Source organism: Nocardia sp. NPDC058705 (genome assembly GCF_042749305.1).
In the GTDB taxonomy this organism is placed as follows: Bacteria; Actinomycetota; Actinomycetes; order Mycobacteriales; family Mycobacteriaceae; genus Nocardia.
Genome location: NZ_JBHYRN010000001.1, coordinates 56,327 through 286,061, shown reverse-complemented (window position 1 = coordinate 286,061; position 229,735 = coordinate 56,327). Strand labels below are relative to the sequence as shown.

The 229,735-nt window shown below is 66.9% G+C and carries 215 protein-coding genes and 1 pseudogene (1 of these 216 only partly in view); 119 read left to right on the top strand and 97 right to left on the bottom strand.

Annotation, left to right across the window (positions count from 1 at the left end):
• Positions 1–239: the 5' portion of a caspase family protein gene (locus ACFW6D_RS01360; RefSeq protein ID WP_379323585.1), read on the bottom strand. Its footprint begins 619 nt before the window's first position; the window shows 239 of its 858 coding nt (coding positions 1–239); its start codon is at positions 237–239; its stop codon lies off the left edge, out of view.
• 222 nt (positions 240–461) lie between these two features.
• Between ACFW6D_RS01360 and ACFW6D_RS01355 the strand changes: the two genes are divergently transcribed.
• Positions 462–863: a hypothetical protein gene (locus tag ACFW6D_RS01355; RefSeq protein ID WP_379323583.1), complete on the top strand. Its 402-nt coding sequence runs from the start codon at positions 462–464 to the stop codon at positions 861–863.
• Between the two features lie 152 nt (positions 864–1,015).
• Here ACFW6D_RS01355 and ACFW6D_RS01350 read toward each other — a convergent pair whose 3' ends face one another.
• The gene (locus ACFW6D_RS01350) at positions 1,016–1,765 is read right to left on the bottom strand and encodes a hypothetical protein (protein WP_379323581.1); all 750 of its coding nucleotides are present in this window, start codon (positions 1,763–1,765) and stop codon (positions 1,016–1,018) included.
• Between the two features lie 260 nt (positions 1,766–2,025).
• Here ACFW6D_RS01350 and ACFW6D_RS01345 point away from each other — a divergent pair, with 260 nt between their 5' ends.
• From ACFW6D_RS01345 to ACFW6D_RS01335, 3 genes are all read left to right on the top strand, one after another.
• Positions 2,026–3,813 (top strand): peroxidase family protein, encoded by a 1,788-nt coding sequence (locus tag ACFW6D_RS01345; protein ID WP_379323579.1) that lies wholly within the window; start codon positions 2,026–2,028, stop codon positions 3,811–3,813.
• On the top strand, positions 3,810–4,904 hold the full coding sequence (locus ACFW6D_RS01340) for a catalase family protein (RefSeq protein ID WP_379323577.1): 1,095 nt from the start codon (positions 3,810–3,812) through the stop codon (positions 4,902–4,904). The genes ACFW6D_RS01345 and ACFW6D_RS01340 overlap by 4 nt, the downstream gene beginning before the upstream one ends.
• A gap of 77 nt (positions 4,905–4,981) precedes the next feature.
• On the top strand, positions 4,982–7,564 hold the full coding sequence (locus ACFW6D_RS01335; protein ID WP_379323575.1) for a LuxR C-terminal-related transcriptional regulator: 2,583 nt from the start codon (positions 4,982–4,984) through the stop codon (positions 7,562–7,564).
• 5 nt (positions 7,565–7,569) lie between these two features.
• Here the strand turns inward: ACFW6D_RS01335 and ACFW6D_RS01330 are convergent, their stop codons facing one another.
• The 6 genes from ACFW6D_RS01330 to ACFW6D_RS01305 all read right to left on the bottom strand — a co-directional run bounded on the left by ACFW6D_RS01330 (position 7,570) and on the right by ACFW6D_RS01305 (position 13,735).
• Complete coding sequence (locus ACFW6D_RS01330) at positions 7,570–7,857, bottom strand: hypothetical protein (RefSeq protein ID WP_379323573.1); 288 nt, start codon at positions 7,855–7,857, stop codon at positions 7,570–7,572.
• A 107-nt stretch (positions 7,858–7,964) separates the two neighbouring features.
• Positions 7,965–8,759 carry a SigB/SigF/SigG family RNA polymerase sigma factor gene (locus tag ACFW6D_RS01325; protein WP_379323571.1) on the bottom strand — a complete coding sequence of 265 codons (795 nt, stop codon included), beginning with the start codon at positions 8,757–8,759 and terminating at the stop codon, positions 7,965–7,967.
• A gap of 56 nt (positions 8,760–8,815) precedes the next feature.
• On the bottom strand, positions 8,816–9,016 hold the full coding sequence (locus tag ACFW6D_RS01320) for a hypothetical protein (protein ID WP_379323569.1): 201 nt from the start codon (positions 9,014–9,016) through the stop codon (positions 8,816–8,818).
• Between the two features lie 110 nt (positions 9,017–9,126).
• On the bottom strand, positions 9,127–11,595 hold the full coding sequence (gene pepN / locus ACFW6D_RS01315) for an aminopeptidase N (protein WP_379323568.1): 2,469 nt from the start codon (positions 11,593–11,595) through the stop codon (positions 9,127–9,129).
• 22 nt (positions 11,596–11,617) lie between these two features.
• Positions 11,618–13,450 carry a glutamine--fructose-6-phosphate transaminase (isomerizing) gene (glmS, locus tag ACFW6D_RS01310; RefSeq protein ID WP_379323566.1) on the bottom strand — a complete coding sequence of 611 codons (1,833 nt, stop codon included), beginning with the start codon at positions 13,448–13,450 and terminating at the stop codon, positions 11,618–11,620.
• A 15-nt stretch (positions 13,451–13,465) separates the two neighbouring features.
• A complete protein-coding gene (locus ACFW6D_RS01305; protein ID WP_379323564.1) occupies positions 13,466–13,735 on the bottom strand; it encodes a hypothetical protein in 270 nt (89 codons plus the stop codon).
• 244 nt (positions 13,736–13,979) lie between these two features.
• On the opposite strand from ACFW6D_RS01305, the gene ACFW6D_RS01300 reads away from it, so the two are divergent.
• Positions 13,980–15,485, top strand: coding sequence for a hypothetical protein (locus tag ACFW6D_RS01300; protein WP_379323562.1), 1,506 nt, complete (start codon positions 13,980–13,982; stop codon positions 15,483–15,485).
• A 5-nt stretch (positions 15,486–15,490) separates the two neighbouring features.
• Here the strand turns inward: ACFW6D_RS01300 and ACFW6D_RS01295 are convergent, their stop codons facing one another.
• Positions 15,491–16,018 (bottom strand): TerD family protein, encoded by a 528-nt coding sequence (locus ACFW6D_RS01295; protein WP_379323560.1) that lies wholly within the window; start codon positions 16,016–16,018, stop codon positions 15,491–15,493.
• A 121-nt stretch (positions 16,019–16,139) separates the two neighbouring features.
• On the opposite strand from ACFW6D_RS01295, the gene ACFW6D_RS01290 reads away from it, so the two are divergent.
• The 8 genes from ACFW6D_RS01290 to ACFW6D_RS01255 all read left to right on the top strand — a co-directional run bounded on the left by ACFW6D_RS01290 (position 16,140) and on the right by ACFW6D_RS01255 (position 22,729).
• Positions 16,140–16,898 (top strand): spermidine synthase, encoded by a 759-nt coding sequence (locus tag ACFW6D_RS01290; protein ID WP_379323558.1) that lies wholly within the window; start codon positions 16,140–16,142, stop codon positions 16,896–16,898.
• Positions 16,899–17,049: 151 nt separating this feature from the next.
• Positions 17,050–17,595, top strand: a complete 546-nt coding sequence (locus ACFW6D_RS01285) for a hypothetical protein (protein ID WP_379323556.1) — start codon at positions 17,050–17,052, stop codon at positions 17,593–17,595.
• Between the two features lie 132 nt (positions 17,596–17,727).
• Positions 17,728–18,633, top strand: coding sequence for a TauD/TfdA dioxygenase family protein (locus ACFW6D_RS01280; RefSeq protein WP_379323554.1), 906 nt, complete (start codon positions 17,728–17,730; stop codon positions 18,631–18,633).
• A 120-nt stretch (positions 18,634–18,753) separates the two neighbouring features.
• Positions 18,754–19,395 (top strand): ABC transporter permease, encoded by a 642-nt coding sequence (locus tag ACFW6D_RS01275; RefSeq protein WP_379323552.1) that lies wholly within the window; start codon positions 18,754–18,756, stop codon positions 19,393–19,395.
• Positions 19,395–20,663 carry an ATP-binding cassette domain-containing protein gene (locus ACFW6D_RS01270; RefSeq protein ID WP_379323550.1) on the top strand — a complete coding sequence of 423 codons (1,269 nt, stop codon included), beginning with the start codon at positions 19,395–19,397 and terminating at the stop codon, positions 20,661–20,663. The genes ACFW6D_RS01275 and ACFW6D_RS01270 overlap by 1 nt, the downstream gene beginning before the upstream one ends.
• Entirely contained in the window at positions 20,660–21,397 is a 738-nt protein-coding gene (locus tag ACFW6D_RS01265; protein ID WP_379234422.1) for an ABC transporter permease, read from the top strand. Before ACFW6D_RS01270 ends, ACFW6D_RS01265 begins: the two co-directional genes overlap by 4 nt.
• Positions 21,394–22,356 carry a glycine betaine ABC transporter substrate-binding protein gene (locus ACFW6D_RS01260; RefSeq protein WP_379323548.1) on the top strand — a complete coding sequence of 321 codons (963 nt, stop codon included), beginning with the start codon at positions 21,394–21,396 and terminating at the stop codon, positions 22,354–22,356. The genes ACFW6D_RS01265 and ACFW6D_RS01260 overlap by 4 nt, the downstream gene beginning before the upstream one ends.
• A gap of 22 nt (positions 22,357–22,378) precedes the next feature.
• Positions 22,379–22,729, top strand: coding sequence for a hypothetical protein (locus ACFW6D_RS01255; RefSeq protein WP_379323546.1), 351 nt, complete (start codon positions 22,379–22,381; stop codon positions 22,727–22,729).
• A gap of 71 nt (positions 22,730–22,800) precedes the next feature.
• Here the strand turns inward: ACFW6D_RS01255 and cydB are convergent, their stop codons facing one another.
• The 4 genes from cydB to ACFW6D_RS01235 all read right to left on the bottom strand — a co-directional run bounded on the left by cydB (position 22,801) and on the right by ACFW6D_RS01235 (position 26,417).
• Positions 22,801–23,823 (bottom strand): cytochrome d ubiquinol oxidase subunit II, encoded by a 1,023-nt coding sequence (cydB, locus tag ACFW6D_RS01250; RefSeq protein WP_379323544.1) that lies wholly within the window; start codon positions 23,821–23,823, stop codon positions 22,801–22,803.
• A gap of 9 nt (positions 23,824–23,832) precedes the next feature.
• Positions 23,833–25,323 carry a cytochrome ubiquinol oxidase subunit I gene (locus ACFW6D_RS01245; RefSeq protein ID WP_379324211.1) on the bottom strand — a complete coding sequence of 497 codons (1,491 nt, stop codon included), beginning with the start codon at positions 25,321–25,323 and terminating at the stop codon, positions 23,833–23,835.
• Positions 25,324–25,407: 84 nt separating this feature from the next.
• Complete coding sequence (locus tag ACFW6D_RS01240; RefSeq protein ID WP_379324209.1) at positions 25,408–25,629, bottom strand: DUF488 family protein; 222 nt, start codon at positions 25,627–25,629, stop codon at positions 25,408–25,410.
• A gap of 44 nt (positions 25,630–25,673) precedes the next feature.
• Positions 25,674–26,417, bottom strand: coding sequence for a uracil-DNA glycosylase (locus tag ACFW6D_RS01235; RefSeq protein ID WP_379323542.1), 744 nt, complete (start codon positions 26,415–26,417; stop codon positions 25,674–25,676).
• 87 nt (positions 26,418–26,504) lie between these two features.
• On the opposite strand from ACFW6D_RS01235, the gene ACFW6D_RS01230 reads away from it, so the two are divergent.
• From ACFW6D_RS01230 to ACFW6D_RS01215, 4 genes are all read left to right on the top strand, one after another.
• Entirely contained in the window at positions 26,505–28,004 is a 1,500-nt protein-coding gene (locus ACFW6D_RS01230) for a carboxylesterase/lipase family protein (protein WP_379323540.1), read from the top strand.
• Positions 28,001–31,441 (top strand): carboxylic acid reductase, encoded by a 3,441-nt coding sequence (gene car, locus ACFW6D_RS01225; protein WP_379323538.1) that lies wholly within the window; start codon positions 28,001–28,003, stop codon positions 31,439–31,441. Before ACFW6D_RS01230 ends, car begins: the two co-directional genes overlap by 4 nt.
• A 506-nt stretch (positions 31,442–31,947) precedes the next feature.
• Positions 31,948–32,427, top strand: a complete 480-nt coding sequence (locus ACFW6D_RS01220; RefSeq protein ID WP_379323536.1) for a DUF4334 domain-containing protein — start codon at positions 31,948–31,950, stop codon at positions 32,425–32,427.
• On the top strand, positions 32,424–33,053 hold the full coding sequence (locus ACFW6D_RS01215; RefSeq protein ID WP_379323534.1) for a TetR/AcrR family transcriptional regulator: 630 nt from the start codon (positions 32,424–32,426) through the stop codon (positions 33,051–33,053). The genes ACFW6D_RS01220 and ACFW6D_RS01215 overlap by 4 nt, the downstream gene beginning before the upstream one ends.
• A gap of 58 nt (positions 33,054–33,111) precedes the next feature.
• Here ACFW6D_RS01215 and ACFW6D_RS01210 read toward each other — a convergent pair whose 3' ends face one another.
• Complete coding sequence (locus ACFW6D_RS01210; protein WP_379323532.1) at positions 33,112–33,777, bottom strand: TetR/AcrR family transcriptional regulator; 666 nt, start codon at positions 33,775–33,777, stop codon at positions 33,112–33,114.
• 229 nt (positions 33,778–34,006) lie between these two features.
• Between ACFW6D_RS01210 and ACFW6D_RS01205 the strand changes: the two genes are divergently transcribed.
• The 7 genes from ACFW6D_RS01205 (at position 34,007) to ACFW6D_RS01175 (ending at position 39,871) form a co-directional block, all read left to right on the top strand.
• Positions 34,007–35,455 carry a flavin-containing monooxygenase gene (locus ACFW6D_RS01205; protein ID WP_379323530.1) on the top strand — a complete coding sequence of 483 codons (1,449 nt, stop codon included), beginning with the start codon at positions 34,007–34,009 and terminating at the stop codon, positions 35,453–35,455.
• Entirely contained in the window at positions 35,452–37,125 is a 1,674-nt protein-coding gene (locus tag ACFW6D_RS01200; protein ID WP_379323528.1) for a GMC oxidoreductase, read from the top strand. The genes ACFW6D_RS01205 and ACFW6D_RS01200 overlap by 4 nt, the downstream gene beginning before the upstream one ends.
• The gene (locus ACFW6D_RS01195) at positions 37,122–37,712 is read left to right on the top strand and encodes a DUF4334 domain-containing protein (protein WP_379323526.1); all 591 of its coding nucleotides are present in this window, start codon (positions 37,122–37,124) and stop codon (positions 37,710–37,712) included. The genes ACFW6D_RS01200 and ACFW6D_RS01195 overlap by 4 nt, the downstream gene beginning before the upstream one ends.
• 14 nt (positions 37,713–37,726) lie before the next feature.
• The gene (locus ACFW6D_RS01190) at positions 37,727–38,029 is read left to right on the top strand and encodes a hypothetical protein (RefSeq protein WP_379323524.1); all 303 of its coding nucleotides are present in this window, start codon (positions 37,727–37,729) and stop codon (positions 38,027–38,029) included.
• Positions 38,030–38,037: 8 nt separating this feature from the next.
• Positions 38,038–38,316, top strand: a complete 279-nt coding sequence (locus ACFW6D_RS01185) for a hypothetical protein (RefSeq protein ID WP_379323522.1) — start codon at positions 38,038–38,040, stop codon at positions 38,314–38,316.
• Between the two features lie 89 nt (positions 38,317–38,405).
• Complete coding sequence (locus ACFW6D_RS01180) at positions 38,406–39,644, top strand: MFS transporter (RefSeq protein ID WP_379323520.1); 1,239 nt, start codon at positions 38,406–38,408, stop codon at positions 39,642–39,644.
• 26 nt (positions 39,645–39,670) lie between these two features.
• Positions 39,671–39,871: a hypothetical protein gene (locus tag ACFW6D_RS01175; protein ID WP_379323518.1), complete on the top strand. Its 201-nt coding sequence runs from the start codon at positions 39,671–39,673 to the stop codon at positions 39,869–39,871.
• Here ACFW6D_RS01175 and ACFW6D_RS01170 read toward each other — a convergent pair.
• A complete protein-coding gene (locus tag ACFW6D_RS01170; protein ID WP_379323516.1) occupies positions 39,851–40,234 on the bottom strand; it encodes a hypothetical protein in 384 nt (127 codons plus the stop codon). The two genes, ACFW6D_RS01175 and ACFW6D_RS01170, sit on opposite strands and share 21 nt — an antisense overlap.
• Positions 40,235–40,443: 209 nt before the next feature.
• Between ACFW6D_RS01170 and ACFW6D_RS01165 the strand changes: the two genes are divergently transcribed.
• The 3 genes from ACFW6D_RS01165 (at position 40,444) to ACFW6D_RS01155 (ending at position 42,833) form a co-directional block, all read left to right on the top strand.
• Positions 40,444–40,977 (top strand): DUF1062 domain-containing protein, encoded by a 534-nt coding sequence (locus ACFW6D_RS01165; protein ID WP_379323514.1) that lies wholly within the window; start codon positions 40,444–40,446, stop codon positions 40,975–40,977.
• A gap of 195 nt (positions 40,978–41,172) precedes the next feature.
• A complete protein-coding gene (locus ACFW6D_RS01160) occupies positions 41,173–41,904 on the top strand; it encodes a class I SAM-dependent methyltransferase (RefSeq protein WP_379323512.1) in 732 nt (243 codons plus the stop codon).
• 239 nt (positions 41,905–42,143) lie between these two features.
• Positions 42,144–42,833 (top strand): GNAT family N-acetyltransferase, encoded by a 690-nt coding sequence (locus ACFW6D_RS01155; protein WP_379323510.1) that lies wholly within the window; start codon positions 42,144–42,146, stop codon positions 42,831–42,833.
• Here ACFW6D_RS01155 and ACFW6D_RS01150 read toward each other — a convergent pair whose 3' ends face one another.
• The 3 genes from ACFW6D_RS01150 to ACFW6D_RS01140 form a co-directional block, all read right to left on the bottom strand.
• Positions 42,834–43,940, bottom strand: a complete 1,107-nt coding sequence (locus ACFW6D_RS01150; RefSeq protein WP_379323508.1) for a glycosyltransferase — start codon at positions 43,938–43,940, stop codon at positions 42,834–42,836.
• A 70-nt stretch (positions 43,941–44,010) separates the two neighbouring features.
• Positions 44,011–44,661 carry a CPBP family intramembrane glutamic endopeptidase gene (locus tag ACFW6D_RS01145; protein ID WP_379323506.1) on the bottom strand — a complete coding sequence of 217 codons (651 nt, stop codon included), beginning with the start codon at positions 44,659–44,661 and terminating at the stop codon, positions 44,011–44,013.
• Between the two features lie 37 nt (positions 44,662–44,698).
• Positions 44,699–45,436, bottom strand: a complete 738-nt coding sequence (locus tag ACFW6D_RS01140; RefSeq protein WP_379323504.1) for an NAD-dependent deacetylase — start codon at positions 45,434–45,436, stop codon at positions 44,699–44,701.
• A 134-nt stretch (positions 45,437–45,570) separates the two neighbouring features.
• Between ACFW6D_RS01140 and ACFW6D_RS01135 the strand changes: the two genes are divergently transcribed.
• Positions 45,571–46,308, top strand: coding sequence for a hypothetical protein (locus tag ACFW6D_RS01135; protein WP_379323502.1), 738 nt, complete (start codon positions 45,571–45,573; stop codon positions 46,306–46,308).
• 5 nt (positions 46,309–46,313) lie between these two features.
• On the opposite strand, the gene ppk2 is transcribed toward ACFW6D_RS01135, so the two are convergent.
• Entirely contained in the window at positions 46,314–47,249 is a 936-nt protein-coding gene (gene ppk2 / locus ACFW6D_RS01130) for a polyphosphate kinase 2 (RefSeq protein ID WP_379323500.1), read from the bottom strand.
• A 136-nt stretch (positions 47,250–47,385) separates the two neighbouring features.
• Between ppk2 and ACFW6D_RS01125 the strand changes: the two genes are divergently transcribed.
• The 7 genes from ACFW6D_RS01125 (at position 47,386) to ACFW6D_RS01095 (ending at position 56,158) form a co-directional block, all read left to right on the top strand.
• Positions 47,386–48,561 carry an ROK family protein gene (locus ACFW6D_RS01125; RefSeq protein ID WP_379323498.1) on the top strand — a complete coding sequence of 392 codons (1,176 nt, stop codon included), beginning with the start codon at positions 47,386–47,388 and terminating at the stop codon, positions 48,559–48,561.
• Between the two features lie 131 nt (positions 48,562–48,692).
• On the top strand, positions 48,693–50,168 hold the full coding sequence (locus ACFW6D_RS01120) for a sugar porter family MFS transporter (protein WP_379323496.1): 1,476 nt from the start codon (positions 48,693–48,695) through the stop codon (positions 50,166–50,168).
• 34 nt (positions 50,169–50,202) lie between these two features.
• Positions 50,203–51,222: a carbohydrate kinase family protein gene (locus ACFW6D_RS01115; protein WP_379323494.1), complete on the top strand. Its 1,020-nt coding sequence runs from the start codon at positions 50,203–50,205 to the stop codon at positions 51,220–51,222.
• Complete coding sequence (locus ACFW6D_RS01110) at positions 51,219–53,543, top strand: glycoside hydrolase family 65 protein (protein WP_379323492.1); 2,325 nt, start codon at positions 51,219–51,221, stop codon at positions 53,541–53,543. Before ACFW6D_RS01115 ends, ACFW6D_RS01110 begins: the two co-directional genes overlap by 4 nt.
• Complete coding sequence (locus ACFW6D_RS01105) at positions 53,540–54,271, top strand: HAD family hydrolase (RefSeq protein ID WP_379323490.1); 732 nt, start codon at positions 53,540–53,542, stop codon at positions 54,269–54,271. The genes ACFW6D_RS01110 and ACFW6D_RS01105 overlap by 4 nt, the downstream gene beginning before the upstream one ends.
• A 167-nt stretch (positions 54,272–54,438) precedes the next feature.
• Complete coding sequence (locus ACFW6D_RS01100; protein WP_379323488.1) at positions 54,439–55,509, top strand: metallophosphoesterase; 1,071 nt, start codon at positions 54,439–54,441, stop codon at positions 55,507–55,509.
• 31 nt (positions 55,510–55,540) lie between these two features.
• On the top strand, positions 55,541–56,158 hold the full coding sequence (locus ACFW6D_RS01095) for a class I SAM-dependent methyltransferase (protein ID WP_379323486.1): 618 nt from the start codon (positions 55,541–55,543) through the stop codon (positions 56,156–56,158).
• 9 nt (positions 56,159–56,167) lie between these two features.
• On the opposite strand, the gene ACFW6D_RS01090 is transcribed toward ACFW6D_RS01095, so the two are convergent.
• The 5 genes from ACFW6D_RS01090 to ACFW6D_RS01070 form a co-directional block, all read right to left on the bottom strand.
• Positions 56,168–56,641: a hypothetical protein gene (locus ACFW6D_RS01090; RefSeq protein WP_379323484.1), complete on the bottom strand. Its 474-nt coding sequence runs from the start codon at positions 56,639–56,641 to the stop codon at positions 56,168–56,170.
• 222 nt (positions 56,642–56,863) lie between these two features.
• On the bottom strand, positions 56,864–57,166 hold the full coding sequence (locus tag ACFW6D_RS01085; RefSeq protein WP_379323482.1) for an EthD family reductase: 303 nt from the start codon (positions 57,164–57,166) through the stop codon (positions 56,864–56,866).
• A 183-nt stretch (positions 57,167–57,349) separates the two neighbouring features.
• Entirely contained in the window at positions 57,350–58,288 is a 939-nt protein-coding gene (locus ACFW6D_RS01080) for a sigma-70 family RNA polymerase sigma factor (RefSeq protein ID WP_379323480.1), read from the bottom strand.
• A 10-nt stretch (positions 58,289–58,298) separates the two neighbouring features.
• Entirely contained in the window at positions 58,299–59,483 is a 1,185-nt protein-coding gene (locus tag ACFW6D_RS01075) for an NAD(P)/FAD-dependent oxidoreductase (protein WP_379323478.1), read from the bottom strand.
• A 145-nt stretch (positions 59,484–59,628) separates the two neighbouring features.
• A complete protein-coding gene (locus ACFW6D_RS01070) occupies positions 59,629–60,474 on the bottom strand; it encodes an alpha/beta fold hydrolase (protein ID WP_379323476.1) in 846 nt (281 codons plus the stop codon).
• 57 nt (positions 60,475–60,531) lie between these two features.
• Between ACFW6D_RS01070 and ACFW6D_RS01065 the strand changes: the two genes are divergently transcribed.
• Positions 60,532–61,137: a TetR/AcrR family transcriptional regulator gene (locus ACFW6D_RS01065; protein WP_379323474.1), complete on the top strand. Its 606-nt coding sequence runs from the start codon at positions 60,532–60,534 to the stop codon at positions 61,135–61,137.
• Between the two features lie 64 nt (positions 61,138–61,201).
• On the opposite strand, the gene ACFW6D_RS01060 is transcribed toward ACFW6D_RS01065, so the two are convergent.
• On the bottom strand, positions 61,202–61,609 hold the full coding sequence (locus tag ACFW6D_RS01060) for a hypothetical protein (RefSeq protein ID WP_379323472.1): 408 nt from the start codon (positions 61,607–61,609) through the stop codon (positions 61,202–61,204).
• A 39-nt stretch (positions 61,610–61,648) separates the two neighbouring features.
• Positions 61,649–62,461: an alpha/beta fold hydrolase gene (locus ACFW6D_RS01055; RefSeq protein ID WP_379323470.1), complete on the bottom strand. Its 813-nt coding sequence runs from the start codon at positions 62,459–62,461 to the stop codon at positions 61,649–61,651.
• 254 nt (positions 62,462–62,715) lie between these two features.
• Between ACFW6D_RS01055 and ACFW6D_RS01050 the strand changes: the two genes are divergently transcribed.
• The gene (locus ACFW6D_RS01050; RefSeq protein ID WP_379323468.1) at positions 62,716–63,441 is read left to right on the top strand and encodes a helix-turn-helix domain-containing protein; all 726 of its coding nucleotides are present in this window, start codon (positions 62,716–62,718) and stop codon (positions 63,439–63,441) included.
• Between the two features lie 244 nt (positions 63,442–63,685).
• Here ACFW6D_RS01050 and ACFW6D_RS01045 read toward each other — a convergent pair whose 3' ends face one another.
• Positions 63,686–64,639, bottom strand: coding sequence for an endonuclease/exonuclease/phosphatase family protein (locus ACFW6D_RS01045; RefSeq protein WP_379323466.1), 954 nt, complete (start codon positions 64,637–64,639; stop codon positions 63,686–63,688).
• Positions 64,640–64,894: 255 nt separating this feature from the next.
• Here ACFW6D_RS01045 and ACFW6D_RS01040 point away from each other — a divergent pair, with 255 nt between their 5' ends.
• Together ACFW6D_RS01040 and ACFW6D_RS01035 are read left to right on the top strand one after the other, a co-directional pair.
• Positions 64,895–66,256, top strand: coding sequence for a M20/M25/M40 family metallo-hydrolase (locus ACFW6D_RS01040; protein ID WP_379323464.1), 1,362 nt, complete (start codon positions 64,895–64,897; stop codon positions 66,254–66,256).
• 10 nt (positions 66,257–66,266) lie between these two features.
• Positions 66,267–66,794: a YbhB/YbcL family Raf kinase inhibitor-like protein gene (locus tag ACFW6D_RS01035; RefSeq protein WP_379323462.1), complete on the top strand. Its 528-nt coding sequence runs from the start codon at positions 66,267–66,269 to the stop codon at positions 66,792–66,794.
• Positions 66,795–66,845: 51 nt separating this feature from the next.
• Here ACFW6D_RS01035 and ACFW6D_RS01030 read toward each other — a convergent pair whose 3' ends face one another.
• The 3 genes from ACFW6D_RS01030 to ACFW6D_RS01020 form a co-directional block, all read right to left on the bottom strand.
• The gene (locus ACFW6D_RS01030) at positions 66,846–68,669 is read right to left on the bottom strand and encodes an AMP-dependent synthetase/ligase (protein WP_379323460.1); all 1,824 of its coding nucleotides are present in this window, start codon (positions 68,667–68,669) and stop codon (positions 66,846–66,848) included.
• Between the two features lie 131 nt (positions 68,670–68,800).
• A complete protein-coding gene (locus ACFW6D_RS01025) occupies positions 68,801–69,568 on the bottom strand; it encodes a GTP cyclohydrolase II (RefSeq protein ID WP_379323458.1) in 768 nt (255 codons plus the stop codon).
• Between the two features lie 100 nt (positions 69,569–69,668).
• Positions 69,669–71,180, bottom strand: a complete 1,512-nt coding sequence (locus ACFW6D_RS01020) for a PfkB family carbohydrate kinase (protein WP_379323456.1) — start codon at positions 71,178–71,180, stop codon at positions 69,669–69,671.
• 307 nt (positions 71,181–71,487) lie between these two features.
• Here ACFW6D_RS01020 and ACFW6D_RS01015 point away from each other — a divergent pair, with 307 nt between their 5' ends.
• Positions 71,488–71,886, top strand: coding sequence for a hypothetical protein (locus ACFW6D_RS01015; protein ID WP_379323454.1), 399 nt, complete (start codon positions 71,488–71,490; stop codon positions 71,884–71,886).
• Here the strand turns inward: ACFW6D_RS01015 and ACFW6D_RS01010 are convergent.
• From ACFW6D_RS01010 to ACFW6D_RS01000, 3 genes are read right to left on the bottom strand one after another with little or no spacing between them, the layout of a single operon-like run.
• Positions 71,874–72,956: a quinone-dependent dihydroorotate dehydrogenase gene (locus tag ACFW6D_RS01010; RefSeq protein ID WP_379323452.1), complete on the bottom strand. Its 1,083-nt coding sequence runs from the start codon at positions 72,954–72,956 to the stop codon at positions 71,874–71,876. The genes ACFW6D_RS01015 and ACFW6D_RS01010 overlap by 13 nt on opposite strands.
• A 7-nt stretch (positions 72,957–72,963) precedes the next feature.
• Entirely contained in the window at positions 72,964–73,215 is a 252-nt protein-coding gene (locus tag ACFW6D_RS01005) for a DUF5703 family protein (RefSeq protein ID WP_379234321.1), read from the bottom strand.
• Positions 73,215–74,222, bottom strand: a complete 1,008-nt coding sequence (locus tag ACFW6D_RS01000; RefSeq protein ID WP_379323450.1) for a hypothetical protein — start codon at positions 74,220–74,222, stop codon at positions 73,215–73,217. Before ACFW6D_RS01000 ends, ACFW6D_RS01005 begins: the two co-directional genes overlap by 1 nt.
• A 166-nt stretch (positions 74,223–74,388) precedes the next feature.
• Here ACFW6D_RS01000 and ACFW6D_RS00995 point away from each other — a divergent pair, with 166 nt between their 5' ends.
• From ACFW6D_RS00995 to ACFW6D_RS00985, 3 genes are read left to right on the top strand one after another with little or no spacing between them, the layout of a single operon-like run.
• Positions 74,389–74,745: a hypothetical protein gene (locus ACFW6D_RS00995; RefSeq protein ID WP_379323448.1), complete on the top strand. Its 357-nt coding sequence runs from the start codon at positions 74,389–74,391 to the stop codon at positions 74,743–74,745.
• A 6-nt stretch (positions 74,746–74,751) separates the two neighbouring features.
• On the top strand, positions 74,752–75,285 hold the full coding sequence (locus ACFW6D_RS00990; protein ID WP_379323446.1) for a hypothetical protein: 534 nt from the start codon (positions 74,752–74,754) through the stop codon (positions 75,283–75,285).
• 1 nt (position 75,286) lies between these two features.
• On the top strand, positions 75,287–77,383 hold the full coding sequence (locus ACFW6D_RS00985) for an MMPL family transporter (RefSeq protein WP_379323444.1): 2,097 nt from the start codon (positions 75,287–75,289) through the stop codon (positions 77,381–77,383).
• A gap of 29 nt (positions 77,384–77,412) precedes the next feature.
• Here ACFW6D_RS00985 and ACFW6D_RS00980 read toward each other — a convergent pair whose 3' ends face one another.
• Both ACFW6D_RS00980 and ACFW6D_RS00975 read right to left on the bottom strand, forming a co-directional pair.
• Entirely contained in the window at positions 77,413–77,637 is a 225-nt protein-coding gene (locus ACFW6D_RS00980; protein WP_379323442.1) for a hypothetical protein, read from the bottom strand.
• 253 nt (positions 77,638–77,890) lie between these two features.
• Positions 77,891–78,616: an SDR family oxidoreductase gene (locus tag ACFW6D_RS00975; protein WP_379323440.1), complete on the bottom strand. Its 726-nt coding sequence runs from the start codon at positions 78,614–78,616 to the stop codon at positions 77,891–77,893.
• A 105-nt stretch (positions 78,617–78,721) separates the two neighbouring features.
• Between ACFW6D_RS00975 and ACFW6D_RS00970 the strand changes: the two genes are divergently transcribed.
• A complete protein-coding gene (locus ACFW6D_RS00970; protein ID WP_379323438.1) occupies positions 78,722–79,561 on the top strand; it encodes a LysR family transcriptional regulator in 840 nt (279 codons plus the stop codon).
• A gap of 126 nt (positions 79,562–79,687) precedes the next feature.
• On the opposite strand, the gene ACFW6D_RS00965 is transcribed toward ACFW6D_RS00970, so the two are convergent.
• From ACFW6D_RS00965 to ACFW6D_RS00950, 4 genes are all read right to left on the bottom strand, one after another.
• Positions 79,688–80,566, bottom strand: coding sequence for a heme ABC transporter ATP-binding protein (locus ACFW6D_RS00965; RefSeq protein ID WP_379323436.1), 879 nt, complete (start codon positions 80,564–80,566; stop codon positions 79,688–79,690).
• Positions 80,563–81,684 carry a FecCD family ABC transporter permease gene (locus ACFW6D_RS00960; protein WP_379323434.1) on the bottom strand — a complete coding sequence of 374 codons (1,122 nt, stop codon included), beginning with the start codon at positions 81,682–81,684 and terminating at the stop codon, positions 80,563–80,565. The genes ACFW6D_RS00965 and ACFW6D_RS00960 overlap by 4 nt, the downstream gene beginning before the upstream one ends.
• A gap of 79 nt (positions 81,685–81,763) precedes the next feature.
• The gene (locus ACFW6D_RS00955) at positions 81,764–82,777 is read right to left on the bottom strand and encodes a hemin ABC transporter substrate-binding protein (protein ID WP_379323432.1); all 1,014 of its coding nucleotides are present in this window, start codon (positions 82,775–82,777) and stop codon (positions 81,764–81,766) included.
• A gap of 17 nt (positions 82,778–82,794) precedes the next feature.
• Positions 82,795–83,772 carry an aldo/keto reductase gene (locus ACFW6D_RS00950; protein ID WP_379234299.1) on the bottom strand — a complete coding sequence of 326 codons (978 nt, stop codon included), beginning with the start codon at positions 83,770–83,772 and terminating at the stop codon, positions 82,795–82,797.
• 368 nt (positions 83,773–84,140) lie between these two features.
• Between ACFW6D_RS00950 and ACFW6D_RS00945 the strand changes: the two genes are divergently transcribed.
• The 9 genes from ACFW6D_RS00945 (at position 84,141) to ACFW6D_RS00905 (ending at position 90,972) form a co-directional block, all read left to right on the top strand.
• Positions 84,141–85,070: an undecaprenyl-diphosphate phosphatase gene (locus tag ACFW6D_RS00945; protein ID WP_379324207.1), complete on the top strand. Its 930-nt coding sequence runs from the start codon at positions 84,141–84,143 to the stop codon at positions 85,068–85,070.
• Positions 85,071–85,102: 32 nt separating this feature from the next.
• Positions 85,103–85,819 (top strand): histidine phosphatase family protein, encoded by a 717-nt coding sequence (locus tag ACFW6D_RS00940; protein WP_379323430.1) that lies wholly within the window; start codon positions 85,103–85,105, stop codon positions 85,817–85,819.
• A 50-nt stretch (positions 85,820–85,869) separates the two neighbouring features.
• Positions 85,870–86,457, top strand: a complete 588-nt coding sequence (locus ACFW6D_RS00935) for a DUF3090 domain-containing protein (protein WP_379234295.1) — start codon at positions 85,870–85,872, stop codon at positions 86,455–86,457.
• A 4-nt stretch (positions 86,458–86,461) separates the two neighbouring features.
• On the top strand, positions 86,462–87,259 hold the full coding sequence (locus ACFW6D_RS00930; protein WP_379323428.1) for an SCO1664 family protein: 798 nt from the start codon (positions 86,462–86,464) through the stop codon (positions 87,257–87,259).
• A gap of 233 nt (positions 87,260–87,492) precedes the next feature.
• Positions 87,493–88,671 carry an alanine--tRNA ligase-related protein gene (locus ACFW6D_RS00925; RefSeq protein WP_379323426.1) on the top strand — a complete coding sequence of 393 codons (1,179 nt, stop codon included), beginning with the start codon at positions 87,493–87,495 and terminating at the stop codon, positions 88,669–88,671.
• 81 nt (positions 88,672–88,752) lie between these two features.
• Positions 88,753–89,163 carry a hypothetical protein gene (locus ACFW6D_RS00920; RefSeq protein WP_379323424.1) on the top strand — a complete coding sequence of 137 codons (411 nt, stop codon included), beginning with the start codon at positions 88,753–88,755 and terminating at the stop codon, positions 89,161–89,163.
• A 60-nt stretch (positions 89,164–89,223) separates the two neighbouring features.
• Entirely contained in the window at positions 89,224–90,000 is a 777-nt protein-coding gene (locus tag ACFW6D_RS00915) for a helix-turn-helix domain-containing protein (RefSeq protein ID WP_379323422.1), read from the top strand.
• A gap of 60 nt (positions 90,001–90,060) precedes the next feature.
• The gene (locus ACFW6D_RS00910) at positions 90,061–90,612 is read left to right on the top strand and encodes a dihydrofolate reductase family protein (protein ID WP_379323420.1); all 552 of its coding nucleotides are present in this window, start codon (positions 90,061–90,063) and stop codon (positions 90,610–90,612) included.
• 96 nt (positions 90,613–90,708) lie between these two features.
• Positions 90,709–90,972: a hypothetical protein gene (locus tag ACFW6D_RS00905; protein WP_379323418.1), complete on the top strand. Its 264-nt coding sequence runs from the start codon at positions 90,709–90,711 to the stop codon at positions 90,970–90,972.
• Between the two features lie 51 nt (positions 90,973–91,023).
• On the opposite strand, the gene ACFW6D_RS00900 is transcribed toward ACFW6D_RS00905, so the two are convergent.
• Together ACFW6D_RS00900 and ACFW6D_RS00895 are read right to left on the bottom strand one after the other, a co-directional pair.
• On the bottom strand, positions 91,024–91,866 hold the full coding sequence (locus ACFW6D_RS00900; protein WP_379323416.1) for an alpha/beta fold hydrolase: 843 nt from the start codon (positions 91,864–91,866) through the stop codon (positions 91,024–91,026).
• A complete protein-coding gene (locus tag ACFW6D_RS00895) occupies positions 91,863–92,279 on the bottom strand; it encodes a helix-turn-helix domain-containing protein (protein ID WP_379323414.1) in 417 nt (138 codons plus the stop codon). Before ACFW6D_RS00895 ends, ACFW6D_RS00900 begins: the two co-directional genes overlap by 4 nt.
• A gap of 295 nt (positions 92,280–92,574) precedes the next feature.
• On the opposite strand from ACFW6D_RS00895, the gene mshC reads away from it, so the two are divergent.
• The 6 genes from mshC (at position 92,575) to ACFW6D_RS00865 (ending at position 101,183) form a co-directional block, all read left to right on the top strand.
• Entirely contained in the window at positions 92,575–93,813 is a 1,239-nt protein-coding gene (gene mshC / locus ACFW6D_RS00890; protein WP_379323412.1) for a cysteine--1-D-myo-inosityl 2-amino-2-deoxy-alpha-D-glucopyranoside ligase, read from the top strand.
• A 256-nt stretch (positions 93,814–94,069) separates the two neighbouring features.
• Positions 94,070–96,442: a heavy metal translocating P-type ATPase gene (locus ACFW6D_RS00885; protein ID WP_379323410.1), complete on the top strand. Its 2,373-nt coding sequence runs from the start codon at positions 94,070–94,072 to the stop codon at positions 96,440–96,442.
• 35 nt (positions 96,443–96,477) lie between these two features.
• Positions 96,478–97,299 (top strand): universal stress protein, encoded by an 822-nt coding sequence (locus tag ACFW6D_RS00880; protein ID WP_379323408.1) that lies wholly within the window; start codon positions 96,478–96,480, stop codon positions 97,297–97,299.
• A gap of 69 nt (positions 97,300–97,368) precedes the next feature.
• Positions 97,369–98,817 (top strand): glucose-6-phosphate dehydrogenase, encoded by a 1,449-nt coding sequence (zwf, locus tag ACFW6D_RS00875; protein WP_379323406.1) that lies wholly within the window; start codon positions 97,369–97,371, stop codon positions 98,815–98,817.
• Positions 98,818–98,931: 114 nt separating this feature from the next.
• On the top strand, positions 98,932–100,350 hold the full coding sequence (locus ACFW6D_RS00870) for a hypothetical protein (RefSeq protein WP_379323404.1): 1,419 nt from the start codon (positions 98,932–98,934) through the stop codon (positions 100,348–100,350).
• Positions 100,351–100,352: 2 nt separating this feature from the next.
• Positions 100,353–101,183, top strand: a complete 831-nt coding sequence (locus ACFW6D_RS00865; RefSeq protein WP_379323402.1) for an Abi-alpha family protein — start codon at positions 100,353–100,355, stop codon at positions 101,181–101,183.
• 1 nt (position 101,184) lies between these two features.
• On the opposite strand, the gene ACFW6D_RS00860 is transcribed toward ACFW6D_RS00865, so the two are convergent.
• On the bottom strand, positions 101,185–101,841 hold the full coding sequence (locus tag ACFW6D_RS00860; protein WP_379323400.1) for an enoyl-CoA hydratase-related protein: 657 nt from the start codon (positions 101,839–101,841) through the stop codon (positions 101,185–101,187).
• Between the two features lie 12 nt (positions 101,842–101,853).
• Positions 101,854–102,462: a TetR family transcriptional regulator gene (locus tag ACFW6D_RS00855; RefSeq protein ID WP_379323398.1), complete on the bottom strand. Its 609-nt coding sequence runs from the start codon at positions 102,460–102,462 to the stop codon at positions 101,854–101,856.
• 213 nt (positions 102,463–102,675) lie between these two features.
• Between ACFW6D_RS00855 and ACFW6D_RS00850 the strand changes: the two genes are divergently transcribed.
• Positions 102,676–103,221 carry a TetR/AcrR family transcriptional regulator gene (locus ACFW6D_RS00850; RefSeq protein WP_379323396.1) on the top strand — a complete coding sequence of 182 codons (546 nt, stop codon included), beginning with the start codon at positions 102,676–102,678 and terminating at the stop codon, positions 103,219–103,221.
• 4 nt (positions 103,222–103,225) lie between these two features.
• Here the strand turns inward: ACFW6D_RS00850 and ACFW6D_RS00845 are convergent, their stop codons facing one another.
• From ACFW6D_RS00845 to ACFW6D_RS00835, 3 genes are read right to left on the bottom strand one after another with little or no spacing between them, the layout of a single operon-like run.
• Entirely contained in the window at positions 103,226–105,085 is a 1,860-nt protein-coding gene (locus tag ACFW6D_RS00845) for a Na+/H+ antiporter (protein ID WP_379323394.1), read from the bottom strand.
• 28 nt (positions 105,086–105,113) lie between these two features.
• Entirely contained in the window at positions 105,114–106,439 is a 1,326-nt protein-coding gene (locus ACFW6D_RS00840) for a threonine/serine exporter family protein (RefSeq protein ID WP_379323392.1), read from the bottom strand.
• A gap of 52 nt (positions 106,440–106,491) precedes the next feature.
• The gene (locus tag ACFW6D_RS00835) at positions 106,492–107,223 is read right to left on the bottom strand and encodes a histidine phosphatase family protein (RefSeq protein ID WP_379323390.1); all 732 of its coding nucleotides are present in this window, start codon (positions 107,221–107,223) and stop codon (positions 106,492–106,494) included.
• A gap of 199 nt (positions 107,224–107,422) precedes the next feature.
• Here ACFW6D_RS00835 and ACFW6D_RS00830 point away from each other — a divergent pair, with 199 nt between their 5' ends.
• The gene (locus ACFW6D_RS00830; protein ID WP_379323388.1) at positions 107,423–108,154 is read left to right on the top strand and encodes a DsbA family oxidoreductase; all 732 of its coding nucleotides are present in this window, start codon (positions 107,423–107,425) and stop codon (positions 108,152–108,154) included.
• 25 nt (positions 108,155–108,179) lie between these two features.
• On the opposite strand, the gene ACFW6D_RS00825 is transcribed toward ACFW6D_RS00830, so the two are convergent.
• Positions 108,180–109,205, bottom strand: a complete 1,026-nt coding sequence (locus ACFW6D_RS00825) for a glucose 1-dehydrogenase (RefSeq protein WP_379323386.1) — start codon at positions 109,203–109,205, stop codon at positions 108,180–108,182.
• Between the two features lie 329 nt (positions 109,206–109,534).
• On the opposite strand from ACFW6D_RS00825, the gene ACFW6D_RS00820 reads away from it, so the two are divergent.
• The 9 genes from ACFW6D_RS00820 (at position 109,535) to ACFW6D_RS00780 (ending at position 116,202) form a co-directional block, all read left to right on the top strand.
• Positions 109,535–110,326 (top strand): DUF1460 domain-containing protein, encoded by a 792-nt coding sequence (locus tag ACFW6D_RS00820; RefSeq protein ID WP_379323384.1) that lies wholly within the window; start codon positions 109,535–109,537, stop codon positions 110,324–110,326.
• A gap of 19 nt (positions 110,327–110,345) precedes the next feature.
• Entirely contained in the window at positions 110,346–110,903 is a 558-nt protein-coding gene (locus tag ACFW6D_RS00815) for an isochorismatase family protein (RefSeq protein WP_379323382.1), read from the top strand.
• Between the two features lie 17 nt (positions 110,904–110,920).
• A complete protein-coding gene (locus tag ACFW6D_RS00810; protein ID WP_379323380.1) occupies positions 110,921–111,466 on the top strand; it encodes a class I SAM-dependent methyltransferase in 546 nt (181 codons plus the stop codon).
• Between the two features lie 9 nt (positions 111,467–111,475).
• Positions 111,476–111,874 (top strand): MerR family transcriptional regulator, encoded by a 399-nt coding sequence (locus ACFW6D_RS00805; protein ID WP_379323378.1) that lies wholly within the window; start codon positions 111,476–111,478, stop codon positions 111,872–111,874.
• Positions 111,875–111,913: 39 nt separating this feature from the next.
• On the top strand, positions 111,914–112,354 hold the full coding sequence (locus ACFW6D_RS00800; protein ID WP_379323376.1) for a helix-turn-helix transcriptional regulator: 441 nt from the start codon (positions 111,914–111,916) through the stop codon (positions 112,352–112,354).
• Positions 112,355–112,368: 14 nt separating this feature from the next.
• On the top strand, positions 112,369–112,779 hold the full coding sequence (locus ACFW6D_RS00795) for a VOC family protein (RefSeq protein WP_379323374.1): 411 nt from the start codon (positions 112,369–112,371) through the stop codon (positions 112,777–112,779).
• 55 nt (positions 112,780–112,834) lie between these two features.
• Positions 112,835–115,207 (top strand): ATP-binding cassette domain-containing protein, encoded by a 2,373-nt coding sequence (locus ACFW6D_RS00790; protein ID WP_379323372.1) that lies wholly within the window; start codon positions 112,835–112,837, stop codon positions 115,205–115,207.
• A 50-nt stretch (positions 115,208–115,257) separates the two neighbouring features.
• Positions 115,258–115,674, top strand: a complete 417-nt coding sequence (locus ACFW6D_RS00785) for a GNAT family N-acetyltransferase (protein WP_379323370.1) — start codon at positions 115,258–115,260, stop codon at positions 115,672–115,674.
• A gap of 186 nt (positions 115,675–115,860) precedes the next feature.
• On the top strand, positions 115,861–116,202 hold the full coding sequence (locus tag ACFW6D_RS00780; protein WP_379323368.1) for an EthD domain-containing protein: 342 nt from the start codon (positions 115,861–115,863) through the stop codon (positions 116,200–116,202).
• A gap of 58 nt (positions 116,203–116,260) precedes the next feature.
• On the opposite strand, the gene ACFW6D_RS00775 is transcribed toward ACFW6D_RS00780, so the two are convergent.
• Positions 116,261–117,190, bottom strand: coding sequence for an SMP-30/gluconolactonase/LRE family protein (locus tag ACFW6D_RS00775; RefSeq protein ID WP_379324205.1), 930 nt, complete (start codon positions 117,188–117,190; stop codon positions 116,261–116,263).
• 166 nt (positions 117,191–117,356) lie between these two features.
• Positions 117,357–118,268 (bottom strand): aminoglycoside phosphotransferase family protein, encoded by a 912-nt coding sequence (locus ACFW6D_RS00770; protein WP_379323366.1) that lies wholly within the window; start codon positions 118,266–118,268, stop codon positions 117,357–117,359.
• 236 nt (positions 118,269–118,504) lie between these two features.
• On the opposite strand from ACFW6D_RS00770, the gene ACFW6D_RS00765 reads away from it, so the two are divergent.
• Positions 118,505–119,305, top strand: a complete 801-nt coding sequence (locus ACFW6D_RS00765; protein WP_379323364.1) for a carbonic anhydrase — start codon at positions 118,505–118,507, stop codon at positions 119,303–119,305.
• Positions 119,306–119,324: 19 nt separating this feature from the next.
• Here the strand turns inward: ACFW6D_RS00765 and ACFW6D_RS00760 are convergent, their stop codons facing one another.
• Both ACFW6D_RS00760 and ACFW6D_RS00755 read right to left on the bottom strand, forming a co-directional pair.
• Positions 119,325–119,705, bottom strand: a complete 381-nt coding sequence (locus ACFW6D_RS00760) for a DUF4234 domain-containing protein (RefSeq protein ID WP_379323362.1) — start codon at positions 119,703–119,705, stop codon at positions 119,325–119,327.
• A 236-nt stretch (positions 119,706–119,941) separates the two neighbouring features.
• A complete protein-coding gene (locus ACFW6D_RS00755) occupies positions 119,942–120,535 on the bottom strand; it encodes a TetR/AcrR family transcriptional regulator (protein WP_379323360.1) in 594 nt (197 codons plus the stop codon).
• 79 nt (positions 120,536–120,614) lie between these two features.
• Between ACFW6D_RS00755 and ACFW6D_RS00750 the strand changes: the two genes are divergently transcribed.
• From ACFW6D_RS00750 to ACFW6D_RS00740, 3 genes are all read left to right on the top strand, one after another.
• Entirely contained in the window at positions 120,615–121,895 is a 1,281-nt protein-coding gene (locus ACFW6D_RS00750; protein WP_379323359.1) for a YhgE/Pip domain-containing protein, read from the top strand.
• 19 nt (positions 121,896–121,914) lie between these two features.
• Complete coding sequence (locus ACFW6D_RS00745; protein ID WP_379323357.1) at positions 121,915–123,729, top strand: AMP-dependent synthetase/ligase; 1,815 nt, start codon at positions 121,915–121,917, stop codon at positions 123,727–123,729.
• Between the two features lie 131 nt (positions 123,730–123,860).
• A complete protein-coding gene (locus tag ACFW6D_RS00740; protein ID WP_379323355.1) occupies positions 123,861–125,018 on the top strand; it encodes a fatty acid desaturase family protein in 1,158 nt (385 codons plus the stop codon).
• 45 nt (positions 125,019–125,063) lie between these two features.
• Here the strand turns inward: ACFW6D_RS00740 and ACFW6D_RS00735 are convergent, their stop codons facing one another.
• The 3 genes from ACFW6D_RS00735 to ACFW6D_RS00725 form a co-directional block, all read right to left on the bottom strand.
• A complete protein-coding gene (locus ACFW6D_RS00735) occupies positions 125,064–126,863 on the bottom strand; it encodes an acyl-CoA dehydrogenase (RefSeq protein WP_379323353.1) in 1,800 nt (599 codons plus the stop codon).
• Positions 126,864–127,348: 485 nt separating this feature from the next.
• Entirely contained in the window at positions 127,349–127,699 is a 351-nt protein-coding gene (locus ACFW6D_RS00730; protein WP_379323351.1) for a hypothetical protein, read from the bottom strand.
• Between the two features lie 2 nt (positions 127,700–127,701).
• Entirely contained in the window at positions 127,702–128,889 is a 1,188-nt protein-coding gene (locus tag ACFW6D_RS00725) for an epoxide hydrolase family protein (protein WP_379323349.1), read from the bottom strand.
• A gap of 101 nt (positions 128,890–128,990) precedes the next feature.
• On the opposite strand from ACFW6D_RS00725, the gene ACFW6D_RS00720 reads away from it, so the two are divergent.
• From ACFW6D_RS00720 to ACFW6D_RS00710, 3 genes are all read left to right on the top strand, one after another.
• The gene (locus tag ACFW6D_RS00720) at positions 128,991–129,557 is read left to right on the top strand and encodes a CGNR zinc finger domain-containing protein (protein ID WP_379323347.1); all 567 of its coding nucleotides are present in this window, start codon (positions 128,991–128,993) and stop codon (positions 129,555–129,557) included.
• Positions 129,558–129,589: 32 nt separating this feature from the next.
• Positions 129,590–129,964 (top strand): MerR family transcriptional regulator, encoded by a 375-nt coding sequence (locus tag ACFW6D_RS00715; protein WP_379323345.1) that lies wholly within the window; start codon positions 129,590–129,592, stop codon positions 129,962–129,964.
• 107 nt (positions 129,965–130,071) lie between these two features.
• Positions 130,072–130,995 carry an NADP-dependent oxidoreductase gene (locus tag ACFW6D_RS00710; protein WP_379323343.1) on the top strand — a complete coding sequence of 308 codons (924 nt, stop codon included), beginning with the start codon at positions 130,072–130,074 and terminating at the stop codon, positions 130,993–130,995.
• Between the two features lie 72 nt (positions 130,996–131,067).
• Here the strand turns inward: ACFW6D_RS00710 and ACFW6D_RS00705 are convergent, their stop codons facing one another.
• Positions 131,068–132,294, bottom strand: a complete 1,227-nt coding sequence (locus ACFW6D_RS00705) for a PucR family transcriptional regulator (protein WP_379323341.1) — start codon at positions 132,292–132,294, stop codon at positions 131,068–131,070.
• A 263-nt stretch (positions 132,295–132,557) separates the two neighbouring features.
• Between ACFW6D_RS00705 and ACFW6D_RS00700 the strand changes: the two genes are divergently transcribed.
• The 3 genes from ACFW6D_RS00700 to ACFW6D_RS00690 are packed head-to-tail and all read left to right on the top strand — an operon-like array spanning position 132,558 to position 150,486.
• Positions 132,558–149,021: an amino acid adenylation domain-containing protein gene (locus tag ACFW6D_RS00700; RefSeq protein ID WP_379323339.1), complete on the top strand. Its 16,464-nt coding sequence runs from the start codon at positions 132,558–132,560 to the stop codon at positions 149,019–149,021.
• 25 nt (positions 149,022–149,046) lie between these two features.
• Entirely contained in the window at positions 149,047–149,994 is a 948-nt protein-coding gene (locus ACFW6D_RS00695) for a MerR family transcriptional regulator (RefSeq protein ID WP_379323337.1), read from the top strand.
• A 57-nt stretch (positions 149,995–150,051) separates the two neighbouring features.
• The gene (locus tag ACFW6D_RS00690; protein ID WP_379323335.1) at positions 150,052–150,486 is read left to right on the top strand and encodes a hypothetical protein; all 435 of its coding nucleotides are present in this window, start codon (positions 150,052–150,054) and stop codon (positions 150,484–150,486) included.
• Positions 150,487–150,502: 16 nt separating this feature from the next.
• Here the strand turns inward: ACFW6D_RS00690 and ACFW6D_RS00685 are convergent, their stop codons facing one another.
• From ACFW6D_RS00685 to ACFW6D_RS00660, 6 genes are all read right to left on the bottom strand, one after another.
• Positions 150,503–150,994, bottom strand: coding sequence for a hypothetical protein (locus ACFW6D_RS00685; RefSeq protein ID WP_379323333.1), 492 nt, complete (start codon positions 150,992–150,994; stop codon positions 150,503–150,505).
• Positions 150,991–151,401: an NUDIX domain-containing protein gene (locus tag ACFW6D_RS00680; RefSeq protein WP_379323331.1), complete on the bottom strand. Its 411-nt coding sequence runs from the start codon at positions 151,399–151,401 to the stop codon at positions 150,991–150,993. The genes ACFW6D_RS00685 and ACFW6D_RS00680 overlap by 4 nt, the downstream gene beginning before the upstream one ends.
• Positions 151,402–151,456: 55 nt before the next feature.
• Entirely contained in the window at positions 151,457–151,936 is a 480-nt protein-coding gene (locus ACFW6D_RS00675) for a carboxymuconolactone decarboxylase family protein (RefSeq protein ID WP_379323329.1), read from the bottom strand.
• The gene (locus ACFW6D_RS00670; protein ID WP_379323327.1) at positions 151,933–153,012 is read right to left on the bottom strand and encodes a dihydrodipicolinate reductase; all 1,080 of its coding nucleotides are present in this window, start codon (positions 153,010–153,012) and stop codon (positions 151,933–151,935) included. The genes ACFW6D_RS00675 and ACFW6D_RS00670 overlap by 4 nt, the downstream gene beginning before the upstream one ends.
• A 49-nt stretch (positions 153,013–153,061) precedes the next feature.
• Positions 153,062–154,144: a DNA glycosylase AlkZ-like family protein gene (locus tag ACFW6D_RS00665; RefSeq protein WP_379323325.1), complete on the bottom strand. Its 1,083-nt coding sequence runs from the start codon at positions 154,142–154,144 to the stop codon at positions 153,062–153,064.
• Between the two features lie 82 nt (positions 154,145–154,226).
• Positions 154,227–154,604: a BlaI/MecI/CopY family transcriptional regulator gene (locus ACFW6D_RS00660; RefSeq protein WP_379323323.1), complete on the bottom strand. Its 378-nt coding sequence runs from the start codon at positions 154,602–154,604 to the stop codon at positions 154,227–154,229.
• Positions 154,605–154,826: 222 nt separating this feature from the next.
• On the opposite strand from ACFW6D_RS00660, the gene rox reads away from it, so the two are divergent.
• From rox to ACFW6D_RS00635, 5 genes are all read left to right on the top strand, one after another.
• A complete protein-coding gene (gene rox / locus ACFW6D_RS00655) occupies positions 154,827–156,254 on the top strand; it encodes a rifampin monooxygenase (RefSeq protein WP_379323321.1) in 1,428 nt (475 codons plus the stop codon).
• A gap of 102 nt (positions 156,255–156,356) precedes the next feature.
• On the top strand, positions 156,357–157,244 hold the full coding sequence (locus ACFW6D_RS00650) for an RNA polymerase sigma-70 factor (RefSeq protein ID WP_379323319.1): 888 nt from the start codon (positions 156,357–156,359) through the stop codon (positions 157,242–157,244).
• Between the two features lie 103 nt (positions 157,245–157,347).
• Positions 157,348–157,821, top strand: a complete 474-nt coding sequence (locus ACFW6D_RS00645) for a flavodoxin family protein (RefSeq protein ID WP_379323317.1) — start codon at positions 157,348–157,350, stop codon at positions 157,819–157,821.
• Positions 157,822–157,854: 33 nt separating this feature from the next.
• Positions 157,855–159,090 carry a DNA polymerase IV gene (dinB, locus tag ACFW6D_RS00640; protein WP_379323315.1) on the top strand — a complete coding sequence of 412 codons (1,236 nt, stop codon included), beginning with the start codon at positions 157,855–157,857 and terminating at the stop codon, positions 159,088–159,090.
• Positions 159,091–159,183: 93 nt separating this feature from the next.
• Complete coding sequence (locus tag ACFW6D_RS00635; RefSeq protein ID WP_379323313.1) at positions 159,184–159,531, top strand: PLD nuclease N-terminal domain-containing protein; 348 nt, start codon at positions 159,184–159,186, stop codon at positions 159,529–159,531.
• Here ACFW6D_RS00635 and ACFW6D_RS00630 read toward each other — a convergent pair.
• Positions 159,528–160,607 carry a class 1 fructose-bisphosphatase gene (locus tag ACFW6D_RS00630; protein ID WP_379323311.1) on the bottom strand — a complete coding sequence of 360 codons (1,080 nt, stop codon included), beginning with the start codon at positions 160,605–160,607 and terminating at the stop codon, positions 159,528–159,530. The genes ACFW6D_RS00635 and ACFW6D_RS00630 overlap by 4 nt on opposite strands.
• Positions 160,608–160,731: 124 nt before the next feature.
• On the bottom strand, positions 160,732–161,556 hold the full coding sequence (locus tag ACFW6D_RS00625) for a TIGR02452 family protein (protein WP_379323309.1): 825 nt from the start codon (positions 161,554–161,556) through the stop codon (positions 160,732–160,734).
• Between the two features lie 389 nt (positions 161,557–161,945).
• On the opposite strand from ACFW6D_RS00625, the gene ACFW6D_RS00620 reads away from it, so the two are divergent.
• From ACFW6D_RS00620 to ACFW6D_RS00545, 16 genes are all read left to right on the top strand, one after another.
• Entirely contained in the window at positions 161,946–163,040 is a 1,095-nt protein-coding gene (locus ACFW6D_RS00620) for a hypothetical protein (protein ID WP_379323307.1), read from the top strand.
• Positions 163,041–163,138: 98 nt separating this feature from the next.
• Positions 163,139–163,540: a hypothetical protein gene (locus ACFW6D_RS00615; RefSeq protein WP_379323305.1), complete on the top strand. Its 402-nt coding sequence runs from the start codon at positions 163,139–163,141 to the stop codon at positions 163,538–163,540.
• A 362-nt stretch (positions 163,541–163,902) separates the two neighbouring features.
• Positions 163,903–164,283 carry an NADH-quinone oxidoreductase subunit A gene (locus tag ACFW6D_RS00610; RefSeq protein ID WP_266288656.1) on the top strand — a complete coding sequence of 127 codons (381 nt, stop codon included), beginning with the start codon at positions 163,903–163,905 and terminating at the stop codon, positions 164,281–164,283.
• 10 nt (positions 164,284–164,293) lie between these two features.
• Positions 164,294–164,848: an NADH-quinone oxidoreductase subunit B family protein gene (locus ACFW6D_RS00605; protein ID WP_101468016.1), complete on the top strand. Its 555-nt coding sequence runs from the start codon at positions 164,294–164,296 to the stop codon at positions 164,846–164,848.
• On the top strand, positions 164,845–165,597 hold the full coding sequence (locus tag ACFW6D_RS00600) for an NADH-quinone oxidoreductase subunit C (RefSeq protein WP_379323303.1): 753 nt from the start codon (positions 164,845–164,847) through the stop codon (positions 165,595–165,597). The genes ACFW6D_RS00605 and ACFW6D_RS00600 overlap by 4 nt, the downstream gene beginning before the upstream one ends.
• Positions 165,597–166,910 carry an NADH dehydrogenase (quinone) subunit D gene (gene nuoD / locus ACFW6D_RS00595; RefSeq protein WP_379323301.1) on the top strand — a complete coding sequence of 438 codons (1,314 nt, stop codon included), beginning with the start codon at positions 165,597–165,599 and terminating at the stop codon, positions 166,908–166,910. The genes ACFW6D_RS00600 and nuoD overlap by 1 nt, the downstream gene beginning before the upstream one ends.
• Complete coding sequence (gene nuoE, locus ACFW6D_RS00590) at positions 166,907–167,623, top strand: NADH-quinone oxidoreductase subunit NuoE (RefSeq protein WP_379323299.1); 717 nt, start codon at positions 166,907–166,909, stop codon at positions 167,621–167,623. Before nuoD ends, nuoE begins: the two co-directional genes overlap by 4 nt.
• Positions 167,620–168,942, top strand: coding sequence for an NADH-quinone oxidoreductase subunit NuoF (gene nuoF / locus ACFW6D_RS00585; protein ID WP_379323297.1), 1,323 nt, complete (start codon positions 167,620–167,622; stop codon positions 168,940–168,942). The genes nuoE and nuoF overlap by 4 nt, the downstream gene beginning before the upstream one ends.
• Entirely contained in the window at positions 168,939–171,398 is a 2,460-nt protein-coding gene (locus ACFW6D_RS00580) for an NADH-quinone oxidoreductase subunit G (protein WP_379323295.1), read from the top strand. Before nuoF ends, ACFW6D_RS00580 begins: the two co-directional genes overlap by 4 nt.
• Entirely contained in the window at positions 171,391–173,172 is a 1,782-nt protein-coding gene (nuoH, locus tag ACFW6D_RS00575; protein WP_379323293.1) for an NADH-quinone oxidoreductase subunit NuoH, read from the top strand. The genes ACFW6D_RS00580 and nuoH overlap by 8 nt, the downstream gene beginning before the upstream one ends.
• Positions 173,169–173,990: an NADH-quinone oxidoreductase subunit J gene (locus tag ACFW6D_RS00570; RefSeq protein WP_379323291.1), complete on the top strand. Its 822-nt coding sequence runs from the start codon at positions 173,169–173,171 to the stop codon at positions 173,988–173,990. Before nuoH ends, ACFW6D_RS00570 begins: the two co-directional genes overlap by 4 nt.
• The gene (gene nuoK, locus ACFW6D_RS00565) at positions 173,987–174,286 is read left to right on the top strand and encodes an NADH-quinone oxidoreductase subunit NuoK (protein WP_056819797.1); all 300 of its coding nucleotides are present in this window, start codon (positions 173,987–173,989) and stop codon (positions 174,284–174,286) included. The genes ACFW6D_RS00570 and nuoK overlap by 4 nt, the downstream gene beginning before the upstream one ends.
• A gap of 1 nt (position 174,287) precedes the next feature.
• Entirely contained in the window at positions 174,288–176,174 is a 1,887-nt protein-coding gene (nuoL, locus tag ACFW6D_RS00560; protein WP_379323289.1) for an NADH-quinone oxidoreductase subunit L, read from the top strand.
• On the top strand, positions 176,171–177,793 hold the full coding sequence (locus ACFW6D_RS00555; protein WP_379323287.1) for an NADH-quinone oxidoreductase subunit M: 1,623 nt from the start codon (positions 176,171–176,173) through the stop codon (positions 177,791–177,793). Before nuoL ends, ACFW6D_RS00555 begins: the two co-directional genes overlap by 4 nt.
• Entirely contained in the window at positions 177,790–179,412 is a 1,623-nt protein-coding gene (gene nuoN, locus ACFW6D_RS00550; protein ID WP_379323285.1) for an NADH-quinone oxidoreductase subunit NuoN, read from the top strand. Before ACFW6D_RS00555 ends, nuoN begins: the two co-directional genes overlap by 4 nt.
• On the top strand, positions 179,412–180,035 hold the full coding sequence (locus ACFW6D_RS00545; protein ID WP_379323283.1) for a class I SAM-dependent methyltransferase: 624 nt from the start codon (positions 179,412–179,414) through the stop codon (positions 180,033–180,035). Before nuoN ends, ACFW6D_RS00545 begins: the two co-directional genes overlap by 1 nt.
• A 99-nt stretch (positions 180,036–180,134) precedes the next feature.
• Here ACFW6D_RS00545 and ACFW6D_RS00540 read toward each other — a convergent pair whose 3' ends face one another.
• From ACFW6D_RS00540 to ACFW6D_RS00530, 3 genes are all read right to left on the bottom strand, one after another.
• Positions 180,135–181,073, bottom strand: coding sequence for an alpha/beta hydrolase family protein (locus tag ACFW6D_RS00540; protein WP_379323281.1), 939 nt, complete (start codon positions 181,071–181,073; stop codon positions 180,135–180,137).
• 213 nt (positions 181,074–181,286) lie between these two features.
• The gene (locus ACFW6D_RS00535; protein WP_379323279.1) at positions 181,287–181,850 is read right to left on the bottom strand and encodes a GNAT family N-acetyltransferase; all 564 of its coding nucleotides are present in this window, start codon (positions 181,848–181,850) and stop codon (positions 181,287–181,289) included.
• A 77-nt stretch (positions 181,851–181,927) separates the two neighbouring features.
• Positions 181,928–182,773, bottom strand: coding sequence for an NAD(P)H-binding protein (locus tag ACFW6D_RS00530; RefSeq protein ID WP_379323277.1), 846 nt, complete (start codon positions 182,771–182,773; stop codon positions 181,928–181,930).
• A gap of 130 nt (positions 182,774–182,903) precedes the next feature.
• Between ACFW6D_RS00530 and ACFW6D_RS00525 the strand changes: the two genes are divergently transcribed.
• The gene (locus ACFW6D_RS00525; RefSeq protein ID WP_379323275.1) at positions 182,904–183,296 is read left to right on the top strand and encodes a VOC family protein; all 393 of its coding nucleotides are present in this window, start codon (positions 182,904–182,906) and stop codon (positions 183,294–183,296) included.
• A 151-nt stretch (positions 183,297–183,447) separates the two neighbouring features.
• Complete coding sequence (locus ACFW6D_RS00520) at positions 183,448–184,110, top strand: VWA domain-containing protein (protein WP_379323273.1); 663 nt, start codon at positions 183,448–183,450, stop codon at positions 184,108–184,110.
• A 47-nt stretch (positions 184,111–184,157) separates the two neighbouring features.
• Here the strand turns inward: ACFW6D_RS00520 and ACFW6D_RS00515 are convergent, their stop codons facing one another.
• Together ACFW6D_RS00515 and ACFW6D_RS00510 are read right to left on the bottom strand one after the other, a co-directional pair.
• On the bottom strand, positions 184,158–185,672 hold the full coding sequence (locus ACFW6D_RS00515) for an ArnT family glycosyltransferase (RefSeq protein WP_379323271.1): 1,515 nt from the start codon (positions 185,670–185,672) through the stop codon (positions 184,158–184,160).
• Between the two features lie 18 nt (positions 185,673–185,690).
• On the bottom strand, positions 185,691–186,293 hold the full coding sequence (locus tag ACFW6D_RS00510; protein ID WP_379323269.1) for a TetR/AcrR family transcriptional regulator: 603 nt from the start codon (positions 186,291–186,293) through the stop codon (positions 185,691–185,693).
• Between the two features lie 61 nt (positions 186,294–186,354).
• Between ACFW6D_RS00510 and ACFW6D_RS00505 the strand changes: the two genes are divergently transcribed.
• Together ACFW6D_RS00505 and ACFW6D_RS00500 are read left to right on the top strand one after the other, a co-directional pair.
• Entirely contained in the window at positions 186,355–187,353 is a 999-nt protein-coding gene (locus ACFW6D_RS00505; protein WP_379323268.1) for a saccharopine dehydrogenase, read from the top strand.
• Positions 187,354–187,413: 60 nt separating this feature from the next.
• Positions 187,414–190,710, top strand: coding sequence for a hypothetical protein (locus tag ACFW6D_RS00500; RefSeq protein ID WP_379323266.1), 3,297 nt, complete (start codon positions 187,414–187,416; stop codon positions 190,708–190,710).
• Positions 190,711–190,713: 3 nt separating this feature from the next.
• On the opposite strand, the gene ACFW6D_RS00495 is transcribed toward ACFW6D_RS00500, so the two are convergent.
• Positions 190,714–191,352: a PadR family transcriptional regulator gene (locus ACFW6D_RS00495; protein WP_379323264.1), complete on the bottom strand. Its 639-nt coding sequence runs from the start codon at positions 191,350–191,352 to the stop codon at positions 190,714–190,716.
• Between the two features lie 163 nt (positions 191,353–191,515).
• On the opposite strand from ACFW6D_RS00495, the gene ACFW6D_RS00490 reads away from it, so the two are divergent.
• A complete protein-coding gene (locus tag ACFW6D_RS00490; protein WP_379323262.1) occupies positions 191,516–192,451 on the top strand; it encodes an ATP-binding cassette domain-containing protein in 936 nt (311 codons plus the stop codon).
• Complete coding sequence (locus ACFW6D_RS00485) at positions 192,448–193,251, top strand: ABC transporter permease (protein WP_379323260.1); 804 nt, start codon at positions 192,448–192,450, stop codon at positions 193,249–193,251. Before ACFW6D_RS00490 ends, ACFW6D_RS00485 begins: the two co-directional genes overlap by 4 nt.
• 45 nt (positions 193,252–193,296) lie before the next feature.
• Here ACFW6D_RS00485 and ACFW6D_RS00480 read toward each other — a convergent pair whose 3' ends face one another.
• The gene (locus tag ACFW6D_RS00480; protein ID WP_379323258.1) at positions 193,297–194,427 is read right to left on the bottom strand and encodes an epoxide hydrolase family protein; all 1,131 of its coding nucleotides are present in this window, start codon (positions 194,425–194,427) and stop codon (positions 193,297–193,299) included.
• Between the two features lie 62 nt (positions 194,428–194,489).
• On the opposite strand from ACFW6D_RS00480, the gene ACFW6D_RS00475 reads away from it, so the two are divergent.
• A complete protein-coding gene (locus ACFW6D_RS00475; RefSeq protein WP_379323256.1) occupies positions 194,490–195,509 on the top strand; it encodes a helix-turn-helix transcriptional regulator in 1,020 nt (339 codons plus the stop codon).
• Here the strand turns inward: ACFW6D_RS00475 and ACFW6D_RS00470 are convergent.
• The 3 genes from ACFW6D_RS00470 to ACFW6D_RS00460 all read right to left on the bottom strand — a co-directional run bounded on the left by ACFW6D_RS00470 (position 195,454) and on the right by ACFW6D_RS00460 (position 197,127).
• Positions 195,454–195,828, bottom strand: coding sequence for a serine hydrolase (locus ACFW6D_RS00470; RefSeq protein WP_379323254.1), 375 nt, complete (start codon positions 195,826–195,828; stop codon positions 195,454–195,456). The genes ACFW6D_RS00475 and ACFW6D_RS00470 overlap by 56 nt on opposite strands.
• Positions 195,829–195,891: 63 nt before the next feature.
• Complete coding sequence (locus tag ACFW6D_RS00465; protein WP_379323252.1) at positions 195,892–196,719, bottom strand: alpha/beta fold hydrolase; 828 nt, start codon at positions 196,717–196,719, stop codon at positions 195,892–195,894.
• Positions 196,720–196,875: 156 nt separating this feature from the next.
• Positions 196,876–197,127, bottom strand: a complete 252-nt coding sequence (locus tag ACFW6D_RS00460; protein WP_379323250.1) for a hypothetical protein — start codon at positions 197,125–197,127, stop codon at positions 196,876–196,878.
• A gap of 53 nt (positions 197,128–197,180) precedes the next feature.
• Between ACFW6D_RS00460 and ACFW6D_RS00455 the strand changes: the two genes are divergently transcribed.
• Positions 197,181–197,804 carry a dienelactone hydrolase family protein gene (locus tag ACFW6D_RS00455; RefSeq protein ID WP_379323248.1) on the top strand — a complete coding sequence of 208 codons (624 nt, stop codon included), beginning with the start codon at positions 197,181–197,183 and terminating at the stop codon, positions 197,802–197,804.
• Positions 197,805–197,842: 38 nt separating this feature from the next.
• On the opposite strand, the gene ACFW6D_RS00450 is transcribed toward ACFW6D_RS00455, so the two are convergent.
• From ACFW6D_RS00450 to ACFW6D_RS00405, 10 genes are all read right to left on the bottom strand, one after another.
• Complete coding sequence (locus ACFW6D_RS00450; protein ID WP_379323246.1) at positions 197,843–199,258, bottom strand: three-helix bundle dimerization domain-containing protein; 1,416 nt, start codon at positions 199,256–199,258, stop codon at positions 197,843–197,845.
• A 217-nt stretch (positions 199,259–199,475) separates the two neighbouring features.
• On the bottom strand, positions 199,476–200,057 hold the full coding sequence (locus tag ACFW6D_RS00445; RefSeq protein ID WP_379323244.1) for a DUF308 domain-containing protein: 582 nt from the start codon (positions 200,055–200,057) through the stop codon (positions 199,476–199,478).
• Positions 200,054–202,366, bottom strand: coding sequence for an ATP-binding cassette domain-containing protein (locus tag ACFW6D_RS00440; RefSeq protein WP_379324203.1), 2,313 nt, complete (start codon positions 202,364–202,366; stop codon positions 200,054–200,056). Before ACFW6D_RS00440 ends, ACFW6D_RS00445 begins: the two co-directional genes overlap by 4 nt.
• 139 nt (positions 202,367–202,505) lie before the next feature.
• Positions 202,506–203,711 carry a GNAT family N-acetyltransferase gene (locus tag ACFW6D_RS00435; RefSeq protein ID WP_379323242.1) on the bottom strand — a complete coding sequence of 402 codons (1,206 nt, stop codon included), beginning with the start codon at positions 203,709–203,711 and terminating at the stop codon, positions 202,506–202,508.
• 63 nt (positions 203,712–203,774) lie between these two features.
• A complete protein-coding gene (locus ACFW6D_RS00430) occupies positions 203,775–204,392 on the bottom strand; it encodes a 1,4-alpha-glucan branching protein (RefSeq protein WP_379323240.1) in 618 nt (205 codons plus the stop codon).
• Positions 204,393–204,396: 4 nt separating this feature from the next.
• Positions 204,397–205,833 carry a S8 family serine peptidase gene (locus tag ACFW6D_RS00425; protein ID WP_379323238.1) on the bottom strand — a complete coding sequence of 479 codons (1,437 nt, stop codon included), beginning with the start codon at positions 205,831–205,833 and terminating at the stop codon, positions 204,397–204,399.
• A 69-nt stretch (positions 205,834–205,902) separates the two neighbouring features.
• Entirely contained in the window at positions 205,903–206,175 is a 273-nt protein-coding gene (locus ACFW6D_RS00420; RefSeq protein WP_379323236.1) for a hypothetical protein, read from the bottom strand.
• Positions 206,172–207,722 (bottom strand): radical SAM protein, encoded by a 1,551-nt coding sequence (locus ACFW6D_RS00415; protein ID WP_379324201.1) that lies wholly within the window; start codon positions 207,720–207,722, stop codon positions 206,172–206,174. Before ACFW6D_RS00415 ends, ACFW6D_RS00420 begins: the two co-directional genes overlap by 4 nt.
• Positions 207,723–207,727: 5 nt before the next feature.
• Positions 207,728–208,123: a hypothetical protein gene (locus tag ACFW6D_RS00410; protein WP_379323234.1), complete on the bottom strand. Its 396-nt coding sequence runs from the start codon at positions 208,121–208,123 to the stop codon at positions 207,728–207,730.
• Entirely contained in the window at positions 208,120–208,875 is a 756-nt protein-coding gene (locus ACFW6D_RS00405) for a prolipoprotein diacylglyceryl transferase (protein ID WP_379323232.1), read from the bottom strand. Before ACFW6D_RS00405 ends, ACFW6D_RS00410 begins: the two co-directional genes overlap by 4 nt.
• A gap of 230 nt (positions 208,876–209,105) precedes the next feature.
• Here ACFW6D_RS00405 and ACFW6D_RS00400 point away from each other — a divergent pair.
• Together ACFW6D_RS00400 and ACFW6D_RS00395 are read left to right on the top strand one after the other, a co-directional pair.
• A pseudogene (locus ACFW6D_RS00400) lies at positions 209,106–209,759 on the top strand (DUF1906 domain-containing protein); the annotation flags it as partial.
• A 159-nt stretch (positions 209,760–209,918) separates the two neighbouring features.
• Positions 209,919–210,824, top strand: coding sequence for an LGFP repeat-containing protein (locus tag ACFW6D_RS00395; protein WP_379324199.1), 906 nt, complete (start codon positions 209,919–209,921; stop codon positions 210,822–210,824).
• Between the two features lie 4 nt (positions 210,825–210,828).
• Here the strand turns inward: ACFW6D_RS00395 and ACFW6D_RS00390 are convergent, their stop codons facing one another.
• Together ACFW6D_RS00390 and ACFW6D_RS00385 are read right to left on the bottom strand one after the other, a co-directional pair.
• The gene (locus tag ACFW6D_RS00390; protein WP_379323230.1) at positions 210,829–211,017 is read right to left on the bottom strand and encodes a hypothetical protein; all 189 of its coding nucleotides are present in this window, start codon (positions 211,015–211,017) and stop codon (positions 210,829–210,831) included.
• A 49-nt stretch (positions 211,018–211,066) separates the two neighbouring features.
• Entirely contained in the window at positions 211,067–212,017 is a 951-nt protein-coding gene (locus ACFW6D_RS00385; RefSeq protein ID WP_379323228.1) for a hypothetical protein, read from the bottom strand.
• Between the two features lie 531 nt (positions 212,018–212,548).
• On the opposite strand from ACFW6D_RS00385, the gene ACFW6D_RS00380 reads away from it, so the two are divergent.
• Positions 212,549–213,157: a TetR/AcrR family transcriptional regulator gene (locus tag ACFW6D_RS00380; RefSeq protein ID WP_379323226.1), complete on the top strand. Its 609-nt coding sequence runs from the start codon at positions 212,549–212,551 to the stop codon at positions 213,155–213,157.
• A 35-nt stretch (positions 213,158–213,192) separates the two neighbouring features.
• Here ACFW6D_RS00380 and ACFW6D_RS00375 read toward each other — a convergent pair whose 3' ends face one another.
• Complete coding sequence (locus ACFW6D_RS00375) at positions 213,193–214,461, bottom strand: acyl-CoA dehydrogenase family protein (protein WP_379323224.1); 1,269 nt, start codon at positions 214,459–214,461, stop codon at positions 213,193–213,195.
• Positions 214,462–214,772: 311 nt separating this feature from the next.
• Here ACFW6D_RS00375 and ACFW6D_RS00370 point away from each other — a divergent pair, with 311 nt between their 5' ends.
• On the top strand, positions 214,773–215,312 hold the full coding sequence (locus ACFW6D_RS00370) for a TerD family protein (protein WP_379323222.1): 540 nt from the start codon (positions 214,773–214,775) through the stop codon (positions 215,310–215,312).
• A 168-nt stretch (positions 215,313–215,480) separates the two neighbouring features.
• Positions 215,481–215,765, top strand: a complete 285-nt coding sequence (locus tag ACFW6D_RS00365) for a hypothetical protein (protein WP_379323220.1) — start codon at positions 215,481–215,483, stop codon at positions 215,763–215,765.
• Positions 215,766–215,824: 59 nt separating this feature from the next.
• On the opposite strand, the gene ACFW6D_RS00360 is transcribed toward ACFW6D_RS00365, so the two are convergent.
• From ACFW6D_RS00360 to ACFW6D_RS00350, 3 genes are all read right to left on the bottom strand, one after another.
• Entirely contained in the window at positions 215,825–216,586 is a 762-nt protein-coding gene (locus ACFW6D_RS00360) for an alpha/beta hydrolase (protein WP_379323218.1), read from the bottom strand.
• 369 nt (positions 216,587–216,955) lie between these two features.
• On the bottom strand, positions 216,956–217,429 hold the full coding sequence (locus tag ACFW6D_RS00355) for an SRPBCC family protein (RefSeq protein WP_379323216.1): 474 nt from the start codon (positions 217,427–217,429) through the stop codon (positions 216,956–216,958).
• A 38-nt stretch (positions 217,430–217,467) separates the two neighbouring features.
• Positions 217,468–219,183, bottom strand: coding sequence for an MFS transporter (locus ACFW6D_RS00350; RefSeq protein ID WP_379323214.1), 1,716 nt, complete (start codon positions 219,181–219,183; stop codon positions 217,468–217,470).
• Between the two features lie 151 nt (positions 219,184–219,334).
• On the opposite strand from ACFW6D_RS00350, the gene ACFW6D_RS00345 reads away from it, so the two are divergent.
• Both ACFW6D_RS00345 and ACFW6D_RS00340 read left to right on the top strand, forming a co-directional pair.
• Positions 219,335–220,297 (top strand): GlxA family transcriptional regulator, encoded by a 963-nt coding sequence (locus ACFW6D_RS00345; RefSeq protein ID WP_379323212.1) that lies wholly within the window; start codon positions 219,335–219,337, stop codon positions 220,295–220,297.
• 213 nt (positions 220,298–220,510) lie between these two features.
• Positions 220,511–221,143 (top strand): ferritin-like domain-containing protein, encoded by a 633-nt coding sequence (locus tag ACFW6D_RS00340; RefSeq protein ID WP_379323210.1) that lies wholly within the window; start codon positions 220,511–220,513, stop codon positions 221,141–221,143.
• A 1-nt stretch (position 221,144) separates the two neighbouring features.
• Here ACFW6D_RS00340 and ACFW6D_RS00335 read toward each other — a convergent pair whose 3' ends face one another.
• Entirely contained in the window at positions 221,145–221,519 is a 375-nt protein-coding gene (locus tag ACFW6D_RS00335) for a VOC family protein (protein WP_379323208.1), read from the bottom strand.
• 92 nt (positions 221,520–221,611) lie between these two features.
• Between ACFW6D_RS00335 and ACFW6D_RS00330 the strand changes: the two genes are divergently transcribed.
• Positions 221,612–222,184: a GNAT family N-acetyltransferase gene (locus ACFW6D_RS00330; protein ID WP_379323206.1), complete on the top strand. Its 573-nt coding sequence runs from the start codon at positions 221,612–221,614 to the stop codon at positions 222,182–222,184.
• Positions 222,185–222,281: 97 nt separating this feature from the next.
• Here ACFW6D_RS00330 and ACFW6D_RS00325 read toward each other — a convergent pair whose 3' ends face one another.
• Both ACFW6D_RS00325 and ACFW6D_RS00320 read right to left on the bottom strand, forming a co-directional pair.
• Positions 222,282–223,430, bottom strand: a complete 1,149-nt coding sequence (locus ACFW6D_RS00325) for a macrolide family glycosyltransferase (protein ID WP_379323204.1) — start codon at positions 223,428–223,430, stop codon at positions 222,282–222,284.
• 32 nt (positions 223,431–223,462) lie between these two features.
• Positions 223,463–224,059, bottom strand: coding sequence for a CatB-related O-acetyltransferase (locus ACFW6D_RS00320; protein ID WP_379324197.1), 597 nt, complete (start codon positions 224,057–224,059; stop codon positions 223,463–223,465).
• A 178-nt stretch (positions 224,060–224,237) separates the two neighbouring features.
• Between ACFW6D_RS00320 and ACFW6D_RS00315 the strand changes: the two genes are divergently transcribed.
• Positions 224,238–224,858: a TetR/AcrR family transcriptional regulator gene (locus tag ACFW6D_RS00315; RefSeq protein ID WP_379323202.1), complete on the top strand. Its 621-nt coding sequence runs from the start codon at positions 224,238–224,240 to the stop codon at positions 224,856–224,858.
• Positions 224,859–224,895: 37 nt separating this feature from the next.
• On the opposite strand, the gene ACFW6D_RS00310 is transcribed toward ACFW6D_RS00315, so the two are convergent.
• The 3 genes from ACFW6D_RS00310 to ACFW6D_RS00300 all read right to left on the bottom strand — a co-directional run bounded on the left by ACFW6D_RS00310 (position 224,896) and on the right by ACFW6D_RS00300 (position 227,298).
• On the bottom strand, positions 224,896–225,528 hold the full coding sequence (locus ACFW6D_RS00310; RefSeq protein ID WP_379323200.1) for a DUF4097 family beta strand repeat-containing protein: 633 nt from the start codon (positions 225,526–225,528) through the stop codon (positions 224,896–224,898).
• Between the two features lie 133 nt (positions 225,529–225,661).
• Positions 225,662–226,171: a pyridoxamine 5'-phosphate oxidase family protein gene (locus tag ACFW6D_RS00305; protein WP_379323198.1), complete on the bottom strand. Its 510-nt coding sequence runs from the start codon at positions 226,169–226,171 to the stop codon at positions 225,662–225,664.
• A gap of 35 nt (positions 226,172–226,206) precedes the next feature.
• Positions 226,207–227,298 carry an epoxide hydrolase family protein gene (locus ACFW6D_RS00300; RefSeq protein WP_379323196.1) on the bottom strand — a complete coding sequence of 364 codons (1,092 nt, stop codon included), beginning with the start codon at positions 227,296–227,298 and terminating at the stop codon, positions 226,207–226,209.
• Between the two features lie 93 nt (positions 227,299–227,391).
• Between ACFW6D_RS00300 and ACFW6D_RS00295 the strand changes: the two genes are divergently transcribed.
• On the top strand, positions 227,392–227,832 hold the full coding sequence (locus ACFW6D_RS00295; protein WP_379323194.1) for a MarR family winged helix-turn-helix transcriptional regulator: 441 nt from the start codon (positions 227,392–227,394) through the stop codon (positions 227,830–227,832).
• Positions 227,833–227,921: 89 nt separating this feature from the next.
• Here the strand turns inward: ACFW6D_RS00295 and ACFW6D_RS00290 are convergent, their stop codons facing one another.
• Together ACFW6D_RS00290 and ACFW6D_RS00285 are read right to left on the bottom strand one after the other, a co-directional pair.
• Entirely contained in the window at positions 227,922–228,176 is a 255-nt protein-coding gene (locus ACFW6D_RS00290; protein WP_379323192.1) for a hypothetical protein, read from the bottom strand.
• Between the two features lie 957 nt (positions 228,177–229,133).
• Complete coding sequence (locus ACFW6D_RS00285; RefSeq protein ID WP_379323190.1) at positions 229,134–229,628, bottom strand: NUDIX hydrolase; 495 nt, start codon at positions 229,626–229,628, stop codon at positions 229,134–229,136.
• Positions 229,629–229,735 lie beyond the last annotated feature (107 nt).

The following is a 229,735-nucleotide window of genomic DNA, read 5'->3' as shown; positions in this document are numbered from 1 at the left end:
GTGATGAGCACGAGATCGCCGGGCTGCGCATTGTGCGCGAGCTGACCGATTTCGCCGATGATCGCGAAAGAGGTCGCCGCACTGTCGAGCAATTTCGTCGAGGTCGCAAATCCTTGTGCCGCGGCCAGCGCGGCCATGGAATTTGCATCGTTGACGCAGCCGGCGAGAGCGCCGTCCCAGCCGTCGTACGCGGCGGGATCGACCCGATTCAATCCGATATGCAAGGAATATCCGGTCACTGTCGTTCCTCCATCTAGAGATATCGAACACCTCTGTGCCGAGAGCTTCGACACCACTCGATCTTCCTGCGGCCGTGCGGAACTCGATAGCGTGGCGGACTACTCGAATACGCGAAACAAACAGTCGCGCGCGCAGTGGGGTAGTGGATTACGCATTCGGAGAGGCGGGCCGACGCGCGACGATAGCTCCACACAGTAATTCCGCCGAGAAAGGACAACGAAATGTTGGAAACGGATACGGAGGACGCGGTCGTGGCAGCGAGCGCCGATACCGAAGAAGAAGACGCGTTCGAGCCGGCGAAAAGCGGCTACGGTGCCGACGAGGCAGGTGTGCGGGCGATCGGCCAGACGAATATCACGTCGATTTTCTGGGCACAGAAGATTCTGCGCACACACGGCACCGGTGCGTGGGTATTCGGATTCCCGAGTGCCGACGTGCGAGCCGACAGCCAGGTCTCGGTCAGCCTGACCGAGATCGATGCCAACGGCACCCCGTTCCTCGGACCGGCGACCACCCAGGTCCTGAATGTGGTTCCGCATGCCGACGGCACCATGACGGTGCGATATCACGTGGGGTGGAGCAGCAATATCAGGGTGCTGTTCAACTTCATCATCGCCAATTGAACGGCCCTCGACGGCAGTGTCACGGATCTGCCGGATGCTGTGCCCGGATCGACAGCGTGGTCGATGCGGGCCATCCGGCCCGTGGCAGTCGCAGGCCAGGTCCGAGTCGCCGACGACGTCGATCAGGACCGGTCGTCGACTCCTGCCGAGAATTACCCGAGCCGGTGCGCAGCGGCCAATGCGGTGAGCACCCGCTCGGTTTTGGTATCGCCGGACGCGATCGGCAAGCCGTCGGCGTGCACGGCGGCTTCGAGATCACGCCGGGCGTCGAGGGCGCGCAGATGCAGATCGACGGGCGAATCACCCTGTCTCGGCGGGACTTTCAGTGACAGTTCGACCAGATCGAGACCCGCGACGGTCCACCGTTCCACATCGACGCGCTGACTCCCCAGCGGCACCCCCGTCCACCGTGCCGAGGCGACTGGGCCCATCGCACACAGGTGATCGACCGCGACGCCCGGGGGTGTGCAGCTCACCAGGAACTGGCGCTGGGCCGAGTTCAGCGTGTCGGTGACGTCGATACCCCGGCCCACGGCCGAACGCAGCGAGCCGGGGGGCCGAAGGCTGATCGCCGAGGCCGACAGCATCCGCCGACTGCCGGACCAATCGCTTTCGATGCGGTACCGGACACCGGGCTCGGTGAAGGGTCTCGCCCAGCGGCCCGCCAGCTGGGAGCTCAGGCACGGCCGCAGCTTCACGGTGAGGTCGTCTTCTTCGCCGCTGCGCAACCGGATCACGATGTGGCTCGACAGCAGGGTGGGCGCACCAGGGGAACCGGAGCGCAGCGGCTCGGCGAACCAGATGTCGCGAGCGGTCGCGGCGGTGTCGGTACATCGGAGCCGGAGCAGTGCACCCGCGATATCTCCGTCGAGGTTCACTTTGATCTCGATCGGCGTGATCACCCGGGCCCCCTTTCCGTCGCTGTGACGAGTACTGCCCGCGGTGTGCGGGCGCCGTAGAACTCAGATTCGCCGATCGACGGGCCGTGGCGCGCGGGTAGTGCGCTACCCGATCAGGTCGGGCGTCCGGGTCGCGGGACGAGCGGCGGCGGCGCCGAGGCCGCACGTAGTCGACTACTCGTGACAGGTCTGACCAGGTGTCGGAGACTGGATCCGATCGGTCCGGTAGGCGCCGAGTCGGTGCCATCCCGTGGAGGTTCTCGATGGTCGACGCACAGCAACAGTCACTGGTCACCCGCGCCTTGGTCGCCGGCGCCGAAGCGCTCGATCGGCGGGTCGGCTGGTTCCGGTTGCCGACCCCCGTGGGGCTGGCCGTGCTGATCGGCCTGCGCAGCCGATTACGGTCACGCAATCTCTTCGACACCGGCCCGCACCCGGCCGGGCCCCTGCCGCCGGACGTCATGGGCGAACACCAGGGCGCGCGCACCATCGACGGCACCTACAACAGTCCCGACGACCCACGCGCGGGCTCGATCGGCTGTCGATTCGGACGCAACGTCCCCCTCGACCGCACCTATCCCGAGGATCCGGCGCGGCTCATGGAACCCAACCCGCGCACGGTGAGCAGGAAACTGCTCGCGCGCGAGGAATTCCAGCCCGCCACCACCCTGAATCTGCTCGCGGCCGCATGGATCCAGTTCGAGGTGCACGACTGGTTCGTCCACGACCCGGCCGAGCACGAACCGTTCATCGTCACCCTGGACGACGACGATCAGTGGCCGGAACCACCGATGACGATCCCGCGAACGGCGACGGTGCCCGCTGCGGATCCGGCAGACCCGCCGACCTACGTCACCGGCGAGACCCACTGGTGGGACGCCTCCCAGATCTACGGCAGCACAGCCGAATTCGCCGCATCCCTGCGCTCGGGCAAGCACGGCCAGCTCGTGATCGACGAACTGGGACTCCCACCGCTGGACGCCGAACGCCTGGTGGCAGTCGCGCCCGCGGCGGCCAATGCCTGGGTCGGCCTCGCCCTGCTGCACTCGCTGTTCCTGCGCGAACACAACGCGATCTGCGCCCGCCTGACCCGGCGCTACCCCGACATGGACGACCAACAGCTCTACGACACCGCCCGACTGGTCAATTCCGCGCTGATCGCGAAGATCCACACTGTCGACTGGACCCCGGCGATCATCGCCCACCCCACCACGGTCGCGGCCATGCGCGCCAACTGGTTCGGGCTGCTGGGGGAGCGGTTGTCGCGGCGCTTCGGCACGCTCCTCGGCAACGAAGTGCTGTGTGGCATACCGGGTTCCGTGCGCGATGACAGCGGGGTGGGGTATTCGCTCACCGAGGAGTTCGTCGCGGTCTACCGCATGCATCCGCTGATCCCCGACGAACTCGTCGTCCGCAGCCTCGCCGACGACACCGTGCTGGCCGCACACCCCCTGCCAGAACTCGGCGTCGCCCACATTCGCAAGCGCCTCGCCGAGACACCGATGGACACCCTGCTCTACTCCTTCGGCCGAGCCAACCCCGGCGCGCTGACCCTGCACAACTACCCCGCGCACCTGCAACACCTCGAGCGCCCCGGCCAACCACCCCTCGACCTCGCGACCGTGGACATTCTGCGGGTCCGCGAGCGTGGTGTGCCGCGCTACAACGAGTTCCGGCGCCAACTGCGACTGCCGCCGGTCGCCTCCTTCGACGAGCTCACCGATGACCCGCGCTGGGCGCGCGAACTCGAACAGGTCTACGGCGACGTAGACGACGTCGACCTGATGATCGGCCTCTACGCCGAACCCAAACCGCCCGGTTTCGGCTTCAGCGACACCGCCTTTCGCGTATTCGTGCTGATGGCGTCGCGGCGGCTGTCGGCCGACCGGTTCTTCACCACCGACTTCCGCTCCGAGGTCTACACCGAGGCGGGCATGGCCTGGGTGCGCGACACCACGATGCGCAGCCTGCTGCTGCGCCATTTCCCGACCCTGGCGCCCGCGCTCGACGGCGTCGCGAATCCATTCGCCCCGTGGAGGAGTCCGCGATGAGCTATCTGCGCTACCGCGCCGACCTGGAACAACCGCGCCCCGACGAGGAACGCGACATCGACAAGATCATCGCGGTGCTGCGCGACAACAACGAACGCGCCTACCGCAAGTACAAGCGCGGCCTGCGTGACGCGCACGCCAAGAGCCACGGCATCCTGCGCGGCGAACTGACGGTGCCCGCCGGCCTGCCACCCGAACTGGCGCAGGGCATGTTCGCCACCCCCGCCACCTATCCGGTGATCGCGCGATTGTCGAGCACGTCCGGGGTGATTCGCAGCGATCAACTGCGCGGGGTGCGCGGACTGGGAATCAAGGTGCTCGGGGTGCACGGGCCGCGCGCGCTGCCCGACGACGAGGCGAGCACCCAGGACTTCATCATGGTCACCCACCGCGAATTCCTCTTCGCCGACGCGCACGCCTACCTCACCAAGGGCATGCCGACCGCCTGGGCGCTGGCCCGGCTCCCCGACCTGGCCCTGCGCGCGGGCAGCGACCTCGTCGCCGCGCTGAACACCCACGTCCTGCGCCGGATCGGGCGCAGCGTGCCACCGAATCTCGGTGTCTTCGTCGCCCCCAACACCCACATCCTCGGCGAGACGTTCTTCACCTCGGCGCCCCTGCGCTTCGGTGACTACGTGGCCAAGCTGCTCTATGCGCCCGTGTCGCCGGAAGTTGTTGCACTGCAAGGCCAACCGGTCGACCCGGACGCGGGTGTCAACGCGCACCAGGACCTGATCGTCGACTTCTTCGCCGGGCACAGCGCCACCTACGAACTGCGCGCCCAACTGTGCACGGACCCCGCCACCATGCCGATCGAGGACGCGACCGTGCCGTGGCCCGAGGACGAGTCACCGCACCGAACGATCGCGACCATCCGCTTCGACGTGCAAGATCCCTACACCCCGCAGCGGCGTGCCTACGGCGACGACGTGCTCTCCTTCAACTCCTGGCGCGGCCTGGACGCGCACCGGCCGCTGGGCTCGATCAACCGGCTCAAGCAGCGGGTGTACGAGGCATCGAGCAACTACCGCCACGACGTCAACAACGCACCGCGCGTCGAGCCACGCGACGCCACCGAGCTCCCGCCATGATCACCGCGCCGCTTCACCCGCGTGCCGACCGGCCGATTCGCTGTGCGGGCGCCGGACGAGAACTACACTTTTCACGCATGGCAGGACTCTGGCAGCTGCTCGATCGTCCCGCCGAATACGACGCCGTCCGTGCGGCTTTGACGAATCCGGATGCCGGCGGGGTGATACTCGTCGGTGCCGCGGGCGTCGGCAAGACCACCCTCGCCCGGCTGGTCACCGCGACGTTGTCCGAACCGGTGCGGTGGGTGGCGTGCACCGCGTCGTCGCAGGCCATTCCGCTCGGTGCGTTCGCGCCCTGGATCGCCGCGTCGGCATCGCGCGATCCGCTCGCACTGCTGCATTCGGCCAGGGAGAACGTGCTCGCCCAACCCGACACCGTGATCGGCGTCGACGACGCGCACCTGCTCGACACCCTGTCGGCCACGCTGGTGCACCAGATCGCCGTCGACCACCGAGCCCGCATCATCGCCACCGTCCGCACCGGCGAGCAGCTCCCCGACGCCGTCACCGCACTGTGGAAAGACGGCTACCTCGAGCGAATCGAATTGGCGCCGTTCACTAAAACGCAGTGCACCGAGATCGTCGAAACCGTGCTCGGCGGGACATTGGAGGGGCTCAGCGCCGACGTGATGTGGGAATCCTCGGGCGGCAACCCGCTGTTCCTGCGCAATATGGTCGAGGGCGGTGTCGAGGCGAGCACCCTCACCGATGTCAACGGCGTCTGGCAGCTGCGCGGGCCGACCGCGGTGCCCTCGGGTCTGGTCGAGCTCCTCAACGAGCGGTTGAGCCGGGCCGGTGCGCCCGTGCTCGACGTGCTGGAAACCCTCGCCGTGCACGAACCGCTCGACATCGACATCCTCAGCGAACTGGTAGGCACCGCCGCCGTGGACGCGGCCGAGGCCACCGGCCTGATCCGAGTCACGAGCCACAACGGGGTCGTCGATGTCCGGTTCAGCCACCCCCTGCTCGGCGAAGTGGTGCGCTGCCGCGTCGGTACGGCGGCCGCGCGCACCCGGCGCGGACGTCTCGTCGAGACCCTGCAGGACCGGGACCTGAGCACACCGGCGCACCGGATCAGGCTGGCGCGACTGTGCGTGGACAGCGATCAGCCGATCGACATCGTCTTGCTGATCGACGCGGCCAAGGACGCGGTGTCGCTGGCCAATCTGCCACTGGGCGAACGGCTCGCACGCGCCGCGTGCGAGCGGGGCGGCGGGTTGCGCGCGGCCGAACTGCTCTCCCGGGCGCTGCTCTGGCAGGGCAGGCCGCAGCATGCCGACGAGATCCTGGCCCGCTTCGATCCCGACCGCCTCGACCCGCTGCAACTGGTCCAGTGGGGTGTGGTGCGGGCGAGTCTGCGGTTCTGGTCGCTGGGCGATGTCGATCATGCCCGCGAGCTGATGGCGATGCTGGGCGCTCGCGTCGAGCATCCCGCCCTGCGCCTGACCGTCGATGCCGCCGCAGCCGCGATGGCGGTGCACGAAAACGATCTCGCCGCCGGTATCGAGGCCGCTGAGCGCGTGATCGCCGACCCGAACTCACCGCGTCAGGCCGTCGATTTCGCCGCGTTCGCCCTGGGTTTGGCGTTGCCGGTGGCCGGGCGCGGCGCCGACTTCGCGCCGATCGCGGCCCGCAGCCGGGCACAGCAGAAATCCACCGACGGGATCATCCGGGTGATGGTCCGCTACGGCGACGTTCTCGCGCTGACCACCATCGGAGACCTCGATCTCGCCGAACGCCGGGCCACCGAATACCGGGAGTTCTCCTCGGCGGGCCAGTTCGTCGGTTGGGCGATCGCGCGCATCGCCGACGGGGTCGTTGCCACCTATCGCGGCCGGTTCCGCGATGCGATCACCGCCTTCGAACAGGCGCTGGCCGCGCTCAACGCCGAAACCTCGCTGCCGTGGAAACTCCCTGCGCGGCTACTGCTGGCCCGCGCCTACGCGGCGCTGGGCGAGGTCGAACACGCCGAACGAGTCCTCGAGGACGCCGACGAACACAGCGGACCCCACATGGCCCTGCACGAACCACAGCGGATCATCGCGCGCGCCTGGCTTGCCGCCGCCGAACACAGCGCGCACTCGGCAGTGGACCTGGCCCGCAAGGCCGCCGATCTGGCCCACAGCGCCGGTCAATACGCCGTGGAAGCCGAGGCGCTGCACCACGCCACCCGATTCGGCGACCGCACCCTCGCCGCCCGCCTCGCCACCGTGGCCGCCCGCGTCCAGGGACCGGTCGCGGCGATCTACGCCCGTCACGCGGCAGCCCTCGCCGACACCGACCCGGGCGCGCTCGACGCGGTCAGCCACGAGTTCGAAGGCGCGGGCCTGCTGCTGTCCGCCGCCGACGCCGTGGCGCAGACGGTGCCGATCCACGATCACGCCGGTCAGCGCCGACCCAGCGCCCAGGCCGCCGCCCGCGCCGTGGCCCTGGCCTCCCGGTGCGACGGTGCGAGCACCCCCGCCATCACCGCGGCCGCCCGGCCACTGCCGATCACCGAACGCGAACGCGAGATCGCCGCGCTGATCGGCCGCGGCCTGTCCAACCGCGCGATCGCCGAACGCCTCTGCGTGTCGGTCCGCACCGTCGAAGGCCACATCTACCGGGCCTGCATCAAACTCGACGCCACCGATCGCGAGCAGCTCGCCGACCTCATCTAGTCAGCTCATCGGCTCGGCTCGGGCAACTGGCATTCGTTCACCCTCGGGTTCACACCGAGATAATTGAGTGGGCCTGCGAGGACGGTGAGCCCGATCGTGCCCCAGTCGCCGCAGTTGACCGGGGTGTTGGTGAAGTAGTCGCGCTGCACGGCGGCAAGCAACCCGGCCCCGAACCAGACCACCATCAGCACCGACAGCAGGAATTGGGCGGTTTGGTGGCGTGGCCGGGCGCGGATCTCCCGGACTTCGCGAATGTGTCGATCCCGTCGGTTCCGCCGGCCACGCATCGTCATCGATCGCACCTTCCCGCTCCTGGACGCCGCCACGACACGCGCGAGGTTCTGCTCCCTCAACAGTGCAGCCCGGCAACCGCCCAGTCAATGGTTGGTGCGAGTTTCGGTCAGGCAGGTACGGGTTGTTCGCCGATGGCCTCGGCGCGCAAACTCCCCAGCAGTTTGGTGAGCTTGCGCGAGACGCTCATCTGCGAGACGCCGAGGCGTTCGGCGATCTCGCCCTGCGACAGCGTGTCGTAGAACCGCCATATCAGCAGTTGCCGGTCCTCCGGGGGCAGCTGGGCCAGCAGGGGCGCGACGGTGATCGTGTCCTCGGTGAGGCGGTAGCGCGGGTCTTCGGAGCCGAAGGTGTCGGCGATGGTCATGCCGGGATCGCCTTCGCTGTCGCGGGCCGGGGTATCGAGGCTGCGCGTTTGGAACGCGTTGGCCGCCACCAGGGTTCGGGTGACATCGGTGATCGATACGTCGAGTTCTTCGGCGAGTTCGGCGGCGGTGGGGGAGCGCAGGAGCCGACGGCTCAACTCGTCGGTCGCCGTGCGCACCTTGCCCTGCAGTTCCTTCTCCCGGCGCGGCACGTGCAGCGGCCAGAGGTGGTCGCGGAAGTGCCTGCGCACCTCACCCATGATGGTGGGCACCGCGAAGCCGAGAAAGGGTGAGCCGGTGGTGACGTCGTAGCGGTCGACCGCCATGACCAGGCCGAGTCGCGCGGTCTGGAGCAGATCGTCGAACATCTCGCCGCGGCCGGCGTACTTGCGAGCGATGTGCTCGGCCAGCGGTAGGCAGACCTCGATGATCCGCGCCCGCACAGCGGCGTGCTCGGGGCCGCGGGGATCGATGAGCGCCCAGTGGGCGAACAGCGGTTCGGCGTTTTCGTAAGTCCTGTGGTCGGGGGTCTGGGACATGTGGATCAGCTCCTGGCCTTCGAGTGCTCTACTCACCGGTTTGCGCGCAAGCGAACCTAAAAGCTGTGCGGGCCGAGCATTCTGAAGGTCATCATCATCGCCACACCCAGGCTGACGCTGCCGAGGATCGCGGCAGGTAGCGATCCGGTCAGCGCGGTCAGGCCGAAGAGGAAGAACACGCAGGTGGCCAACATGATGGTGGTGCTGGTCAGATCCATGCTCGGCGTACTCGTTGTCCGATTACGTGAGGTGGTCATAGATCTAGGGTTCACCGCCGCGGCGGTTATTAAACCGTTATTGGTCGACAGGGGTTGACACGGCGGCAATTTCGGAATTAGATGTTTAACCCATCACGAAATGGGAAATATCAGTTCAGGTCGCGTACGCGTAAATCGCGCGCGAGATGGTCACGCTGCTCGATGATCAAGCGGCGCAACGCGCTCGGCGCGTCCGCATTCACCGCGAGCCACCGGTCCACCCCGTCGAGCGCGTCGGCGGCGGGGAAGAGCCCGACCACGATGCGCCGGGCGATCTCGATACTCCTGGTGTCCCACACCGTGCGCAGCGCCGCGAAGTACTCGTCGTCATAGCGCGCGATCAGGGCGCGGTGGCCGCCCGCGCGGAATCCGTCGATGGTGGCGTCGAGGTGGTCGTTGGTCAGTGTGGTGTCGCCGAGCGCGCAATCCCAGGCCGCGGCTTTGACCTCCGCGTTCGGGCGTGCGGCGAGTGCGCGCCGGTGCGCGGTGCGGCCCGAGGCGGTGTCGTCTCGTTCGAGTTCGGCGTCCAGGTCGTCGGCTTTCGCAGCGCCGGTCGCGGCGAGTGCGGTCCACAGCGCCCAGCGCAGATCGGGGTCAAGGGCAAGGCCCTCCGGTGCTTTGTCGAGCAGGATCGCCCGAATGTCGTCGGCGCGGCGGCTGTCGACCGTTGCGGCAGCCGCTGTCGCACGTGCCCATGCCAGTTGTGCGCCGGAACCCGGTGCGGACGAATGCAGTGTGGCCCAGCATGATTCGAGCCACTCGCCACGCCACCGATCGCGCGCCTGCTCGGGCAGATAGTGGGCGATGGCAAACGACGCGTTCGCCAGGACGGCGGTCAGCAGCGCCATATTCGATTCGGTGGGCGCGAAATCGCGAGCCATGGACAGATAGCGTTCGGCGGCCAGGTCGCCGTCACGGGTGGCGTTCCACAGCGCCGACCAGATGAGGCCGCGGGCCAGCGGGTCGGTCACCCGGTTCAGTGAACGCTCCACCGTGGCAAGCGAATCCGGGTCGAGGCGGACCTTCGCATAGGTGAGGTCGCCGTCGTTGAGCAGCCGCAGCGGGGCAGGGGCGAGTTCGACCGGTGTGCGTTCATCGGTGATGTCGAGTTCCGCGCGTTCGCGAAGTACCAAGTCGCCCGCGGTGTCGAAGTCGTAGAGACCGATGGCGAGTCGGTGTGGGCGCGGATCGGTTTGCACGATCGCACCGTCTTCGAGGGTCAGGGTGGACATCCCGGTCGTCTGCAACCAGGCTCGCGCCCAGCCCGCGAGGTCGCGGCCGGAATCGGCCGACAATTCGGTCAGCAGGTCGTCGAGGGTCGTATTGCCGAAGGCGTGTGTCCGGAAATATCGGCGCACCCCTGTGAAGAATTCGTCCCTGCCGACATAGGCGACCAATTGTTTGAGGACGCTGGCACCCTTGGCGTAGGTGATGCCGTCGAAATTGAGTTTCGCCGCTTCGAGGTCGGTGATGTCGGCGACGATCGGGTGCGTGGTCGGCAGTTGGTCCTGCAGGTACGCCCAGGCCTTGCGGCGGTTCGCGAACGCGACCCAGGCATCGGTCCACTCGGTGGCCTCCGAGCTGGCCAGGGCGCCCATGTAGTCGGCGAAGGACTCCTTGAGCCACAGGTCGTCCCACCACACCATCGTGACGAGATCGCCGAACCACATGTGCGCCATCTCGTGCAGGATCGTGTTGGCCCGGCCCTCGTACTGCGCGGCGGTCACGGCGCCACGGAACACGTAGGCCTCGGTGAACGTGACCAGTCCCGGGTTCTCCATCGCGCCCAGGTTGTATTCGGGTACGAACACCTGGTCGTACTTGCCCCACGGGTACGGGTAGTCGAAGTGCTCGGCGAAGAAATCGAGGCCCTGCTTCGTCACCTCGAAGATCGTGTCCGCGTCCAGGTAGCGGGCCAGCGAGGCGCGGCAGTAGATCCCGAGCGGGATGGTGAGTTCGCCTCGCGTCCAAGAGGATTCGACGCGATGGTACGGGCCCGCCGCGATCGCGGTGATATAGGTCGAGATCGGCAAGGTGGGGGAGAAGACGACGTTCTGCGCCACACCATTGTTCTGGATCGCCGCGAACGGCCGATTCGACACGACCTCCCACCCGGCAGGCGCGCTCACTGCGAATGTGAACGGCGCCTTCATATCCGGCTGTTCGAAGCAGGCGAAAACTCGCCGCGCATCGGCCGGCTCGTACTGCGTGTACAGGTACGTCTGACCGTCCACCGGATCGAGAAACCGGTGCAGCCCCTCACCCGATCGGCTGTAAGCACCGGTACCCCGCACGACAACCACATTCGACGCGGCCAACCCACCGACCAGTATCCGAGCCCCGTCGTAGACAACCGGAACCTGCGCACCGTTCACCGTCACCGATTCCACGGCCGGCCCGATGAAGTCGAGCCACGTCTGCTCGACAGTCGCATCGAACTCGACAGTCGTCACCGTGTCGAAACCCTCCCGGGTCTGATCAGGGGCACCTGTCAGATCGAGTTCGACAGAGTAGGCACGGACGGTGACCGCCGCGGATCGCGCGGCGGTCTCGGAGCGGCTCAGGTTCGCGGAGTTCACGCCTCGATCCTGCCAGCCCGACCTACTCCACGGTGACGCTCTTGGCGAGGTTGCGCGGCTTGTCGACGTCGCGGCCGAGGGCGAGGGCGGTGTGATAGGCGAGCAGCTGCAGGGGGATCGTCAGCAGCATCGGGTCCAGTTCCGGGGCGACCCGGGGGACCCGGATCACTTCGTCGGCCGCGTTCGGGGGCAGGTCCGCGTTGGTGACGGCGATGACAGGGCCGCCGCGGGCCTTGATCTGTTCGATGGTGCTGAGGTTCTTGGTGAGGAGTTCGTCGTCGGGGACGATCACCACGCTCGGCATCTCCGGGTCGATCAGGGCGAGCGGACCGTGCTTGAGCTCGGAGGCCTGGTAGGCCTCGGCGTGCACATAGGAGACCTCTTTGAGCTTCTGTGCGCCTTCGCGGGCGACCGGCCACGCCCGCACCCGGCCGATGAAGAACATGCTGCGAGCCTTGGCGTACCGGTGCGCGATCTCGGCGATGGCGTCCTCGTCGGTGAGGACCTGGTCGATCGCGTCGGGCAGCGCGCGCAGGCCCTCGACGATGCGGTTGCCGTCGGCGGCCGACAGATCTCGGACGCGACCCAGCAGCAGAGCCAGCATCGTGAACGACACGGTCATGTTGGTCAGTGCCTTGGTCGAGGCGACCGAGATCTCCGGGCCCGCGTGCAGGAACACCCCGGCCCCACACTCGCGAGCGATCGCGCTGCCCACCGCGTTGACCGCACCGATCACCCGGCCGCCCTTGCGCTGCAGCTCCTGCACCGCGGCGAGGGTGTCGAGAGTCTCGCCGGACTGGCTGATCGCCACATACAGCGCGTCGGGGTCGACGACCGGATTGCGGTAGCGGAACTCCGACGCGGGCTCCGCGGTGGCGGGAATCCGGGCGAGTTCTTCGACGAGTTGAGCGCCCAGCTGTCCGGCGTAATAGGCCGAACCGCACCCGAGGAACACGACCTTGCTGATGCTGCGCAGTTCGCGGGCATCCATGTTCAGCCCACCGAGATGAGCGGTGGCGAAGCGGTCGTCGAGGCGGCCCCGCAGCGCCCTGCGCACCGCCTCGCTCTGTTCGGCGATCTCCTTGCGCATGAAGTCCGGGAAGCCGCCGAGCGCGTAGTCCTCGGCCACCATGTCGATCGTGGTCGGGGTCTTGTCGGTCTGCTCGGAGTCGACTCCCAGTGTGCTGGTACGGAATTCGCCCTCGCGAATCGTGGCGAGTTCGCCGTCGTCGAGGAACACCACCCGCTGCGTGTGGTGGACAAGGGCGGCGACATCGGAGGCCACGAACATCTCGCCGTCACCGACGCCGAGCACGATGGGGCTGCCGTTACGCGCCACCACCAGCTTGGCCGGGCGGCGCGCGTCGAGCACCAGCAGTCCGTAGGTGCCCCGGATCCGGTGCAGCGCGACGCGAACGGCGTCCTCGAGGGATTCGGTGTTCTCGATCTCGCGGGCGATCAGGTGCGCGATCACCTCGGTATCGGTGTCGGAGACCAGGTCGATACCGAGCGCGGTGAGCTCGGCACGCAGCGGTTCGGCGTTCTCGACGATGCCGTTGTGCACCACCGCGATGCGGCCGCTCGCGTCGGTGTGGGGGTGGGCGTTGGCATCGCTCGGCTCGCCGTGGGTGGCCCAGCGGGTGTGCGCGATCCCGACCGTGCCGCGCAGGACAGTGGTGTCGGTCTTGTCGCGCAGGTCCTGGACCCGGCCCTGGGTTTTGCAGACCCGCACCTTCCCGCGATGCGGCAGTGCCAGGCCTGCCGAGTCGTAGCCGCGGTACTCGAGCCGATGTAGGCCCTCCAGCAGCACCGGAACAGCTTGCCGGTGACCGATGTATCCGACGATTCCACACATGGCGCGACGTTCCCCTTACCCGTAGACGATGCGACGAAGTTGGCGTTCGGTGAAGGGCGGGGCCGCGACCGGCCGCTGGGCGAGCTCGGCTTCGAGCTGTCGCCAGATCTCGGCATTGCGCATCTCCCGGGACTGCAGTTCGGCGTGCCTGCGCCGGACGAACTGCTCGGCCGTCTCGTCGAAGTAACCGACGATATCGGCGACAACCCGGGCAGCCACGCGTTCGGGCAAGCCGGTGGACGCCACCACGTAGCGGACCAGCTCGGTAGATGCCCCGTCATTCACTCGGACGATCATGCCTCGCCGGATCGAGTTCGCCAACTTCCCTGCCCGAATTCGGGCAGAAATAGACGCAGAACGGTCTTGTGGCGACCGGGGCATGTGTGCAGATGGCGCAATTCGTGCACGCGGTGCCGATGCTGTTATCGCCTTGTGAGGTGTGAGCCGAGACTTGCGGACAATTTGCTGGGAGGCTAACAGGGGGCACGGCATACTGCGCATCCGAGTGGAGGTTGTGGTGAGGCGACGAATGGGTGACGCATTCAGTGATCGGCTCTATTTCGCGGGACCGGCGCCGACCTCCGAGGTGGCCGGAGGTCGACCCGAATATGTGGTCGACGCGGCTATCGTCACGATCGCCGAAGAGATCGTGCGAACGGGTTTCGATGCCGAGGATACCGTGCACCAGCGGCTGCGAAGATTCTGCGCACACGCGAAAGCTGAAGGGGCCATGGTGAATTGCCTACTCGGCGCGGCGACCTCGGTGGACGACGGTGGCGTTGTTCCGTTTGTCGGCCGGGTTGTCGGCAGGCTCGGGCACGCGGAGTTGTTGTTCGATCTCGCATTGGGCGAATCCGGTATCGACCCGTTCGACGGGAATTCGGTGCGGAATATGGTCGGGCCGGGGACGATGACGGAGCTGGATTTCGAATTCGTCATCGCGCAGGTGAGTGAACTGGTCGATAGCTTGATGCTGCCGAATTATCTCGCATTGCTGGAATGGCGTGATCTCACCGGTGAGGCGCCGCGGTCTCGTCGCCCGGAGCAGTCGGCCGCACTGCTGTACGAGCTGAACGAACGGCTCACCCCGGTCCTCGGCGAGATGCCGCTGGCCTGGTTGTTGCTGCACTATGCGGAGTTCGGGGTCGCGCCGCTGGCGGACTCGATCCATCGCGCGCTGCTGCGGACCAATGCCGCCGACGCGGTGTCCGCCGCGCGCACGGGGGCGGCGGCGCTGGCCGCGATGTCGTTCGTCTCCCCGTCGGCCAGGGTGGGTGATCTTCCGGTGGTGTCGCGCAGGCCGCGCCATCAGCCGACGCTGGTCACCGGCAACCACGTCATGGCCGATCTCGTCTGCGCGCTGTCGCGGTGCGACACCGTGAACGGCTGGCAGGCCGACGCGAAGCTGCTCAGGCCAGCCGACGCGCAGACGGTCGGTTGGCTGCTGGTCGAGGATCGCCGTCATCGACGGGAAAACCAGTGCGGGCGAGGCGATCTCATGGCCTCGGCGATCGGGCTCGAGATCATGCTCGGTGTCGACCACGCATCGGCCTGTTCGCCGTCGACGGCGCGGGAACCGTCACCCACCGTGATCACCGCCGACCTGCTGCGCGTTCTGCGCCTGCCCTGGGACCAGATCCCGGATTCGGCCGACTACACCCCGCGCCGTCTGAACGGCGCCCTGCGTTTGGCCTGTTGCGCGATGGAGGCCATGGCCCCCGGCGCCGAGGCGACCTCCGACATCCTGCGCCGCGCAGCCGACCGAGCGATCCCCACCCTGAGCGCCCGCCCGGACCCGCCGATCTACCTCCAGGGCGCCCTGGCGCTCCTGGAAGCCTGGCACCACGGCGGCGCCCCGAGAACCCGCCCACTACTCGAAGCCACCGAACCCATCGCCCCCGTCGTCTTCACCACCCTCCTCCTACTCGCCGCCGCCCTACTCGAAATGCTCGCCCAGGAATTCGACGCCGACGTAACCCACGTCCTCGACGCCCTCGAATTGCGGCTACGAGCCCGCGACCGGTTGGCGGAGTAGCAACCTCAGTGGAGGTAGGTGGTGAGTTGGGGGACGGCGTCGGCGATGTGCTGGGCGACGATCGGTTGGCCGATGGGGGTGAAGGCCCAATTCTGGTCGGGGCGGTGCAGTTTACCGAAGACTATGCCGGTGTAGGCGCCGACTTCGGCGAGGTAGAGGCGGACCAGTTCGATGCCCGTGACGTTGTCGACGATGCGGCAGAAGCCGTTGTCGATCTGGCTGAATCGCTGGCCGGAGTAGGAGGTCACGAGGAACACGATCGTGGTGACCGCCGGATCGAGCAGCGTCAGATCCACTGAGATGACCTCGTTTTCGCCGTCGCCGTCACCGGTGACACTGTCGCCGTGGTGCCGCAGCGCGCCGTCGCGCGAGGTCAGCTGTTCGTGATAGGCGACGTCGGTGAAGCTGTCGCCGACGAACGCCAGCGCCGCGGCATTGAGGTCGATGTCCTTGCTGGACAGGGCGGATACCTCGGTGTCGCCCGCGGGATCCCAGCCGAGGCCGAAGCTGACGTGGGCGAGAGATTCGGTCATGCGGTGCTCCTAGTCGAACGGTCGATCCCGCAGCACCGAGACGGTGCCGACCCGAGCCACGCTACCGACGGACTTCCCGCCCTGCCCGCGGGTAAACACCGCGCGGGACTACCGTGACCCGATGAGCGCACGCTTCGAAGAACTCGGCTGGCGGAAGACCCCGATCGGCGAGATCAGTCTGCGGCGGCGATTCGACTCGACCGTGCGGGCCGATGTCTACGAGGTGAAACTCGACGACGAGTACCTCATGTCGAGCTTGTTCACCGTCGCCGAACGTGAGCTGTCGCGACTGGGCTTGGCCCGGACGCCCGGCACCGACCTGGACGTGGTCGTCGGCGGCCTCGGGTTGGGCTACACCGCCCGAGAAGCATTGGTGGATCCGCGAATTCGTGAACTCACCGTCATCGAGTATTCCGACGCGGTGATCGACTGGCACCAGCGCGACCTGCTGCCCGACACCGTCGGCCTGGCAGCCGAGGACCGGGTCGAGCTGGTCTGCGCGGACTTCTTCGCCGCTGCCACCGGACCGGTGGGATTCGACCCGGCACACCCCGGCCGCCGGTACGACGCGGTGCTCCTCGATATCGATCACTCGCCGCGCCACGTACTGCACGGCCCGAACGCCGCGTTCTACACCGTCGAGGGCATGCGTGCGGTCGCCAACCAGCTGGTCGACGGCGGCACCTTCGCGATGTGGTCCGACGACGTCGCCGATGCCGAGTTCTGTTCGGTTCTCGAAGCCGCCTTCGTCGATGTCGAGGCGCGGCGGATCGACTTCGACAACCCGCTGACCCGCGGGCAGGCCGGCGCCACGATCTACCTCGCCACTCGGCCCGACCGCACTCCGGGCACATCCCGCGAAGAGGCGATATGTGACTAGAAACAACAATGCGGCGAAGTGATTGCCATCGGCGCCGGTGGGAGCGATCGTAAATATCTGGGAGTAGTCGTCCCACACACCGAATCCCCGGCGATCGCTCATGCCCGGCCGATTCGGGATCGAGCTTTTCGGATTCGACATCGGAGTCAGGATGAACAGCTTGCTCGAAAACCATCGCGGATGGGTCGCAGACATCTTCGCGGATGGGTTGTACGGACGCAGCGACGCTGCCACTCCGCAGTCGACGGTCGCGATCGACGACCGCCCACTGCCCGCTGAGGATCGGCGCACACGCCGCCCGGAGGAGGTGATCGGGTGGCGGGCACTGTGTTCCTGCGGCAACTGGCACGGCCGAACCTGGCTACGCACCGACCGATTCGCCGACCACGCCCCTTCCGCCCGCGTCCTGCACTGCGCCACCGGTCGCCTCGACCCCGACCTGGCCCGTGCGGTCCTTGCGGAATGGGAATACCACCAGCTCGAGATGCAGGCGCTGATCCCGGTCCGGCTGGCATTCGAAGACACCACCTCGGCGCAGCAGCGCCTGGTCGAAGCCGTCCGCTTCGTGCGCGCGTCGGGCGCATCGTGGGAAGCGGTCGCCCGCGTGATCAGCGCGCCCTCGGCAGATGCCGCCGAAAAGCGATTCAGTAACTGGACATCACCCGAGCACGCTGTGGCAGACCTACGCATTCCGTAGTTCCGAAGCGGCTGCGCCCTGCGCAGCCGCGTGATCGTCGATTTCGCTCAGCCTGACTTCAATGCTGGCCGTGGCCCGTTCCCGATGGTTTCGTGTGACGAGATCGTCCGGGTTCGAGCGAAAGGCCTTCGTATGTCTGTCGATGTGGTCAGGCTGGGTGCGCATATCGGCGCGCGGATCGACGGGGTGCGGCTCGGTGGCGACCTGGACGCGCGCACGGTGACGGCTGTTCGTGCCGCGCTGGCCGAGCACAAGGTGATCTTCTTTCGCGGTCAGCACCACCTGACCGAGGACGGCCAGTACGAGTTCGCGCGGCTGCTCGGCACCCCGACCACCCCGCACCCGACCGTCACCTCGGCCGGTGCGAAGAGCCTGGCCATCGACTCGCAGCAGACCCGCTCGAACGTCTGGCACACCGATGTCACCTTCGTCGACCGTGTTCCGAAGGCCTCGATCCTGCGCGCGGTCGCGCTGCCCAGCTACGGCGGATCGACCACCTGGGCCTCCACCGTGGCCGCCTACAACTCGCTGCCGGAACCGCTGAAGCGACTCGCCGAGAGCCTGCGCGCCCGGCACTCGAACCGCTACGACTACGCCGCCGAGGTCGAGCAGCGGCCCGCCGACACCGACCGGGCCTACCGCCGGGAGTTCGAGTCGACCTATTTCGAGACCGAGCACCCCGTGGTGGAGGTCCACCCCGACACCGGCGAACGAGCCCTGCTGCTCGGCTGCTTCGTCAAGGAGATCGTCGGAGTGTCCAGTAGCGAATCGCGCGCGCTGTTCCGGCTGTTCCAGGACCGGATCACCCGCCTCGAGCACACCACCCGCTGGGACTGGGAGCTGGGCGATGTCGCGATCTGGGACAACCGGGCCACCCAGCACTACGCCATCGACGACTACGACGGCAGCGAACACCGCAGGCTCACCCGCATCACCCTCGCCGGTGAAGTCCCGGTGGGCGTCGACGGCACCACCAGCACCGTGATCGCCGGCGACGCCGACCCGTACACGGCCGCCCCGCTCGAGCATGCGGCGTAACGACCACCTGGCGCGCTTCCCGGAATCGTTACCGCGGATCAATTACTCTTCGACGGCACATTCGTCCGATGATCCAGCGCGAACAGGTAGCCGCCGAACCGTCCCGACGAGGGGATTGCCGTGAACTTGTGGAGCTATGTCCGGGGCAGGGGCGAGCTGCTGACCTTCCTCACCTATCAGCACGCGTCGCTGGCGTTTCAAACGGTGCTGGTCGGGACGATCGTCGCGGTGCTCATCGCCGTGGCGGTCTATCGGCTTCCGCTGGCCTCGGCATTGACCCTGACCTCGAGTCGGGTCGCACTGACGATCCCGTCGCTGGCGCTGCTGGCATTGCTGCTCGTCCCGTTCGGTCTCGGAGTCGTGCCGTCGTTCATCATGCTGGCGTTCTTCGCGGCGCTGCCGGTGATCGGCAATTCGATCGTCGGCCTGCGCTCGGTGCCCGCCACAGTCGTCGAATCGGCGCGTGGCATCGGCTTGTCGCGGTGGCGGATCCTGCTCACCGTCGAACTGCCGATCGCGTGGCCGGTGATTCTCACCGGGATCAGGGTCTCGACCCAGATGATCGTCGGTGTCGCCGCGATCGTCGCCTATGTTCTCGGACCCGGCCTCGGCTCGCTGATCTTCAACGGCCTGTCGCGCCTCGGCGGCGCCAATGCCCTCGAAATGGCGCTCACCGGAACCATTCTCATCGTTGCCATCGCGTTGGTCTTCGACGCGCTCCTCGTCCTGCTCGGACGCCTCACCATTGCCAAGGGACTGTGATGACCGATGTGACCAACCGGCCCGCACCGGCGAGCCCGCAGCGCAATGTGACCGGTGATTCCATCACCTTGGACGGGGTCGTGAAGCGGTACAAGGGCCAGGACACCCCCGCCGTCGAACGCCTCGACCTCGAGATCGACGCGGGCAACATCGTCGCGTTCGTCGGACCGTCGGGATGCGGCAAGACGACCACACTGAAGATGATCAACCGGCTGATCGAACCGACCGAGGGGCGAATCCTCATCGGCGGCCGCGACGTCACCCGGGAGGACCCCGACAAACTGCGCCAGTCGATCGGCTACGTCATCCAGTCCGGTGGCCTGTTCCCACACTGGACGGTCGCCAAGAACATCGGCGCGATCCCCCGGGTGCTCGGCTGGGACAAGAAACGGATCGCCGAGCGCACCGAATACCTCCTCGACCTGGTCGGACTCGACCCGGCGACCTTCGCCGACCGACTGCCAAAGGACATGTCCGGCGGCCAGCAGCAGCGCGTCGGCGTGGCCCGTGCGCTGGCGGCCGACCCGCCGGTGCTGCTGATGGACGAGCCGTTCGGCGCCGTCGACCCGATCACCCGAGTTCGCTTGCAGGACAGCCTGATCTCGATCCAGCACGAACTCGGCAAGACCATCGTCATCGTCACCCACGACTTCGAGGAAGCCACCAAACTCGGCGACAAGGTGCTCATCCTGTCCGAAGGCGGGCATGTCGAGCAGTACGCGACGCCGGAGGTCATCCTCACCGACCCGGCGACGCCGTTCGTGGAGGAGTTCGTCGGTTCCGGCGCGAAACTGGCCTATCTCACGGTGTCTCGGGTGCGCGACGTGGAGGTCGACCCGGTGACCACCGCCCGGATCGGGGAGTCCTCGCAGGTCGTGATCGGGCGGGCGAGAGCCGCGGGAAACACCTGGGTGGTGGTCGTGGACGAGGCAGGGCGGCCGCGGTCGTGGCCCTCGCTGACCGAGGTGGCGAGCAAGCCGGAGGTCTCGGACTACCTCGATCGCCGACTGCCCGTGGTGGCCCAGTCTTCCACTCTCAACGACGCGCTCGACGCCATGCTCGCGGCCAGTCAGGGCGCCACCCTGGTCACCGACGGTCGCGGCGCCGTGGTCGGCTCGCTCAATATCGGCGCGGTCACCGACGTGATCCAGACCAAACTCGCCGAAGGGCACGCCGCCGTCGAGGACCTGTCCTACGAAACCTATGTCGACGGTTCCGATCCCACGCCCACGCCGGTCGTCGCCGCCGACGAACCTGGACCGGCATGAACCGGCTGCGGCGCGTCCCGATCGACGTGTGGTTCGAACCGTTGATCATCGCGGTCATCGGCATCGGCTACGTGCTCTGGTATCGGTCCTCGACCTTCACCGCGACCGAGCAGGCATCCCTTGCCTGGGCCAACCTGCAGACAACGATCCTCGAACACATCCGGCTCACCGTGGTCGCCACGCTGATCGTGGTCGTCGTCGCGATCCCCCTCGGCATCGCGCTGACCAGACCCGCTTTGCAGCGACTCGAACCGATCGCCGTCAACATCGCCAACATCGGCCAGGCCGCGCCCGCCGTCGGTCTGCTGGTGCTGTTCACCTTCTGGTTGGGCACCGGATTCCGCACGGCGGTCGTCGGTCTCGTCGTCTACGCGATCCTGCCGATCCTGCAGAACACCATCGTCGGGCTGCGCCAGGTGGACCATCGCACCATCGAAGCCGCCCGCGGCATCGGCTTCTCGGCCGCACGAACCCTGGTGCAGGTCGAGTTGCCCCTGGCCGTGCCGGTGATCCTCAACGGCGTGCGGACCGCGCTGGTCATCCTGGTCGGCACCGCGACGCTGAGTACCTTCATCGGCGCGACCAGCCTCGGCACCCTGATCACGACCGGGGTCACGCTGTTCCTGCCCAAGTTGCTCATCTCCGGTGCGGTGCTCGTCGGGCTGCTGGCGTTGATCATCGACTGGCTCGGCCGACTCGTCGAACTGGCCGCGACCCCACGAGGTATCTCATGAGACGAGTCCCGTTGCTGATCACGCTGATCGCCCTGCTCGCCGGGTGCGGGCTCGTCAGCTCGTCGGGCACCTTCCACGATGCGAGTCTGCCCGGCGGCGAACGTCCCCTCGACGGCGCGAAGCTGGTCGTGACGTCGAAGAGCTTCACCGAGGGCGTGCTGCTCGGCAAGATCACCGCGACCTACCTGGCCGCGGCGGGCGCCTCGGTCACCGACCTGACCGGCGCTCCCGGTTCGGCGTCCTCACGGCAGGCCCAACTCAACGGCGACGCCGACGTGCTGTGGGAGTACACCGGCACCGGCTGGGTGAACTACCACAACGAGACCGAGACGATCGTCGACCCGCGCGAGCTCTGGCAGCGCGTCCACGACGTCGAAAAGCGCGACTACGACCTGGAATGGCTCGCCCCGTCGAACTTCAACGACACCTACGCGTTCGCCGCGTCGACACCGACCGCGCAACGCCTCGGCGTGCGGTCGCTGTCGGACGTGGCCGCACTACCGGTCGCCGAACGAACCTTCTGCGTCGACGACGAATTCTTCAGCCGCTCCGACGGTTTCATCCCGATGCTGCAGAAATACGGCATCCCCTACAACGACCCCAACGGTGTACCCGCGGGCAACGTCACCCGCATGGACGCCGGCGTCGTCTACACCGCCACCGCCAAAGATGCCCCCTGCCACTTCGGCATGGTCTACACCACCGACGGCCGCGTCAAGAACCTGAATCTTCTGGTCCTCGACGACGACAAGAAGTTCTTCCTCCCCTACAGCGGCACCGCGGTCGTCCGCGCCGCCGTCCTCGACGCCCACCCCCAACTCCGTCCCCTCCTCGACACCATCTCCCAACGCCTGACCGACGACCTGATGCGAGAACTCAACGGCCGCATCGACATCGACGGCGAAGACCCCGCAGACGTCGCCTACGACTGGCTGAAGAGCGCCAACCTGATCGCCTAGCGGGCGCGGCTAGGATTTTGCTGTGCCCCAGGATGCTCTGACCGATGTGAACCGCTTCGATCCGGTGCCGGACCCGCGGCCGATCGATGAGCCGTGGCCCGAGCTGAAGTGGCCTGTCCCGGCCGATGCCGAACTGGTCGGCGACACCGTGCGTTTGAACCCGCTCGACCTGGCAGCGGACGCGGCCGAGTTGTTCGCGGCGCTCGACCACGATGTCGTGTGGGCGCACCTCCCGATGCGTCTGCGCGAACAGCAGCATATGCGGCGGGCCGACGGCACTATTCGTGACTCGGTCCTGTTCTCGATCACGGCCGAAGACTGGCCAAGCGTGCGGGAAGGCCTTGTCACCAGGCTCCGAGGTTGCGCTGAATAGGTGAGCACAACGCACCGCGCGCGCCACGGCTGGGGCCGGGGCGCGCGCGGTGAAGGGTGGTGCGGTGCAGCCTATTTCGTGAGGGGTAGGCCGGTGGGGGCGGGGATCTGGTCGACGGTGAGGCGTTTGCGGAAGACCCAGTAGGTCCAACCCTGGTAGACCAGCACGACCGGGACGCAGAGTACGGCTGCCCAGCTCATTACCTGGAGGGTGTAGTGGCTGGAGGCGGCGTTGTCGATGGTCAGGTTGAAAGCGGGGTCGATGGTCGAGGGCATGACGTTGGGGTAGAGGGAGCCGACCAGCAGGACGGTGGCCGCGGCGATGGTGAGGGCGGTGCCGATGAACGCCCACCCGTCGCGGCCCGCGGCGGTGGCGCCACCGGCAATGACCAGGCCGAGTACGGCGGCGCCGAGGGCACCCCAGGTCCAGCCGGAGCCGTAGGCGAGTTGGGTCCACAGACCGAACCCGCCGACGATCGCCACGGTGGGGATGTAGAGGATCCGGACGCACTTACGGGCGTCGTCGCGAACCTCACCACCGGTCTTGAGCGCCAGGAAGATCGCCCCGTGCAGCGCGAACAGGATTCCGGTGGTCGCCGCGCCGAGCAGCGCGTAGGGGCTGAGCAGATCCCAGACCGAGCCGACGACCTGCTTCTTCTCGTTGAGCGGCACCCCGCGTACGAGATTGGCGAACACCCAACCCCACGCCAGCGCCGGAATCCAGGAGCCGATCCCGATGCCGATGTCGCACCAGGCCCGCCACTTCGGCGAGTTGATCTTGGATCGCCATTCGATGGCGCAGATCCGCAGGATCAACGCCACCAGCAACAGCAGCAGCGCCAGGTAGAACCCGGAGAAGAGGCTGGCGTACCACTCGGGAAACGCCGCGAACATCGCGCCACCGGCGGTGATCAACCAGACCTCGTTGCCGTCCCAGACCGGGCCGATGGTGTTGAGCACGACGCGTCTGCGTATGTCGGAGCCTTTGCCGAGGATCGGCATCAGCATGCCGACACCGAAGTCGAATCCCTCGAGGATGAAGTAGCCGGTGAACAAGACCCCGACCAGGACGAACCAGAATTGTTGCAGACTCATCGTCGTCTCCTAGTACGCGAAGGACAGCGGCTCGACAGGATCGGCGCGGTGCTTGCCGCCACCACCGTCGTCATCGGGACCGGACTGATCATCCGCCGTCGGCCCGGGTTCGGGCCCGACCACGGTGTAGCGGTGCATCAGGTAGTACCAGACCACGGCCAGCGCGCCGTAGAGCAGCGTGAACACGGCCAGCGAGAACATGACGGTGCCCGGTGCGTGGTCGGAGACACCTTGCGCCACGGTCATGCGAATGGTCTTGTCGCCGGTCAGATTCGGCACCACCACCCATGGCTGGCGTCCCATCTCGGTGAACACCCAGCCCGCGCTGTTGGCCAGGAACGGCGTCGGGATCGCGATCAGGCACAGCCAGGAGAACCAGCGTTTGTCGGGCACCCGGCCACCACGGGTCATCCAGAGCCCGGCGAGCAGCAACAGCACCGGCCCGGCCAGCAGCCCGACCATCCCGCGGAAACTCCAGTAGGTGACGAACAGATTGGGCCGGTAGTTTCCGGGTCCGTAGTCCTCGACGTAGGACTTCTGCAGATCCTCCACGCCTTGCAACGTGACGCCGGTGAACTTGTCCTTGGCCAGGAACGGCAGTACATACGGCACCTCGAAAAGGTGCGTGACACTGTCGCAGTTGTTGTGGGTGCCGACGGTGAGGATCGAGAACTTCGGGTTCGTCTCGGTGTGGCACAGCGATTCCGCCGAGGCCATCTTCATCGGCTGCTGATCGAACATGATCTTGCCCTGGATATCGCCGGTCAGACCCACTACGACGACCGACGCGGCAACGACCCACATCCCAGCTCTGGCCATGGGCCGCCACATGGTCTTGGCTTCAGTCTGTTTCGTCTTGTCGCCACTGCGCATGTTGCGCACCATGAACCAGCCCGAGATGCCGACGACGAAGACGGCCGCGGTCAGGAACGCGCCAGCCACGACGTGCGGAAACGCGGCGAGCGTGGTGTTGTTGGTGAGCAACGTCCAGATGCTGTCGAGTTCGGCACGTCCGGTCTCGGGGTTGTATTCGGCGCCGACCGGGTGCTGCATGAACGAGTTGGCCGCGATGATGAAATAGGCCGAGGCGTTGACACCGAAGGCGACTATCCAGATCGTGGCGAGGTGCACGAGCTTGGGTAAGCGGGTCCAGCCGAAGATCCACAATCCGAGGAAGGTCGACTCGAGGAAGAAAGCGACCAGGGCTTCGAATGCCAGTGGCGCACCGAAGATGTCGCCGACGAACCGGGAGTACTCACTCCAGTTCATCCCGAATTGGAACTCCTGCACGATGCCGGTGGCAACGCCGATGGCGAAGTTGATCAGGAACAGTTTTCCGAAGAACTTGGTGAGCCGGTACCAGTGTTCTTTTCCGGTGATCACCCACGCCGTCTGCATTCCCGCGACGAGCGGTGCCAGTCCGATGGTGAGCGGAACGAAGATGAAGTGATACACCGTGGTGATACCGAACTGCCACCGGGAGACATCCAGTGTGCTCATAGCCAGCGAACTCATCGTCGGATCTCCTGCCATCGCAGTGAACTCTTGCCGAACCGCACGCGCTGTCGTGATTGTCGTACGTGTTTATCGCCTGCAGTGCATATCGAGATGAAATGGATGCAAATCAATCGTCCGGCGGTGGGGGATAGGTGATTGCAGGGTTTCTGGGAGTTTCTCGCGGCCGAACTGTGGATTGTGGCGTGACCGGGGGACGGTGCGAATATCCACGAGTTGGGTGACGCCGTAATCGTGGAGCAGACCGACGAATTCGTCAGCGGTCCGCGTCGAATGGCCGATCGTGTACACAGTCAGCACTGCTCGATCCTAGGCGACGAAGACGCGAATTCCGGTCAGGACTCGGCGATCGTCTTCGCGTGCAGCAGCACGTCCTCGATCATCGCGGGGGTCACCCGACCGGTGGCGGTATTGCGCTGGCTCACGTGGTAACTACCGAGCACGGTGACCGCTCGGCCGTCCGGATGGGTGATAACGACCTGCGCGCCGTGGGTGAAACGCAGACGTGGGCGTGGCACGTTCCAGCCGCCTGCCGTCAGGACGGTGAACAGGGCTTGCCAGCCGAAGGCGCCGAGGACGACGATCACGCGAAGCGTGGGGCCGAGCAGCTCCAGTTCCCGGCTGAGGAAGGGTGCGCAACGGTGCCGTTCCTCCGGTGTCGGCTTGTTGTCCGGCGGGGCGCAGTGCACGGGTGCGGTGAGCCGGATGCCAAGCAGTTCGATGCCGTCGTCGCGGCTCACCGGGTGCGCGCCCGTTGCGAGGCCGACCGCGTGCAGGGCGCCGAACAGGACGTTGCCACTCGGGTCGCCGGTGAACATGCGGCCGGTCCGGTTACCGCCATGGGCGGCGGGGGCGAGGCCGACGACGAGAATGCGCGCATCGGCGGGCCCGAAGCCGGGCACGGGCCGACCCCAATACTCTTCGTGGCGGAAGGCTGCCCGCTTGACGACGGCGACCTCTTCACGCCAGGCGACGAGTCGGGGGCAGGCGCGGCAGGTGGAAACGAGACGGTCGAGTTCGTCGATGTCGCGGGTGTTCTTCGCCGCGAGTGGCGCAGTTTCCGGATCGTCGCCGGTCATCGGCCCAGTCTAGGCCGATGCGACTTCGAGACACTTCGCCGCGCGAACCACCTGCGCGGTACCGCGGGTACCACGTACATTCGTGACATGTCGTCCATTGAGATCGTGAGCGCCGACGGTGTCGTGCGCGGTCGAGCGGGCCGTCGGATCGCTCGATGGCGTGCCCTGCCCTACGCGGCCCCGCCCCTCGGAGCTCTACGGCTGCGCGCTCCCCAGCCGGTTCGACCGTGGTCGGGGGTGCGGTCGGCGACCGACTTCGGTTTCGCCGCGGTGCAGAACCCCAGCGGCGCCCGCGTCGGGCCACGCACCTGGCAACCGATCGGCGAGGACTGCCTCACGCTCAATGTCACCGCACCGGTGATACCGTCGCCGACACCGCGCCCGGTGATGGTGTTCTTCCACGGTGGCGGCTATCTGCTCGGCACGTCGAGCATGTACTCCGGCGCCCGGCTGGCCGCGCGCGGCGACGTGATCGTGGTGTCGGTGAACTACCGGCTCGGCGCGTTCGGGTATGTCGACTTCAGCGAATTCTCCACGGCCGAAAGACCTTTCGATTCGAATCTCGGTCTCCGTGATCAGGTCGCGGCGCTGGAATGGGTGCGCCGCAATATCGCCGCGTTCGGCGGTGACCCGGACAATGTCACCATCTTCGGTGAGTCGGCGGGCGCCCACGCCGTGGTCAGCCTGCTGGCGACGCCGTCGGCGGCAGGCCTGTTCCATCGGGCGATCGCGCAGAGCGCACCCGCGGACTGGACGTTGACGCCCGACGAAGCTCGCTTGTTCGCCCGCCGCTGTCTGGAACGACTCGGCACCACCGCCGCCGACGCGGCGACGATGCTGAGCACCGTTCCCGCGAAGGAACTCGGCCGGGCGGGTGACCGCGCGTTGGCTCGAGCCCTGCGCGAGGAGCCCGGCAGCTATCCCTTCGCTCCCGTCGCGGATGGCGACTTCCTCCCGGACGCACCCCTGGACGCGATCGCGGCCGGCCGGGCACATCCGGTGCCGTTGATCATCGGCACCAACCGTGACGAGGCCACGCTGTTCCAGCGTTTCGCCAAGTCCGTCCCGCACACACCCGAACAGCTCACCAGCATCTTCCAACGCTACGAGCCCGGCGCCGAACAGGTGGTGACCGGCAGCTACCGCGGGTATCCGGCCGCACGGACCGCGGTGCGCATCGGCGGCGACCACCTTTTCCTTCGCCCCACGCTGGCCGTTCTCGAGGGCCACAGCCGCCACGCCCCCACGTTCGCGTATCGGTACGACTACGCCCCGCGCGCCCTGCATCTGGCCGGTTTCGGCGCCACCCACGCGCTTGACCTCGTTCCGGTCTTCGGCTGGGTCGACGGTCCGGTAGGTCGCGCAATGACAGCGGCAGGCGGTCGGCGGGCGTTCCTCGCCGTCCAGGACTACATCCAGGACAACTGGTTGAGTTTCGCGCGCACCGGACAACCGTTGCCGCCCTGGACGCCCTACACCGCCGACCGGCGAACCACCTGCATCATCGACCACCCACCGCGCGTGCTGGTCGACCCGGATTCCGCGCGACGTACCGCGTGGCAAGGCATTCGAAGGTGTGAAGCGTGACTGTCGAACTCGACGCCGGGCACCTGGCGGATCGCATCAGATCGCTCTTCGCCGAAGACGAGCAGATCCGTGCGGCGCGGCCCGACGCGGATGTGCACGCCCTCGTGACCACCCCCGGGCTCGCGACGGCGCGCATCGTCGAGACCGTGATGACCGCCTACGCGGACCGTCCGGCGCTGGGCACCCGCCGTACCGTACTGGTCGAATCGGGTGGACGGTCGACCCGAAAGTTGTTGCCGGAGTTCGATCTACTGACCTACGGCCAGGTGTGGGAGCGCACTCGCGCGCTCGCCGCGGCCTGGCAGCGCGACGGCATCGTCGCGGGAGACTTCGTCGCGGTGCTCGGATTCACCAGTGCCGACTACACCGTGCTCGATCTCGCCACGATCCACCTCGGCGGGGTCGCGGTGCCGCTGCAAGCGGGCGCGGGACTCGAACAATTGCGGTCGATCCTCGACGAGACCGAACCGACGGTGTTCGCGGTCGACACCGCGCACCTGGATGTCGCCGTTGACGCGGTGTTGGCCGGCGCAACGCCGCGTTCGCTGATCGTGTTCGACCATCACGCCGACGACGACGATCACCAGGATGCTCTCGCCCGAGCTCGAACCCGTCTGCGAACCGAGGGATCTGCTCTCGTACCCACCACCCTCGACGACACCATCGAACAGGGCCGTCTCGCCGAACCGGCGCCGCTGCACGTGCCCGCCGAAGGTACCGACCCCCTCGCGCTGTTGATCTACACCTCGGGCAGCACCGGCACCCCCAAGGGCGCGATGTACACCCAGCGCCTGGTCGCGGTGGGCTGGCAGCCGCCACGGCCACTGACCGCGATCAACGTGAACTTCCTGCCGATGAGCCACATCGCCGCCCGGCTCACCCTCAACAGCGTGCTCGCTCGCGGCGGCACCGCGTACTTCGCCGCGGCATCGGACCTGTCCACGCTGTTCACCGACATCACCCTGGTGCGGCCCACCGAGATCTTCCTGGTGCCCAGGGTGTGCGACATGATCCTGCAGCGGTTCCGTCGCGAGGTCGAGGAGGGCGGCGACACGGTGAAAACCGAACTGCGCGAACAGTTCCTCGGCGGCCGGTTGATGTCGGCGCTGTGCGGCAGCGCACCGATCGCGCCAGAGTTGCGCACCTTCGTCGAATCGGTGCTGCAGTTGCGTCTGCATGACGGTTACGGCTCCACCGAGACCGGCGGCGGGGTGATCTTCGATACGAAGGTGATGCGCCCGCCGGTGCTGGATTACAAACTCGTCGACGTGCCCGAGCTCGGCTATTTCGGGACCGACAAGCCGTATCCGCGCGGTGAGTTGCTGCTCAAGACCACCACCATGATCGCCGGATATTACCGTCGTCCCGAGGTGACCGCCGAGGTCTTCGATGCCGACGGTTTCTGCCGCACCGGTGATGTGGTCGCCGAGCTGGCGCCGGATCGATTGGCCTATGTCGACCGCCGCAACAACGTCCTCAAACTCTCCCAGGGCGAGTTCGTGACGGTGTCTCGGCTGGAAGCGGTGTTCGCGGGCGCGGATCTGGTGCGCCAGATCTATGTGTACGGCAGCAGCGAACGGTCCTATCTGCTGGCGGTCGTGGTGCCGACCGAGGCGGCGCTGGCCGGATCCGCCGACGAGTTGCGCGCGGCGGTGAGCGCGTCGCTGCACCGCGCCGCCGTGTCGGCCGAGCTGGAGCCGTTCGAGATTCCGCGTGACTTCCTCATCGAAATCGAACCCTTCTCGACGGTCGACGGGATGCTGTCCGGGGTGGGGAAACTGTTGCGGCCCAAGCTGAAACAGCGCTACGGCGACCGCCTCGAAAAGCTCTACGCCGACCTCGCGCAGGGTCAGGAAGACGAACTTCTGCGCCTGCGTCGCGACGCCCAGGGCTTGCCGGTGTACGACACCGTCGCCCGTGCCGCACGCGCCGTGCTCGGCGGCGACTCCGACCTGAGCCCGGACGCGCGGTTCGGCGATCTCGGCGGGGATTCGCTGGCCGCACTGTCGTATTCGACCCTGCTGCGCGAACTCCTCGGGGTAGAAGTGCCGGTGAACGTGCTGCTCGGACCGGACAGCGACCTGCGTCGCATCGCCGACTACGTGCGGCGTGAACGCGAACCCGGCACGCGCAGAGCCGATTCCGATGCGGTGCACGGCCCCGCGGCGACCGAAATCCGTGCGACCGACCTGACGCTCGAGAAGTTCCTCGACGTCACCTCGGCTGCGCAGGTGCCCGCCGCCACGCCGGCGAAGACGGTCCTGATCACCGGCGCGAACGGCTATCTCGGCCGGTTCCTCCTGCTGGCCTGGCTCGAACGGATTGCCCCCGTGGGCGGCACGGTGATCTGCGTGGTCCGTGGTGGCGAGGTAGCCGCAGCCCGTGCGCGTCTCGATGCGGCCTTCTCCAGCGACCCCGAGCTCAGCGACCACTTCCAGCTCCTCGCGAAGGATGCTCTCGAGGTACTGCCCGGTGACATCGGCGAACCGAATCTCGGTCTGCCAGAGTCGGTATGGGACCGGTTGGCCGCCGAGGTCGATCTGATCGTGCACTCCGCGGCGCTGGTGAACCACGTGCTCCCGTATTCCCAGCTGTTCGGCCCGAATGTGGTCGGCACGGCCGAGATCCTTCGCCTGGCGCTGACAACCACCCGCAAGCCGGTGAGTTACCTGTCGACGGTGGCCGTCGCGGCGCAGGGGGAGTCCTTCGCCGAGGACGGTGACGTGCGAACCATGAGCCCGGTTCGCCGACTGGACGACAACTACGCGAACGGTTACGGCAACAGCAAGTGGGCGGGCGAAGTTCTGCTGCGTGAGGCAGCCGAGCGCTTCGGGCTACCCGTCACGGTCTTCCGCTCCGACATGATCCTGGCGCACAGCCACTTCCGTGGCCAGCTCAACGTCCCCGACGTCTTCACCCGGCTCCTGCTCAGCCTGCTCGTCACCGGGCTAGCTCCGAAGTCGTTCTACCGCACCGATTCCCACGGACAACGTCAACGTGCCCACTACGACGGCCTACCAGCCGACTTCGTCGCCACCGCGATCACCGAACTCGGCGCCGCCGCGACAAGCGGCTACCGCACCTACGACGTCGTCAACCCCCATGACGACAACATCTCCCTCGACGTCTTCGTCGACTGGCTGACCGAAGCAGGCCACCACATCGACCGTATCGACAACTACAACGAGTGGTTCACCCGCTTCGAAACCGCCCTGCGCACCCTCCCCGAACCCCAACGCAAAAACACCCTCCTCCCCGTCCTGGCGGCCTATCGCCACCCCGGCCGCCCCCTACCCGGCTCGGCGCTCCCCGCCGACAACTTCCGAACCGCCGTCCGCGCCGCACAACTCGGCCCCGACCACGACATCCCGCACCTACCAGCAGATCTGATCACCAAATACGTCCGCGACCTCACCGACCTGGGGCTCCTCGAGTAGCCCACGGGACTGGCTGAGCGACAGCCGACGAGGATCAGCCCAGCCACCCGCGCACGACTCTCAGGCGGGCCTGGCGCTCGCTGTCGGGTAGGGGAGGTGCTTTGCGCAGCGGGTGAGTAGAGCTCGGAGGTGGGGGAGCGGGGCTTGTCGGTCGCGCCGGTGGCGGAGGGGAGACCAAGGGGCGCTGGGACTTTGATTCGTGCTCGTGATGAGGACAGGGGGTGGCCCCGGGGGTGTTCATTGCAGATAATTAATCATGATACGTACATATGCGCATCAACACATGGATCTCACTCCGGTCTTGTGGCCAAGCATCAACACGCAATCAACTCCTAAAGACGCATAGAGGACAGGGGGTTCGAGGTGGGGCTCGTCGCTGGAGAGGTGCCGGCAGGCGCCGGGGTAGGCGGGTGTGGCGGCCTCGATGCGGTTGATGAACTGTCGGGTTCGGAACTATGGTCGAATGCGGAACCGGATGGTTCTGGAATATGTGAGACGAGGGCTTGATGAGCGCGGACAAACCACGGTGGCAGCAGCTCAGGGAGCAAGCCGACGTCACGACCGCCGATCTGGATCAGCTGTGGACCCGGCTGCGTCCGGCCCGCGCCGAGGACATCCTCGGTGAATGGCGTGGCGATGCCTTCCAGACCGGTCATCCGCTGTGCAGGGCGCTGCCCGCCAGCCGCTGGTACGGAAAGAATTTCCTCGCCCTCGACGACGCGAAGCCGCTGATCTGCCGGGACGAGGACGGTGACCTGTTCTCGAATGTCGAACTGGGACAGGGTGAAGCGACCCTGTGGAACATCGAGTTCCGCGGCGAGATCACCGCGACCATGGTCTACGACGGCCGCCCGGTGTTCGACCACTTCAAGTGGCTCGACGACACCACGCTGATGGGCATCATGAACGGACGGCCCGACGTGGTCCTCGCCGAGGGCGAATACTTCTACTTCCTGCTCGAGCGGGTCTCCTCGGATATCTCATGACACTTCTCTACAACGACGTCGAGAGCGCCGAGACACCGGCCCGAACCCAGCGACGACTCACGGTACTCAGTGCCGCGCGTGCGATATTCGTCGTCCAGGGCTACCACGGTGCGAGCATGGACGACATCAGCGTCCGGGCGGGCATGAGCAAGCCGGTGCTGTACACGCACTACGCGAGCAAGCTCGACCTGTACCTGGCTGTGCTGCAGGGCTATCTGGATCGAATGGTCGACGGTATCCGCGATGCGCTGGCCGACGCACACGGGCAGGAGGACAAGGTGCGCCGCGCGGTGCTGGCCTACTTCGACTTCGTCGACGAGGACGCAGGCGGGCACACCCTGGTCTTCGAGTCGCCGGTGCCGAGCGAACCGTGCGTGCGGTGGCGGGTGCGCAATGCCATGGGTGAGTGCGCGGTGCTGGTCAGTGCCGAGCTCCGCGCGGCGGGCATGGATGACGTTCGCGCGTACGCGTGCGCGTTCGGCGTGGTCGGTGCCAGCCACCTCGCGGCCAGGCATTGGCTCGACGCGGGTCGTCCGATCCCGAAGGGGGAAGCCGTCGACACTGTCGTCGCGTTGTGCTGGAACGGCTTGTCCGGGGTGCAGACCAGCGAAAGTAATCCGGCGTAATCGTGCAATCTGCCTCCGAATAGTCAGAAAACTGATTTTCGGACGCCGTTTTGGGTGATTACGCCGGGTCTGCCGCTGCCGGCAGCGGGCTTCCGTCGAGCAGTTCCTCGCTCGGTAGCTGTCCGACGAGTACGGCCAGCGCCCGCTTCCATCGGCGCAGCACCGCTTCGCGTTCGCCGAGTGTGCCGGTGAGCATGGCGGTCATCGACAGCCCGGTGAGCAGGTCGATGGTGAACTCGACCAGGACCTCGGCGCGGGGATCCGAGGCGTACGGTTCGCCGAGCACTTCGAGGTAGAGCCTGCGCATTTCGGTGAATACGCGACGTTCCTCGGTGACGAGTCGGTCGCGGAGTTCGGTGTCGGTGCGCGCGGCGACCCACAGGTCGAGCGCGGTGTAGAAGGTGGGGCTGTTGAGGTCGCGCCAGGCCAGGTCGACGACCGATTGCAGGCGGTCGCGTCCGGGTGGGAGGAGTTCGGCCTCGCGCCGGAACTGTTCGAGCCGGGTATCGACGACCTGGGTGGTGGCGGCGATGAGCAGTTCGGCCCTGGTGGGGAAGTGGTGCTGCACGGTACCGCGGGCGAGTCCGGCGCGTTCCTGGACCGCGCTCACGGTGGTTGCCGCGTAGCCGCGTTCGAGCAGGCATTCGGCGGTGCAGGCCAGGATTCGCGCGCGGGTGGTTGCCCGGCGTTCGGCCTGGGTGCGGCGTGGTGGTTGCACGGTCACCTGAGAAATCGTACGTGCTGCCGACAAGATTCGATGGATTGGGCAAAATGTGTCGGCAGTCACCTCTTGACGGTGGCGGATCGAGCTGATGCAATCAAGAAACCGTACGCAGTAACTGTTTATCTGGATGAAGGGCTGCGATGACGCAGATCTCCCACCCCGGTTGCGGGCATTTTCCGTTCAGTGGCGACCCCGGCGCCTGTGCCCGTCTTGTTCCAGAAGGGATCTCATGACCCCGTCCATCGCAGTGATCGGCAGTGGGTTCGGCGGCTTGGCGGCCGTGATCGAACTGAAGAAGCGCGGCTTCGACGACATCGTCGTGTTCGAGAAGGCCGGCGAGGTCGGCGGTGTCTGGCGGGAGAACACCTATCCGGGTGCCGCCTGCGATGTGCCGTCGCCGTTCTACTCCTACTCCTTCGAGCCGAATCCGCGCTGGCCGCACCGCTTCTCGCGCCAGCCAGCGATTCTCGACTACATCAGGCATGTCGCCGAGAAATACGATGTGCGCCGCCATATCCGTTTCGGCACCGAGGTGCTCGCCGCCGCGTTCGATGACGAGACCGGGAAGTGGACGGTCCGGCTCGGTGGCGGGGAAGTGGTCGTGGTCGACGTGCTGGTGTCGGCGGTCGGTCAGCTGTCGCGGCCCGCGCTACCGTCGATCGAAGGGCGGGACAGGTTCGGCGGCAGCAGTTTTCACTCTGCCGAGTGGGATCATGATGTCGATCTGACGGGCAAGCGTGTTGCCGTTGTCGGCACCGGGGCGAGTGCGATCCAGTTCGTTCCCGAGATCCAACCGCAGGTCGAGAAGCTGACGCTGTTCCAGCGCAGTGCGCCCTACATCGTTCCACGCATGGATCGTGAGTTCTCCGCGCGGCATCAGCGGGTGTTCGAGAAACTGCCGGTGACCGAGCTCGCCGAACGCGGTACCTGGTACGGCGTGGTCGAAGGTCTCAGCGTCGCCTGGGTTTACGCCGAACCGCTCGCCGCCGCGATCAAGGCGATGTCGAAGTGGCATATGCGCAGGCAGACCAAGGCCAAGCCGGGTCTGTTCGAGAAGGTGTGGCCGGACTATCCAGTGGGTTGCAAGCGGATCCTGTTCTCCGGCAACTATCTTCCGGCACTGGCTCAACCGAATGTGGAGGTGACCACCGACCGGATCGCCGAGATCACCGAGTCGGGGGTGCGTACCGCCGATGGACGCGACCATGAGGTCGACGTGATCATCTGGGGAACCGGTTTCAAGACCACCGAATTCCTGGCACCGATGACGATCACCGGTGCGCAGGGCCGAGAACTCGCGCAGGAGTGGGACAGCGGTGCGCACGCCTACTTCGGCATGACCGTGCCGCGCTTTCCGAACCTGTTCATCATGTACGGCCCCAACACCAATACCGGTGGTGGCTCGATCATCTACTTCCTCGAGGCGCAGGCGAAGTACCTCGGCGACTATGTCACCCATCTCGCGGCGTCGGGTCGCGCGCTGACCGTGCGTCCGGATGTGGAGAAGGCCTACGACGATCGGATCCAGGCGCAGCTGACCGGCAGCGTGTGGAGTCGGTGCTCGTCGTGGTATCGCCAGGCGGACGGCCGGATCACGACCAACTGGCCACTGCTCGGCATCCAGTACAAGCAGCAGGCGCGGTTCGACCCCGCCGACTACGAGGTGATGGCGCGGTGAGTGACTACGACTATGACGTGATCGTCGTCGGTTCCGGTTTCGGAGGGAGCGTGACCGCGCTGCGGTTGACCGAAAAGGGTTACCGGGTAGGTGTTCTCGAATCGGGCCGGCGCTGGAATGCCGAGGATTATCCGAAGACCAACTGGAACGTTCCCAAGGCCATCTGGGCGCCGCGCCTCGGCCTCACCGGACCGCAGCGGATCAGCGCGCTCGGCAAGTGCCTGGTGTTCAGCGGTTCGGGTGTGGGCGGCGGGTCGCTGATCTACGGCAACACGCTCTACGAACCGCTGCCGGAGTTCTATCGCGATCGGGCATGGGCGCACATCACCGATTGGAAGTCCGAGCTCGCGCCGTATTACGACCAGGCCGCGCGGATGCTGGGTGTGGTCGAGAATCCGCGGGTCGGGCCGAAGGACGACGTGCTGTTGCAGGTCGCGCGCGACCTGAAGGTCGCCGACACCTTCCATCGCACCCGGGTGGGTGTGTTCTTCAACGAGGGTTCCGAAGGCGTCGAGGTCGACGATCCGTATTTCGGTGGTGCGGGTCCGCGGCGGGCGGGCTGTATCCACTGCTCGGAGTGCTTCACCGGCTGCAAGCACAATGCCAAGAACACGACCACGCTGAATTACCTGCATCTGGCGGAAAGCAATGGCGCACAGGTACATCCGCTGACGACGGTGACCTCGGTGGCGCCCGATGGTGCGGGTGGTTATCGCGTCGAGACGGTGGCATCGAATGGTTTTGTGCGCAAACAGCGGCGCACGTTCTCCGCGCAGCAGGTGGTGTTCGCGGCGGCGGCGCTGGGCACGCAGAAGTTGCTGCACAAGTTGCGTGGTGACGGCACGCTGCCCGAGCTGTCCTCGCGGGTCGGTGAGCTGACCCGCAGCAATTCCGAGGCGATCATCGGAGTCACCAGTAAGTCGCGGCGTGACTTCGCGCAGGGCGTGGCGATCACGTCCTCGATTCATCCGGAACCGCAGACGCACGTGGAGGTGTGCACCTACGGCAAGGGGCAGAACGCGCTGTTCTTGCAGACGGTGCCGATGGTCGACGGTGGCGCGTTCCGGTTCCTGCGGTTGCTGCTGACGATGGTGTTGCACCCGATGCAATTCTTGCGTTCGCAGAACGCGCATGGTGCGTCGGAGCGGTCGGTGATCCTGCTGGTCATGCAGTCTCTCGACAATTCGCTGACCTCGTATATGAAGGGCAAGCGGTTGGTGACCAAACAGGGCAGCGGGGAGCCGAATCCGGAGTGGATTCCGCTGGCTCACGACATCGCCCGCCGATACGCGGCCGAATCCGACGCCATCACCGGCAATATCGCCACCGACATCTTCAATATTCCCGCGACCGCGCACTACATCGGTGGTTGCACGATCGGTGACTCCCGTGAGACCGGCGTGATCGACCCGTACCAGCGCGTGTACGGCTATCCCGGCCTGCACATCGCCGACGGCAGTGCGATCACCGCCAACCTGGGGGTGAATCCGTCGCTCACCATCACCGCGCAGGCCGAGCGTGCGATGGCGTTCTGGCCGAACAAGGGTGAGCCGGATCCGCGACCTGACCTCGGTGCGGCCTACGAGCGGATCAACCCGGTCGTTCCTGTTCGTCCCGCTGTGCCCGCTTCCGCTCCCGGTGCGCTGCGACTGCCTGAAGGATTCGCATGACGGACGCACTCACCGCACTCGAACCCGCCTGCTCCAGGGAAGCGGCGCTGGCCCTGTTCGACAGCCTCGCTCCGGTGTCGGAGCTCAGCGGCCGGTGGCGTGGACGTGAGCTGTCCACCGGGCACCCAATGGATGGGCTGCTCGTGGCGTCCGGGTGGTACGGCAAGCAGTTCGACGGTGTCGACAGTGTGCATCCGCTGCTGTTTCGCGACAGCGCCGGTGATGTGTTCGCTGTCGATCCGCGACGAGTGCCGTTGGGCCTGGTCGGCAAGGTGCCGACCGCGGTGGTCGAGCGGGGTCGGGGATTGCTCGGGGTGTTGAAACCGGCGTTGCGCAGTCGCCGATACCGGGCCCGGCTGCGGGCGGTCGAACACCGTGGCGTGGTCACCACGGCGATGGTGTACGACCATCTGCCGATCATCGATGTGTTCCGGCGGGTCGACGACGACACCGTATTGGGCCTGATGGACTACCGGAACTTCCCGGATCCGTACTTCTTCGTGCTGGTTCGCGAGAACACGCAGGATGGGAGCCCGTTTGCCCGAGTGAATCGGGGGTACGCGCCGGATGGGGAGGACCTTCGCTGAAAGGAGGACGTGCCATGACCGATTACGTCGACCCCCATCAACACAAGTTCCCCGATACCGAACGCACGACGCGCTCGCATGCGGGGGAGTTGGTTCAGGACTCCCTCAATTGGCCGGGACTGCTGCTCGTCGGCATCGGCATCGTAATGCTCGCGGCCACGCTGACGGCCGCCGGTTCCGGATTTGCCGGATGGGCGGTGATCGCCGGCATCCTCACCGGCGTGTGTTTGCTGTTCGGGGTGGGGATCGTCCTCGCCGAGCATCGCCGGATCAAGGTCGGTGAGGGTCTGCATCTGACCGATCCGTGTGGCCACTGAGGCCGCCGATGGGCGAGCCCGGACTGATCACCGTCGACCATTCGCATCTGTTTCCCGGTGTGGTGGTGCGTGCTGATCGAATGGCCGACGAGTTCGATGTGGTGTTCTCCGACGGGGTGCGCACCGAGGCGGGAATTCTGCGTGACGACAACGGGGTCGCGGCGCTCGATGTCGTCGGTTACGCGACCGCCGCGGGGACGATGCTGCCCGGCCGGATCTGGCCGATCACGTCGATGGAGGATGTCGGGTCTGCGGTGGACATCAAGCTCGGACCCTACCTGCGCTAGCGAGGTGAACCAGGCCGGTTCGTCCTCGCTGGACCTTTCTGTGCCCGACAGCTGGACCGGCGTCCATCAATGGCGCACTGTTGGTTCTCATGAGCGAGCATCCCGCGCAACGGCGCATTCTGGACGTGTTGGTCGCGGCGCAGATCTTCAGCGGGGCGGGGCTTGCCGCGGGTATCACCGTCGGTGCGTTGCTGGCGCAGGACATGCTCGGCTCCACCGGGTGGGCGGGTTTGCCCGCGGCGATGTTCACGGTGGGGTCTGCTGCGGCGGCGGTCGCGGTGGGGCGGATTTCGCAGCGGGCCGGGCGGCGTGCCGGGCTGACGTTCGGGTATCTGACCGGTGCGCTCGGGAGTTTCGGGGTGGTGGCTGGTGCGGTGACCGAGAGCTTGCCGCTGCTGTTCGTCTCGATGGTCGTCTACGGGGCGGGCACGGCGACCAGTCTGCAAGCTCGCTATGCCGGTGCCGATCTGGCCCAACCCAAGCATCGGGCACGGGCGATCAGCATGGTGCTGGTGGCGACGACGGTCGGTGCGGTGGTCGGGCCCAATCTGACGACGCCGATGTCGGATCTTGCTGTGCGGTGGGGCATTCCGAGTTTGTCAGGGCCGTTCGTGCTGTCCGGGGTGGCCTATCTGCTCGCCGGGCTGGTGTTGTGGGTGCTGTTGCGGCCGGATCCGCTCGTGCTCGCCAAGGAAATCGCCGAGGAACCTACCGAGGTTGTCGCGACGGCCGTGACGACGCGGTGGTCGGCGCCGATCGTGGCCGGGACGACGGTGATGGTGGTGACCCAGTTGGTCATGGCCGCGGTGATGACGATGACTCCTGTCCACATGCAGAATCACGGGCACGGCGTCGGCGCGGCGGGGTTCGTGATCGCGGTGCATGTGGCGGGGATGTATCTGCCGTCGTTGCTGTCGGGGATGCTCGTCGACCGGTTCGGGGCGGGGCTGGTCGCGGTGGTAGCGGCCGCGACGTTGGTTGCGGCCGGATTGGCGGCGGCCCTCGCTCCGCCGAGTTCGGTGGCAGCCCTGGCAGTGGCACTCGGGTTGCTGGGAGTCGGCTGGAATCTGGGGTTGGTCGCGGGGACGACGATGATCGCGGACGCGACGCCGGTCGCGACCCGCGCTCGTACGCAGGGCACGGTCGATGTGGGGATCGCGATCGCGGGGGCCGGCGGTGGGCTCGGGTCCGGGGTGATCGTGGCGTTCGCCGATTACCCCGGTCTGGCGTATCTCGGTGCGGGGATCGCACTGCTGATCGTGCCCGCGCTGGCCTGGGCTACTCGCCGATCGGCTGTCCGCGATGAGGTCGTGCGGGTCGAGAGCTGAGTTCGGGAACGTGGGATGATCTGAAGATGCAAGGTCAGACGAGTACCGCCCGGTTGTTGACGCTGTTCGGCGGCGTCGCCATCGTGATGCTGATGGTCAACTGGAGTCTGCTGCGCGCCATCGCGTTCGCGGCGATCTGGGCGGTGGCAGCGGGCGTGCTCGTCCTGCGCGACCGGCGCCGCGGAACCGCCGCGGTGCCCGACAGTTCAGACTCCGGCGAGCGCTGACGCCAGATCCGGCGCATCCAGAGCCTGCACGGCCTGCTGCCGCACGTCAGGACAGTGCTTCAGCGTCACCGTATCGATCACCGCGCGATTACGCGCCACCGCGACATTGATCCCCCCACTGCGCACCGCCCAGTTCTGCACCGTGCCATTGAACGAAACCCGCGCAACCGTGGCCCCTTGCGCCCGCCAAGTATCCAGATCCGGAGCCATCATCTCGCACAGATGCACAGCGGCCGCATCGGAGATCTCCGGCGCGCTCGCGTCCGACGGCGGCAACCCGGGATCAGGCGCCTCGGTACTGGTAGCGCACCCGGCGACAACCAACAGCCCGATCAACGCGGCCCGTCGCAAATGTGTGAACACGGATTTGTCCCTCCGGTAAAGGTTGTTCTTGCTCAGTGCGAATGCCCGCCTCGACAAGGGTCAAACAGCGGACATCTGGAAACCGGTGGGGGAAGCGGAGTTTCGTGCTGACGGCTGGCGCTCGAAAATCAGTGGCTCAGCGCCACTGTGCGCACCTACCATGCTGTCGAATCAGATCGTCTAGTCGAGGACGTGCCGTTGTACATCCTGTGGTCGCGCCCACCTGCCTGCCGCTCGTCCACCGCCGTTGCCACGCGTGTGCGTCCGAGCGCTTCAGGGCAAGCAATAGAATTCGGATCAACGCCAACCACAAACTCATCGATGCCTGGCTGCTCGCGCACTGTATTACCTGTGGGGACACGACAAAGCTCTCGGTGCTGGAGCGGGTGAATGTGCGGTCCATCCGACCTGAGTTATTGGGCCGAATGCATGACAACGACCCTGGTCTGACGGCTGAATTGCTGCAGAATCCGGTCGTGCAACGTCGCAACCGCATCGCTCTGGACTGGGGTGACGCCTGGAGTCTCGATACCGGAGGGTGGGAACACCCCGACCGAGAAGTGGTCGAGGTGTCGGTTCGCTTCGCGGCGCGAATCCCTGTCCGGCCGGTGCGGCTGATCGCTGACGGCTTCGGGTTTTCGCGAGCCGAGGTTCAGAGGCTGATCGAGGAAGGAAGCCTTGTCTCAGCAATCCGGCTGAGCGGCAAGGTCTCCGGCGACTTCGACTTCACCTTCAAGGGCTGAGGCTCGAGGTCGATGAGGCAACACTAGGGTGGCTCTAGCCGGGGCGAGAGGCGCTGCGACGGATTCGGTCCGCCACGCTCGACTTCGGTCACGACGATCAAGGGCGCCTCCTGTAGCGGGAGGTTGATAGTGAACTGTCCGGGAACGACATGGGGTGCCGGTGAATACCCGTTGATGGGCCGGTTTCTCGAGCCCGTGGCTGTGGCGGCCGTGGATGCGGCGGCCGTCGCGCCGGGCGACCGGGTGGTCGACATCGCAACCGGCACAGGCAATGCGGCGCTGCTCGCGGCCGAGCGCGGCGGCAGGGTTGTCGGCATCGACTTCGAAACGGCATTGCTGCGGGTAGCGGAGGAACGAGCCCACGCCGCAAGGTCCGATGTCGAATGGCTGTGGGGTGACTTGGAAGCTCTACCGCTTCCCGATCAGTCGACCGATGTGGTGATCTCGGTCTTCGGCGTGATGTACGCGGCCGATCATGGGATCGCCGCCCGCGAACTCGAGAGAGTCGCCGCGCCAGGGGCGAGGGTCGTCCTCGCGTCGTGGGTGCCGGGCAGCGTGCTGCCTGCGATGGGGCAGGTATTGAGCGGCTATCTGCCACCACCGCCTGCCGGCAGCGGACCGCCCAGCCGCTGGGGTGATCCCGTCGCGCTCACCGGCCTCCTCGAACCCCATGGACTTCGGCTCACCGCCACTTCGACCAGCCGAATTACGTTGCCGTTCACATCATCCGAAGACGCGGCCGATTTCCTGATTCGTACTGCCGGACACGTCGTGTGTGAGCGAGACCGGTTGACTGCGGAGGGTCGTTGGGACGCGTTGCACCAGGATCTGTGCCGATTCGTCGAGCAACGGGCAGAGTCGCGCGCCGGTCATCTCAGCCTGCCGCTGGATTACCTTCTCGCCTCGGCGATCAGGACATCGGACTAGCGTTGCGCAGGAGAAGATCGACACACGAAGTCGGTCGGGTTTTCGGCCACTGTGGGAACGCATTTCATTCTGGTGGCGCCGACTGAGCTGTCGGCGGAAATCGCTTGTGAGGTGTGGGCGGGAAGCAGTTCACGTTCAGTCGGACTGAGGCGTCGGAATCGTCGTGAGCGCAATCGGTGTCGGTGGTCGTGTGTTCGGCTAACGTTTTGGCCGAGGGTTCGGTGGTCAGGAGGGTGTTGGTGGCGGTCGAGATCGTGGTGCATCCGCTGGATGATCCGGTGCGGGCTTCGTTGCGGGGTGAGCATCGGCGGTTCGCGCAGTGGGTGGGGCGGATCGGGCGGTATGAACCGGAGGTGGCTCGGTTCGTTGGGCATCCGCCGGTTTTGGATGATCAGGATTGGGTTGATCTGGGAGTCGCGCTCGGGTCGGGGGGTAGTGCGGGGATCCGCGGGGTAGGGCATGTGCCGCCGGCGGGGTGGACGGTGCTGGAGGAGTTCGACACGGTGCAGATGGAGGGGTCGGGGTTACGGGTTGCTGTCGATCCTGAGCTCGAAATGCTCACTGCTGCTGATGTTCCCGAGATTCTGGAGCTGATCGCCCGAACCGAGCCGGGGCCGTTCGCGCCGAGGACCGTCGAGATGGGTACCTATCTGGGACTGCGGGTCGACGGTCGGTTGGTGGCGATGGCGGGGGAGCGAATGCACCCGCCGGGGTGGACCGAGATCAGTGCGGTGTGCACCGACGCCGAATTCCGGGGGCGCGGGATCGCGTCGCGGTTGATTCGGGCTGTCGGGGCGGGAATCCGGGCGCGAGGTGAGACGCCGTTTCTGCACGCGGTCGCCCACAACACCTCGGCGGTCAGTTTGTACGAGACATTGGGCTTCACCGTGCGCAAGAAAACGATGCTGACGCTGATGCAAGCACCGTGATCACGGTGCGGAGGCGGCCGATCGGGTCAGCTCGTCGGCGATGTCGGTGACGCTGGGCATCGCGGCGATCTCGGCGGCAACAGCGCGAGCGTTGGCCGCAAGGTCGGGATCGGAGATCAGTCGGTTGAGGTGGTCGGCGGTGATCGAGCGGGCCCGCACCGACAGCCCGGCACCACGCCGCTGCACCGATACGGCGTTCCAGGCGCGGTCTCCCGGTGCGGGAGTGGCGATTTGCGGGATTCCGGCGTGTAGCGCCGCGTACACCGAACCTGCGCCCGCGTGGTTGACCATTGCGGTGCAGTGGGGCAGTGCCTCGCGTAGGCCGAGCCAGCCGGTCGTGCGGATGTTCGCAGGTAATGAGCTGGTGCGCAAGGTCTTTCGATCGGGCCGGACGATGACGATGTCGGCGTCGACATACGGCGCCGCGCGCACAATGGTACGCAGCATCGTGTCTGGACCGTCACCGAGCATGGTCGAACGGGTGACGAGGATGCGCCGCCGACTCGACGGTTCCCGAAGGAACGCGGGCAGCTCCGCGCCGGGGGTCGAGTACGGGGTGTAGCGCAAGGGGCGACCGTCGACACGGACGATGCTCGGCGGGGCGATGGACAGGGTGGTCGTGGGTGCGGGCAGCGCGGTGTCGGTGAGCAGGCGGAGTAGTTCGTGGCGGATGACGGTGCCGTTGTCGAGGGCGATGTTGTGCAGGATCGTCGGAACACCGAGTCGGTCGGCCACGATCGCGGCCGCCGAAGCGAACGGTTCGTGCACGATCACGTCGGGTCGGAACTCCCTGGCCGCGCGCAGCAGCGGTTCGATCATCGGCCGATTGGTGACAGCGAAAACATGGGCGCCGCCGCGCGCATCCGCCATCCCCTGCCCCGACCGCAACGCCAGCACCGGATGTCTGCCGAGCCCGCGCACCGCGGCACGCAGGTAGTCGATCGGCGGGGCGACATCGGCGACCGGCAGTTGCGTCCGCACCACGGCGGCAGCATCACCTCCGGTGGCCACCATGATGTCGTGCCCGCGTTCGCGCAAACGCTGCACCAGCGGCATCATCGGAAACAGATGCCCGATCAACGGCATCGCCACGAACAGCACTCGCATCCGGTCTCCGTCCTCGGCCGCGTTCTCGGCCCACCCAGTGATACGGCGTCGCGGCGGCAACGGTTCACCGTTACCCCGCCGTAGCGCCGTGATAGAAGAAATCGCCGAGACCGACGGTGAAGACCAGGATGCCGTACATGGCATGTTCGACCGAGACGGTGAGCAGTGATCGGGTGCGCCGGTATCGAGTGGCGAACAGCGCGCCCGCCGCGGTACTCAGCAGCACCGAGACCCAGTTGCCGACAGTGAAGTGGGCGAAACCGAACGCGACAGCGCTGGCGGCGATGATGCGCGGACCATCGCCGAAGACGGGAGCGTAGCGGTGGAAGAGAAAGGCGCGGAAGAGCAGTTCTTGCGGGTAGACGCTGACCAGCGGATAGAACACGAGCACCAGCACCCAGATCAGGGGCCGTTCGCGGGGCAGATCGAACAGGGAGTCGGGGCGAAGGACAGCGACCGCGCCGATAAGGGCGACCGCCGCGACCGCCCAGAGCGCGAGAATGCCCGGTAGGGCGGGCAGTAGCGCGTCGGCCCGCCAGAAGGAGCGACGGTCGAAACCGGTGTGGCGCAGGTAGATCACGACGCCGACAGTGATCACCAGCAGGAACGGCAGCGGGCCGACACCGCGCAGCAACACCGCGTACAAACCGGTCAGACCGAAGAACAGGGCGACGAATTCGACTGTGAGCCAGGCCTTCCGGCTGGTGTGCTCGACGGTCATGCACCCGAGCCTAATGGGCGCCGCCGAGCACTGCCTGTTAGCGGTGTTCGGCGGCGGCCAGCGTCGCCAGCAGTTCGGGAAGTGCGGTGCCGATGGGCTCGCGGATGACCTCGTCGGCGAGGGCGTCGTAGGGGGTGGGTTCGGCGTTGACGATGATCAAGCGGGCGCCGTGCTCGGCGGCGACACCGGCCAGCGACGCCGCCGGTTGGACCTGCAGGCTGGTGCCGACGGCGACGAACACGGTGCAGGCCTGCGCGATGGCCATCGCATGACCCAGCACCTCGGGGTCGAGTGCCTGGCCGAACATGACCGTCGCGGTTTTGAGGATCCCGCCGCAGCGCAGACAGGCCGGGTCGGGCTCACCGGCGGCGACGCGGTCGAGGGCCTGCTCGGTGGTGGTGCGGTCGTCGCAGGACGTGCACAGCACCGTGCGCGCGTTGCCGTGCAGTTCGAGGACCTTACGGTCGGGCAGGCCGGCGAGCTGGTGTAGTCCGTCGACGTTCTGGGTGATCACGCGCACCGCCGTTCCGGTCGCGGCCAGCGCGGTGACGGCATCGTGCGCGGGGTTGGGGCGGGCGCGCCAGGCGGGGTGTTCGCCGCGCATGAGCCAGGATCGGCGGCGGATGTCGGGATCGGCCATGTAGTAGTCGTAGGTGACCAGTTTCTGGGCGTCGGGGTCGCGCTGCCACAGGCCAGCCGGGCCACGGTAGTCCGGGATTCCGCTGTCGGTGGAGACACCGGCGCCGGACAGGATCGCGACGAGCTGGTTGGTCATGGACTTCAGCGTAGGGCGCGACGATCCGTGGGGTCGACGGGATTTCGGTCGTTGTCTTCGCGAAGGGCTATCGCATCTGACTATGTAACGCTAAAGTCTGCCTGGAGTGGACTACAGCGGAAGGTGGCAGACGAATGACGTCGGCAGCGGTCAAACGGCAGGTGCTCGAACTCGGTGGGGCGTTCATGATCTCGCGCGAGGCCAGGGCGTTCGGGGAGACGACCGGGGTGGCCGGGTTCCACGGCGCCTACACGCGAGGACGCGGCGGGGTGCTCGGTGATGTCGACGCCGACGTGGTGACCGCGGCCTTCGGCTTCTTCGAACCCGAATGTGTGCGTGCCGCCTGGGAATCGGTGTCGATGCCCGCCGCCGAAGCCGCCACGCAGTACATGCTCGCGTGTCGCGGTTTCGGTCAGCGCAAGCTCGCCGGTTTCGACCGGGCCGACCGACTTGCCGAACTGCTGCAACGGGTCGTCAATGCCGCACCGTCGACCGGGCTGCCGTTGTTCGCCGGGTGGCGGGCGATGCCGGTTCCCGAGGACGGACGGGCCGCGGTGCTGCAACTGACACACGTGCTGCGTGAACTGCGCGGCGGACTGCACCTGATCGCGGTGCTGGCCAACGGGCTCACCCCGTTGCAGGCGATCCTGGTCGACGGCTCACCGATCTACGACGGCCCCGGCCATGCGAAGCTCCTCGGCTGGGCAGAACCGTTCGAGCAGGTCACCGACGATATTCGGATGCGCTGGGAGGCGGCCGAGAAACTGACCGACGAACTGATCGCGCCCTGCTTCGACGTCCTCGATGACGCCGAGCGCGAAGAACTCACCGCGCTGATGCTCGAAGCGCACCGAGTCGCTTTGAGCCGCTAGAACTTTCAGGACCCGATGACCTCGCGCCCGCGGCCCACGATCAGTGGGTCCGCGGTGCCGACGATCTCGACATCCTTGTTGTCATAGTCGAACCCGCTCAGCACGTGCCGCATCGCATTGAGCCTGGCACGCTTCTTGTCGTTGCTCTTGACGACGATCCACGGCGCGTGGTCGGTGTCGGTGTGCTCGAAGTTCTCTTCCTTGGCCGCGGTGTAGGAATCCCACTTGTCGAGTGAGGCCAGGTCCATCGGCGAGAGCTTCCAGTGCCGCACCGGGTCGACCTGCCGGATCGCGAAGCGAGTGCGCTGTTCCAGCGGCGACACCGAGAACCAGAACTTGACCAGGTCGATGCCGTCGTCGACGAGCATCCGCTCGAACAGCGGCACCTGCGCCAGGAACCGTCGATGCTCTTCGGGCGTGCAGAAACCCATCACCCGCTCCACCCCGGCACGGTTGTACCAGGAACGGTCGAACAGCACGATCTCACCCGCGGCGGGTAGGTGCTCGACGTAGCGCTGGAAGTACCACTGGGTGGATTCGCGCGTGGAGGGCTTTTCCAGGGCCACCACCCGGGCGCCGCGCGGATTCAGGTGTTCCATGAATCGTTTGATGGTGCCGCCCTTGCCCGCGGCGTCGCGACCCTCGAACACGATGACGATGCGGCGCCCGGTCGCCTTGACCCAGTTCTGCAGTTTCAGCAGTTCGATCTGCAAGAGTCGCTTGTCGAGGTCGTATTCCAGACGCGACAGACGCTCGTCGTAGGGGTAGCCCTCGCGCCAGGTGTCCACGATCAGGCCGCCGGGTTCGGTGAGCAGGATCGGGTCGTCGTCGTCGCTGTCGTCGACGGTGAATCCGGTGGTATCGGCCAGGTTCACGGCGGTCGCGAGATCGGCGATCTCGCTGACATCACGGGGGATCGGACGGATCTCGACATCAGTCATCCTTCGGACGCTAAATGACGTGCGTGTCGCCCAGATGAACACCCGGTGCCCCGCCCGTCGCCAACCCGCGCGCAGCACGAACGAGCACGGTGCACAATCGAAAGATGTTCGACTCAGCAATCCTCGCGGGCTCCCCGTGACCGGGCGCAACGGTCGACGCCCCGGCTCACCGACCGCGCTGCGCGACCAGAACCGGGCGCGCGTGGTCGACGAGCTGCGCAGACAGGGCCAGGCCACCCAGGCCGACCTCGCCAGAGCCACCGGCCTGGCCCCGGCGACCATCTCCAACATCGTGCGCGATCTCGCGGGCGCGGGCAGCCTGCACATCGAAAAGCGCAGCGGCAAACGCAATTCCGTGCGGCTGACCGGCGGAACGGGCTTCGTCGTCGGCGTGGACCTCGGGCATCGCCATCTCACCGTCGGCATCAGCGATCTGACCCATCACGTGGTGGCCCAGACCCGCACCGACCTGCCCGTCGGCCTGTCGGCGGAGGACGCCATGGATCGCGCCCGGCGCCTGCTGGACACCGCGCTCGACGACGCGGGCATCGACCGCGGCGCGGTGGTCGGTGCCGCGATGGGCCTGCCCGCGCCGATCGACCGCACGACCGGTCGGGTCGGCTCACCGTCGATCCTGCCTGGCTGGGTGGGCGTCGACGCGAGCGCGCTGGCCGCGACCGCGCTGGAGTTGCCGGTGCGGGTCGTCGTCGACAACGACGCGAATCTCGGTGCGCTCGCCGAACATCAGTGGGGAGCCGGGGCGGGCACCACAGACATGGTCTATCTGAAACTGTCCGAAGGGGTCGGCGCCGGGCTGATCGTGGGCGGGCGCCTGTATTCGGGGGTCGCGGGCACCGCGGGCGAGATCGGGCACACCACCGTCGACGAATTCGGTGCGGTGTGCCGCTGCGGTAACCGTGGGTGTCTGGAAACGCTGGTCTCGGCACGGTATGTGGTCTCGTTGCTGGCCCCGACCGCGGGCGAGCTGACGATCGAGGAGGTCGTGCGCCGCGCGATCGCCGGTGATCGCGCGTTCGTGCGGGTGCTCGACGATGTCGGCAGGCAGGTCGGGGCCGCCGTCGCGGGGGTGTGCAGCGTCCTCAATCCCGAACTGCTGGTTCTCGGTGGCGAACTCGCTCAGGCCGCCCGGATTCTGATCCCTTCGATCCAGCAGGTGGTCGACCGGTGCGGGGTGCCCTCGGCGGCGGCCGCGCTGCGCATCCGTCCCGCGATGCTCGGCCCGCAGACCCATCTGCTCGGCGCGATCGCGCGGGCCATCGCCGATGCAGACCACTCGGTGTTCATTTCCTGAACACAAAACACGGCGATTTGGGCTCGATTCGATGAATTCCTGCATGTGTCATTCAATTCGGTGCACACTGTGATCTGATTCACACTGCTACTCGCGAGGCAATGACGCCCGCCGTGGAGAGGACGAAGCCGATGCACGATGGAGGCTCCTTCACCGACCGATCCGCCCTTCCCGACGGGGAGGGATCCAGCAACCGCGTTGTGCTGATCGCGTCCGTCGCGGCGCTGGGCGGATTGCTGTTCGGCTTCGACAGCGCCGTGATCAACGGCGCTGTCTCCGCTATCCAAGACGAATTCGATGTCGCCGACGCAGTTCTCGGCTTCGCCGTCGCCTCGGCACTGCTCGGTGCCGCGGCGGGCGCGATGACCGCGGGACGGATCGCCGACCGCATCGGCAGGCTCAAGGTGATGAAGATCGCCGCGGTCCTGTTCTTCCTCAGCGCGATCGTCACCGCCTTCGCCCCCGACGTGTGGACCCTGGTCCTGGGCCGCATCATCGGCGGTATCGGCGTCGGTGTCGCGTCGGTGATCGCGCCCGCCTACATCGCCGAAACCTCACCTGCGCGCATCCGCGGCAGGCTCGGTTCCCTGCAACAGCTCGCCATCGTGCTCGGCATCTTCCTGGCGCTGCTGGTCGACTACGTGCTCGCCGAACTCGCAGGCGGCGCGAGCGAGACCCTGTGGTTCGGCCTGGAAGCCTGGCGCTGGATGTTCCTGTCGATGGCGATCCCCGCCGTGGTCTACGGCGTGCTGGCCTCGACGATCCCCGAGTCACCGCGCTACCTGGTCGCCACGCACAAGATCCCCGAGGCGCGACGCGTGCTGTCGATGCTGTTCGGTGAGAAGAACCTCGAGATCACCATCAACCGGATCGAGCACAGCCTGCAGAGCGACACCAAACCGTCGTGGAAGGACCTGCGTCGCCCCGGTGGCGGGCTGTACCCGATCGTATGGGTCGGGTTGATGCTGTCGGTGTTCCAGCAGGCTGTCGGTATCAACGTGATCTTCTACTACTCGAACGTGCTGTGGGAAGCCGTCGGCTTCGAGGAATCGCAGTCGTTCCAGATCAGCGTGTTCACCTCCGTGGTCAATATCGCCACCACCATCGTCGCGATCATGCTCATCGACAAGGTCGGGCGCAGGCCGCTGCTGCTCACCGGCTCGATCGGCATGACCGTCACCCTGGCCACGATGGCGATCTGCTTCGGGGCCGCCGATCAGGTGCCCAACGCCGAGGGCGTGCTCGAACCGCACCTGAGCGGGGCGTGGGGTCCGATCGCCTTGGTCGCGGCGAACCTGTTCGTCGTGTTCTTCGGCATGAGCTGGGGTCCGGTCGTGTGGGTGCTGCTCGGGGAGATGTTCCCGAACCGGATCCGTGGCGCCGCGCTCTCGCTCGCCGCGGCCGGCCAGTGGGCGGCGAACTGGGCGATCACCGTCTCGTTCCCCAGCCTGAAGACCTTCTCGCTCGGTTTCGCCTACGGGATGTACGCGGTGTTCGCGCTGCTGTCGCTGGCATTCGTCGCCAAGTTCGTGCCAGAGACCAAGGGGATGTCGCTCGAGGACATGGACGAAGCCGCCGGATACGAACACCCCACCGCCAAAGCCTGACCAGTTTCCGCTCGTCCGATACCGGAGCTCCGCCATGTCTTCTTCCGTGCCCTCTGCTGCCCGTTCCGGCCGAAAGATCGCTGTTCTCGGCCCGATTCCGCTCGACCACGTCGTCACCCATCGCGGCGAGGTCATCGACAAATACGGCTGCGCGCTCTACACCGTCGCCGCCCTTGCCTCGCTGCTCGGCCCCGATGATGTGGTCCGCCCGATCGTGCATGTGCGCGAACGCGATCTGGGTCCGATCACCGAGCAGCTGTCGCGGTTCGACAATGTCGACCTCACCGGGATCCGTTCGGCCAGCGACCGCGGCGACGTGGTGGAGCTGCGGTTCCGTGACCAGAATTTCCGTGACGAACGCCAAACTGGTTTCATGCACCCGATCTCGCCCGCCGATGTCGAATTCGCTTTGGACTCCGATGCTTTCGTGTGCGTGCCGATCACCGACTACGAGGTGGCCCAGCCGACGCTGGCCTACCTTCGTGCCAACAGCGACGGCCTCATCCTGCTCGACTGTCACGGCCCCACCGTCGCGCTCACCGCCGCAGGACACCGGGTGAGCAGGCTCTGGATCGACCGCGACGCCTGGCTGCCCACGATCGACATCATGAAGATGAATCTCGAAGAGGCGGGCCGGGCCTGGTTCCCGCCGCCGGGCGGTGACCCCGACGAATTCGGGAAACCGCTGCCCAAAGAACAGTTGCCGGAGTTCGCCCTGCACTGCCTGCGCCGTGGGGTGAAGGCGGTGTGTGTCACCCTCGACGAGGAAGGCTGCGCGATGTATTTTCTCGGCCCCGACGGTGAGCTGCGGGAGGAGATCGTGCCCCGGATCCACGTCGAGAACGTCATCGACACCACCGGCTGCGGTGACTCGTTCGCCTCCGGTATGGCCTACGGTTACCTGGCCTCCGGTGATTTCGTCACCGCCGCCCGCTACGGCAATGCGATGGGGGCGCAACGATGTTCGGGCAAGGACCTGGCGGTGTACCGGTCGCTGGCCGAGACCAACCAGCAGTTGCGTGAGGCATACGGCGCCGAGGCGGTGGGGCAGTGAACGCACCCACCCGCAACGCCACGACCTGGACCGTCGTCGAGGACGGCTGGAATCCGCAGCGCGCCAACTACTTCGAGACGATCTTCACCGTCGGCAACGGGCGTCTCGGGACTCGGGGCTCGCTCGAGGAACGTCATACCGGGGCGTTGCCCGGCACGTTCATCGCCGGGGTGTACGACGCCTACGACTCGCCGGTGATCGACCTGGTGAACGCGCCGGACTGGCTCGACAGCGAGGTCTTCGTCGACGGTGTGCGGTTGGACACCGAGTCGGCGAGGGTGGTCGAGCACCGTCGTGAACTGGATCTGCGATGCGGAGTTCTGCACCGCGACACCGTGTTCGAGCTGCCGGACGGGTCGCGGGCCAGGTTGCGCACGTCCCGGTTCGCGAGCACCGCCGACCGTGATCTGTGCTGTCTGCGGATCGAGGTGACCTGCCTGGATCGAGCGGGTGCGGTAACGGTGCGCACCGGTGTCGACGCGAATCGGCGCAATCTCGAACGCCTGCCGACCTATCGCGAACAGACCGCCTTCGGCTACGAACGCAAATGGGACAAGTGGGCCAAGTCCACCCATCTGTCCTCGGCCGGTGCTGGGTTCGAGGGCGAGGTCGGTGTCATCGCCAGCCGCACCATCGACAGCGGGATCGACCTCGCCTACGCCTTCACCAGCACGGCCGAGGGCGGGCGGCGCCAACAGCGTTCCCGGCACGACGCGATCGAGGTCGAGTGGCAATTCGACTGCGGCGCAGGCGAATCGGTGCGGGCCGACAAACTCGTCGGGATCGCGACCAGCCGCGACTACCGGGCCGTGGACCCGCCGCGGGAGCGAGCCGTGGAGACGGTGGCGCGCGCCGGGAGCTTCGACGCCGCGGCCGAGGCGAACCGGGCGGCATGGGATCGGGTGTGGGTCGACGCCAACTGCGAAGTGGTCGGCAACGACCGAGTGACCCAGGCGCTGCGGTTCGCGATCTATCACCTGCTCATCGCCGCCGACCCCGACGACCCGACGGTGAGCATCGGCGCGAAATCGCTGTCCGGCGAAGGGTATCGGGGCCATGTCTTCTGGGACACCGAGGTGATGTTGCTGCCGTTCTTCCTGTTCACCCAGCCGCGTGCGGCCCGAGCCCTGCTCGGCTACCGCCACCACACGCTGCCCGGTGCGCGGGAAGTGGCCGCCGACAACGGCACCGGTGGTGCGCGCTTCGCGTGGGAATCGGCTGACACCGGGCGGGAGGAATGCCCGCAGTACACCCCTGACGGCAAGGATCGTTTCTACACCCGCGAGGAAGAACTGCACGTCACCGCCGATGTGGCCTATGCGATCATGCGCTACGCCTCGGTCACCGGCGACGACGATTACCTGTTCGGCGAGGGCGCGGAGATCCTGTTCGAGGGTGCCCGATTCTGGGTGCAGCGGTGCGTGCCGGACGGGGACTCGCTCGCCATCCGGATGGTGATGGGGCCCGACGAATTCCATTCTCACGTCGACAACAACGCCTTCACCAACAAGCTTGTGCATTGGCATCTGCTGCAGGCCGCAGCGGTGTACGACCGGATGGCGACCGAACGACCCGAACAACTACGCGCCCTGATGGATTCGATCGGGCTCGATCCCGATGAACCGGGCCAATGGCGCGCCGCCGCCGACCGCTTGCAGGCCCCCACCGATCCCAACTGCGGTGTCATCGAACAATTCGACGGCTATTTCGAGCGCACCGACGTACCCATCATCGAATGGGACGACAACGACATGCCGCGCTACCCCGAGGGCTACAACCATTTCAACTGCGAAACCACCTCGCTGCTCAAACAACCCGACGTGGTGATGCTGCTGCACCTGCTGCCCGACGAATACTCCCTGGTCACCCGGCGGGAGAACTACGAGTTCTATGAGCAGCGGACCCTGCACAAGTCGTCGCTGAGCCCGTCGATCCACGCGATCGTCGGACTGCAGGTGGGTGACTCCCGCACGGCCGAACGGTATTTCGGGCGGTCGGCGTTCGTCGACCTCGATGACAACCAGGGCAATACCGAAGAGGGCATTCACATCGCCTCAGCGGCGGGCACCTGGCAGGTCGCCACGCACGGGTTCGGTGGTTTCCGGGCCTCGGCTGACGGGTTGCATTTCGCACCCGCGCTGCCGGAGTCGTGGCAGCGGTTGCGGTTCTCGGTGCACTGGCGTGGGCGCACAGTTCGGGCCGATCTCGGACACCGTGACGCGCGATTCGAGCTGGTCGGGGACGGGCCGAGCGAGCAGATCACCGTGTGGGACCGCCCGATGACCCTCCAACCCGGGATCCCCGTCGAGGTCGCGGCGTGACCCACGTCTTGGATTCGCAGGCAGTGCTTTTCGACCTCGACGGCGTGCTCACCGACACCGCCGCGGTGCACCGGCGGGCCTGGTCGGCGCTGTTCACCGAGTTCCTGCCGTCGGTGGTTCCCGATGCCGCGCCGTATACCGATGCCGACTACTTCGCCTTGGTCGACGGCAAGGCGCGGGCGGCGGGTGTGCGGTCGGTGCTGGCCTCGCGCGGGGTTCACGTGCCGGACGGGGCAGCCGACGACCCGCCCGACGCGCAGACCGTGCACGGGCTGGGGAACCGCAAGAACGTCCGGTTCACCGACATCATCCGGGGTGACGGGGTCGAGGTGTTCGACGGGTCACTGCGGGTGGTCGACGCGCTCGGGGGCGCCGGGATCCCGATGGCGGTGGTGTCGAGTTCACGCAATGCGGTGCTGGTGCTCGAGACCGCCGGGTTGCTGGACAGGTTCGCGGTGGTCGTCGATGGTGTCACCGCCGAGCGTGAACACCTGGCGGGCAAACCTGCGCCCGACATGTTCCTCACGGCCGCAAGGTCTTTGGGCGTGGATCCGGCGCGGACAGTGGTGATCGAGGACGCGGTGTCAGGGGTCGAGGCGGGTAATCGCGGTGGGTTCTGGGTGGTCGGGGTGGACCGGGGGACCGGGGTGGCGGCGTTGGTGGAGGCCGGTGCGGACGAGGTGGTGACCGACCTTGCCGACCTTCTGGCAGGTGGCAATTCCGGGTAGGGTGCCACGCAACTGAACAATCGACCAAGTTCGTTGGGTGTTCATGTTCGCGACATCGGCTGACGCTAGGTTCGGATCGCATGATTCGACCCGGTCGTCTGGTCTAAGCTGCGGCGTCGCGATCATGCCTCGAGCAGGCCGGTTGAGCCCCTACCCGGAAGGTGACCATGCACGAACAGTTCTCGAACGGAATCGGCCGTCGTGAAGTTCTGGCCGGCGCCGCAGGCGTGGTCGCCGGACTGTCACTGGTAGGGCTCACTCCTGCGGCGGCCGTACCCGCCGAGGTGCCCAAGTTCGCCCCGAAGGCAGGTCGTCACGTTCGAGTCCTGATCACCGGCGACGCGGGCACCGGCACCCGACCCCAATGGGCCGTCGCCGACGCCGCACGCGAATACCATGCGCGCCAACCCTTTACCCTCGCCGTCGGCCTCGGCGACAACATCTACGACAGCGGCCCCAGCGGACCCGACGACGAACAGTTCGCCACCAAATTCGAGAACCCCAACGCGGGCCTGGACTTTCCGTGGGCCATGGTGCTGGGAAATCACGACACCTCCGGGGTGTTCCCCGGCGACGGCGGCTGGCTCGCGCGCGGCAACCACGAGGTCGAATACCACGCGAAGTCCGCGCGCTGGTGGATGCCGAGCCGCTACTACTCGGTGCGGGTGCCCGAACAGAACCCCGTCGTGGAGTTCTTCGTCCTCGACCTCAACCCGCTCGCCGCCTACATTCCGCCGCTGCTCGACCCCTACTGGGCCGTCGACGGCCCGTACATGAACGAACAGCGTGCCTGGCTCGACCGCGCGCTGGCCGAATCGACCGCGCAGTGGAAGATCGCCTGCACCCACCACCCCTACCTGAGCAACGGACCACACGGCGACGCGGGCAACTACGAGGGCCTGCCGATCGAGCCGATCAACGGCGTACACGCCAAACGGTTCTTCGAAGACCATGTGCTGGGCAAGGTGTCGTTCGTGCTCTCGGGCCACGACCACACCCTGCAGGTGCTCGAACCGACCCCGGCCACCTTGGGCACCCGGCAGATCGTCTCGGGTGCGGCGGGCAAAACCGCAGGCGGCCACCCGCGCACCGGCCCCCATCAGGCACTGTTCGAAACACAACACGAACTGGGGTTCATGGTCATGGACCTCGCCGCGAACTCGGCGAACCTTCGCATACTCACCGTCGACCCCGCCTCGGGTGCGAGCACCCAGGTTTTCGACCGCCGAATCGGCTGATCCGGGCTCCCGGCGGGAGGATGATCGAACGATGGGCTTCTACACCGACCGGATCCTGCCGCACATCGTCGACAAAGTCTGCGGCGTCACCCAGAACGCGCCACTCCGCGAACGAGCCTGCGCCGGTCTGCATGGGACGGTCGTCGAAGTCGGCTTCGGGTCGGGCAACAACATCGGCTTCTACCCCGCCGCCGTCGACCGGGTCAGCGGAGTCGAACCGGCCGACGGCGCATGGAAGATCGCATCCAAACGTGTTGTGGCAAGCGCGATCCCGATCGACCGCGCCGGCCTGGACGGCCAGTCACTGCCCTTCCTCGACGCCACTTTCGACACCGCCCTGTCCACGTTCACCCTCTGCACCATCCCCGACGTCGCAGCGGCGCTCGCCGAAATCCGCCGAGTCCTCCGCCCCGGCGGCACCCTCCACTTCGTCGAACACGGCCTCGCACCGGACGAATCGGTGCGAACCTGGCAACACCGACTCGACCCTATCCAGCAGAAGGTCGCCGGCGGCTGCCACCTCAACCGTGACATCGCGGGCCTGATCACCGACGCGGGCTTCGAGATCACCGAACTCGACCGCTTCTACCAGCCAGGTGGACCGAAAGCGTTGGCGGCGTTGTCACTTGGGGTTGCCAGGATTCGCTGAGGGCTCTGGCTATCGAGCGCCGTCGACCGCTTGCTGAATTCCCTCACGCGGGACGCCGCTGGGCTCGCGGTGCACGATCCATCCCGCAGTTGATTTCGTGGAAGCGAGAAGCAAGACGATCAGCGACGGAAGGGCCATGACGAGCGGCAAGGGGTGTTCTGAGTCGATAGCGATGACGGCGAGGTGGATGATTCCGGCGACGGAACTGCCGATGACGAGCGCGCGTCCCAGCGATTTGCGAACGAACAACAGAATCGATCCCGTCGACGAGACGATTGCTTCGACCCCGGCGGCGAAAGCTGCCTGTTGGAGCTCTCGGACCAGCATGCTGGATCGCATTCCGGCGTCCTCTGCGATGTACATGGCAGCACCTTCCGCAGCGCTTCGGGCGATAAGCGCCCAGTAGATTCCTACAGCTAACGCGAGTGTCGCTGCGACTATCCCGGTGCTGCGGCCCATCGCGTGCATCAGCCGAGTGGCCATCGCGTTCCTCCCCTGTTCTTCGAGCATGGCGCCTACCGAGTGGCCACAGATCCGGCTTGATCGGAACGCATGCGGGAACTACCGCCTGTGTCTTTCACAACCACGCCAATGTACTTACATGCCGCCGACCCGGGCGGTGCGCGATCGAGCAGTCTTCCAGCCGGTGAACTCGATCCGGGAAATTGGTTTCGCGGCAAGGGCGTACCTGCAGAATGGACCCGCTCAGCAGGCGCCGTTCTGCACCGGAAAATGGATGACGACCGCGCCACCGGTGGCGTAGTTGGCGACATCAGCTGTCGCCTGCAGGCCCTGCGGAGACGCCCTCGCCGCGGTCATTGCCGCAACGTCAGCGAACTCGGCCTCGAAGACCGCGAAGTACGGCGACTGTCCCTGCGTCGCTGCCACCTCGAAGCTGTAGCGCCACGCGAGCAGGCCGGGCATGCGCATGACCAGCGGGAGGTGGTTGCGCACGTAGTAGTCGCGGAAGTGGTCGGGATCGGGATACAGGACCATCAGCTTGTGCACAACAATCTCCGTTCAGCGGCGAGCGACCACAACACGACGGAGTGCGCGATCAACGCGAGGTGGACAGTAGATCAGACTTCACACCAAGATCAAGTGGATTGCGGCGACCGCCGACGAACGCACTGATCTGCCGAGTCGGGTTGGTCGCAGTAGGCGCAACCTCGCCCACAAGACCGCGCCGCGCTACCAGGATTCGATCAGCGGGGCATCGTGCTCGCTGCGGTGCCAGTGTTCGGCGAAGCGGATGAGGCGGTGGGGTGCGGCGATGCTGTGAGTTTCCGCGATCTTGTCGTCGCGGATCTCCAGGATCGCCACGCCGAGGACGCGGTCCTCGACTGTGAACACGATGGCTGGGCAGCCGTTGACAACGGCGGCGTGGATCGAGGGGGCGCCGCCGGCGAGTCGGCGTTTGGCCGGTGTCGGGGTGAAACCTGCCTGTACCGCGCGGGCGAGGCGTCGCGGGTTCGAGTAGCGGATCAGCTTTGCGGACAGGCCGCCGAAACCGTCGGAGATGCCGGTCGCGTCGTCGGTCAGGAGGGCGATCAGGCGTTCGGTGCGGCCTGAGGAGGCGGCGTCGACGAAGGCCTCGACGATGCGGCGGGCTGACCGTTGGTCGGTGCCGGTGTTGTTGCGGGCGACTGTGATTCGTGTGCGGGCGCGGTGGAGGTGTTGCTGGCTCGCGGAGACGGTGAGGTCGAGGATGTCGGCTATTTCGGCGTGGCGGTAGGCGAAGGCCTCGTGTAGCACGTAGACGGCGCGTTCGACCGGTGACAGTCGTTCCATCATTGCGAGTACGGCCAGGGTCACCGATTCGCGCTGTTCGACGGTGTCGGCGGGGCCCAGCATCGGGTCGCCGTCGAGCAGCGGTTCGGGCATCCAGGTGCCGACGGCGCGTTCGTGGCGTGCTTTCGCCGAGCGGAGTCGGTCGAGCGCGAGGTTGGTGACGATCTTGGTGAGCCAGGCCTCTGGCACCTCGACGTAGGACCGGTCGGCGGACTGCCACCGCAAAAACGCGTCCTGCACCGTGTCCTCGGCGTCGGCGGCCGAGCCGAGCAGGCGGTAGGCGATCGAGGCCAGCCTGTCGCGGCTGGCCTCGAAATGCGCCACGGTGGCGGTGTCCATGAGCACGACTCTAGGCGGGGACTGCGTCGTGATCTCGGGTAGTGGCCGCGCGGTATCGGCGACTGGGCAGTCCGAAGGTCGGATGGCTCAGGCTCCAGGGGTTGGCCCCGAGGACCGCTGCTTTCACGCGCGCGGCCGCCCGACCGCGCAAGGCCCACGACTTCGATCGCGCGTCACCGCCGACCACCTGGAAGAGCCCGTCCTTGCGGCCCAGGCTGATGTGGTTGCCGACGTAGGGCAGCGATTTCGTCGAGATCTTGCGTCCGGTCAGGTCCCCGACGATCGTGGCGGTGGCCTGCATACCGGTGAACCCGGCGGACGCGCACGACATCGGCAACGGCTGTCCGTTGTCGCCGATGACGAAAGCGCTGTCACCGGCGACGTAGACGTCGGGGTGCGAAACCGAACGCATCCGACGGTCGACGGTGATCTGACCGTTGGACTCCACCGTGAGACCGCTGGCCGCGGCGATCGGATGGGCGGCGAAACCGGCGGCCCACACCGTCGCGTCGGCAGCGAACGTGGCGCCGTCCGCGGATACCGCGCCTCCGGCTTCGACCCGCTCGATGGCGGTGTTCTGGTGGACTGTGACGCCGAGTCGGGCGAAGGCCTCGAGCAGGTGACGGCGAGCCGTGGTGCCCAGCCAGCCGCCGAGTTCGCCGCGGGTGGTCAGGCTGACGCTCAGTTCCGGATGGGACTCGGCGATCTCGGTGGCGGCCTCGATCGCGGTCAGGTTGCCGCCGACGACCAGCACCTTCCCGCCCTCGCCGAGAGCGTTGAGGTGGGCGCGCAGTCGCAATGCGGCCGGGCGCGACGCCACGTGGAAACCGTGTTCGTCGACGCCGGGGACATCGTGGTCGTTCGCGGTGCTGCCGAGTGTGTAGAGCAGTGTGTCGTAGTCGAGCCGGTCGATGGTGTGCCCGTCGGTGATCGTGACGGTCTTCTGCTCGACGTCGACGCCGGTCACCCGCGCTACGTGAAGCCGGATGCCGGTGCCCGCGAACATCTCCGCCAACGGCAGATGCCGCAGATCCTGACCGGCGGCGAGCTGATGATTGCGCAACCGCTCGGCGAAATCGGGTTCGGCGTTGACGACGGAGATCTCGAAGTCGTCGGAATGGAGTCGGCGGGCCATGGCCCCGGCGGAGAATGCTCCGGCGTATCCGGCCCCGAGGACGACGATGCGGTGCTTCATGATTCGCTCCTGTCTGGTTCGCGTGCACCCTGAACGAGACAGCCCACGATTTCCTGACAGGTTCGCTAAGTGATGTGAGTCACGTTCCATGGAGCCTCGGGCGGGGCTACGGTGCGCCGGTCGCCCGGCGTGGAAAGTGTCGCAGTCAGCGGTTGGCGGTTGTGGTGGTGAGGAATTCGGTAATGGCGGTGATTACCGCAGTGGGCTGGTCGAGCATCGACAGGACGTAGGCGTTGTCGATTTCGACCAGGCGGGCGCGGGGGATGAGCGCGGCCAGTCGGCGGCCGTGGTCGCGCGGCATGACTTTGCCCGCCGAGGACCAGAGGATGAGAGCTTCGCCGGGGAAATGTTGGAGGGCTTCGGTATTGGTGACGAGGCCGCGTTTGTCAAAACCGGAGCGGGTGTAGGCGAGTAGGTCGGCGCGGATGCGGGGGTCGCGGAGGCCGGGTTCGGTCCAGGCGTGGACGAGGGTGTCGGGGAGGGGTGTTTTCGCCATCCAGCCGAACATCAAGGGGGAGCGGCGGAGCCAGCCGATGCGCATTTGGCGTAGGGCCAAGGTGATGCCGCCTGGAAGGGCTGAGGCGAGGGTGGCGGTTTTGCCGGGCAGGCCCGGTGGGAAGTTGTCGAAGGCTTCGCTGGGGAAGATGATCAGGCGGGCGACGCGCTGGTCGAGGCCGTAGGCGGTGAGGAACAGGGCGCCGCCCCAGTCGGAGTGGACGAGGGTGACGTCGTGCAGGTCAAGGGCGGTGAGGAAGTCGGCGACGAGGTGGTTGAGGCCGCGCAGGCTCAGGTCGGTGCCGGGGTTCATCGGTTCGGGGTGGGCGCCGAGTGGGAGGTCGGGCAGGACGTAGTGGAAGCCGGTGGGGAGGTCGTCGATGATCGCGTCCCAGACCGTGTGGTTCATCAGCAGGCCGTGGAGCAGGACCACAGGGAGACCCTCACCGCGTTCGCGGTAGTGAATACGGCCCGCCGCGAGATCGACGGTCGGCATGACATCCTCCGTTCGACTAGAGCGTTCACTCTAGTGCGTTTGCTCTAGTCTGGTGGAGTGAGCGAGCAGATGTCAACGACTACCCGCGACCGGCTGGTGACCGCGGTCGCCGAGCTGATGCGGGTGCACGGGTACAGCGCGATCACCGTCAAACAGATCACCGCCGCCGCCGGGGCGCCGATGGGGTCGCTGTACCACCACTTCCCGCAGGGCAAGGTGCAGATCGCCGCCGAGGCGTTGCGCAGCACGGGGGCTGTCTACATCCAGTTGCTGCCGCTGCTGATGGATCCACACGAGGATCTGCGGGTGGCCGTGCCCGCCGCGTTCGATGACGCCGCGCGCACGCTCGAGGAATCCGGGTGGATGAACATGTGCCCGGTGGGCACCGTCGCGGGGGAGGTTGCCGACAGCGAACCGGCCTTGCGGGAGGTCGCCGCCGAGGTGATGCGGGACTGGATCGACCGGGGCGCAACGTATTTCGGCAATCGCGGAGTGGAGGAATCTGCGGCGCGTGAGCTGATTCTGGCGATGTTGTCCGCGCTGGAAGGGGCGTTCATCCTTGGCCGCACATTGCGTTCGGCCGAGCCGTTGCGTGCGGCCGGTCGGGTGATGGCGGCGCGGGTGGAAAATGTGCTGGCCGAGGGCGCTGCCGTCGATCGTTGATACACCACAGTGGCCGTGTCACGGGCCCTGTGACACGGCTGTGGTTGTGCGGGTAGATCTTTCATCACGCGGCGGCGAGCGCTCCGGTGATCTTGCGGGTCATGTCGGCCATCGTCGGGTTCGGCTGTGTCTGGAAGAGCTGGGCGGTGTCGACGGCGACGGTGATGGTGTTGCGGAAGTTCTCGGCTTCGACCGGGTCGTGCTTGCCGAGCAGGCACATCGCCGCCGTGAGAGCGGGCAGCACCTGATCGGCGAGTTCGGCGACGGACGAACCGCTCAGGGCGATGCGTCCGGACTTCTCGGCCAGGACATGGCCGACCAAGCCGGTCGCCGACGACAGCGCGATGCTGCCGGATGTGGCGATCTTGTGCGGCTTACTGGTGGACGCGCCGGCCGCGGCGAGGAGCGAGACGGCGCCGTACGCGGCGGTCCGCAGGGTGGCCTTTTCCTGGGCGGTGAGGGTGACAGACATGATCGTGATCTCCTTGAGTGTTGGGGTGAGGGAAGGGATTCAGTTGGTTGCCGACGAAGTCGCTTCGACCTCGCGGACGGCGTCGGCGATGGCGCGGAAGTCCTTGCGCAGGATCGCGCCGTGGTTGCTGGCAACCTTCGCGCTGATGCGGATGTTCGGGTTGGTGGCGAGGACGGCGTCCAGGCCGGCGCGGATCTTTTCCTGCTCGTCGCCCTTGCTGCCGAACGAGGTCCCCGACGCGACCACGTAGCGCACCGGGACGGTGATGGCGTTGAGCACCGGGCTCAGCTGGTTCACGCCCGAGAGCTTGCCGAGTTCGATGTTGCTGTCGGCCTGCTGCTGGGCGGTCAGGCGGGGCGCGAGGCCGGTCGGTCGGGCCAGCGGCAGTACCCAGCTCAAGCGCTTGAACAGCTTGCGGATTCGCAGCTCCATGGCCTCGTCGAGCCAGTCGTAGGGGAAGGCGCCGTCGACGAGGACCGCGCCGATGGCCGCGTCGGGGTTGCGGCTGGTCCAATGCGCGCCGAGATAGGCGCCGTAGGACCAGCCGACCACGATCGGCTTCTCGGTGATGCCCCTGGCGGCGAGGATCGCGTCGATGTCGCGCACGCAGGTGTCGAAGGAGTAGTCGGCCGACTTCTTGGACTTGCCGCGGGCCCGCTCGTCGAAGGTGATGTGGCGGTAGCCGGGGCCGAGGTCGGCGATGACCCGGCGCCAGTAGCCCTGGGTGGCGAACTGGCCGTTGAGGTAGATCACCGGGGTTCCGGTGCCGCCGGTGTCGGTGACGGCCAGTTCGGTGTCGTCGATCGCGACCTTGCCGGTCCAGGGGGCGGTGGTGGTGTTCGAGGAAGTCATTGCCGTGTCCTTGCGTTGCGGTGTTCAGTATTTACTGATGTCTAAAACATAGATTGCGTTCACTACTCTGTCAACACTTTGATGCGATTAAAAGTCAAGGTAGAGCACCACATTTGGTTACCGTTGCAATGATTATGAGAGTGAATGCAACGCTGGATTGCGTTGCGTATTGCAATGAAATGAGAGTGAATGCATACTGGTCGTGGTCCGGTGACGAGCTCCGTACCGGTCGACGAGAGAGGTGACCAGCAGCGATGCCAGGAGGCAGACTCACCGACGCGGACCGCGAGCACATCGCCGCGGGGCTGGCAGCAGGACTCGGCTACGCCGAGATCGGGCGGAAGCTGGGCCGACCCGCCTCGACCGTGATGCGCGAGGTCACCCGCAACGGCGGCCCCGACGACTACCGGGCCGAGCGCGCACAGGAAGCCACGCAGCAGCGCGCGCGCAGACACAAGCAGTCCGAGCCCTCGGCGCCGCCGCTCGCCGACGGCAGTTACGGACGCGACCCCCAGGCCGTCGCCGACTTCGCCGAGTCGTTCACCGCCCTGCTCATCGAACAGGGCCTACCGCGCATGGAAGCCAGAGTGCTGGCCTGCCTGCAGATCACCGACGTGGGCGCGCTCACGGCCGCCGAACTGGTCGAACGATTGCGTGTGAGCCCCGCGTCGATCTCGAACGCGGTCGCCTTCCTCGAACAGCAGGGCATGCTGCGCCGCGAAATGGTGCCCGGCGCGCGGCGCGAACGCTACGTCATCGACGACGACATCTGGCTGCGCAATCTCGTCGCGTCGGTGCAGATGCAGAACGCACTGGCCGCCATCACCCAGCGCGGCGTCGAGGTACTCGGCGCCGATACGCCCGCGGGCGCGCGCTTCGAACTGTCCGGCGAATTCGTGGAAATCGTGGGTGCGGCGCTGCGGCAGGCGATGGAGCAATGGCAACAGCGACTGGCCGAACGCGCCATGGAACACAGTTGATCAGGGTCCGGCGCGAACCCGCACGATACTGCCCGCCGACGTGCACGACTGCCATGGCCGAAGCGGGTTGAGTCGTGACACGGGCGGAAACGTCTACCGGCGCCGTTGAACTGGCCGTGCCGGGTAGTGGGGACGGTCGGCGCGTCAGGCCGAGGATCCGCGACGCCATCGCGGACGAAGACCGCGTGCCCTCACGATCGTGCGAGGGTGCGGCGAAACATGGCTTGCTACAGGCTGATTCGACCTAGCGCGTCCGAGTGAGGACGATGCGGGCGATCAGTGCTCGATGGTCGGCGCCGGGGAGATCGACGGTTTCGACGGTGGTGGCGTGGGCGTCGGCGAGGAGGAAATGGTCGATGCCGACCAGCGGGGGGATTGGCTTGTCGGTGGGGTAGGTGACGAGGTGGCCTGCACCAGCTTGGGCTGCGGCGTCGGCGAAACGGCCGGTGGTCATGGTGCGGAAGCGGGCGTGGTCGTAGGTGGCGTTGAAGTCGCCGCCGACGATGGTGGGGCGGTTGGGGGAGCGGCGCAGGATTTCGTCGAGGCGGGCGAGCTCGTCGGCCCAGACTCCGGTGTCGTAGACGGGCGGGACGGGGTGGAAGGCGTAGATCGAGACCGGGCCCACCTCGGGGACGGTGGCGGTGGCCGAGATCTGGTTGAGGACGTAGCCGTCGTATTCGACGGTGTCGGACAAGGGGAATCGGCTCCAGATGCCGGTGCCGCTGGCCGTTTGACCGGGGGCGAGATAGCGGTGGGGGAGGAGCTGGTCGAGGCCGGCGCGGGCGAGGTCGTCGACGGCGGGGCGGGTGAGTTCGTTGACGGTGAGGATCGCGATGTCGCGGTTGCGCACCTGATCGACGAGTGCGGCGGAATCGGCGCCGTCGAAGAGCAGGTTGGCTTGCATCGCCATGATCGGATGACCGTCGCCGCCGGGCTCCGCGAAATACAGCGGCGCCTGGGTCGCGATCCCCGCGCCCACCACGACCACCGCCACACCGGTCGCGATCCACTGCCTGGTGGCCGCGAAACCGACGGCACCGATTACCGCACCACCCATCAGATAGGGCGCCCCCGACGCTGCCAACACGAGCGGTTCCAGCGGCCACCGCAGGAAATGCAACGCGACCCCGCCAGCTCCGACCGAGGTCGCCGCCCAGGCCAGCACACGGACACCGACTCGGACTACCTGCGCTCGCATCCAGCCAGCCAAGCACGCGGCGGGGCCGTACGCGAATTCGATTGCGCCTCCCGGCATTGCCCGCACGTGAGATCGGCGAACTCTGGCCCGCAACGCCGATGCCGCGCTCGCTGGCATCCTGGTGCCGGGCGCGCAGTCGCACACGTGGATCCGGAGTTCTGCTCACGGTGAGTCTGTGGCGGCGAGCAGCGGCACGAGGGCGGACGGACCGGGAGGTGGCGCGGTGGGTGTGGGAATGGTGGTAGGAAAGGGGGCGTGTCGGCATCTGGCGAGAATTCTGGTTCCAACGGGCGGTCCCGCGCGGAAGACGAGGTGGTGGAGCTGGTCAGCAAGCTGATCCAGTTCGACACCTCCAATACCGGCGAGCTGTCCACCACCAAAGGTGAGCGGGAGTGCGCCGAGTGGGTGGCGCGGCAACTGCACGAGGTCGGCTACGAGACCGAATACGTCGAGTCGGGTGCGCCGGGACGCGGGAATGTGTTCGCGCGGTTGAAGGGCGCGGACTCGAGTCGCGGTGCGCTGATGATCCACGGACACCTCGACGTGGTGCCCGCCGAGGCCGCCGACTGGAGCGTGCACCCGTTCTCAGGTGCGGTGCAGGACGGGTACGTGTGGGGTCGCGGCGCGATCGACATGAAGGACATGGTCGGGATGAGCCTGGCCCTGGCCCGCCAGTTCAAAGCCGAAGGGACCGTGCCGCCGCGGGATCTGGTGTTCGCGTTCCTCGCCGACGAGGAGAACGGCGGCAAATGGGGCTCCCATTGGCTGGTGGAGCACCGGCCCGACCTGTTCGACGGCGTCACCGAGGCGGTCGGTGAGGTCGGCGGGTTCTCGCTGACCGTGCCGCGCCCCGACGGCACCGAACGCAGGCTCTACCTGGTGGAGACCGCGGAGAAGGGTCTTGGCTGGATGCGGTTGCGCGCCAAGGCCCGCGCCGGACACGGGTCGTTCCTGCACGAGGACAACGCCGTCACCATCCTCGCCGAGGCCGTCGCGCGTCTGGGCCGCCACACCTTCCCGGTGGTGCTGTCGGATTCGGTGGCCGAATTCCTCGCCGCGGTGAGCGAGGAGAGTGGGCTGGCGTTCGACCCGCACGGCCCCGATATCGAAGGCCAGCTCGCCAAGCTGGGCACCATCTCCCGCATCATCGGCGCCACCCTGCGCGACACCGCGAATCCGACGATGCTGCAGGCCGGCTACAAGGCCAATGTCATCCCGCAGACCGCCGAAGCGGTGGTCGACTGCCGGGTGGTCCCCGGGCGACAGGCCGCGTTCGAACGCGAGGTCGACGAGCTGATCGGCCCCGACGTGGAGCGGGAATGGATCACCAAACTCGACTCCTACGAAACCACCTTCGACGGCCACCTCGTCGACGCGATGAACGACGCGGTCCTGGCCCATGACGCCAACGGGCGCACCGTGCCCTACATGCTCTCCGGCGGCACCGACGCGAAAGCGTTCGCGCGGTTGGGGATTCGCTGCTTCGGCTTCGCACCACTGCAGTTGCCGCCGGAGCTGGACTTCACCGCCCTGTTCCACGGGGTGGACGAGCGGGTGCCGGTGTCGTCACTGGAATTCGGCACCCGGGTCCTGGAACATTTCCTTCTGCACAGCTGAAAGGTATTGCATGACCTACAACCCGTATGACGCGCTGCCGCAGGTGCCGTCGTTCACCGTCACCTCCACCGACATCACCGATGGTCAGCCGTTGGCCAATGATCAGGTGTCGGGGGTGTTCGGGTCCGGCGGCAAGGACATCTCGCCGCAGCTGAGCTGGTCCGGATTCCCCGAGGGCACACAGAGTTTCGCGGTGACCGTGTACGACCCGGATGCGCCGACCGCTTCTGGGTTCTGGCACTGGGCCGTGGCCAACATTCCGGCGTCGGTCACCTCGCTCGATACCGGTGCGGGCAGCGAAGGTGGGACTTTGCCCGCCGGTGCGGTGAGCTTGCGCAACGACGGCGGTTTCCCCGGCTTCGTCGGCGCGTCACCGCCGAAAGGCCATGGCCCCCACCGGTATTTCGTGGTCGTGCACGCGGTCGACGTCCCCGAACTCGAGGTCGGACCGGACGCGGGGCCCGCCTACCTGGGGTTCAACCTGTTCTTCCACACCCTGGCCAGGGCCACCCTGATCGGCACCTACGAACAGCACTGAGACACAACAGCGGCGGCCCTGAAACTTCCAGGGCCGCCGCTGTTTTCACTGCTACTTCACGTTGACGACATGCTCCGGCGGAGTCGCCGCGTAGAGCTGCTCGATGGTCTCGGCGTACTTGTTCGCGATCGGGGTGCGCTTGAGCGACATCTTCGGGGTCAGCTCGTCACCGCCCGGCTCCCACAGGTTGTCCACGATCACGAAACGCTTGATCTGCTCCACCCGCGACAGTTTGCGGTTGCCCGCGAGCACCGCCTCCCTGACCTCGTCGACGATCTCGGCGCGCCGGGCCAGTTCCGCGTGGGTGGCGTCGGTGGCGTCGAAGTCCTTGGCGCGCAACGCCGCAACGTCGGGATCGAGCATGATCAGGGCGGTGATGTAGGCGCGAGCCTCACCGATCGCGACCGCCTGGCCGATCATCGACGAGGCCGCCTTCATCGCGTTCTCGATATTGGAGGGGGCGATGTTCTTGCCCGTCTCGCTGATGATCAGTTCCTTCTTGCGGTCCACGATGCGCAGGTAGCCGTCGGCGTCGAGGGTGCCGATGTCGCCGGTGTGCAGCCAGCCGTCGCCGTCGATCGCCTCGGCGGTCTTGTCGGGCATATTGCGGTAGCCGGGGGTGATGATCGGGCCGCGCAGCAGCACTTCACCGTCGGCGTCCAGGCGCAGCTCGCACCCGTCCATCACGCGACCGACCGAGCCGGGGCGCGGCTTGTCGATCTCGGTATAGGTGCCCACACCCGCGGTTTCCGACATGCCCCACACCTCGGTGACGGCGAAGCCGAGGCCGAGGAAGTATTCGAGGGTCTCCGGCGGCACCGGCGCGGCACCGGACGCGGCGACTTTCAGCTCGTCGAACCCGAGCGCCGCGCGCAGCTTCGACAACACCAGCGCGTCCGCGATCTTGTGCTGCAGGCCGAGCAGCAGCGAACTCTCCCCGGCCAGCTTCGCCCGCGCCTGCGCGACACCGACCCCGATTGCCCAATTGGCCAGCACCTTCTTGACCGGGCTCGGCTCGACGGCGAGCTTGTTCTCGATGCCGGTCTTGATCTTCTGCCACACCCGCGGCACCCCGAAGAACACCGTCGGACGGGCATCGGGCAGGGCCGCGGCGATCTCGCGCGGATCGGGGACGGTGGTGATCTGGATGCCGGTGAGCAGGCTCATCGCGTGCGCGGAGATGCGGTCGGCGACATGCGCGGCGGGCAGATACGACACCGCACGGTCGTCGAAACCGACCGGCAGCGGGCCCGAGCACAGACCGGCGACCTGGGCGATCACATTGCTCTGGGTGAGCTCGACACCCTTGGACGGGCCGGTGGTGCCGGAGGTGTAGATCAACGTGGCCAGGTCACCGGGCTGCACCGCCTGCCAGGCCGCGTCGAAATCGAAATCCGGTGCGGGATCGGCTTCCAGCTCGGCCAGGGTGATGGTGCCCTCGGCGGTGCCGTCGACGATGACGGTGTGCTCGACCCCGGTGCCTGCGGCGCGGATCGTGTCGAGGAACGCCTGCTCGGTGACGACCACGTTGTTGCCCGCGTTGGCGAACACGTGCGCGATCTGGTCGGTGGAGCTGGTGTTGTACACCGAGAACGGGGTGGCGCCCAGGTGCAGGGCGGCGGTGTCGATCAGGTTGAACTCGGGTCGGTTGGTGAGCATGATGCCGACCGCGTCGCCGTGGCGCACACCCAGTTTCGCCAATCCGGCCGCCAGCGCTTTCACCCGGGTCGCGTACTCGGACCAGGTGATCTCCTGGGTGCCACCGACCGTGCGCAAGGCGATCTGGTCGGGCCGCAAAGCGGCAGTCTGCTGGAAGGCGGCGGGCACGGTGTGCACCGTGACCCCGGAGGCGTGCGCGAAACCGATGTCTGTCATATTCCTGTTCCCATAGGCCGAGCTGGATGCCGAGCCAATGCGAGTGAAACTGTCTCGTTATCTCGAGACAGGGACGTCAGCAGTGGCGTGGCTCACTTATCGTAACCGGACATACAGGATTGTGAAGTGGGTTACTCGCGATGCCCTCTGCGGAAACGGTGCCACCATTGCCGCTGGTCCACGGCCTCGGGGGAGGTCGTGACCTCGTCTGCTGTGCTCGACAGGGGCGCCCATGGCGCGAAATCGCGGGGGATCATGTGCTTGCGGCGGCGGACCTTGGCATCGAGATAGCGGCGGCCGCGTTCGGTGTCGAGTCGGATCGCCAGCGGGATCACCTCGACCGCAATTCCCGCATCGGTGAGCGCCCGCACCTTCTCCGGGTTGTTGGTGAGCAGGCGGACCTGGGTCATCCCGAGGTCGCACAGTGTCTTCGCGACCAGTTCGTAGCGGCGGGTGTCGGGATCCAGGCCCAGCCACTCGTAGCTGTCGAAGGTGTCGATATCGAGCTGCTCGCTGGTCTGGTAGCCGATGGCCTTCCAGATCAGGCCCGCGCCGCGCCCCTCCTGTTCGAGGTACACCAGCACGCCGGCGCCTTCGTCTTGGATCATGTTCATCGACAGGGCCAACTCGGGGCCGCAGTCGCAATCGTCGGATCCGAGGGCGTCGCCGTAGAGGCAGCGCGAATGCACGCGCACCAGCGGCTTGTCGCCACGCTGACACACCTCGTCGACATCGCCGAACACCAGGACGTAGCCGCCATCGGTGGGGCTGTCGATGGTGTGTACCTGTACTTGCATCTGAGTGCCGTTGCGGCTGAATTGATGCACCGGTCGCAGTTCGTCAACGCCTCGTCCGTTCGCCGGTTCCGGCGTGGTGCGGACGGGATCGGTGATCGTCAAGCGCTCCTCCGAGGGCTGTTCCGGCACCGGGAAACCCGCTGCGTGGACGGCATGATCTTGGCAACGGCGCGACTCTACTCGGCATCGTTGGTGAGGCAGGTCACTTGGGTGTCACGTCAGCGTTAAGCGTGTCGTTGTCGGCGCGCGCATACAGCCGCACGATCCGGTCGATCTCGGCGACGCTCGGCATCGACACCGCTACCGCACCAAGATTCTGGGTCGGAGTCATCGCTGCGGTGGCCCACACGTAATCGTCTGCGATCAGCGGTGTTTCGCAGTTCACGAGCCGGTAGGCGAGGGCGCCGGTGAAGGCGGCGGCGGCACCGACGGAGGCTTTGAGTACCTGTGGAAAGTGATCGATGACTTCCTGGACCGTGTCGGAGGCGACGACGCACTGGAAGTTCTCGACGGTGCAGATGGTGCCCACGCCCAGGCCACGCAGCATGCGGGCGATGTCGTCATTGGATTCGACAGGTGCGTTCGGCAGTAGGGCTGCCAAGTCCTCGGCCGCACCGACCAGATAGTCAACCGCGCCCAGAAACTGGTAGAGGGTTTGCGGAACGGCCATGGGCGGCGTCGGACACACGATGACGGGTGGTTTGGGGCGCATCTGCGACACCGTCGACAGGACCTGCTCGATCACAGCGGGGGGTTGCTCGAAGCTGAGGATCACCACGTCGGAGGCCTCCAACGCAGCGCGCATTTCGGGACGGTGCAGGTCTTCGTCCTGGAGTTGGACGCGGGTGTCGCGGCAGCCGATGATGCGCGTTTCTCCGTTGGGCGTTATGACTACAGCGGTCACCAGCGACGGCGCGAAGGGAACGACCTTCACCAGTTCGAGGTTCACACCTTCGCCATCGATGTATTCGAGGATGCGGCGGCCGTATTCGTCACCGCCGACCGCGCAGGCCAGGTGCACGCCGATGTCGAGGCGGGCGGCCGCAACGGCTCGGTTGAGCCCTTTGCCGCCGGGATGTCCGGCGAACGAGCCGCTGGCGGCGTTCTCGGCGGAGGGGAACGTGTCCACCCGGTAGAGGTGATCGATGACCGCGTCGCCGAACACAGTGACGACACCGCGCCTCGCCGACACCGCCGTGGCCGGTACTGCGGGCGCACCGGCCATGGGATAGCCCGAATCGGTGGCGAGTAGACCGGCGAGCGCGGTGAACGCGTTGTGCTCGGAGACCGTGCGCAACCGTTTGACGGTGGGCACCTCGGGAACCGGGTCGACATCGAGCAGGGTGTGCAAGCCAACCCACTGTTCTGTCAACGCCTCTCGACGTTCCCCGAGGTTATCTGCATAAAGGCGTTCGATATCGACACCGACGCCAGACCGGTCCCGGAACAATCCCAGAGACAGCACCGCGTCCACGATCAGGCGGTCCGTCGGCGGCAGCCACTGCGCTACCTCGCACACGACCGGCAGGATCGATTCCTCGACGGTGACCCCCGTGCGACGGGCGTATCGACGCACCGACAGCAGCTCTAGCAGCGGCGCAGCGTCGATCTCGGTGTGGCGCAAGCGTTCTGCGCTCAGGCCCGCGTACTTTCCCAACCTCGCCAGGATGGAGCGGATCGCGGCGACGCGAGCGTCCTGGGGAACCGTCGCCATGTTTCCTCCCAGAGCTTCTCGACCTACCGGGTGACCGATCAGGGGCGGACGCCGGACTGCGATCGCCGGAATTCGGAGTTTGCCACGCCCGAAATCCGGCAATTACCAACGTACAACGGCAATTGACCCCAGTGAAGGGCAAATGCCACACTGCAGTTGGCGATACAGCGAGTTCACGCAGGACACGGCGAGCTCGAGGTGCAGTCGGCGCCACCGTCGATGCACGTGCCGAACGCGAAGTGAGGGGCGCGTTGGCATCTGAAGGAACTGGGAGCGCGAGCTCCCCTTCGTGGAATCGGAGAATCCGATGACCATTCACCTGACCCCGGACGACATGCGCAGCACCCGGAGCCCCGAATACGCGGTGCGGGTGGTCACCGACCACGACGTGTGGCAGCTGAGCTGGCTGCCCGAACGCAAGCTCACCCGCGAGCAGGCCTACGCGGGAATGAAACTCGACGAGTTGATCAGCGATCTGGCCGCCGCGCACGACCGGCTGGTGCACGCGCAGATCAGTGCCTACGCCGACGAGCTCGGGATCGTCTGGGAACAGGCCATCATCCGGCTGTTCAAGCGAATGATCGAACGACTGGACAACGGTGACCCCGAGGAGGCGGCTTATCGAGCGGCGCCGTCGGGTGGCCCGCGTACCGCGCCGCAGCTGTTCGGCCACGGTAACGCGAAGCGGCGCGTCTACTTCGGGTGATGCACACCGTGTTCGGCGCCGACCGCGTCCGACAGTGACGCGTAGCCACCGGCACGCAGCTTCGCGGCGATGCCGCGGTGGATGCGGGTGGTCCAGAAGGGGCCACCGTAGATGAAGCCGGTGTAGCCCTGCAGCAGGGTGGCGCCGGCGAGGATGCGGGCCCAGGCCTGCTCGGGGGTTTCGATGCCGCCGACGGAGATCAGGACGACCTGGTCGCCGACGCGGGTGTAGAGGCGGCGCAGGACTTCCAAGGAACGGTCGGCAACCGGGGCGCCGGACAGGCCGCCTGCGCCCATGGCCTCGACTTCGGCGGTGGGGGTGTTCAGGCCGTCGCGGCGGATGGTGGTGTTGGTGGCGACGATGCCTGCCAGGCCCAGTTCGACGGCGAGGTCGGCGACGGCGTCGATGTCGTCGTCGGACAGGTCGGGGGCGATCTTCACCAGCACCGGCACCGAGACACTGTCGAGCACGGCCTGCAGGATCGGGCGCAGCGATTCGACGGCTTGCAGGTCACGCAGGCCGGGGGTGTTGGGGGAGGACACGTTGACCACGACGAAGTCCGCGAGCGGGCCGAGTAATCGGGCGCTGGTCGCGTAATCGTCTGCCGCGGCTTCGGGTTCGGTGACCTTGGTCTTGCCGATGTTGGCGCCGATCGGGACGGTGGGGTGGGCGCCGTGCAGGCGGGCGGCCGCGGCGGCGGCACCGTGGTTGTTGAAACCCATCCGGTTGATCAGGGCGTGGTCGGCGGGCAGCCGGAACAGGCGCGGTGCGGGGTTACCCGGCTGGGCGTGCGCGGTGACGGTGCCGATCTCGGCGAAGCCGAAACCCAGTGTGCCCCAGGCATTCGCGCCGTCGGCGTTCTTGTCGAAACCGGCGGCCAGACCCAGCGGTGCGGGGAAATCGATACCGAACGCGGTGGTGGCCAGGATCGGGTCTTGCACCACGGTGAGCTTGCGGGCCAGCCAACGCGTCGGCGGGAACCAGGTGGCGAAACGCAGGGCGGCGAACACCAGGTGATGCACCCGCTCCGGCGGGATCAGGAACATCAGGCGTAACAACAGGGCGTACATGGTCGGCTCACAATCCGGGTTCGGGCACAGGCAGGACGGCGTTCTTGCGGCGGCGCAACAGCACCCGGCGACTGCCGTCGGTGTAGGCGCGGACCCGCGACAACTCCCAGCCACCGAATTCGGCCTGGATGGCCAGTCGCATCGAGGCGGTGACCCGGTTGACCTCGGGTGGCAGCCGCAGGGGCACGTATTCGTAGTCGTCGTTGCTGGTTTCCCAGCCCGGCGGTATCGCTGAACGCGAATTTCGAGGTTTGGCCATCACTGCCCTCTCTTCCGCTCGTCCGCGCCGATCCGCTGCACACCCTCGCCCGTGGCCGAGGCCACGTACAGGTCGCCGGTGCGTTCGTCGACGGTGATCGCGTCGGGTTGGCGCAGCGTCGCGAGCCTGGCCACCTCGACACCGATGCCGGTCGACAGGTCGTAGCCGACGACCTCGTTGGTCTGCGTGGTGCTCACCCACACCGTGTCCGAGCGCGGGTCGTAAGCGAGCGCGTAAGGCGACGATGATACCGGGAAACGCTGCCGCAGCACGAGCGGACCGGCCGTATAGACGAGCAGTTCGTCGCCCGCGGTGTCGGCCACGATGATGCGGCCGTGCGGGTCGGTGACGGCGTTGGTCGCGCCGTCGCCCGCGCGCAGCATCAGGCCGAGTGCCTGTTCGCCCACGGCGACGACGGCGGTTTGCTTGCGGTCGACGACGGTGATGTTGTCGCCGGTCAGCGCGAGGACGTCGGCCGAGACGAGGCCCGTGATGGTGCGGGTGGCGGTGCCGTCGGTGGTGAGTTCACGAACCGTGCCGTCGGCGGTACCGACGACAAGACTGCCGTCGGTGCGAGTTTGCACGCTGTGCACGTCACCGTCGACAGCGGTCTCGGTGAGCGATCCCGTGGCGGCGTCCACCCGCAAAACCCGGTTGGGGGCGGCGACGAGGACTTCTCCCTGCTTGCCCTGGGCCAGTGACACGCCGGGAGCGGGGAGGGTGATCGTGCGCGCGGTGGTCGGTGCGGCGGGGTCGATCAGGGTCAGTGTGGTGCCCGCGGTGTCGAGGGCGGCGAGGCGACCGGTCGAGCGTTCGGCGAGCAGGGCCTTGGTCGCGGGTGCCGGGAAGACCTGCCCGGCCGGATTCGCCGCGGCAGGGGAGACCGCCGCGGTCGCGGGTGCCCTGGTCGGAACGTCGGGACCGCCGTCGTCACCGCTGCAGCCGGTCAGTACTACCAAAACCACCGCGCCGACCAACGCAGAGGCGACCGAGCCACGAGGGCGCATGCACCGAACTCCTTCAATCCGCACGAGTGACTCCCTGGATCACCATCTGACCATGATGACTCACCAGTAGCTTCGACCGGGTAGCGCGCGTCGGAGGTGTCAGTGACGCACGTTACTGTTGACACGTCGACAATTGTTTGCCACTCAGCGGCAGGAGAAGCCCACGATGACCGACCGGACGCCGGCGGGTTTCGGCATCGATGACATATCCGTCGGTCCGTTCGCCCATGGCTTCGGCACCACCGACGACGGCCACCCGTTCGCCTTCCGCACCAACCACGCCACCCTGACCGTGCAGATCTACCGCGCCGACCTGGGCGAGGCGGTCCCCGACTCCGATGACGTGGTGGCCCAGGCGCAGGCACCGGTGACCGATATCGACCTCGGTGACGCACGCAGTGTCAGTGCCTTCGTGCGCGATCTGATCCCCGACGCGACCCCTGTCGGGGTGCCCGCTTCCGGTGACATCTCCACAGTTCGCGCCATCCTGGGGCGGATCAGTGCCGTCATTGATGGTATGTAGATGGTGATGTCTTCCACACTTTCCGCCAGGGCCGCTGCGGCCACCGCCTGCCTCACGGCCCTCGTCTGTCTTACCGCGTGTGCGGGAAGCTCCGACGAGGCCTCGGTCGACGCCGCACGGTCTTCGGCCAACGCCTCCCTGTCCTCCTCCGTCGCGGTGTCGGCCAGCAAGGCCAACGTGCCGCTGCCGACCGCCCAAGTTCTCGACGCGCAGATCAAACGCGCGCTCGACCCCGCTCTGCCCGACGTCGAACGCACCGAACTGATCGAGGACGGCGCCGCGTTCTCCGACGCCATCCCCGACATGTACAAGGCGCTGCGCGACAACCCGCACGCCGTGTACGGCGTCGTCGACCCGGTGTTCGACAACCGCGACGGCACCCTCACCGCCACCATGCGCCTGGACAAGGACGGTTCGGGCACCAACGTGCGCACCACCATCGTGCATTTCGTGCTGCTCGACGGTAAGTGGAAGATCTCGCGCACCGACCTCTGCGGCATCCTGCGCTCGGCCGACTACCGCACCGCCGCCTGCGGTTGAGATGAGCGAATCTCGATCCACGCGGTGGGGCAGGTTCGTCTACCGGCACCGGTTCCTCGTGCTCGGCTTCTTCGTCCTGGTTGTGCTGTTCTCGGGGTGGTTCGGTCGCGATCTGTCCGACCGCTACACCCAGGAGGGCTGGTTCGACGAGTCCAGCCAGTCGGTGGCGGCGTCGAAACTTGCCGACGACACCTTCGGCCGCGACACCGACGGCGACCTGATCGTCATCTACACCGCCCCGGCGGGCACCACCGTCGACGATTCCGCCGTGCGCGGGCCGGTGACGAAAGCACTGGCCGATCTGCGCAAAGAGCACGGCGACCGGATCCACAAGATCGACAGCTACTGGGACAGCCCGTTCTCGGCCAATGCCTCCGATCCGACCAAGCAGCACGCGTTCGCCAGTGTCGGGCTCGCCGGTGGCGGCGGGACCGAGACGGTCAACAACTATCTCGCGCTGAAACCACACCTGGACGCCGGTGTGCCCGGTGGCGGGCCCGGCGGGACGACGGTGCAGCTGGCCGGGCTGCAGCCGGTGGTCGAGGGCATCAATATCGGGATGCAGCACGACATCAAGCGCGCCGAGATCATCGCGTTGCCGATCGTGGCGATCCTGCTGTACTTCGTGTTCGGCGGGGTGATCGGCGCGCTGCTGCCGGTCCTGATCGGCGCACTCACCATCCTCGGCACCTCCGGGATCCTGCGGGTACTCACCGCCCACATCGAGGTCAATGTGTTCGCCAGTGCGGTGATGACCTTGGTGGCGCTCGGGTTGGCGATCGACTACGGACTGTTCACCGTGACCCGGTTCCGGGAGGAACTGGCCGCGGGCCGCTCCGTCGAGGACGCGACCGCACGGACCGTCGCCACGGCGGGGCGCACCGTGCTGTTCTCCGCGGCGATCATCGCGGTGAGTCTCGGGGCGCTTTTCATCTTCCCCAACGGTGTGCTGCGGTCGGTGCCTTACGGTGGCATCTCCGCGGTGATGTTGGCGGCGCTGCTCTCGGTGACCGCGCTGCCCGCCGCGTTGGGTATCGCCGGGCATCGGATCGACTGGTTGGGCTGGAAACGGTTCTCGCGCAGCAAGACCGAAGCAGAGATCGACGCCGGGTTCTTCTCCCGGCTGGCCCAGTGGGCGATGCGACGGCCGTGGGCGGTGGTCATCCCGATCGTGCTCGGTCTGCTGGCTTTGAGTATTCCGTTGCGCAACATCGAGTTCGGTGGGATCAGCGAGAAATACCTGGCCGCCGACAACCCCGCGCGGGTCGCCCAGGAAGACTTCGATCACCTGTTTCCCGGCTTCCGCACCGAACCGTTGAAACTGATCGTGGTCGGTGCCTCGCCCCAGCAATTGAGCGATATCCGGTTCGAGGCCAATCAGGTTCCCGGACTGACCGGGCGGTTCGAACCGGCGGCGGCGACCACGGACAACCTCAACGTGCTCTCCGCCGGGCTCGGTGACAAACGCGACGCGGACCGGGTGATCGACACATTGCGTGCGCTGCCCGCGCCACCGGGCGTGGAGGTGATGGTGGCTGGAATCCCCGCGCTCGAACGCGACAGTATCAACGGGTTGATCGACGGACTGCCGCTGCTGTTGGCGATCCTGGTCGCGGCGGCGTTGGCGTTGATGATCGCGGCATTCCGGTCGGTGATCCTGGCGGTGAAAGCCGTCGCGATGAGCGCACTCAGTTTGTTCTCGACTCTGGGTGTGTTGACGTGGATCTTCGTGGAAGGGCACGGGTCCGAGACCTTCCAATTCACGCCGGGCCCATTGATGTTCGCGGTGGTGGCGCTCATCGTGACGGTGATCTTCGGCCTGTCCACCGACTACGAAGTGTTTCTGCTGTCACGAATCGCCGAGAAACGCGCCGCCGGAGCCGACGCCGAAGAATCCATCCGCTACGGAGTAGCCCACACCGGCGGCGTCATCACCTCGGCCGCCGCGATCCTGATCGTAGTGACCGGGGCATTCGGGTTCTCGGATCTGGTGCTGATGAAATACATCGCCTACGGAATGATCGTGGCGCTGATCATCGACGCCACGATCATCCGCATGGTCCTCACCCCGGCCCTGCTGAAGATCATCTGGAAGTAGCGCTCAGATCGGATCCGAACACCCGATGTTCACGGTTCGGGGTTGGACTGTGACCGCAGGATCAGGCCCTCAGTCCCGTGTAGGCCTTCAACTGCTTGTGGGCCGTCCTCGATGTGTTCGCCCGAGACGCCCTCTTGGGAGTCTCGGGCGAACACTTCCCAGGTGGTGGGTTTGCCCGACTCGATCACCGGATCCTCGAGATTGACGTCGTAGTCGTCCTCGTTGTCGTCGACGGGTTCGGGTTCATTGGTCATCGTCCTCACATCCTGTCCTGTCATCGGTGTAGCCGGTACTCCTGTGACCGCCGCCGGGCAGATTCGAAACCAGATGGCTGCCCCTGCGGCCATTGTGCCGACTATCAGATCGCGAACCCTGCAACCGATGATGGCGGGATCGACCGCGCGCCTTGATCGTCACCGGTGTGTTGCTGTTCGGAAGGCGTTTAGGGTTGGGCCTTCGGAACCCGGGGTCGCTGGCAGTCGGTTGGGTCACCGTTACCGTGGCTCGTCACCACGGCACTGTTCCGGCGTCGTTGAAGAAGCCGCCGGTCGGGCCGTTGTCGGGCAGGGTTGCGAGGTGGATCGCGATCGCGGCTCCCTGCTGTGGTGTGCGGTGGCCTTGGAAGGCGTTGAGGTCGGTGGCGGTGTAGCCGGGGCAGGCGGCGTTGATCAGGATGTCGGTCTCGCGCAGTTCCTTGACGTACTGGGCGGTGACGGCGTTGAGGAAGGTCTTCGATGCCGAGTACGCGGTGAGAATCGGGCCCAGGTCGATGTCGGGGGTGGTCTGGAGGGCGAGCGAGCCGACGCTGCTGGACATGTTGACGATTCGCGGTGACGGCGAGCGGCGCAGCATGGGCAGCATCGCGTTGGTGACCCGGATGACGCCGATCACGTTGGTTTCCACGACAGTTCGTATGGTCGCGAGATCGATTGTGGTGGGTGTCTGTGGCATGCCGCCGGTGATCGCGGCGTTGTTGACCAGGACGTCGAGCCCGCCTTCCTCGTCGGCGATCAGCTCGGCCGCGGCGGCGACACTCGCGTCGTCGTTCACGTCGAGCGGCACGCCGAACGCATCGACCCCGGCCGCGCGCAGCTTCTCGACCGCGGTCTCGCGGCGTTGTCGATCCCTCGCGCCCACCCCGATTCGCCAGCCGAGGGTGCCGAGCCCCGCCGCGATCTCGTAGCCGATGCCTTTGTTCGCGCCGGTCACCAATGCGATCGTCTGTTCACTCATGCCGTTGATCATGTTGCGAACCCGGGTGAGGCGTCCAAGACCGATCCGGTGGGCGGCGATACCGCACGGGTATCGGTCGTGGTGAGCGGCGGATACGATGAGTCGGTGGAGACTCGGGAGTTGCGGTACTTCGTCGCCGTCGCCGAGGAGTTGCACTTCGGGCGGGCGGCGCAACGGCTGTCGATGGCGCAACCACCACTGTCGCGGGCGATCCAGCAGCTGGAACGGCGGCTCGGAGTCGTTCTGCTGCACCGCAATTCGCGTGCGATCACGTTGACCGAGACTGGGGCGGTGCTGCTGCGGGAGGCTCGGGTCGCGCTCGAAGCGGTCGAGGCCGCTGAGCGTCGCACCCGTCGCGCCGGTGCCGAGCGGTCGGGTGTGGTGCTGGCGACCAAGGCGGGAGCGTCGAGCGAACTGTTGTCGAAGCTGTTGGACGCCTACGCCGCTGAGCCCGGCGCTGTCGCTGTCGAAGTGGTGCTGTGTGGGCCGGGCGAATCGGAGGGTCTGCTTCGCGACGGGCGTGCCGATGTTGCTCTGCTGCACCGGCCCTACGATGCGATGACCGGATTCGACACCGAGGACCTGCACAGCGAAACGCAGGTCGTGGTCCTGCCCGCGGGGCACGCCCTCGCCAACCGGCCCCATGTGTCGATGGCCGAGGTCATGGCCCTGACCGACCTGCCGTTGCCGAGGTGGCCTCGACAGGATGGAAGCTATCCGGACGGTCCAGGGCCGCGGGTTCGCGACCATACCCAGTTGACGCAGTTGATCACGCTCGGACGGGCCTGCGCGGTGGTGCCCGAGTCGCTGCGAGCTCAGCTACGCGACGATCACGCTGTCGTGCCGGTGTCGGACGCTCCGGTCGTCACGACTGTTATCGCCTGGCCACCACACTGCAGATCCAGAGCGGTCGCCGACCTCGTTCGTACGGCTACACGCCTCTAGCCGCGTAGCTGTCGGTGATCTCGTCCGTACGGCCGCACGCCTCCGGCCGCGTAATGGGACGGTTCGAATACCGCTGTGGCATCAGAAGGGCAAGTCAGAGGGCTACTTGCCAAGCGGGCGGGTTCGTCAGCGGTGGCCGCGTTCGGGGAGGACGAGTTGGGCACCGGTGTGGGGGTGATCGAAGACGTCGACGGGGTGGCGGTAGACGGTGGTGAGGAGTTCGCTGGTGAGAATTTCGCGTGGGGGGCCGTCGGCGGCGACGCGGCCTGCGTCGAGGACCGTGACGCGGTCGGCGTAGGCGGCGGCTACGCCGAGGTCGTGGACGACGACGACCACGGCGGTTCCTTCGGCGGCGCGGGTGGCGGCCAGGCGGAGGACGGCTTCCTGGTGGCCGAGGTCGAGGGCGGCGGTCGGTTCGTCGAGTAGGAGGGTGGCGGTGTCCTGGGCGAGGACGCGGGCCAGGGCAACGCGGGCGCGTTCGCCGCCGGACAGCGACGGGAAGGCGCGGGTGGCGAGGTGGGTGACGTCGGTGGCGGCGAGCGCGGCGGTGATGAGGGTGTCGTCGTTGTCGGCGGCTGGGGTGTGGAGCCAGGGGGCGCGGCCCATCGCGACGACTTCACGGGCGGTGAAAGGGAAGCCGACGGTGTGGGATTGGGGGAGGACGGCTCGGCGGCGGGCCATGTCGGCGGGAGTCCAGTGCGACAGCGCATGGCCTTCGAGTTTCACCGAGCCGGTGCTGGGTTCCAGTTCACCGGCGAGGGCGGCGAGCAGGCTGGACTTGCCCGCACCGTTCGGTCCGACGAGCGCGACGATCTCACCGGCGGCGACCTGGAAGTCGACGTTTTCTAGGACCGTGCGAGTACCGCGCTGGAGCGTGAGCCCGGTGGTGCGCAGGGTGACGGTGCCGGGTTCGGGCTGTGCGGGCACGTCGGGGGTTCGTGCGAACAGGGACCGCAAGGACGGCCGGCGCCGGAGGGTGGACTCGGTAGCAGGGGTGGCGGTCATCCCCAACCTCCGGCTCTGGCCCGGGTGCGGCGCAGCAGCCAGAAGAAGAACGGGCCGCCGATCAGGGAGGTGAGCATGCCGAGCGGTAGGTCCGCGTTGTGGACCAGGGTGCGGGCGAGGACGTCGGCGCCGAGTAGCACCACCGCGCCCACGATCGCACTGAGCGGGACCAGGACCCGGTGGCCGGGGCCGACCATCATGCGCACCAGGTGCGGCACGATCAGGCCGACGAACAAGATGATGCCGCTGAACGCCACACCGGCGGCGGTGAGCACCGCGACAACCACGATCACCTGCCTGCGCAGCCGCTCCACGTCGACACCGAGGTGGCGGGCCGCCGAATCGCCGAGGGCGAGCAGATCCAGGCGCGGTGCGATGAGGATCGCGGCCAGGATGCCGACCGAGGCCAGCGCCGCCACGACTGCCACCGACGGCCAGGTGGCGCCGTTGAGGCTGCCGAGCTGCCAGAACACGATCTGATCGCGGGCGGCGGGCGTGGCGACGAACAGCAGCAGCGCGATCAAACCACCGGCGAAGGCGTTGATCGCGACACCGGTGAGGATCAGGGTCACCACTTCGGTGCGCCCGTTCGATCTCGACAACACATAGACCAGTGCGGTGGTGATCAGGCCCGCGACGAACGCGGCGGCCGCGACCGACCAGGCGGCCACGAACGCGCCACCGACCACGATGACGGTGCCCGCCCCCACCGCGGCACCCGCCGATACCCCGATCACGCCGGGTTCGGCGAGCGGATTGGCGAACACACCCTGCAATAGCGCACCCGCTGTCGCGAGCGCCGCGCCGACCAGTATCGCCAGGGCAACGCGAGGAAAACGCACCTCCCAGAGCGTCACCTCACCGGCCGGATGCGCGGGCATGGGCCCGATGTCGAGGCCGATCCGGTGCGCCACACTGCCCAGCACCTCGGCGGCGGTCGTCGGTACCTGCCCGAGCACCGACGACACGATGGCCAGTACCACCAGGGCCAGCAGCGCGACGGCGAATACCACGGTCACGCGCGCGCCCCGGTGCGTCGACGGCGGTAGTGGGTCGGGGGTGGCATCGGTGATCCGCGCGGTGACAGTGGATTTCATCAGGTCGGGTGCATCACTCATGCGATGTCCGTTCGGCCCACTGCGAGACGAGCACGCGATGGCGACGACGCCCGAACCGACGTCGGCGACGACTGATCGCTCATGCCGCTTTACCGTAGATGGCGTCGGACAGCGCCGAGACGACGCGGCCGGTGTTGGGGCCGAAGCTCAGGACCACCGCGTCGGACATGTCGACCACCCGCCGGTTGCGGCCCGCCGGGGTCTGGGCGATGCCGGGCACCTTCTCCAGGCCGTCGACGCCACCGACCGATTTCAGGCCGTCCGACATCACCAGCAGCACATCCGGGGAAGCCGCGATCATCGCCTCGCTCGTGATGGTGACGAACGGCTCGTTCACGCCCGCGGCGGTCCCCGCGTCGACGCCGCCGACCGCGGTGATCAGCGAATCGGCGCCCGAGCCCCGGCCCGCGATCATGGTGATCGCCGCACTGCGCAGGTAAAGGAACGCGATCTTGGGCTGCGGATCCAGCTTCGGCACGCGGGCTGTCGCGGTGGCGATCTCGTCGCGGGTGCGGGCACCGAGCTGCTTGCCCGCCTCGGGAACGCCCAGCGCAGTGGCCACGGCCTCGATCTGTGGGACGACACCGTCCATGCTGCGATCGGGGTCGAAATAGACGACCGTCACTCCGGCCGCCCGCAACTGCTCACGGACGGCGAGCGCCGCGCTGGTGGTATCGGTGAGGAACACCGACGGGCGCAGATTCAGGACAGCTTCGACGCTCAGGCTCCCGTTGCCGCCCGCCACATTGGGCACGCCTGCGACAGCGGGGAAAGAGGCGGAGGTGCTGCGGCCGACGAGGTTCGCGCCGAGACCCAGCGCCCACACGGTTTGGGCGAGCGTGCCGTACCGGTCCACGGCGATGATCCGCGAGGTGTCGGCGATCGTCACGTCGGTGCCGTCATAGGACTTCACCGTCACCGGCAATTGCGGTGTCGGTGCGGGCACGAGCGGGACCGGGTCCAGGTCGGCGAGCTGAGCCGTCACCGGCCCACCCGAATTGGCAGTCGATGCAGGTTTGCTCGAGGTGCAAGCGACGGCGCCGGTCAGCACCGTCGCCGCGAGCATCGCCGTCAGCACACCACGCAGTTTCATGAAGGTGAGGCTAGCCATCATTCGGAACGGGCGCTCACATCGTCCAGTGCCGCCGCGATCGCGCGCGGCAACTCGAGGGTCTCGGCGGCCAGCACTCCGGTGAGCTGACCGATATCGCGGGCACCCACGATCATGCTCGCGATGCCGGGCCGGTCGCGAATCCAGGCCAGCGCCACCGCCAGGGGTGAGGTACCGAGCCCGTCGGCGGCGGTGACCAGCGCATCGACCACTCTGGTGGCGCGATCGTCGTCGAGCCTGCGCCGGATCTCGGCCGCCGTCGCCTCGTCGGCACCGCGCGAATCCGCGGGGACACCGTCGCGGTACTTGCCGGTCAGGATCCCGCCAGCGAGGGGCGCCGAGGCGATGATGCCGACCCCGTGGTGGCGGGCGGCGGGAATCACATCGTTCTCGGTGCCGCGCGCGAGCAGCGAGTACGGCGTCTGCGCGGCGGTGATCGGTGCGATAGCGGCCAGGCTGGCCAACTGCCACGCCGCGAAGCCGCGCACACCCGCGTACCGGGTGCGGCCGGTGCGCACCGCGGTTTCCAGGGTGGCCGCGACCTCGTCGAGTGGTGTGTACGGATCCCAGGCGGCGATGTTCCAGATGTCGAGATGGTCGGTGCCCAATTCGAGCAGAGTGCGGTCGAGCTGTTTGAGCAGCGTGCGCCGCGACGAGTCGACCACCGGGCCCACCGCCGCCGGTGCGGGCACCGAATCGCCGACACCGGCGCCGGGCGCGTGCATCACCACACCCGCACTGCCGCTGAGGACCAATTCGTCACGCGACACCAAGTCGCCGAGCAGATCCGCCAGGATCCGCTGCGCCGCCCCCTCGCCGTAGACGGGCGAGATGTCGACGAGCGTGCCACCGGCCTCGGTGAACGCCGCCAACTGCACCGATGCCTCGTCGGCGTCGGTATGTGTACCCCAGGTATGGGTCGCCAACCCGATTCGCGACACCCGAAGTCCGCTGCGTCCCACCGTTCGCTGTTCCATCACCGCGCCCGCGCATTCGTCACGGCGACAGCCTAATGGGCGCAGCCCGCGCAGCGTCGTCAGCCGCGCACGGCCGGAGCGAATGCGGAGGTACGCCTAGTAGGCACAGTCGCGCCAGCGTCGTTGGCCGCGCACGGTCGGAGTGAATGCGGAGCTACGCCTGATGCGCGCATCGGTCGAAGCTCGCTCGGCGACCCGCGCCAGGGCGCGGCAGAACCCGATCTCGGTGACCGGCGGGCGACGACCGTCGGTGTCGACGGGTAGGGTCGCTGCGAGATCGTGGCCGTGATGGCCGGATGTGAAGCAAAAGCCCAGGAGGACGCGGTCTTTCGGGCGCGAGTCAGCAGGAGGACGTGGTGGGCGAGTCGATGACCTGGTTCCAGGCATTGGTACTCGGATTGGTGCAGGGACTCACCGAGTTCCTGCCGATCTCCTCCTCTGGACACCTCCGAATCGTCTCGGGCGTGTTCTTCGGTGACGACGCGGGTGCCTCGTTCACCGCTGTCACCCAGCTCGGCACCGAACTCGCGGTCCTGGTGTATTTCGCCAAGGACATCTGGCGCATCATCATCGCCTGGTTCACCACCATCGGAATGCGCTGGCGCGAACGGTCACAGCGCGAGGTCGCGGTGGGGGACCGGGTCACCACGAAACTGCCGGTGATGGACCGCAGCGCCCGCGAGGCGCACGACCGCGACACCCAGCGCGAACTCGACTACCGCATCGGCTGGTACGTGATCATCGCCACCATCCCGATCGGCGTGCTGGGGTACCTGTTCAAGGACGAGATCCGCACCGGTGCCCGCAATCTGTGGCTGGTGTCGTTCATGCTGATCGCGTTCGCGCTGGTCATCGCCGCCGGTGAGTACTTCGGCAAGAAGGAACGCTCGATCGAACAGCTCACCACCCGCGACGGCATCATCATGGGCCTTGCGCAGTGCCTGGCGCTGATCCCCGGTGTCTCGCGTTCCGGCGCCACCTCCACCGCGGGCCTGTTCCTCGGCTTGAAGCGTGAGGCGGCGGTGCGGTTCTCGTTCCTGCTGGCCATTCCGGCGGTGACCGCCTCCGGGCTGTTCAGCCTGCCCGATGCGTTCGAACCGGCCGGTGAGGGTCTCAATGCCAGTGGGCCGCAGTTGCTGGTCGCGACCATTCTGGCGTTCTTCGTCGGGTATGCGTCGGTGGCCTGGCTGTTGAAGTTCGTCGGCAACCATTCGCTGTACTGGTTCGTCGGCTACCGGATCATCGTCGGCCTCGCTGTGATGGGCCTGCTGGCCGCCGGCGTCGTCTCCGCCACCTGATCATGATGCACTTCAGTAGTTAGGCTGGTCCCATGACGGTGATCCTGCTCCGGCACGGAGTGTCCACCTCCAACACCGCGCGCACCCTCGCGGGCCGCGCACCCGGCGTCGAACTCACCGAGCGCGGCACCGAACAGGCCGCCGCGGTGGCCGACCGGCTCGCGATGTTGCCGATCGTACACATCGCCAGCTCACCGCTGCTGCGCTGTCAGCGCACGGTGGCGCCGCTGGCGGAGAAACTGGGTCTCGAACCCGACCACGACGAACGGCTGATCGAGGTCGATTACGGCGACTGGACCGGGCGTCCGATCGCCGAACTGGTGACCGAACCGCTGTGGCGGGTCGTGCAGGGGCACGCGTCGGGGGCGGTGTTCCCCGGTGGGGAAGGGCTGGCGCAGGTGCAGCAGCGTGCGGTGGCGGCGATTCGCGATATCGAACGCACGCTGGCCGAAAAAGCAGGCCGGGATGTGTTGTGGGTGGCGTGCGCCCACGGCGACGTCATCAAGTCGATCCTGGCCGACGCGCTGGGCCTGCACCTGGACAGTTTTCAGCGGATCGCGGTGGAACCGGCCTCGATCAGCGTGGTCCGCTACAGCCCGCACGGGCCGTCTGTGTGGAAGTTCAACGACACCGGCTCAGACCTTTCCGCGCTGGCGACCAGTGCACCGCCGACACCGACACCCGGTGGAGAGGTGCCGACGGACACAAGCGCGGATAATGGGAATGCGGGGCACCGCGATTCTCCTTGACGGAGTTGTGTTCGTGAGTGTCGATCAGGGTCACGTATCAGGAGGTGCATGTGTCACGCGCAATCCATGTATTTCGCACCCCCGATCGTTTCGTCGCCGGGACCGTCGGTGAACCGGGCGATCGTTCGTTCTACCTGCAGGCCGTGCAGGATCCACTGGTTGTGAGCGTGCTGCTGGAGAAGCAGCAGGTGAAGGTGCTCGCCGACCGGATGGGTCTGCTGCTCGACGAGGTCGCGCGCCGCTTCGGCGCGGAGGTGCCGCCGGAAGGGGAGGACGTGCGCGATGTCGCGCCGCTGGTCACCCCCATCGACACCGAATTCCGGGTCGGCACCATGGGTCTGGGCTGGGACTCCGACGCCAACGCCGTGGTGGTCGAGTTGCTCGCGATCACCGAAACCGAGGTCGACGAATCGGTGGTGCTCGACGACACCGAGGAAGGCCCCGACGCGGTGCGGGTGTTCTTGACGCCGATCCAGGCACGCGAGTTCGCGTTGCGCTCGGCGCGGGTGATCGCGGCGGGTCGGCCTCCCTGCCCACTGTGCGGGGAACCGCTGTCCTCGCGCGGGCACATGTGCGTGCGCACCAACGGGTACAAGCGTGGCGAGATCTTCGGCGCCGCCGAGCTCGAAGAGGAGTGATCGCGTGCCGGTGATCACCGAAGGTGAACTGGACATCGTCGGACGGGTCGGCGTGGCCAGCAATCTCACGCTGGTGTGTGAGATCGCCGCACCCGAACCCGACGGTGCCCCGTTGCGGGTGGTCTACAAGCCGGTACGCGGTGAACGGCCGCTGTGGGACTTCCCCGACGGCACCCTCGCGGGCCGCGAGGTGGCGTCGTATCTGATCTCCGAACACCTCGGCTGGGGTGTCATCCCCGAAACAGTGCTGCGCGACGGGCCTTTGGGCGTCGGCATGGTGCAGCGCTGGGTGACCTCGGTCGACAATCGCACCGACACCCGCCAGCGCCTCGACCTGGTCGACCTGTGCACGCCGGGGACGGTGCCCGACGGGTTCTGTGAAGTGTTGCGCGCCCTCGACGAACAGGGCAACGAGGTCTCGCTCATCCACGCCGACGACCCGCGCCTGCAACGGATGGCGGTGCTGGATCTGTTGCTCAACAACGCCGATCGCAAAGGCGGGCACGCCCTCGAAGGTGTCGACGGCCAGGTTTATGGCGTCGACCACGGCATCTGCCTGCACACCGAACCGAAACTGCGCACCGTGCTGTGGGGCTGGGCAGGCCGCCCGGTGCACGAATCACTGATCCCCGACATCACCACCTTCGCCGCGAATCTGCCCGGCGCCGTAGCCGATTCGCTGGCCCCGCACATCACCGACGCCGAGATCACCGCGCTCACCGAACGCGCGAAGGCCCTCCTCGACGACCCCGTGATGCCGATCCCCAACTCCTCGCGCCCGATTCCCTGGCCCGCGTTCTGACGGCCGATAAATCGGTCGTGCTCCACCCGGCCCGGTTGTTACCGTTGCCGCTATGAAGGTCACTTCACGCATCGCCGCCGCGACCGCACGAGCTCTCAGCTCGCCGGTCGCTGCCGCCTGACCTTCTTCCCCCACGCCGGCGACCGGAAACGGTCCGCTGACGTGCGTCGGTCCTGTCGTCGTGAGTCCTGGTCGGCCGCTTCCGGTCGATTCACATCGATGGAGCAACCACCATGATCACCACAGACCAGACCGTTGAGACCTTCCTCGACTATTTCCGCGAACGCGGGCACCGACTCACACCAGACGGATCGCTCATTCCGTCGCCGGAGGATCCGGTGCTGTTCACCAGCTCCGGAATGCATCCGTTGACCCCGTACCTGAGGGGTCGGCCGCATCCACTGGGCCGGCGGCTCACCGGCTTACAGCGCTGCCTGCGCACCACCGATCTCGACGAGGTCGGCGACGACACCCACCTCACCGTGTTCGAGATGCTCGGATCGTGGTCACTCGGTGACTACCACGGTCCACAGAGCCTGCGGTGGGGATTCGAACTGCTGCGCGACGGCTTCGGCATCGACCCGAACCGGATGCACGTCACGGTGTTCGGCGGTGACGAGCGCGTCGAGCCCGACCACGAGTCGTGGCGCACCTGGAACGATCTGGGCGTGCCGGTCGAACCGACCACCGACGACAACTGGTGGTCCAACGGCCCGACCGGCCTCTGCGGACCCGACTCCGAGATCTTCGTCTGGACCGGAGACGACATACCGCAGGGCACACCGACATCCGATGACCGATGGGTGGAGGTGTGGAATCACGTGATGATGCGCTACGTGCGCCATCCCGACGGCAGCCTGGAACCGATGCACCGGCCCTGCGTCGACACCGGCATGGGCCTGGAACGGCTGGTGCGAATCCTGCAGAACACGCCGTCCGTCTTCGACATCGACGTCTTCGAACCCTGGCTGACCACCCTGCCCCGCCTCTGGGGTCAGCTCGATGAACGATCACTGCGACTGCTGTCGGACCATCTGCGATCGAGCATCGTCGTCCTCGGGGACCGGGTCACGCCGTCGCCGTCCGGCCGCGGTCACATCCTGCGGCGTTTGATCCGCCGCACCCTGACCACGTTGTGGCGCGACGATCCGACCCGCACGCTCTCCGACCTGCCGATCGAGCTGGTGGAACATACTCTCGAGCACTTCCGGCAATCTGCGCACCCGCAGGACGTGCGCACCGTCCTGCTCGACGAGCAACGCAAATTCGATCTCTTGCTCCAGCGTGGGCGAAAGGTCTTGTCCCACCGGCGGTTCAGTGGATCGTTGACCGACGACGACTACCGCTACCTACACGACACGCATGGCCTGCCCCGCGATCTCGTGGTGTATCTGATAACCGGAGTCGGTTGAAAAGGTCGCTGTAGCAGGTTTTCGGAAGCGTAGGGGTCGCACCGAGTGTGAGGATCGGCAGACATCGATCCGAGGAGAATTATGCGGCGACATGCTGGGCTGGCCATGTTGACGGTCGCGGGGTTGCTCAATACCGCACCTGCTGTCGGTGTGGTCGCACCGCAGGGAATGTACGGGGCGTACGGCATAGCTCCGGCAGGGCCCGATCTCGAAGTGGTGCTGCGGCATCGGGCCGTGCTGTTCGCGATCGTCGGTGTCGGTTTGCTGGTGGCGGTCTTTCGTCCGTCGCTGCGGCCCGTCGCGGTGGGCGCCAACGCCATCAGCTTCGGCAGTTTCCTCGTTCTGGCCGTCGCCGCGGGACCGGTCGGGACGGGGTTGATGCGCGTGGCAGCCTTCGACGTCGCGGGGCTGGCGGCACTCGGAGCCGGAGTCCTGCTGCTGCGTACCGAGCCTGCCGTCCTGCGGGCGCGCTCGATTGCGGAAGTGCGATGAAACCGTTCCGCTGTGCGAACTGCGGTCCGGGGTAGCGCCGCTCCTGCGATGATCACGACTATGACCGTCGACGCGGGCGCCCGCCGCCACCCGGGCGAGCGCATCCTCTGGCTCTGGCAGGGGCAGGCGGCCTACCTGGGCACATCGTTCGATCTGGATACCCATTCGACACCGGTGCAGTGCTTCGTACTCGGGGTCGACGAGCCGGTCACCGTCCGCACGTCGAACGGTGACCGGCGGGGCCGCAGCGTGCTGATTCCGGCTCGCACGACCCACAAACTCGAAGCCGACGGGCGAGTCCTGTTCTACTATCTCGATCCCCGCTCGTCGGCCGCTGCCCGCGTGCGGGCGAGGATGAGCGAGCCGCCCGCGCCGGTAGCAGCGCGACACCGGGACGAAGCGGCACTGATCGCGCACCTGAATCGGTCCGGACCTCCCGACCCGCTGGTACTGCGCCGGATCATCGTCGGCTGCGAGGCACCGGCGACGATCGATGAACGGATCCGAGCGGTGATGGACGCGATCGTCGACGACCCCGCCGGGCGCGCCGGTGCCGTGGAGCTGGCCGCGGGCCTGGGGATCTCCACTTCCCGCTTCCTGCACCTGTTTTCGGCCGACGCCGGGACCAGCTTTCGTCGCTTCCGATTGTGGGCGCGGCTGTTGGTGGTGGCCGGTGCCGTCGCCGAAGGCGTCGACCTGACCCGCGCTGCGGCCGACGCCGGGTTCGCCTCACCCAGCCATTTCAGTGACACCTTCCGCACGCTGTTCGGGCTGACCGCGACCGAGGTACTCGCCAGGGACATGGAAATCGTCGTCGTCGCGGACACCTTCCCGTAGTTTGTCGATGCGTCGAGGGCTGTCCGATGAATTTCGCGCGCGAAGGAGGTCTACACAGTCATGAGGAAACTGATCTACGGGTTCGGTGTATCGGTGGACGGGTACGTCAACGACCGCGAAGGCAGCATCGACTGGGGTGATCCGAACGACGAGCTGCACCAGTTCCACAATGACAGGTTCTGTGGGCTGGAGCTGGTGTTGAACGGGCGTCGGCTGTACGAGCTGATGGCCGACTACTGGCCGCACGTGCCTGCGGACGCACCACCCATCGAGCGCGAATTCGGCGAGCTCTGGACGCGCACACCCAAGGTCGTGTTCTCGCGGACCCTCGACGAAGTGCAGTGGAACAGCACCCTGGTCCGGGAGAACGCGGTCGAGGAGGTTCGACGGCTCAAGGCCGACGGCGACGGGGTCATGGAAGTCGGTGGCGCGAGCCTGGCCGCCACGTTGATGCCGCACGGGCTGATCGACGAATATCAGCTGTTCGTCTCGCCCGTGGTGCTCGGCGGCGGCACCCCGATGTTCCCGACGCTGGACAAACGCATCGGGCTCCGACTGGTCGAGACCAGGCGCTTCGACACCGTGGTGCTGCTGCGTTACCTCGCGGACTGAGGTTTCTCGCGGGCATCGAGGCTTTGTGGCCTGCTCAGGCCCGGTGCTAGTGTCCTCCAAGCACTTTCGTTATCCCCGCGAGATCCGAGGAACCACATGTCGACCCGTTCCATTGTCACCACCTCCGCCGCCGCGCTGCTGCTCACCGGTGCCGCCGCTGTCATCGCCGCGCCCGCGCAGGCGTTCCCGAGCAGCTGGTGGGCCGAGGAAACCTATGTCTGCTCCGCGGCCGATCGTTTCGGCACCCCGGTGCCCGACGTGACCGTGGAGGCCGCCGATCCGGTCGCCGCCTCGTTCGAAGCGATCATGCAGTACGGCCCGGAGGTCAACACCGCGAACGTGCAGTGCCGCCAGCAGTGATGTGAACCGGATCGGTGTCACCGCACGTCGGGGAGCGGTGGCACCGATCGATCACCCAGCGTGGGTTCGCACGAAATCCCGTACCGCCACAGTCTGATTCAGCAGGCCGTGTCCGACGCCGGGCAGCACCCGCACCTCTCCGCGGGGGAAAGCGCCGCGGGCACGTTGTGCGGTGCGCGCCGAATCGAACATGGCGTCGCGGTCGCCGACGATTACCAGGACCGGGATGTCCACCTTGCGTAGTTGTTCGTCGCGGAAGCGGGGCAGCGCGGCGGGGCGCGGCGTGAAATGCGCGAACGTCAGTTCCACATCATCGAGGATCGGGTCGGCTTCCGGTCCGTCGAAACCCAGAATGATCCGTGCCATGTCGCGCACGCTGTGCCTGCCGAGCAGCCACAGCCCGATCGCCTTCACCATCCAGCCGTAGCGGTGCTTTCCCAGCCCACCGGGGCACAGCAGGACCAGCGTCGTGACCCGGTTGGGCCTGCGCAGCACGTAGTCGAGGGCGGTCCACCCGCCCAGTGACATGCCGGCCAGCGCCACGGTGTCGAGGCCGAGTCCGTCGATGACCTCGTCGAGCCAGCTCGCGGTCGCGTCGGTGTCCAGTGCAGGCCGGGTGGGGGAACTGAATCCCGGTTCGCCGGGCAGATCCACCGCGTACACGCGGAAACGGCTGGACCAATCCGCGATGTCGGCGCGCCAGGTGATGGCGTTGGCTCCTGAGCCGTGCAGCACGACCAGCGGCGGTGCGTCCGCGGGTCCGGACGCCACGACGAACGTTTCGCCGATACCGGTGTCGATCCGCAATTCCTCGCGCGGGACCGGCCAGGCGTCGAGGCGCTCGCGGTAACGCTGGTGGATGAGCCGTCGGCCTTCGTCGGACTTGTAGATCATGAGCTGAGGATTCCGTCCAGGTAGTCGAGCAGGCGGGCGCTGTCGGCCAGGCTGCCGAGCAGGATCACTTTCAAGCGATTCCGGGCAGGGTCGTAGCTGGTTTCCACGCGCATGCGCTGACCGCCCCTGGTGCCCGCGGTGGCGGTGAGCAGGGTGGTGATCCGGTCGACGGTGGCGCGGTCGATGTCGTCGATCTCGACGATGCAGGAGGACTCGGCGTGCCGAGGCGCCGACGTCTGCGGGGTGGTGATCGGCAATCCGGTGAACGCCTCGAGGTCTTCGTGGGTGATGCGGTACTGCTTGCCGATGCGGGCGGCGGGGAGCTTGCCGTCGCGCACATAACTGCGCACGGTGCGCACATGCAGTCCGAGCAGTTCGGCGACCTGCTCCACCGAATAGAGACCATCTGTCATGAAACAACCGTAAACGAACGTACCTATAGGGAGCAATACGGAAGTTAGGGGAATTGTGGACTGTGACAATGATCGCGATGGCAACCGTTCGCCCAGCTCGCGACGCACACTGGGCGCGACACACCCGATTCGCCCCGTTACCCCCATGACCAGCGGATCTGCTCGAGCGCAACCCTTGACGCCGACGCCACAACACGTTTGTGTGCAGGTAGCGGGCCGTGCCGCGACGCCGCGAGCAACCCCATGTGCCGGGCCGCGAGCCGAGCCCGTCGGCGGGGGCTCTACCCTCGAAGACATGCAGTCCTGGTCCGATATCGCCCTGCCGACCGTCCCCGGAACAGGGCCGCCGTTGCGTTTGTACGACACCGCCGATCAGCAGATCCGCCCGGTCACCCCCGGCGCGACCGCGAAAATGTATGTCTGCGGCATCACCCCCTACGACGCCACCCACCTCGGTCACGCGGCCACCTATCTCACCTTCGACCTGGTCAACCGGATCTGGCGCGACGCGGGCCACGACGTGCACTACGTCCAGAACGTCACCGATGTCGACGACCCGCTGTTCGAACGCGCCGACCGCGACGGCATCGACTGGCGCGACCTCGGCACCCGCGAGATCGAGCTGTTCCGCGAGGACATGACCGCCCTGCAGGTGCTGCCGCCACGGCAGTACATCGGTGCGATCGAATCGGTCGAAGAGGTGGTGGAGGTGGTGCAGAAGCTGCTCGCCATCGACGCCGCCTACATCGTCGACGACGCCGAATACCCCGACATCTACTTCCGTACCGACGCCACCGAGCAGTTCGGGTACGAATCCGGCTACGACCGCGCCACCATGGAGAAGCTGTTCGCCGAGCGCGGCGGCGACCCCGACCGGGCCGGTAAACGCGACACCATCGACGCGCTGCTGTGGCGGGCGCAACGACCGGGCGAACCGTCCTGGCCCGCGCCCTTCGGCGCCGGTCGGCCCGGCTGGCACATCGAGTGTGCGGCGATCGCGCTCAACCGCATCGGCGCCGAGTTCGACGTCCAAGGCGGCGGCTCGGACCTGATGTACCCGCACCACGAATACTCCGCCGCGCACGCCGAGGCGATCACCGGCACCCGCCGCTTCGCCCGCCACTACGTGCACGCGGGGCTGATCGGTCTCGACGGCGAGAAGATGTCGAAGTCCAAGGGCAACCTGGTGCTGGTGTCGAAGCTGCGCCGCGCCGGAGTCGACCCCGCCGCGATCCGGCTCGGCCTGCTCGCCGGGCACTACCGGTCCGACCGCATGTGGACCGACGAGGTGCTCACCGCCGCGCAGACCCGCCTCGACCGCTGGCGCGAAGCGGTCTCGCTCACCGCGGGCCCGTCGGCCACCGACACGGTCGCCCGGTTGCGTCAGCACCTGGCCGACGACCTCGACACCCCGAAGGCCCTCGACGCGATCGACAACTGGGCCGAGCAGGCCATCGCCTATGGCGGCACCGATGCCGAGGCGCCCGCCCTGATCCGCGCGGCCGTCGACGCGCTACTCGGCATCACCCTCTGAGACCCTCTCGGTCGGGCATCAGCCCCACCAGGGCCTCCCTGATCGACCCTGTCGACCCGTCCTCCCCGGCGCCCGTGTGCGTCCGGCCAGGGGTGCGGGCCCGTCAGCAGCGCCTTCCGTGCCGGTACCTCGGCGCCGATATCGCGAAAGCGCAGGCCAGGTCCCCGAAGATCGCGTTCAGGATCGGTACTCTCGCGGGGAGACTGAGGCGCGTGGCGCTGTCGCGTCGTGCGTTCGACCGGCGACAGGAGCGGCGATGCGCGACCCGAAGGAACAATCCGCTTCCGATTCCGCCACGGCCGTTCTGCACGTCGGCGGGCAGCATCGCGCGAGCTCGCGCCGGATCCTGATCAACGGGTTGCGTCACCGTCCCGGCGTGCTCGCCGTGGAACCGAACCCGGTCGCCCAAACCGCCACTGTCACTTACGATCCCGCCCGAACCTCCGTCAGCGACCTGTGCACATGGGTTCACGACTGCGGCTACCGGTGCGCGGGTCGTTCCACACCGAACCACCTCTGCGACCCCATGAGTGGACCCGCGACGCACGCCGACCATCCCTCGGGTTCGCGGCACGACACGGGGGACTCCGCTCCTGATCATCCGGACGCGAAGCCCGGGACCCATCACGGCGGTCATGCCTCGATGTCGATGGACAGCATGGCCCGCGACATGCGCGACCGGTTCCTGGTCGCGCTCGTCTTCTCGACCCTGGTGATGCTCTGGTCGCCGATGGCCACGCACATGTTCGGCCTGCACCTGCCCACACCGTTCGGGATGCGCGCCGATATCTGGATGCTGATCCTGAGCCTGCCGGTGATCTTCTACTCCTCGACCATCTTCTTCACCGGGGCGTGGAAAGCGTTGCAGGCGCACACCCTGGACATGATGGTGCTGGTCGCAGTGGGCATCGGGACGGGCTGGCTGTATTCGCTCTACATCACGTGCACCGGTGGCGGTGAGGTGTTCTACGAGGCGTCCACGATGTTGGCGACGTTCGTGTTGCTGGGGCACTGGTTCGAGATGCGGGCGCGCAGTGGCGCGGGGGACGCGGTGACGAGCCTGCTGGATCTGTCGCCACCGAAAGCTGTTGTGCTCCACGACGGCAAGGAGACCGAGGCGCCGACCGCCGATGTGCGGGTCGGTGACGTGCTGGTGGTGCGCCCGGGTTCGAAGATCGCCGTCGACGGCACCGTGCTCGAGGGTTCCAGCGATGTCGACGAGTCGATGGTGACCGGTGAGAGCCTGCCGGTGCACAAGCAGCCGGGTTCGGCGGTGATCGGTGCGACCATCAACACCACCGGCAGTCTGCGGGTGAAGGCCACCAAGGTGGGTTCGGACACCGCCTTGGCGCAGATCGTCGAATTGGTGCAGCAGGCACAGAATTCGAAGGCGCCCGGCCAGCGTCTGGCCGATCGGGCCGCGTTCTGGCTGACCCTGGTCGCGCTGCTGGGCAGTCTGACCACGCTGGTGGTGTGGTTGCTCGTCGGGGCGTCGTTGAGCAAGGCGTTGTTGTTCGCGATCACCGTGGTCGTGGTGACCTGTCCGGATGCGCTGGGATTGGCGACGCCGACCGCGATCATGGTCGGGACCGGTCTCGGCGCGAAACGTGGTGTGCTGTTCAAGAACGCGACGGCGCTCGAGGACGCGGCGCGCATCGACGTGGTGGTGATGGACAAGACCGGCACCCTCACCAGCGGCAAACCCGAAGTGACCGAGGTGGTCACCGCGCACGGCATCGACACCGACCGAATGCTCGCTATGGCCGCGGCCGTCGAACGCGAATCGGAGCATCCCCTCGCTGAGGCGATCGTCGACTACGCCAAAGACCATGGTGCACAGACACTTTCGGTCGAAGCATTCCAGAATGTGGCGGGGCGTGGCGCGAAAGGCACCGTCGACGGGCACCACGTCCTCGTCGGCAACCGCGGCCTCCTCGACACCGAACACATCGACCTCGGCGACCTGGCGAAACAGCGCGACCAGTTGGCGGCGTCAGGCCACACTGCGGTCCTGGTCGCCGTCGACGGTCGCGCCCAAGCGGTAATCGCCCTGGCCGACGCCCCACGCCCGACATCGGCCGCCGCGGTCCAAGCCCTGCACGAGCTCGGTGTCGGCGTGGTCATGCTGACCGGCGACAACAATGGCACCGCCGAACGCATCGCCCACGATCTCGGCATCGACACCGTGATCGCCGACGTGCTGCCCAAGGACAAAGCCGACCGGATCGCCGACCTGCAACACTCCGGCAAGAAGGTCGCGATGGTCGGCGACGGAGTCAACGACGCGCCCGCCCTGGCCCGCGCCGACCTCGGCATCGCGATCGGCGCGGGCACCGACGTCGCCATCCAGACCGCCGACGTCGTGCTCATGCGCTCGGACCCCTTCGCGGTCTCGACCGCACTGCGCATCGGCCGTGGCACCGTCCACAAAGAACACCAGAACCTCGGGTGGGCAGTGGGTTACAACGGCATCGCCCTGCCGATCGCGGCCGGCTGCTTCGCCCATTGGGGCCTGACCATGCGCCCGGAGATCGCTGCGATGGCCATGTCGGGATCGAGCCTGATCGTCGCGCTCAACGCCTTGCACCTCAAACGTCTGTCGTTGCCCGCCGAGCCACCACAGCGCTGACACCTCGGTTGCTCGTGGTGTGCTGCGCTTATACTGTGGGCCACAGCGCAGCTGACCTGCCGTCGATCGGAGAGCGCCACATGGGTTGCTACCAGCGCATCATCGTGGGAACCAACGGGTCGGAGTCCGCGCAGACGGCGGTAGCGGTGGCGGGGGAGTTCGCGGTACGCCTCGACATCGGGGTCACCGCGGTGAGCGTGTGGAAAGAAGCGGGACGCAGAAGCACCGACGCCGCCTGGGCCGAACAGAACACCGCCGCGGCCGCCGACGTGCTGCTCGCCACCGGCGTCACCGAGGTCACCCGCATCGAACTCGAGGGCACCGCGGGCGCATTGCTGCTCGAAGCCGCCGAACCCGGCACCGTGCTGATCATCGGTGGCGGCAGTCTGGGCAGTTCCAAAGCGCGCTTGCTCGGCTCGACGGCCAATCACGTGTCCCACCACAGTCAGACCGATGTGGTGTTCACCCACAAGATCCCCAAGCGTTGGACCACCGTGGGCCTCACCACCGACGGTTCGGCGAGTTCGCTGACCGCCGTGCGCCGCGGCTACGACCTCGCTCTCGCGTTGAGTGCGCGCCCGTTCCTGGTGACCTCGGCCAAAACCGACGACGACGGCGCCACCACCCTGATCGACGTGGAAGGCCAGATCGCGGTGAGCGACCCGGAATTGTTCGGCCGTGACGTGCTCACCGGCGTTCCGGCGGCGGAGGCCATCTGCAACGCGGGCTGGAAGTACGACCTCGTCGTCATCGGTAATCGCGGAATGAGCGGTCCCGCAAGACTTCTGGGATCGGTGGCGAACAAGGTCACCCATGACATCGACACCAACTTGCTGCTGGTGAACACCACCCACTGAGTCGTCGGCACGGTGTCGGTCCGGTCGAGAACGGCCCCCGGCGGTGTCTCGCGCCGTACCCTGGAGAAGGTGTCGGCCACAGGCTCGGAAACCGCCCCGCACGTCGTCGTCTTGTTCGGCGCCACCGGCGATCTCGCTCGCCGCAAACTCCTACCAGGGCTACTGCACCTGTCCCGGTCGCACCTGGCACCCGACCTGCGCATCATCGGCGTCTCCCTCGACGACCTCGATGACGAGTCCTTCCGCGCACTGGCCCACACCGCCTGCGAAGCGTCCTCGCGCCGTGGCGTGCTCGAGGACTGGGACAAGTTCGCCGAAACCCTCACCTACGTGCCCCTCACCGCGGGCCCCGCAGCTTTGCGCCGCGCCGTCGACACCCAGCGCGCCGCCCTGGGCCCCGACACCCAGGTACTGGCCTACCTGTCGGTGCCGCCCAAAGCCGCACCCGCGGTGATCGCGATGCTCGCCGAAGCGGGCCTCACCGATGACGCCCGGGTGGTGATGGAGAAACCGTTCGGCGTCGACCTCGACAGCGCCCGCACGCTCAACGCCGCCATCCACGAGGTCTTCGACGAATCCCAGATCTTTCGCATCGACCATTTCCTCGGCAAGGAATCCGCACTCAACATCCTCGCGTTCCGGTTCGCCAACGGCCTGTTCGAACCGATCTGGAACCGCAATTTCATCGACCACATCCAGATCGATGTCCCCGAAAAGCTCAGTCTCGAAGGACGTTCGGAGTTCTACGACGCCACCGGGGCGTTTCGCGACATGGTGGTGACCCACCTGTTCCAGATCCTGGCGTTCGTCGCGATGGAACCCCCGACGGCCTTGGATTCGGAGGCGATCACCATCGAGAAGAACAAGGTCTTCCGGTCGATGTTGCCCCTGGATCCACGCAAGGTGGTGCGCGGGCAGGTGCGCGGCTATCACGACGAACCCGGTGTGGACCCCGATTCCGACACCGAGACGTTCGTGGCGCTGGCCTGCGGGATCGACAACTGGCGGTGGGCGGATGTGCCGTTCTACCTGCGCACTGGCAAGTACCTGGCCCAGGGGCAGCGGATCATCTCGATCGCCTTCCGTGAGCCGCCGCAGTCGATGTTCCCGCCCGGTTCCGGCGTCGGCGCGCACGGGCCCGACCATCTGACCTTCGATCTGGCCGATTCGTCGAAGGTGTCGTTGTCGTTCTACGGCAAACGCCCCGGTGTCGGTATGAAACTCGACAAGCTCAGCCTGCAGTTCGCGCTCGAGGAAACCGACCGCGCCGGTGACGTGCTCGAAGCCTACGAACGCCTGATCCTGGACGCGATGCGCAACGACCACACCCTGTTCACCACCGCCGACGGCATCGAACGCCTCTGGGAGATCTCGGCGCCACTGCTCGACGACCCGCCCCCGGTACGCAACTACGACACCGGCTCCTGGGGCCCCAACGCCATCCACCAGCTCGTGACGCCGCGCTCGTGGCGGCTGCCGTTCGAACGGGCCTGGCGCGAACGCCGCGTCTGGACCTGACACCGGGTTTGCTCCGATATAGCGGAGAACCGCAGAATTGCCCGGAACCTCCCGCTTTCTCACCTATGATGACCGAACGCGCGATGTTTGCGAACACGACGGAGTGGACGCCGGATGAATGCTGGGATCGAGGCGGCGGGCTTCTTCGGCCTGCTGGACTGGGAGAAGACCACCGGCCTGAGCAAATTCTGGGTCGACATGATCACCATCCCGATCTTCAGTGCGATGGCCGGTCTGATCACCAACTGGACCGGGGTGATCATGCTGTTCGCACCGGTGCGCTTCACCGGTTTCTATGTGCCGGGTCTGAAGACGATCTTCCCGTTGCTGCCACGCAAAGTGCAGATCCTGCCGACGTTCGCCCCCGGTGGCATTCTCGGCTTCCAGGGGTTCATCCCGGCCCGCTCGGAGAAGATGGCGAGCCTGATGGTCGACAACGCCGTCGCCAAGATCGGCACCGCCAAGGACTTCTTCGACCAGATGGACCCGCGCAAGATCTCCGCCCAGGTCGCGCACGCGGCGCTGCCGAATGTGCGCTCGATGGTCGACTCGATCATGACCACCGAGCACCCGCAGCTGTGGTCCGACATGCCCCCGCGCGCCCGCGAAGCCGTCTACAGCCGGGTGGAATACGAGCTGCCCGCGATCACCGACCGCGCCTTCGATTTCATCGGCGAGAACATCGACCAGCTCCTTGACGTGAAGCTGATGGTGGTCGGCTATCTGCGGCGGCGTCCCGAACTGCTCAAAGACGTCATCTACGGGCTCGGCGCACCGGAGTTGCGGTTCATGACACGCAGTGGGGTGCTGGGGTTTCCGTTCGGGGTGATCGTGGCGCTGTGGTTGTCGCTGCTGCACTACAGCACCCCGCACGGCGACACCCCCGCGCTGATCTCGCTGCCCGGCTGGCTCTACAGCATCCTGCATTTCCTGCCAGCGTGGGCGTGGGTGCTCGCCGGCGGCGCGGTGGTGGGTGTGCTGGTCAACATCATCGCGATCAAGGTGGTGTTCGAGCCCGCCGTGCCGCAGCCGCGCTACAAATACCCGTGGCGGGTCGCGAAATTTGCGAAACGTCAGCATCAGGCGGCGGCGGATCTGGGGCATGCGATCGGGTATCAGATCGTCACCCTCGACGTGGTGACCGAGCAGTTGCTCGACGGGCCCAGCGGTGACAAGACCCGCGCGGTGATCGCCCATTTCCTCAAGCTCGAGATCGACCGGGTGCTCGGTCCGCTGCGGTCGGTCACCCGGCTGGCGGTTGGCGCACGCCAGTTCGACGCCATCCAGGCCACCGCGGGCGCCAACCTGGCCACCGAGATGAAGCCGTGGCTGGTCGACGACGTCGAGTTCTCGCAGACGACCGCGGCCAGCGTGGACCGACTGGCCACCGAGAAACTGCGCGAGCTGCCACCCGAGGAATTCGTCGAAATGCTCTACACCGCCATCGAACAGGACGCCTGGCTGCTGTATCTGCACGGTGGCATCCTCGGTGCCTGCATCGGTGCCCTGCACCTGCTGATCTTCGGAGCGTGACCATGGATGAGAAGCAGCCCGACCGCGACCCCGGGATCCCGACCGACCTGCTCGGTTTGGCCCGCATCGCCGGATTGTCCTTGCGCCACATCGTGGGTGCGGTCACCAAGGGCGCGGTGCACACCGCCACCGACCTCGTCGACGACATCCGCGCGGGCGAACCGATGTCGCAGATCTTCGACGAACGCGTCGACCTGCTGCGCCGCACAGCCTTGAGCGCGCTGGGCCTGTCCGCCACCCCGACCGGACTCTACGGCCCGGCCGAAAACGCCGTCGACGCCGAAGATCTCAAGGCTATGGGCGACGCGATGATCACCGAGGGCTGGGATTGCGCACAGCAACCGCGCGACCTGCACCCCTCGTTCGTGCCGATCCTGCACGACCTGACCCCGGACGAAGCGCGCATCCTGCGCTTCCTCGCCGTCGCCGGACCACAACCCGCCATCGACATCCGTACCAAGGCGCCGTTCGGGATCGGCTCGCAACGGCTGGCCGACGGCATCAACATGATCGCCGCCATGGCCGGTTGCGCGCTGCCCGACCGCGACCACCACTACCTCGGGAACCTGAGTCGGCTGGGGCTGGTTCGCTTTTCGACCGAACCCGTCGCCGACTTCCGCCGGTACGCATTCCTCGAAGCCCAGCCACCGGCCCAGGCCGCCTACAAGTCGGTGAAGATGCGCGCGATCAGCTCCTACCGCAGCATCTACCTCACGGTGTTCGGAAAGCAGTTCTGTGACGCGTGTTTCGTGCTCGGCGACTACACCGGGGGTGGTTGGGCAGGCGATGATCGCGGTGACATCTATCTGGGCAAGGGCCCCCGGTTGCCGTGATTCAGTCGCGGGTGCGCAGCGCGTCGAGGACGTCGGCGAACATCACCGATTTGATGGCTGTCATCGTGGGCTGATCCTTGCCGCCCAGCGGTGCGACCAAAGCCAGTGCGGCGTCGAGGACTTCGCCTTCGGCGGCGGTGGCGTCGACCAGATCCACGGCCAGCGCGTCGGGCCCACCGAAACGGCGACCCGTCGTCATGGCGGCGATGGCGGTCTTGGGGGTCACCTTGGCCTGGATGAGCGCGGCCATGCCGTTGGTGAACGGGATGCGGATATCGGCCTCGGGGAAGCAGAAGTAGCCGCGGTCGGCGCGCATCACCCGGTAGTCGTGTGCCATCGCCACCATCGCGCCCGCCCCGAAGGCGTGTCCGCCGATCGCGGCGGCCGTCGGCATGGGCAGGGTGAGGACCCGGGCGAACAGGGTGTGGATCGAGGCGACGTATTCGGCGGCCCGGTCACCATTTGCCGCGAGCCAGTCCAGGTCGAGGCCGTTGGAGTAGATCTTGCCGGTCGCGGTGGTCACCAGGGCGTGGGCGCCCTCGGCGACGACGGTGTCGAGGTGGGTGTGCAGTTCGGTGAGGTAGTCCGGGGAGAAGCGGTTCTCGCCCTCGCCCAGGTCGAGGACGGCGATCGAATCATGGTGGCGCAGTGTGGGCACGGGGTTTGCCTTTCAGTGGGGACCGAGGTCGAGGACGGCACGTACGGCAGCACGCAGCTGGGCACGGGCCAGGGGGTCGGTGAGCCGGTCGCGGCGCAGCAGCAGCGCGGTGGGCAGGTCTACCAGGCAGGTGGTGACGGTGGCGACGCCGCGCCGATCGGCACGACCCCACAGGGTGCGCGCGAGACGATTGAGCGCGGCAATGAGGGCCTTCTCGGTGTCGGCGATCTCCTGGGCGAGTGCGGGCGGGATGTCACCGGCGAGGAGTTCGGCGCGGTCGACAAGGAGGAGCAGGCGCGCGGAGTCGGGGTGCTTTTCGGCCAGTCTCGCGGGTGCTTCGGCGGCGTCGAGGACCGCGTCGATGCGGATGTCGTGGTCGGCGGCGGTGACGGCGCGGTCGATGTCGGCGGTCTGGAGGTCGAGGAATCGGTGCGCGGCGCGTAACCAGGTGTGCGCCAGCACAACCTGGCGCGACTGAAATGTGTGATAGAGCGCGCCATTGGATACTCCAGTCGCGGCGGCGACTGCGCGCACCGTCACCGCGGCGGGTCCGGAACGGGCCGCGAGGTTCTCGGCGGCGTCCAGGACCGTCTGCGGGTCGTGCGTGCGCGGTCTCGGCATGAACAATAGTTTACAGAGCGTCTGCTCTGCTATTCCATCCGGATGCGGTTTTCGGGCTCTGCGCACGTATTTCGTTCCGCCACTTGGCATTTCAGGGTCGGGCGGGCCGATCGGAGCGCAACATAGACAACGTTACGTAGACGCGGGGGCTCGATACGATGGGGTACTGTTCGCATTCTTCAGCCCTGCCCGCACGAACAGAACGGCATCGCGATGTCCCGAGTGGTCACCAAGGAGCAGTACTTCGACACCGCGGTGGCGGTGCTCGCAGAGTTCGGTTTCAAAGGTCTCAACATCGGGGTGCTGTGCCGTCGCCTCGGCGTCACCAGCGGCTCGTTCTATCACCACTTCGGTTCCTGGCAGGGCTTTGTCGACACCCTGCTCGAACACTGGGAGAACCGTCAGATGGTCGAGCTACGCGCGCTCGACGTCGGCCACGGTGATGCCGATGCCGACGTGCGCGCCATGTCGGTGCTCGCCAGCGGACTCGAACACGGCGCCGAAGCCGCACTGCGCGCCTGGGCGGCCAACGACGAATCGGTACACGTCACGATCAAGCGGGTCGACGAATCACGCAGGCGCACCGTGCATCGCGTGATCGACGGTGTTGTCGGCGACACCGACACGGCCACCGTCGTCACCGAATTCGGGATGGCGATGATCATCGGCTACCAACAGCTCGCTGCCGCAGGCGAATCCACCGAACTCGACCACCTGCTCGCCGAGTACGCCCGCCTGATCTACTCCCACCGCGGCTGAGTCACTAGCCGAGCAGGTGGTCGACGTAGCACCAGCGCCACTGCTCGCCGGGTTCCACGCTGCGCATCACCGGATGGTCCGTGGACCGGAAGTGGGCGTCGGCGTGGTTGCCGATCGAGGACTCGCAGCAGCCGATGTTGCCGCAGGCGGTGCACATTCGCAGGTGCACCCACTGCAACCCCTCGTCGAGGCACTGTTGGCACACCAGGTCCCCGGCGGGCGGTTGGGCCAGTAGCGGCGCCTCGTCCAGGTGCACGCAGCCCTGCGCGCCTGCCGCGGTCGACAGCGGTTCGGCGCGGCGCTCGTCATCGTCTTCGTCGAAGCGGTCGATGATCGATTCCTCGAGGTCGAGCTGGGCGAAGACATGTTGGAGCACTTCGTAATCGGCGGCTCCCTTGTCGCGCACCTTCAGCACCGCGTCACGTTCGGCACGCAACATCGCCAGGCGCAGTCGCCGGTACTCGGCGGTCGGTGTCACCAGTTCGGCTTCGGGGCGGCCCAATCGTTCCCAGGCGGCGTTGGAACGCCAGGTGAGTCGTTGCCGCAGCGACTCGATCACCGGTTGCGGGGTGTTCGGTCCGACCTGGCGGTCAAGTTCGGCCAAACCCGCGGTCGAAGCCTGTTGCAGCAGATCGGCTTTCGCGAGCGCGTCCTCTTCGCGGCTGGGCCCGCGCAATCGCAGCAACCGCACCAGCCACGGCAACGAACTGCCCTGGACGAGCAGCGTGCCACCGACCACCACCAGGGCCAGCAGTTCCAGCACCGGGAGTTGGGGAGTCGAATCGGGCAGCAGCAGTACCGCGGCCAAGGTGACCACGCCGCGCATCCCAGCCCAGGACACCACCGCCGCATGGCTCAACGGCTCGGTGGTGCGCCCGAAGAGTCTGGCCACCAGGACCGGTGTGAACACCCAGATCGGCCGGGCCAGCATCACCGCGGCCAGTACCGCGATCGCGGTGACGATGAGGGTGGCGTGGTCGAGTCCGCTGTGCCAGGCGCCTTCGACGATCCAGCGCACCTGCAACCCGATGATCAGGAACACCGCGCTCTCCAGAATGAACTGGATGGTGCGCCAATTGGTGCGCTCGGCGACCCGTGATGCCGCGCCCTGCCAGCGTTGCGCACCGTGGCCGAGGATCATCCCGCAGGTCACCACGGCGATCACACCCGAGGCGTGAAAGTGCTCGGCAGGCAGGTACGCCACGAACGGCGCCAGCAGCGACACCGACGTGTCGAGCACCGGATCGGTGATCCGCCTGCGCAGCATCGCCAGCACCGCCGCCACCGCGGCCCCGATGACCGCGCCGCCGACGGCCGCGATCAGGAAATCGCCGCCGATCTGCCACACCGTCACCGCACCGGCCATCGCCGCGATCGCCGAACGCAACGCCACCAGCGCGGTCGCGTCGTTGAACAGCGACTCGTCCTCGAGCACCGTCACGATGCTGCGCGGCATCCCGGTGCGGCGCGCCACCGCGGTCGCGGCCACGGCGTCCGGGGGAGCGACCACCGCACCGAGGGCGACCGCGGCCGCGAACGGTACCGGCAGCAACCACCACACCACCAGCGCCACCGCGAACGTGCTGAACAGCACCAACCCGACCGACAGCGAGGCGATGGTGCGCAGGTTGTCTTTGAAATCGACCAGTGAGGTCCGTAGCGCGGCGGTGTAGAGCAGCGGCGGCAGCAGGCCCAGCAGCACCACCTCAGGTTCCAGGTGTACCTGCGGCACCATCGGCAGATACGACGCTGCGACCCCGGCCAAGGTCAGGACCAGCGGCTCCGATACGCCGAATCTTCGCGCCAGCGCCGCCAGCGCGGTCGCCGAGCCGATGAGGACTACCAGACCGATCGCGATATCCACGCGTGCATTCTCCCACTCGGCGGACCGATCAGTCGGTCGTCGCCGCCCACGGTCGCCGCGCCGACACCGACCACAGGTACACCCCGAAGCTCGCACCGAGACCCAGCGCCACACACACCGCCGCCGCCTGCGCGAAATACCCGATCCCCGACACCTTGTACACCGACAGGATCAACCCCTGACACACGATCAGACCCGGCAGCAACGCACCGGTGATCCCGACCAGCGCCAACGCCGACATCGGCAACCGCAACCGCTCCGCGCTCGCCGCGGCGAGGAAACCCAACACGACCGCCGCGAGCGGGCCCGCCCACGCCGCGGGCATGTGCCCCACATGGATCAATGTCTGGTTCACCGACGCTGTCACCAACCCGGCCACCGCCGCGGGAAACAGCAGACCGCGCCCACCCACATTGAACAGCGCGTTGCCGATCGCGCCGAGGATCGCGAAAATAATGCCCAACCACACGGGCAACGTGGGCAACGTCGCGTCGCTGGCGATCCCCAGATCGAAACGCCACGCCAGGGCCAGGGTCAGCAGACCGCCGAGCACGATCCCGCCGATGATCAACGCCGCGCCCAAGGCGCGGGCCAACGCGGTCAGACTGTCGGCGCTGACCACGTCGATCGCGGTCGAGATCAATTGTGGCAGTGGCGCTATCAGCACCCAGGCGGTGGCGATCACCGTGGCGGCCTGGGCCACCGACAGCCAGCCGATCAGATGAAACGTTCCACCCAGCGCGCCCGCCATCGCCGCCTGCACCGCCACGGCGACGAACTTCGGCACATGGTGGGCGCCGAATCCGCGCCCGCTCAGGTTCACGATGAGCTGGGTGCCCGCGGCCAGCAGCGCGGCCGGCGGGCTGCCGCCGATCTGCAGGCAGATACAGAACGCCAGCAGCACTCCGCCTGCCTGTACCGACCACCACGGAAACGGTTGCGGGCCGATGTCGGCCTTCTTCAGCCGGTCGCACGCGTCGACGGGCGTGAGGTTGTCGGTAACCGTCTGTCGGACAACGTCTTTGATCCGTCGCATCCGGTCGCAGTCGTAGCTGTCCAACGACGATGCCTCGGCCACGCGGGACAGGACGAGACCGTCGCCGTCGGCGCACTGCACGATCACCACGCGACCGAGACTGCTCACTGTCACCTCGCGCAGTCCCCATGCCCCGGCGCACGACTTCACCATCAGCATCGACGCTTCGGTGGCGTAGCCGGATTCCAGTGTCGAGGTTGCCAATTCGGCGAGGAATTCCAGTGCCGCCTCGATCTGCCGGTCGCCGGATCCCGCCGCCGTCGACCGGGACTGGTCCTGCTTCGATGCGTTGTCGTTCGCTTCGCTCAGGTTCGACATGCCGCCAATGTAGTGGGCCTCGGTTGCCTGTCCCGCAGACACGCGCGAGGCCTCAACCTGCCTGTTCGTCCAGTGAGTCCGGTCCTGTCACCTCGTCTACCGTCAGATGATCGACCGATCCCCACACCCGCAGGGCCAGCCGCGGACCTTCACGCCGCCACTGCGACACCGACGCGTTGGGCACCGGCTCGAGCGAATCCGGTACGGGCGCACCGAGTCCATCGAGGATGTAGCGCAACGACAGCACCACCGCGTCGTGGGTTACCACCAGTACCTGTTCGCCCGCGGCGACCACATCCAGTTCGTCGAGGAAACTGCGTACCCGGACCGCCACGTCGGCCAGCGATTCCCCGCCCGGCGGGCGATAGACCCAGTTGCCGACGTGTTCGCGGCGTGCAGCTTCCTCGGGGGCGCGTCGCCGGATCGCCCGGTAGGGGTGCAGTTCGAATACGCCCATCTCGCGATCGCGTAATCGTTCGTCGACCAGGGTGCGGATCGGACGCAGGTGTCGGTTGCGGGTGGTGGCGGCTTCGGCCATCACTGCCCAGGTGACCCTGGTGCGCAGGTAGGGGGAGCAGACCACCAGCGTGGGCCGCTGCACGCCGGCCAAGCCCGCCAGCCAGTCGCCGAGGCACTCCGCCTGCCAGTGCCCGTACTCGGTCAGGTCCACCCCGGAGTCGGTGCCCGGCATCGGTCGCTGCTCGGTTGCCGGGTCGGCGTACCAGGCGTTGGCCTCGCTCTGGGCGTGTCGGACCGCCCAGAGTCCACCGAGTGCGCGGGGCACTGTCAATCCTTCGGGCACCTGAACCCACCCCCGTCGTCGATCGATCGCCATCAGTTCCTTCGTGCTCGTCCTGTTATGCCCGGACGCACCAGGGGAATAGCGGCTTCGTTGCCAGCGTTATAACCCCAGTAATTCGAACGCTTGTCCAGATTGATCCCGGCGGACCCCGCCGGATGTTCGTGTGCCGGAGGAGGCCCGCTTGACTACCAGAGTAGAGATCTGGACCGACATCAACTGCCCGTTCTGCTACCTGGGCAAGGCCCGCTTCGAAGAAGCACTGGCCGACTTCGCGCACCGTGACGAGGTCGACGTGGTGCACCGCTCCTTCGAGCTCGATCCGACGCTGCCCGAAGGATCCACCCGCCCGGTCATTCCGGCGATCGCCGCGAAATACGGCATCACCGTCGATCAGGCCGCCGCCAACGAACGCGGCATCGGCGCCCAAGCCGCGGCCATGGGCCTGCCCTACCAAACCTCCGGGCGCGACTCCGGCAACAGCTTCGATATGCACCGACTCCTGCACTACGCCCTCGACCAGGGCAAACAGGAAGCCATGCTCGACGCGCTGTACGCGGGCAATTTCGCCGAACCCGAACCGGTCTTCGGTGACACCGAACGCCTTGTCGCGCTGGCGGTGCGCGCCGGACTCGACGAGAATTCCGTGCGCGCGGTGCTGGCCGATCCCGATGCCTACGCCGACGCGGTTCGCCGTGACGAGGCCGAGGCTGCCGCACTCGGTGCGACCGGTGTGCCGTTCTTCGTCTTCGACGGCAAGTACGCGGTCTCGGGTGCGCAGCCGGCCGAAACCTTCACCCGCGCACTGAATACCGCGTGGAACGATCGACCTGCCCCGCAGGTCATCGCCGACGGTGACACCTGCGGCCCAGATGGTTGCGCGGTGCCTCCGGCCGGGTCCGCGGCGGTCGACTGACCACCGCGGACCTCGTTGGGGCGGGTCAGGCCAGGTCGATGACGACCTTGATGTCGTCGCCGCCGGGACCGAACGCTTCGAGGGCCTTTTCCAGGGGCAGCCGCCGGGTGATCAGCCGTTCCAGCCAGGACTCGTCGGCCTTGGCGAGGGCTTGCGCGCCCTGCTCGTAGTGGTGGCGGTTCGCGTTCACCGAACCGAACACCACCGCGTTGTCGAGCACGATGTTGCGGTTCAAGCCCCCCACGTCGACCTCACTGTCGACACCGGGCGTCGACACCCCGGTCAGGCAGATGATCACGCCGGGGTTGTTGATCTCCATCGCCTGCAACGCCACCGCGGGCGCGCCGGTCGCCTCGATCACGATGTCGGGCTGGATCTCCTTCGCCACCGCAGCTGCCGTTCCCGTGTGGAAGGTGGCACCCAACGCTTCCACGAGTTCCTCTTTCACCCCACCGGTTGTGCGGTCGAGCACGTGGACCTCGAGCCCTCGCTCGGCGCCGAGCAGCGCCGCGAGCAACCCGATGGGCCCGGCGCCGGTGACCAACACCTTGCGAGGGTCGAACCAGGCCCGGTTGTTGATCTTCTCGATCTGATCCCACGCCTTGGCCACCACGGTCGTCGGTTCCAACAGCACCCCGACCTTCTCCAGCTTCGGATCGAGTTTCACCGCGAAGTCCTCGCGCACGGTCCAGGCGGTCGACCCGTATCCGTCGATCTCCTTGATCCCACGCTCGACATACATTCCGTTGCGGCACATATCCCATTCGCCGCGCGCGCACGCACCACAGGGCACCGGGTCCGGCCTGCGCACGATCCCGACCACGAGATCGCCCGCGGCGAACTTGCTGCCCGCGGGTGCGGTCTTGACCCGGCCCAGCGATTCGTGGCCGAGGACCATCCGTGACTTGCCGGGGGGCAGCCACCCGTAGTTGCCCTGCGCGATATCGCGGTCGGTACCGCAGATCCCCAGCGAGATCCCGTCGACGAGTAGTTCGCCGGGGCCGACGACCGGGTCGGGCACATCCTCCACTTTCAGTGATTGCTTCTGCATGGGAACCACTGTCAACGCACGCATTTCGGCATCCCTTCCGCCCGGACGGGCCAATGGTCGACGTCTGCACGAACCACATCCACGACACCACGGGGAGCAACCCCGTCGCGAACTCGCCGCGAACACGGACTACCTGCGAAAACGATACGCGAACACTGTCATAAAAGGCCGTGACGTTACCATTCGCGAATATTCGGCATCGTCGCCGTCCGGGTCCGCTGTGCTCCACCTTCGTCGTGGTCGCGCGGCCTGACAAGGCCAACCTGTCGGCGGTGTCGGTTACGGTGGACAACGCTCGCACCGATCGACCGTGGCCAGCTGGAGGCGTCTTGCGCATCATCGTCCGGATACTGCTCGTGCTCGCCGCGCTGCTGTGCGCGGGTGCGCCTGCACTGGCCTACCCTGCCGTCATCGACGAGACCTCTATGCGCAAGATCGACGAATTGCTCGCCGTGCGCGCCGAAACGGGCAGCAGCAACAGACCCGAGCTGATCGAAAGACTCTCGGCTCGCTTACTCGGCACCCCCTACGGGGCGAACATGCTGGTCGGCTCCGCGACGGAACGCGAACAACTGGTCGTCGACCTGCGCCGCGTGGACTGCTTCACCTTCCTCGACTACATCGACGCCGCTTCCCGCGCCGCCGACCGCGACCAGTTCGTCAACGAACTCGTCGCCGACCGCTACATCGATGGCCAGGTCGAATTCGCCCAGCGCAAGCACTTTTTCACCGACTGGGCCACCCGCGAACGCCGCGCCGCCACTGACATCACCGCGAGTCTGAGCCCCGCCGCAGTCACCACGACCAAGCACCTCAACGCGAAGGCCGACGGAGGGTTGTACGTACCTGGCGTCCCCGTGGTGGACCGGGCCATCACACAGATTCCCTCGGGTGCTGTCGATGGGGGAGTGCAGGCGGCCCTGCGCACGGGCGACTATCTCGGTGCCTACACCCCCGAAGCCGGGCTCGACGTCACCCACGTCGGCATCATCGTCCAAACCCCCACCGGTCCCGTCTTCCGCAACGCCTCCTCCCTCGCCGCGAACAACCAGGTCGTCGACACCCCGCTGGCCGACTACCTGTCCACCATTCCCGGCATCGTCGTCCTGCGCCCGCTCTGACCGTCTTCGAGGATTCGCCATGACCACACTGCCCGATCGCCCGAACACCGCCCTGCTCGTCGTCGACGTCCAGAACGGCGTCGTCGACGAAGCTCCGCTGCGAAACGAGGTCGTCGCCAATATCGCCGCCCTCGTCGATCGGGCACGCATCGCCCAGATCCCGGTCATCTGGATCCAGCACTCGTCCGAAGACCTGGTCGAAGGCACCGAGCCCTGGCAATACGTCCCCGAGCTCACCCGGGCCGATACCGAAGAGCTGGTCCCCAAGCACTACGGCGATTCGTTCGAGGACACCGCCCTCGAGGACGTGCTCGCCGCCGCGCGAGCCGGTCACCTGGTGGTGACGGGCGCGGAATCCGACGCCTGCATCCGGTCTACCATCCATGGGGCCTTCGTCCGCGGCTACGACGTCACCCTCGTCGCCGACGCCCACACCGCAGGCGACAAAACCCGGTGGGGCGCACCGAAACCCGAAGAAGTCATCGCCCACACCAACCTGTACTGGCAATTCCAGCAAGCCCCTGGCCGCACTGCGGCAGTCCGCCCGACCGGAGAGCTTGACTTCACGTCGACCTGAACAGCCACCGTGGTCCCATGACCACCTTCGGATACGAACAGAGCCTCGGCTACGACCGCCGCGCCACCCGACTCCTCACCGGCCTGTACCGCCGGATAGCCACTGACATCGATACTCGCTCTGCCCACTCGGCCACCGTCATCGACCTCGGCACCGGACCGGGAAAGCTGCTGTCCTACTTGGCAACCCGACGGCCCGACCTGCGGCTGCACGGCATCGACCTGTCCCCGCACATGATCGACATCGCCCGCCGCAACCTCGCCGAGTACCCGGTCGAACTGGCGGTGGCCGACGTCGCCGACCTGCCCCATCCCGATGCGAGTGTCGACACGGCCGTCTCGAGTCTGAGCATGCACGAATGGCCCGACCTGCCGTCCGCCGTCACCGAACTGCATCGAGTACTGCGCCCTGGCGGCGCCGCCGCCCTGTACGACTTCCGCTTCACCCGAACCCGCGAGATCCGCCGCGCCCTCGATGCGGTCTTCGGCGCAGTGGAAACCGAAACCATCCGCCTCCCTTGGCATCCCGTCGCGGTGATCACCTGCTACCGCGCCACCGCATAGGCTCGGGCGATGGCCGAGGAACACACCACGATCGGTGCGGTGGCGGCGCGGTTCGGTCTCGCGACCCACGTTCTGCGCCACTGGGAAGACTGCGGACTGCTCTGCCCACCCCGTGACTCGGCCGGCCGCCGCTACTACCGCAGCGCCGACATCGACACGATCGCGATGATCGTGCTCGGCAAGAAGGCCGGGTTATCCCTCGACGATCTCGCCGTCCTGTTCCTACGCGCCCCGGACCGCACCACCCGGCGCGAGGTGCTCGAGTCCCACCGCGACCGCCTCGCCGACCGGATCGCGCGCACCCGCGCCGCCCTCGACGCGGTCACCCACGTCCTCGACTGTGACGCCGAGGACTTCCGCACCTGCCCCCACTTCCGTGCCGAACTCACCCACGTCCTCGACACCTGACCTGGTCTGCGTTTCGCCCGACGTGGGAAGATCGCACAGGTGACCGGTACACCCGCGAAACCACAGCATCTGCGCGATCTCGCGCTGTTGCGTCGCGTGCGTGACCGCATCGACCGCGAATACGCCCAGCCACTCGACGTCGAGGCGCTCGCTCGCGGCGTCCACATGTCCGCCGGGCATCTCAGTCGGCAGTTCCGTCTGGCTTACGGGGAATCGCCGTACTCCTATTTGATGACGCGCCGCATCGAACGGGCCATGGCCTTGCTTCGCCGTGGCGACCTGAGCGTCACCGACGTGTGTTTCGCGGTCGGCTCGTCGTCGCTGGGCACCTTCAGTACCCGGTTCACCGAACTCGTCGGTGTGCCGCCCAGTGTCTACAAACAGCAGCAGGACCAGCAGACCGCGGGCATGCCGTCGTGCGTGGTCAAGAAGGTGACCAGACCGATCAGGAATCGAGAAGCGTCGGCTGGTGACCGGTGATTAGCGTGGTCGTCATGAACCTCACCATTCACCAGACCTACCTGCCCCAGGACGACCCCGACGCCGCCCTCGCCTTCTACCGCGACGCGCTCGGGTTCGAAGTCCGCAACGATGTCGGCTACAACGGCATGCGCTGGATCACCGTGGGCCCGGCGGGCCAGCCCGACACCTCCATCGTGCTGCACCCACCGGCCGCCGACCCCGGCATCACCGACGAGGAACGCCGCGTGATCGGCGAGATGATGGCCAAGGGCACCTACGCCGCGATCAACCTCGCCACCGAAGACCTCGACGGCCTGTTCGAGAAGCTGCAGGCAGGAGATATCGAGGTCGTGCAGGAACCCACCGATCAGCCCTATGGCATCCGCGACTGCGCCTTCCGCGACCCCGCCGGAAACATGGTCCGCATCCAGCAGGCCAAGTAGGTCCCCGCGCCGGTAGATTCGTACTTCGGCGATGTCGACTGATCGAGGGAGACCCATGAGCACGGCCAACAAGACCATCGAGCCCGCGGACAGCCATGATCTGATCCGCGTGCACGGCGCGCGGGTCAACAACCTGCGCGATGTGAGCATCGAGATCCCCAAGCGCAGGCTCACCGTCTTCACCGGGGTGTCCGGTTCGGGCAAGAGCTCGCTGGTCTTCGGCACCATCGCCGCCGAATCGCAGCGTCTGATCAACGAGACCTACAGCGCGTTCGTGCAGGGTTTCATGCCCAGTCAGTCCCGGCCCGACGTCGACGTGCTCGAGGGGCTGACCACCGCGATCCTCGTCGACCAGTCGCGTCTCGGCGCCAACCCGCGCTCCACCGTCGGCACCGTCACCGACGCCAACGCCATGCTGCGCATCCTGTTCAGCCGCCTCGGCGACCCGCACATCGGTTCCTCGCAGGCGTTCTCGTTCAACATCGCCTCGATCAGCGGTGCGGGCGCGGTCGAGGTGGAGAAGAACGGGGTCACCGTCAAGGAACGGCGCAGCTTCTCCATCACCGGCGGCATGTGTCCCACCTGTGAAGGCAAAGGCCTGATCAACGACATCGACCTCACCGAGCTCTACGACGAGAACCTGTCCCTCGACGACGGCCCGTTCAAGATCCCCGGTTACAGCATGGACGGCTGGATGGGGCGAATCTTCAAGGGTTCCGGCTTCTTCGACCCGGCCAAGCCGATCAAGAAGTACACCAAGAAGCAGCTCGCCGACCTGCTGTACAAGGAGCCGACCAAGGTCAAGGTCGAAGGTATCAACCTCACCTACGAAGGTCTGATCCCCAAGCTGCGAAAGTCGATGCTGTCCAAGGACATTGATTCCCTGCAGCCGCATGTGCGCGCGTTCGTCGAGCGCGCGGTCACCTTCGGCACCTGCCCGGACTGCGACGGGACCCGCCTGTCCGAGGCCGCGCGCTCGTCGAAGATCAAGGGTCTGAGCATCGCCGACGCGTGCGCCATGCAGATCACCGACCTGGCCGAATGGGTCAAGGACATCGAAGACCCCTCGGTCGCCCCGCTGCTCGAGTCGCTGCGCCAAACCCTCGATTCCTTCGTCGAGATCGGCCTGGGTTACCTGTCGCTGTCGCGCCCGTCGGGCACGCTGTCCGGCGGTGAAGCTCAGCGCGTCAAGATGATTCGCCACCTCGGTTCCTCGCTCACCGACGTCACCTACGTGTTCGACGAGCCGACCGCCGGCCTGCACCCGCACGACATCCAGCGCATGAACGGCCTGCTGCTGCGCCTGCGCGACAAGGGCAACACGGTCCTGGTGGTCGAACACAAGCCCGAGACCATCGCCATCGCCGACCACATCGTCGACATCGGCCCCGCCGCGGGTTCCAAGGGCGGCACCATCTGCTTCGAAGGCACCGTCGACGGCCTGCGCAAGAGCGACACCGTGACCGGCCGCCACTTCGACGACCGTGCCGCGGTCAAGGACTCCGTGCGAAAGTCGAACGGCGCCTTGAAGATTCGCGGCGCGGTAGCCAACAACCTGAACAAGGTCGACGTCGACATCCCCCTCGGCGTGTTGGTCGCGATCACCGGCGTCGCGGGTTCGGGCAAGAGCTCCCTGGTCCACGGCTCGATCCCCATCGACGAAGGCGTCATCTCCATCGACCAGGCTCCGATCAAGGGTTCGCGCCGCTCCAACCCCGCCACCTACACCGGCCTTCTCGATCACATCCGCAAAGCCTTCGCCAAGGCCACCGGCGCCAAACCCGCTCTGTTCAGCGCCAATTCCGAAGGCGCCTGCCCCAACTGCAACGGTGCCGGCGTGGTCTACACCGATCTGGCGATGATGGCGGGCGTCTCGACCAGGTGCGAGGTGTGTGAGGGCAAGCGTTTCCAAGCCGACGTGCTCGAACTGCGGTTCGCGGGCAAGAACATCAGCGACGTCCTGTCCATGCCGGTGGAGGAAGCACGCGACTTCTTCGGCGAAGGCGAAGCCCGCACCCCCGCCGCCCACAAGATCCTCACCCACCTCAGCGAAGTGGGCCTCGGCTACCTCACCATCGGCCAGCCACTCACCACCCTGTCCGGCGGCGAACGCCAGCGCCTGAAACTGGCCACGCACATGTCCGACAAGGGCGGCACCTACATCCTCGACGAACCCACCACCGGCTTGCACCTGGCCGACGTCGAACAGCTCCTCGGCCTGCTCGACCGCCTCGTCGAAGCGGGCAAGTCCGTCATCGTCGTCGAACACCACCAGGCCGTGATGGCCCACGCCGACTGGATCATCGACCTGGGCCCCGGCGCAGGCCACGACGGCGGCCAGATCGTCTTCGAAGGCACCCCCGCCGACCTCGTCAAGGCCCGCTCCACCCTCACCGGCGAACACCTCGCCGACTACGTGGGCGCCTGAGCACCGTCAGGCCGGGCTAGAAATGAGCCCGGCCTGACTATTCTGGACCGATGCTCGAGATCTCCACCGATCCTGGCGCCGTCGACCTCGACTGGCTCCACCACCGCCTGTCCACCGACGCCTACTGGGCGCTGGGCCGCAGCCGCGAACGCATCGAACGCCTGGTGGAGAACTCCCTGCCCTACAGCGTGTTCGACGACGGCACCCAGATCGCGTTCGCCCGCCTGATCACCGACCGCACCACCTTCGCCTGGCTCTCCGACGTCTACGTCGACCGACTCCACCGCGGCAAAGGCATCGGAAAACTCCTCCTCGACCGCATCATGGCCGATGCCGACACCTGGGGCCTACGCCGCATGCTCCTGGCAACCGCCGACGCCCACGCGCTCTACCGCCCCTACGGTTTCGTACCCCACCCCAAACCGGACCAGTGGCTGGAAAAGAACTGGCCCGACAACCCCTCCTGAGCGGCAGCACACGAGGAAAACAGAGTCGCGCACTGATTCCGGTTCGGCGCATTGCAGTAGAAGTCGGTTCGTCCCTGCAGTCCACTTTACTTGCCTAGGCAATAAATAATAGTTGCCTAGGCAAGTTATTCGGCCTATCATTCGAGTTGCCCAGGCAAGTGAAAATCAAACCCCTAGGAGTCCTCGATGATCAAGCTCAGCGTCTTCCTGACCCGACGTGCAGACCTCACCCACGAGGAGTTCGTGGACTACTGGACGCAGAAGCACACCCCGATGGTCGCGGGCCTGCCCGGGGGAGAGGTTCCGGTCCGGCGCTACGTCCAGCTCCTGCCCACCGATGACGAGATCCCCGGCATCGACACCGCCGCCTACGACGGTGTCGCCGAGCTGTGGGTCGACGACATCGCCGACGCCGCCCGCTGGTTCAGCTCCGAGACCTACGCCACGACCATCGCCGCGGACGAGGAGAAGTTTCTCGACCGCTCCCGGACCCGCTTCCTCTACACCACCGAGAGCCCGATCTTCTGAGCGCCGACGTCGACGACGACTCGCCGTCCCGACAACGCCTCCTGAGCGGCACGATGGGTCAAGGGGTGGCGGTGAGGGCGTTCGGGTCGAAGGCGCCGGGGACTTCGTAGATGGCGCCGGTGAAGGTGGCGGCGAACAGTCGTCCGGCGGAGAAACCGGCGGTACCGCGGCCGTAGGTGACGACGCTGGTCAGGGGGCCTGAGGTGCCGAGGACGCAGTACTGGTTGGGTGCGTCGACGCGGATGATGCGGCCCGAGAGGTTGAGGGGGACGACCGGGCGGTTCATCGAGTCCAGCGTCAGGCCGTCGGGGGTGGCCGTGGCGTCGAGATTCAGGAGTGATTGTGGTGCGCCGGGTGTGGCGATGGGAATCCGGCTGACCCCGGGGTTGACGAAAGTGCGTGAGACATAGAGGTATTCGTCGTCCGCGCCGAGTACGGCACCGTTGGCGCTGGGGAACCGCGCCCAGTCAGCTCGGACCGCGCCGTCGGCACCGATTCGGCCGACGAGATTGCCGAAGTCGTTCGTGGCGTAGACGGTGCCGTCGGCGGCAACGTCCATGCCGTTGGCGGCGCTGAGTCCGGTGGCGAACGGGGTCACCGCGCCGGTGTCGGGATCGACCTGCACGATGCCTGCCTGGCGCACCAAGTCACCGACCACGACCCGGGCATCGGCTCCGTAACCGACGAGGAGCTTGTCGTCGCGCGTCCAAGCGAGCGCACCGGCGCCACCGCTGGGCACGGTCGCGACGACCACGGCACGGGAGCCGGGAGCGTCGATCCGATACACGCGCCCGGTCACGAGATCGGTGGTGTACGCACGGCCCTTGGCGTCGACCGTGAGCCCTTCCACGACACCCGGCGCAGCGGCGACCTGCACCGCAGCCTGACCCGCGCCGCCACAATTACCCGCGGCCTGCGCGGTCGGCGCGACGACGACGGCAGCGGCGATGAACGCCGATGTCGCGAGGGGTAGAACAATTCGATGCAGGGCCTGCACTGGGCACCTCACTAGAGGGGGATGAGATTCGACCGGCACAAGAAGCCGAAGAGCGGCGGGAACACCACGATCGTTCGCACGCTAGCCGAGTTCGCCCCCAACATGGGCGGGAAGTCACCGAGTCGGTCACGACCGACAAGAAAAGTGAGCGACTACTTCAGAAAAGCATCTCGGCCAGCTGGTCGGTCGCCCGGATCAACCAGTCGGGGTCACCGTGCCGACGACCCCAGAGCGCGGCCTTGACCGCCCGCACCTGCGCCCACCGCCGCGCACGCTCGCGGTCGATTTCGGCTGCCTCGCAAAACAGATCGAGTCCGCGATGGATGTCGGTGGCCGGGTCGGACGCGAACAGCAGCGGCGCGAAACGGAGGCTGCGAATGACGGTGATCGTGTCGTAGGCGGGGTCGCCGACGTACCCCTTGGGGTCGATCGCGAGCCAGGGCTCACGATCGCCGCGCAGGACATTCGCGTCGTGGAGGTCGCCGTGCACGAGGGTCTCGGGCTGATCGGGGCCGAGGTCGCGCAAGGTCTCGGCGGCAATATCCAGGCTGCGGCGGGGGAGTGGGTTGCCCAGTTCGGCTGCGGTCGTGCGGATCTCGTCGGTCCAGTCGGCGACGATGTCGCTCAGCCGGGGTAGCCCGGCCGGGGCGTCGACGGCCAGTCGGTGTGACAGTCGGCCGAGTATGCCGACGGCCTCGTCGAAATCGGTGACATCGGTGACATCGGCGAGAGTGGCGCCGTCTGTGCGTTCGAGCAGCATCGCGTACCGCTCGTCGTCGCGTTCGAACAGCCGCACCGCACCTTGTCCGTTCCAGGCTACGAAGGCGTCGGGCTCGAACACATTGCCGGGGTGTGGAAATGAGATCTTGATGACCGCGGGCGGTAGGTCGCGGCGCCGCACCGGGATCACCACCCCGATACAGCCGTGCATGATCGGCCCATCTGGGACACACGACCAACGTTGCAGCAGTTCATCGGCCAAGCCGGGAAGCGCGGTGAGCCACTGCTGACCGGGCTCGCGCTCGCGACTGATTGTCTCGTGGGCGAACGCTTCCGGGATGTCGATCATGATCCGACCTTAGGTGCGAGAGCGGGCCGGGTGTGACCTATCTCGCCGCCTTCGGCTCTGGCCTGTGTAGTGAGCATCGGCATAGCCTGGGTCTTCGCGCACTCGCGAAATCGATTGCACTAGAAGGATATTCGGTACAAATCGGACACCATGCGAGGGGGCGATTCGCTGATTGCGTGCCCTGCCGTCCCGGAGACACCGGGCTGACGGCAGAACCCTGGTAAGGAGCTGTGCCGGTGTCGGTTCGTCGTAGTGCAAGCCCTGTTCGATCCGTCGTGAACCGGCGCAGCGCCCTCGTCGCGCTGGCACTGCTCGCGGCGGCCGGCTGTGGGGGATCGGTGGTGGCCGGTGAACCGCACTGGGATTACGACGCCGAAGGTCCCGATCACTGGGCCGACCTCGACCGCGGTTACGCGACCTGCCGGGCCGGTCACGCCCAATCGCCGATCGCCCTGGACGGCCCCACCGAAATTCACCCCACCGACCACATCGAGGTCGACTACCGCCCCGTCCCGGCAGTGTCACTGCTCAACAACGGTCACACCATCCAGGCGAGTGTCCCGGCCGAGTCCGGCAATGCCATCGTTGTCGACCGCACCCGATTCACCCTGACACAGTTCCACTTCCACCTGCCGAGCGAGCACACCGTCGACGGCACCGAGACCGCCATGGAGCTACACCTCGTCCACGCCGCCGCGTCTGGCCGCCTCGCCGTTCTCGCGGTCCTGCTGCGCGCAGACAAAGAGCCGTCGCCGCTGAGCCGAGTGCTCACCGCGTCGCCGACCCATCCCGGCCGCACCGAAGCAGTCACCGCCGTCGACCCCCGCGGATTCGTGCCGACCGACCTCGCCCAATTCCGCTATCAGGGCTCGCTGACGACACCGCCCTGCACCGAGGGCGTCGAGTGGATTGTGTTCCGCCACTCGGCCCCGGTGTCCGTCACCGACGTCGACAATTACCGCGCACTGTTCCCCCACAGCAACCGCCCGACCCAACCACGCTACGGGCGCCCGGTGATCCTCGCGGGACCCAACTGAATCCGGGCGCCGTTCGCTGCTACTGGTTGTCGAGCGCGGCGATCTTGTTCAGCTCGACCTGGTAGTACAGGATGCCGAGGCCGAGGACGAAATTCAGCAGGAACGCGATGCCGGGGCTGCACGACGGTTCCAGGCCGGCGTTCTCCTGCGTCGCGCGGATGCGGCTACCGGTCCGCCAGAAACTGATGAGCGCGGCGATGCCGGTCCAGCCGAGGAAGATCATCACCAGCAGCGGGCCCGCGACCGGCGCCTCGGGATCGCGCCGCTGTTCGGCCATCTCCTTGTGGATCTTGTAGTACCAGACGAAGAAGTAGATCCCGAGCGTGATGATCGGAAATACGATCCACACCAGCACCGGATTGCGCTTGAGAACCGGAGACTGGGTGAGGGTGGTGGTCATTGTCAGTGAAACCTATCTTCGTTCGGAACAGAGCCGCCCACAGGCAATAGACAGGCGAGAAAGGTCGCGAAGCGATATTCCCCCTGGCCTCGTGGGCGAAGCGAAACATACTGCACCACAGGTACTTCCGCCACCGCAGCGCCGGATGCTCGCGCAGGTCGAAACCTCGACTGGATATCTCACTGAAGAATCGTCGCGCGATTGTGGAAAGCACCGAATCGCATCGACATGATCGGTCAGCTCGACCGGGGGAGTAGGCCAAGGGTCAGGTGGCTCACCAGATCATCGAGTAGTTGTTCGGAGTCGAAGTCGGCGGTGTAGCCGGAGCCGATGAAGGTGGCCAAACCCTGCAGGGCCGCCAAGGCGGACAGCCCGAGGCGTCGCGGATCGCCTGCGACGATCTCGCCCGCGGCTTGGCCCTCGGCGATGAGCGCTATGGGGACCGCGAACGCGCGGTCGACGGCTTGCTGCACGTCGGCGGAGGTGGGGTTGTGCCTGCGCGCGAACATCAGCGGCAGGAGTTCGGCATTGTCGACGGCGAATCGCAGGTAGGCGTAGGCGACCGTCTGCAGGCGTGTCGTGATCGGTCCTTCGATCACCGCCTGCTCGAAACAGGCGCCGAGACGGTGCAATCCGGTGACGGCCAGCGCGTCGAGCAGTGCCTGCTTGTCGCGGAAATGTCGACTCGGGGCCGCATGGCTGACCCCGGTGTCGCGGGCCAGCTGACGTAGCGAAAGCCCGTCGACGCCCGCTTCGCGCAATGTCGCCTCGGCGCGCGTCAGCAGCGCGGCGCGGAGGTCTCCGTGGTGGTACGGGGTGTGCAGCGACATGGTACGAGCAGGATATCCGACACCCAGCCAAATGTTTGCGTTGACTACTTTGTAGTCACTGACTACATTGACGAAGGCCATGACTGACAACACCGCGCCGCCCCACCAGCGCAGCATGCCGATCCGCGAATGGCTGGCCCCGATCACCCTGGTCACCATCCTCGCGGCGCTGCTGGGCACCATGTACCTCGGCTACACCGCCGACCCAGAGAAACACCTGCACGATTTCCCGATCGCGCTGGTCAACCAGGACGTCGGCGACACCGTCGCAGGCAAACCCGCCGACATCGGCGAACAGATCACCACGGCGCTGCGCGAGAACATCCCCGCCGACAAGATCGACCTGCGCGAAGTCGGCATCAACGAAGCCCAACGACAACTGCGCAACGGCGAGGTCTACGGCGCCATCGTCATCCCCGGCGACTTCACCAAGCGCGTCGCCATCCTCGGCACCGCCTCCGTCGTCCCCGGCGAGATCGAACAGCCGATCATCTCCGTGCTCACCAACCCGCGCGCCGGAACCCTCGCCGCACAGATCATGCAAACCATCGCCGACCAGGCCATGACCCAGGTGAACACCACCGTCGGCGCCCAGCTCGCCGACCAGGTCAAGAGCGCGATCGGCACCACCCCGCTCAGCGGCGCCGCCCAACTGCAGCTCAGCACACCGATCGACGTCGTCGTCACGCCGTATCACCCGCTCCCCGAAGGCACCGGCCAAGGCCTGGCGGCGTTCTTCTACACCCTGGTCCTGCTGATCGTCGGTTTCAGCGGCGCCATGATGATCAACTCGCTGGTCGACGCCTCGCTCGGCTTCGTCCCCGCCGAATACGGCCCCTGGCACAAACCGGCCACGCGCGCCCCGATCAGCCGCTGGCGCACCCTGCTCATCAAATGGGGGATCGCCGCGATCAGCGCACCGATCGCCTCGGCGGTATTCCTCGGCATCGGCGCTCTGCTGAACATGTCGCTCGAACGGCCGCTGCTGCTGTTCCTCTACGGCGCACTGGCCATCGCCGCCATCGCCATCACCGGCCTGTCCGTCATGGCCGCGTTCGGCACGGCGGGGTTGATGATCAACCTCATCGTGTTCGTGGTGCTCGGCATCCCGTCGTCCTCGGGCACCATCCCCCTGGAAGCGACCCCGCGCTGGATCGCCGACATGGCCACCTTCGAACCCATGCACCAGATCTACCTGGCCGTGCGCGCCATCCTGTTCTTCGACGGACACATGGAAGCCGGTATGGCGCAGGGACTCTGGATGACCCTCGCCGGCCTGACGATCGGCCTGGTCCTCGGTGCCGTCGCGACCAACACCTACGACCTGCGCGGGCTGCATCGCCTCGCGCCCGCGCAGTAACCCCTTGGAGGGCCCCGTAATGGAGGAGTTCGAAGCCCCGGCTTCCTACCTGATTCCCGAGCACGCGAACAACTCCGACAGCGTGTTCCGCCACGCCGAACAGTCACCGCACGCGGTGCTGTTCAACGTCACCGACGGCAGCGGCGAACTCGTCGACGTCACCGCCGCCCAATTCGCCCGAACGGTCACCGATGTGGCGAAAGGACTCATCGCCACCGGTATCGAACACGGCGACCGCGTCGCGATCATGGCCCCCACCCGGTACGAATGGGTCGTACTCGACCACGCGATCTGGGCCACCGGCGGCTGCACGGTCGCCATCTACGACAGCTCCGCCGCCGAACAGGCGAAGTGGATCCTGCAGGATTCCGCGACGAAACTGCTCATCGTCGACAGCGACAAACACCGCAACGTCATCGAGCAGATCGACCCCGCCGCCCTGCCCGCGCTGCGTGAAACCCTGCAGATCGACCACGGCCTCGTCGACGAACTGACCGGTCGCGGCGCCCACCTCGACGACCAGGCCGTCCACACCCGCCGCGCCCAGGTCGGAGCGTCCTCGCCCGCCACCCTGATCTACACCTCCGGCACCACCGGCCGCCCCAAGGGCGTGATCCTCACGCACGCCAACCTCTGGGCCGAGTCGAAAGCCGACCGTATCGCTCTGAGCGCGTTCGTCTGCGAAGGCAACAAGACGCTGATGTTCCTGCCGCTCGCCCACGTTTTCGCGCGTGCCGTGACGCTGGCAGGACTCGATGCGAAAGTGGTCGTCGCGTTCAGTTCCGACTGGTCCACGCTGGTCGAGCAGTTCGGCAGCTTCCGCCCGGACTTCATCCTCGCGGTGCCGCGGGTGTTCGAGAAGGTCTTCCACGGTGCGAAGCAGAAGTCGCACGCCGACGGCAAGGGCAAGATCTTCGACCTGGCCACCGAGACGGCAGTCGCCTGGAGCGAATCCCTGGATACCGGCGGCCCCGGTGTGCTTCTGCGGCTGAAGCACACCCTGTTCGACAAGCTCGTCTACCGCAAACTCCGCCTCGCACTCGGCGGACAGTGCGGTGCGGCGGTCTCCGGCGGCGGACCCCTCGGTGCCCGACTCGGACACTTCTTCCGCGGCGTCGGCATCCCCATCTACGAGGGCTACGGCCTCACCGAAACCACGGCCGCCATTACCGTGAACACCCCCGCCAACACTCGCGTCGGCACCGTCGGCCGCCCGACCGAGGGCCACGGCGTCAAGATCGCCGCCGACGGCGAACTCCTGCTGCGCGGTCCGGTCGTCTTCGACGAGTACTGGGGCAACCCCGAAGCCACCGCCGACGCCTTCGACGACGGCTGGTTCCGCACCGGCGACCTCGGCACCATCGACCGCGACGGCTACCTCACCATCACCGGCCGCAAGAAGGAAATCCTCGTCACCGCAGGCGGAAAGAACGTCTCGCCCGGATTGCTGGAAGACTCACTGCGCGCCCACCCGCTGATCAGCCAGGCGATGGTGGTCGGTGACGGTCGCCCGTTCGTCGGCGCCCTGATCACCCTCGACCCCGAAGCGCTCCCCGCGTGGAAGAAGAGCCACAACTTACCCGCCGACACCACCACCGAAGCTTTGATCGCGAACCCGGATCTCACCGCCGAGATCGATGCGGCGATAGCCGACACCAATAAGAACGTGTCCAAGGCCGAGGCGATCAAGAAGATCCGCATTCTGCCCGTCGACTGGACCGAGACGACCGGCGAACTGACGCCGAAGATGTCGCTCAAGCGCGCAGAGGTCATGCGGAAGTACGCCGACGACGTCGAGAAGATCTACGGATCCGCCACCGACGACAGTCGATGACACCAAATCCGGTCCATCAGTCTGTTACGTCTCCTTAATTACTTACTTCCGGTCCGAAACAGCCCCCGAGTTCGTACTCTCACCTGGACCGCCCGGCGCGGCGGCACCAGAACAGGGGTTGAAGACAGCGAATGGCTATATCTGACGTCGAGGCGTACACGCACCTCTCGCCGACCGACATCGAAGAGTTCGGGCAGCGACTGGACGCACTGCGCGAGCAGATCGAATCCAGCTTGGGCGAGCGCGACGCGAAATACATCAAGACCGTCATCGGTGTGCAGCGGGCCTGCGAGATCGCCGCCCGGCTGGTGCTGCTCGACTCGGGTCGCAAACGTAGTTGGTGGTGGGGGACAGGGCTGCTCACCCTGTCCAAGGTGCTCGAGAACATGGAGATCGGGCACAACGTCATGCACGGCCAGTGGGACTGGATGAACGATCCGGAAATCCACTCCACCACCTGGGAATGGGACCATTCCATGCCCGCCGCGCACTGGAAAGAAGCGCACAACTACCGCCATCACATTTTCACCAACGTGCTCGGCATGGACCCCGACGAGGGCTACGGACTGCTGCGCATCACCCGCGACCGCCGCTGGCGTCCCTACCACCTCGGCAACTTCGTCTACCTCATCCCGGTGTCGCTGCTCTACGAGCTGGGAATGTGCGTGTACCACTTGGAAATTCCGCGCGTCCTGGCCGGCAAGAAGGACAAGAAGAGCTTCCTGAAAGCCCGCGACGAGATCGTCCACAAGGCAGGAAAACAGCTGCTCAAGGACTACGTCATCTTCCCCGCGCTGACCGGGCGCAACTGGAAATCGACGATCCGCGCCAACATCACCGCCAACCTGACCAAGAACGTCTGGGAGCAGATCGTCACCTTCTGCGGACATTTCCCCGACGGCGCGGAGAAGTTCACCAAGCGCGATATCGAGGGCGAGACTCGCGGCGAATGGTATCTGCGCCAGTACCTGGGCAGCGCCAACATCGACGTCGGTCCGCTGATGCGCATCATGACCGGCACCCTCAGCCACCAGATCGAACACCACCTGTTCCCGGACCTGCCGAGCAACCGGCTCCCGGAAATTCAGCGTGAGGTGCGCAAACTCGCCGCCGAATACCGTCTTCCGTACACGACGGGAAGTCTCGTCCGCCAGTACGGGTTGACCCTGCGCACCATCGCGAAGCTGTCGTTGCCGGACAAGTACCTCACCGCCGACGCTGACGAGGCCCCCGAAACCAGTTCCGAAAAGGCAACTGAATCCCGGCGCCTCACACCCATTCCCGCCTGACTCACCCCGGTGCCCCCGACAACGTTGTCGGGGGCACCGGTCGGTTCAGAGGCAGTTCGGGTCGGTGTCCAGCAGGAGGGTGTCCAGGCTCGCGAGAGTGGTGAGCTGCTGCGCGACCTTGGGCAGTTCGAACGTGTAGAAGAAGCGCGCGGCGGCGCGTTTGCCGTCGTAGAACGAGCCTTCCCGGTCGCCCGCGGCCACGAGCTGCTCGAGCCAGATCCACGCGATCACGACATGGCCGAAGGACTCCAGGTAGAGCGACGAATTGGCGAGCGCGACCGCAGGGTCGCCGGTGGACCACAACCGCATCGTGGTATCGACGACCTGGGTCCACGCGGCACCGAGCTGCTCGGCCTGAGCCGCGGCCTGTCCGCCCAGCTCGCTCGCACGACCGATGGTCTTCTCGATTTCCGCGCCCAGCAGTACCATTCCGGCACCGCCCTGCATCACTACCTTGCGACCGAGCAGATCCAAGCCCTGCACACCATGGGTGCCCTCGTGGATGGGGTTGAGGCGGTTGTCGCGGTAGTGCTGTTCGACGTCGTAGTCGGTGGTGTAGCCATAGCCGCCGTGCACCTGGATCGCGAGGCTGTTCGCTTCCAGGCACCACTGCGACGGCCAGCTCTTGGCGATCGGGGTCAGCACGTCGAGCAGCAACGCGGCAGCGGCGCGTGCGTCGGACTCCGGCGCGGTAGCAGCGTCGTCGACCAGCCGCGCGCAGTACAGGTTCAATGCCATCGCGCCCTCGACATAGGACTTCTGAGCCAGCAGCATCCGCCGCACATCGGGATGCTCGATGATCGGAACAGGCGGTGACAGCGGATCTTTGACCCCGAGTGGCCGACCCTGCGCGCGCACCTTCGCGTAGGCGAGGGACTTGCGGTAACCCGTGTAGCCGAGCACCGTCGCCAGCATCCCGACACCGACCCTGGCCTCGTTCATCATGTGGAACATGTAGGACAGACCACGCCCCTCCGCCCCGACGAGGAACCCGACCGCACCGGCCTTGCCACGGGGCGAATGGGTGCCGTCACCGAAGGCGAGGTGGGTGTTGGCGGTGCCGCGGTTGCCCATCTTGTGATTGAGGCCGATCAGCGTCACGTCATTGCGTTCCCTGCTCGAGCCGTTCGCTTCGGGCAGGTACTTCGGCACGATGAACAGCGAAATGCCCTTGATCCCGGGCGGACCATCGGGGGTTTTCGCCAGCACGAGATGCACGATGTTGTCGGAAAGTTCGTGATCGCCACCCGAGATCCACATCTTGGTCCCGGCCACGCGATAGGTTCCGTCGTCCTGGCGGATGGCACGGGTGGTGATGTCGGCCAGCGAGGAGCCTGCCTGCGGTTCCGACAGACACATCGTCCCGAAATAACGTCCCTCGAGCATCGGCCGCACGTACTCGTCGATCTGGCTCGCGGTGCCGTACTCGGCGAGGAGATTGGCATTGGCCATGGTGAGCAACGGGTAGGAGGCGGTGCTGGCATTGGCGGCTTGCAGCCAGGCCATCGCGACGCGCGCGATCGTCGCAGGCAGTTGCATGCCCCCGAGTTCCTCGTCGAACTGACCGGACATCAGCCCGGCTTTGGCGAAGATCTCCAGGGCGTGGCCGACCTCGTCGATCATCTCCACGGTGCCGTCGGGACGCATCACCGGCTGGTTCTGGTCAGCCTTCTTGTTGTGCGGGGCGAACTCCTTGATCGCGATGTCGGCGCTCAGCTCCAGCACCGCGTCGAACGTCTCCCGCGAATGCTCCGCGAACCGTTCACGGCTGGTCAGCGCGCCGATATCGAGCCACTCGTAGAGCAGGAATTCGAGATCGCGCTTGCAGAGTACGTCGTCGGTCACGGTGCATCCGTTCTCAGGTAGGTGAAATAAGCGCTTGCTTAGTTCATTCTGGACCCACCGGCGACCTGTCGTCAAAAATACAACGAGATTCTCCACCCAGGCACATTCCATACTTTCGTCACTGTGACGAATTGAGGGCGGGGAAGCGGGGAGGGGGAGTGTCACCCTTCGTCTGACTGATTCACATTGCCGAGGTCACAGTACCCAGATTCGGTGATCGGCACATTCAGCGCGAATGGTCATCAATCGGAAAACCCAAGAATTTCCAGATTTCCGTCGAATTGTCGTCCCGCATGCTGGACACGCGATAACGCGGCGGAAGCATTCGCTCGACATAAATGGTTGAGGCTTCAGTGAGGCGCCGTTCAAATGGAATAGGCAGGCAGTGCAGCCCGGCATGTACTGCAAACATCCGCGAAACCCCTTCTGACAGGCCGCCTTCAAACGCCGATAATGCACATTATGTCAAGTAACCCTGCGATCGGTCAGCGAGGCGTGAGCGTGATGGCGCCGATCTCCACTCCACCCAGATACGCCGGTCCCCTGTACCCGCCCTGTCCGTCGCTGATCAGCACCACTCGGTGACCGGGAAACAGGTCTACGTAACCACCGTCGGGCGTCGAATGGATCGGGTAACGCCCGATCAAGACCAGGTCCCCGCCTTCGACGCGCCCTTCGCGTTGCAGGAGCACGATGCCGGCCGACCACGTCGTTGACGTGTAGACGCCGGGCTCGACGTCGGCGGACGCTTGACCAGCTGCGCCGAAGAGCACGGCGGAACCTACTGCCACAGCGATCGCGGCCGTTCGGACTATGGGTCCGGTGCGTATGGACATCGTCAACTCCTGTTGCCTCGGGTCACCAACTCTACGCCTGCGAGGACTGCTGAGAGGCCTTCCTGGAGGTCCTTGACGAAGTACTCAGGGACCTCCAGTGATGGGAAGTGTCCCCCGGTTTCGGGCGCGTTCCAGCGGACGATCTGGCGGTATCGCTCTTGCGCCCAAGGGCGGGGGCACTTCTCGATGTCGCGGGGGTACATGGTGATTGCGGTTGGCACGTCGACTCGGAGTTCGGGGTCGAGTGAGTTGTGGCTTTCGTAGTAGATGCGGGCCGCTGAGGAGCCGGACCTGGTCAGCCAATACAGGGTGACGTCGTCGAGGATGCGGTCTCTCGAGATTCTTTCGAACGGGCTGTCTTCGGTGTCCGACCATTCGGCGAACTTGTCGAGGATCCAGGCGAGGAGTCCGACCGGTGAGTCGACGAGTGAGTAGCCGATGGTCTGCGGTCTGGTTGCCTGCTGTTTCGCGTATGCCGCTCGGTGGTGCCAGAAGTCGTGGGTTTCCTCGGTCCACTTGCGCTCGAGTGCTGTGAGTCCGGCTGTGATCAGTCCGGGCGGGCCTTCCGCGAACGTTGTGTGGATGCCGAGGACGTGCTCCGGGAATCTGCCGGCGAGCACCGTGGTGATGTTGCCTCCCCAGTCGCCGCCGTGGGCTGCGAACTCGCGGTAGCCGAGCCTTCCCATCAGCGCCACCCAGGCGGCCGCGATCTTCTCGGTCCCCCACCCCGTGGTGGTCGGCTTGTCGCTGTAACCGAAGCCGGGCAGTGACGGGACCACTACGTGGAATGCGGGTGCGGCTGGGTCTTTCGGATCTGCCAGCTCGTCTATTACGTCGATGAACTCGGCGATGCTGCCCGGCCAGCCGTGCGTCACGATCAGCGGAATGGCATCCGCGCGCGCGGATCGGCGGTGCAGGAAGTGGATTCCGAGACCATCGATGATCGTGCGGTACTGGCCGATCCGGTTGAGGCGCTCTTCGAACGACCGCCAGTTGTACTCGGTACGCCAGTAGTCCACCACGTCGACTAGGTCGGCCAGCGGGACGCCCTGCGCCCATCGGCGCGGGTCGGGCGCTGCGCGGTAGACCGTCTCGGGCTCCGGTAGCCGGGCTGCGGCCAGGCGTGCGCGCAGATCGTCGAGGTCGGCGTCGGGTGCGTGGGCTTCGAATGGTTGTACGTCGCTGGGCATGAGACCTCCTGACATCGCGGAACCGGCTACGGATATCGAGAACCGTCTTAGATGGTTCTAACACCTCTCCCCTCTCACAGGCAACCGGCTAAGGTGGTTCCATGCGTGCCGAGTTCCCTGAATTTCGCCTCGGGAGTGTGCTGGCGACCAGCTTCACGGCGACCCTGACAGAGCGTCATGGTGACCGCGTCGAGCGCATCCCCACGCCGCAGCGACTCATCGACTGGCTGGCGGTGAACGGCCTCGCCGTGGACTCTTGCACCCCCGCCCAGCTCGAACATGCCCAGGAACTCAGGGAATCCATTCACACCGCGGTGACAGCGGCCGCGACCCACGACGCTCCCCCGGCGTCTGCTGTGCAAATCATCAACGACTGCAGCATTCGAGGCCGGGCGTCGGCCGTCTTGACACCTGAGCGCACTCGGCACTGGCAACTCGGCTGCGTGGAAGATGCCCTGGGCGTCATCGCCGCCGACGCGATCAGCATCATCGCAGGCGAACGCGACGGAAAACTGGCCTTGTGCGCGTCGCCGACCTGCCGAGCCGCCTTCTTCGACACCAGCCAGAGTCGCACCCGAAAATGGTGTGACATGAACACGTGCGGAAACCGTCAGAAGAAGGCGCGCTTCATCGCCAACCAGCGCAGAACTCCGTCGTCGGCGATCTGAACCCGGGGCATGCCGGGACGTAGGCTTTCAGGATGCGGATCGGTGAGCTGTCCAAACGCACGGGCGTGAGTGCGCGCTCGTTGCGGTACTACGAGGAGCAGGGTCTGCTGACCAGCTCCCGCTCCGACACCGGGCAGCGCCACTATTCCGATGCCGCGGTCGAACGCGTGTCGCTCATCCAGCAGCTGTTCGACGCGGGAATGTCGAGCCGGGTGATAGCGACTGTGCTGCCGTGCGTGGAGACCCCCGGTGACCCGGCCGTCGTCGAGGAGGCGTTCGAGACGATGACGCGTGAGCGCGCGCGCATCGACGCCGATATCGCGCACCTGGTCGAGACCCGCGCAGCACTCGATGTGCTGATGAGGATCAATGCCCGGCACCAGGAGCAAGCGGCTCGGTCGGCCTGACCGCTGTGACCTGCCTCTCGACCGGTTGCCTCTGACATTGATGTGAGGGGTGAGGATTGCTGTAGTGCCCGGAACCACCGGGTCGGCCGGACGAAGGGCAGCGAAAAATGGGGCAAGCATGGGGTTTCAGCAGGTATGGCGGGCCCGAGGTGCAGGAGTTCTTCGAACGCCCCGATCCTGTGCCGGGTCGCGGCGAGGTGCTGATCCGGGTCGACGTCGCCGGTGTGAATCCCCTCGATCACGCGCTGCGCTCAGGTCTGGTCCCCGGGCTCGACGGCGGCCGTCCGTTTCCGCTCGTGCTCGGCATGGAGGCGGCGGGAACCGTGCTCGCCCTAGGTGCGGAGGTCGACGGGCTCGAGGTGGGTGACGCGGTCTTCGGCTTCGCGCTCACCGGTGGTGGCACCTACGCCGAGACGACGGTGCTGTCCGCGCCGAATACCGCGCGCATCCCGGCCGGTCTGTCCGCGACGGTGGCGGCAACGCTGCCGGTGGCCGGGACGACCGCGGTGGATGCGCTCGACCAGCTCGGTCTCGCGGCCGGTGCCACGATCCTGGTCAACGGGGTCGGCGGTGGAGTCGGGCTCGCAGTCGCCCGGCTGGCTCGCGCACGCGAGTTGAGGGTGCTCGGCACCGGGAGCGCCGCCAAACGCGAGCACGCCGACGTCATCGGGGTGCGGTTCATCGATTACACCGCCGTAGACGTCGCCGCCGCGGTGCGCGATCTCGCTCCGGGCGGTGTCGACGGAATCGTCGACCTGGTCGGCGGGACCGCGCTGCGGACGGTCGCTGCGCTGGCTCGGGACCCCCGCAACGTCATCGCCGTGGGTGATATGTCCGTAGCCGATCTCGGCGGGCGATTCATCGAACGTCGTCTCGATCGCGAGAACCTGGAGCGATCGGCCCGGCTGGCCCTGGACGGAATCCTCGCACCTGTGATCACCGCGGTTCATCCGCTCTCCGATGCCACGGCCGCCCTCGCCACCGTCGAGAACGGTCACGCCTCGGGCAAGGTCGTCATCAAGGTGACGTGAGAAGGCCCGTGCGGCGTCCGTCACGGAGCAGACCGTCATCGATGCTGTGCGGGACGCACAAACTGTCCGGGCTCAGATTGTCCGGGTCAGGACGTGTCGGTACCAGCGGCAGATGCCGAGGGCGAAACGGAGTTCGAAGGTGTCGGTGTCCACCGCGATGCCGTAGCGGCCGGTGACCTGTTGGATGCGGTACTGGACGGTGTTGCGGTGGACACCGAGGACGCGGGCGGTGCGGGAGAAGCTGGCAGCTTCGGCGAGAAAGACGTCGAGGGTGTTCCGCAGGAGTTCGGTCTTGGCGCCCTCGACGGCGAGTGGACCGAGGACGCGGTGGACGAGGCCGGCCAGCTCGTCGGGGTCGTCGGACAGCAGCGCGAACGGCGCGATCGCGGTGTAGTCGACGACAGCGGGCGCGGTCTCCCCTGCTGAGACGACCAGCGCCTTGGCTCGTGCCGCGCTGCGGGCCGAGCGCCGGAATCCGGACAGTCCGTCGCCGACCGGGCCGAGCGCAACGCGCACAGGTAGTCCGGAGGCCTCGAGCTGCGCGGTGAGTTCGTCGAGCGCGCATGCCTGCTCGGTGGGAAACCAGAGGCACATCGCCCGGTCCCCCGATGCTGCGACCAATTCGGTGCCGCCGGTGCGCATCGCCGCGGACAGCAGTTGCCGGGCCTGCTCGAGCGCGCGCACAGCGTCGGTGCCGGTCACCGTCGACCACACTTCGGCCGCGTGATGGCACTGGTCGAGCCGGTAGTCCAGTACTTCCTCAGCGGCTGCGACGTCGACATCGTCGTTGTCGAGCAGTCGCGCGATCCACTGCTGCCGGGCGGCTTGGCGGCTGCTGAGCCAGCGATCCCGTTCCGCCTCGTAGATCCGGCCCATCGACGAGTTGAGCCGGTCCAGGTAGGTCCCCGCGAATTTGAGGAGTTCGGCGATCCGGGCGGGTTGGTCGGGGCCGGGGGTGGCGAGGATCAGGCCGATCGCCGCGTCGAGGATGCGGTACTGGCCCAGTCCGTAGGCGCGCAGCAGAATCGTCAGTGGCACGCCGCGTCTGGCCAGGCGCTGGGCGTATGCGGCGGCTCCGGCGGGTGGGCTCACGTTGGCGGGGTCGATGCTGTTGGCCAGGACGTACTGCACCGCGGCAATGTTTTCCGCGATGCTGGCTGCCCGCATCTCGCCGAGGTCGGCGGCGACGTCGTTGAGCGGGATCATCTGCTCGGTGACCCGGATGAGGTCTTCGGTGATGGCGTCGACGCGGGGGGCGAGCGCTTGTCCCACCCAGACCAGGGATCCGTATGCCGCCACAATGCTTCCGTCCGTTGAACAAAAACCGTCGAAAGCATTGTGCCATCAGCACAAATTTCGGGCTGATTCGGTCTTGGCGGCGGTAAACAAACCGGTCATGTGGTCGCGACACCGTGACATGTGGTGTCATGGTCGCCGAACGCCCCGATATCGACTCCTTTCTTGCTTGTTCGACACTGGTCCGCCCCCGGTAGACCGAATCCGACAGGGTTCGTGGGTCATCGCAGAGCTGTGGGCCGGATAGTGAAGGACGTTGTACTCGAATGCGTGAACCCCGTGAAGCTCGTCGTGCGCCACGCGGTCGAGGCACTCGGAAGTCGAGTACTCCCCTGTTCACCCAGCTGCTGACGGCGGCGGTCGACACCGCGGGCGATGCGGTTGCCGTGGCCTACTCCCCCGTCGACGGTGCTCGTCGTGAGCTCACCTACACCCAGCTCGACGGGTATTCGTCGCAGCTGGCCAGGGTCCTGCTCGAGCGAGGAATCGGCCCCGGCGATGTCGTCGCGCTCGGATTCACCCGTTCGATCGAATCGGTGGCGGCGGTGTGGGCCGTGGCGAAGACCGGCGCGGCCTACGTTCCCGTCGATCCGGCGCTGCCCGCGGAGCGGATCGCCTACCTTCTCGAAGATTCCGGCACGATTCTCGGCCTCACCGGCACAGCACACCGCGAGCAACTGGGCGAGTCCGTCGAGTGGCTCGACGTGGACGCCCACCGTGACAGCATCGCTGCGCGCCCGGCCCACCCGATCTCCTACCTGGACCGTGTCCGCCCGCTGACCGATCAGCACCCGGCGTATGTCATCTACACCTCGGGTTCGACGGGCCGTCCCAAGGGCGTTGTCGTCACCCATACCGGTCTCGGCGCCCTGGTCGCGGCGGCCAGGGAACGCTATTCGGTCGGTGCGGGCGACCGCATCCTGCACGTGTGTTCGCCGAACTTCGACGTCTCCGTGCTCGAGCTGCTGCTGACCTTCAATGCCGGTGCCACGCTGGTGATTTCGCCTTCGACGGTGTTCGGCGGCCATGAGCTCGCCGAGCTGTTGCGTCGCGAGCGGGTGACCCACATGCTGATCACCCCGGCGGCCTTGGAATCTGTCGACGCGCACGACCTCGACGCGCTGCGGGTTGTCGTCGTGGCAGGCGACGCGTTCAGCTCGACCCTCGTCGACCGCTGGGCGAGCAACCGCGCCTTCTTCAACGGCTACGGCCCGACCGAGGCCACCATCCTCGCCACCGGCACCACCGAACTACTGCCCGGTGCGCCGATCACCATCGGTGCCGCCTTCCCCGGTGTCGGTGCGACAGTGCTGGATTCGCGGCTGCGCCCGGTTCCCGCGGGCGTGGCGGGTGAGCTGTATCTGTCCGGTCCCGCTCTGGCCCAGGGGTACCAGGGCAGGCCCGCCCTCACCGCCGAACGTTTCGTCGCCTCACCGTTCACCAAGGCTCGCATGTACCGCACCGGTGACCTGGTCCGACGTACCGCCGACGGCGATTTCGAATACCTCGGCCGTTCCGACTTCCAGGTGAAGATCCGCGGTTTCCGCGTGGAGCTCGGCGAGATCGATGCGGCCCTCACCGCCCATCCCGCGATCGAGTACGCGGTCACCCTCGGCACGAAAGCCGACTCGGGCGCGACCGTATTGGTGTCGTATGTGCTGCCCTGCCATGGCATGTCGATCGATACCGACGACGTGGCCCGTTTCGTCGGCACCTCGCTGCCCGGCCACATGGTGCCGACCATATTGATGACCCTCGACGAGATCCCACTGACCCCCAACGGCAAGCTCGACCGAAACGCGCTGCCCGCACCGGTTTTCGGGCAGATCGGTTCCCGCGCGCCCGAAGGTCCGGTCGAGACCGCCATCGCCGAACTGTTCACCCAGATCCTGGGTCTGGAGCAGATCGGGGCCGAGGATTCGTTCTTCGCCGCTGGTGGCGACAGCATTCTGTCCATTCAGCTCGTGTCGCGGGCGCGCAATGTCGGCATCTCGTTCACCCCGCAGGCGGTGTTCGAGCACCGGACCGTCGCCGGGTTGGCGCGGGTGGCGGTCCTCGGCGCGGATTCTGTGCCGACGCTGGCCGAATTGCCCGGCGGCGGTGTGGGCGAGATCCCGTTGACGCCGGTGCTGGCCGCCTCGGTGGCCGGTGGTCGGGTGTTCGGCCGGTTCACCCAGCAGATGGTGCTGGCCCTGCCCGCCGATATCGATCGAAATGCCCTGGTGGACACCCTCACCGCGGCGATCGATCACCACGACATGCTGCGTTCGAGTCTGCGCCAGGTCGACGGGCAGTGGCAGCTGCACACCCTCGCGCCGGGTGCGGTGGATGTGAACGACCTGCTCACCCGGGTCGATGTCCCGGAGGGCGCCGTCCTCGGTGACTTCGCCGACGCCGCGATGGAATCGGTGCTGGCCGCGCTGGATCCGCAGGCGTACCGGATGATCGGCTTCGCCTGGCTGGTTCGCGAGGACGGCCCGGACGGGCTGGTCGTCGCGGTCAACCACGCGGCGATCGACGGTGTTTCGTGGCGAATCCTGTTGTCGGACTTGGTCGCCGCCTGGGCGCAGTCCGGTCAGCGTGTCGTACTTCCCCCGGTCGGCACGTCGTTCCGTCGGTGGGCGCACGGTCTGACCGAGGTGGCGACGACCAGGCGCGAGGAACTGACGCACTGGCAGCAGACATTGTCGGTGCCCGACCCGCTGCTGGGTGAGCGCCCGCTCGGCCCCGCCGATACCGCGTCGACGGTGCGCACCGTCAGTGTCGAAGTGCCCGCCGACGTCACCCAGGCCGTCCTGACCGACCTGCCGACCCGGTACCGCGCCGGTGTCGAGGACGGTCTGCTCGCCGCCCTGGCGATGGCCGTGCGCACGTGGCGGGCTCGCCGTGGTGTCGACGCGCCCGCGACCCGGGTCCGCTTGGAGGGCCACGGCCGCGAGCAGTCCGCGCTCGACGGCGCTGATCTGACCCGCACGGTCGGCTGGTTCACCAGCATGTACCCGGTCGCTCTCGACCTGAGCGAGATCGACAACGACGCCGCATGGCACGGTGGCAGCGCCACGGCCGCCGCGGTGAAGGCGATCAAGGAACAGCTGCGTGCGGTGCCGGACAAGGGCATCGGTTTCGGCATGCTCCGCCATCTGGACCCGGAATCGGCGCCCCAGCTCGCGGGGCCCTTGGGTCAGGTCGGCTTCAACTACCTGGGCCGTATCTCCGCCGGTGATGCCGCCGACCACAGCTGGCTGCCCACCGCCGACTGGGGTGAGCCCGTCGCGAAGCAGGACCCCGCGCTGCCCGCCGCCGCCGTGATCGACATCAACGCCCTCGCGACCAGCACCGACGACGGTCTGCAGTTGCGTGCGTCGTTCTCCTACGCCTCGTCGATCCTCGACGAGGAATCGGTCCGCGAGCTGGCCGACGACTGGACCGCGGCCCTGACGATCCTCGCCGACCACCTGCGCGACCCCGCAGCAGGCGGTCTCTCCCCCGCCGATGTCCCCCTGGTCCAGGTCACCCAGGCAGAGCTCGACCGCTGGCATCGCGAACGCCCGAACCTGACCGATGTGTGGCCGCTGGCGCCGTTGCAGCTCGGTCTGATGTTCCTGGCCCAGGTGTCCCCGGCCGACCCGTATCTGGTTCAGCTGGCTGTCGAGCTGGCGGGCGAGGTCGACACCGATCGTCTGCGCCGGGCAGCGCAGTCGGTGCTGGACCGGCACGCGATCCTGCGCACCGCGTTCGGCTCGTCGACGGCGGGCACCCCGGTCGGTTTCGTGGCCGAGGGTGTCACCGTGCCGTGGCACATCGTCGACACCGAGGACACCGACGCCGAGCACTTCCTGGCCGCCGAAGCGCGGATCGGTTTCGAGCTCTCGACCGCGCCGCTGCTGCGCTTCACCCTGTTCCGCCGCGCCGACGGCATGCACCTGGTGTTGACCGCGCACCACCTGCTGGTCGACGGCTGGTCGATGCCGGTGCTGATGCGGGAACTGCTGCTCTGCTACGCCACCGACGGCGCCCCCGCAGTCCTGCCGCGCGTGCGCCCCTACCGCGACTTCCTTGCCTGGCTCGCCGACCAGGACCGCTCCGCCGCGTTGCGGAACTGGCGCGAAGCGCTCTCGGGCCACGAGCCGACCCTGCTCACCGCCGCGGTCACACCCCCGACCGAGCAGGCCGAGGGCCACGGCACGTGCACGATCGACCTGTCACCGGCACAGGCCAAAGAGCTGGCCACCTGCGCCGCGGCCAATGACGTCACGGTCAACACCCTGTTCCAAGCGGCGTGGGGTCTGGTGCTGGCCGGCGCGGTCGGCCGCGACGACGTCGTCTTCGGTGCCGTGGTCTCCGGCCGCCCGCCGCAACTCGACGGCGCCGACAGCATGGTCGGCCTTTTCGCGAACACCATCCCCGTGCGAGTCCGCTACAACCCGACCGAACCGCTGCGAAACCTGTTGTCGCAGTTGCAGTCCGAGCAGATCGCCCTCCTCGACGGTCACCACCTCGGCCTGGCCGACATCCAGCGCGCCGCCGACGCGGACGAACTGTTCGACACGCTCATGGCCTACGAGTCCTACCCCGTCGACACCGAAGGGTTGCAGCGCGCCCACGGCTCGATCGACGGCCTCGAGATCGTCGATATCAAGGCCGCCAACGCCACGCACTATGCGGTGGCGGTCGCGGTCGAAGTGGGTGCGGGTATCCGTGTCGGTGTGCAGTACCGACTCGACGTCATCGACCCGACCGTCGCGCAGGCACTCGCGAGCCGATTGCGCACGACCCTCGACACCTTGGTCCGGACACCGGATCGCACAGCCACCCAGCTACTGGACACGCTGGACCGGCGCGACGACCCGATCGCGGAATCCGCCTACTGGCGTTCGGTTCTGGCGAACCTGCCGCAGGGATCGAACCTCCCGACCGATCGCCCGCGTACCGCGATTCCCGTCACCGCCGACGCGCGCGTCGAGTTCGAGATCCCCGCCGACCTCCATCAGCGAATGACGGATTTCGTTCGAGCGCGCGACACGACGGTGTTCAGCCTGGCACACACGGTCTTCGCGGTGCTGCTCGCCCGGCTCTCCGGTGCCGAGGACATCGCGATCGACACCGCGTGCCCGAAGTCCGCGGACGCGCACCTGGTGTTGCGCCTGCCGGTACGTGGCGGCGATTCTGTCGATGAACTGCTGGCCGAGGCGGCTGGTGTCGCCCGACGAGCGTTCGCGCGAAACGGTATGTCCTGGACGCCCGATGGTGCGGTTCGCGATGATTGGCCACGGGTGCGGTTCGTGCTCGGACCCGAGCCGCACACGGCGCCGTGTGATCTCGTCCTGTCGTTGCGGGTCGACCGGCAGGACGATGCCGACAACGCTGCCGCCGGACCTATCACCGCCGAATTCGCCTACGCCAGTGCGTTGTTCGATCACGAGACGGTCGAGGTCTTCGCCGAACGACTGGTCCGGCTACTGACCGCGGCCCTCGAGCACCCGACGACCCCCGTCGGTGACCTCGTGCTCCTCAGTGCCGCGGAGGAGGCGACCGTGACCGCACGGGCCGCCGCCGCCACGACCGGCCCGACGCTGTTTCCCGACCTGGTCGCGCGCGGTGGCGCGCTGGGCCGGGACCGGATCGCGGTCCGACACGACGGACAGTCGATCACCTATGGCGAGCTCGCCGAGCAGACCGCCCGATTCGCCCGTGAGCTGATCGCCCGCGGTGTCGGTCCCGAAGTCGCTGTCGCCGTTGTCCTTCCCCGATCGTTCGACCTGGTGGCCGCCGCATTGGCGATCACCGCGGCGGGTGGCGTCTATGTGCCGATGGATCCGCGCAACCCCGCCCAGCGTCTGCGCCATCTGATCACCGATTCGGGTGCGGCACTGGGCATCACCGCGACCGCGCACCTCGAGGATCTGCCCGATGACCTCACCTGGCTGACCATGCACGACCTCGGCCGAGCTGCCCTCGCGCACCCGGCTACCCCGATCACCGACGCGGACCGTCTCGCACCGTTGCGCGTGGACCACCCTGCCTACATCATCTACACCTCCGGTTCCACGGGCCTGCCCAAGGGTGTCACCGTGACCCCCGCCGGTCTGCCCGCGCTGGTCGACGAGGCGGTCCGGCGGTGCCGTCTCGGGTCTGATCACCGTGTCCTGCACGTCTGCTCGCCGTGGTTCGATCCTTCTGTGCTCGAGTGGCTCAGTGCCTTCTCGACGGGGTCGACGCTGGTCGTTGTGCCCGCCGATGTCGTCGGCGGGATCGAGCTCGCTGATCTGCTGGCGGCCGAGTCCGTCACCCATGCGATCATCACGCCCGCCGTCCTCGGCACCGTCGACCCCACCGGCCTCGACGCCTTGGAATCACTGTCGGTCGGTGGCGATGTCACGACACCGGAACTGCTCGCGAAATGGCAGCCCGGTCGCCAGTACCTCAACGGCTACGGCCCCACCGAGACCACCATCTTCTCGTCGTATGCCGAACTGGTCGCCGGTCGACCCATCACCATCGGCAATCCCGTGCAGGGCACGCACGCGATGATCTTGGATGCGCGCCTGAACCCGGTGCCGCCGGGGGTCGTCGGCGAGATGTATCTGACCGGTCGCGCGCTGGCTCGCGGCTACCGCAATCAGCCGACGACGACCTCGGCGCGCTTCGTCGCCGACCGTTGGGGTGCGCCCGGGGCCAGGATGTATCGCACGGGCGATCTCGTGCGGCTACGCGCCACCGGCGAGATCGAGTACCTGGGCCGCGCCGACACCCAGTTGAAGATCCGCGGCCTGCGGATCGAACCGGGCGAGATCGACGCGGTCCTCGTCAGCCATGACGTGGTCGATTTCGCGGTGACAGTGGGGCGAACAACTCCCGCCGGCTCGACCATGCTGGTGTCCTATGTCCTTGCCGCGCAAGGACATACGGCGGATCCCGTGGCGCTCACCGAATACGCCACCGCTCGACTGGCCGCACACGCGGTGCCGTCGGCGATCGTCGTGCTCGACGCTCTTCCGTTGAATGCCAACGGCAAGATCGATCGCAACGCCCTGCCCGAACCGGTTGCCGCGACCCAGCCCGCGGTCGAACCGGTGGGTGCGATGCAAACGCGACTGGCCGAGCTGTTCGCCCGTGTTCTCGGTGTCGAGTCGGTCGGCGTGAACGACTCGTTTTTCGCGGTCGGTGGCGACAGCATTCTGTCGATCCAGCTGGTGTCGCTCGCCCGCGCCGCGGGCATCGTCTTCACGACCCGCGATGTCTTCGAACACCGCACTGTCGCGAAGCTGGCCGACATCGCCGCTGCCGGCGACAGCCCGACTGCGCCGATTCTGACGGAACTGCCCGGTGCCGGCGTCGGTGAGGTGGCGTTGACGCCGATCCTGGCCGAGTACCTGAGCGCTGGTTCGAGTGACCGCTTCGCTCAAACCATGGTCCTCGCGCTGCCCGATGACATCGATCGCGCGGGGTTGGTCGCGACGATCGGTGCGGTGCTGCGCCGACACGACATGCTGCGTTCGCGCCTGCGCCCCGACGGTGACGACTGGCGGTTGGAGGTATTGGCACCGCACGTCGTCGACGTGGATTCGCTGATCACCGAGATCGACGCGCCCGACCCCGCGGCCTGCGCCGAATCCGATGCGCTGACCCGAATCGGCAGCGCGGCAATGGATTCGGCGCTGTCTGCGCTGAGCCCCGCCGATGCCCGCATGATCGCCTTCACGTGGATTCGCCGACACGGTGCCCGGGACCTGCTCGCGGTTGCCGCCCACCATTACGTCATCGACGGGGTTTCCTGGCGAATCCTGCTGCCCGATCTCGTCGTCGCCTGGGCTCAGCGCGCAGCCGGCCAGGAGATCGTCCTGCCTGCGGTCGGGACTTCGTTCCGCCGCTGGGCGCACGGTCTGTCCACGGTGGACCGCACTGACGAACTCGACTACTGGCAGCGGGTTCTGTCCGCTCCCGATCCATTGCTCGGTGACCGCCCGGTCGACCGTCGTCTCGACACCGAGGCGAGCGCGAGGTCGATCACGGTGCGGATTCCCGCCGAGATCACCGAACCGCTGCTCACCACATTGCCCGCGCAGTACCGTGCGGGCGCCGATCATCCCCTGCTCGCGGCCCTAGCGCTGGCGGTGCGGGTTTGGCGTGCCCGCCGCGGCGTCGACGCACCGACCCTGCGGGTGCGACTCGAGGGACACGGTCGCCAAGAGGAAGCCGTCCCGGGTGCGGACCTGACCCGCACCGTCGGCTGGTTCACCACCGTCTACCCTGTCGTGCTCGACCTGTCCGCCGTCACGCCGTCCACCTTCGACGACGAAGCGCTGGCTGCCACAGTGCGCACCGTCAAAGAGCAGCTCCTGGCGGTACCCGACAGCGGGATCGGTTTCGGCCTGTTGCGCCGACACCGGGATTCGCGGAACCTGTTGTCGGGCAACATCGGTCAGATCGGCTTCAACTACCTGGGCCGGGCCACGACCGCAGGTAGGCCCACCGACGACACCGCCTGGCTCCCCACCGACGACCTCGGTGGCATCGAGGTCGACTACGACCCCACCTTGCCCGCGCACACCGTCGTCGACATCAATGCGATCGCCGTCGCCACCGACTCCGGTCTGCAACTACAGGCGGATTTCCGCTACGCCACCGGCATTCTCACCGAGTCCGAAGTCCAGGAACTGGCCGACGACTGGACGAGCTGGCTCACCGCCCTGGCCGACCACACCGTGCACCCATGCGCGGGCGGTCTGACCCCGTCCGACGTTGCGCTGGTACAGGTTTCACAAGATGACCTGAACACCTGGCGACGAGACCACCCGGACCTGTCCGACGTCCTGCCGCTGTCGCCGCTACAGCATTCCCTACTCGCCCTCGGCGACATGCTCGACGAATCGGTCCACGCCTACGTCATCCAGCTGATGGTCGACATGACCGGCGACCTGGACACCGACCGCCTCCGCCGAGCCGCCGCGACCGTCCTGGCCCGCCACGCCAACCTGCGCGCGGCCTTCGTCAACACCCCCGACGGCACCCCCGTCCAGCTCGTCGCCGACGCTGTCGAAGCACCGTTCCGCATCGTCGAAGCCGCCGACGAAGACCTCCCCGCCCTGCTGGCCGCCGATCAGCAAGCAGGCTTCGACCCGACGATCGCGCCGCTGCTGCGGTTCACCGTCTACACCACCGGAACCGGGCGCAGTCTGCTCGTCCTGACCGGCCACCACATCCTGCTCGACGGCTGGTCCATGCCGCTGCTGATGAAGGAACTGCTCGTCCTCTACGCCACCCACGGCGACGCGACCCCGCTCCCGCCGGTGCGCCCCTACCGTGACTACCTCGAGTGGCTGACCCGTCAGGACCGCACCGCCGCCGAGCGCGCCTGGTCGGAGGTCCTCACCGGTGTGCGCACGACCATGCTCGCCCCCGAGCTGACGTGGCCGCCCGCGACCGACACCGGCTACGGCCTGTGCGAGTTCGAACTCGACGCCGCCCGAACCTCGGAACTGACCGCCTTCGCCGCGGCCACCGAGGTCACCCCGAACACCGTGTTCCAAACGGCCTGGGGTCTGGTCGTGGCCGCGAGCACCGGCCACGACGACATCGTCTTCGGCGCCACCATCTCCGGACGTCCCCCGCAGCTCGACGGTGTCGGCGACATGATCGGCCTGTTCGTCGACGCGGTCCCCGTGCGCGTGCGCATCGAACCCACCGGCGATGTCGGCGACCTGATCCGCGCCGTCCAGGCCGAGCAGGCGTCCCTGCTCGATCACCACCACCTCGGTCTCGGCGCGATCCAGCGGGTCGCGGGCCTTGGCGAACTGTTCGACACCATGCTCGCTTTCGAGTCCTACCCCATCGACGTCGAAGGCCTCCAGCAGGCAGGCGGCGCGCTCGCCAACCTGAGCATCGACGACCTGCAAGGCGCCGATCACACCCACTACCCGGTGACCGTCCTGGTCTTCCTCGGCGCCCGCACCCAGGTCCAGCTCAAATACCGCCGCGACCTCGTCTCCGACGCGGTGGCCGAAGCGGTGACCAACCGCCTCCGCACCGCCCTCGACGCCCTCGTCGCCACCCCGAACACTCCCGCGACCCGCATCACCGAGCAACTGGCCACCGACCCGACCGACCCGATCACCCGGTCCCGCTACTGGCGCCGAACCCTGGCCGACCTGCCATCCCGCCTGGCATTGCCCACCGACCACCGCGTCGCGCGGCCCATCGGCGATCACCACACCCCCCGTTCGCTCGCGAAGAACGCCCGCCCCCTCGATCACCGCCCCCACAGCAAGATCGAGCACACGGGCACACACGGCCGCACCCGATTCGCGATCCCGCCGACAGTGCACCGCGACCTGCGCCACCTCGCCGATACCGCGAACGTGAACCTGCCGACCCTGGTCCGCACAGCCCTGTCCGCACTCCTCGCACGACTCACCGGCTCCGACGACGTCGTGATCGCGACGTCGAACCCAGACCTGTTGCTACGCACGGCAATTGATCCCAACCTGCCGTTCGTCGAGCTGCTGTCGCCTGCCTACCGCACCGAAACCCAGGCTGTCGCGCACGCTGGCATCCCCCTCACGGACCTAGCCGATCTGCTCGACGTCGACCCGAGTTCCCTGGGACAGTTCTGCCTCACGTACACCCACCACGACCGAGTGACGAGCACCGACTCGCCGACGAACCCGCCAGCAGCCCAGGTCGACCCGCCATCGGCGATCACCTCCGATTCCGGCACCGAGCTCGCCTTATCGGTCACCGAGTCCAAGTCCGGCATGTCGATCGACATGTCTTTCGCCCGCACCCTTTTCGACGACCACGAAGCCGAAACCTTCGGCAACCGCTTCGTCCGGTTCCTCACCACGATCACCGACCGACCCCACACCCCGACCGGCGACCTCCCGCTGACCGACCACGCCGAATACACCTTCCTGACCCGTCTCGGCGACGGCCCGGCCCCCTCGACAACCGGCACGCTGCCCGCCCTCCTGGTCCGCGGCACCGGTTTCGGCCAGCACCGAATCGCAGTGCGCGACAACGGCACCGACTACACCTACGGCACCCTCGACGCGGACTCCTCCAGCCTGGCGCGCCTTCTCATCACCGAAGGAATCGGCCCGGAAACAGTAGTGGCCTGCGCGATCCCGCGTTCCTACGAGTCGATCCTGACCCTGTGGGCCATCGCCAAAGCAGGCGGCGTCTACCTCCCCGTCGACCCGAACTACCCCGAAGACCGGGTCCGCCACATGCTCGCCGACTCCGGCGCCACCGTCGGCCTCACCGTCGCCGCACACGCGCACGGCCTCCCCGGAGCAGCGCGCTGGCTGGTCCTCGACGACCCGGCAGTCCAGGCCCGCAGCGCCGCGAACGCCTCGACCCCGGTGCGCGACCGGGACCGCCGAACCCCCCTGCGCCGCGCCAACACCGCGTACATGATCTACACCTCCGGCACCACCGGCGTCCCCAAGGGCGTCACGCTCACCCACGCGGGTTTGGGCGCGCTGGTGGCCCACTCCGCGGCCCTGATGCGCCTGCGCCACGACCACCGCATGCTGCACGTGTGCTCCCCGAGCTTCGACCAGTCGATCGAGGAGATCTGCACCGCCTTCCACCAGGGCGCCACCCTCGTCATCGCCCCACCCGAGACCCTCGGCGGCGCCGACCTCGACGACCTGCTGCGCACCGAGCAGGTCACCCACACGATCATCACCCCCGCCCTGCTGAGCACCCTCGACCCGGCAGCCCTGCCCGACCTGCTGTGCGTGTCGGCGGGCGGCGAAGCCACCACCCCCGACCTGCTGTCCACCTGGCAACCCGGCCGCAGCTTCCTCAACGGCTACGGCCCCACCGAGGCCACCATCGGCGCGACCTACGCATCCCTGAACGTCGACGACCGCGTCACCATCGGTCGCCCCGTCCCCGGCGTGCGCGCGGTAGTCCTCGACGCCCGCTTGCACCCGGTGCCCGTCGGCGCCAGCGGCGAGCTCTACCTGGCAGGCCCCGCACTGGCCCGCGGCTACCGTGGCCGCAGCGCCGCCACCGCCGACCGTTTCGTCGCCTGCCCCTGGGCCGAACCCGGCGAACGCATGTACCGCACCGGTGACCTCGTGCGCTGGGTCCACGGCGACACCTGTGAACTGGAATACCTGGGCCGCACCGACTTCCAGATCAAGATCCGCGGTTTCCGTATCGAACCGGGCGAGATCGATGCCGTCCTGCTGCGCCACCCGCAGGTGAGTTTCGCGCTCACCCTCGGCGCCGAGAACCCCGCCGGGGAAACAAGCCTGGTCGCGTATGTGACCGGCCGCGATATCGATCCCAGCGCCCTCACACGCTGGTCGTCATCGATGCTGCCCGCCCACATGGTCCCCGCGGCCGTGGTGGTCCTGGACCGCATCCCGCTCTCGGCCACCGGAAAGATCGACCGAACAGCCCTGCCCGCACCGGAATTCACCACCCGCGCCTACCGTGAACCCGCACCGGGCCTGGAGCGAACGGTCGCCGAGATCTTCGCCGAGGTCCTCGGTGCGCACCGGGTGGGCGCCGACGACAACTTCTTCGACCTGGGCGGCAACTCCCTGCTCGCCACCCGCCTGACCGCACGCCTTGGCGCCGCAGTCGACATCCGGGTGCCGGTCCGTGTGCTGTTCGCGGCACCGACGGTCGCCGAATGCGCCACCGAGCTCGCCGGTCTGACCCGCGCCGCCAGCCGCCCCGTCCTGCGGTCCCAGCCGCGCCCCGACCACATCCCGCTCTCGCCTGCCCAACAGCGCATGTGGTTCCTCAACCGTTTCGACACCGGCACCGCCGCCTACAACATCCCCGTCGTCCTGCGCCTGACCGGCACCCTCGACACCACCGCGATGCAACAGGCGTTCGCCGATCTCCTTGCCCGCCACGAGATCCTGCGCACGGTCTACCCCTCCACCGACCACGCACCGGCCCAGGTCGTCCTGCCGCCGGACCACCCGGACGTGCCCCGCCTGGAAGTCACCACGCTGAACCCGGCGCAGAACACGAGCGACACCACAGCACGACCCGTGGCGTGGCACGACCTCTCCCCGCGCGACCTCCCGCCCGCCGACGACGTGACAACCGCAGTGACACACCTGGTTTCGACGACGTTCGACGTGACCACCGAAGTCCCCCTGCGCGCCACCCTGTTCGAACTCGCCCCCGACGACTACGTCCTGGCCATGGCGGTCCACCACATCGCCGGTGACGGCTTCTCCGGCGGCCCCCTCACCCGAGACCTGGTCGTCGCCTACACCGCCCGAACGCAAGGGCAAACCCCCACCTGGGCACCGCTGCCCGTCCAGTACGCCGACTACGCCCTCTGGCAGCAAGCCCTGCTCGGCGACGAAACCGACCCCACCTCCATGGCGGCCGCCCAGCTCACCTACTGGCAGCAAGCCCTCGCGGACCTGCCCGACCAGCTCGAACTACCCCGCGACCGCCCACGCCCGGCGATCCAGTCCTACGCGGGCGGGCGGGTGCCGTTCACCATCGACACCGCCACCCACGCCGCCCTCACCGAACTGTCGCGCACCCACGGCGCGACCCTGTTCATGGCCGTCCACACCGCCCTGGCCGTGGTGCTCGCCGAACTGTCGGGCACCACCGACATCGCCATCGGCACCCCCGTCGCGGGCCGCGGCGACGCCGTCCTCGACGACCTCATCGGCATGTTCGTCAACACCCTGGTCTTCCGCACCCGAGTCGACCCCGCCGCGAGCTTCGCCCAACAGCTGACCCGTCAACGCGACACCGACCTGGCCGCCTTCGCCAACGCCGACATCCCGTTCGAACGCCTGGTGGAAGTCCTCAACCCGGCCCGCTCCACCGCCCGCCACCCGCTGTTCCAGGTCGGCCTGTCGTTCCAGAACCTGGCCGAGGTCCGCATGGACCTGCCGGGCACGAGCGTGTCCTCGGTCGAGCTCGACCGGGAACTGTCCCAGTTCGACCTGCACCTGATCATCGCCGACCGCTACACCGCCGAGGGCTCGCCCGCCGGCATCACCGGCTACTGCACCTACGCCACCGACCTGTTCGACGCCGCCACCGTGCAGGGATTCCTGGCCCGGCTCACCCGCCTGATCACGGCCGTGGTCACCGACCCCGGCGCCCCACTGCACACCATCGACCTGCTCGCCCCCGCCGAACGAACCCAGATCCTCGACACCTGGAATCAGACTGCGCGCCAAGCAGATCCGACATCGACGCTGGTGTCACTGTTCGACGCCACCGTCTCCCGCAGTCCCGACGCGGTAGCCCTCGTCGCCGACGACACCCGCCTCACCTACGCCGACTTCGACGCCCGAGTCAACCGCCTGGCCCGCTACCTGATCGCGGCAGGCGTCGGCCCGGAAACCCGAGTGGCACTGGCGATGCGGCGGTCGATCGACCTGGTCGTGGCGATGTACGCGGTCGCTACCGCGGGCGGCGCCTACGTCCCGATCGACCCCGATCAACCCGCCGCACGCACCCGCTACATCCTCGACACGGCCACACCCCTGCTCGTCCTCACCGCCGCTGCCACCGCGTTCGACGCTCAGGCACCGACCGAAGCCGAGATCCCGGTGGTGTTCGTCGACGAACTGGACCTGGCACCACACAGTGCGGCCCCCGTCACCGACCGCGACCGCCGCACACCTTTGCGCCCCGCGAACACCGCCTACGTGATCTTCACTTCCGGATCGACGGGCCACCCGAAGGGTGTGGCCGTCTCGCACGCTGCGATCGTCAACCAATTGCGCTGGAAGACAACCGAATTCGACCTCACCGCACAGGACGCCGTGCTGCTGAAAACAGCCGCCACCTTCGACCTGTCGGTCTGGGAATTCTGGTCCGCGGCAGTCTGCGGCGGCCGCCTGGTCCTGGCGGCCCCCGACGGCCACCGCGACCCCGCCTACCTCACCGCCCTGATGCGGCGCGAAGAGGTGACGACCCTGCACGTCGTGCCCTCGATGCTCGACACCCTCCTCACCGAAAAGCTCCCGGCCTCACTACGCCGAGTCCTGGCCATCGGCGAAACCCTCCCGGCCGCCCTGACCCGCCGTTTCGCGGAAGTGGCTCCGAACACCGCCCTGTTCAACGTCTACGGCCCCACCGAGGCCACGGTCTCGATCACCAGCCACCGCGTGAGCGCCGCCGACACGACCACCGTCGCGATCGGCAGCCCGGTCTGGAACAGTCAGGTCTACGTGCTGGACGCACGCCTGCGCCCGGTCCCCGCCGGTGTGCCGGGCGAGCTGTACCTCGCGGGCAGCCAGTTGGCCACCGGTTACCTGGCCCGCCCCGACCTCACCGCCGAACGCTTCGTCGCCAACCCGTTCCACGCGGGCACCCGCCTCTACCGCACCGGCGACCTCGCCGCCTGGACCGCGCACGGCGAACTCCAATACCGTGGTCGCACCGATTTCCAGCTGAAGATCCGCGGCTTCCGTATCGAACTCGAGGAGATCGACGCCGTCCTCGCCACCCACCCCGGTATCGGCTTCGCTGTCACCGTCGGACGCGAGAACCAAACCGGCGCAACAGTCTTGGTGTCCTATGTCGTCGCCGCGCCCGGTCGTGACCTCGACGCCGACGCCGTGATCGAGTGGGGTGCCCGAGCCCTGCCCGCGCACATGGTTCCCACCACGGTCATGGTCCTCGACGCGCTGCCTCTGACCCACACCGGCAAACTCGACCGCGCCGCCCTGCCCGCCCCCGACCTGGTCACCCGCACCTACCGCGCCCCCGACACCGCCATCGAACACACGGTCTGCGACATCTTCGCCGACGTCCTGCACCTGGACCGCGTCGGCATGGACGACCACTTCTTCGAACTCGGCGGCACCTCCCTGAGCGCCACCCGCCTGTCCACCCAGCTCAGCACCGCGACCGCCGCGACCATCCCGGTCACCTGGATCTTCACCACCCCCACCCCCGCGGGCATCGTCGCGGCACTGCGCGCCAACGGTGCCGCCAGTGCGGGCACCGACGCCGCCTTCGACATCCTCCTGCCCCTGCGCACCGAAGGCGCCCGCGAACCCCTGTTCTGCATCCACCCGATCAGCGGCATCGCCTGGTCGTTCAGCGGCCTGGCCGCCCACCTCGACCGCCCCCTCTACGGCCTGCAGTCCCCGGCACTGAGTTCGACCGAGCCCCTTCCGGATTCGATCGAAGAGTGGGCCCTGCTCTACCTCAAGCACCTGCGCGCCGTGCAACCCGAAGGCCCCTACCACCTGCTGGGCTGGTCGCTGGGCGGCGTCATCGCCCACGCCATGGCGGTCCAACTGCAGGAAGACGGCGAAGAAGTGGCGGTCCTGGCCATGCTGGACAGCACATTGTCGTCAGCAGCCACCGCACCCACCACCGATGCCACCGTGACCACCGCCGACCTGCTCGGCGGATTCGCGGACACCGACTCCGACGACCCGGTCGATGCCCACCAACTCGCCCGAACCCTGTGCGAACTCTCCGCCCCCGGCGCCTCCCTCGACGCCGCCCGCATCGACCGCATCGTCAACGCCGCCACCGTCTCGGTAGCCCTCGACGCCGCCTACCACCCCCGACCGTTCGACGGCACCCTCGTCTACTTCACCGCAGCCCAGGACGACCCGACCGGCACCCACGGCGCGTCCTCCTGGTCCGGTGCAGTGACCGGCTCCGTCGACAACCACCCCGTGGACGCCACCCACTGGCGCATGACCGAGGACCGCGCGCTCGCCGTCATCGCCGACACATTGCGAACGAAGCTGGAGTGACCCAGGTCACTCTTATGGTCGACCCATGGTCAAGGTGGACGCTCATGGCATGACCTCGAACGCGAGCAACGCAGCGATTGATCCTGGGCCCGCTCGGACTGTCCGACACCGTCGTCCCCGAGACTTCGACCGAGATCGGCGGCGACATGATCTCCACCAGCCAGGACCTGCACACCTTCATCTCCGCGCTGCTGAACGGCACGCTGCTGTCCGGGCCGCGGTATTCGCCGGCGTCACGATCAAAACCGTGCGGCACTACGAGAAGAACGGTCTCCTGGCCGAACCGGCCCGCGACAGCTCCGGCTACCGCCGCTACGGCTCAGCCGAATTGCTGCGACTGGTACAGGTCAGAACGCTGGCCGCCGCCGGGGTGCCACTGGCCGAGATCGGCCCCCTGCTCGACGCCGACGAGGCCGCGTTCGCCACCGAGCTCGCCGACGTCGAACGCCGCCTCACCGAACGCATCGAGGAACTGATCGCCCGCCGCGACACCCTGCACCGCCTCGCCGACGGCGACCGCACCCTGCTGCCCGACCGCGCGGTGGCGCTACTCGCGCGCCTGCCCGAACTCGGCATCTCCGCCGCCGACGTGGCCGCCGCCAGGGACGGCTGGGTGCTCGCCAAAGCCCTTGTCCCAGAAGGCTTCGACGACTACCTCGCCAATGTGGAGAACGCTATCGAGGACCCCGCGTTCCTGGCCGTGTACCGCAACGCCTCCGAGGCATTGAGCTGGGAGCACGACGACCCCCGCCTCGACGACGTCGCCACCGCCGTCGCCGAGCACTACCTCGCCAACCCCGCCCATCTCGAGATCGTGACCGGCCTGCAAGCCCGCACCGAAGCCGCGACCCGCTACAAACTGATCCGCCACCACGGCGAAGAACCGGAATCCACCGCCGCCCGCATGGCCGCGCTCGTCGAAACGAAACTTCGGGCCGCAGGTGTCCGGATTCCCGGAGCGAACACCCGCTAGCCCGTGTTCTGTTGTGCGAGTTGCGCTTTACCGTTCTCGCCAGCACTATCGTCACTCATGCGTTTGTTACCTCTCACTGCCACCGCGGCGATCCTGTTATCGCTGGGCACCGCCACCGCTGCGGCACAACCCGATCCGTCCGATTCCCCGCGCCAGGCAGTGGCCCGCACCTACCTCGACGCCCTGGTCTCCCACGACGCGAGCGCGGTCCCGTTCGCCCCGCACGCCACCCGGATCGAGATGGGTATCCAGACCGGCTTCTCCGGCCCCGGAATGGCCGATGAACTCGACCACGGCCCCCTCCAGCGGTCCATCCAGGGCCTGCGCAACGTCACCCTGATCGAGACCGGCGACCTGGTGACCGCCCACTACCTGCTCGACGCGGGCCTGGTCGGCGTTCGCCTGGCCACTGTGTCGATCACCGAGAAGTTCGTCATCCCCGACGGCACCATCCACTTCATCGAAGCCACCATCGTCCCGGTCGCCGGCTGACAAGGCGTGGGGTGCATCAGATCTGGTGTACCCACGCCACGAAGAACACCCCACCGGCCGCCGCGAGGACGACGGCGGCCGGGATCGCCCACCACGACCGGTCACCGCCCAGCACGGTCCGGGTCAACCGCAACTGCAACCTGCCCGACAGCGCGATCAGCGCGACGAACACCGGCGCGATCAGCACCCCCAGGGCCGCGTGCACCAGCCACGCCCCGACCAAAGTCGGCCCGCCCCACGAGTTCTCGAAATCATCGGCGGCCACCAGCGGATACGCCAGACCGCGCACCAGCACCAGCACGCTGAGCATCGCGAGAAACCAGCCCAGCAACCCGACGCCTCCGGACAGCACCGAGTGGATCACACAGCGCACCAGCGAAAGACTGTGGGCGCCAACGGGTTCGCGCAGCAGCAGTCGCGGCACCCGCAACCGGGTCCGCACCCGGGTGAAAGCCAGTGGCAATGCCAGCAGTTCGTAGACCGCCGACCGTGCCACCGCGGCGATCACCGCAGTGACCCGGCCGCCGCGAGATCGTCGAACAACAGCTGGTCGACCGGTGGCACCGAATCCCGGTCGCCGAACCCGAACCACGCCAACGCCTCGATCTCACTGCTGGCGGTGAGCACGCCCCGATAGTCGGCGGTGTAGCAGGCCATCCGGACAACAGTGTCGTGCCCGTCGGCGAGGGCGGCCTCGTAGGTGCCGACATGGACGGCGCTGTCGGGCGCGAGGTCGACGGTCAGTTCCTCGGCGACCTCACGGACCAGGGTCTGCAGGTCGGTCTCGTCACCCTCGCGTTTGCCGCCCGGGATGAAGAACACATCCTTACCGCGCGGGCGGGCACACAGGATGCGACCGTTCTCGATCAGCACCCAGGCCACCGTGTCGATGAGCTTTTGCGCAGGTTCCACCACGGCCCGCAGCCTAATCGGCCCGGGCGCGCGGCGCTGCGCAGGACCTCGCTGTGGGTCAGTGCCCCGGTAGCACGCACACGGTGTCCAACCCGAGCACACGGTTGAGCCGCCCGAACGCCAACCACGAACCGATGCTCATGCTCAACTCCACCACCTCTGCCTGCGAGTACTCGGCGAACATTCTCGCCCAGAATTGCTCGTCGAGACCGTGATGGTCGATCGCATACCGCTCGGCGTATTCGGCGGCCAGCCTCGTGCGCTCGTCGAAGATGTCGGTGGTGCGCCACGCCGTGACAGCATCGGCGAACTCCGCTTCGACCTTGCGCCCGTCGCGTTCGGTGCGCCAGTCCTGGCAGAACAGGCACCCGTTGATCTGCGCGATCCGCAGCCGGGCCGCTTCGAATTCGCGCAGGCCGAGCGTGGAGTGCTCGTAAACCGACAGCGAGAACGCCGCCGCGGCGACCCCGATGCCGGGCACCATCTCGCCCCACACGTAACCGATGGGATCTTTGCCCTCGGGAATGTCGATGATCATCGTGGTGTCCTTCCGAGTTTGCCGACCGCGGCGCGCAGCGGTACATCGAGTGCGTCATAGAGACCGGGCGGTGCCTCGACCAGCCAGTCGATGGCATTGACCAATCTGCCCACCGCCGTGGCGTTTCCGCCCGCCGCGCGATTGCCCCCTTCGTCGGTCGCTTCGACGCTGACCTCGATGCGCGGGCAACCCTCGATGATCACCCGGTGGGCACCGTCACCGTCGGGTGGTGTCGGCCAGTCCGGTGCGCAGCTCGGATGAATGCGGGTGACGTGTTCGATCACGATGCGCGCCTGCCCACCGACAACGCCCTGGACCTCGAACCGCACCGCCCCCTGGGTGCTCGCGTCGAACACCCCCATTTTCGCGGTCCGCACCGTCTCGTCGAGGGCGCGCCGCTCCACCGTCTCGACGATCGCGTCGAGTTCGACACCCAGCGCCCTGGCCATCAACCGAATCTGGCCGCCCCACACCATCGTCGGCACACCCGCCATCAGCATCGGCGGCTGGTACTCCATCGGCTGCCCCATCCCGACGAGATATCGCACCGAATCGGGCTGATCGTAGGTGGAGTAGTCGAAGATCTCCTGACAGCGCACCACCTCGACGGTGCTCGCGAGCCCGCTGATCAACAGTGGCAGCACATCGTTGCCCCAGCCGGGATCCACCCCGGACACGAACAACGAACCACCGCCCGCCGCAATAGCTTCCAGCACCGGCTCTCGCATTTCGGGGGGTGCATTGCGCGGGTCGTAGAGGGCGTAGAGCGCGGGCGTGACGACAACGGCCCCGGCCCGGATCGCCCGCACGATATCGGCGAGCGCGTCGTCGGGTCGGATGTCCCCGGACGCCGCGTACACCACCGCCCGTGGACCGGCGGCGAGCAGCGCGTCGATATCGTCGCTGGCCGCCACTCCCAATTCGGTGTCGAGGCCGGCGAGCGCACCCGCGTCTCGGCCGACTTTGTCGGGGTTGTGCACGAGCACCCCCGTGAGAACCAGCGCCGGATGGGCAGCCACGGCACGGATGGCCGCGCGGCCGACATTTCCGGTGCCCCAGACGATCGTGGGGATCATCGAGCCACCGTAGCAAGCGCTTGGTTCGGAGCATGGGGTATCCGAATTATCAGCCCACGCGCAGGCCAGGCGACCCCACTGACTCGGCGAGCCGCTTCACCGCCGCGGCCAGCGCGCGCTTGGGAACACTTCTCCCATCGAACATCGACACCACGACCTCGTCACCGACCTGTTCCCAGGTCCCCGCGATCCGCCCGTCGACCAGCACCAGCGGCGAGATCCAGCCCGCCGTCCGACTCACCTTCGACCGGTGTTCGGCGGGCAGCAACACGGTGTCGGCGGTACCCGGTCCCAGTACATACTGGTCGAACGGTCCGAGCAGGTGGAGGCCGCCGTCAAGGGTTGCCGCAGCGAGATCGTCGACCAACTCGCTCGGCATCCACCCGACCCGGCCTTCGACATCGACCTCGGTCAGCGCGTCACCCATCGCCGCGAACCACCCGCGCAGCACGGGTTTACGCACACTGCCGCGACTGAGCCACGTATCGAACGCCACCGGCGTCGCGGGACCGTACGCGCCGAGATAGGCACTGATCAGCAGCGGTGCGGCGATGTCAGGGTCGGGTATGCCCTGCCATCCGGGCATCAAGTCGGCCGGTGCGGTGAAGGTGACTTTGCTGCCGCGCGGGGGCCCATGACACAGCGCGCCCTGCCAGGCCAACGGTTTGAGCACCACACCCCACCCGGACCGCAACTGCTCACCGAGGTGCGCGAACCCGGGTTCGGCGAGCACCGCTTCGACCAGTTCGTCACGCGTCAGAACCTGTCCCGCCAGGACACCCGACACCACCTCCACCAGTGCGCCCACCTGCTCAGGGGTCGCCCCGAAAGTCTTCTGCCACGACGGTTTTTCCCACGTGCGAGCCGATCCGATCAGCGACAACGCCGACGCGGCCTGCTCTGGCACCATCGCGTGCAAGGTCCCGCGCATCGCCCACGTCTTGACCAGCGTGCCTCTCACGAGCGCAGCACTCACCCCAGCCGGTCGGCATTCGCGACTACGCACCGCAACAGCCGTTTCCGCCGCCGCCGCCACCTGCGCCTGCACCCCCACCAGCCTGCCCGCGATGTCCTCGACCGAGCCCACGGTCGGTGCCGCGACGAACTGGCGCCCCAACCGCCAGGCGAACACCTGATCCCCACCCCACACTCAACATGCCGCAGCTCCCTTTGCCGATGCCGCCATCAGATCAGATCGCTCCGACAGGTTCGGGTCAGCTCGCCTCGGTCCGCCGCGCGGCGACCCGTCGCAAAGCCGCACGCAATCCCGCGAATTCGTCATCACTGATCCGATCCACGAAATAGTGCAGAACCAGATCCGACCGCCCCCCGACCCCCAGCGCTTCGTGCATGAGCCGCGCACTGTATTCCTCACGCGTCACCGTCGGCCAATACCGATACGCGCGCCCCTCACGCTTCCTCGCCAACCACCCTTTGCGATGCAAATTATCCATCGTCGACATCACCGTCGTATAAGCGATATCGCGTTCGGTGACAAGCTCGTCGAACAATTCCCGCACCGTCGTCGCATCGACATCGCGTTCCCACAGCCGATCCATCAGCACCGCCTCGAGATCCCCGAAACCACGCACCGCAGACCGACTCCTCACACTTGCCCGAACCGGCTTCACAGTACCGGCACGTCCGCGGTGAGTGTTTCCTTGTCCGCACACAACAAAGGCAAGGAGGAAAACCTCTCCTTGCCACCTTCAATTTATAACGCACCCCGGGGCTTGCGGCAAGGCCCCGGTAGTGCTGCACACTCTTTCGGCGAGCCCGCAACCTGCGCAAACCTGATCGAAGGGGAGTACTTGATGATCGACGTTATCGTGGCCGGTGGCGGTCCGACCGGCATGATGCTGGCCGCGGAGTTGCGGCTGCACGCGGTGAACGTTGTCGTGCTGGAGAAGGACGCGGAGCCGACGAAGATCGTGCGCTCGCTGGGCCTGCACGCCCGCAGTATCGAGATCATGGACCAGCGCGGCCTGCTCGACCGGTTCCTCGCGCTCGGACAGTGGCATCCGGTCGGCGGCTTCTTCGCCGGCATCCCCAAACCCGCGCCCGAACGACTCGACACCGCCCACCCTTACGTCCTCGGCATCCCCCAACCCCTTACCGACCGGCTGCTGACCGAGCACGCAGGCGAACTCGGCGCCGACATCCGGCGCGGCGCCGAAGTGGTCGGACTGGACCAGAACGACGCCGCGGTGACCGTCGACCTGGCCGACGGCACCCGATTGCGGGCGCGCTACCTCGTCGGTTGCGACGGCGGCCGCAGCACCGTGCGAAACTTGCTCGGCGTCGCGTTTCCGGGCGAGCCGAGCCGCAACGACACCTTGCTGGGCGAGATGGAACTGACCGCATCGCCGGAAACGCTCACCGAAGTGATGACCGAAGTCCGCAGAACCCAACTGCGTTTCGGCGCGATGCCACTGGGTGACGGCCTCTACCGCGTCCTCACCCCCGCCGCGACCGTCGCCGAGGACCGCGCGACCGCACCGACCTTCGACGAGTTCACCCACCAGCTGAGCGCCACCGCGGGCACCGACTTCGGTGCGCACTCGCCGCGCTGGCTGTCGCGTTTCGGCGACGGCACCCGCCAAGCCGAGCACTACCGCGTCGGCCGCGTCCTGCTGGCAGGCGACGCCGCCCATGTCCACCCACCGGTCGGCGGCCAGGGCCTCAACCTGGGCGTGCAGGACGCGGTCAACCTCGGCTGGAAACTGGCCGCCGAGATCAACGGCTGGGCACCCGAGGGCCTGCTCGACACCTACGAAACCGAACGCCACCCCGTCGCCGCCGATGTACTCGACAACACCCGCGCCCAAATGGAGCTGATGTCACCGGCCCCCGGCCCCCAGGCAGTGCGCAGGTTGCTCGCCCAGCTGATGGACTTCGACGAAGTGAACCGGTTCCTCACCGAAAAGATCACCGCCACCGGCATCCGCTACGACTTCGGCCCAGGCCACCCCCTCCTCGGCCGCCGCCTCCGCGACATCGCCCTGCACCGCGGCCGCCTCTACACCCAGCTGCACGCAGGCCGCGGCCTACTCCTCGACCAAACCGGAAACCTCTCGGTCGAGGGCTGGTCAGACCGCGTCGACCACATCGTCGACAACAGCGAAGAACTCGACGCCCCGGCCGTCCTCCTCCGCCCCGACGGCCACGTAACCTGGGTCGGCGACAACCAACAAGCCCTCCTCACCCACCTCCCCACCTGGTTCGGCTCAGCCACACCCTGAACCCACGCGAACAGGACGAGCGTTGCAGCCGAACGCATCCGGTTGCGTAGACGCGATGCCGCACACAATCATTCGACGCATGGTGTGTACGCGAGTGACCCGATGACCGAGCTCGACGCGTTCGCGACCTTCCGGCCGCTGCTGTTCACGATCGCCTACGAAATCCTGGGTTGCGCCGCCGATGCCGAGGACGTGTTGCAGGAGAGCTACCTTCGCTGGCGCGACGCGACCGAGGTGACGCATCCGCGTGCGTATCTGGTACAGATCGTCACCCGCCAGGCGATCAACCATCTGCGCACAGTGCGGCGCCGTCGCGAAGATTATGTCGGCACCTGGCTGCCCGAACCGATCCGCACCGCACCCGACGCGGGGCAGGACGTGCTGCTGGCCGAATCGGTATCGATGGCCATGCTGCTCGTGTTGGAAACCCTCGGCCCCACCGAGCGCGCGGTGTTCGTGCTGTCGGAGGTGTTCGGGCACAGTCACCGCGAGATAGCGAACATGATCGACAAATCCGAGGCAGCGGTGCGCCAGATCGCGCACCGGGCCCGCGCGCACGTCGCGTCGCGACGCCGCCGCTTCCAACCCGACTCCGACACCAGCCGCGCGGTGATCGGCCGTTTCCTGCGGGCCGCCAATACCGGTGATGTCGGCGCACTGCTGGAAGTGCTCGCTCCCGACGTCGTGCAGATCTCCGACGGCGGCGGCCGCGTCACCGCCGCACGCCGCCCGATCATCGGTGCCGAACAGGTCGCACGGTTCATGATCGGGCTGTCGCAGAACGCTATGGCGGGCGCGACTGCGGAATTCTGCAGTTTCAACGCGCTGCCCGCGGTGCTCGCCCGATCCGCGAGCGGTGAGCTCGACACGGTGCTCGTGGTCGAGATGAGCGAGGGCCTCATCACCGGCCTCTACGGCATCCGCAACCCAGACAAACTGCAGTTCGTCGATGTGGTCCGCACCCTCGATATCGCCGCCGGTCCGGCCTGATCCAACGCTATGACCGAGGCCACAGTCGGGCCGTGTCACACCCGGACCCTGAGCGGTGTCTCCGAGAGTGTCCAGGTACGCAGCCGAACGAAAGGACCATCCGATGAAGGTCACCCTCGTGTGCAAGTCGGTCTCCCACGGCAACACCCAGCGCGTCGCAGAGGCCATGGGCCAGGTGCTCGGTGCCCGCATCGTTGCCCCCGCCGACATCGATCCGGCAGAGCTCGCCGACTGCGACCTCGTCGGCTTCGGCTCGGGAATCTTCTACCAGAGCTTTCACCCGGAACTGCGCCGATTCGTCGCCTCGCTCCCGACCCGGCACCAGGGCAAGGCCTTCGTTTTCTGCACCAGCGGGTTCGCGGAACCACCCTTCCGCCGCTACGTCACCGCGTTGACCGAGAGCCTCGAACGCAAGGGCTTCGACGTGGTCGACGCCTTCGACTGCCGTGGCCTCGACACCATGCTGCCGTTCAGCCTCGTCGGCGGCGTCAGCAAGGGCCATCCCGACACCACCGACCTCGCGGCTGCCCGCGCGTTCGCCGAAAACCTGCAGGCCAGGACTACCACCACGCGCTGAGACGTCGAACTCGTCAGACCCTGATGCGAACATATGTTCGTGTCCGATTCCGTCGCCCCGCGCCGCCCGCGTATCCAGTCCCGCGCCGAGGCGTCGATCCTGCACGCCGACCTGGACTCGTTCTACGCCTCGGTCGAACAGCGAGATCAGTCGTGGCTGCGTGGCAAGCCGGTGATCGTGGGTGGTGGGGTGGTGCTGGCGGCCAGTTATGAGGCGAAGGCGTTCGGGATTCGGACGCCGATGAACGCGGGTCAGGCGCTGCGGTTGTGTCCGCATGCGATCGTGGTGCCGCCGCGGATGTCGGCCTATGCCGAGGCGAGCAAGGCGGTGTTCGCCGTATTCAACGACACCACACCGCTGGTGGAGGGGATTTCGATCGACGAGGCGTTTCTCGACGTCGGCGGGTTGGGGCGGATCAGTGGCGAGCCGATCGCGATCGGCCACCGGTTACGCGCGCAGGTGGCCGATCGCGTCGGTTTGCCCATTTCCGTGGGCATCGCCTGCAACAAATTCCTCGCCAAAGTCGCCTCCGCGGACGCCAAACCCGATGGATTACGCCTGGTCGAACCCGGCAAAGAACTCGACTTCCTGCACCCACTGCCGGTCGAACGATTATGGGGCGTCGGCAAAGTCACCTCGGCGACCCTGCACGCCAACGGCATCACCCGCATCGGCCAACTCGCCGAACTCGGCGAACCCCACTTGCGCGCCATCCTCGGCCCGGCTGCCGCCCGTCACCTGTTCGCCCTGTCCTGGGCCCGCGACCCACGCCGCGTCGAAACCGGCAAACGCCGACACTCGATCGGCGCCCAACGCGCCCTCGGCCGCCACCCCCGCGAACCCGACGAAATCGCCGCCTACCTCGACGGTCTCACCGACCGCCTCGGCCGCCGATTGCGCGCCGCCGAACGCGTGTGCCGAACAGTGGTGCTGCGCTTACGTTTCGACGACTTCACCCGAGCCACCCGATCCCACACCCTCGTCGAAGCCACCGACTCCTCGGCCGCCATCCGTCACGCCGCCCGCCTACTCCTCGACACCGCCCAACCACTGATCACCGAACGCGGCATCACCCTGATCGGCCTTTCCCTGACCAACCTCGACGACGCCGACACCATGCAGCTCACCCTGCCCCTGGAACCCCGCGCCGAGAACACCCTCGACGCCACCCTCGACGACCTACGCCGCCGCTTCGGCTCCACCGCCGTCACCCGCGCCGCACTGCTGCGCAGCGGCGAGGGCATCTCGGTCCCACTGCTGCCCGATTGACCCCGAACTCGCGGGGAGTCCGTAGGTACGGCATTCTGTCTGCCCGGGGGGCTCGCACGACAGCTGTCCTCCGCCACCGAAAGGACAACCGCGATGCCCTACGCCGTCATCGGCTTTCTCACTTTGGCCCTGTGGGTGTATTGCCTGGTCGACATCGTCACCAGCCCCGACGCCGGCATCCGGCACCTGCCGAAGATGGGCTGGATCATCGTCGTCGTCCTGATCCCCACGATCGGCGCGCTGCTGTGGTTGTTCGCGGGCAGGCCCGTCGGCGAGTCACGTCCGGTCTCGAATACCCGGTTCGGTGAATACGACCGCCCCGGCCGCCAGGTCGCGTCGAATCCCGACGACGACGAGGCCTTCCTGCGCGGCCTGCGTGAGCGCGCTGAACAGCAACGCCGCGAGGCCCGCAGGCAACAGGAAGAACGCGACAAGGACTAAGTGCGCTGGTCGTGCTTGGCTGGCCGGAACAGCGACCGCGTCCCGAACAGTGAACTGTCGAACCGCTTGTCCGCGTCCGGTTCCCGGTGATAACGCTCGATGCGCAATACCTCGTTGCGGGAACCGAAGATGAACGGCACCCGCTGATGCACGTCGACCGGCGCCACCTCCATCATCCGCTCGTGCCCGGTCGTCGCGGCCCCACCGGCCTGCTCGACGATGAACGCGATCGGATTCGCCCCGTACAGCAGCGAAACCCGCCCCGGCACCGCGGGATTGCGCGTATCGCGCGGGTACAGATAGAGCCCACCCCTGGTGAGAATGTGGAACGTGTCAGCCACCAGCGACGCCACCCACCGCATATTGAAATCACGCCCCCGCGGCCCTTCCACACCCTCCAAACATTCCAGCACATACCGGCGCACCGGCCGCTCCCAGAACCGCTCGTTGGCGGCATTGATCGCGAATCCTGAAGTCTTGTCCGGAATGCGCATCTGCGGATGGGTCAACACGAACGCCCCGATCTCCCGATCGAGAGTGAACCCGTCGACCCCGCTGCCGGTGGTGAGCACCAACATCGTCGCGGGCCCGTACAGCGTGAACCCCGCGCACACCTGCTGCACACCCGGTTGCAAGAAGTCGCTGTCAGAAGGTTCGGTCTGCCCGCCGACAACCTCCTGCGGCGCCCGCAGAATGCTGAAAATCGACCCGACCGGCAGATTCACATCAATATTGCTCGACCCGTCCAACGCGTCGTAGGCCAGCAGATACTTCCCCCGCCGCTGAGTGGCGGGCAGCATCGTCGCATGCTGCTCCGACAACAACCCCGACAGATGCCCCGACCACTGCGTCTGCCCCACCATGATCTCATCGGTCAACACATCGAGCCGCCCGCTCACCGACGCATCGTCGCCCACCCCCGACCCGACAATCGCCCCCCGCGTCACCTGATTGGCAATGATCTTCGCCGCCGTCGACACCACATTGATCAGCGCCGAGAACTCCCCTGAGGACCCGGGATGCCGATGTTCCTCTTCGATCGTGTAGCGGGTGAGTGTTTTCAATCCATTCGGCATTCGATCCCGACCCCCTGTGAAATCCGGTGCGTCCCTTGGACTTTCCAGAATGGCTCACACCGCGCTACTAGGCAATGTGAACTCTCCCGATAGCATCCGATCGTCACGCCCCGATCGCAGTACGTCAGCCGATCTCGCCGAAGCGGTTTCCGAAGGCGGCACGGTTGGCCGAGACCAACCCCCGATCCCACACCGCGAACACCACCCGATCGAAGGCAGCGCCCCAACGGTCCAGCGCCGCGGCGAACGCATCGGCGACCTCGGCAGGATTGTTCCCGAAAACTCCGCACCCCCACGCTCCCAGTACCAGGACTCGCACCTCGTGCCGGGCCGCGACGGCGACCACGCGTTCAGCCCGCTGCACCAGCACCTCACGCACATCCACCATGTCCGAACGGCGTGCCAATTGCGTGAAGTTCGGCGCGGGCGAGGTCAGGAAAGTCACCGGAAACGGGGCAGCCAGCCCACCCTGATCGTCCCGGATCACCGGCACGTCCGGGGACAGGATCACCCGGTGGCTGTAGTGCAGATCCGACGACGCGCGATGGGCCGCATAGTAATCCGGCGCCTGCACCAGACTGCTGTACAGCAGAGCATGACGACACAGATCCTCCTCCTGCGCCCGTGCACCCCTCAGATACCCGCCGCCCGGATTGCGCGCGGAAGCAAAGTTCAACACCGCGACCCGACCCGCGCCACCGTCGGCGAACAACCGTCGTGCCGCCTGAACACTGCCCTCCCCGGTCACCTCGATCCCGGGCGCACCAGCACCCGGCGCCGGTTCGCTGACCAGAACATCCAGCTGGGCAGGCGAATACGACACGGTCCCCGCCACAGCGGCACGCACCTGCGCCCCGATCTCCACCATCTCACCAGCCGCGGTCCGATAACTCCCCCGCTCGGCGATCTCCTCGTTCACCACGGCCACGTGATGCAATCTGCTACTCATGCCGACGACGCTAAACGACAAGTCGGGCACCGCGCCAGGGGTTTTTGTCACCTAAACAAAAACGTGGTCGCACACCCATCGACGCGCTGAGCACCTGAACCCGATGGACCCGAACTGACACCGTCTGTACGGTCGCCAGTGGGGCGAGATCCTCGCGGCCGAACGAGCCGGCTGACCACCCGCGACTGCCGATCGGATACGACGTCCGACGGTTCCGCTGGGCGACAACCGTCATTCGCCCACGCCTGCGGCGTAGAACCTTGCGCCGCAGGCCAACTGCCGGATCTGCCGCGCCGCTGAATCGCAGTGGACGGACGATGATGCCGTCGGTACGGTCGTCGCCAGGGGCGTGATCGTTGCGTGCGGGTAGTCGAATGAAGGGGTGGGACATGGCAACCGAGGTCAAGCTGTCGGGGGATGCGCTCGAATTGCAGGGTGGGGTTCGGGTGACGTTCGTGCGGACGTTGCGCCTGCCCGAGACCGGTACGTATCCATTGCCGCCCGGCTTGGGCACTTTCCCGCTGCGCCGGGTCGCCGACTACCCGGACACGGTGCCCGAGGAATGGCGTGAACGCGGTGGGGTGATGGTGCCGGTGTACCAGCGCGAAGCGATGTGGTTGCGGTTCTCGGCGACAACGCCGACCGCGTTGAAAGTCGCTGTCGGCAAGGTGTGCGCCGTATCGGGCAAGCCGTGGAGTGACGCGCTCACCAAGGATCCGCAGAACTATCTCGCGCTCCCCGAGCAGCCGTGGCTGGACGGCATCAACTCCGGTGAGGGAACGGTTCGGCAGTTCGTCGCGGTCCCGATGGGTCTCGGAGCGACTGTCGAAGGTCAGGTCACCGGCACCGAACAGTGGGGCGGCGTGCAACTGGCGGTGCACGGGCTCACCGATGCGGCGCGCGACGCGTGGAACCTGCAAGAACAAGCGCGACGAGCGGCGCGGCCCCCGACGGGCCCCAAACCACCCTGGCTCCAAGACTCCTCAGCGCCCTACGCCGGTGCGGCGCCCTACGCCGGACCCGTCCCTGTCAGTGCTCTGCCGCCTCTCGGTGCCGCCCCCGCCGGCATGCCGGCGCCCGGTGCGGCACCGAGAGCGGGTGGTCCCACGGCCCGAAAGATGGGCATGGGCGCGGGCGGCACGATGCGTCAGGAGATCTTTGCCGACAAACGCCCCATCGATGATTACCGGACCATCGCAGGCGGCCGCGTTTTCGTCCACCTCACCTCCGCCGCCGAATGGCAGCAGATCACCGGCGAACCCGCACCGCCCACCCCGATCACCGCCCAGGCCTACGCCGCCAACGGCCTACCCTGGTTCGACTACTACGACGCCGACGCCGACGACCTCCCACCCTCGACCGAACTCGCCGACGTGAAACCGACCGGCAACTGGCTCGCCGACGAACACCCGAATCCGCCCATCGGCTACGGGCTTCCGGTGATTCCACTGGGCGACAACACAGTCCAGGACGGCAACTGGTAGATCGCCGAAGCCTGCGGCGAGGAACCCTGCGCCGCAGGCCAACTGCCGGATCCGGCGAACCTGCCACGGTGGCGCACCTACGGACGTACGATCCGAGCGTGGCCGAATCCCAAGGTTCCACCCCGCTGCGTGTGCTGGTCTACAGCAACGATGCCGATACCCGTCAACAGGTGATCCTGGCGCTGGGCCGTAGGCCGCGCGCCGACTTACCGGAGCTCGACTTCTTCGAGGTCGCCACCGCACCGGTCGTCATCGAGCAGATGGACGCCGGCGGGATCGATCTCGCGATTCTCGACGGCGAATCCGCGCCGACGGGCGGCCTCGGTATCGCCAAGCAGCTCAAGGACGAGATCGAGCAGTGCCCGCCGGTGGTCGTCCTCACCGGTCGCCCGGACGACGCCTGGCTGGCCAACTGGTCACGCGCCGAGGCCGCCGTCTCGCACCCGATCGACCCCATGCAGCTCACCAACGCGGTCGCAGGAGTCCTGCTCGCCCGCTGAACCGGCATCGTCCCGAACAGCCGGATAGTCCGCTTCGTTCCTTTCTGCGCATCACCACTGGTTACGCCAGTGGTTCGCGTCCGCATGCCCGCAGCCGATTACCCCCGTATCGCTCATGAATCGCGGTACCGAAATCGATCAAACCCCACCCCGGAAACGTGCGGCGGACCCCCGAAACGGCGGTAGTCTGTGCTCTAGCTCACACGAGCACGGGCTCTTGTATAACGCTCCGCCATCGCTGCACAGCCTTGCGCGAGCCCCGGTTCGGCGGACAACGTTGTCGGCCCCGTCTCGCCGAAAGCTGCCGTCCGCGGCCGGGCCACACGGCTCGGCCTGCTCCAGCGAGGAGGGGAAGTGCAGTCGTGAATATCGAGGTGCCCGCACTCGTACTCGGCGCCATCGCCGCGGCGTTCGCGGTGTTCTCCGTCATCATGGCGTCGCTAATCGGCCCGAAACGCTACAACCGGGCCAAACTCGAACCCTATGAATGCGGCATCGAGCCGACCCCGCACGCCATCGCCGGTGGCCCGGGAAACACAGCAGGACAGCGCTTTCCGGTGAAGTACTACCTCACGGCGATGCTGTTCATCATCTTCGACATCGAGATCGTGTTCCTCTACCCCTGGGCCGTGCATTTCGACACGCTCGGGCTGTTCGGTCTCGCCGCGATGGCGCTGTTCATCGTCAATGTGTCTGTCGCCTACGCCTACGAATGGCGTCGCGGCGGCCTCAGCTGGGAATGAGTGGGAAATAATGGGTCTCGAAGAGAAACTGCCCAGCGGGTTCCTGCTGAGCACGGTCGAGGATTTCGCCGGCTACCTGCGTAAGGGCTCGGTCTGGCCCGCCACGTTCGGGTTGGCGTGCTGCGCGATCGAGATGATGGCCACCGGCGCCGGACGATTCGACATCGCCCGCTTCGGCATGGAAGCGTTCCGCGCCTCCCCCCGCCAAGCCGACCTGATGATCGTGGCGGGCCGGGTGAGCCAGAAGATGGCACCGGTGCTGCGCCAGGTCTACGACCAGATGACCGAGCCCAAATGGGTGCTGGCCATGGGGGTTTGCGCGTCCTCGGGTGGCATGTTCAACAACTACGCCATCGTCCAAGGCGTCGACCACATCGTCCCGGTCGACATCTACCTGCCCGGCTGCCCGCCCCGCCCGGAGATGCTGCTCAACGCGATCCTGGCGCTGCACGCGAAAATCGCCGAGATGCCGATGGGCGTCAACCGCGAGGAGGCGATCCGCGCCGCCGAAAAGGCCGCACTCGCCAGCACGCCGACCATCCGGATGGAGGGCCTGCTGCGATGACCTTCGACTCTCCCGACAACACCGACAGCCCTGCGGGACAAGAAGTTCCGGAGGAATCGCCCCCACAGACACCACCGAAACCACCCGAGGACGAGGTGATCGGCACCCGGCGCGGCATGTTCGGCGTCAGCGGCACCGGCGACACCTCCGGCTACGGCGGCCTGGTCACCCCGGTCGCACTCCCCGCGGGCACCCCGCCCCCGTACGGCAGCTGGTTCGACGCGTTCGTCGGCACCTTGCGCGCCGCACTCGTGGGTCGAGTCATTGCCTTCGACACCGTGATCGAGAAGATCGTCGTCTTCCGCGACGAACTCACACTGCACGTGAAGCGCGAACATCTCGTCGCCGTCGCGAGCACCCTGCGCGACGACAGCTCCCTGCGATTCGAACTATGCCTGGGCGTCAACGGCGTGCACTACCCCGACGACACCGACCGCGAACTGCACGCCGTCTACCACTTGAAGTCGATCACCCACGGGCGCCGGATCCGGCTGGAAGTGTCAGCCCCCGATGCCGATCCGCACATCCCGTCCCTGTTCTCGGTCTATCCGACCAACGACTGGCACGAACGCGAAACCTACGACTTCTTCGGCATCGTCTTCGACGGCCACCCCTCCCTGACCCGCATCCTCATGCCCGACGACTGGCGCGGGCATCCGCAACGCAAGGACTACCCGCTCGGCGGGATCCCGGTGGAGTACAAGGGCGCGCGCATACCGCCGCCCGACGAGCGGAGGACCTACAGCTGATGACCGACACAGATTTTCGCCGCGACGACCCACAGGTGGTGACGGTCGCAGGCCAGGACTGGGACCAGGTCAGCGAAGTGCTCGACGGCGGCGCCGAAGAACGCATCGTGGTGAACATGGGCCCGCAGCACCCGTCCACGCACGGGGTGTTGCGCCTGATCCTCGAGATCGAAGGCGAAACCGTCACCGAAGCCCGCTGCGGCATCGGATACCTCCACACCGGCATCGAGAAGAACCTGGAATTCCGCAACTGGACCCAGGGCGTCACCTTCGTGACCCGGATGGACTACCTGTCCCCGTTCTTCAACGAAACCGCCTACTGCCTCGGCGTCGAGAAACTGCTCGACATCACCGACCAGATCCCCGAACGCGCCACCGTGGTCCGGGTACTGCTGATGGAGCTCAACCGCATCTCCTCACACCTGGTTGCCCTCGCGACCGGCGGCATGGAACTGGGCGCGCTCACCCCGATGCTGTTCGGCTTCCGCGAACGCGAACTCATCCTCGACGTGTTCGAAACCATCACCGGCCTGCGGATGAACCACGCCTACATCCGCCCCGGCGGCCTCGCCCAGGACCTCCCCGACGACGGCGTCACCAAAGTCCGTGAACTCCTGGCCATCCTGCCCGGCCGCCTGCGCGACATGGAGCACCTGCTCAGCGCCAACCCGATCTGGAAGAAACGCACCCAGGACATCGGCTACCTCGACCTCACCGGCTGCATGGCCCTCGGCATCACCGGACCCGTCCTTCGCGCCACCGGCCTGCCCCACGACCTGCGCAAGTCGGATCCGTACTGCGGTTACGAGAACTACGAATTCGACATCCCGACGACTACAGGATGTGACTGCTACGGCCGCTACATCATTCGGATCGCCGAGATGACCGAGTCGATCAAGATCGTCGAACAGTGCCTGGACAAGCTACGGCCCGGACCAGTGATGATCGACGACAAAAAGATCGCCTGGCCCGCGGACCTGGAACTGGGCCCCGACGGTCTGGGCAACTCACCCAAGCACATCGGCAAGATCATGGGCACCTCCATGGAATCGCTGATCCACCATTTCAAGCTCGTCACCGAGGGCATCAGAGTGCCTGCCGGACAGGTGTATTCGGCGGTGGAGTCCCCGCGTGGGGAACTCGGCGTGCACATGGTCAGCGACGGCAGCACCCAGCCCTACCGGGTGCACTACCGCGACCCCTCGTTCACCAACCTGCAAGCGGTGGCCGCGATGTGCGAGGGCGGCATGCTCGCCGACGTGATCGCCTCGGTCGCCAGCATCGATCCGGTAATGGGCGGAGTAGACCGATGAGCAACGAAAACCCCACCAGCACACCGATTCTCCTGAGCCTCAGCACCCGTCCCGAACCGTATCCGCCACACGTGCGCGAACGCCTCGAACTGGACGCCAAGGAGATCATCACCCGCTACCCGCACCCCCGCTCCGCGCTGCTACCACTGCTGCACCTGGTGCAAGCCGAGGAAGGCTACGTCACCGGCACCGGCATCGATTTCTGTGCCGATCATCTCAACCTCACCGGCGCCGAAGTGACCGCGGTCGCGACCTTCTATTCGATGTACCGACGCACCCCCACCGGCGACTACCACGTCGGCGTCTGCACCAACACCCTCTGCGCGGTCCTCGGCGGCGACGCCATCTACGAAGCGCTACAACAACACCTGAACGTCGAACACGGTGAAACCACCCCCGACGGCGCCATCACCCTCGAACACATCGAATGCAACGCCGCCTGCGACTACGCCCCGGTCATGATGGTGAACTGGGAGTTCTTCGACAACCAGACCCCCGAATCCGCCGTCGCGATCACCGACGCGCTGCGAGCGGGCCACCAGGTCCGCCCGACCCGCGGCGCACCGCTGTGCACGTTCCGCGAAACGGCCCGCATCCTCGCCGGATTCCCCGACGAACGCCCCGGCGCGCTCGAAGGCGCACCGGGCACCCCCACCCTGGCAGGCCTCGAAACCGCTGCGGCGGAAGACGACTCGGCAGGGGGACCGCGATGACCACACTCACCCCGGTCCTCAGCGAACACTGGGCCACCCCCCACTCCTGGACTCTAGACACCTATCGCGCAACCGGCGGCTACGACGGACTCCGCACCGCCCTGCGCACAACTCCCGACGAAGTAATCCAAATCGTCAAAGACTCGGGCCTGCGCGGGCGCGGCGGCGCCGGGTTCCCCACCGGCATGAAGTGGTCGTTCATTCCCCAGGGCCCCGGCCCCGGCGGCATCACGAAACCGCACTACCTCGTCGTCAACGCCGACGAATCCGAACCCGGCACCTGCAAAGACATCCCGTTGATGCTGGCCACCCCGCATACCCTCATCGAAGGCATCGTGATCGCCGCGTACGCGATCCGCGCCGCGACCGCGTTCATCTACGTCCGCGGCGAAGTGGTCCCGGTGCTGCGCAGGCTCCAAGCCGCCGTCGCCGAGGCCTACGACGCGGGCCTGCTCGGCCGCGACATCCTCGGCTCCGGTTTCGACCTCGACCTGATCGTGCACGCCGGTGCGGGCGCCTACATCTGCGGTGAGGAAACGGCTCTGCTCGATTCCCTCGAAGGTCGACGCGGACAGCCCCGTTTGCGTCCACCGTTCCCCGCTGTCGCCGGCCTGTACGCGTCCCCGACGGTCGTGAACAATGTGGAATCCATTGCCAGCGTGCCCTCGATCCTGCGCAACGGTACCGAGTGGTTCCGCTCGATGGGCACCGAGAAGTCCCCCGGCTTCACCCTGTACTCCCTCTCGGGCCACGTCGCCCGCCCCGGCCAGTACGAGGCCCCGCTCGGCATCACCCTGCGCGAACTGCTCGACTACGCGGGCGGCGTACGACCCGGGCACACCCTCAAGTTCTGGACCCCCGGCGGTTCCTCGACCCCGATGTTCACCGACGAACATCTCGACGTCGCCCTCGACTACGAAGGTGTCGCCGCCGCCGGATCCATGTTGGGCACCAAGGCCTTACAGATCTTCGACGACACCACCTGTGTGGTCCGTGCGGTCCTGCGCTGGACCGAGTTCTACGCCCACGAATCGTGCGGCAAATGCACACCGTGCCGCGAAGGCACCTACTGGCTCGTGCAATTGCTGCGCCGCCTCGAAGCCGGCCAGGGCACCGAAGCCGACCTGGACAAACTCGCCGACATCGCCGACAACATCAACGGTAAATCGTTCTGCGCGCTCGGTGACGGCGCGGCGAGCCCGATCTTCTCCTCGCTGAAGTACTTCCGCGACGAATACCTTGCGCATCAGCGACTCGGCGGCTGCCCGTTCGACCCGGCCGCCGCGACGGTGTGGGCACCAGCGAAAGAGGTCCGATGACAGCCATCGCCCCCGGTAACAGCAGCGGTGTAGTACCCACCGACATGGTGAGTGTCACCATCGACGACACCACCATCCAGGTTCCGGTGGGCACCTTGGTGATCCGCGCCGCCGAACTGATCGGCGTGCAGATCCCCCGCTTCTGCGACCACCCCCTGCTCGAGCCGGTCGGTGCGTGTCGCCAGTGCATCGTCGAGGTCGAAGGCCAGCGAAAGCCGGTCGCCTCCTGCACGATCCCGGTCACCGACGGCATGATCGTGCGCACCCAGATCAGCTCCCCGGTCGCCGAAAAGGCCCAGCGCGGGGTGATGGAGCTGCTGCTCATCAACCACCCCCTCGATTGCCCGGTCTGCGACAAGGGCGGCGAATGCCCACTGCAGAACCAGGCGATGTCCACCGGCAGCGCCGAATCGCGCTTCGACGGCGAGAAACGCACCTATCCGAAACCGATCCCGCTGTCCACGGCCGTGCTGCTGGATCGGGAACGATGTGTGCTGTGCGCGCGCTGCACCCGGTTCTCCCAGCAGATCGCCGGTGACCCCTTTATCGAACTGATGGATCGCGGTGCGCTGCAACAGGTCGGCACCGCCCAGGCCGAACCCCTCGACTCCTACTTCTCCGGCAACACCGTCCAGATCTGTCCGGTCGGCGCGCTCACCGGCACCTCCTACCGCTTCCGGGCTCGCCCGTTCGACCTCGTCTCCACCCCGAGCGTCTGCGAACACTGCGCCTCCGGCTGCGCGCAGCGCACCGACCATCGTCGCGGAAAAGTGTTGCGCCGCTTGGCCGGTGACGATCCGCAGGTCAACGAGGAATGGAACTGCGACAAGGGTCGCTGGGCCTTCGCCTACGCCACCGAACGCGACCGCCTCACCACCCCGCTGGTGCGCGGCTGGGACGGCGTCCTCGCCCCGGCTTCCTGGCCCGAAGCGCTCACTGCCGCAGCCGCGGGCCTGAGTGCCGCGATCGGCAACGCCGGAGTTCTCGTCGGCGGCCGGGTCACCGAGGAAGAGGCCTACGCCTACAGCAAGTTCGCGCGAATGGTCCTCGCCACCAATGACATCGACTTCCGCAGCCGAGTGCATTCCGAGGAGGAACAACGATTCCTCGCCGCCCGCGTCGCCGGACGCGGCATTCAGGTCGACTTCGCCGCACTCGACAGAGCCCCCACCGTGCTGCTGGTCGGGTTCGAACCAGAAGAGGAATCGCCCATCGTCTACCTGCGGCTGCGCAAAGCTGCCCGCACGCGTGGGCAGCGGGTGGTGTCGCTGGCGCCGTTCGCCTCCCGCGGCCTCGAACGCATGTCGGGCGCGCTGATCCAGACCCCACCCTGCGGCGAAGCCGACGTCATCGCCTCGATCATGGCCGAAACCTCCGCGGACGCCACCGAACTCATGACGATGCTGTCCACCCCCGGCGCGGTCATCATGGCCGGTGAACGTCTCGCGGGCAGCCCCGGCGCCCTCTCGGCCGTCACCCGCCTGGCCGACACCACCGGCGCCGCACTCGCCTGGATACCCCGTCGCGCAGGCGAACGCGGCGCACTGGAAGCCGGCGCACTGCCCAGCTTGCTCCCCGGTGGCCGACCGGTCGTGGATCCCACCGCCCGCCAACAGGTTCGACACCGCTGGCAATCCGGGGAACTCCCGGTCACCGCGGGCCGCGACGCCACCGCGATCCTCGCCAACGCCGCCCAGTCCGGTGCGCTCGTCATCGGCGGTGTAGACCCGGCCGACCTGCCAGACCCGGCGGCCGCACTGGCCGCCATCGACGCCGCCCGATTCGTCGTCAGCCTCGAAATGCGGCACAGCGCCGTCACCGAACGCGCCGACGTCGTCTTCCCCGTAGCGACCGCGATGGAGAAATCCGGCACCTTCCGCACCTGGGAAGGCCGCCCGCGCCCCTTCACCGCGGCCTCCCTCGACACCACTCGCCGCGTCGCCGCGCCCCTGTCGGACCTGCGCGTCCTGCACTCGCTGGCCGCGCAGATGGGCGTCCAGCTCAACCTGCCCGACGCCGCCACCGCCCGCGCCGAACTCGACGCACTCGGCACCTGGACCGGCGATCCCATCCCGGCACCGAACCTCACCAGCCAAACCCGCCCCGCACCCGGTCCCGGAACCGCCGTGCTGGCCGGATGGCGGATGCTCCTCGACGCCGGTCGCATGCAAGACGGTGAACCCAATCTCGCCGGCGTCGCCCGTCCACCGGTTGCGCGCCTCTCGGCCGCGACCGCCGCCGAGATCGAAGCCGCCGACGCCGATCACATCATCGTCTACACCGACCGCGGCGAGATCTCGGTGCCGCTGATGATCACGGACCTGCCCGACCGGGTCGTGTGGCTGCCGCTGCACTCGCCCGGTTCGACGGTCGCCGCCGAACTCGGTGTGACACCCGGCGCCGTGGTGCGCCTGCGTCGCGCCGACGACAGGATGAAGGAACACCGTCATGAGTGATCCAGTGCAGTACCTGGCGGCCGGGACAGTCTTCGGCACCGACCCGCTGTGGCTGGTGGTGGTCAAAGCGCTCGGGGTGTTCGTCTACCTGATGCTGGTGCCGTTGATCGCGGTGTACGCCGAGCGCAAAGTCGTCGCGTGGATGCAGATGCGGGTCGGTCCCAACCGGATCGGGCCCGGCGGCATGCTCCAGTCGATCGCCGACGGCGTGAAGATGGCGCTCAAAGAAGACATCATCCCGGCCATCGTGGACAAACCGATCTTCGTGCTCGCCCCGATCATCTCGGTGATCCCGGCGTTCATGGCGTTCGCGGTGATCCCGATGGGCCCGGAGGTGTCGATTTTCGGCACACGAACCGCCTTGCAGCTCACCGATATGCCCGTCGCCGTGCTCTACATCCTGGCTATCACCTCGATCGGCGTGTACGGAATCGTGCTCGCCGGTTGGTCGTCGGGTTCGACGTATCCGCTGCTCGGCGGTCTGCGCTCCACCGCTCAGGTGATCTCCTACGAGATCGCGATGGCACTGACTTTCGCCACGGTGTTCCTGCTGTCGGGAACCATGGCGACCTCCGAGATCGTCACCGCGCAGGAAGGCACCTGGTACGTCTTCCTGCTGCTGCCCTCGTTCCTGATCTATTGCGTGTCGATGGTCGGCGAAACCAACCGTGCGCCTTTCGATCTGCCCGAAGCCGAAGGCGAACTGGTCGGCGGCTTCCACACCGAGTACTCGTCGCTGAAATTCGCGATGTTCATGCTGGCCGAATACGTGAACATGGCAACGGTTTCCGCGCTCGCGACCACGCTGTTCCTCGGTGGTTGGCGGGCACCGTTCCCGATCAGCCTGTGGGAGGGCGCCAACTCCGGGTGGTGGCCGCTGCTGTGGTTCACCCTCAAGGTGTGGACGTTCCTGTTCGTGTTCGTCTGGCTGCGCGGCACCCTGCCCCGCCTGCGCTACGACCAGTTCATGAACCTCGGCTGGAAACTGCTCATCCCCACCTCGCTCGTATGGGTGATGATCGTGGCCGCCGCGCGCGTGCTCGACCTCGAAGGGCTGCCCGGCCAGAACTTCGTCCTGGTCGGTGTGGGCCTGGTGATCACCGCGGCGATGATCGCGATGTTCCTGCGGGCTGGCCGCACCGCCGGACTGCCACCATTGCCGGAGGAGCCGTCGACATCGTCGGTGTTCCTCGGGTTCCCGGTCCCGCCGATGCCACCACGACCCGCGAACGACCAGCCGCAAATCGGCCTGTTCGAACCCCTCGCCGGTTTCGCGGTCACCGCGGCCACCATGTTCAAGAAGCCGAACACCGAACAGTATCCCGAGCAGAAGGTGCCGACCGCACCGCGCTATCACGGCCGCCACCAACTCAACCGCTACGACGACGGCCTCGAGAAATGCATCGGCTGCGAACTGTGCGCGTGGGCATGCCCGGCGGACGCCATCTTCGTCGAAGGCGCCGACAACACCGAGGAGGAACGCTTCTCCCCCGGTGAACGGTACGGGCGCGTCTACCAGATCAACTACCTGCGCTGCATCGGCTGCGGCCTGTGCATCGAGGCCTGCCCCACTCGCGCGCTGACGATGACCAACGAATACGAACTCACCGACGACAACCGCGCCGACCTCATCTACGAGAAGAACCAGCTGCTGGCCCCAATGCAGCCCGGCATGACGCCCGCACCGCACCCGATGGCACCGGGCACCGACGCGGCCGACTACTACCTGGGCCGGGTCGGTCCCGCACCGTCGGACGAGGAGGTCCTGCGATGAGCACGCCACACATGTTGGCCGCCGAGATCGCCGACACGTCCACTGGTGAGGGCGTGCTGTTCTGGGTGCTCGCCCCGATCGCGGTCCTTGGCGCACTCGGTATGGTGACCGCGGCCAAGGCCGTGCATTCGGCACTGTGCCTGGCCGCCACCATGATCGCGCTCGCCGTGTTCTACATCGCCCAGGGCGCACTGTTCCTCGGCGTCGTGCAGATCGTGGTGTACACGGGCGCGGTGATGATGCTGTTCCTGTTCGTGCTGATGCTCGTCGGCGTCGACTCGGCGGAATCGCTGCGGGAGACGTTGCGCGGGCAGCGTATTGCCGCCGCGATCGTTGGAATCGGATTCGGGCTGCTGTTCATCGGCGGGATCGGCGCGGCCCTGCGCGACAGCGGAACCACCTTCCCCGGCCGCGGTTTCGGCGACCGAGACGTGATCGCCGAACTCGCCGAACTGATCTTCCTGCGCTACGTGTGGGCATTCGAACTCACCGGCGCACTGCTGATCACGGCCACGATCGGTGCGATGGTGCTGGCCCACCGCGAACAGTTCACCCCCAAACGGGGCCAGCGCGAAATGTCGCGCGACCGTTTCCGCACCGCGGGCGAACGGGCCACTCCGCTACCGACACCGGGCGTCTACGCACGGCACAACGCCGTCGACAGCCCCGCCCAACTCCCCGACGGCTCCTTCGCCGAACACTCGGTGTCCACGATCCTGCGTCACCGCCGCACCCGCGCCCACACCGAAGCCGCCGTGCTCTCGGTCGGCACGGTCCGCGACGACAACCCGACGGCCGACGAGGAAGGCAAGCGGTGAACCCCCAGAACTACCTGTTCCTGTCTGCGCTGCTGTTCACCATCGGCGCGGCCGGAGTGTTGTTGCGCCGCAACGCGATCGTGGTGTTCATGTGCGTGGAGCTGATGCTCAACGCGGTGAACCTGGCGTTCGTCACCTTCGCCCGGTTGCACGACAACCTCGACGGTCAGGTGATCGCGTTCTTCACCATGGTCGTCGCCGCGGCCGAGGTCGTCGTCGGTCTGGCCATCATCATGACGATCTTCCGTGCCCGCCGGTCGACCTCGGTCGACGACGCCAACCTGCTGAAGTTCTGACATGGGTACCGCAACGCTGTGGCTGCTGCCCGCCCTCCCGCTCGCAGGCGCGATCGTCCTGCTGCTGTTCGGCCACCTCACCGACCGCTGGGGCCCCTACCTGGCTACCGCGGCCGCGCTGTCGTCGTTCGTGGTCGCCGTGGTCGCGTTCTTCGGGATGCTAGGCCGCCCCGACGCCGACCGCGCCGTGCACAAGGAACTGTTCAACTGGGTGCCCACCGGTGATCTACAGGTCGGGTTCAGCCTGCAACTTGATCAGCTGTCGATCTGCTTCGCGCTCCTCATCACCGGTGTCGGCTCGCTGATCCACATCTACTCGCTCGGCTACATGAGCCACGACCCGGGCAAGCGCCGGTTCTTCGGTTATCTCAACCTGTTCCTGGCCGCCATGCTCGTGCTGGTGCTGGCCGACAACTTCCTCGTGCTGTATCTGGGCTGGGAAGGCGTCGGTTTGGCGTCCTACCTGCTGATCGGTTTCTGGTACGAAAAGCCCTCCGCCGCAACAGCAGCCAAGAAGGCCTTCGTCGTGAACCGGGTCGGCGACATGGGCTTGGCCATCGCCATGATGGTCATGTTCGCGACCTTCGGCTCCTTCGACTTCCAGACCGTCTTCGCGGCCAGCCCCGGCGCCAGCGAAGGCACCCTCACCGCCATCGGCCTACTGCTGTTGCTCGCGGCCTGCGGCAAATCCGCGCAGGTACCGCTTCAATCGTGGCTCGGCGACGCGATGGAAGGCCCCACCCCCGTCTCGGCGCTCATCCACGCCGCCACCATGGTCACCGCCGGTGTGTACCTGATCGCCCGCTCCAACCCGATCTACGATCTCGCCCCCAACGCCCGCACGGCCGTGATCGCCGTCGGTGCGGTGACCTTGCTGTTCGGCGCCATCATCGGCTGCGCCAAGGACGACATCAAGAAGGCCCTCGCGGCCTCGACGATGAGCCAGATCGGCTACATGATCCTGGCCGTCGGCCTCGGCCCCGCCGGCTACGCGTTCGCGATCATGCACCTGCTCACCCACGGGTTCTTCAAAGCAGGCCTGTTCCTCGGCGCCGGTTCGGTGATGCACGCGATGAACGACGAAACCGACATGCGCCGCTACGGCGGCCTGCGCACCCTGATGCCGATCACCTTCATCACCTTCGGCCTCGGCTACCTCGCCATCATCGGCGTGCCACCGTTCTCCGGGTTCTTCTCCAAGGACAAGATCATCGAAGCCGCCTTCGACCACGGCGGAGCCACCGGAATACTGCTGGGCGCAGTCACTCTCGTCGGCGCCGCGCTCACCGCCTTCTACATGACACGCGTCATGCTGATGACGTTCTTCGGCGAACGCCGCTGGAAGCCCGACACCCACCCGCACGAATCACCAGCGGTGATGACCGGGCCGATGATCCTGCTCGCGTTCGGATCCGTCTTCGCCGGTGGACTGTTCGTCTGGGGCTCGTCGCTGGTGCACTGGCTCGAACCGGTTGTCGGCTCCCATCACGCGGAGCCCGTCATCCCCGCCGCCGTGGTCACCGGACTCGCCTTGACCGCGGTCGCGATCGGCGTGGCCATCGCCTACCGCAAGTACGCCGAGAACCCGATCCCCGAGGCCGCACCGGAACAGGTCAGCGTGCTCACCGACGCGGCACGCGAGGACCTCTACGGCGACAAGATCAACGAAGCCGTGTTCGAACGTCCCAGCCGTCACCTCACGAGGGCGCTGGTGTTCCTCGACGCGAAGGGCGTCGACGGGATCGTGAACGGTACAGCCGCCTCGATCGGCGGGCTGTCGGCGCGAATCCGCAAGGTGCAGACCGGTTTCGTGCGCTCCTACGCTCTGTCCATGTTCACCGGCGCGGCCCTGGTGGCCGCTGCCCTGCTGGCAGTGAGGTTCTGGTGAACTCGTTTCCCTGGCTGACGACACTCTGGCTCGCCCCCGCGATCGGGGCGGGCCTGGTGCTCGCTGTCCCTGCCGCTCGACGAAATGTGGCGCGCGGGTTGGCGTTCGCGGTGTCGATCGGTGTGCTCGTGCTGGCCGTTGTCCTGACGGTGCGGTTCCAGCCCGGCGGTGACCAGTACCAATTCGTCGAATCCCATGAATGGATCCCGGCATTCGGCGTCGGCTACACCCTCGGCCTCGACGGCATCGCCACCGCGCTGGTCCTGCTCACCGCCGTGCTGATGCCCTTGCTGATCCTGGCGGGCTGGAACGACGACACCGCCACCGGCGAAGGCCCCCGCACCACCCACATCTATATGGCGTTGATGCTGCTGGTCGAGTCGATGGTGCTCATCTCGTTCCTGTCCCTGGACATCCTGCTGTTCTACATCTTCTTCGAAGCGATGCTGATCCCGATGTACTTCCTCATCGGAGGTTTCGGCACCCGCACCACCGACCTCGCGATTCGAGCCCAACGCTCCCGCGCCGCGGTGAAGTTCTTGCTGTACAACCTCTTCGGTGGGCTCGTCATGCTCGCCGCAGTGATCGGGCTCTACGTCCTCACCGCTCAAGCCGGCCTGGGCGAGGGCTCGGCGGGCACCTTCGATCTGCGGGTCGTGGTCGCCGCCGCCAACAACGGTGAACTCGGCGGCAGCACCGCTGTTCTCAACGCCCTGTTCCTCGGCTTCATGTTCGCCTTCGCGGTGAAAGCGCCACTGTGGCCGTTGCACACGTGGCTGCCCGATGCCGCGGTCTCGGCCACCCCGTCGAGCGCGGTGTTGATGATGGCCGTGGTCGACAAGGTCGGCACCTTCGGCATGCTGCGCTACTGCCTGCTGCTGTTCCCCTTGGCCTCGGACACTTTCGCGCCCTTGGTCATCACCCTGGCGGTCATCGGCATCCTCTACGGCGCGCTGCTCGCGATCGGCCAAACCGACATCATGCGCTTGATCGCCTACACCTCGATCTCGCACTTCGGGTTCATCATCCTCGGCATCTTCGCCATGACCACCCAGTCACAATCCGGGGCGACTCTCTACATGGTCAACCACGGATTGTCCACGGCCGCACTGTTTCTCATCGCCGGATTCCTCGTCTCCCGGCGCGGAACCAGGCTGATCGCCGAGTACGGCGGCGTGCAAAAAGTCGCGCCAGTGCTCGCGGGCACGTTCTTCATCGCAGGCCTCGCCACGCTCTCACTGCCCGGCCTCGCACCGTTCATCAGCGAATTCCTGGTCCTGGTCGGCACATTCCCCAAGTACAAGCTCGCGGCGGTGATCGCGACCGGTGCCCTGGTACTGGCCGCGATCTACATTCTGTGGCTGTACCAGCGGTTGATGACCGGCCCGCTGAAGCAGGGCAACGAGCACCTGCGTGACCTGGTGCCGCGCGAGTTGGCCGTGGTGGTGCCGCTGCTGGTCGCGTTGCTGGTGCTCGGGTTCTATCCGAAACCGATCCTGGATCTGGTGGATCCCGCTGTGGGACACACCCTCTCGACGATCGGCAAGCACGACCCCGCTCCGACGGTCCCCGCCCCCGAAGCAGGCGCGGCCACCCCGCCCACAGGCGGCCACAAATGAGGACGGACTCCGTGACCATCACCGAGCTCGCGGCCATCGCGCCCGCACCGAGCATCGAATACCACCTGCTCTCCCCGATGCTGATCGTGTTCGCGGTCGGTGTGGTGGGTGTGCTCGTCGAAGCGTTCGTGCCCCGGCCCTACCGGTATCTCACACAGTTGGTGCTCGGGGCGGCCGGTGTGGTCGGCGCTTTGGTCGCCGTGGTGCTGCTCGCCGGGTCCGAAGGCACGGCGGTGATGGGCGCGGTCGCCATCGACGGGGTCACGCTGTTCCTGCAGGGCACGATCCTGCTGGTCGCGATGCTGGGTTTGCTGCTGATCGCCGAACGAGGTGCGGTGCCGCGGGCACGCAGCGGACCGGGCACCTGGAGTCGGGCGGCGGCCGCACTGGACCGCGGGGTCGACGCGTTCACCCCGCAGGCCTCAGCGGTGCCCGGGAGTGCGCACGAACTCGCGGCCGTGCGCTCGGGTGTCTCGACGACCGAGGTGTTCCCGCTGACGATGATCGCGGTCGGCGGCCTGCTGCTGTTCCCCGCGTCGAACGACCTGCTGACGATGTTCGTCGCGCTCGAAGTGTTGTCGCTGCCCCTGTATCTGCTGTGCGGGCTGGCCCGGCGCAGGCGGTTGCTCTCCCAGGAAGCGGCGCTGAAGTACTTCCTGCTCGGCGCGTTCTCCTCGGCATTCTTCCTCTACGGTGTCGCCCTGCTCTACGGGCAGACCGGCACGGTGTCGCTGCCGGGAATCGGTGCGGCACTGGACAAACAACCCGCGAACGCGACCCTGGGCCTGCTCGGCATCGGGATGCTCGCCGTCGGCCTGCTGTTCAAGATCGGCGCCGTCCCGTTCCAGGCCTGGGTGCCCGACGTCTACCAGGGTGCGCCGACCCCGATCACCGCCTTCATGGCCGCAGCCACCAAGATCGCCGCCGTCGGTGCCACCATGCGGGTGCTGATGGTGGGAGTCGATGCGCTGAGCGCGGATTGGCGTCCGGTTCTCGCCGCGGTCGCGGTGGCGACGATGGTGGTCGGCGCGGTCATGGCGATCACCCAGACCGACGTGAAGCGGATGCTCGCCTACTCCTCGATCGCCCACGCCGGTTTCCTGCTCGTCGGTATGGTCGCCGCCGACACCGCCGGTGTCGCCGCGGTGCTGTTCTACCTGCTCGCCTACGGCCTCGGCACGGTCGGCGCGTTCGCGGTGGTGAGCCTGGTCCGCGATGCCTCCGGCGACGAAGCGACCGCCCTGTCCCAATGGGCAGGCCTCGGCCGCCGATCCCCGTGGCTCGCTTCGGCATTCGCCCTGTTACTGCTGTCGTTCGCTGGTCTGCCACTGACCAGCGGATTCGTCAGCAAGTTCGCCGTCTTCGCGGCCGCCTCCGGTGCCGGCTACACCGCGTTGGTCATCGTCGGTGTCCTGTGCAGCGCCATCGCCGCCTTCTTCTACGTCCGCGTCATCGTCCTGATGTTCTTCACCGATCCCCCCGCCGACGCTCCCACCGTCACCGCTCCCTTCGCCACCACCCTGGTCGTGGCATTCAGCGCGGGCGCCACCCTCCTGCTCGGCATCTTCCCCCAGCCACTCCTGGACCTCGCCGACCGCTCCGCGACATTCATCCACTGATGCAGCCAACTCCCGGCTCGCGCCCACCGACCAGCCACGAACGCCGAGCCGGCCAACCATGGAACTCCTCCTACATCGACGGCCCCGCACCCTGGGACATCGGCGCCCCACAGCCCGCCGTCGTTCGATTGGCCGAAGCAGGCGGTTTCTGCGGCCCGGTCCTCGACGTCGGCTGCGGGACCGGCGACAACGCCCTGTTCATCGCCGCCCGCGGACTCCCGGTCCTCGGCGTCGACGTAGCCGAAACAGCACTGGCCACCGCCAGACAGTCCGCCGATGACCGCGGGCTCGACGCCGACTTCGCCATGGCCGACGCCCTGCACCTACAACGCCTCTACCGCCGCTTCGAAACAGTCCTCGACTGCGGCCTGTTCCACACCTTCGACGAGTCCGAACGCACCGAATACGTGACAAGCCTCGCCTCGGTCATCGACCCCGGCGGCACCCTGTACATCCTGTGCTTCAACGAAACCGGCCCCCACCCCGTCACCGAACAGGCCCTCACCGCCCCCTTCGCCGACGACCCCGCCTGGCACCTGTCCACCGTCACCCCGGAAACCCTCCGAACCCGATTCGCCGACACGACCCCCGCCTGGCTCGCAACCATCAAGCGCCGAGCCTGACCGCCTCGACCTCCCGATTGGTCGAACACTTCAGTCGCAAGTAACGATGCACCGATGATGTCGGGCGTGGTCTCGACGACAGGCGCGAAACGCCAGGGGTCACTTGGATTCCAGTCGTCCCAAGTGGTGCGCATCGGTGAGGACGGACTGAGCCGTCTCCCAATCGGTGTGGTCGATCCCGGTGACGTGGCGAAGGAAGGCAAGGGTGACGTGCTGGACGAGCGCGACCCGGGCCGGGTCCTCGTCGGTGGTCTCTGTCACCTGGTAGCCGGAGATGCCGCCGAGGAAGTGCTCGCCGCCGCGGACGGTGAGCAGGCTCTTGTTTCCGCGGCTGAGGGTGTAGGGGTCGCTCGTCCAGGCCGGACCTCTGGTGGAGAGCGGGAGATCGTCCTTGTCTCCGGCGATGACGAGTCCGGGAGCAGTGATGTGGGAGAAGTCCTGATCGCGCAGCCACGGCAAGTTCTGCTGGGCGAAGGGCGTCAGTTCGTCACCGCCCTTTCCCGCGGTGGCCAGCTGGATACTGGCCATGACCCGGGAGTCGGACAGATCCTCGGCGATACCGGTTTGCGGATCCCGGACGCGCAGACCCACCAGGATGCCCGCGGTCTGGCCACCGAAGGAATGCCCCGCGGCGATGATACGACCATGGTCGACCCGTCCGGCCAGGCCGGGCACGGATGCCTCGAGAGTCTCGAGGTCATCGAGAATGCGCCGCATGTCTTCCACGCGATAGCGCCACATCCGGGGCCTGCGGGGGTCGTCCGCGGCGATGTCGAGGCGCTTGGAATCGAGGTGGGTGGCCTGGATGACGACGAAGCCATGGGACGCCCAATGATCGACCAGCGGTGCGTAGCCGTCCAGATTCGAGCCGAATCCGTGTGCGAACAACACGATCGGCAGATCGGTGCCGGTCACTGGGGCGGCAATGCGTACGTGCAGATCCTCGCCGCGCGCGGGTGCGGGCAGCACGAGCGGCTCGACCGCTACGGTCGGGGTGGACGCGGGTCCGGTGAGACCGGTCGTCTGGTACGTGGTCACGCGACCACCTTGCCCGACGAGTGTCCGTTCTCGCGGCCGAGGCATCGTCCGATGAACTCCTGAACCTCGGGCCCGCCGTACCTGCTGAAACCCCACGCCTTCGCCATTTTTCGCTGCTCCCTGGATGACCGACCCGGTGGTTCCGGGCTCTGTAGCCATCCTCATCCCTCACACCTATGTCAGGGGCAAGCGACTGAGGCGCAGGTCACAGCGTCAGGCCGACTGTGCCACCGGTTCCGGGGACCAGCCGACCGTGATCCAATACCGCCGTGCCGCACCGAGTTCGGTGTCCTCGATCCTTTCGAGAACCCCACCACAGCGCTCGATCGTCGTCGCCGAGCCGAGATTCTCAGCGTCACAAACCATCAGCACACGATTCATTCCGAGCACCCGCGCCTGCGCGATGATCTGCGACAGAGCCCAAGTAGCTACACCGCGTCGCCGCGCGGAGGGCCGTATCCCGTATCCGATGTGGCCCACCCGCTGCACGAATTCGCCGTCCCCGTACCGCAATGCGATCCCGCCGAGCACCCGATCGCCCTCGACGATCCACCGGTAGGTGCACCGGAAGTCCGCATGTTCCGCGGACGCATCGACGAGCCGCCCAACCCACGCCACGAATCCTGCCGGGGAGGCGACGTCGTCATCGGGCAGCAGCCCGAATCCGTCCTCGTGGGCGCCTGGACCCCACTCGGTACGGGCATCGAGCCATGCGCTGTACAGCTGCGCAGTCGGCGCGACCAATTCCAGAGTCTCCGATCCGTCCGAAGTGAACACTCGCCCAACCTACTGGTGAGTCGAGCGCACTGCCCGAGAATGCATCGCCGGTCGGCAGGCGAATGCCATCCACTGAACTACTCGAACGCGAGGATATTTCGTCGAGCCCAGTCCGCGAAGGTGTGTGGCGCGCGGCCGAGCACCTTGTTGACGTCGGGCGAGATTCGCTGCTCCTCGGGTGTAGGTGCGCCGATGATGTCCAGGGTGGTTTCGACGACAGGTTCGGGCATGAAGTTCAGCATCTGCGCGTGTGCTTGCGCCCGGGTTTGTTCGGCGAACCGAATCGGTTCGCCGAGCACCACGCCGAGGTCTTCGGCCCGCTGACGAGGGGTACTGAGTTCCGGACCGGTCAAGGTGTAGACCTGTCCGGCGTGGCCGTCCTCGCGCAGTGCGACCGCGGCAACCTCGGCGATATCGGACGGATCGATCACCGGCAGACCGACCTCGCCGAACGGCGCGGCGACAGCACGCTCGGCCCGCACCGACTCCGTCCAGGCATAGGCGTTGGAAGCGAAGGCGCCAGGCCGCAGAATCGTCCATGCCAACCCCGATCCGCGCACAGCCTCCTCGAACGAGTGCGCCAACTGTCCGTGCGAGGCCGACTCCGGCCGGGTGGCCACACCCTGCGACGAAAGCTGCACAACCCGTTGAATACCCGCGGATTTCGCAAGCTCGAGAATGGCGCGGGGATCCATCAGATGCGCACTGATGCCGGTGTCGTGCAGGAACAGCGCTGTCGCGCCGACGAAAGCAGGACGCAGGGATTCGGGCACGGTGAGATCGGCGCGCTGGTGCCGCACGCCGCCTGGCAGCGCCGGCTCCGTGGTGCCGCGGGACACGGCGACCACCTGCTCGCCTGCCGCGGCAAGGGTCTGCACGAGGGTACGTCCGACATTGCCGGTCGCTCCGGTCACAACGATCATCTTCGCTCCTGAGTTAGTTGACTGACTGAGACGTTAGATGAGGACCCTACGATCTGTCCAGCGCGGAGCGAACACTGGTGAGCCCAATTGGGCTGCCCAGGAAGCGACGGCGCTTGCTAGCCTCGTCGACATGGCAATTTCACGAGGCTTCGTGAACATCTGCAGCGACCGACTCCCCGCGACGCGTGACTTCTACGTCGGCCTGTTGGGTTTCGAAATCGCCTACGACAGCGACTGGTTCGTACAACTCGGCGACGCCGACTCGGGGGTGACGATCGGCATCATCGCCCGGGATCACGAACTGGTCCCCGAAGACGTCCGCGGTGCGTTCGGCGGCTCCTACATCACCATCGTCGTCGACGATGTGGAGCCCGTGTACACCCTGGCCAAGAGATTCGGCGTTACCATCGTCGAAGAGCCCCGAGATCTGTTCTACGGCCAACGACGCATGCTGATCACCGATCCCAACGGCTTCCTCGTGGACGTTTCCAGCCCGACCGCACCGCCGCCTACCAGCCCATGAGCACTCCACCGAAACGACAACTGGTACAGCAGCTTCGACCGTCCATCGTCACTACCGCTGGTAGCGTGACCGAGTGCTTCGATCCTGGATGCGACCCGCGTTGGTGGGACTGTCGGTCAGCCTCGCCGTGGTCGTATCCGGTTGCGGGCAAGTGACTTCCGGGACTGCCGAGCCTGTGGTGCCGGTCCCCGCGGTGTGCGACACGGTCGTGATGTTCGTGCTCGACGTGTCACTGTCGATGGAGGCGACCGATGTCGCGCCGAGTCGCCTCGCTGTCGCCAAGCAGGCGATGAAGGAATACGCACAGGGGCTGGCACCGGGAACGCAACTCGGCCTGGTGACTTTCGCCGGCACCGCATCGGTACAGGTGACGCCGACGACCAACCGCGCCGGATTCACCAATGCCGTCGACAACGTGCGCCTCGCCGAGCGAACGGCAACCGGCGAAGCCATATTCACCGCCCTCCAAGCCATCGACTCGCTCGACAAAGTCGCGCCCATCGCAGGTCCCCGCCGGATTGTCCTGCTCTCCGACGGCAAACAAACCATGCCCGAAGACCTCGACGCACCCCGCGGCGCCTACACCGCCGCCCGCCAGGCGAACACCTTCCACACCCCCATCTCCACGATCTCCCTCGGCACCGCCGACGGAGTCATCGAGGTCCCGAACAACGCCGGCCACGCGAAAGTCCGGGTCCCCGCCGACCCCGACTCCCTCCGCGAGATCGCCCACCTCTCGGGCGGAACATCGCACACCGCCACAACGCTGCCCCAACTCACCACTACCCTCGCAGGCCTGAGCTGCCACGCCTGAGCCCCGACGACCGGAGCTCACCCCTGCCTCGGACATCGCTACCGACCTCAGAGCCTGAGCATCCTCGGCCACATCAGCGACCACGGCTGCTCGGTACCGGTACATTCCCAGATCGTGGCATCGGTCGTGATGCCGGGAATCCCGATCCGGTAGTTCGTCTTGCCCACCGGAACGACGGATGTGAACCAGCGGCTGAGATCCTGCTCGGTGCCGCCGACATAGATGACGGTCTCGGTGGTGTCCGGTGGGACCCCGAAATACCCGTAGCCGCGGTTCGGGCTGAAGACCGGCGGTAGGCCCGCAGCTGAACGACCGTGATCGAGCGCGGCCGCCTGCACGTACCATTCCGTCACGACCACGGCAGTGCGCTGCCGGTGTGGCGGTAGCGCGCGATAGGCGTCTGCGGTAGCCGCCACCAGCTCAGACCATCCGAGTTCACTGTAAGCCGAAGGTCCCAGCGCGGCAGCACGATTGGGTGCCGGGGTGTAGTCCGATGCCGCACGCCACGGCGTCACGTACACCACGGCCGCAACCACCGACAGCACTACCGTCGGCACCACGGCGATCCTGAGCCAGCGCCTTGGCGCCGCGGTGCATCCGACCGCCCCGGCGGCGATCACCATCGGGTAGAAACCGGCGCCGTAGGCACTGCGACCACCGCCGATCGCAATGCTTGCCACCACCAGCAGAAAAGCCACACCTAGAAACCGGTACGGACGAAGGCGCGGCGACCGGCACAGCTGCCACACGCCGCACACCACGAGCACCGCGCCCAGCAGACCCCACCATTGCAACGTCAGCGGGACGAACCACACTGTGCCGGCGGTCTGACCGCGGACCACCGACCCCATGCCCAGGTGCGGCCAACCGTTTCGAGCCTGCCAGATCAGCCCCGGCGCCGCCGCCAGCAGCACAATGCCGCCGCCCCACCACAGCGCCGGACGTCGCAACAACACCCGCGGCCCGGCCCAGCCGACGGCGACGATCACCGCGATCCAGAAGACCGGGACGAGCCATTTCACCTGCACGGCAACTACTGTCACCAACCCGGCTGCCAAGAGCAACGCATCGTCACGGGTCCGCACCCAGCGCACCAGCAACCATGTCAGCACGACCCACAGCAATGTGTCGACAGCGTTGGTCGACAGCGTCTGCGCCTGACCCAGGATGTAGGCCGATGTCGCGCAGCCGATCGCTGTGAGCACCTGCGCTCCACGGCCACCGCCCATTTCACGTGCGATGGCCGCACTCATCACCACCACCGCCACCGAGGCCGCAACCGCTGGAATGCGCAACGCCACAAAAGATCCGGGGAACAGCCAATCCATCGAGCGCGCCAGCAGCGGCACCAGCGGACCTTGGTCGGCATAGCCGAAGGAGGGATGTTTACCGGCGGCGATGAAGTACAGCTCGTCGTAGTAGTAGCCGTACCGCGTGGCGGACAGCGCCGCTACTACTGCCCCGAGCACTGCCACCGTTGCGACGGCGACCGCCGCGAACGGCGGGCGCGGATCGTCGGTCGTAGAAGAAGATCGATTCGAGTCGACAACCACCCCTGGCACAGGGTCCGACACTACTTGTCAGCGTCGCTTTCCCGTGCCGATACTGCCCACGATCACATCGCTCAGGGCCGAAATAGCCTCTTCTGCAGACGTAGCGCCCAGATTCAGTTCCGCGGCAAGTGTTTCCGCCGCACCCAGCACCCCGACGCAGCGCAGCCGGAGCGCAGTGTCGGTGAGCGAGGAGAAAGGCAGCAGAGCGGTCGCCATCCAGTCTCGGTAGCTGTCGAGCATGTCGCGTTGGATTGCCCCGATGTCCGGATTTCCTTTCAGCGCAGCGGAAATCGCGTCGAACTCGGGCATTTCGGTGGCGCAGGCGAAGTAGGCGGAGCTCATGACTCGGGCGATCTCATCGATGGTGGGGGCGGCATCGCGAACTGCCTGTTCCGAGGTGAAGCGGTGACGTTCATCGAGTTGACGGTAGAGCGCGAGCAGCAGTTCGGGGCGGGTGCCGAAGTGGTCGTACACGATCGGCCTGCTCACCCCGGCGGCCTCGGCGAGGGTGGCCAGCGTCAGGCCGTCGGTGCCGTGCTCACGCACCAATGTCAGGGCGGTGTCGAGCAGTTGCTCGCGTCTGGCCGGCTTGGCCAGCCTGCCTGATCGTGTGCTCGCCCCTTGCGCCATTCCCTCAGTCTAGCTACAAAGAGTAAGTTACATATTGTAGCTTTTGCGAAGGGAGTTCATCATGGAGCGATCGGTACTGATCCTGGGCGGATCGGGACAGGCGGGGTCCGACACTGCGGCCATGCTGCGTCGCTGGTACCCCCACTTGCCGTTGACCATCGCCGGGCGTGACCCCGCCCGCGCGCAGCGGGTCGCCGACGAACTCGGCACCGCCACCGCAGTGACAATCGATCTGTCGCGCCGCGATCTCGGCCTTCCCGAAACCACCCACTCCGCGGTGATCGCCGCACTATGGGACGACCGGCTCAACGGCCTGCACTACGCCCAGGACCACGGCCTCCCCTACCTCAGCATTTCCAGCGGACTGCTCGACATCGGCCCGGAAATCGTGGCGAGCGCGCAAAAGCCCAGTGCGGCCCCGGTTCTGGTAGCCAGCCATCTGATGGCGGGAATCGTCGTCCTCGCCACCCTGCACGCCGCGCGCGAGTTCGCGCGCATCGACACGGTCCGGGTCGGTGTCGCACTCGATGACACCGACACCGGCGGACCGGCGGGGATCGCCGACCTCGAGCGCTGGTCGTCGGTCACGTCGGCGGGTCTGGTGCGCCGCGATGGTGTCTTCACCTGGCTCGCCGAGGCCGACGCACCGGCACCCGTGCACACCGTCGACGGCACGGCGATACTCGGCCAGAGCATTCCGGTCCTCGATGTGCCGAGCCTGGCCCTCGCGACCGGAGCACCGAATGTCCGAGTGGACTTCGCGGTCGGCGAAACCCCGAGCCGGCGTCGCGGCGAACCCGCCTCACTCGAAATCCGCATCGACCTCGACGGCACCGACCAGACAGGTGACCGACTCCACCGCACCCACCACCTCGTCCACCCGGTCGGGCAACGGTCACTGACCGCGCTCGGCATCGCCCTCGGCGCCGAACGCCTCCTCGGCCTCAACGGGACGCCGCCGACACCTGGCGTCCACATGCCGGAGTCGCTGATCGACCTGGAATACGCGGTGGGTCGCCTGCGGGAAGTCGGCGCGACATTCAGTCACGGCATCCCTTGAGTCACCCTCCCGCCGCCTCGAAGGCAGAACCTGTCGGTGCGGGCAGATACGGTGGCCTGCATGAAGGGTGCGGGGAGAACACTGCTGGACGACGTTGCGGGGATGTCTGTGCCGCAGCGGATGCGAACGTTGGCGACGGAGGCTCGCCGGTTGGCAGGGACTGCCGACCTGGCGAGGTTGCTCGGCGAAATCGCCGGGGAGGGGCGAGCAGGGCGGCGGACAGCGAATTATCTGGCGGTCGTCGGTGAAGAGCGCGGTTACCTTCTGTCACAGCTGGATTCGACGGACCAAGAGGCTGTCGGTCAGGCCTTGGCGGGGTTGATCCGTCTCGGAGTCGAGCCCGCGGTCGTTGTCGACAGACTGCCGGGCGCCTCGCAGCGAACCAGGAAAAGCATCAGCCGGACGCTCGGACACAGCAGACGAACCGAGATCGCCGATGCGCTGGTTCCCGCGCTGCGAATGTCGTTCGGCGATGCCGAGGCGGCACGCGTCTTGCCGTCGTGTTCGGCGGCCGCGGTGGCGCAATGGCTGCCGTCGCTCGCGTATGCGGTGCCGAACTGGACCACCTTGTCCACCGAGCACATCGGTGTCGTCCTGGATTTCGTCGAGACGCGCGCGCATGGTGCAGACCGGGCCGAGTGGCAGGAACTCTGGCCGTGGCTGACCGTCGGCCCGGTGCCGGCGGGGCAATATGCCCCGGACCGGTTGCTCGCCTTGGCCACCACGGCTGTCGAATTCGTACCGATGACGGCGCTGAATCCCGTCGCGGGCAGGCTGGCTCGCCACGACCCGCAGGCAGTTCGCCGACTGATCCTGCATCCCAGCGGCAATGGTCGCGCGCTGGCAAGCCCGGCACTGTGGCGGGCGATGCGACTACTGCCCGACGACGAACTACGCGAGCTCTACCTCACCACCCGCCCCAAACATCAACTCCTGCGGGCTGTTCCGCCCTCGCGCCGCCACGCGATCGCCGGAGCTCATCTCGCGCGCCCCGGACTGGCCCCCGCGGCTGTCGATCTCGATCTGCTCGACACGCTGCCGGGACCCGCCCGGGCCGAGATCGCCCGTGAGCTCCTGTCCCGTCCCGGCGGCGCCGACATCCCCGAGGTCGCCGACCGCCTCACCGCACGACTGACCTGGGCTGAAGCGAAATCGGCACTGACCGAGGCGATCCGGCGCCCCACCGCCGACGAGCGCGCACTCGCCTACCCCGCCCTGGTCACGGCGGCGGTGGGTAGTCGCGATCCGCTGGTGATCACCGACCTGCTGAGCCTGATGACGCGGTTGCGCAACGAACAGGACCCGGTCCGTGCCAGTGCACTGCGCGCCATCGCCGGTATCCCCCCGTCGCTACTCACCGTTGACCACCTGCCACACCTGGAACAACTCGCCACCGATGCCCTGCAAGCGCGCGACCGCTCCTGGAACACCACGAACACGGTCGGCACCCTCGCCCGCACCCTGCTGTTGCGCGGCAGCACCACCGCCGGGACAGCCTTCGCCACCACGGCCCTGCGGATCATGGGCGCGCTGACCGAACTGTCGATCGACCCGAATCTGTCCAGGCTGCACCACAATCTGCCCCGCGGCGCCGAACAACAGATTCTCGCGACGCTGCTTCCCCGACTGAAGTCCGACGCGGATCGTGACCGCTGGGACCTGTGCCTGAGCTTGGCCGACGGCCTCGACCACCGCGCTTTCGACCTGCCCGAACTGCAGCGCCTGATCGTGCGCGCCTGCGGATCGTCCTCGGATTCGACTGTCCGCCGGGCGGTTGGGCTCGCCCTCGCCGCGCCCGCCACCCCCGACGCCCACCTCGACGCGCTCCTGGCTCGCGACCGCTCCCTGATCACGTTGCCGCAGGTGCAATCGCTGATCGGCGACCGGCGCACCGACCTGCTCGATACCCTGCTGAACACCAAGACGCCGGGGCGGTTCCTGTCGGCGAAGGTGGTGTACGTACCGATGTTCGTCACGGGCTTTCACCGGTGGTCACCGCATCACCTCGACCGGTACGCGCGCCTGCTGTACGACTACGCACGCGGTCGCACAACCACCCCCTACGAGCGAGCCTCGGCTGTTCGTCAACTCGGGCTGCTGCCGGGCAGTTTCGGCCGGTTGCTGTCGTTTGTCGACAACGGCGAACTCGTCGTCGTCGAGGCCGCGCTCACCGCCCTCGGTACCAGCGACGAGCCCGAAGCGGCGATCGAGGTACTGGCACGGCATGTGGGTGAGGACCGCGCACGGGTCGCGGTCAGCAGTATCGCGACCTGCGCCAGGTGGATCCCCCCGGATCGTTTGTCGAGAGCGGTTGCGCCGCTGCTCTCCTCACGCAAGGTCACCGCGGTGAAGGAAGGCATCCGGCTCCTCGCCGAGTTGCGCACCCCCGATGCGTTGCCGATCATCGCAGGGCTGGCCGCCGACCCCGATGCGCATCGCGATGTGCGCCGGGCGGCGGTGTTCGCCACCCGATTCCTCCTCGACAACGATCGCACGTGGGCTCTGCTCGACGACGCGGCGACCGATCCCGAGGTGGCCGGTGCGATCCTCGCCATCCGGCCGGCCCTGCTGCCCGTCCCGCAGCGGCACAGGTTCGCGGCGTTCGTCCGCGACCTCGCCGCGAGTCCCGATCCGCGACTCGCGGACCCCGCCCTCGACGCGTTGGCCGCATGGCAGCGCTGGTGGGCGCCCGGCACCGGCGAGGTGATCGTCGACCAGCTCACCGATCTCGCATCGCTCGGCACGTGGCAGGCGGCGCTGCGCGCATTGTCGGCGGGCGTTCGCGCAGGTTCCGATCCTGTGGTCGTGGTCGAAGCCGTCCGCAGATTGCGCGGCGCCGAGTTCCGTGCCGTCGGCCGGGATCTGCCCGCACACCAACGTCTTTCGGCGCTGCTGCACTGGTTCGCGACCACCGTCCGCGACCACCCCACCGACCCTCGCGGGCTGGCCGCACCGGTCATCACCGCACTCATCGATGAACCGCTCTGGCACGACCAGGTCATCGAACTCGCCGTTGTCGCGGTCCGCTGGACAGACCCCGCCGACGTCATCGCGACCCTCGCCGAGGTCGCCCGCTACGCCACCGGCGCCCTCGTCACCCGACCCGCACATCACCTCGGCGTCCGCGTCAGCGCCGAGCTCGCCACCACCCCACCGGCAACCTTTCACGCGGTCGGCACCCAACTGGCTTGCAGCCCAACACCGTCCACCGCGCTGGCCGCACTCACCATCATCAACCGGTGTGCCGACCGATTTGGTTGGTCACCGGAGTGGGTCGACCTACTCGAGACTGTGCGCGCCCACACCGACCCCGATGTCCGCCGCGGGGCTCACACCGTGTTCGCGGCATCGGAGTGAGCCTTAGCGACGGTCCGCTGGATGTGGCCCCGTCGAGAACGGGTTCGGTGCATCGTCGGCGAGCACACCGACGAAGGGTTCCCCCTCCCCCGCGAACTCGTAGGCCCCACCCTCGATCCGTCCGATCAGGCTGTTCGTCCACGCTGCCTCGCTGTCGGCCGAGTGCAGCCACATGTTCATGATCTCGCCGATGTGGCCGAGCTGTTCGGGGCCGTCTTCGGGGGTGTAGTAGTCGGTCACCGAGCCTCGCCATTGCTCCAGTCGGGTGATGCGCTCCCGTAGTAGCGCGACGACCTCGTCGCGTGGCAGGTCGACCATGAATCCGATACCGGCCGAGAGCATGTCCATCTTCTGGTCATAGGAGGTCAGGGCCTGGCGCAGCAGCGTGAGGTATTCCCCGGTGCCCTTGTCGGTGATCTCGTATTCGACCCGTGGTGGACCGCCGACGGTGCTCGGCGCGACCTCGTGGGCAACGAGAAGATCTTGCTTCGCCAACTGTTTGAGCGCGTGGTAGATCGACCCCGGTTTGGCGTTGGACCACTCATGGGCGCCCCAGAACTCGAGGTCGTTGCGCACCTGGTAACCGTGCGCCCGGCCGTGTTGACGGACCGCGCCCAGGACCAGCAGCCGGATGGCCGACATGTACGCCTCCTTCTAGGCAACCTTGACTAGAGCATCTCGGACCCAGCTTAACCAGGTTCCACAGCACCGGATATCCAGTAGGTAATCAAGTTTGACTAATCGGCGAAATGTTCGTACCTTGGTCCTCCTAGTCAAGTTTGATTACTGGCCGAAGGAGAGTGTAGTGACTGACCTCGATCACGCGATCGTCGTCGAAGGCCTGCGAAAGAGATACGGGGACAAACACGCCCTCGACGGTCTCGATCTCACGGTCCGAGCCGGGACCGTCCAGGGAATTCTCGGCCCGAACGGCGCCGGTAAGACCACAGCCGTGCGGATCATGTCCACGCTGTTGCGCCCCGATGCGGGACGCGTCGAGGTGGCGGGCATCGACGCGATCACCCGCGCCGAAGAGGTCCGCTCACGCATCGGGCTCCTCGGCCAGAACGCCGCCGTCGACGAGCAGCTCAGCGGGCGGCAGAACCTGGAGATGTTCGGGCGGCTCTACCACCTCGGCGCGCGCCGAGCAGGCGCCAGGGCCGATGAGCTCCTGCACCGATTCGGGCTCGCCGACACCGACACCAAGGCCGTCGAGCAGTACAGCGGCGGCATGCGTCGTCGTCTCGACCTCGCCGCCTCGCTCATCTCCCAGCCGCAGGTGCTGTTCCTGGACGAGCCGACGACCGGCCTCGATCCCCGTGGCCGCACCGAGGTGTGGAACGCGGTTCGTTCGCTGGTCGACGGCGGCACAACCGTGCTGCTGACCACGCAGTACCTGGAGGAAGCCGACCAGCTGGCCGACCAGATCGCGGTGATCGACCACGGCAAGGTCATCGCCGAGGGCACCGCCGACCAACTCAAGTCCAAAACCGGCGGTGACCGCATCGACGTGGTCCTGCACGACACCGCTCAACTCGCCCTCGCGGCCTCGCTCATCCCCGGCGACGCGGCGATCGATGAGGACCGGCGGATGGTCAGCGCTGTGGTCGCCGACCGGATGGCCGCGCTCACCGAGACCGTGCGGGCCCTGGAAACGGCGGGCATCGACGCGCAGGACATCGCACTGCGCAGGCCGACGCTCGACGAGGTCTTCCTGCACCTGACGAAGGAGACTGTGTGACAACGACATACAACAGTTCGACGCTGAGCTGGGCGATCGCCGATTCCTGGACGATGACCAGGCGCGAGCTGGCCCACTGGCTGCGCCAACCCGTGCAAGTGGTCGTCGGGCTGGTCTTCCCGGTGATGCTGCTGGTGATGTTCAGCTATTTGATCGGCGGCGGCAGGGGCGTCGACGGGGACTTCACGTCCTTTCTGGTCCCCGGCATGCTGACCATGACGATGGCCTTCGGTCTGGAATCGACGATGCTCTCGGTCACCCAGGACCTCGGCAAGGGTGTCATCGACCGATTCCGTTCGATGCCGATGAATTCCGGCGCCGTACTGGTCGGCCGCAGCGTCGCGGACATGTTGCAATCGGTCGTCGGGCTGACGGTGATGATCGCGGTGGGCTACGCGATCGGCTGGCGTTGGCACGGCGGATTCGCCGCCTTCTTCGGCGCGGTGGGCCTGCTGTTGCTGCTGCGGTTCGCGATGCTGTGGATCGGCATCTACCTGGCGATGGTGGCGGGTAAACCGGAACTGGTGCAGGCGGTGCAGATGTTGGTCTGGCCGATCAGCTTCCTCTCCACGGCCATCGCCTCCCCCGAGTCGATGCCGTCCTGGCTCGGCGCGGCCGTGGAGTGGAATCCGATGTCGGCGACGGCCACCGCGGTGCGCGGGCTGTTCGGCAACCCGGGCGCCGACGGCGACTCCTGGGCCGCGACCCACGCGGAACTGCTCGCGGTGGCCTGGCCACTGGCACTGATCGCGGTGTTCTTCCCGCTGGCAGTGCGACGCTTCCAGGACCTGAGCCACTAGTCGAAATGTGAGTGTGCCCCCGGTCTGCACCGCGGGCACACTCACCTACCGCACCGACCGGAAGAACGCCCGCACATCCTCGACCAGCAAGTCCGGCGTTTCCATGGCAGCGAAATGCCCGCCTCGGTCGAACTCGGTCCAGCGGACGAGGTTGTTCTGCTTCTCGGCGATCCCACGAATCGTGGTGTCCCCGGGGAACAGCGCGACAGCGGTCGGGACTCCGGAGCTGGCCACGTCGGCTCCCCACTGTTGGGATTCCTTGTACAGGCGCATCGAGGAACCCGCGGTGCCCGTGAACCAGAGGATCGAGATTTCGGCGAGCATCGCGTCACGGTCGAGGGAATCCTCGGGCAGTGCGGCGGTGGGGTCCTTGTAGGTGTTGACCACGTCGACGATCCAGCCGAGCAGCCCGGCCGGTGAATCCGCGAGGGCGTGGGCCAGGGTGTGGGGGCGGGTGCTGTGCACGCCCGCGTAGGCGGAGGTTTCGTTGCTGCTCCAATCCTGGAGGGCGGCAAGCTTTTCCTGATCCCGGTCGGTGTAGCCGGCGCCGTCGTCGTTCCAGGCGGGGATGGTGATCGCGGCGTTGAGATGCACGCCTGCGACTCGCGCGGTGTCGACCCGGCCCAGGTGCGGGGCGATGAACGAGCCCGCGTCGCCGCCCTGCGCGCCGTAGCGGTCGTAGCCGAGCTCGCTCATCAGCCGGGCGATCAGTTCGGCGGACCGTTCGGTCGCGGCCTGGCCGGGCTGATGCGTGGGTCCGGAGAAGCCGAAACCGGGCAGCGTCGGGATGACGACGTCGAAGGCGTCGGCCGGGTCGCCGCCGTGCGCGCGCGGATCGGTCAGCGGGCCGATCATCGCGCCGAAGTCGGTGAACGGCCAGCCGTGGACGAGAACCAGCGGCAGCGCACCGGATTCCGCGGAGCGGACGTGGGTGAAGTGCAGGCGCTGACCGTCGATCTCGGTGACGAACTGCGGGTGCGCATTGCGCGCGGATTCGGCGGCACGCCAATCGAACTCGGTCTCCCAGTAGTCGGCGAGCTCGCGCAGATAGGAGGTGGGCAGGCCGTAGGTCCAGCCGGTACCGGGCAGGTCCTGCGCCCACCGGGTGCGGGCGAGTCGCTCGTGCAGGTCGTCGAGGTCGGACTGCGGGATGTCGATCCGGAAGGTTTCGCTCATAGGGACGACACTAGGAACGGCTTAGGACGGAATCGTTCCTGAGTGCGCGGCAGAATGAGGCAATGTCCGAAACCGCTACCCGGCTGCTGCGACTGCTGTCGATTTTGCAGACCCACCGTTCGTGGTCGGGTGCCGAACTGGCGGCCCAGCTCGATGTCACCGCACGCACCGTGCGCCGCGATGTGGATCGACTGCGCGGGCTGGGCTACCCGGTCCAGGCATTACAGGGCACCGCGGGCTATCGATTGGGAGCAGGTGCGTCGATGCCGCCGTTGCTGCTCGACGATGAGGAAGCCGTGGCCGTCGCGGTCGGCTTGCGCACCACCTCGGGCGGCACCGTCACCGGGATCGAGGACGCGTCGTTGCGCGCGCTCGCCAAGCTGGAACAGGTACTGCCGTCGCGGTTGCGGCATCGTCTCACGACCTTGCAGCAGTCGATGGTGCGGGTCGCCGCCGACTCACCGCGGGTGTCATCGGAGACGCTGCTGACGATTGCGCAAACCTGCCGCCGCCACGAACGTCTGCGGTTCGATTACACCGATCACGCAGGTCGCACGTCTCGCCGCGATGTCGAACCGGATTCGCTGGTCAATATGAGCAGGCACTGGTATCTGATCGGTTGGGATGTCGACCGGGCGGATTGGCGGTCGTTCCGACTCGACCGGCTCTCGCCTCGTGTTCCGACGGGCCCACGATTCACCCCGCGCCCACTGCCCGACGGTGACGCGGCGACCTATCTCTCGCGCAGACTGTCGGTCGCGTCGTGGCCGTGGCGCACTGTCGTGACGCTGCACGACTCGGCCACGGAGCTGACCGACCGGGTCTGGCCGGGCATGGGCGTCCTCGAAGCGGTCGACGACGACAGCTGCCTGCTCCACATCGGTGCCGACTCCCCCGCCTCGCTGGCCTGGATGATCACCGCCCTGGACACCGATTTCACCGTCACCGGCCCACCCGAGCTCATCGCAGCACTGCGGACCGTGGGCGAGCGCTGCCGCACCGCGACCCGCGATGCACCTGATGTAATTACGCACCAGGTGGCACCGGCGACGGTGGAGAACCCGTGGACGCCACCGATGTGACCGACATACCGCGCACCGCAGGGCAGTTGGGTGTATCCGAGGCCGAGACCGTAGAACATGCCGTCACCGTTGCCCATGTCGACGCCTTCGAGCATCTGCCGGAGTTCTGGCTCGGGGACGACCCGCCCCGCCAGCAGTGCGAGGAAGAATCGACGAGCAGTCCTGGTAGATACGTCTCGACGGATCGGTCGAGGTCGACGCGGTGTTCGGCCACCAACTGGAGCACGATCGCGGCGGTGAAGGACTTGGTGATGCTGCCGACCCGCACATGCTGGGCGACGTCGGTCGCGATCGGGGTCGCCGCTGCCCACCAGCACATTGGACTGCGGTACTACCCACGCCTCGGACCGGAGTAGCACGCGGGTGCGAGTCCCGGCCACCATCACGACTCGTCGAGCACCTCTTGCAGGCGGGACGCGAAGGTGACGGGGTCGTTGACGAAGCCGATGTGGTCGCCCGGGAACAGAACAGGGTCGACGCCCAGCGCTGAAGCCAGCTCTCGCGAGGTCTGGTCGCAGAACTGGCCGGTGGACTCGGCCCCGATCCCGACGATCACCCGGGTGGGGATGGCGCGCAGCAGCGGCGGGTCCGGCAGCCAACTGGTGGTCGGGCGCAGTTCGTGGGCGAACCAGAAGCGTTCGCTGGCCACCTGCCGCGGGTCGCGGTCGCCGCCGAAGATCTGCTCGAGCATCGGGTCCGGGAGGGGAATCCGGGCCTGAGCGAAGAACTTTCGCCAGGCGCCGATCACGTCACCGGTGGCGTAGGTGGCGACGATGTCCTCGGTGAGTACGCGCTGGGCGTCGGCGTCGGGGAGCAGTTCGCGCAGGGGCGGTTCGTGGGCGACGACGGTGGTGACCAGGTCGGGGTCGGTCTGGGCCAGGGCCAGCGCGGTGACGGCGCCACCACTGGATCCGAACACCACGGCCGGGCCCGCGTCGAGGTGGGTGACGAGTTGGGCGAGGTCCCCCGCACGGGCGAGCACCGTCGAATCCCGATTCGGATCATCCAGGGGGCTGGCGTAATGGCCCCGCGGGTCGGTGGTGAGGACGGTATTGGTGTTGGCGAGTTGTTCGGCGGCCGCGGCGAACGAGGCGGCGTTCATCGGGGCACCGACGAGGACGAGCAGTGGTCCCGCCCCACGGACCTCGTAATACAGGCGGGCGTCCGGCACCACGAGGGTGCCGGTGGTGACGGCGGAACTGGCGGTCATGAGGCTCTCCCGGATCTCGGCTACAGGTAGCACTCATACAGACGGTGCCCGCCGCGAGAACTCATCGCTCACCACGAAAATTCTTTTCCGACAATCTTTCCCGCAGGTCACAAGCATTTCAGTCGGGCGAGAGCCAGAGCGACGGGTGCCGCCAGGCTATCGGCGGCGGCTGAGTTCGTCCGCGCGGGCGCGCAGTGTCGCGGCGACCAGTTCGCGACCTTCGTGCGCCAGATCGACAACCTCGCGGGCGCTCCTACGCCCCGCTTCACTCGCGATGCCCGCCAACGCGTTTCCGGTCCGGCGTGCAGCGATGGACAGTTCGTTGAGCAGTTCTCGGCCGGGTTCGCGTTTGCGCATCTCGGTGGGACTCCATTCGCAGTGCAGGCCAGCGGGTATCAGCTGACCCACTCAGTGTACAGTCGTGCACTGAACACGTGTCAAGCCCCGGCTACGATTCCCGCATGCCTAGTTCTGACGAGTGGGAACACGCGGTGATCCGGCCGGCGAACACCAGCGACATCGCCGTGGTACTGGTGCACGAGGTCTTCGGACTCACCGACAGCATCCTCGACCTCGCCGAAAAGCTCTGCCGCACGACGCAAGCCACGATCTACGCACCGCACCTACTGGACACCGACCCCTTCGAGCGAGCAGGCGAGGCCACCGCCTACGAACGGTTCATGACGACGCTGGGTCCCGCGGCCCTGGCCGCCCGAGCGCTCGACTACACCGCAGCCCAGGTGTCGGGCTGTGCGGCCGTGTACTGCGTCGGCCTCAGCGTCGGCGCCACCGCCGCGTGGATCGCCTCGGCGAGTGAACAATTCGATGCGGTGCTCCCGGTGTACGGCTCGCGGATTCGTGACCATCTCGACGTGCGGCCGACTGGGCGTGCCCACCTCGTCTTCGCCGAGCACGAGCCCAGCTTCGACCCGAGCAGTCTCGCGTCGACCCTGCGAACCATCCCCGGTGTGACCGTCGACGTCCTACCGCACCACCACGGATTCTGTAGCGCCGACGCCGTGACCTACTCCGAATCAGGACTCGCAAGCGTCCTTACGGCGGCCGCCGAGCTCGTGGGCCGCTGAGCGGATCGCACGGCGGAGAGCCGCGCGATACGGCGGATTCAGTTGTAGGAGTTGGCAACCCCGTCGAGCAGATGTTCGAGGGTTTCGTAGGCCGGCACGTCGACCACGTCGATCAGGTCGGCGGCCACCGGTACCGAGCGTTCGGCGGCGACCGAGGTGAACTGGGCGGTGTCGCCGGTGCGGAAGCCGTGTTCGGCGGCGAGGCGGCGCAGGTCGGGGTTGTCGGTGAGGAGCTTGCCGATCTTGTCGCCGGTGCCGGTCAGCGGGACGAGGGTGTGGCTCGACAGGACGGTCGGGGTCGGGTAGGTCAGCACCATGTCGGGCTTGATGCGACCCTGGCCTGCGGCTTCGACGTACTGCGCTTCGTAGATGCACACCAGCGGGGTCGGGCCCATACCGTTGGTGAGGTACTGGCTGAAAGGGCCCTCGCTGCTGTTGTCGGTGTAGCCCTGGGCGAGGAACAGTTTCGACAGGGCGGGCAGCACGTGCTGTTCGGCGGTGGCGCCGCGCACGATCGTGTGGTCGTTGGCCACGTAGCTGGCGATCGAGAGGTACATGGCCGCGGAGTTGGAGCTGCGCGGGTCGGTGGTGGACACCAGGATGTTCTTGGCGACCGGGTAGGTGGTGTTGTCGGGCAGGTCGTCCCACTGCACGCCGGTCCCGGCCAGCTCCAGGTATTTGTTCATGTCGAATGTCGCCACCGGGCCCGGCCTGATCACCCCGGCGGTGGTCAGCAGGTCAGCGATGGGCCGGTAGGTGGCGATGGCGATGGGCGAGGAGAACGGTGTGTACTTGGTGGTGATGTTGCGCTGACGCTGGATGCGTTCGGCGGCCGGAATACTCGACGGGAACGCGAAATCGAAGCCGCCGAGGTCGACAGTGGTCGCGATCTGCCGCGAACCGGCAGGCTCTACCTCCACCCGAATGCCGTTGTCGGCGAGCACCTTCACCACCCGCTCGTCGGCGAAGAACGACATCTTCTCCGACCCGACAACACCCCGCACCACAGTGGGCGCCGCGACAGTGGCCGCCGGAGCGTCGTCGCCACCGGGCAGCAGCACCGCCCCCGCCACCACACCAGCGACGACCACGGCCGCACCGATCGACAAAGGCATCACCGCACGCCTGCTCAACCGCTTCGGCTGCGCCTCGGCGGTATTCGTCTCGCGCGCGATCACCTCGGCCGCCCGCACGCTCGCCGACGGCGCCGGAACCCGCACCGTCGGATCGGGATCGGCCAGTTCGCTGCGCACGATCCGCTCGACCAGGATCGGCACGAACTCCCGGATCGGTTTGCCGGTGAAACGATGGTGCGCGGCGCCTACCGCCGACGTCACCTGGTCGACGGGGACGTTCTCGGACAGGTCTTCGACCAAACTCTCGGTCATCCGCCGCATGGCCAGCTCTTCACGCTGGACGGCATCAGCAGCTACGCCGGGTACTACGCGCGACACCACACTTCTCCTGGGCTCACAATTCGGGGGGAGCGAACGCGGCGCGCCGACAACACCCGTGCGCACGCCTCGGGCCACGCTACCGGCGCGCAGCACAGTTACCCCCGCGCCGAGCAAGGGTGCACGCAGAGTTCAGCGCTCGCTCTGCTGCCCGCAATGTCGTGTTGTCCGTGAGTTCGCGTAAACCTCGAATTGCTAACTGGCAGTGTGTTATTCGCTACAGCTCGGTCGCGGTCCGAACGGCGGGCACCGGCTCCGCTGACCCGCGCGCCGCATCCAAGGCCGCCCGTCCGAGCCCACCGGTCAACAGTTCCATGACACCGATCACGACCAGCCCGCTCCCGGCCATCGTGGCCAGTCCGGTGACCGTCTGGAACGTGATCGCGATGATCGCGATGCCGATCACGGTGGTGAGCAGCCCGCACACTTCGTGCATCCACCCGTCGACAACAGAGGCGTCCCATGCCGCGACCAGTGCGTGCACGATGCCGCGCACCGCCCAGCCGATCCCGATCCACAGGGCGAGCAGTTCGATATTGCCGCCCTGGAAGACCAGCGCCGCCAATATCCCGGTGAGCCCGGCACTGACCAGCACCAACACCCGCAGCAAGAACGCGAGCCGCGCCATCATCGCCAGATACGCCTGCACCACGGTGCTCAGGATCAGCGACATCCCGAACAGCAGCGCCAGCGTGTTCTCGTCGCGCCCCGGCCACAGCAGCAGCGCCACACCGAGCACGAACGAGCACCCACCGGCGACGAGCATCGCCGTCCGGGTCCGATCTTCGTCGCGGTTCATGCCACTCGCTCCCGCAGATAGGGCGAGGTCCGGCTCACCGGATTGTCCGCCACTTGTTGCGGTGTCCCCTGCGCCACGATCCGGCCTCCCTGCCCACCGCCGCCCGGGCCCATGTCGATCACATGGTCTGCCCCCGCAACCACGGTCATATCGTGTTCGACGACGACCACACTGGCGCCGCTGTCGACAAGCGAATTCAGTTGTGTCATCAGGATATCGGTGTCGGCCGGGTGCAGCCCGGTCGTCGGTTCGTCGAGCAGGTAGACGGTGTTGTTGCGCCGCGCCCGCTGCAACTCGGTGGCCAGTTTCACCCGTTGCGCTTCACCACCGGACAGTTCGGTGGCCGGTTGCCCGAGTCGCAGGTAGCCAAGGCCCACATCGCGCAGTGTGCGCAGAGCGCGCGCGACCACCGGGACGTCGGCGAGGAAGTCGGCGGCGCGGTCGACGGTCATGTCGAGCACCTGGGCGATCGTGGTGTCGCGGTAGGTGATTTCGAGGGTTTCGGGGTTGTAGCGCGCGCCGTGACAGGCCGGGCACGGGCTGTAGGTGCTGGGCAGGAACAGCAGTTCGACGGTGATGTAGCCCTCGCCCTGGCAGGTCGGGCACCGTCCTTCGGCGACATTGAACGAGAACCGGCCGACCCCGTACCCGCGGGCTTTGGCGGCGTCGGTCGCGGCGAAGAGTTTGCGGACGGTGTCGAACAGGCCGGTGTAGGTGGCCAGGTTCGATCGCGGGGTGCGTCCGATCGGCGCCTGGTCGACCTCGACGACGCGCACGATGTCCGGGTCGGCGGCGGCGGCGGTGGTCGAAACGGCGTGCAGCAGCGTCGATTTGCCCGATCCGGAGACACCGGTGATCGCGGTGAACACCCCGAGGGGAATGTCGACGTCGAGGTCGTGCAGGTTGTGGCTGGTGATCCCACGCAGTTGCAGCTCGCCGGTGGGGGTGCGGGCCGCGCGGGGTGGGCGCACGATCTCGTCGAACAGATAGGGCCTGGTGACCGACTCGGCTACGTCTCGCAGGCCCTGGACTTCCCCGGCGTAGAGCACCTTTCCGCCGTGCACGCCAGCACCGGGGCCGATGTCGATGAGCCAGTCGGCGTGGCGGACGACGTCGAGGTCGTGTTCGACCAGGAACACACTGTTGCCCGAATTCTTGAGCCGGTCCAGCACGGTCGTCAGGGCGGCGGTGTCGGCGGGATGCAGTCCGGCTGAGGGTTCGTCGAGGATGTAGACGACGCCGAACAGTCCCGACCGCAGCTGCCCCGCCAGCCGTAATCGTTGCAGTTCACCGCCGGACAGGGTCGGGCTCTCGCGGTCGACGCTCAGGTAACCGAGCCCGAGCTCGATCAGCACGTCGATGCGCGAGGTGAGGTCCTGGGTGAGCACGGCCAGCGCGTCCGTGCCGGGGGTGTAGGGCCGCAACACCTCGGCGAGTTCGCTCAGTGGCAGGTCGGCGAGTTCGGTGATGTTGAACCCGGCGAAGGTCACGGCCAGCGCTTCGGGTTTGAGTCGGCGTCCGTCGCACAGCGGGCAGACGGCGGTGTGTAGGTATTCGGCGGCGCGGGCGCGGGTGGCCTCGCTCTTGGATTCGGCGTGCGAGCGCAGCAGCAACTGTTTGGCGCCGGTGTAAGTGCCCTGGTAGGGGCGGTGGATGCGATGTGGTTCGCGTACGGGTTCGACCGTGACGACCGGCTTTTCCTCGGTGAACAGGATCCATTCGCGCGCGGCCGGGGAGAGTTCGCGCCACGGGCGGTCGATGTCGTAGCCGAGCGCGCCCAGCACATCACGCAGGTTCTTGCCCTGCCAGGCACCCGGCCACGAAGCGATCGCCCCCTCACGAATGCTCAACGACGGGTCGGGAACCATCGACGCCTCGGTGGCTTCGTGCACGACACCCTGCCCGTGGCAGCGCGGGCAGGCGCCTTCGACGGTGTTCGGCGAGAACGCGTCGGAGTAGAGGCGGTTGGTGCCCTCCGGGTAGTGCCCGGGGCCGGTTCTGGCCGGGGTGTCGGGGTAGTGGCCTTCGCGGGACATGAGCATGCGCAACGTGTTCGAGATGGCGGTGACGGTGCCGACGGTCGATCGCGAGGACGGCGAGGACCGGCGCTGGGCCAGTGCCACCGTGGGCGGTAGGCCGGTGACGGTGTCGACATCGGGGGCTTCGACTTGGTGCAGCAATCGGCGGGCATACGGCGCGACCGATTCCAGGTATCGGCGTTGCGATTCGGCGTAGAGGGTGCCGAACGCCAACGACGACTTGCCCGAACCGGACACACCGGTGAACGCGACGAGGGCGTTTCGTGGCATGTCCGCGTCGACATCGCGCAGATTGTGGACCCGGGCGCCACGCACCCGAACCGAAGAATCGACCTCGTGCGAATCCACAGCTACCTACCGTACTCCCGAGGTGTGACCTGCGGGGCGAACGCGCCCGTGGTGGTTCGAGTCAGAAGAACCAACCCAATTGGGGTGCCCGGTCGGCGGTGAACGCTTCGTCGAACGCGCGCAGCACCGTGGGGTCTTCGGACTTCAGTCGGTGGGCGGCGGCGAACGTGCTCGCGCGCTGACCGCCGAAGTAGAGAGCGCCGAGGATGTTGATGTCGAAGCTGAGGGTCGCGGGGCGGGTGGTGGGTTCGCATTCGGCGATGCCGTCGCGGATCCGCAGGGCGAAGCTGCCACCGGCGCCACGGAACGGGTCGTGCACCGCCAGTACGGTGTCGAGGTCGGCGCGGTAGGTGCGGGCGGTCAGTGCTGCGGGGACGTCCATGACCCGCGCCCACAGGGAGTCACCACGGCGGGTGAGTTGTACCGCGCGGGGGTCGGTGAGCATGTGCGCCAGCGGATCGTCGTCGGCGATTTCGGCTTCCACGGTGTCGACGAGGTCCATTCCGAGCAGAACCCGCCACAGTGCGGCGTGCGCGTCAGGGGTCACGGCGCGGAATTCCCAGACCGAGGCGATGTCACGGTCCTCGCGCCGGGAGCGCCGGTACAGGGCGTACCCGTCGGCGTGGAGCAGCACGAACAGCGTCGTCGCGCTTTTCCGGTGCCGCTCGATATCGGCGAAGAACATGTCCCACTTGGCATCCGGACGTTCCTGCGCGCCCGGCGTCACCTTCTGCCAGCGTTCGTAGATCTCGCGAATCCGAGGGGCGGCGTCGGCCAGTGTCTCCAGGGTGACGCCACCGGGATCGGGTGTGGTGGAACGGAATTCGACCCGCCGCGTATCGATGGAGATCGCGGTGTCGAGAATGGCCACTTCGTAACCGAACCGCCCGTAGATCGTGCCCTCGCTGGCGGTGAAGATCGTCAACGGCAACTTGTCGGCCTCGGTCCGAGCATGCTGGGCCTCATAGAGCTCCCGCAGAATCCCCCGCCGCCGATGCGTCGCCGCCACCACAACCCCCGCCACCCCACACGCCCGCACCGTCCGCTCCCCCGGCACGGTCACCGTCATCGTCCGATCCACGGTGTGCCCCACGATCCGGTCTCCCTCCACCGCGACCAACGACCGCTCGACCGGAAAGACCTCCCCCCGAAACTCCTCCTCGTCACCCCCGAACCGAATCCCGAACCCAGCCTCCTGCAACCCGGTAATCGTCGCCGATTCCCCTTGCACAGCCGCCCGAACCGTCACACTCTTCGCCGATGCCATCCCCGTACCTTCCCACGCCATCCCACCCCGACACATCCGGTTTTTCGACCAGCCAGGGCCCAGCTACGCGTGGCCGGTCAGCACAGTAATCAGTTCGACTTCTGGGCCCAGCGCGGAAGGCGCGGCGACCGAACCTGCTGCACCGGACGGTGAAGCTGCAGGTGAACGGTGGAATCGCACGACCGTGGGTCCGATCGGGACGTCGGTGTAGGTGTCACCGTCCACAGCAACACCGAACTCGTCTCCGAACGATGTCGGCTCAGCTCTCGCGACGAGCACCGACGGGTCAGCGGTATCGCTGTGGTTCTGCGCCTGTGCCACGGCCTTGCCCGACAGGAAATCCACGACCGCACGAACCGCGACCTCGTCAGCGGTCGCGTCGTAGATCCACCGCCGACCGAGCACTCCGTGCTCGGCGGTACCCACCAGCGCCGCCTCCCCGCCCGACATCGGGGCGCCGCGATAGGTCAGCGGCACCTCATACAGGACTCGCTCGGCGGCGGAATCGTCGACCACGAGCATGAACTCGATGCCGACAGCGCCGGCGGGATCGTCGAGCCGGAACCCGCCGGCCTTGCTCAATGTCGGTGTGCCGCCCCGGTACCACTGCCGACCGGGCAACCACCCAGTCAAGAGTTCGAGCTTGCTCGGCGTGACGGTGGTCTGGTGAATGACCGCCATGGCGTTACCCTTTCGCCGTCATCGCGCGCAGATCCGGCAGGGTGCCGATGCGTTGGGTGATGGGGCGGCCGGGGGCTGCCGTCTGGGGTGAACCTGTGGTGCGCAGCAGGGATCTGACCTCGTCGGGGGTGGCGCGGGTGGGGCCTCGGATGCCCTGGTAGGCGGCGATGGCGCCGACCACGATCGGGGAGGCGCTGGAGGTGCCGCTGAATTCGTCGGTGTACCAGAGGTCTTCGTCGGGGCCGCCCTGGAGGTCGCCATAGCCGGTGGTGGTGACTTCGCGACCCCAGCCCTGGGCATCGAGGCGGGCGCCGTGGTTGGAGAAGTCGAGGCGGGAGCGGGCGGGGCCGTGGTCTCGGCCGTGCAGGCCCGGTGGTGGGGCGCCCGCGCCGACCACGATGGCACCGGAGTCGTTGGCACGGAACGGGTTGTGCCAGGTGGCGGGGAAGTCGCCGGGGCGGGTGTCGTAGACGGCGTCGTCGAGGTTCTCACCCCCGTTGCCCGCGGCTTCGACGACGATGATGCCGCGGCTCACGGCGTAGCGAATGGCGGCGAAGTCGTCGGGCCACCATTCGACGGCAATGTAGCCGCGCTGATCCGGTGTGCCCTGGTAGTCGAATCGTGGTCCGGGACGGTGCAATTCGATGAGGACGATGTCACCGGGGTGCAGTGCGTCGGCGGCCGAGCGGATCGCTGCGGCCGAGCCGATACCGAAGATGGAGATGGCTCTGATGTGGGCTTCGGGGGCGATGCCGGTGACGCCGACCGCGTTGAGGTCGCCGCTGATCTCACCGGCGACGGCGGTGCCGTGGTTGCGCCAGCCCAGATCGGCCGACGCCGTGCCGCCGATGATCCCGCCTTGGTTCTGGCGCAGGTCTTCGTGGGTGAACTGCCACGCACCTTCGATGTCGATCACGCGCACACCGGTGCCGAGCCCGCCGGGCTGACCGTGCGCCCACACCGCGTCGATGCCGTGGGGTGCCGCGTCCAGGTAGGCCTGTCTGGCACGGAAATCGGGTGTCACGGCCGGTGCACGCGGTGCGGCGATGTTCTGTGCGAGAGGCGCCAGCGGCGGTTCGGCGGCCGGCTTCACGTAGGCGGCGGCGACGGTGTCGTCCTCACGCAGTCGATGCGCGAGCTCGCCGAGGTCACCCAGTTCCCCGTGCACCGAGTAGTAGCTGAGGTACTCCCCCGCGACCGGTGCCTGCGGTGTGTCGGCGAGTCTGGCCGCCAGTCGGTTGTCCGGACCGAAGATCGGCACCAGATGTGCTGTAGCGGGCAGCAATTCGTCGACCCTGCCGCGCACGGAGCGGTTCTCGCGCAGGGCGATCGGGGTGATCTCGGGGCCGGTCGGCGCGGTGACGACGATCAGTTCGCCCGGCGGAACCGCGGGTGCGGGCACCCCGGATCGGCGCTGCTTGCTGGATCGAGTGGAGGCCATGGCTACCAGTCAACCGTGCCCCGCCCCCGCCCGCCACCGTTCTGCCACACCAACATTGGCGACACGCCGTCACCACACCGCGGCAACCACCCCGACCACCGCGATCGCCCCGACATACACCAGCACCAGCCGGGTATCGCGCAACCAACATCGACTCCGCCTCAACCCGGCCCGCCACGCCCGCCAGTATCCGACGAACGCGAGCGCCCCGAACCCGACCACCGCCCACGGTCCCACCAACCACGTCAGCAACGCCACGGTCGCGACGACACACAACGTCAACGGGTCGTGTGGCTGTTGCCCGCGCACCGCTTCCTCGTAGTAGACCCCACGCTCGCTCACCGCACCTCCACCGGCAGCAACGCCCGCCCCGACGGCGCCACCGCCGATAACCGCTGCCGCGACAGCGCGGGCCACGCCTGCACCGCACAGAACGGCGCGCACTGATCGGCATCAGCGCGGGTGCCCACGTGCACGCAGCACTGGGTGAGCCGTTCCTCGATCATCGTCGACATGTCCATGAACGGTTTCACCGTGACCCGCACAATCCGTTCCCCGAGCAGCGTACGCAACCGCTGACGTCGACCGGGCAACGCCGACGACGCCAACGTCAGCAACGTCGACATCCCCAGATCGCAGTTCTCACAGATATTGCGCCACACCCGTCCGATCTCCGGATGCGACAGCGAGGACTGCTCCGACAGCAACCCCAGCAGCGATTCCCGCACCGCCGCCCGCAGTTCGGCGGGCAGCGCCGAGTCCGCGATCCGGTTCGACACCAGCCCCAACTGTTGCTTCAGCCGGTCGTGTCCGATCAACGACACCAGCGACCGCCAGTCCCCGGCGTCGTCTCGCAGCAGGTAACCGACCGAGCAGCAGTGCGGGTGCGAACACGGCAGTGCGGTGAGATCACGCCAGGTCACCAGCCCGTCGGTCTGTGGTCCGAGCCGGCGCAGCACGCCGGTGTGGGTGAGCCGGTCCATCGGGTCGATCGTTCCCGAACGCCCGGAACCGAATTGGGGCTGGATCGACACCCCACCGACGAACGGTGTGTTCATCGCGGTGCGCAGGACCGCGCCGATCTCGTCGTCGTTGACGCCAAGTGCCACCGTCATCACCAGCGTGGTGAAGACGGCGTTCGACGAAAGTCGTTGCAGTGCCTGCTGTTTGCGCACCCGAAGGTCACCGCCGCGGTGATGACGTGAGGCTTGCGCGGTCTCCCCGTCGTACTGCAGATACACCTCGACCCGATCACGGTGGGCACGCAGCAGTTCCAGCAACTCGTCGTCGACGGCGAGCCGCAGACCGTTGGTGTTGAGCAGGATCCGGGTGATGGGCCGCGCGGTGAGCTCGGCGAGCAACCGCGCCAGCTCGGGATGCAGTGTCGGTTCGCCGCCGCTGAGCATCAGCACATCCAGGCGCCCGTTCTCCCGCGCCAGGCGCTGGTCGACATTGGCGAGCACGTCCGCCACCGCCACCACACCACGCAATTCGGGCGAGGAGTCGGCGAAACACGTCGGGCAGCGCAGGTTACAGCTGTCGATGATGTCCTCGAGCAGGATGCAGGTGTGCTGGGTCTGCATCTCTGGCAGTCCGCGCAGGTATGCCGAGGGCACCGGGTCGAAATTGCCGACGGAGTCGGGCAGGTGGGCTTTGGTCGGGGCCGTCCACTCTTCGAGGTAGGCCAGGATCTCGGGGTCCTCGTCGTAGAGGGTTCGCACCATGCCGTGGGTGCAACAACCTCGTTCGAGGTAGACCTTCCCGTCCCGTTCGGCCAACCATCCCGACAGTCGCGCGACCTCGGGCAGCGGTGTCTCGGGATGTTCGTCGTGGCAGCGAGGGCAGAACGCGGTGACATACCGCAGGATTCGATCGCCCCGCAACGGCATCCCGGTCATGGGGCCATTCCGAACATCGACGTGTACATGTACGGGTTGACCGCCGTACACACGCCCGCGGTGAACACGGTGACCAGCGCCCAGCCGATCATCATCCCCATCCCGAACCCTTTGGGCGCAGGCGTTTTGCGCCGGATCAACAACCATCCGCCGACGAATGCCGCGGCCGCGCTGGCCACCGCGGTGAGCGCGAACAACACCCTGGTCGCGGTGTCGTCGTTGATGGAGGAGACCACCATCAACACGAAGAACCCGGCCATCGCGTTGACCACGATGAATGCCGTCGCACCCGCCAACGCCATCGCCGCGACCTGCCCGCCCTGGCCCGGCGGCTTACCGCCCGGCGGTGGCGGGGGCGGCATGTTCGGTGGTGGACCGGGAGGAAAGTTCATGCCGCGACCTTTCGTCGAAGTACACCGTCATAGTTCCCGCGCCGATAACCGACGGTCCAACGCACCGCTACCAGGACCAGCCCCGGTAGCAGAAACCATTGGGGGCGCGTCAGATCCAGCCACACCGTGTCGTTGGCGCGAGTGAACTCGACCAGGAACCGGAAGATCGCATACGCCCCCACATACAGGGTGAACAGTTCCCCCGGGGTGCTGATCCGGTCCCGCAACCACCACAGTGCGCCGAAAGCCGCCAGCTGGAACACGATTTCGTAGACAAAACTCGGATGCATCGCCACACCGGCCACACACCCGGGGCACTGCGGCACCGTCGCAGGCGCGTGGATCCCCCACGGCAGACTCGTCGGCCGCCCCGGCGCCTCGGTGAGCAAGCACCCGATGCGACCCACCGCCATGCCCAGCGCCACCGCGGGCGCGAACAGATCCCCGGTCCGCTCCCGATAGCCGATAATCCTTTTCGCGATCAGCACACCCACATAGGCACCGAGCAATCCGCCGAGGACACTGCGCGCACCGAACATCCAGCTCTCGACCGGATCGAGCGTCTCGACCACACTCGACAACCGCATCCCGATCGCCCCACCGACCAACGCCCCGGTGACCGCTACCAGTGACTCTTCGCGCAGCGCGTCCCGACGCCTGCATTCGAGGAAGAACACCACCGCAGCCACAGCGACCCCGAGCGCGACGAAGAACCCGTGCGTCGGGATCCCCCACATCAGCTGCGCCACCATGGCGAAAGCGTATCGGGCCGCACCGACACCGGACGTGAGTGAAACTACCCACGATTGTGGGTACTACCCTGTTCGTCGGTGAACGACAATGCGGGAGTGAGTGTTTCACATAGAATGCAGCAGGGTGAGTTTCTCGCCCGGGTGCCGCTCCTCGGGTGCCAGCGTAAGTCAGCTCGATAGTTCCACCATCTCGGAATTCCATCGATACGCAGTCATACAGGGGGTCAATCATGTCCACAGCTGTCGATTTCGCGGCCAGGCTCATCGATCCGCAGGCCATTGCCGCGGCAGGTCATTCGGCGGTTCTCGCCTACATCTCACCCAGCAGACCGGGCGCGAACTTCGGTGCCAAACCGATCACCGCCGACTACGCTCGCGCGCTCACCGCCGCCGGGCTCGACATCGTCTCCATCTGGCAATACGGCAAACCCGGCGACCCGACCCCCTCGGACTGGACCACCGGTTTCGACGGCGGACGGCGGATGGCCGAACAGGCGCTGGCCACCCACCTGAGCGTGGGCGCACCGCGAAACGCACCGATCTTCTTCGCCGTCGACGAGGACATCACGCTGTCGCAATGGAACACCACGGCCGTCGAGTTCTTCCGCGGCGTCAACTCGGTGCTGGGCACGGCGTGGACCGGGATCTACGGGCATGCACGGGTCTGTGCGTGGGCTATCGAGGACGGGGTGATCGGTGCGCGCGGGGACTTCAGCTGGGCGTGGCAGACCCGGGCCTGGTCGGGGACCGAACGGGAACCGCGCGCGGTGCTCTACCAGCGGGTGATCGACACCCCGAGCAACCCCGGACCGCTGATCGACGGCACCCGTGTCGACGTCAACGACATCCTCGCCCCCGACTTCGGACAGTGGAGCCTGGACCGCCCGGTCTCGGCGATACCGCAGTTCACCGAACTGGACCGCCTCGGACCTTCCCACTCCCCACGCGGCGGAGCCAGGGTCACCAACTTCCTGCTGCACACCCAGGAAGGCAACGGCACCGCCGAATCCCTTGCCGCGTACCTGAACAACCCGGACAACGGGGTGTCCTATCACTACACCTTGCGTGACGCGGTGGTGGTGCGGGTCGTGCCCGAAGAGCTCGCGTCGTGGTCGGTGCTGTCGGCGAATCCGTTCACCGTGAACCTGTGCTTCGCGGGCAGCCGGGTCGCGTGGTCGCGGGAGCAGTGGCTCGCCATCGACGGTGACCTGCGGATCGCCGCGTTCCTCGCGGTGCGCAGCGCTCACCGGCACGGGTACTCGACCGAGGTGATCGCCCCGGATTACCATGTCGCCGACGGCATCTCCGATCACCAGTACGTGACCCGGGCGCTCGGTATCGGCACCCACACCGATGTCGGCCCGAACTTTCCGTGGGATGTGTTCGCCGCGCACGTCACGTCGTTCGTCGGCGGAGGCGGTGGGCACAATGCGATCGACGCACGCGCGGCGGCGTCACCGTGGTTGGGCGCGCGGCGCACCGACGGCGAGCTAACCACACCCGACGGGGTCGGTCGCTTCGCCGAGTTCGAGCACGGCTACGTCTACTGGCACCCGACCACCGACGCCCACGCCGTCCCCACCGCGGTCATGGCCAAATTCGCCGAACTGGGTTGGGAGACAGGCCCGCTCGGCTACCCGGTCGCCGAACACGCCGAACTGCCCGACCCACGCGGCCCCGGCCCCGGAGTGGCACAGGCCTTCCAGGGCGGCACGGTCTACCGCCGCGCGAACCAACCCGCCTACTGGGTGCACGGCGCGATCGGCTCTCGCTGGGCGGCGGCCGGCTACCAGAACGGCGAACTCGGCTGGCCCACGTCCGACGAAACCACCCACGACGACGGCGTCTACCAGGCGTTCGAGTTCGGCCGGATCTACTGGGTACCCGAACAGATCGTCGCGCTCCGCAACTCCGGCGACCCCGACACCCCGCTGGCTCGGCCCGCCTGAGCGGTCAGGCCAGCAGGATCGCGAGGGTGGTGGCACCGGCGCTCAGAACCAGTGCCGCCACCACCAGGATCGCGATCAGTCGGGTTCGCGACGACGGGCCGGTGTAGGGCTCGTCGTCGGCGTTCAACATGTCATTGATGTCGATGGCGGCGAACTCACGGGTCGATTCGAGAGGGCCGGGCTGCTCGGTCATGTGCGTGACGGTAGTCCAGCGCACCGTTCACCGCCGCCGATACCCCCACTCAAATCGGTGAGACCGGAGTGCGGCTGGTGGCGAGAAGTTCGTCGAGCTGGGCTTCGGCGCGTTCGGCACGGGCGAGGGTCTGTTTGCGGGCGTCGTCGAGGGCGGCCCATCGTTCGGCGGCTTCGGCGCGGACCTGTTCCAGGGCGGCCGTTGATTCGTCGCGGCGAAGTTGGGTTTCGGCGACGGTGGTGCGGCGCAGTTCGGCGAGTTCGGTTCGGGTGCGGTCGAGTTCGCTGCGCGCGGTGTCGAGTTCGGTGCGGGCCCGGCGCCACTCCTCGCGGGCTTCGGCGGCGGCCTCGACGCGTTCGGCGGTCGCCTGTTCGGCACGTTCGGTGGCGCGGTCGGCGTCGGCGGCCCGCTGGATCGCCAGGTCGCGTTCCGCGTTGGCGGCGGCGATCCGAGCTTCGGCGTCGCGACGCTGGTGGGCGATCTCGGTGTCGGCGCGCTGTTCGGCGCGGGCAACAGCGTCGTCGGCTTCCTGTGTGGCTTTCTCGATATCGTCGGCCGCTTGTCGTTGCGCCGCACGCACTTGTTCCTCGGCCTCGCTGCGCGCCGCGAACACATCTTCGGCGGCCTGCCGGGTGAGCTTGTCCACCGAGGCCACCACTTCATCCCTGGCCGCGAGCGCCTCCCCTACCTGCTGCTCGGCCTGTTCCGCGGCCGCCACCGCTTCTTCGGCCACCGATTCCGCCAGCGCGCGTGCCTCTTCGGCTTCGCGCCGCGACTGTTCGGCCGCCACCGTGGCCATCTCCGCCTCGGCGATCCGCCGAGCAGCATCGGCCTGCACGGCCTGCACCTGCGCCTCAGCAACCGATGGATCCCCGATCGTCTGCAGCTCGGCCACCGCGGCATTCAACGTGGTTCCCAACTGCTCGGCCAACCCACGAAACTGTCCGAGCAGTTCATCGGCCCGCAACCGCGCCACGGTCACCGGCCCCTGAGCCGTCACAGTGACGGTACTCGCCGCACCCTCCGACTCCTGTTGCTGCCGTTGCCTTTCCCGCCAAGCACGCCACCGGGTGTGGTCGGGGTGATCGCAGTACTCGGAGGGACGACCCGGCCCGCCGGCGCGAGTAATGGGGCGGGCACAGCCCGGATAGTTGCAGACGCTCGACACGGGAGAATCGTAACGTTTGTTTCGTCATTCGGTTACGTATTAGACGAAACGAAACCCGTGTCGCCCCAATGGGAGTCGGTTCCCAGACGCTCCGTTCTGACCTCCGATAAGTGAACATTATCGGCGGTCAGTATGAGAGCCCATCTTGAGTGACCTTGAATTATTTACGTTTACGTTTGGTCACTCACAACGCAACGTAACTGCTACGCAACCAGTCGAAAACTGTGCTCGCCTGTACGGGCGTACCAATGCCGTCGATTCCCGGCCGAGTTGACAACGTCCCACCACACTCGACAGCGATGCCGCCCACGCGGGCTCGAGCAGGGCGGCATCGTCGATGGTGATAGCGATAGGATCGGCCGGATGAGACCGCTATCGAAGGCGTCGACCAGCGACGCAGGACCAGATACTCGCCAGCGGATTCTCGCTGCCGCGGTCGAGATGGCGGAGACAACCGGACTGCGTAAGGTCTCGATGGATGAGATCGCGCGCCGGGCCCGCGTCGGCAGAGCGACGCTCTACCTGCACTTCTCCGGTCGCGACAACCTGATCGCGGCGATGATCGACGACCAGCTGGCGCGGTTCTTCGCCGACGTGCAAACCGTCCTCGACCAGCACGACAACGGCGAGGACCAGCTCATCTACGGCTTCGCCCATGCTTTTCGGCTGCTGTTCGGCAATACCGCGTTGAGTACCGTTCTCGCGGTCAATCCGGAGATCCTGCAACCGGCGATCATCGGCGAGAGCCAGGCGCTGCTGATGGGACGGGCACTGGTCGAATCGGCGATGGGCACCCAGGACCTGCCCGCGGAGTCACGTGCGGTGTTCGCCGAGCACGTCGCCCGCATGTTCCACACCTACATGCTGATCCCGACACAGCTGGTCGACATGACGGCGCCAGGTGTTGCCGAGGATTTCGCCCGGCAATTCCTACTCCCGATCCGTGATCATCTGCTCGCGAAGGCTCGCTGACCGTCCACGCGGACGGCCCGCGAGCACCCCGGAAATCAGTCGGCGAGCAAACCCTTGGCGACGTGGGTCACCTGGATCTCGTTGCTGCCCGCGTAGATCATCAGCGACTTCGCGTCCCGAGCCAACTGCTCGACCCGGTATTCGGCCATGTAGCCGTTGCCGCCGAACAACTGCACCGCCTCCATGGCGACGTCGGTCGCGGCCTTGGTCGAGTACAGCTTCATCGCCGAGGCCTGAGCCAGCGAGGGCATCTTGCCGGCGGCGGAGCTTTCCAGCGCGTTGAAGACCATGTTCTCGACGTTGAGGCGCGCGATCTCCATCTCGGCGAGCTTGAGCTGCACCAGCTGGAAGCGGCCGATCTCCTGGCCCCACAGCTTGCGTGACTTGGCGTAATCGATACAGAGTCGGTGGCACTCGTTGATGATGCCCATCGACAGGATCGCGCAGCCGATGCGTTCGACGATGAAACTCGACCGGGCGCTCTCGCGGCCGTCGCCACCCTTGTGGTCCTCGGTCTCGCCGAGCAGTCGGTCTTTGCCCAGGCGAACGTTGTCGAAGAACAGCTCACCAGTGGGTGAGGAGTGCATGCCCATCTTCTTGAACGGCTTGCCCTGGGTGAAACCCTCCATGCCCTTGTCGAGCACGAACGTCAGCACCTTGCGTTCGCGCTTGTCGCCGCCATCGCCCTCGTCGAGCTTGGCGTAGACGACGACCGTGTCGGCGAAGGGGCCGTTGGTGATGAAGGTCTTCTGGCCGTTGAGGATGTAGTCCTCGCCGTCGCGACGGACGTAGGTCTTCATACCGCCGAAGGCGTCCGAGCCGGAGTCAGGTTCGGTGATCGCCCACGCCGCAACCTTTTCCAAGGTGACGATGTCTTTGAGCCAGCGCTGCTTTTGCGCGAGGGTGCCGCGCGTGGCGATGGTCGCCGCACCGAGACCGAGGCTGACGCCCACAGCCGCGACACTGCCCAAGGTGACACCGGTGAGCTCGCTGATGACCACCGCAGCCATGCTGCCCTGTGCCGCGAGCGGGTTGTCGCCACCCTTCTTCTTGTCCGAGGACTTCTCGGGCGCGGGCTCGCCCGCGGCGATCCGGTCGGCCTTGGCCTGTTCCTTGGCCAGCATCTTGTCGACCGCCTCGGCGGCCATGACATCGATGCCGAAGTCGGCGAACAGCTTGCGCATGATGTCGTAGGGCGGGAGGTCGCCGTGTTCGAGTTCGTCGAGGTGGGGGCGGACTTCCTTGTCGATGAACGCGCGCACGGATTCGCGGATCATCTCATCGGTCTCAGACCATTCGAACATCGTTGTCTCTCCAGGATTCGTGGGCTAGGGCAGGCGCGGGGCGATGTCATGACATCTTCCTCGTCCGTGTGGAGCTCGCCACCCTGAATTCAGCATCAGTGTGGCTTCGGCCCCGAGAGGCCCTGATAGAAAGGTAGACACTTTCCAACTACCTGTCTATCGTTCGATCGAAGTGTCAACGCCGACACCGACCTGGAACTGTTCTCACCGGGCTGACTTGCGGGGGCCGGGTGAGTCCGGCATGTTTGCGGGTAGGTCCGCCGGGGGTCCGGATGGCAACTGGCCCAAGCACACTCGACCAGGAGCAGCACATGCCCGGAGCAGTACCCCACACCGCGTTGACCCACATCACTGTCGGTCTGGGCTGGGATCCCGTGCGCGCGCCCAAGTTCCGGCGGCGCCCGAAAGACATCGACCTCAACGTGGCCGCGCTGTCGTTCAGCGGAACCCGCTTCGCCGACATCGCCTTTCACGAACAACTGACATCGCGCGACGGCGCCATCCGCCACCTGGGCGACAGCCTGGACGGCGTCGGCCCCGGAGACGACGAGATCATGGTCCTCGACCTGACCCGGCTGGCCTCGGACGTCACCACCGTCGTGCTCCTCATCACCTGCTACACCGGGCAACGATTCGAGCGGATCGAAAACGCATTCACCCGTGTCAGCGACAGTGTCACCGGTACCGAACTCGCACGGATCGACCTGGCGATCGCCCGCCGACACACCGGCCTGGTACTCGGCAAACTCCATCGCGCCCACAGTGATTGGGAGTTCACTCTCATCGCCGAGCCCATCGAGGCTGAGCACGTCGTCGACGCTGTCCCCCACCTCGCGGCCCACCTGACCTGATCGACGATCAAGTGCTCGATCGGTGCCGGGCTCGGTGGTGAATCGCCGCCGCGTTCACCGGAACCACCACCGGCACCGCCAGCGGGTCGAGCAGCAATGTCGACACCGGCCTCGCTACCCGCCTGCGGGCTGCGGGGTGCCTACCTTCCGCCCAGTAGGGTCGATCGCATGGCAGCTCTCTCCCGGCCCGTCGGAAGCCTGGCGATCATCCTCGTTATCGCCGTCACGGTTCCGATCCTCGCCACTTTGGCTTTCGCTGCCATCGGCCACCCCGAATGCGCGATCATCCCGCAAGATGTCGGCCCCTGCGGATACTGGGCCCGCGTCGCGGAATTCGGGCCGTTCATCATGCTGTGGGGAACGGTCATCACCGTCGGCATCGGAGCGACGATGTGGTCGGTAGGCGCCACCGTATTCGGTCTTCTTGCGGCGCGACGCACTCGCCGCGACTGATCCACGTGGGTCAGTCGCGGGGTTCTGCGTCCTGGGCCGGACGCAGAACCCCGTTCACGTCAGTCCGAAGCCGTGGCAGCCGCGCGGCCGAGGTGATGGGCGAAGAATTGCGCCGAGCTGTCGCGTTCGTACTCGGGCACCGGGTAGCGCCTGCCGGAGGAGGCGTGCAATGTCTTGTCCTTCGAGCCGAAGGCGTCGAACATCGCGATTCCCGATGTGTGGTCGAATTCCTTGTCGTCCCACGGAATTCGGTATTCGACCGGGACTGTGACCTTCCGCGCTGCCTCGATCAGAGCGTCGTCCACGAATACCCCGCCGAAGCTCAGCGCGGCGATTCGGGATTCGACTGCCGTCAACAGCAGCCCGGTCACGACTCCCAACGAGACGCCGCCGTAGCCGATCGGCGTTTCGGCGCCGATCTCGGGCAACGCTTGCAGGGCGTCCAGCGTTGTCTGCCACTCCGGCACCGCACGTTCGGCCACCGACATGTTGAAGTCGATGACGATCGGGGCGATCGGCTCGCGTGCGGCCCTGGCGCGATGAATCGCCTCGACCCAGCGTTGATCCTCAGGGTTTCGCGGCCGATCACCGTGTCCGGGCGCGTCGATGGCGGCGATGGTGAACTTGTGGTTGGTCACGCTGTGCAGTGCGCTGGCGACCAGGCCGGGCGCCTTCTTGTGCATGCCGCCGGAATGCCCCAGCAGCAATAGCGGTGCACCGGATGTTCCGGAATCCGGAGACCACAGCACGCCGGTGATCTCGCCCAGCAGGAAATGACGTTCGATGACACCGTTCGACGATGTCTCAGAGGTGAAGTGCATGGTGTTGCCTTTCGGGGTTGCCTGGTTCAGGCGCTCCCGGCGACACCTACATCGATCGCCGAACCGTGCACACGAGCGGGAGCACCCACATGGTTACTGCGTTCATGGGTCTCACCTCCTCGCGTCCTGTCACGGTCTCGCCCACGCTAACAACCGCACTGGAATCCCGTCCAACCATTTACCGGGCGAGAAGGTGCTCGGGCCCACATGCGCGCCATCGGCGAGGATCGGGATCTACGCCTCGGTGTGGATGTCGATGCGCCCGAGCGTCTCGAGGTGCGCGGGAAGGTTGCGGGCCCACCGGTTGGTTCGCGCCGATCACCTCAATTCACGATTCCAAGTGATCGAATCCACCACCGCCGCAAGCGATCAATCGCGACAGGTATGTCGTTCGAGATAGGCCGTGGCCTGCGTCATCTCGGTCTCGAGATTCCCGGGGAGGTTGCGGCGCAGTATCGGTTCGACCAGCCAACGGACCGTCGGGATGAGTTCCGCTGTCATAGTTCTGGTCACCAAGGTGCCGTTTTCGACGGGCTCGCAGACGAAGCTTGCGGTGAACTTCATCAGTCCGTGCCACAGTCGGCTGCGCGGCAACGGCGCGAGACCCACATCCACGCGCCGACCAGGGGTGAGTCGTCCCTGCGCGACCATTTTCGGCGCCGGACCGGGAAGGCCCGGCATAGCTGGGCGGAACTTGAATTCGACGAGATTTCCCTCGCGGTGAACCCAGTCGAATCGACCGATTTTGTCATCGACCTCGGCGTACCGTTCCACGTCCATCGCGAATTCGAGAAATTCCTCGGGAAGGCACCGGATTACCTGCTGTGCCCGCGCTTGAACCATTTCGTTGTCTCCTCGTTGCTCATCCGGCTGCCCGACACTCAGGTCCGCGACCTTGCTGCGATCAACTGCGTTGTTACACCGTCGCTTTCGATTCCCTCGGGGACGGGTTTTGCATTTCTCGGTAGCGCGAGGAATCCGAAGGACAGCAGGAGCATGATTCCCGCTCCGTACCAGAGGGTGTGGCGGAAAGTGCTGGCGAAGTTGATCGCGGTGGCGTGTTCCCCGGCCTCGGTGAGCAGTCGGGTCACAACGGGATCGGCGGCGGCACCGCGACAACTTTCCGGTTCCTCGCTGGGATCGACCTGTGCCGATCGATCACGGACGCATGCTCGGAATCTGTCGGCTATCTCGGTCTGCGCAGGGCCGGGCAGATCTGTTGCGGCGAGTTCGGTCCGCACGCGTGCGGCTGCCTGGTCGGCACCTCGCGCGGAGTCGTGGTCCAGTTGTGTGAAGAAGACGATCCCGACCAGCGCGACACCGAGCGCGATGCCCAGTTGCTGCCCGGTGTTGAGCAATCCGGAGGCGGCGCCTGCGGCGCGGGTGGGTACCTGGCCGAGCACAAGGTCGATGGTCGGGGCGACCACGAAACCGAATCCGAGGCCGATCGCGACCAGCGGAACCACCATCTGCCAGGTAGTCGTGGCCTGGCCGTAGTGCTCAACCAGCGCACCGTATCCAACGAATCCGGCGCAGGTGACAAGCCCACCGACGATCAGTACGCGGCTGCCGAACCGAGGTGCCAACACACTGGCCGAAGTACCCGCCCCGACCCCGGTCGCGACGGCGAAGAACAGTGAGGTCAGCCCGGCTCGCAAGGGCGACCAACCCAGACCCGCCTGCATGAGCAGCGTCCATACCAGGAAGAACCCGCCGAAACAGATCCAGAACAACAACCAGCTGATGAGTCCGAGTGTGAACGGACGTGACCGGAAGAGGCTGAGGTCGATCAGCGGCGACCCATCGAGGCGCTGACGTCGCCGTTCGTAGCTGATGAGCAGCACCAGCGCCACCGCCGACGCCCCTATCATGGCGAAAGTCCAAGCGGGCCAACCGAGTCGGCGTCCCTCGGTGAGCGGGTAGGTCAGCAGCAGGATTGCGCCGGTGACCAGGGCAACGCCGACCAGGTCCAGGCGCGGCGGGGCAACCGATCGTGACTCGTCCATCCAGAGCCACGCGGCGATGAGGGTGATGATGCCGATCGGGATATTGACCAGGAAGATCGGCCGCCAGCTGAGGCCGAACAGATCCCATTCCACCAGCAGAGCACCCAGCGCCAGACCGACCGCCGTGGCCGACCCGCAGACTGCGCTGTACACGGCAATTGCTTTGGCGCGCTCCCGCTCTGGGAACGACTCCCGGAGGATCGCGAGAATTTGCGGCACCATCAGACCTGCCGCCAGACCCTGGAGGAATCGGGACGCGATCAACATCGTCGGGCCTGAGCTGAGCCCGCACGCCGCCGACGCGACGGTGAACAACACCATTCCGACCAGGAAGATTCGCTTGCGACCGTACAGGTCACCCAGTCGCCCGCCGGTGATCAGGATCGCGGCGAAGGCGAGAACGTAGGCGGCGATGATCCATTCGATCTGCGCGTACTGGGCACCGAGGTCTTCCTGAATGGTCGGGACTGCGACATTGACGATGGTGACATCGAGGAGGTCCATGAAGCCCGCAGCCAGGGTTGTCGCGAAGGCGATCCAGCGGCGAGGGTCGGGTAGTTCGACCTGATTCGGTTGAAGATCTTTGATCACGAGCTAACGCTAACGACGCGTCCGGCACCTCGGAACAGGCTGGAATGCCACCTTCCAACGGTTTCCAGCCAACATTGCCACCTGCGCATATAAGGGCCATCAGCCATTTGAAAGGCTGGCAGTATTCGACCAGTAGACCTACTCTATTGCCATGCACACGGTCGCAGTTCTGGCCTTGGACAAGGTCATTCCCTTCGACCTGTCCACCCCGATCGAGGCCTTCGGGCAAACCCGCCTCCCCGACGGCCGAGCGGCGTACCGAGTCCGCGTCTGCGCCGCTACTCCCACCGTCGACGCCGGAACGTTCCTCCTGCAATCGCACTGGGGACTGAACGCACTGGCCGACGCGGACACCATCGTGCTGCCGGGCTGTGCCGAACCCACCGCGCCGATCCCGGACGAGGTGATCGCCGCCCTGCGCCGGGCCGCGGCCGACGGCACCCGCATCGCCTCGATCTGCACCGGTGCGTTCACCCTCGCAGCCACCGGAGTCCTCGACGGGCAGCGCGCCACCACCCACTGGCGCGCCACCGACGCGTTGGCGCAGTGCTATCCGTCGATCGAGGTCGACCCGGATGTGCTGTATGTCGATAACGGCCAATTCCTCACTTCCGCAGGCGCATCCGCTGGTTTGGACCTGTGCCTGCACATGATTCGCCGCGACTACGGGTCTGCGGTCGCCGCTGATGCCGCCCGCTTGGCGGTGGTGCCGTTGGAGCGCGAGGGCGGCCAGGCCCAATTCATCGTCCACGACCGCCCACCCACGCCGTGTGGGTCCACGCTCGAACCGGTTCTGCACTGGATGCAGGAGAACGCCGCCGCCGACCTGACCCTCGAAGACATCGCCGAACACTCCCGAATGAGCACGCGCACACTCAATCGACGATTCCGCGAGCAGACCGGCACCACACCGCTGCAATGGCTCCTGCGAGCCCGCGTCCGTCAGGCCCAGCACCTGCTCGAAACCTCCGACCACCCGGTCGAGCGCATCGCCGGGCAGGTGGGATTCCACTCCCCCACCGCCTTTCGCGACCGCTTCAAACGCATCACCGGCACCACCCCCAACGCCTACCGAGCCGCCTTCCGAACCAGTCGGTCGACTGCGCGGCACTGAGATTCGCCTGGCGGCAAGGTCGCTTTTCGGGTACGAGTGGAGGTCGACACAGGGGGAACTATGGGGGAACGAAACAGTCCGGTGACGGGTACGTGCGTCAGTGAGCGTCGCGTGCGAACCACCCAGGAATGGCTGGACTATTTCCAGAAGAATGCGGTTCGACAGCGGCCTGTTCCGTGGCAATCGGATGGAATGGGGGCTAGTTCTGCGGAGATGGCGCCGATTCGTCGCTCACTGCAGGCTTGGCAGCTCGGCGAAACATCGGACGGACGCCACCTCGCCGCGTCTGCTGCCCGATATGCCGCTGCCACTGACGATCCCGCCTACCGCGACGTCATCGACCTGTTCATCCGGGAGGAGCAACGGCACGGCGCGCTACTCGGCCGAATTCTGGACGACGCGGGAATCCCACGGCGACAGGCGGATTGGGGCGACACGCTGTTTCGCCGGCTCCGGTACAGCATCACCGACATCGAGGTCTGGACCACGCCCGTCGTCATGGTCGAAACCCTCGCGATGATCTATTACAACGCGGTCCGGCGAGCCACCGGTTCCCCGGTACTGCGCGCGGTCTGCGCTCAGATCCTCGCCGACGAAGTTCCCCACGTGCAGTTGCAATGCGAACGTCTCGCCGTGTTGCTGCGTCACCGCTCGCGCGCGCGTTTCCACCTCACGATGCTGGCCCATCGCATGCTGTTCCTGGTGGTCATGCTCCTGGTCTGGGCGGGGCACCACCGCGCCCTGCGCGCGGGCGGCTACACCTGGACCCACTACCGCCGCGCTTCCTACGCCAAAATGGGACGCGCCTGGCAACGAATGGACCCGCACAGGTACGTCTGGACCTGATTCATTCAGGCCCACCGAGGACGCAGAACTCGTTGCCCCCAGGATCGGCCATGACGGTCCACAAGACGTCACCCTGACCGATATCGGCGAGGGTGGCACCGAGTTCACGCAGGTGCGCAACCAATTCCGCATGATGCGCCGCAGAAGTAGTAGCGAGGTCGATATACACGCGGTCCTTCACCGTTTCGGGGTCAGGAACGGTGACGACGTCGATGCAGACAGCGGCGGGGTCAGGCCAGGAAAAGCCCACGGGTTCAACGTTGGTCACGCCCGGCCCCTCGCTGGACACGCCCCACCCGAGCGCATCCGCCCAGAACCGACCGAGAGCGACATCATCGCGAGCCTTGAAATTCACCTGAACCAGCCGTGTCGCCATGCCCTCGATCCTAGGCATCGCGCACTGTTCGACGTGCCACGGACGTGAAATCGCTTGTCAGCCAGACTGACTGGCAACAATGATCGCAACGCATGGACGGCAGACCTCGAATCGGCATCCGAACCGCCACCGACAGTTACGAACGGGCACTGGCCGCGATCGACCGCTCCACCTGGTCGCCGCAGGTGGATCCCGGCCCGCTGTGGCCACTGGACACCCCCTTCTTCAATGAGCAGACATCGCCTGGAAATGTCCTGGTCGCGCAAGAGTCCGGCTGCATCCTCGGTTACGTGAAGCTCCGGCCGTCCCCGATGCCCGCATCCAGCGGGCATGTCCAGGAGATCAACGGATTTGCCGTCGCCCCACACCATCAAGGGCGTGGGGTCGGCAATCTACTTCTCGACGCAGCTCTGGAACTGGCCGTCGAGCGCGAAGCCCGGCGCATCACCCTTCGGGTGCTGGGCAGCAACACACGTGCGCAGGCGATCTATCTCGCGCACGGCTTCCGCATCGAAGGCAGACTCGTCGGCCAGTTCCTGATCCAGGACCACTACGTCGATGACATTCTGATGGCCCTCGGTTCAGGAGGTTCTCAACTACTTCGGCAAATGCCCGATCTGCGACTATCCGGCTCGGGCATGGCATCTCACCGCTCGGCTCGATGACGGCGAAATCGAGAGTCAGACCGTCGCTGCGTGTGGTGGTTGGTGTGGGTGGAAAGGTCCCGTCGACCCGACGCCGATGACCGGCGACACCGCGGTGTCAGCGCAGCGCCTTTTCGATGAGATCGGCGGCGCGCAGGGTCCCGCCCGCGGTTTCGGCTTCGGTGCGCAACTGCGCTGACCGGCGGGTGACCTCCGGATCCGTCATCAAGCCGATCAGCGCGTCTCGGAGGTTCTCGGCGGTGGCTTGTTCGGTGTCGATGCGGCGGGCCACGCCCAGTTCGACGAGTCGGTCCGCGTTCATGAACTGTTCGGCCGCCTGCGGCACCGCGATCATCGGCACGCCGGCTGCCAGCCCTTCGCCGCAGCCGCCCATGCCGGCGTGTGTGATGAAAGCGTCCGCTTGTTCCAGGATCGCTCGCTGCGGAACCCAGGAGTGCACTTCGATATTGGCGGCGATGTCACCGAGTTCGGAGGGGTCGGTGTGTTTGCCGATCTGAAGAATCACCTGCCAGCCGGGGAGGTCGCCGAACGCGTGTGCGCACTGGCGGTAGAACTCCGGCTGACGGGTGTATGCCGAGCCCAGGGAGATCAGCAGCACTTTCTCGGCGTTCACAGGGCGGACCCACCCTGCTGATTCGGATTGTGTGTTGAAACAGGGGCCGACGAAAGCGACTGTGCCGGAGTCGACTTGGTCGGCGTGCGGTTGCATCGCGCGGGGAATCAGCGCCAGCGCACGGTCGGGTAGTCCGGAGAAGGCATCGACATCGGTGGTCGCGGCGCCGCAGTCGACCAGCCACTGCGCGAATCTCGCCCGGTAGGCATCGATACCCGGCAGCTGTCGAAGCTGTGCTGCGACGTCCTGTTCGTAGCCTTTCCATGCCACGAAAGTGGGTGAGAGCTGGACCATCGGGCGCCGCTGAGTTTCGGCGAGGGCGCGTGCGGCATAGGCGCCGATGTCGTACAGGTAGACGTCGGCGGGGTCGCGGTCGTAGGTGGCGCGCAATTGTGGGAGTGCTTGCACGGCATTGTCGAGGAACAGGGTCATGATCGCGGCGGGGTCGTCTGGCCAGTTGTTGTCGGCCACCGGCAGCGTCGAGGTGCACGGAATCAGCTCGGCACCGGCTTCGGTGATCAGGTCCGCGACGGTGGGGTCGTTGGCGTAGGTGACGCGATGGCCGCGCGCCACCAGCTCGCGGATGATCTCGAGGCTCGGCAGGACGTGGCTGATGATGGGGATTCCGATCATCGCGATATGAGCAGGGCGAGAAGGCGTTTCACTCAATTCAAGGCCTCGAGGTCGTCGATGCTACCCGACATGATCGTCGGAATATGCGCGGTGATGCGTTCAGCCGACCAGTCCCACCACGCCACTGCCAGCAGTCGGGCCACATCGCGGTCGTCGTAGCGGGTTCGGAGGAGGCGGGCCGGATTGCCTCCGACGATCCCGTAGTCGGGGACGTCACCGGTGACGACCGAGCCGGTGCTGATGATCGCGCCGTGGCCGATCCGCACGCCGGGCATCACCGTGACGCCGTTGCCGAACCAGACGTCGTTGCCGACAACGGTGTCGCCTCTGTCCGGCAGACCGGTGAGTAGGTCGAAGTGGTTCGTCCACGAGCCGCCCATGGTGGGGAACGGGAAGGTCGACGGGCCGTCCATGCGGTGGTTGGCGCCGTTCATGATGAATCGCGTTCCGGTGCCGAGCGCACAGAACTTCCCGATGATCAGCTTTTCCGGCCCGTAGTGGTAAAGGACGTTGCGGGTTTCGAATGCGGTCGCGTCGTCGGGATCGTCGTAATAGGAGTACTCGCCGACCTCGATGAGAGGGGAGGTGATCAGCGGTTTCAGTAGTACGACTCGCGGCTGGTCGGGCATGGGGTGCACGACGGTCGGGTCCGCGGGGATCGAATCGTGCGGCACAGCGAAACTCCTTCGGCGCGTGAGCTATCGGGTGCCCGTGGAGGTCTTGCGTCCAAGGGTTTCCTAATACGACATCTGTCGCACTAAGCTAACGTCGAACACCCTGGCCCGTCAAGCGATCGGATTGCCGACGATGAGATCCGCACCGGATGCTTCCGAACCCACCCCTCCAGCTCGCACCCGCCCAGGTGGCAGAACTGCCCGCATCCGAACCCAGGTTCTCGACGCCGTCACCGCCGAGCTGGCCGAACATGGTTACGACGCGCTGAGCATGGATGCCGTCGCGACCCGCGCCGGCGTGCACCGTGCGACGGTGTATCGCCGCTGGCAAGACGTCGGCGGCCTGCTGGCCGACCTGTTCAGCGCGGCGGGCGACCAGCCATGGCACCCTCGCGACACCGGCTCACTACGCGGCGACCTCGCCGCACTCAACCGCGAGATCCAGGAATCTTTGACCGCGGAGCCATCGTTGGCAGTGGCACTGATCGCCGCCTCGTTTCGGTCCGGCGAAGCCGCCCGAGCACTGCAGCATTTATGGGATGACCGGTACACCCAGTCCGAGGTCATTGTCGAACGAGCAATTCTGCGCGACGAACTTCCGCCCGGCACCGACGCGCGCGCCCTGCTGATCGCCGCGACCGCCCCCGTCTACCACCACCTGGTCCTACTGCGCACCCCACCGGATCCGGAACTGCCCGAGTCCGCGGCGGCCACTGCCGTGCTCGCCGCGGACTCGGGCGCATTTTCCAGATGACATACACCCTCGGCGTCGACGCCGACAGTTTCCAGACTTACGCCAGAGCCCCGTGCCCGACGACGACGTTGCCGTAGAGGTTGCGGGCGAATACCTGCACCGAGTTCCCCTGCGTGGGGTCCACCGGATCCATCAGATTCCGCACATCGCCGTACATCGCGTTGACGTCCAGTCGCGCCGCGCTGCCGGGACGGATCCCCACCTCCAGGTCGCCCATCGATGTCTCCAGCCGCAGCACCCCGCGCGAAGCCTCGTCGACGCGAACGTTGCCCTTGGCTGTTTTCGCCGTCACCGAACCGCCCGGACGCTCGATGATGATGTCGCCGGCGGATACTTCCAGGTCGCACTGGTCGAATTCGCCGATGCTCACCAGTCGGCCCATCGCGAGGGTCGCGTCGAGTGTGGACCCGGTCGGCACCTCGACCGTCACCGAGAGCGCCGACTTGCCGCTGAACGGCGCGAAGGTCTTCTTCGGCGTCTTGACCGACAGTTTGCCGCCGACGAACTCGACCTGAACCTCTTGTGCCGCACGCACATCCGACTTACTGGAGGTGTCGGCCGGGCGGACTTCGACGACGGCGTCGGTTCGATCCGAGGCGACCACGGTGACGTCGCCACAGGGCACTTCAATGGCGACGGTGATCGGCTGCGGGGTCTGGAAAGTGGACATCTGAACTCCTGGGTTGCGAAGATTATACGTAGATGTATACGTACATTGCGTGCTCTCACTATAAGTAGATGTATACGTATAGCGCAACCCCTGGTTTGCGACGGGCCCGTAGATCAGGACGGAGGCGTCGCGGTCAGCTGGCGATATCGGGGGCGTAGACGGTCATCCAGTGCGGACGCAGCTGGTAATAGACCACCTCGCTGTTCCAGTCGAAGGCGTCGTCGCCGTAGAAGTCCTTGAAGTAGGCGAGCAGCTCGGGCCAGTCCGCGGCAGGCTCGCCACCCAGTGGGTTGAGCGTCTCGACCGTGCCGTGCGTGAACACGCCCAAGCTTTCGCCGCGCAAGTGTGCCACGCTCGCCGCGGGCCGCGCCGCGAGGTGACGTGCCTTCGCGGCATTGCGGGCGGTGCCGAAATGCCACCGTCCGCGCAGGAAATGGCCGTCCACGGCGCTGACCCGCGGTTCGCCCTTCGCTGTCACGGTCGACAGGGCGAGAGTGCACATCCCGGTGAGGACCTGGGTGAGTTCCTTTGCGGTGAGGGTGTTCTCCTGGTCAATGATCGAGCGTAGGTGCGCCGTGGAGCCGGTGAGGGAGGAGTCGAGGAGGGTCTGCAGCTCGGCGAGATCTTCTGGGTTTTCGCGCATGAACCCATCCTCACCCACAACCTTGACACCTTCTGTCAGCTTTCCCGCAGAGCTGACTCGATGCCGAGGAAGAACTCTCGGATATCGCCGGCGAGCAGCTCCGGCACCTCCATCGCGGCGAAGTGTCCACCGCGATCGAACTCCGACCAGTGCCTGATGTCGTAGAGCCGTTCGGCCAGCGGGCGCACCGACTGGGTGATGTCGTGGGCGAACACCGCGACGCCGAGCGGGACCGGGCAGGGCTCGCTCCCCCGCGCCGACTCCCGGTGCAGCCGTGCCGAGGATGCCGCCGTGGCGGTGAGCCAGTACAGGGAGACATCAGTGAGCATCCGGTCGTCGCTGACCGGTGTGCGCGGGTCGGTCCACTGGGCGAAACGTTCGGCGATCCAGGCGAGTTGGCCGACCGGCGAGTCGGTGAGCGCGTAGCCGATGGTCTGCGGAGTGGCGGCCTGAAGCGCCTGGTAGGGCGGGCGATTCGCCATCAGGCTTTTGACCTTGTCGAGCCGCGCTTGATCTGCTCCGGAGAGTTCGACCTCCGGATTCGGTCGGGTCGGCAGGTAATTGACGTGGACTCCGACGACATGCTCGGCCGCCACCACGCCGAGCGACTGGGAAATACCCGAACCGAAATCGCCACCCTGCGCGCCGTAGCGGTCGTAGCCGAGACGTCGCATCAGCTCGGCCCAGGCCCGCGCGACCCGGGCCATATCCCAGCCGCGCTCGTGCGTCGGCCCGGAGAATCCGTAGCCCGGAATGGACGGGATCACCAGGTGGAAGTCGCGCGAAAGCGGTTCGATCACGTCAAGGAATTCAAGGAACGAACCCGGCCAGCCGTGGGTGAGGATCAGCGGTAGCGCGTCCGGTTTCGTGGACCGGACGTGCACGAAATGGATGTTCTGGCCGTCGATTTCGGTGGTGAAGTGCGCAAGTTTGTTGAGGTTCGCCTCGTGTGCGCGCCAGTCGTAGGTCGTGCGCCAGTATTCGGCGAGTTCCTTCAGCCGGGCCAGTGGGAACCCGTAATCCCAACCGGCGTCGGCGATTTCGTTGGGCCACCGGGTACGGGCGAGTCGGTCGTTGAGGTCGTCGATATCGGTCTGCGGGATATCGATGCGGAACGGTTCGATCATGGTTCCAATTCCTTAATTGTTGGTGTCGCCAACAGTTACCTGGCCAACTGTACCCAGATTCGTTGGTTGCGCCAACAATGTAGGGTGATTGTCGTGGACCAGACCCCCGCACGCCTCACCGCGAAGCCGAGCTGGCTACTCACCCAGCTGGCAGTACACGCCCACCGGTTGGCATCCGACGGGTTCAGCGAGGCAGGCGCGCGCGGCTACCACTACCGCATCCTCGCCGCCCTGGCCGAGTTCGGCCCAGCCAGCCAGACCGAACTCGGCCGCCGATGCAACATGGACCGCAGCGACGTGGTGGCAGCGATCAACGAACTGGCCGAACAGGGTTTCGTCGAACGAACACCGGACCCGCAGGACCGACGACGCAACACAGTGACCCTGATCAAGTCCGGCGACCGGCAACTGCGCTGCCTGGACCGAGCGCTCGACAAGGTCCAGGACGACCTACTCGAACCACTTCCAGTCGAGGACAGACGAACACTCACCGATCTACTCACCCGACTGCTCTCCCACCACCAACAGGGATGAGCAACACCGACCTTCGGCAAGGTGCCCCGATGTGGCCGCGACGATCACGAACCTGACGATTTCCGCCGGGTTCGTCACCGAATCTTCGATCACAGCTCGAGCGGTTCCAAGGCGTTGATACCTCGCAGCGTCGGCCACCACCGGTCTGAGCGCGGCCCGTGCCGACGACGGATCATCCCTTTCCCATGAAGCTGGGCTAGATACTGCTCCGTGCGAGGCTCGTTGTGCTGCAAGGCTTTTGCGAGCACTTCGGTACTGCATCCTGCGATGGGCTTGTCCCACAAAGCAACAGCGGCGAGTACCAAACGCTCGCATTTCGTCAATTCCGAGGAGTTGTCGGTCATCGTCGGCCTCCGACTTGCCGCGCACGTTCGTCGAGCACCATTCGCTTCTGCTCCACCAATGTGTTTCGGGCACGTCGCCGCGCCCGGCACCCAACCGCCAGCTGCAGGATCTGGTCGAGGAAGCGGGTGTGCTGAGAAAGAGCCCGGCCCGCCGCGTAGTCGATCGGGGTCGGGCCGTCGGTGTAGACCTCGCATACGACCACACTTCTGTCGGCCGGTGGCTCGCCGGTGAACAACCCACGCCCCCAGTGCCGTCGCTCATCGCTGAGGTGATGGGTGAGTTGACCGGTCGACGCATCACGCCAGCCGACTGCGCGATGATCGGATCCGATTCCGCCGACCTCGGTCTGGAGTTCTCGTTGTCGCTCGCGGAAGCAACTGCAGCCGCGACCGCCCTGTGGCGTAGCGATGTCGAGTGCAGGCGATTCCTGCGGGATTCTGCCTACGCAGTGGCGGTCTACCCGGCTGCTTCGATGCGGTGGCTGACGTTGCCCGGACCTGAACACCCGGCGTCCTCGACCGGATTCCGGAGGGTCGGCCAAGCCGACGTCGACGCGGTCAGGACAATGACTACCGCGTTCGTCGAGCTGGACAACCGGGTCGGCGGTGGACGTGTTCGCTCCACCGTGGTGCATTACCTGCACACATCGGTTGCGCCGATGCTGCACGGGACCTACACCGAAGAGGTGGGGCGCCGACTCTACGCAGCGTCAGCGGAGTTGACCAAGCTTGCGGGGTGGGCTCCGATCGGTCGACCTGTACCACCACTCTCGTGTCCGCCGAACGGGCATTCGCCCGCACAGACACGCATCGACCGAGGTGGCTGAGCTACCTCGACACGGCGTACATGTCGGCCAAGGCAGCGCACTGTTTCCGAGACCTGCGTGACGTCCGCGCCCGACTCGCGGCCCACGACACAATCCCCGAAGCGGCGGAGTTCCGTCGACGGGTCATGACTCAGACGAGCGTCAGCGCTCCGTAGATCCCGACTACTGTTGCCGCGCCGATGATCTCACCGCGCCCGATCATCGCCTCGGCCTCGCCGAGTGAGAACCACCGGACCTCCTCTGCTTCGTTGATGTCGGGCACCGAACCGGTCGACGTCGCCCCGCGGGCGAGATAGATCTCCTGCGGCTGGTCGAGTGTGCCGATCGCAGGCTGATAGGTGACGAGATGTTCCATCGACGTCGGCCGCCAGCCGGTTTCTTCTTCCACCTCACGGGCCGCCGCCACGGCGACATCCTCCGCACCATCGACGTAGCCGCCGGGCACCTCCCACACCCACTGATCGATGATGAATCGGTGTCGGCGCATGAGCAATACCTGATGAGAGTCGTTGAGTACCAACGTCATCGCACACCTCGGCATCTTCGCCACGTACTGCGTGAACCTCACCCCGTCAGGAAGTTCGATGTCGACGGTCTCGAGTTGGATATGGCGGTTCTCGTCCACCAGGTGCTCGCCGAGGATCTTCCACTGCGTGTCGCTCCCACCGTCGACGGTAGCCTCTCCGCCTGTCCGCGCGCACAGAGAACGGCCGTCAGGAAGTGCCTATGTCG

Coding starts and splice junctions, on each gene's coding strand:
- ACFW6D_RS01355 (WP_379323583.1), top strand. CDS start 462: ATGTTGGAAACGGATACGGAGGACGCGGTCGTGGCAGCGAGCGCCGAT.
- ACFW6D_RS01345 (WP_379323579.1), top strand. CDS start 2,026: ATGGTCGACGCACAGCAACAGTCACTGGTCACCCGCGCCTTGGTCGCC.
- ACFW6D_RS01340 (WP_379323577.1), top strand. CDS start 3,810: ATGAGCTATCTGCGCTACCGCGCCGACCTGGAACAACCGCGCCCCGAC.
- ACFW6D_RS01335 (WP_379323575.1), top strand. CDS start 4,982: ATGGCAGGACTCTGGCAGCTGCTCGATCGTCCCGCCGAATACGACGCC.
- ACFW6D_RS01330 (WP_379323573.1), bottom strand. CDS start 7,857: ATGACGATGCGTGGCCGGCGGAACCGACGGGATCGACACATTCGCGAA.
- ACFW6D_RS01325 (WP_379323571.1), bottom strand. CDS start 8,759: ATGTCCCAGACCCCCGACCACAGGACTTACGAAAACGCCGAACCGCTG.
- ACFW6D_RS01320 (WP_379323569.1), bottom strand. CDS start 9,016: ATGACCACCTCACGTAATCGGACAACGAGTACGCCGAGCATGGATCTG.
- glmS (WP_379323566.1), bottom strand. CDS start 13,450: ATGTGTGGAATCGTCGGATACATCGGTCACCGGCAAGCTGTTCCGGTG.
- ACFW6D_RS01300 (WP_379323562.1), top strand. CDS start 13,980: ATGGGTGACGCATTCAGTGATCGGCTCTATTTCGCGGGACCGGCGCCG.
- ACFW6D_RS01295 (WP_379323560.1), bottom strand. CDS start 16,018: ATGACCGAATCTCTCGCCCACGTCAGCTTCGGCCTCGGCTGGGATCCC.
- ACFW6D_RS01290 (WP_379323558.1), top strand. CDS start 16,140: ATGAGCGCACGCTTCGAAGAACTCGGCTGGCGGAAGACCCCGATCGGC.
- ACFW6D_RS01285 (WP_379323556.1), top strand. CDS start 17,050: ATGAACAGCTTGCTCGAAAACCATCGCGGATGGGTCGCAGACATCTTC.
- ACFW6D_RS01280 (WP_379323554.1), top strand. CDS start 17,728: ATGTCTGTCGATGTGGTCAGGCTGGGTGCGCATATCGGCGCGCGGATC.
- ACFW6D_RS01270 (WP_379323550.1), top strand. CDS start 19,395: ATGACCGATGTGACCAACCGGCCCGCACCGGCGAGCCCGCAGCGCAAT.
- ACFW6D_RS01265 (WP_379234422.1), top strand. CDS start 20,660: ATGAACCGGCTGCGGCGCGTCCCGATCGACGTGTGGTTCGAACCGTTG.
- ACFW6D_RS01260 (WP_379323548.1), top strand. CDS start 21,394: ATGAGACGAGTCCCGTTGCTGATCACGCTGATCGCCCTGCTCGCCGGG.
- cydB (WP_379323544.1), bottom strand. CDS start 23,823: ATGAGTCTGCAACAATTCTGGTTCGTCCTGGTCGGGGTCTTGTTCACC.
- ACFW6D_RS01245 (WP_379324211.1), bottom strand. CDS start 25,323: ATGAGCACACTGGATGTCTCCCGGTGGCAGTTCGGTATCACCACGGTG.
- ACFW6D_RS01235 (WP_379323542.1), bottom strand. CDS start 26,417: ATGACCGGCGACGATCCGGAAACTGCGCCACTCGCGGCGAAGAACACC.
- ACFW6D_RS01230 (WP_379323540.1), top strand. CDS start 26,505: ATGTCGTCCATTGAGATCGTGAGCGCCGACGGTGTCGTGCGCGGTCGA.
- ACFW6D_RS01220 (WP_379323536.1), top strand. CDS start 31,948: ATGAGCGCGGACAAACCACGGTGGCAGCAGCTCAGGGAGCAAGCCGAC.
- ACFW6D_RS01215 (WP_379323534.1), top strand. CDS start 32,424: ATGACACTTCTCTACAACGACGTCGAGAGCGCCGAGACACCGGCCCGA.
- ACFW6D_RS01205 (WP_379323530.1), top strand. CDS start 34,007: ATGACCCCGTCCATCGCAGTGATCGGCAGTGGGTTCGGCGGCTTGGCG.
- ACFW6D_RS01195 (WP_379323526.1), top strand. CDS start 37,122: ATGACGGACGCACTCACCGCACTCGAACCCGCCTGCTCCAGGGAAGCG.
- ACFW6D_RS01190 (WP_379323524.1), top strand. CDS start 37,727: ATGACCGATTACGTCGACCCCCATCAACACAAGTTCCCCGATACCGAA.
- ACFW6D_RS01185 (WP_379323522.1), top strand. CDS start 38,038: ATGGGCGAGCCCGGACTGATCACCGTCGACCATTCGCATCTGTTTCCC.
- ACFW6D_RS01180 (WP_379323520.1), top strand. CDS start 38,406: ATGAGCGAGCATCCCGCGCAACGGCGCATTCTGGACGTGTTGGTCGCG.
- ACFW6D_RS01175 (WP_379323518.1), top strand. CDS start 39,671: ATGCAAGGTCAGACGAGTACCGCCCGGTTGTTGACGCTGTTCGGCGGC.
- ACFW6D_RS01150 (WP_379323508.1), bottom strand. CDS start 43,940: ATGCGAGTGCTGTTCGTGGCGATGCCGTTGATCGGGCATCTGTTTCCG.
- ACFW6D_RS01145 (WP_379323506.1), bottom strand. CDS start 44,661: ATGACCGTCGAGCACACCAGCCGGAAGGCCTGGCTCACAGTCGAATTC.
- ACFW6D_RS01140 (WP_379323504.1), bottom strand. CDS start 45,436: ATGACCAACCAGCTCGTCGCGATCCTGTCCGGCGCCGGTGTCTCCACC.
- ACFW6D_RS01135 (WP_379323502.1), top strand. CDS start 45,571: ATGACGTCGGCAGCGGTCAAACGGCAGGTGCTCGAACTCGGTGGGGCG.
- ppk2 (WP_379323500.1), bottom strand. CDS start 47,249: ATGACTGATGTCGAGATCCGTCCGATCCCCCGTGATGTCAGCGAGATC.
- ACFW6D_RS01120 (WP_379323496.1), top strand. CDS start 48,693: ATGCACGATGGAGGCTCCTTCACCGACCGATCCGCCCTTCCCGACGGG.
- ACFW6D_RS01115 (WP_379323494.1), top strand. CDS start 50,203: ATGTCTTCTTCCGTGCCCTCTGCTGCCCGTTCCGGCCGAAAGATCGCT.
- ACFW6D_RS01100 (WP_379323488.1), top strand. CDS start 54,439: ATGCACGAACAGTTCTCGAACGGAATCGGCCGTCGTGAAGTTCTGGCC.
- ACFW6D_RS01095 (WP_379323486.1), top strand. CDS start 55,541: ATGGGCTTCTACACCGACCGGATCCTGCCGCACATCGTCGACAAAGTC.
- ACFW6D_RS01090 (WP_379323484.1), bottom strand. CDS start 56,641: ATGGCCACTCGGCTGATGCACGCGATGGGCCGCAGCACCGGGATAGTC.
- ACFW6D_RS01080 (WP_379323480.1), bottom strand. CDS start 58,288: ATGGACACCGCCACCGTGGCGCATTTCGAGGCCAGCCGCGACAGGCTG.
- ACFW6D_RS01075 (WP_379323478.1), bottom strand. CDS start 59,483: ATGAAGCACCGCATCGTCGTCCTCGGGGCCGGATACGCCGGAGCATTC.
- ACFW6D_RS01070 (WP_379323476.1), bottom strand. CDS start 60,474: ATGCCGACCGTCGATCTCGCGGCGGGCCGTATTCACTACCGCGAACGC.
- ACFW6D_RS01060 (WP_379323472.1), bottom strand. CDS start 61,609: ATGTCTGTCACCCTCACCGCCCAGGAAAAGGCCACCCTGCGGACCGCC.
- ACFW6D_RS01055 (WP_379323470.1), bottom strand. CDS start 62,461: ATGACTTCCTCGAACACCACCACCGCCCCCTGGACCGGCAAGGTCGCG.
- ACFW6D_RS01050 (WP_379323468.1), top strand. CDS start 62,716: ATGCCAGGAGGCAGACTCACCGACGCGGACCGCGAGCACATCGCCGCG.
- ACFW6D_RS01045 (WP_379323466.1), bottom strand. CDS start 64,639: ATGCGAGCGCAGGTAGTCCGAGTCGGTGTCCGTGTGCTGGCCTGGGCG.
- ACFW6D_RS01035 (WP_379323462.1), top strand. CDS start 66,267: ATGACCTACAACCCGTATGACGCGCTGCCGCAGGTGCCGTCGTTCACC.
- ACFW6D_RS01030 (WP_379323460.1), bottom strand. CDS start 68,669: ATGACAGACATCGGTTTCGCGCACGCCTCCGGGGTCACGGTGCACACC.
- ACFW6D_RS01020 (WP_379323456.1), bottom strand. CDS start 71,180: ATGGCGACGGTTCCCCAGGACGCTCGCGTCGCCGCGATCCGCTCCATC.
- ACFW6D_RS01015 (WP_379323454.1), top strand. CDS start 71,488: ATGACCATTCACCTGACCCCGGACGACATGCGCAGCACCCGGAGCCCC.
- ACFW6D_RS01010 (WP_379323452.1), bottom strand. CDS start 72,956: ATGTACGCCCTGTTGTTACGCCTGATGTTCCTGATCCCGCCGGAGCGG.
- ACFW6D_RS01005 (WP_379234321.1), bottom strand. CDS start 73,215: ATGGCCAAACCTCGAAATTCGCGTTCAGCGATACCGCCGGGCTGGGAA.
- ACFW6D_RS01000 (WP_379323450.1), bottom strand. CDS start 74,222: ATGCGCCCTCGTGGCTCGGTCGCCTCTGCGTTGGTCGGCGCGGTGGTT.
- ACFW6D_RS00995 (WP_379323448.1), top strand. CDS start 74,389: ATGACCGACCGGACGCCGGCGGGTTTCGGCATCGATGACATATCCGTC.
- ACFW6D_RS00990 (WP_379323446.1), top strand. CDS start 74,752: ATGTCTTCCACACTTTCCGCCAGGGCCGCTGCGGCCACCGCCTGCCTC.
- ACFW6D_RS00985 (WP_379323444.1), top strand. CDS start 75,287: ATGAGCGAATCTCGATCCACGCGGTGGGGCAGGTTCGTCTACCGGCAC.
- ACFW6D_RS00980 (WP_379323442.1), bottom strand. CDS start 77,637: ATGACCAATGAACCCGAACCCGTCGACGACAACGAGGACGACTACGAC.
- ACFW6D_RS00975 (WP_379323440.1), bottom strand. CDS start 78,616: ATGAGTGAACAGACGATCGCATTGGTGACCGGCGCGAACAAAGGCATC.
- ACFW6D_RS00965 (WP_379323436.1), bottom strand. CDS start 80,566: ATGACCGCCACCCCTGCTACCGAGTCCACCCTCCGGCGCCGGCCGTCC.
- ACFW6D_RS00960 (WP_379323434.1), bottom strand. CDS start 81,684: ATGAGTGATGCACCCGACCTGATGAAATCCACTGTCACCGCGCGGATC.
- ACFW6D_RS00955 (WP_379323432.1), bottom strand. CDS start 82,777: ATGAAACTGCGTGGTGTGCTGACGGCGATGCTCGCGGCGACGGTGCTG.
- ACFW6D_RS00950 (WP_379234299.1), bottom strand. CDS start 83,772: ATGGAACAGCGAACGGTGGGACGCAGCGGACTTCGGGTGTCGCGAATC.
- ACFW6D_RS00945 (WP_379324207.1), top strand. CDS start 84,141: ATGACCTGGTTCCAGGCATTGGTACTCGGATTGGTGCAGGGACTCACC.
- ACFW6D_RS00940 (WP_379323430.1), top strand. CDS start 85,103: ATGACGGTGATCCTGCTCCGGCACGGAGTGTCCACCTCCAACACCGCG.
- ACFW6D_RS00925 (WP_379323426.1), top strand. CDS start 87,493: ATGATCACCACAGACCAGACCGTTGAGACCTTCCTCGACTATTTCCGC.
- ACFW6D_RS00920 (WP_379323424.1), top strand. CDS start 88,753: ATGCGGCGACATGCTGGGCTGGCCATGTTGACGGTCGCGGGGTTGCTC.
- ACFW6D_RS00915 (WP_379323422.1), top strand. CDS start 89,224: ATGACCGTCGACGCGGGCGCCCGCCGCCACCCGGGCGAGCGCATCCTC.
- ACFW6D_RS00910 (WP_379323420.1), top strand. CDS start 90,061: ATGAGGAAACTGATCTACGGGTTCGGTGTATCGGTGGACGGGTACGTC.
- ACFW6D_RS00905 (WP_379323418.1), top strand. CDS start 90,709: ATGTCGACCCGTTCCATTGTCACCACCTCCGCCGCCGCGCTGCTGCTC.
- ACFW6D_RS00900 (WP_379323416.1), bottom strand. CDS start 91,866: ATGATCTACAAGTCCGACGAAGGCCGACGGCTCATCCACCAGCGTTAC.
- ACFW6D_RS00895 (WP_379323414.1), bottom strand. CDS start 92,279: ATGACAGATGGTCTCTATTCGGTGGAGCAGGTCGCCGAACTGCTCGGA.
- mshC (WP_379323412.1), top strand. CDS start 92,575: ATGCAGTCCTGGTCCGATATCGCCCTGCCGACCGTCCCCGGAACAGGG.
- ACFW6D_RS00885 (WP_379323410.1), top strand. CDS start 94,070: ATGCGCGACCCGAAGGAACAATCCGCTTCCGATTCCGCCACGGCCGTT.
- ACFW6D_RS00870 (WP_379323404.1), top strand. CDS start 98,932: ATGAATGCTGGGATCGAGGCGGCGGGCTTCTTCGGCCTGCTGGACTGG.
- ACFW6D_RS00865 (WP_379323402.1), top strand. CDS start 100,353: ATGGATGAGAAGCAGCCCGACCGCGACCCCGGGATCCCGACCGACCTG.
- ACFW6D_RS00855 (WP_379323398.1), bottom strand. CDS start 102,462: ATGCCGAGACCGCGCACGCACGACCCGCAGACGGTCCTGGACGCCGCC.
- ACFW6D_RS00850 (WP_379323396.1), top strand. CDS start 102,676: ATGTCCCGAGTGGTCACCAAGGAGCAGTACTTCGACACCGCGGTGGCG.
- ACFW6D_RS00840 (WP_379323392.1), bottom strand. CDS start 106,439: ATGTCGAACCTGAGCGAAGCGAACGACAACGCATCGAAGCAGGACCAG.
- ACFW6D_RS00825 (WP_379323386.1), bottom strand. CDS start 109,205: ATGCAGAAGCAATCACTGAAAGTGGAGGATGTGCCCGACCCGGTCGTC.
- ACFW6D_RS00815 (WP_379323382.1), top strand. CDS start 110,346: ATGACCACACTGCCCGATCGCCCGAACACCGCCCTGCTCGTCGTCGAC.
- ACFW6D_RS00810 (WP_379323380.1), top strand. CDS start 110,921: ATGACCACCTTCGGATACGAACAGAGCCTCGGCTACGACCGCCGCGCC.
- ACFW6D_RS00805 (WP_379323378.1), top strand. CDS start 111,476: ATGGCCGAGGAACACACCACGATCGGTGCGGTGGCGGCGCGGTTCGGT.
- ACFW6D_RS00795 (WP_379323374.1), top strand. CDS start 112,369: ATGAACCTCACCATTCACCAGACCTACCTGCCCCAGGACGACCCCGAC.
- ACFW6D_RS00790 (WP_379323372.1), top strand. CDS start 112,835: ATGAGCACGGCCAACAAGACCATCGAGCCCGCGGACAGCCATGATCTG.
- ACFW6D_RS00785 (WP_379323370.1), top strand. CDS start 115,258: ATGCTCGAGATCTCCACCGATCCTGGCGCCGTCGACCTCGACTGGCTC.
- ACFW6D_RS00780 (WP_379323368.1), top strand. CDS start 115,861: ATGATCAAGCTCAGCGTCTTCCTGACCCGACGTGCAGACCTCACCCAC.
- ACFW6D_RS00770 (WP_379323366.1), bottom strand. CDS start 118,268: ATGATCGACATCCCGGAAGCGTTCGCCCACGAGACAATCAGTCGCGAG.
- ACFW6D_RS00760 (WP_379323362.1), bottom strand. CDS start 119,705: ATGACCACCACCCTCACCCAGTCTCCGGTTCTCAAGCGCAATCCGGTG.
- ACFW6D_RS00755 (WP_379323360.1), bottom strand. CDS start 120,535: ATGTCGCTGCACACCCCGTACCACCACGGAGACCTCCGCGCCGCGCTG.
- ACFW6D_RS00750 (WP_379323359.1), top strand. CDS start 120,615: ATGACTGACAACACCGCGCCGCCCCACCAGCGCAGCATGCCGATCCGC.
- ACFW6D_RS00745 (WP_379323357.1), top strand. CDS start 121,915: ATGGAGGAGTTCGAAGCCCCGGCTTCCTACCTGATTCCCGAGCACGCG.
- ACFW6D_RS00740 (WP_379323355.1), top strand. CDS start 123,861: ATGGCTATATCTGACGTCGAGGCGTACACGCACCTCTCGCCGACCGAC.
- ACFW6D_RS00730 (WP_379323351.1), bottom strand. CDS start 127,699: ATGTCCATACGCACCGGACCCATAGTCCGAACGGCCGCGATCGCTGTG.
- ACFW6D_RS00725 (WP_379323349.1), bottom strand. CDS start 128,889: ATGCCCAGCGACGTACAACCATTCGAAGCCCACGCACCCGACGCCGAC.
- ACFW6D_RS00720 (WP_379323347.1), top strand. CDS start 128,991: ATGCGTGCCGAGTTCCCTGAATTTCGCCTCGGGAGTGTGCTGGCGACC.
- ACFW6D_RS00715 (WP_379323345.1), top strand. CDS start 129,590: ATGCGGATCGGTGAGCTGTCCAAACGCACGGGCGTGAGTGCGCGCTCG.
- ACFW6D_RS00710 (WP_379323343.1), top strand. CDS start 130,072: ATGGGGCAAGCATGGGGTTTCAGCAGGTATGGCGGGCCCGAGGTGCAG.
- ACFW6D_RS00700 (WP_379323339.1), top strand. CDS start 132,558: ATGCGTGAACCCCGTGAAGCTCGTCGTGCGCCACGCGGTCGAGGCACT.
- ACFW6D_RS00695 (WP_379323337.1), top strand. CDS start 149,047: ATGGTCAAGGTGGACGCTCATGGCATGACCTCGAACGCGAGCAACGCA.
- ACFW6D_RS00690 (WP_379323335.1), top strand. CDS start 150,052: ATGCGTTTGTTACCTCTCACTGCCACCGCGGCGATCCTGTTATCGCTG.
- ACFW6D_RS00675 (WP_379323329.1), bottom strand. CDS start 151,936: ATGATCATCGACATTCCCGAGGGCAAAGATCCCATCGGTTACGTGTGG.
- ACFW6D_RS00670 (WP_379323327.1), bottom strand. CDS start 153,012: ATGATCCCCACGATCGTCTGGGGCACCGGAAATGTCGGCCGCGCGGCC.
- rox (WP_379323321.1), top strand. CDS start 154,827: ATGATCGACGTTATCGTGGCCGGTGGCGGTCCGACCGGCATGATGCTG.
- ACFW6D_RS00650 (WP_379323319.1), top strand. CDS start 156,357: ATGACCGAGCTCGACGCGTTCGCGACCTTCCGGCCGCTGCTGTTCACG.
- ACFW6D_RS00645 (WP_379323317.1), top strand. CDS start 157,348: ATGAAGGTCACCCTCGTGTGCAAGTCGGTCTCCCACGGCAACACCCAG.
- dinB (WP_379323315.1), top strand. CDS start 157,855: ATGTTCGTGTCCGATTCCGTCGCCCCGCGCCGCCCGCGTATCCAGTCC.
- ACFW6D_RS00635 (WP_379323313.1), top strand. CDS start 159,184: ATGCCCTACGCCGTCATCGGCTTTCTCACTTTGGCCCTGTGGGTGTAT.
- ACFW6D_RS00630 (WP_379323311.1), bottom strand. CDS start 160,607: ATGCCGAATGGATTGAAAACACTCACCCGCTACACGATCGAAGAGGAA.
- ACFW6D_RS00625 (WP_379323309.1), bottom strand. CDS start 161,556: ATGAGTAGCAGATTGCATCACGTGGCCGTGGTGAACGAGGAGATCGCC.
- ACFW6D_RS00620 (WP_379323307.1), top strand. CDS start 161,946: ATGGCAACCGAGGTCAAGCTGTCGGGGGATGCGCTCGAATTGCAGGGT.
- ACFW6D_RS00605 (WP_101468016.1), top strand. CDS start 164,294: ATGGGTCTCGAAGAGAAACTGCCCAGCGGGTTCCTGCTGAGCACGGTC.
- ACFW6D_RS00600 (WP_379323303.1), top strand. CDS start 164,845: ATGACCTTCGACTCTCCCGACAACACCGACAGCCCTGCGGGACAAGAA.
- nuoD (WP_379323301.1), top strand. CDS start 165,597: ATGACCGACACAGATTTTCGCCGCGACGACCCACAGGTGGTGACGGTC.
- nuoE (WP_379323299.1), top strand. CDS start 166,907: ATGAGCAACGAAAACCCCACCAGCACACCGATTCTCCTGAGCCTCAGC.
- nuoF (WP_379323297.1), top strand. CDS start 167,620: ATGACCACACTCACCCCGGTCCTCAGCGAACACTGGGCCACCCCCCAC.
- ACFW6D_RS00580 (WP_379323295.1), top strand. CDS start 168,939: ATGACAGCCATCGCCCCCGGTAACAGCAGCGGTGTAGTACCCACCGAC.
- nuoH (WP_379323293.1), top strand. CDS start 171,391: ATGAGTGATCCAGTGCAGTACCTGGCGGCCGGGACAGTCTTCGGCACC.
- ACFW6D_RS00570 (WP_379323291.1), top strand. CDS start 173,169: ATGAGCACGCCACACATGTTGGCCGCCGAGATCGCCGACACGTCCACT.
- nuoL (WP_379323289.1), top strand. CDS start 174,288: ATGGGTACCGCAACGCTGTGGCTGCTGCCCGCCCTCCCGCTCGCAGGC.
- nuoN (WP_379323285.1), top strand. CDS start 177,790: ATGAGGACGGACTCCGTGACCATCACCGAGCTCGCGGCCATCGCGCCC.
- ACFW6D_RS00545 (WP_379323283.1), top strand. CDS start 179,412: ATGCAGCCAACTCCCGGCTCGCGCCCACCGACCAGCCACGAACGCCGA.
- ACFW6D_RS00530 (WP_379323277.1), bottom strand. CDS start 182,773: ATGATCGTTGTGACCGGAGCGACCGGCAATGTCGGACGTACCCTCGTG.
- ACFW6D_RS00525 (WP_379323275.1), top strand. CDS start 182,904: ATGGCAATTTCACGAGGCTTCGTGAACATCTGCAGCGACCGACTCCCC.
- ACFW6D_RS00510 (WP_379323269.1), bottom strand. CDS start 186,293: ATGGCGCAAGGGGCGAGCACACGATCAGGCAGGCTGGCCAAGCCGGCC.
- ACFW6D_RS00505 (WP_379323268.1), top strand. CDS start 186,355: ATGGAGCGATCGGTACTGATCCTGGGCGGATCGGGACAGGCGGGGTCC.
- ACFW6D_RS00500 (WP_379323266.1), top strand. CDS start 187,414: ATGAAGGGTGCGGGGAGAACACTGCTGGACGACGTTGCGGGGATGTCT.
- ACFW6D_RS00495 (WP_379323264.1), bottom strand. CDS start 191,352: ATGTCGGCCATCCGGCTGCTGGTCCTGGGCGCGGTCCGTCAACACGGC.
- ACFW6D_RS00480 (WP_379323258.1), bottom strand. CDS start 194,427: ATGAGCGAAACCTTCCGGATCGACATCCCGCAGTCCGACCTCGACGAC.
- ACFW6D_RS00475 (WP_379323256.1), top strand. CDS start 194,490: ATGTCCGAAACCGCTACCCGGCTGCTGCGACTGCTGTCGATTTTGCAG.
- ACFW6D_RS00470 (WP_379323254.1), bottom strand. CDS start 195,828: ATGTGCTGGTGGGCAGCGGCGACCCCGATCGCGACCGACGTCGCCCAG.
- ACFW6D_RS00465 (WP_379323252.1), bottom strand. CDS start 196,719: ATGACCGCCAGTTCCGCCGTCACCACCGGCACCCTCGTGGTGCCGGAC.
- ACFW6D_RS00455 (WP_379323248.1), top strand. CDS start 197,181: ATGCCTAGTTCTGACGAGTGGGAACACGCGGTGATCCGGCCGGCGAAC.
- ACFW6D_RS00445 (WP_379323244.1), bottom strand. CDS start 200,057: ATGAACCGCGACGAAGATCGGACCCGGACGGCGATGCTCGTCGCCGGT.
- ACFW6D_RS00440 (WP_379324203.1), bottom strand. CDS start 202,366: ATGCCACGAAACGCCCTCGTCGCGTTCACCGGTGTGTCCGGTTCGGGC.
- ACFW6D_RS00435 (WP_379323242.1), bottom strand. CDS start 203,711: ATGGCATCGGCGAAGAGTGTGACGGTTCGGGCGGCTGTGCAAGGGGAA.
- ACFW6D_RS00430 (WP_379323240.1), bottom strand. CDS start 204,392: ATGGCGGTCATTCACCAGACCACCGTCACGCCGAGCAAGCTCGAACTC.
- ACFW6D_RS00425 (WP_379323238.1), bottom strand. CDS start 205,833: ATGGCCTCCACTCGATCCAGCAAGCAGCGCCGATCCGGGGTGCCCGCA.
- ACFW6D_RS00415 (WP_379324201.1), bottom strand. CDS start 207,722: ATGCCGTTGCGGGGCGATCGAATCCTGCGGTATGTCACCGCGTTCTGC.
- ACFW6D_RS00410 (WP_379323234.1), bottom strand. CDS start 208,123: ATGAACTTTCCTCCCGGTCCACCACCGAACATGCCGCCCCCGCCACCG.
- ACFW6D_RS00405 (WP_379323232.1), bottom strand. CDS start 208,875: ATGGTGGCGCAGCTGATGTGGGGGATCCCGACGCACGGGTTCTTCGTC.
- ACFW6D_RS00390 (WP_379323230.1), bottom strand. CDS start 211,017: ATGACCGAGCAGCCCGGCCCTCTCGAATCGACCCGTGAGTTCGCCGCC.
- ACFW6D_RS00380 (WP_379323226.1), top strand. CDS start 212,549: ATGAGACCGCTATCGAAGGCGTCGACCAGCGACGCAGGACCAGATACT.
- ACFW6D_RS00375 (WP_379323224.1), bottom strand. CDS start 214,461: ATGTTCGAATGGTCTGAGACCGATGAGATGATCCGCGAATCCGTGCGC.
- ACFW6D_RS00370 (WP_379323222.1), top strand. CDS start 214,773: ATGCCCGGAGCAGTACCCCACACCGCGTTGACCCACATCACTGTCGGT.
- ACFW6D_RS00365 (WP_379323220.1), top strand. CDS start 215,481: ATGGCAGCTCTCTCCCGGCCCGTCGGAAGCCTGGCGATCATCCTCGTT.
- ACFW6D_RS00360 (WP_379323218.1), bottom strand. CDS start 216,586: ATGCACTTCACCTCTGAGACATCGTCGAACGGTGTCATCGAACGTCAT.
- ACFW6D_RS00355 (WP_379323216.1), bottom strand. CDS start 217,429: ATGGTTCAAGCGCGGGCACAGCAGGTAATCCGGTGCCTTCCCGAGGAA.
- ACFW6D_RS00345 (WP_379323212.1), top strand. CDS start 219,335: ATGCACACGGTCGCAGTTCTGGCCTTGGACAAGGTCATTCCCTTCGAC.
- ACFW6D_RS00340 (WP_379323210.1), top strand. CDS start 220,511: ATGGCGCCGATTCGTCGCTCACTGCAGGCTTGGCAGCTCGGCGAAACA.
- ACFW6D_RS00335 (WP_379323208.1), bottom strand. CDS start 221,519: ATGGCGACACGGCTGGTTCAGGTGAATTTCAAGGCTCGCGATGATGTC.
- ACFW6D_RS00330 (WP_379323206.1), top strand. CDS start 221,612: ATGGACGGCAGACCTCGAATCGGCATCCGAACCGCCACCGACAGTTAC.
- ACFW6D_RS00325 (WP_379323204.1), bottom strand. CDS start 223,430: ATGATCGGAATCCCCATCATCAGCCACGTCCTGCCGAGCCTCGAGATC.
- ACFW6D_RS00320 (WP_379324197.1), bottom strand. CDS start 224,059: ATGCCCGACCAGCCGCGAGTCGTACTACTGAAACCGCTGATCACCTCC.
- ACFW6D_RS00315 (WP_379323202.1), top strand. CDS start 224,238: ATGAGATCCGCACCGGATGCTTCCGAACCCACCCCTCCAGCTCGCACC.
- ACFW6D_RS00310 (WP_379323200.1), bottom strand. CDS start 225,528: ATGTCCACTTTCCAGACCCCGCAGCCGATCACCGTCGCCATTGAAGTG.
- ACFW6D_RS00305 (WP_379323198.1), bottom strand. CDS start 226,171: ATGCGCGAAAACCCAGAAGATCTCGCCGAGCTGCAGACCCTCCTCGAC.
- ACFW6D_RS00300 (WP_379323196.1), bottom strand. CDS start 227,298: ATGATCGAACCGTTCCGCATCGATATCCCGCAGACCGATATCGACGAC.
- ACFW6D_RS00290 (WP_379323192.1), bottom strand. CDS start 228,176: ATGACCGACAACTCCTCGGAATTGACGAAATGCGAGCGTTTGGTACTC.